The following is a 228,037-nucleotide window of genomic DNA, read 5'->3' as shown; positions in this document are numbered from 1 at the left end:
TGCGTGCTGCTGGCGCTGCTCAACCGGTACACTAACCCGCAGTACACCTGGTCCGGCTGGGTCGCCCTGATCTGGGGCGCTCTGCTGGCGGTGAGAGGATTACGCCTGTTCGTGTTCGGCGAATGGATCAAAAACTGGCGCCAGGCGCGCCTGCAGCGGCTGCTGCGTAAATAGCAAGGAAACCGGCGGCGCGAACGCCGCCGGTCCGTTCAGATAGTCACCAGGGCGCGTACGCCGTCGGTTTCCATATCTCCGCCCTTGCCCTGCTGGACGATGGCGCCGCGCGACATCACCAGGTAGTGGTCCGCCAGCCCGGCGGCAAAGTCATAGAATTGTTCCACCAGCAGGATGGCCATATCCCCGCGGCTCGCCAGCTGACGGATCACCTCGCCAATCTCTTTGATGACCGAGGGCTGGATCCCCTCGGTGGGCTCATCGAGGATCAGCAGCTGCGGACGGCTGGCCAGCGCCCGGCCGATCGCCAGCTGCTGCTGCTGGCCGCCGGATAAGTCACCGCCCCGCCGCTGCTTCATGGTCTTGAGCACCGGGAAAAGCTGGTAAATCTCCTCCGGCACCTGCTGCGCCTCGCGGGCGGGAAAGCGCGATAGCCCCATCAGCAGGTTTTCCTCCACCGTCAGGCGCGGAAAAATCTCGCGTCCCTGAGGGACGTAGGCCACCCCGGCCTGCACCCGCTGATGCGGTTTACGGTGGGTAATGTTCTGATCCTGCCAGCGTACCTCACCGCTGCGCGCCGGAATAAGCCCCATCAGACATTTCAGCAGGGTGGTCTTGCCGACGCCGTTGCGCCCCAGCAGGCAGGTGACCTCGCCCTGACGGGCGGAAAAATCCACCCCACGCAAAATATGGCTACCGCCGTAGTATTGATGTAGCTGACTCACCTGTAACATTGGCGCTCCTTAACGTCCCAGATAAACTTCAATGACCTGTTCATTGGCCTGCACCTCCCGCAGCGATCCCTCCGCCAGCACCTGGCCCTGATGCAGGACCGTCACCCGGTCGGCGATAGTCTCGACAAATCCCATGTCGTGCTCCACCACCATCAGGGAGTGCTGTCCGGCCAGCGTACGAAACAGCTCCGCTGTATATTCGGTTTCCGCATCGGTCATGCCGGCCGCTGGCTCATCAAGCAGCAGCAGATGCGGCTCCTGCACCAGCAGCATGCCGATCTCAAGGAACTGTTTCTGGCCATGGGAAAGCAGCCCCGCCTGGCGGTAGCGTTCGCCGTCAAGACGCAGCAGGCGCAGCACCTCATTCAGTCGATCGTCCTGTTCACTGCTCAGCCGGGCGCGCAGGCTGGCCCACACCGATTTATCTCCCTTCATCGCCAGGGCGAGATTTTCCGCCACCGTCAGCGCTTCGAAGACCGTCGGCTTCTGAAACTTGCGCCCGATGCCCTGGCGGGCGATGGCCACCGGTTCGAGGGTGGTCAGATCCACCGACTGGTCATAGATCGCTTTGCCGCTCTGCGGCCGGGTTTTGCCGGTGATCACGTCCATCAGGGTGGTCTTGCCCGCGCCGTTGGGGCCGATCACACAGCGCAGCTCGCCGACGCCTATCGCCAGCGACAGGTCCGTCAGCGCCCGGAAACCGTCAAAGCTAACGTTAATGTTCTCCAGCTGCAGTACCGGGTCGGTTTGCGCACGAAAGCGATCGCCGGGCAGCTGGCGGGTAAACAGTCCTTCATCCGGTTGCATTAGCGGTCTCCTCGACGCAGCAGGCCCATCACCCCGCGGGGTAAAAACAGGGTTACGATGATAAAGATGAGGCCGAGAAACAGCTGCCAGTACTCCGGCATCGCCACGGTGAAAATGCTCTTCGCGCCGTTGACCAGCCCGGCGCCAAGCACCGGGCCGATCAGGGTGCCGCGCCCGCCGAGCGCCACCCAGATGGCGGCCTCGATGGAGTTGGTCGGCGACATCTCGCTGGGGTTGATGATCCCCACCTGCGGGACATATAACGCCCCCGCCAGGCCGCAGAGCACCGCCGACAGCGTCCACACCAGCAGCTTGAAGCCGCGCGGGTCGTACCCGCAGAACATCAGGCGGTTCTCGGCATCCCGCACCGCGGTGAGGATCCGGCCAAACTTACTCTGCGCCAGCGCCGAGCCCAGCCACAGGGTCAGCAACAGCAGCAAAATCGTGGCCATAAACAGGGTGGCGCGGGTGCCGGTGGCGGTGACCGGAAAACCCAGCAACGTGGTAAAACCGGTGAAACCGTTATTGCCGCCAAACCCGGTCTCGTTGCGAAAGAACAGCAGCATACCGGCATAGGTCAGGGCCTGGGTCATGATCGAGAAATAGACCCCTTTGATCTTCGAGCGAAAGGCAAACCAGCCGAAAACCAGGGCCAGCAGACCGGGAACCAGCACCACCAGCGCCATCGCCCAGGCGAAATGCTGCGTGCCCCACCAGAACCAGGGCAGTTCGCTCCAGGAGAGAAAAGACATAAACGCCGGCAGACCGTCGCCCGCCGCCTGGCGCATCAGGTACATGCCCATAGCGTACCCGCCGAGGGCAAAGAAAATCCCGTGCCCCAGCGACAGCATACCCGCGTAGCCCCAAACCAGATCCAGCGCCACCGCCACAATGGCGTAGCAGAGGATTTTACCGCTCAGGGTCAGCAGCCAGCTCGGCACCGCCAGCGGATGGGAGGCCGGCAGCAGTGCCAGAAATGGCATGCTCAGTAGCCCCAGCACCAGCAGGATCCCCAGCCAGCGCAGAGGCCGCGGCGCGCGCTGCGCCAGCGTTAAGGTAACAGGTTGGCTCATCAGTCAATCACCCTCCCTTTCAGCGCGAACAGACCCTGCGGGCGTTTCTGAATAAACAGAATAATCATCACCAGGATCAGGATTTTGCCCAGCACAGCGCCCATTTGCGGTTCGAGAATTTTGTTGAAAATGCCCAGCCCAAAGGCCGCCGCCACGCTGCCGGCCAGCTGGCCGACGCCGCCCAGGACCACCACCAGGAATGAGTCGATGATATAGCCCTGACCCAGCTCGGGCCCGACGTTGCCGAGCTGCGACAGCGCCACGCCGCCCAGCCCCGCAATACCGGAGCCGAGGCCAAAGGCCAGCATATCCACCCGCCCGGTAGGTACGCCGCAGCAGGCGGCCATCGCCCGGTTCTGCGTCACGGCGCGGACGTTCATCCCCAGACGGGTGCGGTTCAGGATGAGCCAGGTAAAGCACAGCACCAGCAGGACGAACGCCAGCACCGCCAGCCGGTTCCACGGCAGGATCAGGTTCGGCAGGACCTGCACGCCGCCGGAGAGCCAGGCGGGGTTCGCCACCTCGACGTTCTGCGCGCCAAACAGCATGCGCACCAGCTGGATAAGCATCAGGCTGATCCCCCAGGTGGCGAGCAGCGTCTCCAGCGGCCGACCATACAGATGACGAATAATGGTGCGCTCCAGCGCCATGCCGATCCCGGCGGTCACCAGAAACGCCACCGGCAGCGCGACCAGCGGATAAAAGGCCAGCCACTGCGGCGCGAGCTGCGCCAGCGCCTGCTGTACCAGCCAGCAGCTGTAGGCGCCAATCATCAGCATCTCGCCATGGGCCATGTTAATCACCCCCAGCAGGCCGTAGGTGATCGCCAGCCCCAGCGCGGCCAGCAGCAGCACCGATCCCAGCGACAGTCCCATAAAGGCCTGGCCCAGCAGATCGCCGATCAGCAGACGATGTTTGATCTTTTGCAGGCTGTCGCTGGCCGCCTCGCGCACCGCCGCATCCGGCTCATGCTGGGCATCGGTAAAGGGGATCAGGAGCGCCTGGGTTTCCGGGTCCGCGGAATGGCCGAGCAGCGTCACGGCGGCCAGCCGCGCGCCGGCCTCAGGCTGAGTGAGCTGCAGCCGGGCCAGCGCCACCTCCAGCAGGCCCCGCACATTATCATCGCTTTCCGCCTTCAGCCGCTGCTGCAGCAGCGCGGCCATGGACGGGGTCGCTTCCCGCTGCAGAGTGCGCGCCGCGGACGCTCGCTCTGTGACGTTGTCACTTAAAATAAGATGGCTGGCCAGCGCGCCGGCGGCCAGATTGCGCAGCCGGTTGGTCAGACGCACCGGTCGGGTTTCGCCCTGGGGCGCGGCGACGGCACCCAATGGCTGTAATCCGCCCTGTCGGGTGCGGAAAGCATGTTTTCCGTCGTCCATCACCAGGCTCTCGGTGGTCAACGCCCGCAGCAACGGCAGACGATCCGCCTGCGGCGCTGCCGCCCACTGGGTCAACAGCTGCGCCTGCTGGCTGCGGCTGGCGGCAACGAAGTCGTCCGCCTCCGCGGCCTGTGCCCGCCATGGCAGCAGGATCAGCAGTAGCGTCAACACACTCATGAGACGCAATGCGTTCATGTCGTTCTCCTCTGGTCAGCGGCCGACGGACGCGACGTTCCCGCTCCGTCGGCCCTGGCGCTTACTGGCTGACGGTTTTCACCGGATGGTCAGGTTTCTTATCATTACCGGGGATCCACGGGCTCCACGGCTGCGCGCGGACGGGCTCATCGGTCTGCCAGACCACGTTGAACTGGCCGTTGCCTTCAATTTCACCGATCATCACCGGCTTATGCAGATGGTGGTTGGTGGCATCCATCGTCAGGGTGAAACCGGACGGCGCTTTGAAGGTTTGTCCGGCCATAGCGTCGCGCACTTTGTCCACGTCGGTGGTGCCGGCTTTGGTCACCGCCTGCGCCCACATATGCAGACCCACCCAGGTCGCCTCCATCGGATCGTTGGTCACCACCGTATCGGCATTCGGCAGCTTGTGCGCTTTGGCGTAAGCGCGATAATCGGCGACAAAGGCTTTGTTGGTCGGGTTATCGACCGACTCAAAGTAGTTCCATGCCGCGAGGTTGCCGACCAGCGGTTTGGTATCGATGCCGCGCAGCTCCTCTTCCCCCACCGAGAAGGCCACCACCGGCACATCGGTCGCTTTCAGCCCCTGGTTAGCCAGCTCTTTATAGAACGGCACGTTGGAATCGCCGTTAATGGTAGAGACCACCGCCGTTTTGCCGCCGGCGGAGAATTTTTTGATATTGGCGACGATGGTCTGGTAATCGCTATAGCCGAACGGGGTGTACACTTCTTCGATATCTTTGTCCTGGATCCCTTTGGCATGCAGGAAGGCGCGAAGGATCTTGTTGGTGGTGCGCGGATAAACGTAGTCGGTTCCCAGCAGGAAGAAGCGTTTGGCGCCGCCGCCGTCCTCGCTCAGCAGGTATTCCACCGCCGGGATGGCCTGCTGGTTAGGCGCCGCGCCGGTATAGAAGACGTTGGGGGACATCTCTTCCCCTTCGTACTGTACCGGGTAGAACAGCAGGCCGTTCAGCTCCTCAAACACCGGCAGGACCGATTTACGCGAGACCGAGGTCCAGCAGCCAAACACCACCGCCACCTTGTCCTGGGCCAGCAGCTGGCGCGCCTTCTCGGCGAACAGCGGCCAGTTGGAGGCCGGGTCGACCACCACCGGCTCCAGCTTCTTGCCCAACACCCCGCCTTTGGCGTTGATGTCGTCGATGGCCATCAGGGCGACGTCCTTCAGCGGCGTTTCGGAAATCGCCATCGTCCCGGAGAGCGAATGCATAATCCCGACTTTGATGGTGTCGGCGGCATAGGCCTGGACGGAGAGACCCATAGCCATAACAGAGGCGGAGAGTGCAAAAGCTTTTAATAACGTTCTTCGTTGCATGATTCACTCCTGAGTAGCGCAAAAATAAAGAATTAACAGCTAACCAGAGGTGATAAGGCAAAAACGGTGCCAGGTTGTGAGAACAGTGGGATGCGGCGCAGGCGGACGGCGGAGGCGAAGGAGATGGCAGCGTTGCCTCATCACGGTGCAACGCTGCGCTAAGAAAGCAATTACCAGACGTCGGCGGCGATGGCGGTCACCAGACAGACTTTTTGCCACTGCTGGTCTTCGCTGAGGGCGTTACCCTCTTCCGTGGAGGCGAAACCGCACTGCGGACTCAGGCAGATCTGCTCGAGCGGAACATATTGCGCCGCCTCAGCGAGGCGCGCTTTTACCCCCTGCGGGTTCTCCAGCTCGCCGTTTTTGGTGGTGATAAGCCCGAGGACCACCTGCTGATGGCCGGGACGAATAAAGCGCAGCGGAGCGAAATCTCCGGAGCGGTCGTTGTCATACTCGAGGAAGAAGGCATCGACATTGACGCCGCCAAACAGCACCTCGGCCACCGGCTCGTAACCGCCCTCCGAGATCCAGGTTGAGCGGAAGTTGCCCCGGCAGACGTGCAGGCCCACCGTCAGATCGGCCGGCTTGCCCTCCAGCGCCTGGTTCAGCACCCGGGCATAAATGCGCGCCAGCGCATCCGGATCGTCGCCGCGCTCGCGCACCTGCTGACGCTGGGCATCGGAACAGAGATAGGCCCAGACGGTATCGTCCAGCTGCAGATAGCGGCAGCCGGCGTCATAAAACGCACGGATCGCGTCGCGCCAGGTGGTGGCCAGGTCGTCGAAGTAGTCGCTGAGATCCGGGTAAACGGTGGCATCAATATCTTTCCGACCGCCGCGGAAGTGGAGCACGCTCGGGCTGGGAATGGTCATCTTAGGCTGCGCGTCGCCGCTGATGCTTTTCAGATAGCGGAAATCCTCCAGCATTGGGTGGTCGCCAAACGCCAGCTTGCCGGTAACGCGCACGCCGTGCGCTTTGGTCTGCACGCCGTTGAACTGGATCCCCTGCTCGGCATCGTAACGCTCAACGCCTTGCAGGCCGTCGAAGAAATCAAAATGCCACCATGCGCGACGAAACTCGCCGTCGGTGACCACGTGCAGGCCGCAGTCGCACTGCTGCTGGACCAGATGACGGATCGCGTTATTCTCAATCTCGCGTAGCTGAGCGGCGTCGATAATCCCCTCAGCCAGCTGCTGACGCGCCTGTTTGATGCTGTCCGGGCGCAAAAAACTGCCGACGATGTCTGCGCGGAACGGGGCCTGTTGACGTTGCATGCTGTCTCCTTAGCGGTGGGCGCGTTAGTTGCCCACCGTGATAGTTCATTATTTGAATTTTTAGACTTCTGGATGGCTATATGTCCAGATACTGGCATGCAGGCCGACGTGCCGCAAACGAGAATATTTCATGGTGCATGAAAAATATTCATTTACCGGCGACAAACGCATAGCCCTCATCTTCCCAGCCGGTGATCCCGCCGAGCATCATTTTCACCGGCCGCCCCAGTTCGGCCAGCTTTAGCGCGGCAACGTCTGCACCGTTGCAGTGCGGCCCGGCGCAATAGACCACAAACAGGGTCTCCGCCGGCCAGGCCGCCATTCTCTCGGCGCTGATCTGGCTGTGCGGGAGATGCAGCGCGCCGGGCAGGTGGCGCCTGGCGAAGGCCTCCTCGCTGCCTACCACGTGCAGCAGGACAAAGTCGACCTCGCCGGCACGCTGGGCGCTGTGCACATCGGCGCAGTCGGTCTCGAGATGCAGCTTATGGCGGAACCAGCGGATAGCCTCGGCGGAGTTGGCGGGGGTAAATTGGGTTACTACACTCATGGCGTCTTCTCCTTGTCTGTGATAACACTACTTTACTGACGCCCATCACCCTTATCTGCCGGCAACCATGACAGAAAACGCTAACATCCTGACAACTCCTTCTGTGACACTGTCACCTCACCGCGTGGTGGCCCTCGCCTACGATGGCCTGTGCACCTTTGAGTTTGGCGTGGCCGTGGAGATCTTCGGCCTGCCGCGCCCGGAAATGGGCGAGCGCTGGTACCAGTTCGCCGTCGCCGCCGTCGATGAAGGGCCTCTGAGAGCCACCGGCGGAGTCCGGCTGATGACCGACGGCGGCCCTGAGCTTCTCGCCCAGGCGCAGACCATCGTGGTCCCCGGCTGGCGCGGCATCGACTCCCCGGTCCCCGAGGCGCTGTGCGCCGCCCTGGCCGCCGCTCACGCCCGCGGGTGCCGGATTATTTCCATCTGTTCCGGGGTGTTCGTTCTCGCCGCCGCCGGGTTGCTCAATGGCCGCCAGGCGACAACCCACTGGCGCTACACCGCCGCGCTGCAGTCCCGTTTTCCGCAGATCCAGGTGGTGGAGGATGTCCTGTACGTGGGTGATGATTTGCTGATGACCTCCGCCGGCAGCGCGGCGGGGATCGACCTCTGTCTGCATCTGGTGCGCGAGGATTTCGGCAGCGAGGCAGCGAATGTGGTCGCCCGCCGCCTGGTGGTCTCTCCCCATCGCGACGGCGGTCAGGCGCAGCAGGTCCTGCGTCCGGTGGCCCGCAGCCGGGAGAGTCTGCGCCTTGGCCAGCTGTTTGATTATCTGCACCAGCATCTTGCCGCCAGCCACACCGTCGCCTCCCTCGCACAGCGCACCGGCATGGGGACGCGCACCTTTTTGCGCCGCTTTGAAGAGGCCACTGGTAAAACCCCCGCCCGCTGGCTGCTGGAGGAGCGTCTGCTGCGCGCCCGTCAGCACCTGACGGAGAGCACGATGGGCATCGACCAGATCGCTGAGTACTGCGGCTTTGCCAGCGCTGGCACCCTGCGCCACCATTTTCGCCAGCGCTTCGCGCTAAGCCCACTGCAGTACCGTAAACAGTTTGCAACTTCTCCGATTGCAAAATCGTCCCAGCCACGGACAATAGACGGCCACAGTAAACCGGTCGCCAGGATGGTCGATGATGAAGAAAGAGTGTCGGGTAGTAATCTATAAAGAGGGCCTGCTGGGCAGCCTGTTTTTTGGCGAAGCCAAAGCCGACCCTGACAAAATGAGCCAGTTTCTCAGTAGCTATACCCGCGAAGGCTGGGAGGTAAAAACCATGTCGGTGGAGCGACGCCGTACCGCCCTGTTCTGGTCGCGGGAAGCGTATCTGTTTGTGCTTGAACGGCCCCTCTGACGGTGTCTGCGCCTGGTTTAACCGCTTAAGCCAGGCGTTGCCCGGCATCCGCGCTCAGGGCTGGCGGATATAGCCCTGCTCCTGCATGTTGCGCATGGCCTCCTCGCTGGCGCAGACCATCCCGGTGGTCAGCATGGCAAAACCAAAGCGCTGATAGAATGGGATTTTATCGGCCACCGCATAGATAAAGATTTTGCCGAAGGGCAGCAGCTGCTCCCGGATGGCCAGCATTAGCTGTTGTCCGTAGCCCTGCCCCTGGCGGTCGGGGACGATCGCCACATCCGACAAATAGCTACTCCAGGTGCAGTCGCTGATGGCCCGCGCCACGGCAATCAGCTGACCGTGCTCATAGCCAAACCAGCAGAAGGTGCTATGGAGAAACGCCTGCTCCAGCTGCTGAACATCACGTTCATTCAGCCCGGCCTCGGCGACGATGGTCCTCACCCGCCGCCAGTCTACCCGCCCAATCGCCTCTTTCCCCTCAATCACCATCATGACCTTGACTCCCGTTGTGTTCGGCATCTATCCCGAAAGAAAGATGTAGCATGCCGCCGCAGGGGATGCCAGGCGAAAAAACGAACGGAACAAAGCGGGAAACGGAGGAAGGCAAAAAAAAACCGCCATGTGACTGGCGGTAAATCAATGCTTGCATGGATAGATTGTATTTTGCATTTTTCGCAGGCAGAGGATCCTGACCTCTCTACGTTTGATCCCGAGGTTAGCATGGTCAACCTCAATAAATCCTCAACGGCCTGCGGCTAGAGCTTCTCCACCAACGCTTTCAGCTGCGCCAGGGTCTGCTGCCGGTCCTCCGCGGCGGCGAGCGGCCACGCCGACTGGCGCACGATGAGCCGGGTCGGCAGCAGCTCGCGGATCCGCAGCTGCGGGGCCGCCATCAGAGCAATCAGCCGCTCCACGGCCCGCTTGCCCAGCAGATCGAAGTCCTGCGCCACCGTGGTGAGCGGCGGCTGAAAGTAGAGACTGTCGGCGGTGTCGTCATAGCCGGTCACCGATACCGCCTGGCTGCCGCTGCGATTGAGCTGGGCCAGCGCGCTGAGTACCCCGAGCGCCATCTGATCGTTCGCCACCACAATGGCGCTGATCCGCGGCTGCAGGTGCAGCAGTTCAAAGGTTTTCTGCCAGCCGCTGGCGGCGCTCCAGTCTCCGAACACCGTGGTTGAACGGGCGATATTCAGACTGTGCAGCGCCTCGCGCCAGCTGGCGAGACGCAGACGAGCGGAAACCGAACTTTCCGGCCCTGCCAGCAGGCCAAATTCGCGATGCCCCAGCTCCCACAGATGGCGCACGCACGCCCCACAGCCGTCGCGATGATCGAAGCGCACGCAGCAGACATCGGCCTCCGGGGAGACGTCCAGAAACAGGCAGGCCATATCCGGGTTCTCTTTAACCAGTCGCTCGGCGGTAGCGCTCTCCAGCGGCAGACTAACGATCACTCCGCGAATATGCTGGGCGCGCAGTTCGTCCAGCCGGGCCTGCAGCGCGGCGAAGTCGGCCTGCGCCGGCATCGCTATTGCCACCTCCAACTGGTGCAGGCTGGCATGGCTCTTTACCGCGGCGGCGATCTGCGAGGGAGCATGCAAGGTCAGCGAGGCAGTGATAAGCCCAATGGAGGGCGCTGCTTTGCCGGCGAGCAGCTGCGCCGAGCGGTTAGGTACGTAGTGCAGCGCCTGCATCGCGCGGATTACCTGCTCGCGGGTGCGGGCTGACACCACTTCAGGACGGTTCAGGACCCGGGAGACGGTCTGTTGGGAAACCCCGGCCGCGCGAGCGACATCCTCCAGGGTAGCGGTACGACGCGGCATTTTTTCTCCTCAGCAATAACAATGTCGTGCGCTAACATTTTATGTTTAACGCGCGACAAAAAACAGCGCTTTACCCTCGCTTTCGTGATCGTCTGTTAATTTCATTTCCGCCGTCGTTGCTGGACAAAACAAATTATCCGATAACGTTCTTTATCCTGTTTAGCGATCGACATTTTCTGACTTACCGGGGATTACTATGCCAATAAGCGATACCAGTCGCCGCCACGCGCCTGACTTCCACGCCGTCCTCGCCCGCGAAGACTGGCAGAACCAGACCATTACCCATCTCAACCGCCTGCCAGCGCATCCCGCGTTCGCCAGCTGGCGCGATGAGCTTGCCGCCCGCGATAATCGCCCTTCGCCTCGACGTCGTCAGCTGGACGGCGAATGGCAATTTGCTTACGCCCGCAGCCCGTTTGCCGTCGATGCACAGTGGCTGACGCAAGACCTGCCAGGCAGCCGCGGGACGCCCGTGCCCTCCAACTGGCAGATGGAGGGCTATGACGCGCCGATCTACACCAACGTCCGCTACCCCATCGACACCATCCCGCCGCGGGTGCCGGAGGATAACCCAACCGGCTGTTACTCCCTGCACGTTGCGATCGATGACGCCTGGCGCACGGACGGACAGACGCAGATTATTTTCGACGGCGTCAACTCAGCGTTTCATCTGTGGTGCAACGGCGCCTGGGTCGGTTACTCCCAGGACAGCCGCCTGCCGGCGGCGTTCGATCTCAGCCCCTTCCTGCGCCCGGGCGACAACCGCCTGTGCGTGATGGTCATGCGCTGGAGCGCCGGCAGCTGGCTGGAAGACCAGGATATGTGGCGAATGAGCGGTATTTTTCGCTCGGTGTGGCTGCTGAATAAGCCGCACCAGCGGCTATGCGACGTGCAGCTGACGCCGACCCTTGACGCCCTCTGCCGCGACGGCGCTCTGCAGGTTCAGGCGACCGTCGAAGCGACAGAGGCGGCGCTTGCCGGGCTCTGCGTCGGGGTTAGCCTGTGGCGCGGCGAGCAGCCTGTCGCCGCCCATCGTCAGCCGTTAGGCACCCCGGCGGTGGATGAGCGCGGCCACTATGCCGAACGGGTCGATTTCTCCCTGGCGGTAGCGGCGCCGGCGCACTGGAGCGCGGAAACCCCGAACTGTTATCGCGCCGTGGTCACCCTGTGGCGTGGCGACGAACTGCTGGAGGCCGAGGCGTGGGATATCGGTTTTCGCCGCATCGAGATCGCCGACGGTCTGCTGCGCCTTAACGGCAAACCGCTGCTGATCCGCGGCGTTAACCGCCATGAACACCACCATTTGCGCGGTCAGGTGGTCAGCGAGGCGGATATGGTGCAGGACATTCTGTTGATGAAGCAGAACAACTTTAACGCCGTCCGCTGCTCACACTACCCCAACGCGCCGCGCTGGTATGAGCTGTGCAACCGCTACGGTCTGTACGTGGTCGATGAAGCCAATATTGAAACCCACGGCATGGTGCCGATGAACCGGCTGTCCGACGATCCGGCGTGGCTGCCAGCCTTCAGCGCCCGCGTCACCCGGATGGTACAGAGCAACCGCAACCATCCATGCATTATCATCTGGTCGCTGGGTAACGAATCTGGCGGCGGCGGCAACCATGAAGCGCTATACCACTGGCTGAAGCGCAACGACCCGAGCCGTCCGGTGCAGTACGAGGGCGGCGGCGCGGATACCACCGCTACCGATATTATCTGTCCGATGTACGCCCGCGTCGAACGCGACCAGCCGATCCCGGCGGTACCGAAGTGGGGGATCAAAAAATGGATCAGCCTGCCCGGCGAGCAGCGGCCGCTGATCCTCTGCGAGTACGCCCATGCGATGGGCAACAGTCTCGGCAACTTCGCCGATTACTGGCAGGCCTTCCGCGAGTATCCGCGGCTGCAGGGCGGGTTTATCTGGGACTGGGCCGACCAGGCGATCTGCAAAACCTTTGACGACGGCAGCGTCGGCTGGGCCTACGGCGGCGACTTTGGCGATAAGCCGAACGATCGCCAGTTCTGTATGAACGGCCTGGTGTTCCCCGATCGCACGCCGCATCCGTCGCTGATCGAGGCGAAGCACGCCCAGCAGTATTTCCAGTTCGCCCTGCTGTCGACCTCGCCGCTGCGCGTGCGCATCGCCAGTGAATACCTGTTCCGCCAGAGCGATAACGAAGCGCTGCGCTGGCAGGTGCAGGCGGCCGGTGAAACCCTGTATCACGGCAACCTGACGCTGGCGCTTCCCCCGGAGGGCAGTGACGAGATAACGCTGCTTGATGACCTGATTCTACCGCCAGGCGCCCGCGCGGTGTGGCTGACGCTGGAGGTGGTCCAGCCCCGGGCGACCGACTGGTCCCCGGCGGACCATCGCGTCGCCTGGCAGCAGTTTCCCCTGCCCGCCCCGCTGGCGCTGCCGGCGCCCACGGTGCCTGCCGGCGCCCCGGATCTGGTCGTCAGCGAGGAGGCCTGGCAGATCCGCGCCGGCACGCAGTGCTGGACCGTCGATCGGCGGACCGGTTTGCTGAGTAGCTGGTCGCTTGCCGGTCAGGAGCAGCTGCTGACCCCCCTGCAGGATCAGTTTATCCGCGTGCCGCTCGACAATGACATCGGGGTCAGCGAAGTGGAGCGCATCGATCCCAACGCCTGGGTGGAGCGCTGGAAAAGCGCCGGCCTGTTCGACCTTGAGGCGCGCTGCGTGCAGTGCGATGCCCAGCGCCTGGCGAATGAGACCCTTGTCGACAGCCGCTGGCACTACCTGCGCGGCGACGAGGTGGTGATTGTCAGCCACTGGCGCATGCGCTTTACTGCGGACGGAACGGTACGGCTGACGGTGGACGGCGAGCGCGCGGAAACGCTGCCGCCGCTGCCGCGGGTCGGACTGCATTTCCAGGTGGCGGATCAGCAGGCGCCGGTGAGCTGGCTGGGGCTGGGACCGCATGAGAACTACCCCGACCGGCGGAGCAGCGCCTGCTTCGCCCGCTGGGAGCAGCCGCTGGCGGCGATGAGCACGCCCTACATCTTCCCGACGGAAAACGGCCTGCGCTGTGATACCCAGGCGCTGGACTGGGGACGCTGGCACGTCAGCGGTCATTTCCACTTCTCCGTTCAGCCATGGAGCACCCGTCAGCTAATGGAGACCGACCACTGGCACAAGATCCAGGCCGAAGACGGGGTGTGGATCACCCTCGACGGCCTGCATATGGGAGTGGGGGGCGATGACTCCTGGACCCCAAGCGTGCTGCCGCAGTGGCTCCTGACCCAAACGCGCTGGCAGTACGAGGTCTCATTGCGTTGCCTTTAATCCGTGGGGGCGGCAGCCCCCACCCTACAAACAGATTAACAAGGGATCATGGTGATGAAATTCTCTGAACTGGCGCCGCGAGAACGGCATAATTTTGTCTATTTCCTGCTGTTCTTTTTCTTTTACTATTTCATTATGTCGGCCTATTTTCCTTTTTTTCCGGTGTGGCTGGCGGACGTTAACCATTTAACCAAAACGGAAACCGGGATCGTCTTCTCCTCCATCTCGCTGTTCGCGATTATTTTTCAGCCGGTATTTGGTCTGATGTCGGATAAGCTTGGCCTGCGCAAACATCTGCTGTGGACCATCACGGTACTGTTAATTCTGTTCGCGCCGTTCTTTATTTTCGTTTTCTCCCCGCTGTTGCAGATGAATATTATCGCCGGTTCGCTGGTGGGCGGGATCTACCTGGGGATTGTTTTCTCCAGCGGCTCCGGGGCCGTGGAAGCCTATATCGAGCGCGTCAGCCGGGCAAACCGCTTTGAATATGGCAAAGTGCGGGTCGCTGGCTGCGTCGGCTGGGCGCTGTGCGCCTCGATAACCGGCGTGCTGTTCGGCATCGACCCCAATATTACCTTCTGGATCGCCTCCGGCTTTGCGCTGGTGCTAGGTCTTCTGCTCTGGCTGTCGCGCCCGGAAAGCAGCAACAGCGCCCAGGTTATTGAGGCGCTGGGAGCCAATCGCCAGGCCTTTTCGCTGCGCACCGCGGCCGAGCTGTTACGTATGCCGCGTTTCTGGGGCTTTATCGTCTATGTGGTGGGAGTCGCCAGCGTCTACGACGTGTTTGATCAGCAGTTCGCCAACTTTTTCAAAAGCTTTTTCGCCAGTCCGCAGCGCGGTACCGAAGTGTTTGGCTTCGTCACCACCGGCGGCGAGCTGCTCAACGCGCTAATTATGTTCTGCGCCCCGGCCATCGTTAACCGCATCGGCGCCAAAAACGCCCTGCTGACCGCCGGGATGATCATGTCAGTGCGCATTCTCGGATCGTCGTTCGCCTCATCGGCGGTAGAGGTGGTGATCCTCAAGATGCTGCATATGTTTGAGATCCCCTTCCTGCTGGTCGGGACCTTTAAATATATCTCCTCCGCCTTTAACCCGCGGCTCTCGGCCACCCTGTTCCTGATCGGTTTTAACCTGTCGAAACAGCTGTCCGGGGTGGTCCTTTCCGCCTGGGTGGGCCGGATGTATGACACCGTCGGCTTCCATCAGGCCTATCTGATCCTCGGCTGCATCACCCTGAGCTTCACCCTGCTCTCGTTCATCACCTTACGCGGCGGCAAAAGCCTGCTGCCAGCAGCGGAGACGCAGACCCCCGCCTGATCCCGGCGCTCCCGTCAGGGATGACGGGGTTTACGCCACAATGCGCGTTTCTCCGCCGCTATTCTCCAGCGCATAGCGCTGACAGGGCGCCCCAGCGGCGATAAGCTCCGCCAGTTCAGCCGAGTGGCTGGTCAGCCAGATCTGGCTGTAGCGGGAGGCCTCGATTATCAGCCGGGCCAGCGCCGGGAGCATGTCGCGATGCAGGCTGTTCTCCGGCTCATTGATCGCCAGAAACGCCGGCGGGCGCGGGCTGAGCAGCGCGACGGCGAGACAGAGAAAGCGCAGCGTGCCATCGGACATCTCCGCCGCCAGCAGCGGCCTGCGGATCCCCTCCCGGCGCATTTTCAGGGCGAAACGCGAGTGCTCGTTTTCACAGTAAAACTGGCAGCCGGGAAAGGCGTCGGCGAGGATCTCGTGCAACATCTCCTCCGCGCCAATCTCGACAATGGTCTGAAAGGCGGCGGCCAGATTATGGCCATCGCTGTCGAGCACCGGCGAACGATACCCCACGGCCGGCTGGCGCAGCGGCGAGTGGCGGCCAATGGCGAACTCATGGTAAAACCGCCAGCGGCGCAGGGTCTCCCGCACCCGCGACACTTCGGGAAAACGGTGCGGCTCGCCAAGCTGACCGAACACCGACTCGTTTTCATAAATACTCTCGGTGAAGGTGCTTTTCTCCCCGGTGACATCGACGAGGAACGCCGCCTGATTCTTGCGCTGCAGTACGCGGGAGGAAGGCCGACGGGAGTAGCCTGCCAGCCAGATGTGCTCTTCTTTGACGATGGGATCGAGCATGAACTGCGTCGGATAGGGCAATTTTTCCGGGAAACCTACCTGCAGTTCATAATCAAAGCTCTCCGTCCGACAGGCGATTTGCAGCCGGCGGGGATGGCGATCGAGGGGGGAACGATCTCCGGACCACATCATATTTTCCAGGCCGCCCTCTGCGCTGATAAACCCCGACAGCCTGCCGTCGGCAGCCGCGGTCAACAGATGGATGGCGTTGTAAATATTGGATTTGCCGCAGCCGTTAGGACCGAAGACAATGTTCAATGGCCCCAGCTCCAGTTCGATATCCCTGACTGAGCGAAAGTTTTGTATATGGATGTACTGAATCATGATGCGTCCTGGCCCGGAGAGAGAAGGCTGCCACAGTAGCAAAGCCGCGGCATGGATACTATCGCATCCCCTCACTCCGCCCGGGTTCAACAGAACATTTTTTTCATTCCGCGGGTCAGCGCCACCCGCGTCAGCTTATCGCTATCCTGATGGGCGTCACTAAAGACGCCAAAGAAATAGCGTTCATCGTCAATGGTTTGACTTACGATACGATAGCTGAGCGGTTGCCCGGACGGCGCACCGTATTGCGCAGGCGTCACCGAGACCTCGGTCGCATCGTCGGCGACGCTGACCAGCAGTCCATCCGCCTTACCGCCCACCAGCATGACCTTAATTATCGGGTGCACCAGTTCCTCCCGGGATGGCATAGATCATTGGCAAACCGCGCAGCGCGGCGGGCGTATCGTCAGCAATCAGCGGCGCCAGCCAGCGTGCGGTCTTAAGTACTTTCTTATAGTTCATTGCGGCCTTGAGTCAAAAAATAGCGTGCTTAGGCTGAGCTAAATATTGATTATTCGAAATAAAAGATGACAAATGATGAAGGAAAAAAGAGGAATTGTGAATCAGCAAAATACCGGGTTATTCTTATTCGTCACACCTTTTCTCGCCTTTATCGGCCCTTACACAAGGAAGTATTACGGTTATGCGTTATGTTCGCCTGTGCCTTATCTCCCTGATTGCCGCCCTGCCACTGGCGGTATTCGCCAGCCCTCAGCCGCTTGAGCAGATTAAAATCAGCGAAAGTCAGCTGGCGGGCCGGGTGGGCTATGTTGAAATGGATCTGGCCAGCGGCCGCACGCTGGCCGCCTGGCGCGCCAGTGAGCGCTTTCCGCTGATGAGCACCTTTAAAGTGCTGCTCTGCGGCGCGGTGCTGGCCCGGGTGGATGCCGGCGACGAACAGCTGGATCGGCGGATCCACTACCGCCAGCAGGATCTGGTGGACTACTCCCCGGTCAGCGAAAAACACCTTGCCGACGGGATGACCGTTGGCGAACTCTGCGCCGCCGCCATCACCATGAGCGACAACACCGCCGGCAATCTGCTGTTGAAGATCGTCCGCGGCCCCGCGGGATTGACCGCTTTTCTGCGCCAGATCGGTGACAACGTCACCCGTCTTGACCGCTGGGAAACGGAACTCAATGAGGCGCTTCCCGGCGACGTGCGCGACACCACCACCCCGGCCAGCATGGCCACCACCCTGCGCAAGCTGCTAACCACCCCCTCTCTGAGCGCCCGTTCGCAGCAGCAGCTGCTGCAGTGGATGGTGGACGACCGGGTGGCCGGCCCGTTGATCCGCGCCGTGCTGCCGGCGGGCTGGTTTATCGCCGATAAAACCGGGGCCGGTGAGCGGGGCTCACGCGGCATTGTCGCCCTGCTCGGCCCGGACGGCAAAGCGGAGCGTATCGTGGTGATCTATCTGCGGGATACCGCGGCGACCATGGCCGAACGTAACCAGCAGATCGCCGGGATAGGCGCGGCGCTGATCGAGCACTGGCAGCGCTAGCCCGGCGAAGGCCGCGCGCCTTACCCGGCGCGCAGCACCTCGCAGGCGTGCCGGGTGATATGGGCGGCAGCGGCATCGGAGAGATGCCGGTCGGTAATGATGGTGGTAAAGCGAGTCAAGGGCAACGCCATAAACGTGGCCACCTGATTGTATTTCGAACTGTCGCACAGCAGGATGCTTCTGGCGCTGACCTGGCTGACGGTCTCCTTGACGGTGACTTTGTTCTCATCAGGGGTGAAAATTCCGCGGCTGTCCCAGCCGCTGGCGGAGATAAAAGCCGTATCGATAGCCAGGTGGCGCAAGGTGCGCGCCGCCGACTCGCCGACGCAGGAGCGGTTCTCCCGGCACAGGGTGCCGCCGGTGTGGATCACCCCGCACTGGCTGGCATCTATCAGCAGCTGGGTTATCTCAAAATCATTGGTGACCACCTGCAGGTCGTCCCGGTCGAGGATGGCCCGCGCCAGCGCCAGAGTGGTGGTGCCGGCATCGAGATAGATGCAGCTGTTTTTGGCAATGAGACTGGCCGCCAGCGCGCCGATGGCCTGCTTCTCTTCACTCTGGAGGGTGCTTTTCACCAGATGACTGGGCTCTGCGGCCAGCCGGCTGACGGCGCGCACGCCGCCCGAGACGCTGACCAGCAGCCCCTGTTCTTCCAGCTTACTGACGTCCCGACGGATAGTCATATGGGACACGCCGAGGATCTCCGTCAGCTCATTAATGCTTACCGCCCCACGCTGCTCCACCAGGGCTAAAATACGCTGATGACGTTCAATTGGAATCACCGCTCTCCCCTTACCATTTTTTCACACCAGACCACACCACTTACGCCGGGAGCCTGACGCTACCCTGTACTGTTATCGCGCTTGACCGCTGTTTTTACGCTATTTTAGGGCAAGAATCGCCGTCGCGCAGCCACTTTCCGCCTGTGAATTTTTTATATTCATGTGGGTTATTCGTGATAACTCTCACATAATTTCACATGATAACGCTTTATTCTATCATTAAATCACATTAATTAACGAATATTCACAAGGAGACCATCATGACTGCACACACTAACGTCTGCGTGATTGGACTGGGTTCGATGGGCATGGGCGCCGCTCGCGCCTGCCTGCAGGCGGGCCTGAACACCTGGGGGGTGGACATCAACCCCGACAACTGCCGCGCGCTGCTGGAGGCGGGCGCCAAAGGCGCAGGCTCCAGCGCGGTGCCTTTCGCCGCTGAGCTGGATGCGGTCGTACTGCTGGTGGTCAATGCCGCCCAGGTGCGGGGGATCCTGTTCGGCGAGTGCGGCCTCGCCGCCCATCTGAAGCCGGGCACCGCGGTGATGGTGTCGTCAACCATCGCCGCCTCCGATGCCCAGGCGATAGCCGTAGCGCTGGCAGAATACCAGCTCTTGATGCTCGACGCGCCGGTATCGGGCGGCGCAGTGAAAGCGGCCGCCGGCGACATGACGGTAATGGCCTCCGGGAGCGATGCCGCCTTCGCCCGCCTCGCGCCGGTGCTGGATGCGGTGGCCGGCAAAGTCTACCGCATCGGGAGCGACATTGGCCTCGGTTCGACGGTGAAAATCATCCATCAGTTGCTGGCCGGGGTGCATATCGCCGTCGCCGCCGAAGCGATGGCCCTCGCCGCCCGCGCCGGCATCCCGCTGGAGACGATGTACGACGTGGTGACCCACGCGGCGGGTAATTCGTGGATGTTTGAGAATCGTATGCAGCACGTCCTGGATGGCGATTACTCGCCAAAATCCGCCGTCGATATTTTTGTCAAAGATCTCGGTCTGGTGAATGACACCGCCCGGGCGCTGACCTTCCCGCTGCCGCTCGCGACCACCGCGCTGAATATGTTCACCTCCGCCAGCAACGCCGGATTCGGCCGGGAAGATGACAGCGCGGTGATCAAGATTTTCAACGGCATTACCCTGCCGGGCCATAAACAGTGAGGAGAGACAAGATGCAGCTTGGTGTCATTGCCGATGACTTTACCGGCGCCACGGATATTGCCAGCTTCCTCGTGCGCAACGGCATGCCGACCGTGCAGCTAAACGGCGTACCGCCCCACGAACTGCCGTTGACCAGTGAAGCGGTGGTGATCAGTCTGAAAACGCGATCCTGCCCGGTGGAAACCGCCGTCAGCCAGTCCCTGGCGGCCCTGCGCTGGCTGCAAGCCCGGGGCTGTCAGCAATTTTATTTTAAGTATTGTTCCACTTTCGACAGCACCGCGCAGGGTAACATTGGCCCGGTACTGGATGCGCTGCTGGCAGAGCTGGGCGAGACGCGGACGGTGATATCACCGGCGCTGCCGGTGAACGGCCGCACGGTCTATCAGGGTTATCTGTTTGTCGGCCAGCAGTTGCTCAATGAGTCCGGGATGCGCCACCATCCGGTGACGCCAATGGAGGATGCCCACCTCGGCCGCTTAATCGAACGCCAGGGCGGCGGTAAAGCGGCGCTGATAGCCTGGCCGATTGTCGATCAGGGGCCGGAAGCGGTCGCTGCCGCGCTGGCGGCCATCAGCGATCCGGCGGTGCGCTATGTGGTGCTCGATGCCCTTAGTGAACAGCATTTGCTGACCCAGGGGGCGGCGCTGCGGGAGATGAAGCTGGTCTCCGGCGGCTCTGGTCTCGCCATCGGCCTCGCCCGCGACTGGGCTCAGCGCCACGGAACCCAGGGTGAAGGATCCCTGGCGGGCATGCCGCTGCCCGGCCCGGCGGTGGTGCTCTCGGGCTCTTGTTCGCTGATGACCAACAGCCAGGTGGCGGCCTATCGTGAACAGGCTCCCGCCCGCGCCGTTGACTTAAGCGCCTGCTTTACCGATCTCGAAGGCTATGTCGGGACGCTGGCGGCCTGGGTGGACGCAAACCGCGATGCGCCGCTGGCGCCGATGGTCTATGCCACCACCGAGCCGCAAACGCTGCAGCGGATCCAGGCGCAATATGGCGACAAGGCCAGCAGCGAAAGGGTGGAACAGTTGTTCGCCGCCCTCGCCGCCGCGCTGAAAGCGAAAGGATTCACCCGCTTTATTGTGGCCGGAGGGGAAACGTCGAGCATCGTGGCGCAGACGCTGGGGGTCGAGGCGTTCCATATCGGGCCGACGATCTCCCCTGGAGTTCCCTGGGTGCGTGACACCCGCCAGCCGCTCTCCCTGGCGCTGAAGTCAGGGAATTTCGGCGATATCTCGTTCTTTGCCCGTGCCCAGCAGGAGTTTTGTCATGACTGAGCAACAGCTGCGAGATGAGATGGTGCAAATTGGCGCCTCGTTGTTTAACCGCGGTTATGCCACCGGCTCCGCCGGCAATCTGTCGCTGCTGCTGCCGGACGGCAACCTGCTGGCGACGCCGACCGGCTCCTGCCTGGGCGAGCTGCAGGCGCAGCGGTTGTCGGTGGTTACCCTGCAAGGCGAATGGCTCGCCGGCGACAAACCGTCGAAAGAGGTCGCTTTTCACCGGGCGGTCTATTTGCATAACCCGGCCTGCAAGGCGATCGTCCACTTGCATAGCCACTATTTGACCGCGCTCTCCTGCCTGCAGGGGCTCGATCCGCACAATTGTATTCGCCCCTTTACTCCCTACGTGGTGATGCGGGTCGGCGACGTCCCGGTGGTTCCCTACTACCGACCGGGCGACGACCGCATTGCCGAGGCGCTGGCCGGGCTGGCGCCGCGCTATAACGCCTTTTTACTGGCCAACCATGGTCCGGTGGTCACCGGCTCATCGCTGCGCGAAGCCACCAACAATACCGAAGAGCTGGAAGAGACCGCGCGGCTGATGTTTACCCTCGGCAATCGCGAGATCCGTTACCTGACCGCTGACGAAGTGGATGAACTGAGATAAAACCATGCCAAAATTCGCTGCAAATTTATCCATGCTGTTTACCGAACTGCCGTTCCTGGACCGCTTTGCCGCCGCCGCCCGCGCCGGTTTCGAAGCTGTGGAGTTTCTGTTCCCCTATGAGTATGCCGCCGGGGAAATTAAACAGCGCCTGCAGGAAAACCAGCTGCAGCTGGTGCTGTTTAATACCCCGCCCGGCGACGTTAACGCCGGGGAGTGGGGTCTCGCCGCCCTGCCGGGCAGGAGCGCCGAGGCCCGGCGTGATATTGAGCTGGCGCTGGAGTATGCCTGCCAGCTGGATTGTCCGCAGGTGCATATCATGGCCGGCGTGGTGCCGCCGGGGATGGATCGCGCGGCCTGCGAGGCCGAGCTTGTCGATAACCTGCGCTACGCCGCCGAGTGCTTTGCCCGCCACGACAAGCGAGTGCTCATTGAAGCCCTGAATCCGCAGACCAAACCGGGCTATCTCTACCACAGCCAATATCAGACGCTGGAGATAGCGAAGCGGGTCGACCGGCCAAACATCGCGGTGCAGTTAGATCTGTTTCATGCGCAGAAAGTGGACGGTAATTTAAGCCATCTTATTACTGATTATGCCGGTCAGTACCGCCATATTCAGATAGCCTCCCTGCCCGACCGCCATGAACCGGACGAGGGCGAGATTAATTATTCATGGATCTATGCGTTACTGGATAAAGCGGGCTATGACGGTTGGATCGGCTGCGAATATATCCCCAGGGCGGATACCCTTTCCGGACTGGAATGGTTTTCGCCCTACCGGAAAAAATAAAGCGCGGTTCTAAAAATATAACTCTCTGTATACCTGTTAATACCCGAGGCAAAACTATGTCGACATCGGCGCTGTTACTTATTGCGTTAGCCAGCGTAGTGCTGTTGCTCCTGCTGGTGATCAAAGCGAAAGCGCATCCTTTTGTGGCGCTCCTGATCGTCAGCCTGCTGGTGGCGTTCGCCACCGGCATTCCGGCGGATAAAATCATTACCACCATTGAAAAAGGGATGGGTGGCCTGCTCGGCCATATCGCCAGCATTATTATTCTGGGATCAATGCTGGGGGTGCTCATTGAAATATCCGGCGGCGCCGAATCGCTGGCGAAAACGCTGACCGGCGTGCTGGGTTCTAAACGGACGATTGCCGCCTTAACCATCGTCGCTTTTATTCTCGGCACGCCAGTCTTCTTTGAAGTCGGCTTTATTATCATCATTCCGTTAATATACGGCTTCAGTAAAGTCGCTCATATGTCGCCGTTAAAGTTTGGCCTGCCAATGGCCGGAGTGATGTTAACCGTCCACGTGGCATTGCCAACCCACCCTGGCGCGGCGGCCGCGGCAGGTATTCTGCATAGCGATGTCGGCTGGCTGATGCTGGCGGGGATTGGGGTATCGGTCGTGGTGGGTATCGTGGGTTATTTTGTCGCCCGGTCGATCAATCAGCGCCATTATCATCTGTCGATTAACGTGCTGGAACAGCAGCAAACGGCCGAGGTGCCCGACCTCTCCGTCAACGCGCAGCAGACCCGACTGGCGCCGCCGAATGCGCTGGTTATCGGCGGGCTGATCGTGGTGCCCATCGTGCTGATTGTTTCCGGAACGCTCTGTCAGGCCTTGCTGCTGCCGGAAAACGCGATTCGCCAGCTGATGACCGTCATTGGCACCCCGCCCGTCGCCCTGCTGATCTCCCTGGGGCTGGCCAGCTGGACGCTGGGCATCCGGCGGGGTATGAACCTGAAAAAACTGGGAGAAGTGACCGGCAGCGCGATCCCCTCCTCGGCGGACGTTATCCTTGTCGCCGGCGCCGGCGGCGCCTTTGGCGGGGTGCTGGTCGCCTCCGGCATCGGCAATGCCTTAGCCGAGGCGCTGGAGACGATTCATCTGCCGCTGATGCCCGCCGCTTTCCTGCTGTCGCTGGTGCTTCGGGCCTCGCAGGGCTCGGCCACCGTGGCGATCCTCACCACCTCCGGCCTGCTGTCACAGGCGGTTGCCGGGCTGGAGCCGCTCCAGCTGGTGCTGGTGACGCTGGCGACCTGCTTCGGCTCACTCGGATTGTCACACGTCAACGATGCCGGATTTTGGGTGGTCACGCGCTATCTGGGGCTCTCGGTGCCGGACGGACTCAAAACATGGACCGTACTGACAACCATCATGGGGGTGACGGGCTTCCTCATTACCTGGCTGCTGTGGTTTTTACTGTGAAGTTTATTTGGGTGGCTCCGGCCACCTTATTGGATCCCCCTCGCGGGGACTGACTCATTATCGCTGCCCGGCTGCTGAGCCGCCGCTTTCAGCGTCACCGGTATAAAATAGCGTACGTGATAGCACCTCTCTTCTGTATCTCCGCCTTCCGTATGGCGTGCCATGAAACATTCTATGTCATACCCGTCGCGACGGCTTACCCCCAGCGTTGGCAGCAGATCCAGATAGAGATCGCTGGACAAACGGGCATAGCGTGACCAGCTGCCGTAGAAATCAACTCCGACATAGAGTCCCGACCGGGCGGTTAACGTGGACGATGGCTTTCGCGCCTCATGACAACCAACAAAGGCGTTAATCTCGACGTTAAGCTCATTTTGACGCGCCGCGGCGTAATCAGAGAGTATGGAAAGCGAGCCTTCTCCGGCGGTAAAAAAACGGTCAACCTTTTGTCTGATAGCCGTCTTGGCGGTGCGTTGCAGCACCATATCCGACAGGCGCAGTTCATACTTCATCGGGTAGCCATAATAGACCCGCTCCGGCAGGGAACAGATCCGCGCCAATGGCAGACGTTCATCATCCGGGGAGAATTTTTTTAACAGTTTTGCCGTATCCCAGTGCGCTGCGCATCGGTATTCCCGTGGCGAAAGCGAGAACCGTTTCTTAAACTCGCGGGAAAAGGTCTGCGGCGAATCGTAACTTAACTGCCAGGCTATGGCGGCGATCGGTTGCCGCGTTAAGCGCAGACTGACCGCTGCGATGGTCAAGCGCCGCAGGCGAATATACTGCCCGATGGGTAACCGGCCGTATTGATAAAACACCTCGTACACAAACCGACGCGAATAGCCCATATACTGTGCCAGGTCATCGATCGCCGGGTTACAGTAGATATTATCCTCCAGCCACGCCAACATTTTTAAATAGAGTTTCTGCTTCATAAGCACTACATACTTCCTGTAATCTTGTCCTCCGCTAATTCTAACAACAGATACTGGCTATCACTAAGCTTTTTATGCATCGCAAAAATAAAAAATCATCAAAACGCTTAAAACGCTGATCGATATATCCTTAACATTTTGTTTATTAGGAACTTTCGCATACCAATACACCGATATCTCACTTTTCCAGGCAGATATTGCATTAATGAAAAACATCCCTTAGATTACCCCGGCTAAAAAACGTCTGCACCTCACCATTATATTCTTTAATTTATTCTGACACCTTTTTTAATACCCAACAGGGAAGTTATATGACGAATTTTTTGATCAATATAAAAAATCACTATTTGCGGGTTGCTATTGCGGAACTGGTGGATGAAGCGATGAAGACCTACGGGGGATCAGAGTATCAGTTTTCTCAACAATGGAACGCGGATGGGATGGCGCAAGCTAATGTGATCTTCACGGAAATGGTGGCGGGAGAATGGTACCTGTGTCATGACCTGTTTCAGCATGCCCCAGAGCAATACACGCTTTTTATTTTTCAGGACAATGAACAAGCTACCGCCGAAGAGGGTTTACCCAACTGTCTGCGGCAGGCGGTGTTTATGCCTCCCCACGCTCCCGTTCAGCTTCTTAAAGATGAGATAGCCAGCGCGATTCAGCGCTCCCTGCCACCTCATCATGACCCATCCTTCAATCGCCTGCGGCGTTGCATCAATTGCGCCTGCAAGACGGTCAGCGATGCGCAAACCAAAGTCATTTACGCATTCAGTATTGGATTAAGTCCGCATGAAGTCGCCGCGGCGCTTAAAATTAGCCATAAAACAATTCATTCGCATAAAAAGAATATTATGTGCAAGTTCAATTTAAACAGCCGCCAGCAATTTAACAACCTCGTAAAACTACTCGCAAGACGTTAATACAATCGCCATTGTATTACCTCTGCAGATTATCTTCTGGAACGGAAGACGTAGCGTCTTTTGCGTCTTTCCTGAATATAAGAAAGACCACTCCACAAAGAAATTACGGGGCAGAGAATCAGGCATAAAATAATAAACAAGTCACTCATAGCAGACCTAAAAAAGAAATTTAACCTGGACTGATATTATGCATTCTATTTTATCGAGGCAAGACCAGCATCGCTTTTTGAGAGCGTGAAATAGAATGGTAAGATAATTCCTGGTGACGAGTATTAACCGGTAAGTTAATACACTGAGCCAATATTTCAAAAAGGGCGATCGGTCTGTTTGCCCTTTTTTGCATTGAGCATGCGAAAAAGATAGCTAAACTTTAGATTCCCTGTAGAGTGAAGGTAGTCACCAAGTGAAACTCACGTTCCGCGTGCGGACATCATGGTTAGTTAAAGGGCACCAAACACAGACTCCCTATTTGGGGGGCAGGCCATACTTTTCTCAACATGCGCTGTACAGGCCATCGCAGCTTTGCTGCAGCGACCGGAATGACTAATGCTAACCACCCTGATTTATCGCAGCCAGGTTGATCCTGACCGCCCGCTCACCGATCTCGACGCTTTAATTCATCGCGCCTGCGGGAAAAATACGCCCCTTGGCATCACCGGCATTCTGTTGTTTAACGGCCTGCAGTTCTTCCAGGTGCTGGAAGCGAGCGAGGAGAGTCTGGAGTCGTTATTCCACGAAATACAAAGCGATCCGCGCCATCGCGATGTGGTTGAGCTGATGCGCGACTATTCGGCCTACCGTCGCTTTCGCGGCACCGGGATGCGCATGTTGGATCTCCGTCTGTACGATAACGACAGCGCGCTGGAGGAGCTCCTGCGCTTTAGCTCGTTTGGGGTCACCGAGCCGGTCAACGACCGGATGTTCCGCCTGATTAGCGCCTTTATCGCCGACGGTGGGCGCTATTGTCTACCCGAGCCGCTGCAGCCTTCTCGCTGGACGATGATGCCTGCCCCGGCCACTGCTACGGCGCGCCACCTGCCCGATCAACCTTGCCAGTTTGCCCTGCAGGCCATCGTCGAGCCGGCCAAAAAGCGGGTCTCTTCCTTTGAAGCGCTGATCCGCAGCCCCACCGGCGGATCCCCTGTGGAGATGTTTGCCGCCATCCCGGCGGAGGATCGCTACCGTTTCGACCTTGAGAGCAAAGCGTATGCCTTCTCTCTCGCCGGTCAGTTACCGCTTGGTAAAAACCAGCTGGCCATTAACCTGCTGCCCGGTTCGCTGTATAACCACCCTGACGCCGTAGGCTGGCTGATGAACAGCCTGCTGGCGGCCGGCCTCCGGCCGGACCAGGTGCTGATAGAGGTTACCGAAACGGAGGTGATCACCTGCTTTGACCAGTTCCACAAGGTGCTCAAAGCGCTGCGCGTCGCGGGCATGAAGCTGGCCATCGACGACTTTGGCGCGGGTTACTCCGGCTTGTCGTTACTGACCCGCTTTCAGCCCGATAAAATCAAAGTGGATGCGGAGCTGGTGCGCAATATTCATATCAGCGGCGCCAAGCAGGCGATTGTCGCCTCGGTGGTGCGCTGCTGCGAGGATTTGGGCATCACGGTGGTGGCGGAAGGCGTCGAAACCCTGGAAGAGTGGTGCTGGCTGCAGTCGGTGGGCATTCGCCTGTTTCAGGGGTTCCTTTTCTCCCGACCGTGCCTGAACGGCATCGGGGAAATTTGCTGGCCGATAGCGCGTCAGGCCACGGATCTGTAAGGCCGCGGTAGGCGGCAGCGTCACTGCCAGTGGGGGAGCTTTTCGCCCAGCGCCGCCAGGGCGAAGCGCACCGCTTTCGCCACCACTGTCTCGCAGTCGCCGGTAAAGCGCAGCCGTTGAGTTTCGATCTGGCCACGAAAGTTCCAGGCAAACCATACCGTGCCGGCGGGGGTACCATCCTCTCCCCCCTCCGGTCCCGCATAGCCGCTGATGGCGATGGCGATATCGGCCCCGGCTATCGCCAGCATACCGCTGGACATCTCCTTCACGCACGCTTCGCTGACAGCGCTGTGTTCCGCCAGGGTTTCCGCGCGCACCTGCAGCACATTGCGCTTGGCTTCATCGCTGAAGGTGACCACGCCGGTATCATAAAAGGCCGCAGTATCAGCCTGAGCACAGAGCGCTGCCGCCAGATTGCCGCCGGTGCAGGATTCCGCAGTGGTGAGCCGCCAGCCGCGCGCGATAAGCGCGCGGGCCACCTCGGCGGTCAGTTGATGAGTATGTTGTGCGTCTTTATCGATCTCGTCAGCCATTCTGACTCCTCGCCGAATTTGAAAAGTATCACCGCCTCACTGCCCTGTTAACAGGATAGCATAGTGATTTCTCTCGTCGCCTGGAGGCCGTTTACGCCACCCTGAGTGGATAAAATAAAGGCCCGCAGCGCGGGCCTTGAAAGGAACTACCTTGGCACAGAAGCGGAATCACACTTTGTGTTCGATCACCCGCCCCTGGTTCTCAATGGCAATTTTGCGCGGTTTTTCGCTCTCGGGGATCTCCTGATGGATAGCGATTTTTAAGATCCCGCTCTCCAGCTGCGCCTGATTAATCTGGGCGTGTTCGGGAAGCGAAAAACTAAGCTGGAAATCAGCCCGACGAATGCCTTTATAAATCCAGCCCTGGCTGTTTCCGGAATGATTGTCGGTTTGCGCGCGTTTACCGGTAATATGCAGATTACCGCCTACGGTCTCTATTTCCAGTTCATCATCTTTCCAGCCAGGCACGCTGACGCTGAGCAGGAAATTACTGTCATCCACTTTCTGTAAATCGTAGGCTGGTAAGGTCCCCACCGGCGTATCGCCCGTTAACTGGCTGAAAAGACGGTCGATACGGTTAAAGCGATCGGCAAAAAGGGAATCAGCAAATACCGGGAGTGCTGACAAGGTTTTGAGTGCCATAATTAACCTCCTGAATATCCATTCAAAAGCTCAACATAAAGGCAAGCATTGCTTGTCCGCTATATAAAATAATAGCTAAAGCGCGTTTTTCAAGACCTGAAATAAAAATTTTCTTCGTCAGTCACCGTGAGAAATAACCAGGTCAGGTGGCAAAGTAACCCCCGCCCGACGGCGGGGGTGTGGTGCTTCTGAGTCCCATAACTGATGCTGTTTAACATTCAATAAACAGAAGCGACATGTATATATAACTTGTACAATGGGATGTCAACGCCCGAAACACGACGCATCCCCCTGCCAGTGGCTTCCTGCAACAGCGCAGGGAGAAACACGGCTCCCCGCATTATCCCTCCGTCAAGAGCGGTGCCTCGATATGACATCCGCCTCGCTGGCGCCAGACGGAAAGACGCTGGTGAAAAGATAATCCGTCAGGGAAGGAACCTTTCTCGTCCCCCCGTGCCTAATAATCTGCATACGCACTTTCTGAGGCATCATAATGACCAGCATTTTTATCTCTACCACCCTGTTCGCCCTCTTCGCGTCGATGTTGATCGGTCTGGGTATGGTATGGAGAGGCATCTCCAACAACCCGGATAACTAATCTTTTTCTACGCCGTTGCCTTTCGTCTGTTGCAGCGGCGGGTAAACACCCCACCTTCAACTCCATCTACACGCCTTGTTCAGGCGACATATACTCAGTACTTGCGCCTGCGTACATTTTTCGCAATAGCAATTCACATGGTGAATACGTAACTTCAATTAATATATTTCAGGCCAGAATTATGGCCTGCAATATAGGCAACTTAAACAGTATGTGCCCAGGCGTCAGCCTTACGCCTGAGGGAAGGGATCACAATCGCATGATTTCAAAATCATTTCTCACAACGCCCCCTCCCTGATGAACTATGCTTTCCTTTAGACATTATGCTGGAGGTGGCGATGTGCGGACGTTTTGCGCAAGCACAGACGCGGGAAGAATATCTGGCTTATCTTGCCGAAGAGGCTGAATACGATATCCCCTGGGACCCGGCGCCGATTGGGCGGTATAACGTGGCACCCGGGACAAAAGTGTTACTCCTGAGTGAAAGGAATGCGCAACTCCACCTCTATCCCGTTTACTGGGGTTATGCGCCAGGATGGTGGGATAAACCCCCGCTGATCAACGCCCGCGTTGAGACCGCAGCCACCAGCAGGATGTTCAAACCGCTGTGGCAGCACGGGCGGGCGATCTGCTTCGCCGACGGCTGGTTTGAGTGGAAAAAGGCCGGAGAGAAAAAGCAGCCCTACTTCATCCAGCGCAAGGATGGTCAGCCGATATTTATGGCCGCTATTGGCAGCACGCCCTTCGAACGCGGGGATAGCGCCGAAGGATTTTTGCTGGTGACCGCTGCCGCCGATCGCGGTCTTGTCGATATTCATGACCGCCGGCCGCTGGTCCTGGCGCCGGAAGCCGCCCGGGAATGGATGAGGCAAGAAGTCACCGACGCGGAAGCGGTGGAGATTGCCAGGGACGGAGCCGTCACCGCCGACGATTTCATCTGGCATGCGGTATCGCGGGCGGTCGGCAATGTCAACAATCAAGGGCCAGAGTTAATTGAGCCAGTAGAATGAACGCATGATTCTGTGAGCAATCCCCACCTGATGCGCCGGCTGCGGTGCGATCCAGCCTTGCGAATAAGCGCCCGCGGGTTACCCCGACTGGCTTAACCACTCGCTTAAGGTCAACGAATAGAGCAGACTCGGCGGCGCATCTTTTACATCAGCAATATCGTTAATGTACCTCATCCCGGCTTTCTCGAGAACTTTCTGCGAAGCCAGATGGTTAGCCCGGACAACCGCTGACATCTCCGCAAGTTTAAGCGCCTCGAAGCCATATCTTATCGCGCCAATCGCAAACTCGGTGGCCAGTCCTTTTCCCCATGCCTCAGTGGAAAACCGATATCCGAGATTGTTAATGGTGACATCGTTATAACTGCGTAGACTTACGCCGCCAAAGCCAATGATTTTTTCCGGGGTATCACGCGCCGATATGGCCCAGTTGCCAAATCCGCGATCGTGCCAGTGGGCAAGCCAGCGCTGGAGAACCGTACTGGCATAGTCAATATCCGGATAGGGCCCTGCGGGGTTAAAGGTATTTGTCGCCGGATCGCCATAAATTCGGTATAGATCGACAACATCTTCAGCCATGACAGGGCGAAGACGCAGGCGATGAGTCTCAATATGCAAACGTATCTCCTTGACGAATGAGGTGGGCAGTGCTCCTCCCTGCCGATCAAAACCCTACGATGAGCTCAACCAGTGATGAGGAGCGGTCGAGGAACAGACCCTCGACAATTCTACAATAGTATCTGCCCGGCGATACGCCCAATCCCCATCGAAAAAAGCATGGCCAGCGAGCTCCAGAACGTAATTCTGATGATCGCCCTGACAGGCGGTGCGTTACTCACAACGGAAGAGAGATAGCCCAGCGCAGCCAGTGAAAAAAGTGTAGAAAAGAAGATAGAGATGGATATCAATTTTGCTGGCGATAACAAGGCAACGATCAAAGGCAACCCCGCCCCGACGGAAAAACTCACTGCCGAAAAGAGAGCCGCCTGCAAAGGTCGCGCAGAAAGGACATCCGTTAACCCCAGTTCTTCGCGGGCATGAGCCTCCAGGGCGTCTTTAGCCATAAGCTGCTCTGCTACCTGCCGGGCAAGCGCTGGCTCCACACCACGTTGGATATAAAGTGATGTCAACTCCCGCACCTCTCCCTGATAATCGGCGTCAAGCTCGCTTTTTTCCTGGGCAAGAGCCGCGGCTTCGGTATCCGCCTGGGATGATACCGAAACATATTCTCCTGCGGCCATAGACATGGCGCCAGCAACCAGCCCGGCGACCCCCGCCAGTAGTACACCCGAAGAGCCGCTGTTTGCAGAGGCGACGCCGAGCACCAGGCTTGCGGTTGAGACAATCCCGTCATTTGCTCCCAGAACCGCAGCCCTTAGCCAGCCGACGGTTTCGATGCTGTGTCGTTCAAGATGCATGTCGTTTCCCTTTAAATACGCATCCTCATCGGAATTAGAAAGTGCAGAACATTAATCAATAATCGCTTGTTTCCTTTGACGGCGAAAGGAGAGAAAGATATGCAGCACTCCCATCGCACCATGTGCCCAGAAATAGGTTTCAATGAACACCGTCAGAAACTTATGCCAATGAAGGACTGTTTCCGCCAGCGACGGTGACGCCCATGACGCGGTGTCCAGTACAAACCAGAGTCCACCACAGAGTGCGACCGCTAACAGTGCCAGTACGCCAAGCCCCTGAATAATTGCCGCTATGCCCCCGGCATGGGCTTCAGGAAGACGAAATGTCATCAGCTGTTTACTGTCTTCAACCACACCACGAAAATCAAACGTCGACCAGGCAAAATAGTATCGAAACCCGCGCGTATTAAGCATCCAAACCAGCATCACCGCACCAAGCGCAATCAGCGCTAATCCCGAGACAATATGAAACCATGTGACGACCCCGGTAATATTCAGGTCGCGAAGCGCCTCACTTTCAGTGAAATTAGAGCTAATAATCTGCAGCAGAATCAGGGTGGCGACAATAATATGCAGCATGCGGAAAAAAGGGGTGTCTTTATGCGGTAGTGCATTACGTAACTGTTCGTTCATGATTTGGATTGGCGAGGTCAGTATCCTGCCTGTTTGTTAATTAAACCTTAACACCCGTGTTTGCAGGGAAATAAGTGGCGCCTGATGTCCTCTTTTTCTGTGTTTGGAAAACGGACAAAGTCGCTGTCACCTGTGCCGCCCCGTTACTGCGACGAAAATATCGCCGGTATAGTTTTTTCTCAGAATTTGAGGGGGGACTGGGGAGAACAGTGTGGAGATATTTGAGGAACAAAAAGCGGTCAATAAACCGGGCATCGCGCCCGGTTATCGTGTCATCCTGAGAAGGCCCTACTCACTCAACCCGCGATTTTTCAGCATCGGCTCAATCTGTGGATCGTGTCCGCGCCACTGGCGATAAAGTTCAGCTAAATCAGTGCTATTGCCGCGCGACAGAATTGCTTCCCGGAAGCGCTGACCGTTCTCACGGGTCAAACCGCCCTGCTCCACGAACCACTGATAGCCGTCGTCGGCCAGCATCTGGGTCCAGAGATAGGCATAATAGCCTGCCGCATAGCCGCCGCCGAAGATATGGGAAAAGTAGCTGCTGCGATAGCGCGGGGGAACGGCCGCCAGATCCAGTTGCTCATCCCGAAGTATCTTCTGTTCAAACGCATCCACCTCTTCCGGTAACGAAGTGGTCGACAGCGTGTGCCAGCGCATATCGAGCAGCGCGGCGGCTAGCAGCTCGCTCATGTCATATCCTTTATTGAAAGTTGCCGCACGCAACATATTGTCGCGCAGCGCCTCCGGCATCGGCTCTCCGGAGCGATAATGCTTCGCATAATGGGCAAATACCTGCGGATGGCTGGCCCAGTGTTCGAAGATTTGCGACGGGAACTCGACAAAATCCCGCGGGGTATTGGTGCCGGAGAGGCTGGCATAACGCTGGTTGGCGAACAGCCCGTGCAGGGCGTGGCCAAACTCATGGAACAGGGTGATCACCTCATCCCATGACAACAGCGCGTTCTGCTCGCTCTGCGGCCGGGTGTAGTTGCAGACGTTATAGATAACCGGGCGCTGCTCCCGTAGGGTCGACTGTTCGACAAACACGTCCATCCAGGCGCCGCCGCTCTTTGAATCGCGCGCGAAATAATCACCATAAAACAGCGCCATCCCTTCGCCATTGTGGTCGAAGATCTCCCAGACCCGCACATCCGGGTGGTACACCGGGATGTCAAAGCGCTCCACGAAGCGGAGCCCAAAGAGCTGCGATGCCGTCCAGAAGACGCCGTCCTGCAGCACGCGCTCGAGGGCAAAATAGGGTTTAAGCTGCGCGTCATCAATGGCATAGGCAGCCCGCCGCACCTGCTCGCTGTAGTAAAGCCAGTCCCATGCCTGCGCGCGAAACGCCCCGCCTTCGTTGTCGATCACCTGCTGGATGTCCGCCAGCTCACGTTCCGCCCTCGCCCGCGCCGCCGGCGCGATCTGACGCATAAAGCCCAATGCCTCCGCCGGGGAAGCCGCCATTTGATCGGTCAGCGCCCAGCTGGCGTAATCTGCCGCCCCCAGCAGTTCCGCCTGCTGCGCGCGGATCGCCACCAGCCGCAGCACCAGACAACGGGTATCATGCTCATCGCCCTGCTGATTGCGCGTCCAGCCGGCGGCGAAAAGATTTTCCCGCGTTTGCCGGTCGCGCAGCGCAAGCAGCTGCGGCTGCTGGATGGTGTTGGTCAGCGTCAGCAGCCAGCGATCGCTGAGCCCTTTTCCGCGCGCCGCCTCGGCCGCCGCCGCTATCTCCTCATCGTTCAGGCCGTCCAGTTGATGCCGGTCATCGACCACCAGGCCGCCGCTTTTCGCCGCCCCCAGCAGCCGCTGCTGGAACTGACTTTGCAAAGTGGCCGCTTCAGTGTTCAGCGCGCGCAGCACCGCCTTCTGCGCCGGGTCCAGCGTTGCCCCGGCGTGAACAAAACGTTGCCATGTCAGGGTCAGGAGACGCAGGGATTCGCCGTCAAGCGCGAGCGTCTCGCGCTGTTCGTAGACGCTGTTCACCCGCTGGAATAGGGCCTCGTTGAGCCAGATATCATTCCCCAGCCCGGCGAGCTCGGCGGAAAATTGTTCATCCAGTGATTGAAGATAAGGGTTGGTATGGGCGCCGGCCATGGCGAAAAAGACCCGCGTCACCCGCGCCAGCAGCTGTCCGCTCTGCTCCAGCGCCTCGAGCGTGTTGGCGAAACTGGCCGGCTGCGGATTATCGATAATGGCGCGGATCTCCTCGCGCTGCTGCCGAACGCCCTCATCAAACGCCGGCCGATAGTGACTGTCTTCGATCAGATCAAACCGCGGCGCCTGGTAAGGCAACAGACTGACGCTAAAAAAGGGGTTTTGTTCGGACATCTTTCTCTCCTGCACAGGCTAATCCTGTAAGATTAGGCTTCTCCTTAAGGGGTCGCAATGATTTCCGTTACCGGTCGCCGCCTGTGCGTGCTATGGTATGAAAACACAAAAAGCGTTGAGGAACAGTAAGATGATTATCATGGTCACCGGCGCCACTGCCGGTTTTGGTGAAAGTATTACTCGCCGTTTTGTCGCTAACGGTCATAAAGTGATTGCCACCGGACGTCGCGAAGAGCGCCTGAAGACGCTGAAAGATGAGCTGGGCGATAATCTTTATATCGCGCAACTGGACGTCCGCAACCGCGCCGCTATTGAGACGCTGATTACCGACCTGCCCGCCGAGTGGCAGGCTATCGATGTGCTGGTGAACAACGCGGGTCTGGCGCTCGGTCTGGAGCCGGCGCACCGCGCCAGCGTGGAAGACTGGGAAGATATGATCGACACCAATAATAAAGGGCTGGTGTACATGACCCGCGCCGTCCTGCCGGGCATGGTGGCGCGCAATCGCGGCCATATCATCAACATCGGCTCCACGGCGGGCAGCTGGCCTTATGCTGGCGGTAACGTCTATGGAGCGACCAAAGCCTTTGTGCGCCAGTTCAGCCTCAATCTTCGCACTGACCTGCACGGCACCGCGGTGCGCGTCACCGACATCGAGCCGGGCCTGGTGGGCGGCACCGAGTTCTCTAACGTCCGCTTTAAAGGCGATGACGCCAAAGCCGGTAAAACCTACGAGAACACCGAAGCCCTGACGCCGGAAGATGTGACTGAGGCGGTTTGGTGGGTGGCCACCCTACCGAAACACGTCAACATCAACACCCTGGAGATGATGCCGGTGAGCCAGAGCTTTGCCGGGCTCAGCGTTCACCGCCAGGGCTAACCGTCAGCCACCCGGCCTGCTGGCCGGGTATGGGCGGAACCGCAAAAAACGCGTAAAATAGTGCGCATAACCCCATAAAAAGTAACCATCAATGGCCGCAGAATCGCAACTGAATCCGACGCAACCCGTTAATCAGCAAATTTATCGCATCCTCCGCCGGGATATCGTTCACTGCCTCATCCCGCCTGGCACGCCGCTGTCGGAGAAAGAAGTCTCCGTGCGTTTTGCGGTATCTCGTCAGCCGGTGCGCGAGGCCTTTATTAAGCTGGCGGAGAATGGACTGATCCAGATCCGTCCCCAGCGCGGCAGCTACGTCAACAAAATCTCCCTGTCTCAGGTGCGCAATGGTTGCTTTGTCCGCCAGGCGATTGAGTGCGCGGTGGTCCGCCGTGCCGCTGGCATGATTAACGATGAGCAAGTCTATCAGCTGGAGCAGAATCTCCATCAGCAGCGTATTGCCGTCGACCGCCAGCAGTTAAACGATTTTTTCCTGCTTGATGATGAATTTCACCAGAAGCTGTCGGTTATTGCCGATTGTCAGCTGGCCTGGGATACGGTGGAAAACATCAAAGCCGCCATTGACCGCGTGCGCTACATGAGCCTTGACCATGTTTCCTCCCCGGAGATGCTTCTGCGCCAGCATCACGAAATTTTTACCGCGCTGGAAAAACGCGACGCTGAGGCAGTCGAGAAAGCCATGAGTATTCATTTGCATGAAATCAGCGAATCTGTGCTGCTGATCCGTCAGGAGAATCGCGACTGGTTTAGCGAAGAGTAAGGACCAGACGGCTGCGAGATAAGGCTGACGCAGCCGTCGTGACGGAGGGGATTATCTGACCACCAGCACCGGCGTTTTGGCGTAGCGCAAAATGGACTCGGCGTTGGAGCCCAGCAGATGGGTGGAGATCCCCGGTTTGCGGGAGCCAATCACTATCACATCGAACGCTTCGTTGTTACTGATAGCCAGAATTTCATCGCGCACGTTACCAAAGACGACCCGGGTATGGATCCGTGACATTGGCAGGTCGAACAGTCGCGCCACCTCGCGCATCTTTTTCTCTGACTCTTCCTGCATATAGGCTTCGAATTTACGAATATCCGCCGTAAATCCGCGTAATAACGAACGGCTGCTGTTCGGCAGGACGTTGAGCAAGGTGATCTCGCCATTTTCCGCCGATGCGAGAAATTCCGCGTGACGCACTGCCTTATCGCTTAAATCCATTTCAAAAACATCAACAGGCAATAAAATCTTTTTATACATGGCCCGCACTCCTTTTCCAGAGAAAATGATTTTTCAATAACTTAACTATGCCATTTTTGCGGTGAATGACCAGCCATTATTCGGAAAAATAACAGCTAATTATCTTTAGTAAATCAGGGAAATATAGAGTTATGTAAGGACATTGCGTTCGATCATATTTTTAGCCTGCTAAAAGCGAACGACAGCAAAAAAAGATTTATCAGCGGAACCGTGCAGAAACAGCAGAAGAGCCGGTGTCGACCCCATGACCGACACCGGGAACAAATGATTATTGCGCCTCAGCCCATGCGGCAACGGTGGCTTTCGCCCCCTGACGCTGCAGCGCTACATAGGCGCGAGTCACCGCCGAGACGAACCGCGCTTCCTGCGGCAGCTCCCGGCCAAAGATGGCCTCAATGCCCAACAGCGTTTTGACGCGCGCTTCGCCATCGGCGCTGGCGGCTACCGCCTGCTGGATCACCGGCAGCAGCGGATCGCAAATTTCGATCGCCTGGCCGGCGTCGTCAACACCGCCGACATAGCGCATCCACCCCGCCACGCCCAGTGCCAGCAGCGTGAAGTCATGCTGGTGCGCCAGATGCCAACGTACCGAGTCCAGCATGCGCTGCGGCAGCTTCTGGCTACCGTCCATCGCAATCTGCCAGGTACGGTGTTTGAGCGCCGGATTGCAGTAGCGGTCAATCAGCAGACTGGCATAGTGTGACAGATCCACCCCCTGCACTTTTAAGGTCGGGGCCTGCTCGTCCAGCATCAGCGCCAGCGCCGCGCGGCGGTAGTTGTCATCCTGCATACAGTCGTTGATATGCTGATAACCGGCCAGATAGCCGAGATAGGCGAGGAACGAATGGCTGCCGTTGAGCATCCGCAGCTTCATCTCTTCGAAAGGCACCACATCGGCGACCAGCTCCGCCCCCGCTTTCTCCCACTGTGGACGTCCGGCGACAAAGTTATCCTCAATCACCCACTGGCGGAACGGCTCACAGGCCACCCCAGCCGGGTCGCGCACGCCGGTCAGCTGTTCAATTTTATCGAGGGTTTCCGCGGTCACCGCCGGGACAATGCGGTCCACCATGGTCGACGGAAAGGTAACGTTCTGTTCTATCCATGCTGCGAGGTCCGCGTCCAGCGCCCGGGCGTAGGCGCAAACGACGTTGCGCATCACATGACCGTTTTCCGGCATGTTATCGCAGGACATCACGGTAAAGGCAGGCAGCCCTGCCGCCCGGCGGCGCGCTAAAGCCTCCACCACCACGCCCGCTGCCGATTTCGGCTGGCGCGGGTTAGCGAGATCGGCGGCGATCAGCGGGTGATCGAGCTGCAGCTCGCCGCTGGCGGGCGAATGGCAATAGCCTTTCTCGGTAATGGTGAGGGAGACAATGGCCACCTGTGGCTCACACATCGCCGAAAGCACGGCCTCGAGACCATCAACCTGGGCATGCAGCGCCTGCTTCACCACCCCGACCACGCGCGCGGTCCACGCGTCGGCGGACATTTCGGCCACGGTATACAGCAGATCCTGCTGCCGGAGATCGGCGATCTGCTGCTCGCCGCCAATCAGGTTGACTTCAGTGTAGCCCCAGTCACTGCCGTACTCGCTGGCCAGTATATCGGCGTATACCGCCTGATGGGCGCGGTGAAACGCGCCAAAACCCAGATGGACGATACGGGGGACCAGCGCGTGGCGATCGTAGCCGGGCAGGATGGCGTTAGCGGTTAAGAGGGTGTTTTCCATGGTAACTCTCGTTGTTATGTGGCTCATCAACCATTCTCTGGGAGAACTCTCGAGGAGAATGCCTTTGTGCCTCAACCATCTCACGCAATTGGTATAACATCTTTGATTTCTGTCAACTACCATACAAGAAGCTTTTGCCGGGTTGTGCTCGCTGGCGATCGGTCACAAAATCTCTGAGATGACAGAAGAAAATACGCCACGAAGCGGTAAGAGAAGACGGATCATGGCGCAGGCCACGCCTCCCTGCGGGCCTGTTGCATAACGACCGGTTAATCGATGCGGGTTTTGACGATAAAGAAGTAGCACAGCGCCCCGGCGAAGGTCACGCCGGCGGCGATCACCAGCGCCAGATTGAAAGAGTGGGTGGTATCCACAACCCAGCCGGTGACGATCGGCGCGAAGGAGGCAAACACAAAGCTGCCAAAGTTCTGGATCGCCGCCACCGACGCCACTTTATGTTCCGCCACCAGCACCTGTACCAATCCCCAGGCCGAGGTGCCAGCGAAATGGACGCAGAACAGCGCCATGGAGATAAACGCCACCGCCTGGGTCGGCGAGTTTGATTGCACCACCAACAGCGTGCCGAGCGCGGAAAGCACCAGTCCGGCGACAATCGCCGTTTTGCGGGTTTTCGCCAGATCGTAGCCTCTGCGCGCCAGCGCATCGACCACCAGCCCATTGACCCACATGCCCACCGCCGCGGCGAGAAACGGGATCGCCGCCACCCAGCCGGTTTTAGCAAGGCTCAATCCCTGCTGCGCCTGCAGATAACCCGGCAGCCACGCGATATACAGCCAGCCGGTATAGTTCACCCCGGAGAAGCCGAGGATCATCCCCCAGGTGGTACGTCGTTTAAACAGCGCCAGCCATTCGCTCAGTTTCAGCGCCGGTCGTGCCGCCTCCTCGCTGGCCAGATAGCGTTGCTCCTCCTCCTGCAGGGTGAATTGCCGCCGGTTACGGTATCCCACATACCAGCACAGGCCGACCAGGATACCGGCTAAACCAATCACCACAAACATTGTCCGCCAGCCCCAGGCCAGCTGCATGACGACCAGCGCCGGCGGGGCGATGGCCTGACCCAGCACCGTCGAGGAGTTAAATATCCCCACCGCCGTGCCGCGCTCTCGTTGCGCATACCAGTCGTTGATCGATTTCACGCCGGCGGGCATAAACGGCGCTTCGCCGATCCCGAGGCCAATGCGCAGCAGAATAAAATGCGAGAACGAATTGACTATCCCGGTCAGGGCCTGCATCGCAGACCAGAATATTAGCCCGGCGCCCAGCACAACCCGCGGTCCGAGGCGATCCAGCAAAATGCCCGAGGGCAGTTGCGCGAAGCCGTAGGAGAGCGAAAAAGCGGAGAGCAGCACCCCGAACTCGGTGGCGCTCAGACCCAAATCGGCGCGTATCGCCTCCCCGGCGACGCTCAGGGAAGAGCGGTCCAGAAAGTTAACGATACCGGCGATAAACAGCAGCGTCAGGGTGATCTTCTGCACCCGACGGATGCGCAGCGGCGTTGCACCCGCCTGTGGGGCAAATGTCTCAATAGCCATCGTTGTTCCTTACAGAGTCATAACCCAATATGATGTCTGATAAGTAAGGCAACAGGTCGACTACCATACAAGAATTAGGGTTTAAAAAAGTGGCAGGGATCACATTAGACGGGCTTATACCCGTCCCCAGCCCGCCACGATGATCAGCATCCCGCACAGCGCGATGGCCGCCCCCGCCCAGTCATAATGGGTTAATTTGACTCCGTCAACGACCCGCAGCCAGAGCAATGCGGTACAAACATACACGCCACCGTAGGCGGCATATACCCGCCCGCTGGCGGTTGGATGGAGCGTCAGGAGCCAGACGAACAGCCCCAGCGCCAGGCCGGCGGGGATCAGCAGCAGCGGCGTGGCCCCGCGTTTTAACCATAGCCACGGCAGATAGCAGCCGACGATTTCACACAGAGCGGTGGCAAAGAACAGCAGCGTGGTTTTGAGCATTAAAAGATTCGTAAAAGAGACAAAGCGTTGAACTATTCTACGCGATAATAGCCCTTTCCCTACGCTGTTTTGTCGGCTATGCCCGGCAAAACAGCTGTAGTAAACTTAACCTGAGGGTTAACCCATCACCTAAAGGAAATCGTGATGAACATGACACTGAACAAACGCTGGTGCCTGACCGCCATTCTGGCGTTAAGCGCCGTGGTCTATACCTCCAGCTCATTCGCAGCCACCGACCGGCTGGTGATTGAGTCAGGCGACAGCGCGCAAAGCCGTCAGCAGGCGTCGATGGAAAAAGAGCAATGGAACGACACCCGCAGCCTGCGCCAGAAGGTGAACAAACGGGCGGAAAAAGAGTGGGACAAAACCGATGTCGCCTTTGACGCGCAGGATAACTGCCAGAAGAGCGCCAACGTCAATGCCTACTGGGAACCAAACACCCTGCGCTGCCTTGACCGCCGTACCGGCCGGGCGATCAATCCCTGAGCACGCTGGCGCCTGCGGGCGCCGCCTTTCCGTCCCCTCTTTTCCGCTTTGACCACAGGAATTCCCATGACCGACGCGCTACACGTCAGACTCCGCCCCCTTGAGCGCGAAGATTTGCGCTTTGTTCACCAGCTCGACAACAACGCCAGCGTGATGCGCTACTGGTTTGAAGAGCCCTATGAAGCCTTCGTTGAGCTTTCCGATCTGTACGACAAGCATATTCACGACCAAAGCGAGCGTCGCTTTGTGATCGAATGCAATGGCGATAAAGCCGGACTGGTGGAGCTGGTTGAAATCAACCATGTGCACCGCCGGGCCGAGTTCCAGATCATCATCTCGCCCGACTTCCAGGGAAAAGGTCTCGCCACCCGCGCCGCGCGGCTGGCGATGGACTATGGCTTTACCGTGCTCAATCTGTATAAGCTGTATCTGATTGTCGATAAAGAGAATGAAAAAGCGATCCATATTTACCGCAAGCTCGGCTTTATGGTCGAGGGCGAACTGATCCATGAGTTTTTCATTAACGGCGAGTATCGCAACACCATCCGCATGTGTCTGTTCCAGCATCAGTATCTGGCGGAACACAAAACGCCGGGGCCGTCCCTGCTGAAGCCGACGGCTCAGTAATAATCAATGCGGTTTTTAATCGTGTAGTGGCGGGTCAGCGGCGGCTGGACGCTTTCATCGATCACCTGCAGCTCACAGCTCAGCGGATTGTCATGTCGATCGTAGTCGCAGGTCTGGCGCACTGTGCCCAGCGTGCGGTCGTTGAAGGTGCTGATGGCGGTATAGTCCATTTTCTTGCGCGGATCCTTCGACGGCGTGGAGGCAACGGTAAATCGCTCCTCTTTGGCGGTGGTGGTTTTCCCCAGCGGATAGCCATCGCTGTCGTAGCGGTAGGTGGCGGTGGTCTCTTTGCCGCGGGCGCTGATAATAAAACCGTTATCATCCGTTTCCCAGCTCACGCCGGTGGCGGGCATCTCCGCCAGCTGACATTTCCCCTGCAGACGCAGCCGCTTCTCATGGGTGCGGCCATCGACGTAATAGTTGGCGTCCAGCAGCAGCGTAGCGCCGGTGTTATTCTCCACATCCTCCAGCGTCAACAGATCGAAACATCCCTCTTTTGACAGCTGCGCGCTCACCTTTTTGACCACCACATCGTGTTCGTCCAGTAGCGTCTGGCTAAAATCTTTCACCGGTCCGCGCAGCGGATCGAACTCAAATTCATTGGAAAAACTCGCCATCTCCGGGGTGAAGGCTTCCGGGACGCTTTCGCGGTCGCACGCCGTCAGCAACAGCGCGGTCGGGATCAGCCAATACAGTCTTTTCACAGGTGATTCCTTTTGTGTACATCCAATCATATTAGCAAATACAATTGTTTACACCAGTTCTGCTATGCTTAAATCTGGATAACATCGATAAGGAGCGTAAGATGAAACTATCCCTCTGGACAGGCGCCGCGCTGCTGCTGTGCTCCACGACCGTACTGGCGGCGCCCGACTCTTGCGAGCGGGTCAAAAATGATATTCAACAGAAGATCATGAACAATGGCGTACCGGAAACGGCCTTCAGTCTGGCCATTGTGCCCAACGACCAGGCGGACCAGCCCGGCGCTCAGGTGGTGGGTCATTGCGCCAATGACACCTTCAAAATCACCTACACCCGTAACAGCGACAGTCCCGCCGAAAACGACGCTCAGTAAGCCCTCTTTGCTTTCAAACGAAAGATCTTATCCCTGCATTGACCAGGGATAAGATCTGCCGGCTACCCATAACGTATTATCGCTCACCCCGGCGTCTGTTAATGACGCGGCGGCCCTTCTCCGCCCAGCATAACCATCATGGAGTGAGCAATGTCGAATCAGGAATCTTCCGGCGGCGTCACCCGACGCGCGTTACTTAAATCCACAGCCCTCGGTTCTCTGGCGCTGGCCGCCGGCGGGCTTCCCCTCCCCTTTACGCTGCGCAGCGCCGCGGCGGCGGTACAGCAGGCTGCCGGCGACAACACCCGCATTGTCTGGGGCGCCTGTTCGGTCAACTGCGGCAGCCGCTGCGCCCTGCGGTTGCACGTGCGTGATGATGAAGTGGTGTATGTCGAAACGGATAACACCGGCGACGACCGCTATGGCGATCACCAGGTCCGCGCCTGCCTGCGCGGGCGTTCGATTCGCCGGCGCATCAACCACCCGGATCGCCTTAACTATCCGATGAAGCGCGTGGGAAAACGCGGAGAAGGCAAATTTGAGCGTATCAGCTGGCAGGAAGCGCTGGATACCCTTGCTGACCGCCTGAAGCGCGTCGTCGCGGAATATGGCAACGAAGCCGTGTACATTAACTACTCATCAGGAATTGTCGGCGGGAACATCACTCGCTCCTCGCCTTCCGCTTCGCCGGTGGCGCGGCTGATGAACTGCTACGGCGGCTCGCTTAACCAGTACGGTACCTACAGCACCGCGCAGATCGCCTGCGCCATGCCCTACACCTACGGCAGTAACGACGGCAACAGCACCTCAGATATTGAAAACAGCAAGCTGGTGGTGATGTTCGGCAACAACCCGGCGGAAACCCGCATGAGCGGCGGCGGCATTACCTGGTATCTGGAACAGGCCCGCGAGCGCTCCAACGCGCGGATGATCGTTATCGATCCGCGCTACACCGATACCGCCGCCGGTCGCGAAGATGAGTGGATCCCCATTCGCCCCGGCACGGACGCCGCGCTGGTCGCCGGTATCGCCTGGGTGTTGATTAACGAGAATCTGGTGGATCAGCCGTTCCTTGATAAATACTGCGTCGGCTACGATGAGAAGACGCTGCCGGCCGGGGCGCCTGAGAATGGCCACTATAAAGCCTATATCCTCGGCGAGGGCGACGACGGCGTCGCCAAAACGCCGCAGTGGGCCTCGCGTATCACCGGCATCCCAGCCGATCGCATCATTAAACTAGCGCGCGACATCGGCATGATCAAACCGGCCTATATCTGCCAGGGCTGGGGGCCGCAGCGCCAGGCCAACGGCGAGCTCTCGGCCCGGGCAATCGCCATGCTGCCGATCTTAACCGGCAACGTCGGCATCAACGGCGGCAACAGCGGCGCTCGCGAATCGACCTACACCATCACCATCGAGCGTCTGCCGGTGCTGGAAAATCCGGTGAAAACCGCCATCTCCTGCTTCACCTGGACCGACGCCATCGCCCGTGGTCCGGAAATGACCGCCACCCGCGACGGCGTGCGAGGCAAAGAGAAGCTGGATGTGCCAATCAAATTCCTGTGGAACTACGCGGGCAACACCCTCATCAACCAGCACTCCGACATCAATAAGACGCACGATATTCTGCAGGACGAGAGCAAGTGCGAAACCATCGTGGTCATCGACAACTTTATGACCTCGTCGGCGAAATACGCCGACCTGCTGCTGCCCGACCTGATGACCGTTGAGCAAGAGGATATCATTCCCAACGATTACGCCGGCAATATGGGCTATCTGATTTTCATCCAGCCCGCCACCTCGGCGAAGTTTGAACGCAAACCGATTTACTGGATCTTAAGCGAAGTGGCGAAACGGCTCGGCGACGATGTCTACCAGCGTTTTACCGAGGGGCGCACGCAGGCGCAGTGGCTGCAGCATCTGTACGCCAAAATGGTGGCGAAAGATCCGGCGCTGCCGGCCTACGAGGAGCTGAAGCGAATGGGCATCTACAAACGCAAGGATCCGAACGGCCACTTCGTCGCCTATCGCGACTTCCGCCGCGACCCCGAAGCGCATCCGCTCAACACCCCGTCCGGCAAAATTGAGATCTACTCCAGCCGGCTCGCCGAGATTGCCGCCCGCTGGCAGCTGGAGAAAGACGACGTCATCAGCCCGCTGCCGGTCTACGCCTCCACATTTGAAGGCTGGGACGATCCGCTGCGCAGTCAGTATCCGCTGCAGCTATTTGGATTCCACTATAAGGCGCGCACCCATTCCAGCTACGGCAACGTGGATGTGCTGCAGGCCGCCTGCCGTCAGGAAGTGTGGATCAACCCGCTTGACGCGGAAAAACGCGGGATTAATAACGGCGATCTGGTGCGGGTGTTCAACCAGCGCGGCGAAGTCCGGCTGCCGGCGAAAGTGACGCCGCGCATCATGCCGGGCGTGTCGGCGATGGGCCAGGGCGCGTGGCACGACGCCAATATGGCCGGCGACCGGGTTGACCATGGCGCCTGCATGAATACCCTGACCACCCATCGCCCGTCGCCGCTGGCGAAAGGGAATCCGCAGCATACCAACCTGGTCGATATCGAGAAGGTTTAAGGAGTAAACCATGAGCACGCAATATGGATTCTTTATCGACTCCGCTCGCTGTACCGGGTGCAAAACCTGCGAGCTGGCCTGTAAGGACTATAAAAACCTGACCCCGGAAGTCAGTTTCCGTCGCATCTACGAGTATGCCGGCGGCGACTGGCAGCAGGACAACGGCATCTGGCAGCAGAACGTTTTTGCCTATTACCTCTCCATCGCCTGTAACCACTGCGCCGATCCGGCCTGCACCAAAGTCTGCCCGAGCGGGGCGATGCACAAGCGCGAAGACGGTTTTGTGGTGGTGGATGAAGAGGTGTGCATCGGCTGCCGCTACTGTCATATGGCCTGTCCGTACGGCGCGCCGCAGTACAACGCCGACAAAGGCCATATGACCAAGTGCGACGGCTGTCATGAGCGCGTCGCCGAGGGGAAAAAGCCGGTCTGCGTCGAGTCCTGCCCGCTGCGGGCGCTCGATTTCGGGCCGATTGCTGAACTGCGTGCTAAGCACGGCCAACTGGCGGCGGTAGCCCCGCTGCCCTCGGCGCACTTCACTCAGCCGAGCATCGCGATCAACCCTAACCGCAACGCCCGGCCGTGTGGCGATACCACCGGTTATCTGGCAAACCCGAAGGAGGTGTGAGATGGGAAGCGGATGGCATGAATGGCCGCTGGTGCTGTTTACGGTACTGGGGCAATGCGTGGTGGGCGCGACACTCATCAGCGGTCTGGTCTGGCTCGAGCTGGCGGACCAGCGCGAAGCGCGGCAGCGTCTGGTGCGCAGCATGTTTTTTATCTGGCTGCTGATGGGGATCGGCTTTCTCGCTTCAGTTATGCATCTCGGTTCGCCACTGCGCGCGTTTAACTCGCTGAACCGCGTCGGCGCCTCGGCGCTGAGCAACGAAATCGCCAGCGGCGCCTTGTTTTTCGCTGTGGGCGGATTCTGGTGGCTGCTGGCAGTGCTGGAAAAAATGCCGGCGGCGCTGGGCAAAATCTGGCTGGTGATCACCCTGCTGTTGGGGCTGCTGTTTGTCCTCGCGATGACCCGGGTTTATCAAATCGATACTGTACCGACATGGTACACTGGCTACACCACCAGCGCCTTCTTCCTGACGGTACTCCTTAGCGGGCCGCTGTTCGCCGCCCTGCTGTTGCAAATGGCGAAAGTCGACGTTAACGGCTGGTTTATTGCTGGGTTGAGCGTGGCCGCGCTGGTCATCAGCGCCGCGGTGATCGTCATGCAAAGCGCCGGGCTCAGTACTATTCACAGCTCCGTTCAGCAGGCGGCCAGCCTGTTGCCGAATTACGGCAGACTGCAGGCCTTACGCCTGATCCTGCTGGCGCTGGGACTCGGCTGCTGGCTGTGTCCGCTGATCCGCCGTCAGCCGCCGCGCGCGGCGGGGCTACTGGCTGGTCTGCTGCTGGTCTTGATTGCTGAATGTATTGGCCGCGGCCTGTTTTATGGGCTACATATGACCGTCGGTATGGCGGTTGCCGGTTAATGAGACGGCGCGCCGGCGCGCGCCGCAGAAAGGAATAAGTGATGATGCCGTTCCCACACCGCGACGCCGTCGCGTTAAGCGCCCGTACCCTGGGCGCGTTGTTCTCTTATGCGCCGAATAACGCGCAAATCGCGCCGCTGGTCGCCGCCTTCCAGGACGGCAGCTGGCAGCAACAGTGGCCCTATCCGGTTGCCGCCCCGCTGGCATCGGGGTTTGCCGCGTCGGCTGAAGAGTCGTTGCCGGAAGCCTGGCAGCGCCTGTTTATCGGACCATGGGCCCTGCCGGCGCCGCCATGGGGATCCGTCTGGCTGGATAAAGAATCGGTGCTGTTCGGCGAATCCACGCTGGCCCTGCGCGAATGGATGCGCGCGAACGGCATCGCACTGGACGCCGATCGCAACGAGCCGGAAGACCATTTCGGCACCCTGCTGCTGCTGGCGGCGTGGCTGTGCGAAACTGAGCAGGAGGCGTTGTTTGGCCAGCTGCTGGCCTGGCATCTGCTGCCGTGGTCCGGACGCTTCCTGAGCGTCTTTGTCGAACGCGCTGCCCACCCCTTCTACCAGGCGCTGGGTCAGCTGGCGCAGGCGACCCTGGCGCAGTGGCAGGAGAATCTGCCGATCGCCGTGGCGGAAAAGCCGCTCTATCGCTAATCCCTTTACCGCGCCGGTAGTCGGCGCGGTTTCCTTATTTGCACGCCTGACCGTGACCCGCACTTATCGCTTTTGCATATAAGGTTATTCCCTATCACAATAAGGCCATGTTTTCCGACTCTCGCCATGACCGATGCACCGTCTTCATCCCTATCCTGACGTGCAGGTGATGTTTCGTCGCCTGCTGATCGCCACGCTGATTGGCCTGCTCGCCGCCCTGGCGGTGGCCCTGTTTCGCCATGCCATGGTGGTGCTGGAAACGCTGTTTCTCGGTAACGACAGCGGGAGCCTGGTCAACGCCGCGCAGTCGCTGCCGGCGTGGCGGCGGCTGATTACCCCGGCGCTGGGGGGACTGGCGGCAGGGACACTTCTCTGGCTCTGGCAGCGGCGCAGCATTGCCCGCCCGCACGCCGCCACCGATTATATGGAAGCCCTGGAAACCGGGGACGGTTGCTTCGATACGCCGGCAAGCCTGGTGAAGTCGCTGGCCTCGCTGCTGGTGGTGGTCACCGGCAGCGCGATTGGCCGGGAAGGCGCCATGATCCTGCTGGCCGCGCTGGCGGCCTCGCTGTTCGCCCGCCGCTTCACGCCGCAGGCAGAATGGAAGCTGTGGGTCGCCTGCGGCGCCGCCGCCGGGATGGCCAGCGCCTATCATGCCCCGCTGGCCGGCAGCCTGTTTATCGCTGAAATTCTCTTTGGCACGCTGATGCTGGCCTCGCTTGGGCCGGTTGTCATCTCGGCGGTGATCGCCCTGCTGCTCACCCAGTTTCTCAACGGCGGCGCCGCGCCGCTGTACCATGTCGTTCTGCAGAAGGACCTCAGCGCGCTGCACTATGGCCTGATGCTCGCCACCGGACTGCTGGCCGGGCTGTGCGGGCCGCTGTTTATCTGGCTGATGGACTACAGCCACCGCGGGTTCGTCAGGCTGAAGCTGGCGCCGCCGTGGCAGCTGGCGCTGGGCGGGCTGATAGTCGGCGGCTTATCGCTCATCACTCCGGCGGTGTGGGGCAACGGCTACAGCGTGGTGCAAAGCTATCTCCTGCTGCCGCCGCCCGGCGCGCTGCTGGTGGCGGTATTCCTGTGCAAACTGCTGGCGGTGCTGGCCAGCAGTGGCTCCGGCGCGCCGGGCGGGGTGTTTACCCCCACGCTGTTTGTCGGTCTGGCGATGGGCATGCTGTTTGCCCGCTTCAGCGGGCTGTGGCTACCGGGGGATCAGGAGATGGCTTTGATGATGGGACTGACCGGCATGGCGGCGTTTCTTGCCGCCACCACCCATGCGCCCATTATGTCGACCCTGATGATTTGTGAGATGACCGGGCAGTATACGCTGCTGCCCGGCCTGTTGATCACCTGCGTGGTGGCGTCGGTGCTGTCGCGGACGTTACGCCGGGATTCGATCTATCGCCATCACGTTGCCGAGCATGTCTAAGTCGACGTAGCGGCTTAGCTCACGCTGCTCGGCGCGCGGCAGATACGGCAGCTCGCCAATGAGCGGCGCCGGCAGCTTTTTGCTGAGCACATCGATGATTTCGGCGTAGTGCGCCAGACCGGGGTTAATGCGGTTGGCCACCCAGCCGATCAGCGGTAGCCCGTCATTGGCGATCGCCTGGGCCGTCAGCAGCGCATGGTTGATGCACCCTTCCTGGATCCCCACCACCATCAGCACCGGGAGCTGCTCCTGTACCACCCATTCGGAGAGCGGTCGCAGGTCGTTCATCAGGCTGCGCCAGCCGCCGGTGCCTTCAACCACCACATGTTCAACCTGCCCGGTCAGCCGCTGCAAACCATCCGACAGCAGACCGTAGTTGATCGGGCAGCTGTGCGCCACGCTGCTTTCGTCTTCGCTTAAGGCGATGGGATTGACAGCCTCATAGGGTAACGCCAGCGTGGAGACGCTCTGCAGCACCAGCGCGTCTTTGTTACGCAAACCGTCCGGCGTCTCTTTGCTGCCCTTCGCCACAGGCTTGTACCCGGCCACGCTTTTGCCTCTGGCAGCAAGTGCCTGCAACAGCGCACGGGAAACCACTGTCTTCCCGACAGAGGTGTCTGTACCTGTAATAAAGAAACGCTTAAACATCACTAACCCCACAGTTTTGTCGATGAAATATACGGGAGAGAAATAATCAACAGTGGGCAAAGTCTACGTGAAGCCGCTGGGGGTCAGCTTGAGATAGCGCAATTTTTGGTGTGACTATGAAAAAATGTTAACCCTGTAACAGTCGTATGAGTAAGGATCCGTTATAGAGCGCATCCTTGACCAACGCCGCGCCAGCCATCGTTCCGCGGTTGGAGAACTGGGTGCTTTCAACCGCGATATGCTGGCTGTAGGCCGGGAGTGATTGTTGCCGAATGCAGCTGGAAATTGCCGGAAAAAGAATGTCTGCCGCCAGGTTAAACGGCGAGCCAATCAGGATTTTCTGCGGGTTAAACAGATTGACCATGATCGCCAGAATGCGGCCGACGTGATTACCGACGCCGCTGATAATGTCCCGGGCCAGCAGATCGCCCTGCAGCGCCGCCTGACATAGCCACTCCACGCTCAGCGGACGCTGATGCAGTAGCGAGCTCATCGACTGCGCCATCCGCATCTGCGCCAGCTCCAGCACGCTCTCCACGCTGGCGATCGTTTCCAGACAGCCATGGTTGCCGCAGTAGCAGCGTTTGCCGTAGGGGTCGACCTGGGTATGACCGATCTCCACGAGACTGCTGCTGCCGGCGTGCAGCAGACGTCCATCGGTGATAACCCCGGCGCCAACGTTGTGATCGATCACTACCTGAATGACATCCCGGGCGCCGCGCGAGGCGCCAAACAGCGATTCCGCCATGGTCCAGGCGCTGATGTCATGCTGAATATAGACCGGCACCCCGGTATGGTTGGCCAGCGTTTCGCCCAACGGGACGTCTTTGACTTCTTCATAAAACGGCATGCGATGAATAATGCCGTTTTCAGTATCAATGATACCCGGCATCGTGATGGCGATGGAGGTGAGACGTTCCAGCTTCTTCTGGTGGCGAATAAAGAAGCGATCGATATGGTCGATAATCCGCGTCAGAAACGGCGTGCTGTCGGCAAGCGCCAGCTCCAGCTGCTCCTCCACCACCAGCTGGCTGCTTAAATCACGCAGCGAAAGGTGGATCTCGCCGCGGCTGATGCGCACCGCCAGATAGTGCCATGCCTCGGTTTCCACCATCAGCCCCACCGCCGGCCGCCCGCGGCTGCCGGGCTCCTGAATTTCGGTCTCCTGCACCAGGTGCGCTTCCAGCATTTCGCGAACAATTTTGGTGATGCTGGCGGGCGCCAGTTGCGCAAATCGGGAGAGGTCGATACGCGATACCGGGCCGAGCTGATCAATCAGGCGATAGACGGCGCCCGCATTGGTCTGCTTGATTTGATCGATATGGCCTGGTTGACTATCCGCTACCACCATTGACTCCCTTTATTTTCGCGCTTCGAAATAAACTTTCGGCTATGGTGAAGCACTTCGATGGTGAACGTCAAATTTTTGCTTAGCCTTGTGATTTACCGCACATTTCCAGCCCATTTTTGCTTCAATTGCGCTCGCTTTTCCAGGCCAGCAGCGTGTCACGAAAGCGTTTTGCCAGCGCTCCCTGCTCATGGTGTTTCGACCACACCAGCCACATCTCTGACACCGCATCCTGTTCGTCGATCGGCAGCCAGCGCATTTCGCTGAGCTGCACGCGCTGAAAGGAGGCCGGCAGGATCGACACCCCCAGTCCGGCGGCCACCAGGCCAATAATGGTCATCGCCTCCCCCACCTCCTGGGCAATCACCGGCGTATGGCCGTAGCGGCGCAGCAGGCCAAGGATATCGTCATACAGGCCGGTACCGACATGCGGGTCGAAAAAGACGAACGGCTCCCGCGCCAGCGCCGCCAGGCTGACCGAGGGCAGGCGGGCCAGCGGATGGTCCGCCGGGACCATCGCCAGCAGCGGCTCACGCAGGACCCGCTGCCACGCCAGGGTGTCCGGCAGTTGGGTATTACGCAACAGGCCAAGGTCGAGGGCCCCCTCGCTCAACGGGACAATCTGTTCGCGGGTATTGGTCTCGCGGGTGAGAATATGCACATCCGGGTAGCGCTGACGAAACAGCGACAGCGTATCGGATACCGCCTTGATAAAAGGGGCCGAGGAGGTAAAGCCGATACGCAGTTCGCCCGTTTCCCCATGGTGCAGGCGGGCGGCGCGGGCGGCAGCGTCCTCCACCTGGGCGAGAATTTGTCGGCTGTCGGCGAGAAACTGTTTGCCCGCCGCCGTCAGGCTGACGCTGCGGTTGGTGCGGGCGAACAGGCGGGCGCCGGTCTGCTGCTCGAGGATCTGAATTTGCTGGCTTAACGGCGGTTGAGAGATGTTCAGTCGCGCCGCGGCGCGGCCAAAATGCAGCTCCTCGGCGACGGCGACAAAGTAGCGCAGATGACGCAACTCGATATTCATATTTAAAACGTCTTATTTGAGATTATTAATATATTAGACAGAATATTTACATTTTCATACCCTAAAAATGTGAGCTGAATGGTCACAACACTCTGTTGGTAAGCAGCAACTTCTATCCAAGGAATTCTCTGTGAGTCGTACAACAACCGTTGACACCGTGCCGGCGGACGAGGTCAGCGTCGCTGGTGCATCCCGCCCGGATCAATTTATTAAGCGCGGCACCCCGCAGTTTATGCGCGTCACTCTCGCGCTGTTCTCCGCCGGTCTGGCCACCTTTGCCCTGCTCTATTGCGTGCAGCCGATCCTGCCGGTGCTGTCGAACGAGTTCGGCGTATCGCCGGCCAGCAGCAGTATCTCTCTCTCCATTTCCACGGCGATGCTGGCGGTGGGCCTGCTGTTTACCGGCCCACTATCGGACGCCATTGGCCGCAAGCCGGTGATGGTCACCGCCTTGCTGCTGGCCGCCTGCTGCTCGCTGTTGTCGACCATGATGACCAGCTGGCACGGCATCCTGATTATGCGCGCCCTGATCGGCCTGTCGTTGAGCGGCGTGGCGGCGGTCGGCATGACCTACCTGAGCGAGGAGATCCACCCCAGCTTCGTGGCCTTCTCCATGGGACTCTATATCAGCGGCAACTCCATCGGCGGCATGAGCGGCCGCTTGCTCACCGGGGTCTTTACCGATTTCTTCGGCTGGCGCGTGGCGCTGGCGGTGATCAGCGGGTTCGCTCTGGCAGCGGCGATTATGTTCTGGCGTATCCTGCCCGAGTCGCGCCATTTCCGCCCGACCTCGCTGCGGCCAAAAACGCTGCTGATTAATTTCCACCTGCACTGGCGCGATCGCGGCCTGCCGCTGCTGTTCGTCGAAGGTTTCCTGCTGATGGGGGCCTTTGTCACTCTGTTTAACTACATTGGCTACCGTCTGATGATGTCGCCGTGGTCGTTAAGCCAGGCGGTGGTGGGTCTGCTGTCGGTGGCGTATCTCACCGGAACCTGGAGCTCGCCGAAAGCGGGCGCCATGACCGTACGCTATGGCCGCGGTCCGGTGATGCTCGGCTTTACCGGAGTGATGCTTTGCGGACTGCTGATGACGCTCTTTTCTTCCCTGTGGCTGATTTTCATCGGCATGCTGCTGTTCTCCGCCGGCTTCTTCGCCGCGCATTCCGTCGCCAGCAGCTGGATTGGCCCACGCGCGCGCCGCGCCCGCGGTCAGGCGTCATCGCTATATCTGTTCAGCTATTATCTTGGCTCAAGCCTGGCGGGGACGTTAGGCGGGGTGTTCTGGCACCGCTACGGCTGGAACGGCGTCGGCGGATTTATCGCGCTGCTGCTCCTTGCCGCGCTGTTGACCGGCACTTGCTTGTATCGCCGACTAAAATAATCGCCCGTGACGTGGCCTGCGGGCCACGTTTCACCACATGCCCATGATAGATGACAAGCCCATCAGCTCTCTGACGGCATCAACGGACAGTAAGGCAATAAACAGCCAGGTGAACGGATTCATAAACCACCCCCGAACCTCCAGACCTGTGTAATCGATCACAGTTTAGTCACGATACGTTGCCGATTTCTGCAATACCGCTCACAGAGCCACGCTTTTTTTCCTGCTATCTCCCGGCTGATGCTATACCACGCCTCCTGCGCGCAACGCTCGACCCGCCAGGCGTATCAGGATAGTGTAGAGGCATACCGATAATCTGTTCATTCACCTATCACGGACCGAACGCTACTATGACTGAAAATACGCCTTATCAGCAGCTTACCCGCACCTTTCAGCGCCTGTCGCGCTTTTCGCATCTCTCCGCCATCGCCGGCTGGGATATGTTCGCCATGATGCCTCCGGGCGGTAGCGCCGCCCGCAGCGAAGCGCTGGCGGAACTCGGCGTGCTACAGCATCAGATCCTGACCGATAAAAAAGTGGGCCAATGGCTGCAGGCGGCCCGCCAGCAGGATCTCAACGACCTCGAACAGGCCAACCTGCGGGAAATGCAGCGTCAGTACGATCAGGCGGCGCTGCTGCCGGAAAGCCTGGTGGAGGCCAAATCACTGGCCGGTAGCCGTTGCGAACATGCCTGGCGCAGCCAGCGGCCGGCTAACGACTGGGCTGGCTTTGCCGAAAATTTGCGTGAGGTGGTCAGACTGAGCCGCGAGGAAGCGCAGATCCGCGCCGACTCCCGGGGCGGCTCACGCTATGACGCGCTGCTTGATATTTTCGAGCCGGATATGACCAGCGCCCGGCTGGACAGCCTGTTTGCCGACCTCAAGTCCTGGCTACCTTCCCTACTGCGGCAAGCGGTCGACAAGCAGGCGACGCGAACCTTGATCGCCCCGCAGGGGCCGTTCCCGATCCCTGAGCAGCGCGAGCTGGGCCTGCAGGCGATGCGCATCCTCGGCTTTGACTTTGACGGCGGGCGTCTGGACATCAGCGCCCACCCGTTCTGCGGCGGCGTCCCTCAGGATGTACGCATCACCACCCGCTACAACGAAAACGACCTGCTCAGCGCCCTGTTCGGCGTGATCCACGAGACCGGCCACGCCCGCTATGAGCAGAACCTGCCCCGCCCGTGGATCGACCAGCCGGTAGGACTGGCCCGCTCTACCGCTATCCATGAATCGCAAAGCCTGTTCTTTGAAATGCAGCTGGGACGCAGCGAGCGCTTCCTCCACCGCCTGTTGCCGGCGGTGCGCGAACGCTTTGGCGATCGGCCGGCCTTTAGCGAGGAGAATTTTGTCGCCTGGAACCAGCGGGTGAAACCAGGCTTTATTCGCGTTGATGCCGATGAGGTCAGCTACCCGGCGCATGTGATCCTGCGCTATGAAATTGAACGCGCGCTGATCGATGGCGAGATCGAGGTGGAAGATATTCCGTCGCTGTGGGATGAGAAAATGCAGCACTGGCTGGGACTGTCGACCACCGGCAACTACCGGGACGGCTGTATGCAGGATATTCACTGGACCGACGGCGGCTTCGGCTACTTCCCTTCCTATACGCTGGGGGCGATGTACGCCGCGCAGCTGATGGCCGCCGCCCGTCGCGCGCTGCCGACGTTAGACCGCGATATCGCGGAAGGGGATTTCAGCGCCCTGTTTGACTGGCTGCGGCAGAATATCTGGCAGCATGGCAGCCGCTTCACCACCTCGCAGCTGATCCAGCAGGCCACCGGAGAGGATCTTAACAGCCGCTACTTCCGCGACCACCTTACCGCCCGCTATCTGTAATCGTCCGCGCCGGGCTGCCCGGCGCGTCCTTCGCCCCCCGCCTTGTACATTCGGTTACACGCCGATACCAAACACTCACGGAAAGCCCGAAAAGACAAGCATATAGTAATTTCACCGGCCCCGCAGTGGGGTTGAAATTAAGAAAACTTTTCGAGGATATCAGAATGAAAAAAGTATTAGCTCTGGTCGTTGCCGCTGCTATGGGTCTCTCTTCCGCCGCTTTCGCTGCTGACGCAGTAAGCACCACTCAGGCACCTGCTGCTACCCACAGCGCTGCTGCCAAGACCACCCATCATAAAAAACACCATAAAGCCGCAGCAAAACCAGCTGCAGAGCAGAAAGCTCAGGCTGCCAAAAAACACAAGAAAGCAGAAGCGAAACCAGCCGCTGCCCAGAAAGCCCAGGCCGCTAAAAAACACAAAAAAGCAGAAGCTAAACCAGCCGCTCCGCAGAAAGCCCAGGCCGCTAAAAAGCACCACAAAGCTGCCGCTAAACCGGTAGCCCAGAAAGCCCAGGCAGCGAAAAAACACCACAAAACCACCAAACACCAGGCCGCTAAACCTGCTGCACAGCCGGCAGCATAATTCCTCCCGGTGAACCAACCTTCTTAAATAATCGGCGCTGTTTCAGCGCCGTTTTTTCTGGAGAGCACTATGCTGCGGCGCTATCGTTTTGAGCTCATCCTGATCCTGTTAATCATTTGCGCAGTGGTTGCGACCCGCTTTTTCCTCTATTAATTGTTTCGCCCCCTCTCCCGTTTTGCCGCCTGGCGCAGACTTCCCGGAAGGTGAATGTCGCGCAAATATTATTGCCTGCCTCTTACCACTTTCTGTACCCTGCCGCTGCCAGCGGCGCAAATAATGCCCGGCGCCCGAAGACGCCAGACACGTTAGCAAGAAACCATCGCGCGCCTGGCCCCCATGCGGCGGCCAGACTCATCACAACGCACGTACCGCTTCCATCACCAGATAGCCGGTTGCGCCCCAGATGACAACTGAGACCAGGGAAACATAGACCAGTGCGCGAATACCTTTTTTAGACATTTACCCTCCGAACGCCGGGGAAATAGAGTTCAGGCTATCATCGCCGGTATTACCTCTCTATTTACTCAACGGCGGGGTGACGGTAACAATGTTTTCGGTGAGAAAATGTTTCGCATTGAAAATTATTACGTGAGACGTAAAGAAGTGCGAATTCTGGTGAAGTTCCGGCGGGTAAACGTATTATTTTTGCGCATTCCGCTGACAAACCAGGAATAACCTTAAAGAAGTGTTGCTGCATTATTCGCCAATTTCAGTACGTTCTGATACACGAATGTTCTTGCGCCAGCCCGCGCTTTCTGCGGAAATAGCAGCAGAAGGTTACTGGTATTAACCGATTGAAATCAGACGGTTTTACCCGCGCCAGGGCCCGCCGCGCGCAGATGAGACATGCCGTTTGGCCTGATAAGAATTATTGTTTACTTTCATAAACTTAAATCTCCTGCTACTGTCAATAGACATCATAGCCTCCCCAGAGAGTGATATGCGTAGAAACGTTCTGTTATTACTGTGTTCATTTTATCTGTTACCTCTGGGCGCACATGCCGATGATAACGGACTGAGCGCCAAAGATATTAAGACGTTGTTTTTCGGTCACGATGACCGTAAAGCGGTGAGCCGTCCGGAGGAGAGCCCGTGGGACGCGATTGGCCAGCTGGAGACCGCCAGCGGCAATCTGTGCACGGCGACGCTCATCTCCCCCAACCTGGCGCTGACCGCGGGCCACTGCCTGTTAACGCCCCCGCGCGGCAAGCCGGACAAAGCGGTCGCTCTGCGCTTTATTTCCCGCAAGGGGAACTGGGTGTATGAGATCCACGGCATTGACGGACGAGTGGATCCCGGGTTAGGCAAGCGCCTGAAAGCCGACGGCGACGGCTGGATCGTTCCCTCCGCCGCGGCGCCCTCGGATTTTGGCCTGATCGTACTGCGCTATGCTCCCTCGGGCATCACGCCGATCCCGCTCTTCCCCGGCAGTAAGGCCGATTTAACCGCGGCGCTGAAGGCGGCGGACCGGAAAGTGACCCAGTCAGGTTATCCTGAAGATCATCTGGATAATCTTTATAGCCACCAGGACTGCATCGTCACCGGCTGGGCGCAAAACAGCGTCCTGTCGCACCAGTGTGACACCCTGCCCGGCGACAGCGGCTCGCCGCTGCTGCTGAAAACCGCAGACGGCTGGCAAGTGATCGCCGTGCAAAGTTCGGCTCCCGGCCCGCAGGATCGCTGGCGAGCGGACAACCGCGCCATCGCGGTGACCGGCTTTCGCGATAAGCTGGAGGCGCTGGCCGGAGAGTAATTACCCCTGCTGCTGGCGCCGCTGCAGCAGGTCGGCGATCGGCATCGGTTTACTGAAGTAAAAGCCCTGTAGCCGGTCGCAACCGGCCCGCCGCAGCAGCGCCAGCTGTTGCGGATCTTCAACCCCCTCAGCCACGACCGTCATCCCCAGCGCGCGGGCGATGCGCACCGTGCCGCGCACCATCTCCGCCGCCTGCGCATCACAGTCCACCCGCCCGGCGAGGGATTTGTCAATCTTCAGGCTGTCAAAACGAAAGCGGCGTAAATAGCCGATGCTCGAATAACCGGTGCCAAAATCGTCCAGCGCCACGGCAATGCCCTGGGCCTTCAGATTCTCCACCACCGCCTGCGAACGTTCCGGATTTTCCAGCACATAACTCTCCGTCACCTCCACTTGCAGGCGCGACGGCGGAAAGCGGCAGGCAGCGACCGTCTCCATCACCCGGCGTTCAAAGGCCGGATCGCGAAATTGCGCCGGGGAGATGTTCACCGACAGCAGCAGATCGCTCACCGGCTGCAGGTCGCTGCAGGCACGTTGCAGAACGAACTGGCCGAGGGTGTCAATCAGGCCGCTGCTCTCGGCAATGGCGATAAATGCATCCGGCGCCAGCGCACCCTGCGGGCGACGCGGCCAGCGCAGCAGCGCTTCAACACCGGTCATCGTCAGGGTATCGGCATCGACTACCGGCTGATACCAGACCTCAAATTCATCCTGCTCCAGCCCCTGACGGATGCCATTCTCGATCATCAGCTGATGACGTCGCACGGCGTCCAGCGCATCGTCATACCAGGCCGTCTGCCCCTTGCCGCTCTTCTTGGCGTGGTACATGGCGATATCCGCCCGGCGAAACAGTTCGGTACTGGAGCATTCCGCCGGGGTTCCACTGGCAATGCCGATGCTGGCGCCGATATAAATTTTGCGTTTGCTCAGTGCCACCGGCGCTTTCAGCAGCTCCAGCGCCGCCCAGGCGAACGCAGCCGCCCGGTCGATCGCTTGTTCGCCGCTCACCGCCATGGCGAATTCATCCCCGCCCATTCTTGCCAGCATGGCCTCCGCCGGCACCCGTTTTTGCAGCGCGCTGGCGATATGGCGGATCAGGGCGTCGCCCACATCGTGGCCATAGTTATCATTCACATCCTTAAATCCGTCCAGATCGATAAACACCACGCACTGCATGTCGTGCTTACTCGTGTCGCACACCTGGCTTAACCGCAGCAGCAGCGCTCGTCGGTTGGGCAGCCGGCTGAGCCAGTCAATCAGGGCGATCTCCCGCGCCTGACGTTCGCCGCGGGCCAGCTTATACATGCCGAGGCTGCTGAACAGAATAAACAGCAGGATCAGGCTGGCGGCCACCCCGGCGATCAGCCGCATACTGCCTGATGAGGCCAGGGCCGCTTCGGCGCCGGGCAGACGCGGCTGCCACGCCAGATAGCCCAGCACCTCGCCTCCCTGCGTGCGCAGCGGAATACGGTGTTCGCCGGGGCCGTCGCTGAGATGGAGATGACTTATCTGGAAGGTGTCGCCTAAACGCTGCAGCAGCTGAGGACTGATGTGCCGGGTAATGACCAGATAGCGCCGGGTATCGTCAGCCACCTGCAGCCGGCCGGTCGTTGGCCGGATCAGGCCGATGCCGACGAAAGCGATCCCTGCCTCGGTGCGCGTGATGCCGGCGAAGGCGTTTTTGCCCTCGCGCAGAGCCTTTGCATGATAACGGATCAGGCTGGTCAGCCCGGCGCCGAGAAATGAAAGGTCTGTCCGGGGCATCACCTGACTCTGAAAGGCGCCCCACAGAATGTGATAATGTTCATCAAGGACAAAGGTGCCGTCGTACAGGTTATTGATTTTGAAGCCCGATCCCCAGGTGTCGTACAGCCATTTTTGATCCAGTCTGGGGGCGTAAGTCTGGGTCACCGCATCGTCCCAGATAGCATTGTCCAGCACCAGGGACAGCACCCGGTTGACCGATGTCTGCACCGCCCCTTCCACCGACAGGACCGAACGCTGCTGGTCAATTTCATTGGATTTGCTGGCAATGAGGTGTTGCGACAGGTAAAGCAGGGAGATCACCGACGCGGTGAGGCCGAGCCCGGCGAGAAAAATCATTATTGACAACGTCCTGGCGGAAGGAATTTTCCGCCAGCCGAAAGCTGTGAACATGCGCAGTCCTCATCGTCACCGGGCACAATAACTGCGGGGCCGGTCTTGAGGTAAGCATACTACAGCGGACCCGTTTTGCCGCCTGGCTTTGCAGGCGGCGCGACGTCAGGCGAGTTTAATTAACACCATGCCGGCAACCAACAGGATGACTCCCGCCCAGCCTTTGTTATTCAGGCGCTGGCCAAACAGCACCCAGCCAGCGGCAATGGTCGCCGCGATACCGAAGCCGCCCCACAGCGCATAGGCAACCGACAGATCGATGCCTTTTACCGCCTGCGAGAGGGCGCTGAATGCACCCAGCACCGCCGCCAGCGACAGGATGCCATAGACCTTGCGGCGGAAACCGTCGGAAAACTTCAAAAAGACGTTGGCAATAATCTCCAGAACAATGGCGATAGCCAACCAGGCGGCGTGGATCCACTCAAACTGCTGCATGAGCCACCTCCTGCTTCGACGACGCTTTTTTCTGGGTGCCGGACTTAATCAGGACGATCCCCACCACCAGTGTGGTCAGACCGGCTATTTTCAGCAGCGACAAGCTTTCATCAAATAACAGAACGCTGAACAGGGTGATCAGCAAAATGCCAATCCCTTCCCATAACGCGTAAGCCACGCCGAGGGCAATTTTTTTAACTGCAAAGGCGAGAAAAATATATGACAGAGCTATCATAGCTAGCATTAAAATATAGCCGGTATGCCCACCGCTGATGCTTGCCCATTTCATCGACAACGTGCCGGTAATTTCAGCAACAATAGCTAAAGCTAATAAAATCCAATAAAACATGATCCCTTCTCCTGCTTGAGAATATAATCCATTACCGTTTACGCGACGCGTAAACCGGAAAATTTCTGACGTAGATTTCGCTGTGCGCTTGGCGCCAGCTCAGGCAGAAAGAAGGTGACTATAGCGCCGAATGCCAGTGCTGTTCGCCGGCAAAACGGGAAAAAGTGAGGGATACTGCGGGGTGATTTAAAATATACATCCTGAACTGATTGTCCATAAAATTACAATTATCCGCGGTGTTGCTTCTCGTCCGGTGCGGATGGAAATTGTCCTCAGTAGTTAAACACAGGTAGATTTGTAGCATAGTGCTACATTTAATTCAAAGACTTTGCAATTCTTTACGCCGCGGTTTTGCAGCAATGCGTTTTTTCTGAAAAAAAACGTCATTATGCTAATGTAACGCAACCTGTTAACAGGCAAGGAAGATTGAGGACGGGATCCTATGGCTAAACCTATTATTACACTTAACGGACTAAAGATGGTCATCATGCTGGGCATGCTGGTGATCATCCTGACCGGCATTCGCTTTGCGGCAGACATTATTGTCCCGTTTATTCTCGCGCTTTTTCTGGCGGTGATCCTTAATCCGCTGGTGCAGCTGCTGGTCCGCTGCCGGGTACCGCGCGTGCTGGCGATCTCACTGCTGATAGGCCTTATCGTGATGTTAGCCGTTGTGCTGCTGGCCTCGCTGGGGACCTCGCTAAACGAGCTGGCGCGCACCCTGCCGCAGTACCGCAACTATCTCTACGAACCGATGCAAACCATCGCCCCCTGGCTGCAGCGCCTGGGTTTTACCGTCTCGGTGGTGGAGCTTAACAAATACATCGACCCCAACGCCGTGATGACCCTGGTCACCAGTCTGCTCACTCAGCTGTCGAACGCCATGTCCTCGATTTTTCTGCTGCTGCTGACGGTGGTGTTTATGCTGCTGGAGGTGCCGCAGCTCCCCGCAAAACTCCAGCAGCTGATGTCCCGCCCGGTAGAAGGCATGGGGGCTATCCAGCGCGCTATCGACAGCGTGTCGCATTATCTGGTGCTGAAGACCGCGATTAGCCTGGTCACCGGGCTGGTGGTCTGGGGAATGCTGGTTCTGCTGGACGTGCGCTTCGCCTTTATGTGGGGGCTACTGGCCTTCGCGCTGAACTATATTCCCAATATCGGTTCCGTACTGGCGGCCATCCCGCCGATCCTGCAGGTGCTGGTGTTCGGCGGCCTGTACGAGGCGCTGGTGGTGCTGGCCGGCTATCTGATCGTTAACCTGGTGTTCGGCAATATTCTCGAACCGCGGATCATGGGGCGCGGCCTGGGGCTCTCCACCCTGGTGGTGTTCCTGTCATTGATCTTCTGGGGCTGGCTGCTGGGGCCGGTCGGTATGCTCCTGTCGGTGCCGTTAACGATTATCGTCAAAATTGCCCTTGAGCAGACCAGCGGCGGGCAGAGCATCGCCTTCTTACTAAGTGATGTGAGCAAACAGTAAACCTTTCCCGGGCCGGTGGCTGACCGGCCCTCCTCTCCTTGTCAGCTGCAGTAGACCACTACGCCTTTTGTATTATTGATCCTCATCACAAAGTGCCACTCACCATTGTTACTCTCAGGCTAACGATTGGCCGCCGTGCTTAATTGATGCTCCGCGCCCCGCGTCGCACACTACCCTCCACCAGGACAAACAAAACGATTTGTCGAATCAGGAGGTTAATAATGAATGCCGAACAAACGACGGGGCGGGTCTGGAACCGTCGCCGGACGGAAAAGCAACGGCGGCTGGCCGAGGCCAACATCCCGGGCAAAGTCATCCCCACTGACCAGCTGGTCAGCGTACTGGAAAACCTGCTCGCCCCCGGCGACCGGGTGGTGCTGGAAGGCAACAACCAGAAGCAAGCCGATTTTCTCTCCCGCATGCTGGCGGAAGTCAATCCGCAGAAAATCCACGATCTGCATATGATCATGCCCAGCGTCGGGCGCAGCGAGCACCTTGACCTGTTTGAAAAAGGCATCGCCCGTAAGCTCGATTTCTCCTTCTCCGGTACCCAAAGCCTGCGCATTTCGCAGCTGCTGGAAGATGGGCTGCTGGAAATCGGCGCCATTCATACCTATATCGAACTCTACTCCCGCCTGTACGTCGATCTGTCGCCTAACGTCGCGCTGATCGCCGGCTACAAAGCCGACCGCAAAGGTAACCTCTATACCGGGCCGAGTACCGAAGATACCCCGGCGCTGGTGGAGGCCGCCGCCTTCCACGACGGCATTGTTATCGCTCAGGTCAACGAACTGGTGGACGACGAGTGCGATCTGCCCCGCGTCGATATTCCCGGCTCGTGGATTGATTACGTGGTGGTCGCCGACAAGCCGTTCTTTATTGAACCACTGTTCACCCGCGACCCGCGCCTGATTAAGCAAGAACACATTCTGATGGCGATGATGGCGATCAAGGGCATCTACGCAGAGCATCAGGTGCAGTCCCTCAACCACGGGATCGGCTTCAACACCGCCGCTATCGAACTGCTGCTACCGACCTACGGCGAACAGCTCGGCCTGAAAGGCAAAATCTGTAAACACTGGACCCTGAACCCGCATCCGACCCTGATCCCGGCGATCGAGAGCGGCTGGGTGGAGAGCGTGCACTGCTTCGGCGGCGAGCTGGGGATGGAAGAGTACATCCGCGCCCGCCCGGATATCTTCTTTACCGGCCCGGACGGCTCCATGCGTTCCAACCGCGCCTTCTGCCAGCTGGCGGGTCAGTACGCGGTGGATATGTTTATCGGTTCGACCCTGCAGGTGGATGGACTGGCTAACTCCTCGACCGTCACACGCGGCCGCCTTTCCGGCTTCGGCGGCGCGCCGAACATGGGCCACGATCCGCACGGCCGCCGCCACGCTACCCCTGCCTGGCTCAATATGATCACCGAGCCGGACCCAATGCAGCGCGGTAAAAAACTGGTGGTGCAGATGGTCGAAACCTTCCAGGCCGGCGTGAAACCGACCTTCGTTGAGACCCTCGACGCGGTCGACGTCGCTAAAACCTCCGGCATGCCGCTGGCGCCGGTGATGATTTACGGCGATGACGTCACCCACGTGCTGACCGAAGAGGGTATCGCCTATCTGTATCGTGCGGAAAGCCTGGAAGAGCGCCGGGCGATGGTCGCCGCAGTGGCCGGGATCACCGACATTGGCCTCGGGGTGGACGCAAAACGCGTGGCTGCCCTGCGTCAGAGCGGCAAAGTGGTCTACCCGGAAGATCTGGGTATTCGCCGCAGCGAGGCAACCCGTTCACTGCTGGCCGCCGGCAGCGTCGCCGACCTGGTGGAATGGTCCGACGGACTGTACAACCCACCGGCAAAATTCCGGAGCTGGTAATGAAAATTCTCTCTCCCCTGCACGCCGAAAGTCTTGTCAGCTGGCTGGCGGACACCGCCAGCGCCTGCCTGATTGACGAAGCCCGTCTGAGCCCGAAACCGGGTCTGGTCGACAGCCGCGGCAGTGGCGCGCATCAGGACCTCACGCTGGCGCTGATGGAACGCTCCGCCCGCAGCCTGCAGCCGACCTTCCACGCGCTGGCCCAGCAAAGCTGGCGCCGCCCGGCGGATATCGCGCTGCGCGAAACCGTCGGCCGCCTCGGTCGCGAAGGCGAAGCGCAGATGATGCAGGCCACCGGCGGGGTCAATACCCACCGCGGCGCCATCTGGGCGCTGGGGCTGCTGGTCAGCGCGGTGGCGATGTTGGGTGGAGAGGGTCAATCACAGACGATCGCCGACACCGCCGCCGCCCTCGCCCGCCTGCCCGACAGCCTGGCGCCGAAAAGCTTCAGTAAAGGGCTGCGCGCCAGCCGCCGCTGGCAGGTGCCTGGCGCGCGCGAAGAGGCGCAGCGCGGTTTCCCGCATATCACCGCCCTGGCGCTGCCGCAGTTACAGCAAAGCCGCGCCCGGGGCGCCAGCGAGCCGCAGGCGCGACTTGACGCGCTGATGGCCATCATGACCTCGCTGAGCGATACCTGCGTGCTGTCGCGCGCCGGCATGAGCGGCCTGCAGACCATGCAGCAGGGCGCCCGCGAGGTGCTGGCGGCCGGCGGTTGCGCCAGCGTCGCCGGACGCGCCGCCCTGGCGCGGCTTGACGCGCAGATGCTGGCGCACAACGCCTCGCCGGGCGGCGCCGCCGATCTCCTTGCCGCCACCCTGTTTCTCGACCGGGTTGCCGGCTAACGCATTCAGAGGATGTTATGGAACAGATTACATTGTCATTTCCTGCCAGCCGCGCCCTCAGCGGCAGAGCGTTGGCAGGGGTTGTAGGTTCAGGCGATATGGAGGTGCTCTATACCGCCGCCGGGAGCGATACGCTCCGCGTGCAAATTACCACCTCGGTGGATAACAGCCAGGCGCGCTGGCAGGCGCTGTTCGACAGGCTGAACCTGATCAACGGCCTGCCCGCCGGGCAGTTGATTATCCACGACTTCGGCGCCACGCCGGGCGTCGCCCGTATTCGTATTGAACAAGTCTTTGAGGAGGCCGCTCATGCGTAACGATCGCAGCTTTATCGAACTGCGCGCTCGCGAACGCGCCCACGCCCTGCTGGACGACGGCAGCTACCGCGAACTGCTGGATCCGTTTGACGGCATTATGTCGCCGTGGCTCGGCGCGCAGGGCATCGTCCCGCAGTCCGACGACGGTATGGTGGTCGCCAAAGGCACGATCAACGGCCAGCCGGCGGTGGTGATTGCCATCGAAGGCACCTTCCAGGGCGGCAGTATGGGCGAAGTATCCGGCGCCAAAATGGCCGCCGCGCTTGAGCTGGCGGCGGAGGATAACCGCAACGGTATCCCGACGCAGGCGGTGCTGTGCCTGGAAACCGGCGGCGTCCGGCTACAGGAGGCCAACCTCGGTCTGGCCGCCATCGCCGATATTCACGCGGCGATTGTCGATCTGCGCCGCTACACCCCGGTAGTCGGCATCATCGCTGGCACCGTCGGCTGCTTCGGCGGCATGTCCATCGCCGCGGCGCTGTGCAGCTACCTTATCGTCACCCGTGAAGCCCGCCTCGGTCTCAACGGCCCACAGGTTATCGAGCAGGAAGCCGGCATTGAAGAGTACGACTCACGCAACCGGCCGTTTATCTGGAGCATGACCGGCGGCGAAATTCGCGCCGCCAGCGGCCTGGTCGACGCGCTGGTTAACGATGGCGTCAACGCGGTCAAAACCGCGATGAACGAGGCGATCGCCAAAGGCGTACCGGCGCAGCACCGCAGCGACAATTATGACGATTACCTGCGCCGTTTAAGCCAGTTCGACACCCGCCAGCAGGCGGATACCGCGCAGATTAAACAGCTTTTTGCCCGGGAGGAGAAATAATGAGCCAGTTCCCAAACCGCGCCGCGCTGTGGCTGAACAAACTGGCGCCCGACGCGCCGCTGATGAGTGGTCTGTGCCCTTCGGTGCAGGTCGCAGATGGCCAGATTGATGGCGAAAAGGTGCGTTTTATCGCCGTGGTACCTGACGCTAACAACCACTACCCGCGCGCCGCCGGCGGCGAAGTCGGCCTGCTGGAAGGCTGGACGCTGGCGAAAGTGGTCAACGAAACCATCGCCGCTGACGCCGACCAGCCTGGTAAACGGCCGATCGTCGCCGTGATCGATGTGCCGAGCCAGGCCTATGGCCGTCGCGAAGAAGCCTTTGGTATTCACCAGGCGCTGGCCGGAGCGGCAGGCGCCTACGCCAAAGCCCGTCTGGCCGGCCACCCGGTGATTGGCCTGATCGTCGGCAAAGCGATGTCCGGGGCGTTTCTGGCCCACGGCTACCAGGCCAATCGCCTGATCGCCTTTAACGACAGCGGCGTACTGGTCCATGCGATGGGTAAAGAATCGGCCGCGCGCATTACCCTGCGCAGCGTGGAGGCGCTGGAGAAACTGGCGGCAACCATCCCGCCGATGGCCTATGACGTCAACAACTACGCCACGCTCGGCCTTCTCTCTGCTCTGCTTGACATCAGCAATCCGGACGCGCCTGACGACCACGATCTGGCGCTGGTCAGCCACACCCTGCGCGACGCCATCGCTGACGCGCGCCAGGATCCCTCGCTGAAGTGCCGCCTGGGTGCGGAAAACCGCCGCAGTTCGCAGCAGGTCCGCGACCTTATGCGCGCCAGCTGGTAAGACGTTCGTTCGTACGTAAGTAGTAGAAGAAAACCTGCCGGAAGCCGTCCCCCGGAGCGCGTAATAACCGCGCCGGGCAGGGACGGCTTTTAGAAAAAATAACAATCGCGCCAGTACTCTATTTTATTTACAGGTGATTTATGACTTATGTGATTATTCATGCTCTTGCCCCGATTTTCGTCATTATGCTGCTGGGCTTCTGGGCCGGTAAGGCCGGTATGGTAGATAACAAAAACGTCTCGCTGCTTAATATTTTTGTAATGGATTTTGCCTTACCCGCCACGCTGTTTAGCGCGACGGTACAAACGCCGTGGGCCGGTATCGTCGCCCAGTCGCCGCTGGTGCTGGTGCTGACCGGCGCGATGTGGATCACCTACGCCGGGATCTACTTCCTCGCCACCAGCGTGTTCAAACGCACCCCGCAGGATGCCGCGGTGCTGACCCTCACCGTCGCGCTGCCGAACTACGCCGCGCTGGGCCTGCCGATCCTTGGCAGCGTGCTCGGCGAAGGCGCATCGACCTCGCTGTCGGTGGCGGTCTCTATCGCCTGCGGTTCGGTCCTGATGACCCCCTTCTGCCTGCTGATTCTGGAACGTGAAAAAGCCCGCGCCGCGGGGGAAAACACCGGTTCTACGCTGGCGATGCTGCCGGTGCTGATGTGGCGTTCGGTGAAAAAGCCGATCGTCTGGGGCCCGCTGCTCGGGGTGGTGCTTTCCGCTATCGGCATTAACATGCCGGACCTGCTGCTGGCCTCCATCAAACCGCTGGGCCTGGCCGCTACCGCAGCAGCGCTGTTCCTCACCGGGGTGATCCTCTCGGCGCGTAAACTGCAGATCAATGCGCTGATCGCCACCTCCACCCTCGTAAAACTGCTGGTACAGCCGTTTATCGCCTGGGGTCTGGTGATGCTGCTGGGTCTGCATGGCTCCATCGCGATTACCGCGATCCTGATGATTGCCCTGGCCGCCGGCTTCTTCGGCGTGGTGTTCGGCAACCGCTTCGGCGTGCAGTCCCCGGATGCTGAAGCCGTGCTGTTGTTAAGCTCGGTTCTGTGTATCCTGTCGTTACCGCTGTTTATCTCTTTGACTTCAGGACTGTAAACCATGTCATCAACGCCGCGTCCCCACGATTTAGTTTGGTTAAACCACGCCAGCGCCCTGGAAGATATTGCCGAGCCGTGGGTGGTTCAGCAGTGGCGAGCCGCGCTGCCGGTGGTGGTGAGGCGCGACGTTGACGGCCAGGCCCGTATCCCGGTTGGGGTGCGGGGCATGAAGCGCGAGCAGCGCGCCGCCGGCTGGGTACAGGCGCAGAATATCGTGCGCAGCGTCACCCCGGAGATGCTGGTGGAGCGCGAGCGCCTGCTGGGCTCCCCTTTTGTTTCGCAGCCGCCGGTGCAGGCGGCTATCGCCCTGACGCTGGACGACTGGCCCTGGCGCTGGGGCGTCACCGGCAGCACTGGCTACGCGCTGGCGACCGAAATCCCGGTACTCCATGCGGCAAGCGATCTGGATCTGCTGATCCGCGCGCCGCAGCCGCTGGCCCGCGAGGCGCTGCTGGAATGGCAGTCCCGGGTGGCCAAGCTCCCGTGCCGCGCCGATACCCAGGTCGAAACGCCGTACGGCGCCTTCGCCCTCAATGAGTGGCTACGCGATGGGCGGGCGCTACTGAAAACGTCACACGGTGCGCGCTTAACCACTGCGCCGTGGCGCAGGGAGGAATGATGAAGATTTTGTTTACTTTTCCCGGACAGGGCGCCCAGCGTCCCAACATGCTGGCGGCTATCCCCGACCGCGAAGCGATCCTCAGCCAGGCGCGCGCCGTGCTGGGGGATGAAGTCGAGACCCTCGATAGCGCTGATGCGCTAAAACACACCCGTGCGGCCCAGCTCTGTCTGCTGATCGTCGGGGTAGCCTGGGCGCGCGAGCTACAGCGCCAGGGCGTTAATCCGCAGATGGTCAGCGGCCTCTCCATCGGCGCCTTTCCCGCAGCGGTCATTGCCGGCGCGCTCGATTTCGCCAGCGCGCTGCGGCTGGTAGCCCTGCGCGGCGATCTCATGGAACAGGCCTATCCTGAAGGTTACGGGCTGACGGCGATTATGGGCCTGACCCGCCCGCGGGTTGAGGCGCTGATGCAGGGCCACGAGGTCTATCTCGCCAACCTCAACGCCGAAACGCAGATTGTAATCGCCGGACGCGATGAAGCCATGGCCGAAGTGGCACAGCTGGCGCTGCAGGCGGGCGCCAGCAAGGCGCAGCGGCTGGCGGTCAGCGTGCCATCGCACTGTGCGCTGCTGGATAAACCCGCCGCAGCGCTGGCAAAAGCCTTTGCCAACCTGACCTTAACGCGCCCGCAGTGCGCCTATTTAAGCGGCTCGACAGCGCGCGTGCTGTGGGATCCGCAGCGGATCGCCGACGATCTGGCGATGAACATGGCGCGCACCGTCCACTGGCAGGAGGCGATGATCGCCGCCGATGAACGCGACGCGAGACTGGCAATCGAGATGCCGCCCGGCGGCGTGCTCACCTGCCTGACCCGCCAGGCGGGCTGGCGCGGGGAGACCCTTTCGCTGGAACGCAGCGGCGTGGACGTTGCCCGCCATCTGGCGCAGCGGCTTAACGAATAAGGCTCCGGGCGTACATCCTTCCTTCCGCCGCCAGCGCCAGCAGGTCGGCATCGCGCTCGCGATGGTGTGAATAGACAATCGAGATCAGCTGGCGCATCTGGTACGGTTCCGCCAGCTTTAACAGCTGTACATCTTTTTCATAGACTTTCTTCATTCGCCCCGGCAGCAGCGCAAACCCGACGCCCGCCTGCACCAGGCTAATCATCGAAAAGATGTCATTCACCCGGGTGACGATCTCCGGCTCGAAACCAGCGATATGGAATGCTTCCCGAAATCCGGCATAGGTGGCGAACCCCTCCGCCAGCGACACAAACTTGCGATCGGCGTAATCGCGCAGGTCGGCGAGTTGTGAGGCATCCAGCTGCTCCGTCGCCGGGGCGGCGAGAAAAATATCGTCCTCAAACAGCGGCACCACGTCGAAAGCGGTATTGTTGAATTCCCCTTCATTGGTGGCGATCAGGATAGCGTCGAGAGCGTCGTCTTCCAGCATATCCAGCAGCATCTGGTTAGAGCCCATGGTCAGATCCAGCTCCAGCTCAGGGCGCCGCAGCTTCATGCCCATGATAATGCGCGGGACGGTTTCCAGGGTCAGGGAATAAAGAGTGCCGATGCGCAGCCGCCCCTGGCCGACGCCGGCGACTTTGCGCGTCGCCTCAAGCCCCCGGCTCATCAGACTCATCACATCCTGACAATATTCCAGCAGCGTCCATGCCGCCTGCAGCGGCAGTAAATTGCGCCCTTTGTGAACAAACAGCGGGCAGCCCACCCCCTCTTCCAGCGTATGCAGCGCGCGGTGGACGCTGACGCTGCTGAGCTTCATCGCTTCGGCGGTTCTGGCGATATTGCCTTTCGCCATAAACATCATAAAGACCGACAACTTGCGGAAGGTGATCTCCTGGTTGATATCGTCTTGCATAGCCCTTCCACACTCCTGATTTGCTTTTCTTTTTCAATTCAAATCAGTATATCGTTTATGACGGCAAAGTTGCAGGCAGAGCGCGGCGCAGGCGGGGAATGGACGCAAAAAAGGGAAGACCGTGGTCTTCCCTTTTGTTCACTTTCAAGTTTGCTTTTACAGCGCCATATCATGCTGCGGCGAGGCGTCGCGCTGAGGCTCAACCGGCTTCGCGGTCGCGGTGGGCGCAGCCGCTGGCATCTGGATCACCGGCGGTTTCGTCAGCTGCAGGGTCGCGGCGGTATCATCCCAAACCTGCTGGGTCAGCGCCACGTTGCCGTTCAGCTTCTGGCCGTAGCTCGGCACGATCTGGTGGATACGGGTCTGCCACTCCGGCGAGTTAAACTGCGTCGGGAACATCTGCTTGAGCACATTGAGGGTGATCGGCGCAGCGGTGGAAGCCCCCGGCGACGCGCCAAGCAGCGCGGAAATGGTTTTCTGCTGATCGACCACCACTTCGGTGCCCAGTTTCAACACGCCGCCCTTCTCTGCGTCTTTCTTAATGATCTGCACGCGCTGGCCGGCCTGGATCAGCTTCCAGTCCTCTTTACGCGCGTCAGGGTAGTACTCTTTCAGCGCGGCGAAGCGGTCATCATCGCTGAGCATCACCTGGCTGACGAGATATTTCACCAGATCAAAGTTGTCGAGACCGACGTGGGTCATCGGCAGCACGTTGTCAGTGGTAGTGGTGCTCAACAGGTCGAAGAAGGAACCGTTTTTCAGGAACTTGGTCGAGAAGGTGGCGAAAGGCCCAAACAGCACCACGCGCTTGCCATCGAGGTAGCGGGCGTCAAGGTGCGGTACCGACATCGGTGGTGCGCCGACCGAAGCCTGGCCATACACTTTCTCGAGGTGCTGCGCGGTGACCGCCGGGTTCTCGGTCATCAGGAACGAACCACCCACCGGGAAGCCAGCATAGTTGTCCGCTTCCGGAATACCGGTTTTTTGCAGCAGCTTCAGCGCACCGCCGCCGGCGCCAATAAAGACGTATTTCGCATCGATGGTCTGCGCCTCGCCGCTCTGCACGTTCTTAATGGTCACGTGCCAGGAGTTATCGGCATTGCGTTTGAAATCGGTGACCTCAGAGGAGGTTTGCAGGGTGAAATGGCTGTTTTTCTTCAGGCTGCCGATCAGCTGCCGGGTGATTTCGCCATAGTTAACGTCGGTACCCACCGGCGTCCAGGTGGCAGCCACTTTCTGCTGCGGATCGCGGCCTTCCATCACCAGCGGCGCCCACTGTTTAATTTGCGCGTGGTCGGTGGAGAATTTCATCCCCTGGAATAAGGTGGTCTGCTGCAGCGCGGTATAACGCTTCTGCAGATAGTCGACATTATCGCCCCAGACGAAACTCATATGCGGCGTGGAATTAATAAAGGAGTGCGGGTCGTGCAAAATACCGCGCTTCACCTGTGCCGACCAGAACTGACGGGAAATCATGAACTGTTCGTTAATATCCAGCGCTTTGCTGACGTCAATCGATCCGTCCGCCCGCTCCGGCGTATAGTTCAGCTCCATATTCGCCGAGTGACCGGTACCGGCATTATTCCAGCCGTTGGAGGATTCCAGGGCCACGCCGTCCAGTTTCTCCACCATCGTCAGGTTCCAGTCCGGCTGCAGCGCCTGCAGCCAGGTGCCAAGCGAGGCGCTCATGATCCCGCCGCCAATCAGCAGGAAGTCGGTTTTTTTAGAGGTATCCGCTTCAGCATGCGTCGCCGCGCTGACGAACATCGCTAATGCGGTAAAGGAAATAATCGTTTTTTTCATTGCAGGCATAATAGAATTATCACGTAGCACACGGTAATAAGAGGCAGCATATTAACGCACTTTTACTTTATTTTAAAATATCATTTACACTCTCGCATTTTTAATCAAATAATTATTTAACTTAAAAAATCAGAGCGGCACTAAAAAATAAGCGTCGGCGTAAAATCTCACTGAAAATTCAGCGCAATTACCGGAATAAATAGAGGAGAGGAATTTCTTTAGTTAATAAAGTGCAGGCGCGCATACCGTTTGTGCGCGCCTGGCTAAAGGCTTAATGGGCGGGAGTGACAGCGCTGCGCTGGGCTTCGCGCAGGGCGAGACGCAGATGATCGTGATGTTTGGTCAGCAGCTCCCGCGCGTGCCAGGCGTCCAGCCCGCTGAGCAGCATCAGGATGGCGGTGCGGCACTGGTGGTGGCAGCTGGTCAGCGCGGCTTTCGCTTCGCTGCGCGTGCAGTCGGTGGCCGCCATGACAATCGCCACCTGCCGCTCCGCCCAGTGTGGACTGTCAGCCTGCAGATCCACTCGCAGGTTGCTGTACACCCGGCCGTCACGGATAGCGAGGCCCGTCGACACCATGTTAAGGATCTGCCGCTGGGCCAGCCGGGCCTTCGGATTGGTCAAGCCCGCCACCGCTTCCGGCCCGGTTTGCGGAGCAATAATAATATCCGCCAGCTGCGCCGCCTCGCTGGCCGCCTGCTGAGTCACCACCGCGATCGGAGCCCCCAGCGACCAGGCGTGGCGCATCGCCCCCCAGACCCATGGGGTCTTGCCGCTAACGGTAAGCGCCAGCAGCATATCGTGGCTGGAAAAGTCCAGCGACTGCAGCTCGAAGGCGCCTAGATCGTAATTATTCGCCGCGGTCTCCCGCTCGGCCATCGCCGGCGTCTGCCCACCTGCAATCAGCCCCACCAGCGCGTGTTTGCCTTCCGGAGAGTAGTCGCTGACCGCCTGGACAGCCGTGCGGCCTGATTCCCCGGCGCCGATAATAACCAGACGCCCTCCCCGGCTCATTGTCGCGGTGGCAATATCAATCAACCGGGCGATATCCGGCAAACAGGCGCCAACCGCCTCCGATATCTGCTTATCATCCTGATGCAGCATCGCCAGCATGTCGGCGGTGGCGAGGCGATCGATGTGGGTGGTATCCGGGTGACGACGTGCCTGCATTGACGCGGTTAGCGAACTGCTCATAACAACCTCCATTTACGACAGAAAAAGCGCATCTCGGCGAAATCAGCGGCCTGATGCATATCCTTATATTCATCAGGACTATTTAACCTCTGTCGCCACTATAAGGGGAATCTTCCGCGCTTTACCGCCGTCGGGGTCACAGTTTACCGTCCCGATCGCCCGTTCACGGGCAATTGCCGATTATCTGAACAATCCTGTCTCAGCTCTCATCTTCGCCGTCCGCCTGCATGGCCAGCCAGAAAGATTGTTGACAAAGGTTATAAAATTGTTTGCGCATTGGCTGCACCACCAGGCCGGCGCTATCGATAACCTGCCACTCGATCCAGCACTCCGGGCAGGAGGCGGCATCCTGTTGCGGAAGTTCGAGTTCGTAGCGGTGCTGGATCACCACCCCGCTGCGATGTCGCCAGCGCGCGATCTGCCACTCTGCTTCCGCTTCATGGTCCTGTTCACGATGCTGTGCCAGTCGTTCAACGTGCTGTTGCCGGAGAATATCCCGGACCAGAGATGCCAGTTCCATCATGTCTGCCTTAAGCCTGTGGCGAAAAGCGACAGTTTATCGTGGACGGGACGAGGCTACCGTAGCAAAAGCGGCCTTTTGCTTTGATTACACGGCTTTATGAATGCCACGCTATCAGCGATAATAATCGTTTACTGACTCTATCCGGGATCGTCATGAAGGCATCAGAGCACCCGCCTCGCGTTCGTCAACGCGCCTTACCGTTAAAGCTGAGCACCGCCGTCTCCTTGATGATCGGCAGCGTGATCGGCGCCGTGCTGCTGCTGGTCTATGCCCTGTGGTATATGCAGATCAGCAATGCCACTCGCGATGGTCTGAAAGAGACCGCGCTGGCGGTGGCGCGCACCATGGCCGATATGCCGCAGGTGAAGCGCGGACTGGAGGCGCCGCCGCAGCAGCAAATTATTCAGCCGCTGGCGCAGACCATCACCCGGCGCAACGACCTGCTGTACGCTATCGTCACCGATATGCAGGGTATTCGCTATTCGCATCCGGATAGCTCAATTATTGGCAAACCCTTCATCGGCCACGATATCCAGCCGACGCTGCAGGGAAAAGAGAACGTGGCCATTAACCACGGCGTGCTGGCCCCGGCGCTGCGGGTGTTTACCCCGGTGTTCAACGATCAGCATCAGCAGATTGGCGTGGTGGTGGTCGGCATTTCGCTGAGTAAAGTGGACGAGCAGATCGCCAACAGCCGCTGGGACGTGCTGCTGACCATCCTGTTCAGCGCGCTGGTTTGCGCCCTCGGCACCTGGAGCCTGGTGCGCGGCCTGAAGCGCGTCCTGCTGGGGCTGGAGCCGCACGAAATCTCCACTCAGTTTCAGCAGCGTCAGGCCATGCTTCACGCCCTTAAGGAGGGGGTGGTGGCCGTCGATGCCCATGGTGAGGTTAACCTGATCAACCCGGCGGCGCGCGAGATCCTCTTTTCCGGGCCGGACAAGACGCTCGCTCATACCCCGCTGCTCGCTGACCTGCAGACGGTTTTGCACAGCGGCGAGCCGATGTACGACCGCGAGCTGGGATGCAATGGCCTGTTGCTAATCAGCAACACGGTGCCTATCCGCAGCCAGGAGGCCGTGGTCGGCGCCATCTGTACCTTCCGCGATAAGACCGAAGTCAGCCAGCTGCTGCAGCGGCTGGACGGTATGATGAGCTATGTCGATGCCCTGCGCACCACCTCCCATGAATTTATGAATAAACTGCACGTGATCCTCGGCCTGCTGAATATGAAAAGCTATGGCAAACTCGAGGAGTACGTGCTGCAGACCGCCCATCGCTACCAGGCGGACATCGGCGATATTCAGCACCGCATAAAATCCCCGGTGGTCGCCGGCTTTCTGATAAGTAAAATGCAGCGCGCCACCGAGTGCGGCTTTACCCTTAAGCTGGCGGAAGAGAGCCTGGTGCCGGATTGCCCGAATGAGAAGCAGGTCACCGTGCTGGTGACGGTGCTGGGCAACCTTATTGAGAACGCGCTGGATGCCATGAACGGTCAGGCGGAGGGCGAGATCGGCCTGCTGCTGCACTATCAGGACGGCTGGCTAAGCGGTGAAGTGAGCGACGACGGGCCGGGGATCCCGGAAAACAACATCGACGCTATCTTTAACAAAGGTTTCTCCACCAAAGGCGAGAATCGCGGCGTCGGGCTGTTTCTCGCCAACCAGCAATTACGCGAGCTGGGCGGCACCCTCGCCGTCGAGTCGGAACCCGGCGTATTTACTCAATTTTTTGTTCATCTCCCCTGGGATAGTAAAAGGAAACGTGCGTGATAAATGTGTTGATTGTTGACGATGATGCCATGGTGGCCGAACTGAATCGCCTGTACGTGGCAAGGGTTCCCGGCTTTCGTTGCAGCGGGAGCGCTTCGACGCTCAGTCAAGCCCAGGAGATGATTAACGATCCGCAGCAGGAGATCGATCTGGTGCTGCTGGATGTCTATATGCAGCAGGACAGCGGGCTCGATCTGCTGCCGACTATCCGTCAATCGGGGCGCGCCATTGACGTCATCATGATCACCTCAGCGGCGGATGCCGCCACGGTGCAGACCGCCATGCATTACGGGGTAGTCGATTACCTGATCAAACCCTTCCAGTTTCCCCGTTTTGAAGAGGCGCTCACTACCTGGCGGGAGAAGCGCAAGCTGATAACCGGCCAACCCTATTACGAGCAGGCCGACGTTGACCGCCTGCTGCACGGCGGCACGCCGGAGGCCAGCGACGCGCGCAAGCTGCCCAAGGGGCTGACCGCGCAAACCCTGCGCACGCTGTGCCAGTGGATTGACGCCCACCCGGACGTTGAATTCTCTACCGATGAGCTGGCGGCGGCGGTGAATATCTCCCGCGTATCCTGCCGTAAGTATCTGATCTGGCTGGCGCAGATCAATATTCTCTATACCACTATCCACTACGGCGCCACCGGGCGGCCGGTCTATCGCTACCGGCTGGTGGCCGAACAGTACAGTTTGCTTAAGCAGTACAGTCAATAACGCGGTAGCCGCTATCCAGCGCCGCAAAGCGCAATCGCTGCGGCGATGAAAGTATAATGTCGCGATTTTTGGTGACGAAAATCGCGTCGATATCCTGCCGTTGACGCAGCGCTGCACAGCCTTTCTCGACGCCGAGACCGAACAGCAGCGTGGTCCAGATATCGCCGTCTAAAGAATCAGTGGAAATCACCGTGACGCTGTCGAGTTCGTTATCCAGCGGGTAACCGCTGCGCGGGTCGAGAATATGGTGCCAGCGCCTGCCATCCTGCTCGAAATAACGTTCGTAGGTGCCCGAGGTGACCACCGACTGTCCGTTAACCGTCAGAGAGCCGATCAGCGCCTGCGCATCGGCAAACGGTTTTTTCAGGCCAATGGCCCATTCGCCAAGGGTATGCACGTTGCCGCCGAGGTTGATCAGCGCCTTTTCCACCTGCTGCTGACGGAGATAATCACGCACCCGGTCAGCGATATAGCCTTTGGCGATCGCCCCAAGATCCAGCTCCATCCCCGGCTGCTGAAGAAACACGCTGCCGGTTGCCTCATCCAGGATCACCTCTTGCGGGCGGGTCAGCGCCAGCCGGGCCCTGATTTCGCCGGCGTCAGGCACACGGTGTCCCTGAAAGCCAATTCGCCACAGCTTCACCAGCGGCCCAATCGCGAGGTTAAAGGCGCTGTCGCGCACCATGCTGGCGGCTTTGGCGCACTGAATGAGCTGAAAGACCGGGCGGCTGACCGTCACCGGGTGACGTCCGGCGGCGTGATTGATATCCATTACCTGCGACTCGGCGCGGTTAACGGTAAGCAGATCTTCGTAGCGTTTGATTAACTGAAATACGCGGGAGGCCAGCGCCTCATTATGGGAGCAGAGTTTGAGCAGGATGGGAGAACCCATCAGAACGGCGGAGTAGCTATAGACGCGGTTATCAGACATCGGGCTCTCCTTAGAAGGGATAAGCCGGGCGGCGAGAGCGCCAGCCCGGCATCAGCAATTACGTCTTATCCTCTGGCGCGTTTCGCCGCCTGGCGACCCGCGAGGGTGCCGAAAATGATGATATCCGCCACCGCGTTACCACCGATACGGTTGCCGCCGTGGATCCCGCCGACCACCTCACCGGCGGCGTAGGCGCCGCGGATCGGCTGCCGGGCAACGTCCAGCACTTCGCCATCGGTGTTAATGGTCACGCCGCCCATGGTGTGGTGCACCCCCGGGGCGATACGGATGGCATGGAACGGACCTTCGTTAATCGGCGCGCGCAGCGCGGTGGTACGGCCAAACTGTTCATCATGCTGTTTTTCCACCGCCCCGTTGTAGCACTCGAGGGTGGCGAGAAAGGCATGGTAATCCATCCCCAGTTTATCCGCCAGTTCACGCGGCGAGCTGGCGCTGGTGACGAAGCCTTTGGCGATGTACTCATCGGCGGCTTTGTTTTTCGCCCGCACATGTTCGTCAAAGACGATGTACGCATAGTGTTCCGGTAGGGCGATAATCGCCGCGGAGACTTTATCGCGGGTCTCCATTTCGTTGAAGAAGCGGTTACCCTGCTGGTTGACGAGGATCGCCCCGCCGCCGCGAATCGACTCGGAAATCAGATAGGAGGTCTGCTGTTCAACGGTCGGGTGGATTTGAATTTCGCCCATATCCACGGTACCGGCGCCAATGCGCTCCAGCAGCGCGATACCGCTCCCGGTGGCCCCTTTGTGGTTGGTGGTGACGAAGCCTTCGAGGTCAGGACGATACTTCACCACCATCGCGCTGTTGGCGCTGAAGCCGCCGGTGGCCACCACAATGCTTTTAGTCTGGACTTCTACGATCTCGTTTTCGTCGTTGATCAGACGCACACCGCTGACTTCATCGCCGCTCATCAGGATCTCTTCCACCGAGGTATCCAGCAGGACGTCGATGCCGCGTTTGGTGATGTTGCGCACCAGGCCGCTAATCAGATAGCCGCCGACCGCTGACCCGTCGCGCGGACGGTGGGTGCGGTCAATGCTCATCCCGCCGGTGGTGGTGATATCGTTGAGCATAATGCCGCGGTCCGCCAGCCATTCAATGGCTTGCGGGGCATTCTCCACAAAGCGGCGCAGCAGCTGCGGATTGTTTTTATTGTGCCCGCCCCTCAGGGTTTCCTGATAGAACAGCTCTTTGCTGTCCTGAATGCCTTTCACGCGCTGGAAGCGGGTCTCCGCGGCGTTCATCCCGGCGGAAGCCTTGATGGTGTTCCCGCCAATGGTCGGCATTTTCTCGACGATCAGCACGCTGGCGCCTTCGTCGTGAGCCTGAATGGCGGCCGCCAGGCCGGCTCCGCCGCTGCCGACGACCACCACATCATAGCTTTTCGGCGCGGCGTCATTGCCGCCCTCTTCCGCCGCCAGCGCTTTGCTCGATTTCAGCATCGCTTTGGCGACCGCTTTTTTCACCGCCTCGCTCTGGCTGGTGGCCCCGGAAATGGCGTCGACGTGCGGGGTATTGGCGGTGAGAATACGTTCGCGGATCTCTTCGAAGCTGGTGGTGAACTCCACGGTCTGCACCGGGCTCGCCGCCAGTTCGATATCGGCGATATGGTCATTTTCGAGGCTGACGTTGATCACCAGTTCATTGGCGTCATCCTGAACGGTTTCAACAAACATCCCCGGCTTAAATTTAGCGTCGCCCATGCTCATGTCGCGGATCATCGCTTCCACCAGCGAGAAGCGCCACAGCGGTTCCGGAATGTGCAACGCTTCGCGCTGGGTGCTGTCGATAAACAGCTCCAGCTCTTCACCCGCGGCGATACGAGCCGCCCAGTCAGGATAGGCGATGCAGGCGCGGCCCACAGCGATCAGGTCATAGCCGTGATCGAGGCCCAGCTCGGCATCGGCAACGTTAACCACCCCGCCGACGCCCATCACCGGCACCTGAGCCAGAGTGTCAGAGCGCATGGCGCAGTATTTCTCGATCAGCGGCGTCGGGTCGCTGGTATCGACGATAGAGGGACGCAGGGTCGCGCCCACCGAGAAGTGCAGATAATCGACGCCGCGAGCGGCCAGTTTTTCCAGCAGATACATGGTGTCATCGAAGCGGATCCCCGGGACCTCCATCTCTTCTGGCGAGAAGCGGTAGCCGATGATAAAGGCATCGTCAGCGTACTGGCGGGCCATTTTATGGGTGATGTCGAGAACCGCCAGCGGGAAGCGGGCGCGATTGTCGCGGCTACCGCCCCATTCGTCGTCGCGCTGGTTGGAGTTTGGCGAATAGAACTGCTGAATAAGGTAGGTGTTGGCGCCGTGAATTTCGACCCCATCGAAGCCGGCAAGGATAGCGCGGCGGACGCCCTCGCCAAACTTGGCGATCATCCCCTCCACTTCTTCTCCGCTCAGCGCCCGCGGCATCGCGGCGCCCTCACGCGGGGCGGCGATGGCGCTCGGCGCCACGGGCTGACGTCCGCCAATCAGCTGCGGGTCGACCATGCGGCCGCCGTGATAGATCTGCAGAATCGCTTTCGAACCTTCCGCTTTAATTGCTTCAGCGATTTTCGCCAGGCCGGCGATTTTTTCATCGTTATCGATACCGATAGCGCCCGGGAAGGCCAGACCGTAGTCATCAATAAAGCAGCACTCAACAATAATGGTGCCGATACTGCCGGCGCGGGCGCGGTAGTACTCCACCAGCTCGCTGGTGACAGTCCCGTCGAAATAACCGGTGCAGGTGGTCATCGGCGCCATCAGCAAACGGTTTTTCAGCTCCGTACCATTTGGTAAAGTAAATGGCTGCAAAATACGTTCGTTACTGGTCATAAGTTACGCTCCAGATTTTGAAATATTAAAAATTCAGAATGGGGTGACGGAATCATTAATGGTTGTGGTTTTTTAATTCCTGTTGTCATGCTAATAATATAGCGACTTTTTTAGTTACTAAATCAATTACGTTAGTTATAAAACTATTTAACCCCAGCAATAACATCGCTACCCCTATTGTATTATTAAAATAATAAATGGCATTTACATAATACAAATAAAGGATAACATTTTAGATACTTTCGTTAACATTCAAAACGACCAGCCATCAAAATTATTTGTCATTATTTCAAAGACATACACATGCATAGAGTAAAAAAAGCATTAGTTGTACATTTTTTATTTTAACATTTATCGATATTTTCGCCAAAATAACACCTCATCAGATAGGGTTATATCGAAAATAAAAAAATAGTAAGATCACCTGCTTTTCTTGATCTCGATCAATTGCAACGACCATTGAAAGCGCAATATATAAATAACCAACAAATTTAATTTAACGCCCATCAAACCGCGTTAAATAATCGCCACGACGATACTCAGAAACGCAAAATAAAAACTAAAGTAACTTTTGTAATTAAAGAAATCACTGAGCGCATCGCTGGCGGAAACGTTATTTTCAACAACTTGCAGATACTCATTATGAAAGAGAAAAAGACAACCATACCGCCTGCCGGTGCAGTCAATCCAACGACTGCGAATAAAAAACGTCTCCTGATGATGGCGCTGCCGATTATCGTTGCTGTGCTGTTACTCTTCGTCCCGGTCCCGGACGGCCTGCCGCCGTACGCCTGGCACTACTTCGCTATCTTCGTCGGGGTGATCGTCGGGTTGATTTTTGAACCACTGCCTGGCGCCGTTATCGGCATCACCGGCGTGGTGGTCATCGCCCTGTGCAGTCAGTGGCTGCTGTTCAGCCCGGAACAGATGGCCGCACCCGGCTTCAAAATGGCTGGCGCCTCCTTTAAGTGGGCGGTGAGCGGCTTCGGCAACTCCACCGTGTGGCTTATCTTCGGCGCCTTTATGTTCGCCGCCGGCTACGATAAAACCCAGTTCGGCCGCCGCCTGGCGCTGATTCTGGTGAAATATCTCGGCCGTCGCAGCCTGACGCTGGGCTACGCCATCACCTTCGCGGATCTGCTGCTGGCGCCGTTTACGCCGTCGAATACAGCGCGCAGCGGGGGCACCATTTACCCAATTATCGCCAACCTGCCGCCGCTGTACGGTTCAAAACCGAACGATCCGAGCGCGCGTAAAATCGGTTCCTATCTGATGTGGGTAGCGATCACCGCCGCCTGTATCACCAGTTCGATGTTCCTGTCGGCACTGGCGCCGAACCTGCTGGCGCTGGCGCTGGTAAAAAGCATCGTCGGTATCAACATCTCCTGGGGCACCTGGTTCATCGCCTTCCTGCCGCTTGGCGTACTGCTGATCCTGACCATGCCGCTGCTGGCCTACTGGTTCTACCCGCCGGAAGTGAAAGTCAATAACGAAGTGCCGCTGTGGGCCGCTCGTGAACTGGAAAAACTGGGCAAACTGTCGCGCAATGAGATCCTGCTGCTGGTGTTCGTCTGCTTCGCGCTGATGATGTGGATCTTCGCCGCCGACTGGATTGAACCGGCCCTGGCCGCCCTGCTGGTTATCGTGCTGATGCTGTGGACCGGCGTGCTCTCCTGGAGCGATATCACCAACAATAAAGCGGCGTGGAACACCTTTGTCTGGTTCGCCACCCTGGTGGCGCTGGCCGACGGCCTCTCCTCCACCGGCTTTATCGCCTGGCTGGGTAAAGAGGGCGGCGCGCTGATGAGCGGTATCTCCCCGGGGATGGCGACCATCGTCCTGCTGCTGGCGTTCTACCTGCTGCACTATCTGTTTGCCAGCACCACCGCGCACACTACCGCGCTGCTGCCGGCCATGCTGACCATCGCCGCCACCATTCCGGGAATGAATATGGAAGTGTTCGTTCTGCTGATGGTGACCTCGCTGGGCGTGATGGGGATCATCACCCCGTACGGTACCGGCCCGAGCCCGATCTACTACGGCAGCGGCTATCTGCCGACCAAAGATTACTGGCGCCTCGGCACCATCTTTGGTGCCATCTTCCTGGCCGCCCTGCTGCTGATTGGCTATCCGTGGATGTCCATGATGTTCTGATTCATAACCGCCGGGAGCACCCCGGCGGTTTTTATCTTTATGGAGTAAGTGATTATGTCGACTAAACCGTTTGTTTATCAGGATCCATTCCCGCTGGCGCACGACGATACCGAATACTATCTGCTCAGCAAAGAGCACGTCTCCGTCGCCGAGTTTGACGGCCAGGAAGTGCTGAAAGTGGAACCGCAGGCGCTGACCCTGCTGGCGCAACAGGCCTTCCACGATGCCGCCTTTATGCTGCGCGTCTCCCATCAGCAGCAGGTGGCCTCGATTCTGCTCGACCCGGAGGCCAGCGATAACGATAAGTATGTCGCCCTGCAGTTCCTGCGCAACTCGGAAATCGCCGCCAAAGGCGTCCTGCCCACCTGTCAGGACACCGGCACCGCCATCATCATGGGTAAAAAAGGCCAGCGCGTCTGGACCGGCGGCGGCGACGAAGCCGCCCTGGCGCAGGGCGTGTACAACACCTATACCGAAGATAACCTGCGCTACTCCCAGAACGCCCCGCTGGATATGTATAAAGAGGTCAACACCGGCACCAACCTGCCGGCGCAGATCGATCTCTACAGCGTAGACGGCGACGAATATAAATTCCTGTGCATGGCGAAAGGCGGCGGTTCCGCCAATAAAACCTATCTCTATCAGGAAACCAAAGCGCTGATCACCCCGACGAAGCTGAAAAACTATCTGGTCGAGAAGATGCGCACCCTCGGTACCGCCGCCTGCCCGCCGTACCACATCGCCTTTGTCATCGGCGGGACTTCGGCGGAAGCGACGCTGAAGACCGTCAAGCTGGCCTCCACCCGCTACTACGACGGCCTGCCGACCGAAGGCAACGAGCACGGTCAGGCGTTCCGCGATGTGCAGCTTGAACAGGAACTGCTGCAGGAAGCGCAGAACCTCGGCCTCGGCGCGCAGTTCGGCGGCAAATACTTCGCCCACGATATCCGGGTGATCCGCCTGCCGCGCCACGGCGCCTCCTGTCCGATCGGCATGGGCGTCTCCTGCTCCGCCGACCGCAACATCAAAGCCAAAATCAACCGCGACGGCATCTGGATTGAGAAGCTGGAGAGCAATCCGGGGAAATATATCCCTGAGCATCTGCGTCAGCAGGGCGAAGGCAAGGTGGTCAGCATTAACCTGAATCAGCCGATGAGCGAGATCCTGGCGCAGTTGTCCGCCCATCCGGTTTCCACCCGCCTGAGCCTCAACGGCACCATTATCGTCGCCCGCGATATCGCGCACGCTAAGCTGAAAGAGCTGCTCGACAACGGCGAGGAACTGCCGCAGTACGTAAAAGATCATCCGATCTACTACGCCGGCCCGGCCAAAACGCCTGCCGGTTACGCCTCCGGCTCCCTCGGCCCGACCACCGCTGGCCGCATGGACTCTTACGTCGATCTGCTGCAGTCCCACGGCGCGAGCATGGTGATGCTGGCGAAAGGCAACCGCAGCCAGCAGGTCACCGACGCCTGCCACCAACACGGCGGCTTCTACCTCGGCAGCATCGGCGGCCCGGCGGCGGTGCTGGCGCAACAGAGCATCAAGAGCCTCGAGTGCGTGGCCTACCCGGAACTGGGGATGGAGGCTATCTGGAAAATCGAAGTGGAAGATTTCCCGGCGTTTATTCTCGTCGACGATAAAGGCAACGATTTCTTCCAGCAGATCCAGAACAAGCAGTGCGCTGGCTGTAAACAGCACGGCTAACACCCCCTTCTGGCGCTAACAGCAGGCCGTCGCCGTTCAGGTGACGGCTTTTTTTATGCCCGCGCCGCGCCAGCTTGAATTCACTTCCTGCCAGGCTATGCTCAACTACAAGTCCTACCTTGCTTGCTGAAAAATAACAATAATTCTCTTTCTCAGGTGCTTCTATGAACAGGATAAGCGTGGTTATCCTCTGGGTACTGGCGCTGCTGGCGTTACAGCCGGCGCTGGCCGCAGAGCCGCGGCAGCAGCCAACCGCTCGCGAAAAGGCGCGCACGGTATATATTTTCCACCAGCCGGTAGTGATGTTGCAGGCGACCTTTGGCCAGACGACGCCAGAAGAGCGCGTGCTGCGCACCCGCAGCGCCCTGCGCGCATTTACCGAGGAGGATATTCGCCAGCCGCTGCGGATCGTGCCGGTTATTCGCTATGGTCAGCCGGGACGGCTGTTTCTGATGAACGGCAAACCGGTGCTGCTGTTGAGCCAGGCGGATCTCGACGAAGGTGATGATTTAACCCTCGACCAGGCGGCCCAGCGGGTGCTGGCGCGGATGGAAGCCCAGCGCACCGGCCTGCAGGAACAGTTCAATCAACGCTATCTGCTGATCTCCGCCGGTAAGGCCCTCGCCGGGGCGCTGCTGCTGGCGCTGTTTTACTACGGCGCCTTCCGCACCTGGCGGCGGGTACGGCGCTTTTTCCAGCTGCGGATCCTCGAAAAGCGCAGCGCTATTCCCCAGCACTGGCGGCGCTTTCTCGGCAATATCGAGGTCCGATTGTATGCCGCGCTGGCGATCTTCGTCGGTGTCCTGGCCTGTTACATCTGGCTGAGCTGGGTCTTCAGTCTGTTTCCCTGGACGCGCGTATGGAGTGAATCGCTGGGTGACTGGTCGCTGGGGGTGATCCGCGATATCTCGCTGTCGATTGTCGCTTCCCTGCCGGGGCTGATAATCGTGGTGCTTATTTTTCTCATTACCTGGCTCATCATTCGCCTGGTGAAAGTGGTTCTCGACCAGGTCGCCGCCGGCCGCATTCAGGTTCCCGGCATTCATCCGGAGACCGTGAGCGCTACCCGTCGGCTTATCTCGGTGGTCATCTGGTTGTTCGCCCTCTCCGCCGCCTACCCGTTTCTTCCCGGCGCCAACTCCCTTGCCTTCAAGGGCATCAGCGTGTTCTTCGGCCTGATGCTGACCCTCGGCTCGACCGGGGTGATGACCCATGCGATGAGCGGCCTGGTGCTAATCTACTCCCGGGCGCTGCGTAAAGGCGACTGGATCCGCCTCGCTGACAATGAGGGACAGGTCAGCGAGATTGGCGTGCTGGCGACCAAGATCCTCACCCGTGAGAATTACATCGTGACGGTACCGAACGCGGTGGTAGTGAGCGGCAAAATTGTCAATCTCAGCGCCGAGAGCAGCGACGGCGGGTTCAATCTCACTACCAGCGTCACCATCGGCTACGATACGCCCTGGCGCCAGGTTCATGCGCTACTGGAGCTGGCGGCGAGACGCACCCCCGGGGTCGATCAGCAAATTGCGCCGGTGGTGCGTAAGCTGGGGTTGCTCGACTGGTACACCTCGTATGAGCTGCAGGTGCGCTTATTACCCGCGACGAAGCTGCCAGATGGCCGTAACGCGTTACACAGCTGCATTATTGATGTGTTTAACGAATTCGGGGTGCAGATTATGTCGCCGAACTATGTGATGCAGCCCCGAGCCGCAGTGGTGGTGCCGCAGGAAGCCTGGTACGCCGCCCCGGCTGTCGCGCCGCAGGAGCCTGAGAAATAAGGGTTAACGTATCGGGAATGTCGCCGGGTGGCGGCTACGCCTTACCCGGCCTACAGGATCCTCTCACAGGCTTACACCTCGCAGGCCCGGCAAGCGCTGCGCCGCTGTGCAATCTATCGGCGCCGTACCCGCCATTATGCCGGGTGGCGGCTACGCCTTACCCGGCCTACGTACGTACGACCTGCCGTTAATTTATTCACCATTGTTGCTGAAACTGCCGATGCTGGCGGCCTCAAAATCGCTGAGACGTTCCCGGAAGGCCGGGGCAGCCCGCATGGATGCGGGCTGAGGGCCGTGTTTTGCAGGGACGCTGCCTCGGCCCGACCCGATGCCTGCAGGGATAAGTCGAAGGCACCACGCAGTGGCGATTTTGCTGGCCGGAGCCCGGGGGTACAGGGGGCGGCGGCGACTGGCCGCCCCCTGTGCGCTCCCTGCGCCATAAGAGACATAACGCAGAAGATCAACCGGGAGCGCAATCTGCCCGAAATTAACATAGACGTTGTAGCCCTGCCAAACGTTGTGGCCCTGCCAAACATAGTGCGAACAGGGACATTTCCGGTTGTGCCGTTATTTCGCCGGGTGGCGGCTACGCCTTACCCGGCCTACGGGGTCTACAGGCGATCTTCGCTTCCCAGGCCCGGCAAGCGCTGCGCCGCCGGGCAATCTATCGGCGTCATACCCGCCATTATGCCGGGTGGCGGCTACGCCTTACCCGGCCTACAACAACTGCCGGGCAATCCGACTCGGACGACGACTTAACCCCGCCCGGCGTCGATGTCGTCAAACACCTGCTGCGCCAGATGCATCGTGGCATTGGCCGCCGGCAGCCCGCAATACAGCGCAGAGTGCATGATCAGCTCTTTCAGCTCATCGCGGGTCACCCCGTTGTTAAACGACGCGCGTAGATGCATCTTCAGCTCCGCCTCGCGATTGAGAGCGATCAGCATGGCAATGGTGATCATGCTGCGGGTGTGGTGGTCGAGCCCCGGACGCGTCCAGGTCTCACCCCAGGCGTAGCGGGTGATAAAGTCCTGAAACTCGTCATTCAACGGCGTCAGATGCTGCAGGGTACGGTCGACGTGGGCGTCGCCCAACACTTTGCGCCGCACCGCCATTCCGTCCTGGTAGCGCTGTTTATCCTCCATGGCGTTCTCCCTGGAAAAAGCTCAGCAGCGCTGAAGTAAAGCTTTTCGCCGCCTCAATGTTTGACAGATGCGATGCCGGCAGAACCACCACCTGGGAAGCGGGGATCTGCTGCTGCAGAAAATTGGCGTCAGCGACCGTGGTGACAGGGTCACTTTCCCCGGCGATGATTAACGTCGGCAGCGGGATCTGCCCCACTTCGCCCCGCAGGTCGGCGGCGGCCAGCGCCTCACAGCAGGCGGCATAGCCTTCGGCATCGGTATGGGTCAGCTGGTGACACAGGGCCTCCACCACCTCCGGCGCCTTCTGGCGAAACGCGTGGGTGAACCAGCGGTCCGCCGCCCCGGCGGCCACCACCGCCATTCCTTCCTGGCGTACCGCCCGCGCCCGCGACAGCCAGCTGGCCTGATCGCCGATGCGCGCCGCGGTGTTGGCGACGGCCAGACCATAAAAACGCTCTGGCGCAAAGCGGCCCAGCCACAGACCGGTCAGACCGCCCATCGAAATCCCGCAGAACCAGGCCCGGTCGATATTCAGATGATCGAGCAGCGCAATTACATCTTCCCCCAGCTGGGCGAGGGTCACTTTGCCATTTTTCGTCGTTTTACCGTGGCCGTGGGTGTCGTAGCGCAGCACCCGGAAATGGGCGGTTAGCGCCTCAATCTGCGGCTGCCACATCGCCCGGGTGGTGCCCAGCGAGTTGGAGAGAACGATAACCGGCGCACCTTCCGGTCCGTCGAGTTGATAATCAAGATTCATCATGTTGCTCCTGATAACGCGCCAGCACCTGGCGCACAAAGCATTCGGCGCTGCCGGTCGCCGTTGCCGGGTCCAGCAGCGTGGTTAAACATTCGCGGGAGAGATACTGGCTGACCTGCGGATCCGCCGCGAGCAGATCGACCAGCGGACAGAGGCGGTCCAGCGCCTGACGGCACAGCGCCTCAATATGATGATGCGCATCGGCTTTGCCGATGAATTCCGCCAGCGCCAGGGTCACCGCCTCAGCCATAATCAGCCCGTGGGTAATATCGAGGTCGGCGCGCATCTTCTGCGGGAAGACCTGCATGTCGCGCACCAGCGCCTCGCTTTGCGCCAGCGCCCCGCCCACCAGGGTAATCAGCTCCGGCAGCGTCTCCCACTCCGCCTGCCAGCCGCCCAGCGCCCGCTCGTGCTGCTGAATCTGGCTGGCGTAGAGGGTCGCCATCAGCCCCGGCGTGCGCTGGGCGGCGGTCAGGATCGCCGCACAGGCCACCGGATTGCGCTTATGCGGCATCGTCGACGAGCCGCCGCGCCCTTCCGCTACCGGCTCGCCCACCTCCGCCACTTCGGTCTGCATCAGCAGGGAGAAGTCGTTAGCGAATTTCCCCAGGGTGCCGCAGACGCCGGCGAACCAGGCGCCCGCCTCCAGCAGCCGATCGCGCTGGCTGTGCCACGGGGTATCCGGCAGCGTCAGACCAAGATTCTGCGCCAGCGCCTGGCCAACCGCCGGCCCTTTCTCTTTTAGCGCGTCCAGGGTCCCCGCGGCGCCGCCGAACTGCAGCACCAGCAGACGCGGACGCATCTCGCGCAGCCGCTGCTGCCAGCGCAGGAGTGCGTCGAGGGTACCCGCCAGCTTCAGGCCAAAGGTCACCGGCAGCGCGTGCTGCATCCAGGTCCGGCCCGGCATCACGGCATCGCGATAACGATCCGCCTGCCCGGCGAGGGCCGCCAACAGCTGCTCAAGCAGGGTCTCAGCGGCCTCCAGCGCCCCGCGCAGCTGGAGCACCAGACCTGTGTCGATGGCGTCCTGACTGGTGGCGCCCCAGTGAACGTAGCGCGCGGCGTCCGGATCGCGCGCTTTTACCTGGGCCGTCAGCTGTTTCACCAGCGGGATCGCCAGGTTACCCGCCCCCACCGCCGCCTCGCCGAGGGCGGTAAAATCGATCGCCTCGTGGCGGCAGGCGGCGACAATCGGCCCGACCGCCGCCGTCGGCACCATGCCGCAGGCGGCCTGCGCCTGGGCCAGCGCCGCTTCAAAATCCAGCATGCCCTGCACCCGCTGCGCGTCGCTGAACCAGTCGGTCAGCGGACTGCTGCGCAACATCGGGGTCAACAAACTCATTCTGGCTCCTTAAACACGTTCAATAATCAGGGCGATCCCCTGCCCGACGCCGATGCACATGGTGCACAGCGCGTAGCGGCCGCCGGTCCGTTTCAGCTGGTAAGCCGCGGTCATCGCCAGGCGGCCGCCGGAGGCGCCGAGCGGATGCCCCAGGGCGATCGCCCCGCCGTTGGGGTTCACATGGGCGGCATCGTCCGGTAAGCCCAAATCGCGGGTCACCGCCAGCGCCTGGGCGGCGAAGGCTTCATTCAGCTCAATCACGTCCATCTGGGCTAACGTCAGGCCGGTCTGCGCCAGCACCTTCCGCACCGCCGGCGCCGGGCCAAAGCCCATAATGCGCGGCGCCACCCCCGCCGTCGCCACGCCGACCACCCGGGCCAGCGGTTGAAGATCGTTGGCCGCCAGCGCGGTTTCGCTGGCCAGCAGCAGCGCGCAGGCACCATCGTTAACGCCGGAGGCATTCCCGGCGGTGACGCTGCCGTCGGCGCGCACCACGCCGCGCAGTTTAGCCAGCGCCTCCAGCGAGGTGCTGCGCGGGTGTTCATCGCGGCTAAACCGCAGCGGCTCGCCTTTGCGCTGCGGCACCTGGACGGCGATCAGCTCATCGGCGAAACGTCCTGCCTCCTGGGCCGCGGCGGCGCGCAGTTGACTGCGCAAGGCGAACGCGTCCTGATCGGCGCGGGAAATGGCAAACTCATCGGCGACGTTTTCCGCCGTCTCCGGCATGGAATGGACACCGTACAAGGCTTTCATCTGCGGGTTAATAAAGCGCCAGCCGATGGTGGTATCTTCCATCTGCATGTTGCGGCTAAAGGCGCTCTCCGCTTTACCCATCACAAACGGCGCCCGGGACATGCTCTCCACCCCGCCGGCGATCATCAGCTGCGTTTCACCGCTTTTAATCGCCCGCGCCGCGACGCCGATCGCGTCGAGGCTGGAGCCGCACAGGCGGTTGATGGTGCTACCGGGCACGCTCTCCGGCAGCCCGGCCAGCAGCAGCGCCATGCGCGCCACGTTGCGGTTGTCTTCCCCGGCCTGGTTGGCGCAGCCCAGAATCACATCGTCAATGCGCGAGGGATCCAGGCCCGGGTTACGCTCCAGCAGCGCTTTCAGCGGCAGCGCCGCGAGGTCGTCGGCGCGCATCGTCGCCAGAGTACCACCAAAACGGCCAAAGGGTGTACGCACCGCATCACAGATAAATGCCTGATTCATCATAGGTTCCTTACGCGCTTTCCGCCAGTTGTTCAAAGGTCAGCGTCACCGGAGTGATGCACTGCAGCTCTTCAAAAGAGAGACCGTTAAAGATTTCCCGCACCACCGGGCCGCGGTCGGTAATGTCGATCACCGCCAGGTCGGTATAGATCCGGCTAACGCAGCCGACCCCGGTCAGCGGATAGCTGCACTGTTCCACCAGCTTGCACTCGCCGTCGCGGGTCAGATGGTCCATCATCACAAACACCTGGCGAGCGCCGATGGCCAGATCCATCGCCCCGCCGACCGCCGGGATAGCGTCCGGCGCGCCGGTGCTCCAGTTGGCGAGATCGCCGCTGGCGGAGACCTGATAGGCCCCCAACACGCAGATATCGAGATGGCCGCCGCGCATCATGGCAAAGGAGTCGCCATGGTGGAAATAGCAGCCGCCCTGCAGGAGGGTGACGTACTCTTTTCCGGCATTGATCAGCTCCGGATCTTCTTCGCCAGGCAGCGGTTTCGGCCCCATGCCCAGCAGGCCGTTCTCGCTATGCAGGAACACCTCTTTGTCGGCGGGCAGGTAATTGGCAATCCGGGTCGGCAGGCCAATACCGAGGTTAACGTAAGCGCCTTCGGGGATATCGCGGGCCACGCGCTGGGCCATTTCGTCACGGGTCAGTTTTTGCATCTCGGGCTCCTCAGGCGCGTTGTGCGGCAGTCAGGTTTTCCAGCGAGAAGAGGCGCTGGACGAAAATGCCGGGGGTGATAATGTGTTCAGGGTCGAGGTCGCCCAGCGACACCAGCTGCGAGACTTCAACGATGGTGGTTTTCGCCGCCGTCGCCATAATCGGGCCAAAGTTGCGTGCCGCCTTGCGATACACCAGGTTGCCCCAACGGTCGCCCTGGTGAGCTTTAATCAGCGCGAAATCGGCTTTGATCGGATACTCCAGCACATAGTGGCGGCCGTCGATTTCCCGTGTCTCCTTCCCTTCCGCCAGCGGCGTGCCGTAGCCGGTGGGGGTAAAGACCGCGCCCAGCCCTGCGCCGGCGGCCTGGATCCGCGCCGCGAGGTTGCCCTGCGGCACCAGCTCAAGCTCCACTTTGCCGCGTCGATAGAGGTCATCAAAAATCTGTGAATCGACCTGGCGCGGGAAGGAGCAGATCATTTTGCGCACCCGGCCAGCCTTCAGCAGCGCCGCGAGCCCCACTTCGCCGTTGCCGGCGTTGTTGTTAATGATGGTCAGGTCGCGGGCGCCCTGGTCTATCAGGGCGTCAATCAGAAAGGTCGGCTGGCCGGCAGGACCAAAGCCGCCGATCATAATAGTCGCCCCGTCGTGGATCCCGGCGATGGCCTCGCTCAGCGTCGATACGCTTTTATCAATCATCAGGTCGCTCCATTGATGTGCGGTAATCGCACTTTTATTCGTTGTTCGCACAAAATGTGACCCGCTTAACGATGTCGGTCAAGGGCGATAATCGAAATATGGTGCGATAATCGAACATCGGTTATCTTTAGCGAAAGAATGTGATCGATGGCAAATATGGGGAACAGAAATGGATAAGCATCCAGACGATTTACTGACCGGCGACGGCGATCCGTTTAAGGGCGATCCTAACTTTATGGCCTCGCTGGCGCGCGGCCTGGAGGTCATTCAGGCATTCACGCCGCAGCGGCCCCTGCTGTCTATCTCACAGATCAGTCAGAAGACCGGTATTCCGCGCGCCGCGGTGCGCCGCTGCCTGTATACCCTGAGCAAGCTGGGGTTCGTCTATGCCGAAGACGGTAAAAACTTTCAGCTACGGCCGCGGATCCTGGCCCTCGGTCACGCCTGGCTGGCCTCGACGCCGCTGGCGCGTTCGGCGCAGCCGGTGCTGCGGCATCTGAGCGAAATGCTCAACGAGTCCTGCTCCATCGCCACCCTCGACGGCGACGATATTCTGTATATCGCCCGCGCCTCCAGCTCGCGGATCATGACCATCGACCTCGATATCGGCAGCCGCCTTCCGGCGTGGGCGACCTCGATGGGCCGGGTGCTGCTCAGCCATCAGCCAGAGGAGAAGCTCAACGATATGCTGGCCAGGGTAACCATGATCCGCTATACCCCGCAGACGGTGGACTCGGTGGCGAAACTGCGCGCCGAGCTGAAACGGGTGCATCAACAGGGGTATGCCCTCAACGATCAGGAGCTGGAGATGGGCCTGCGCTCCCTCGCGGTACCGCTGTTTAACGCCCAGGGTCAGGTGCAGGCGGCGCTCAACGTCGGGGTGCATGCGGGCCAGATGTCGGCCCGCGAAATGATCGACCGCGTGCTGCCGGAGCTGCAAAAAGCCGCCCGCGAGCTGACGCTGCTGATGCGCTAACGGCTGCGCTTGGCGTGCTGCTCCCAGGTCTCCTGCTTCGCTTCGGCCGATTTACGCAGCGCGACATAGCAGGCGCCGCTGCCGCCGTGGTGCGGAAGCGCGGCGCAGAAGGCCTGCACCTCTGGCAACTCTTCCAGCCAGCGCGCCAGATAGCTGCGGATGATATTGGCGTGGGACTGATCGTCGCGGCCTTTGCCGTGAACGATCAGCACATTGCGTAACCCCTCTTTCTGCGCCTGCACCATAAAGGCGAAGAGCATCTGCCGGCACTGCTCCACCGGCTGGCGCAGCAGGGAGAGGCTCGCCTGCTGGCCGTATTTCCCCCGCCGCAGCTTATCCAGCACGCCGCTCTGCAGCCCTTCGCGCTTAAACTCCAGCGGCGTGGCGAGCGGTACGATATCGAGATAGCCGGTAGTGAGAAAATTATCCAGTTGCAGGGTGTCGACGCGCTGCGGGGCGCGACTGTTGCGCCCGGGATGCCAGTGCACGTCATTGTTACGTTTCAGGGGCTGGACATCTTCCATGGCGTCAAGAAACAGGGATTTGTCATCAAGGTTCATGGGCTCTCCTCCAGCGGCTGTCGCCAGCTACTATAGCCGCCTCGTGCTCCCCCCTCAATGCGTTTATCCCCGTCTGCTGGCAAAGTGAGCGCGACGGGCGGTTAAGGAAACCATTGTCGACTCTGGCGGCGAAACAGGGTGATCAATGACGCCGTTAGCGGCGTCTGTCGGGTGTCGCGCCGCTGGATCAGAAAATAGGCCGCCGTCGGCAATGCTTCGCGGACGGGGATCATCATCAGCTTGTCCGCCATCAGCGGATCGTTGCCGAGCTCCACCGGCAGGATACTGAGAAAATCGCTTTTCACCACCAGGCTGATGCACGACGAGAAGGTCTCGCACACAATATTCACCTTTGGCGCCAGCCCGGCCTGATTAAACCTGTCCTGCAGCTGTTTAAAGTAGCTGCCGCGCGGCGTCGGCATGGTCCAGTGGTGATCCATCAGCTCCACCAGCGAGGTGGCCTGCGCCGCCGGATGCCCCGCGCGAGCGAACACTGCGAACGGTTTCTCAAACAGTTTTTCAAAGCTGAACTCATGATCATATGGCCCGGGATAGTAGGTATTGATGGTGAAATCCAGCTCTCCCTGGCGCAGCTCATTGATCATCGCCAGCAGCTGGCCCTCCATGATCCGCACCTTCACCTGAGGATGCTGCTGATGAAAGCGGCAGATCACCGACGGCATCAGCGACCGGGCGACGCTGGCGCCAAGGCCAATATTGATCTGCCCGGCCTGCTCTCCCTGACGCTGCAGCAGTTCATCCTGCGCCGCCCGCAGCTCCTCAAGGATCAGGCTCGCATGTTGATAAAAACTTTCGCCATTGTCAGTCAGCGCCACCCCCTGGCGGCGGCGGACGAACAACTGAGCGGAAAGCCCCTCCTCGAGCTCTTTAATCGCTTTGGTCAAGGCCGGCTGCGAGATCGCCAGCGAGCGGCTGGCGCCGCGAATACTCCCTTCCCGGGCCACCTCGACGAAGGCGCGAATTTGATGAAATTTGATCTGAAAGGCCATGCTTTTGGTGATAACCGTTGTTTATCAGACGCAAGAAAATGACATCTACTGTAATCCATCAGGCTGTGGCAGGTTAAGAGCGTTAAGGCCTGTAGCGTTTCAGTGATAAATAAAAGCTATCACATCGTGAACGCCATCACATTTTTTACTTATGACAGGATAAGCTATGCCGCAACTTGATGAATACCTGCGCCAGCTGGCGCCAGCCATGACCCAATGGCGCCGCGATTTTCACCTGCACGCTGAATCCGGCTGGCTGGAGTTTCGCACCGCCAGTAAGGTGGCGAAGATCCTCGACGGGCTCGGCTACCAGCTGGCGCTGGGGCGCGACGTCATCGATGCCGACAGCCGGATGGGGCTGCCGGATGAGGAGACCCTGGCCAAGGCTTTCGAGCGCGCCCGCGAGCAAGGGGCGCCGGAACGCTGGTTGCCGGCGTTTGAAGGCGGGTTCGCCGGCGTGGTGGCGACGCTCGACACCGGACGTCCCGGCCCAACCCTGGCCTTTCGCGTCGACATGGACGCCCTCGACCTCAATGAGCAGCACGATGACAGCCATCGCCCCCATCGCGACCATTTCGCCTCCTGCAACGCCGGCATGATGCACGCCTGCGGCCACGATGGGCATACCGCCATCGGGCTGGGGCTGGCGCATGTGCTCAAGCAGTATGTCGCCCAGCTCAATGGCGTCATTAAACTGATTTTCCAGCCTGCTGAAGAGGGTACCCGCGGCGCCCGCGCGATGGTGGCCGCCGGCGTGGTGGACGAGGTGGACTATTTTACCGCCATCCATATCGGCACCGGCGTCCCGGTCGGCACCGTGGTGTGCGGTGGCGACAACTTTATGGCCACCACCAAATTCGATGTGCAGTTCAGCGGCGTGGCCGCTCATGCCGGCGGCAAGCCTGAAGATGGGCGCAACGCGCTGCTCGCCGCCGCCCAGGCCGCCCTTGCCCTGCACGCCATCCCACCGCACAGCGCCGGCGCTTCGCGGGTCAACGTCGGGCTGATGCAGGCCGGCACCGGACGCAACGTGGTGCCCTCCTCGGCTCTGTTAAAAGTGGAAACCCGCGGCGAAAGCGAAGCCATCAACCAGTATGTTTTTGACCGGGCGCAGCACGTCATCGCCGGGGCCGCGGCGATGTATCAAGCCGGGTACGAGTTACGCATGATGGGGGCCGCCACCGCCAGCGCCCCGTCGCCGGCGTGGGTGGCGTACCTGCGCGAACAGGCCGCGCGGGTGCCCGGCGTGCAGCAGGCGGTGGATCGCATCGCCGCCCCGGCGGGATCGGAAGACGCCACCCTGATGATGGCCCGGGTCCAGGCGCGCGGCGGCCTTGCGTCATACATGATATTCGGCACCGAACTGAGCGCCGGTCATCACAACGAGAAGTTTGACTTCGACGAGAGCGTAATGACGGTCGCGGTCGACACCCTGGCGCGCGTCGCGCTTAACTTTCCCTGGCAGCGGGGGGTGTGATGGACCCGATTTTTCAGTTTGTTGAAGAGGTAATTGAGGCAAGCCGCGAGACCTATTGCGCCATCGCCGATGATATCTGGGACCACCCGGAGACGCGCTTTGAGGAGTTCTGGTCCGCCCGGCGGCTGGCGGACGCCCTGGAAGCGGAAGGTTTCCAGCTGACCCGTGATGCTGGCGGGATCCCCAATGCTTTTATCGCCAGCGTCGGCGAGGGCCAACCGGTTATTGCCCTGCTGGGCGAGTTTGACGCCCTGGCGGGTCTCAGCCAGCAGGCCCATTGCGCGGAGCCGACATCGTCAACGCCGGGGGGCAACGGTCACGGCTGCGGGCACAATCTGCTCGGGACAGCGGCTTTCGCCGCGGCGGTTGCCGCCAAAAAATGGCTGCAGCAGCACGGCGGCGCGGGCACCCTGCGCTTCTACGGTTGCCCGGGGGAAGAAGGCGGCTCGGGCAAAACGTTCATGGTGCGCGAAGGGCTGTTTGATGACGTCGATGCGGCCCTCACCTGGCATCCGGAGGCCTGGGCCGGGATGTTCAGCACCCGCACTCTCGCCAACATTCAGGCGGCGTGGCGCTTTACCGGCACCGCCGCCCACGCCGCCAATTCGCCGCACCTGGGGCGAAGCGCCCTGGACGCAGTCACCCTGATGACCACCGGCAGCAACTTCCTGAATGAACATATTATCGAGAAGGCGCGGGTTCATTACGCCATTACCGATACCGGCGGCGTCTCGCCCAACGTCGTCCAGGCCCAGGCGGAAGTGCTGTATCTGATCCGCGCCCCGGAGATGGCAGATGTAGAACAGATCTTCGCCCGCATTGAGAAGATTGCCCAGGGGGCCGCGCTGATGACCGAGACCCACGTCAGCTGCCGCTTTGAAAAAGCCTGTTCCAGCTATCTGCCCAACCGCACGCTCGAAGCGGCGATGTATCAGGCGGTAGCGCATTACGGCACGCCGGCATGGAGCGACGACGATCGCGCCTTTGCCGCGGCGATCCGCGCCACTCTCAGCGCCAACGATATCAACAACAGCCTGAACAATATCGCCGGCACCGGCGGCGAGGCGGGGAAAACCTTCGCTCGTCGCCACCGCGATACGATGCTGAGTGATGAGGTGGCGCCGTGGGCGGCCACGGATACGATTCTCGCCGGCTCCACCGACGTCGGCGACGTCAGCTGGAAAGCGCCGGTGGCCCAATGCTTCAGCCCCTGCTTCGCGGTGGGTACCCCGCTGCACAGCTGGCAGCTGGTGAGCCAGGGACGCACCTCCATCGCCCATAAAGGGATGCTGCTGGCGGGGAAAGTCCTCGCGGCGACGGCGATCCGTTTATTCAGCGACCGCGCGCTGCTGGAGGCCAGCCAGCGAGAGCTCAGGCAGGCGCTGGCCGAACATCCTTACCGCTGCCCGATTCCGGCGGAGGTGAGACCGTCGGTTTTACGATAACCATAAGACCAGACCGCTCCTGACAGACGCTGACCGGCATAGCGGCACGCACCGACCATAATAACCGCCGGCAGTACGGGAGCAGGCCTGCCCAACACAACAACGACAACAGAGGAACGCCCATGAGTATGTCATCCATACCGTCGCCTTCCCCCGCCGGAAAGCGCTATGGCTGGGTAGAGAAGATCGGTAATAAGGTCCCGCACCCGTTTTTGCTGTTTATCTATCTTATCGTGGCGCTGATCGCCGCCACGGCGATACTCTCCGCCTTCAACGTCGGGGTGCAAAACCCTGCGGACGGGTCGCGGGTGGTGGTCAAAAACCTGCTCAGCGTGGAAGGGCTGCACTGGTTTTTACCGAACGTGATTAAAAACTTCAGCGGTTTCGCGCCGCTGGGGGCGATCCTCGCCCTGGTGTTGGGCGCCGGCTTTGCCGAGCGGGTGGGCCTGTTGCCCGCGCTGATGGTCAAGATGGCCTCCCACGTTAGCGCCCGTTATGCCAGCTATATGGTGCTATTCATCGCCTTTTTCAGCCATATCTCTTCCGACGCCGCGCTGGTGATCATGCCGCCGCTGGGGGCGCTGATGTTTCTCGCTGTCGGTCGGCATCCGGTCGCCGGCCTGCTGGCGGCGATAGCCGGCGTGGGCTGCGGCTTTACCGCCAATTTACTGATCGTCACCACCGACGTGCTGCTCTCCGGGATCAGCACCGAGGCGGCCAAATCCATCGATGCCTCTCTGCACGTCAGCGTGATCGACAACTGGTACTTTATGGCGACCTCGGTGATCCTCCTGACCCTCGTCGGCGGTTTAATCACTGACAAGCTGGTGGAGCCGAGGCTGGGACAGTGGCAAGGCAGCCGCGACGAAAAGCTGCAAACCTTGACCACCGAGGAGCGTTTCGGCCTGCGCATCGCCGGGGTAGCAACGCTGGCGTTCGTGGCGGTCATCGCCCTGATGGTGGTTCCTGAAAACGGCATTCTTCGCGATCCGGTTCAGCACACGGTGATGCCCTCGCCGTTTATCAAAGGCATCGTGCCGCTGATCATCTTTTTCTTCTTTGTCGTGTCGCTGGCTTACGGCATCGCCACTGGCAAAATTCGCCGTCAGGCCGATCTGCCGCAGTTGATGATTGAGCCGATGAAAGAGATGGCCGGATTTATCGTGATGGTCTTCCCGCTGGCGCAGTTCGTGGCGATGTTCAACTGGAGCAATATGGGCAAGTTTATGGCCGTTGGCCTGACGGACCTGCTGGAGAGCGCCGGCATGAACGGCGTCCCGGCGTTTGTCGGTCTGGCGCTGCTGTCGGCTTTTCTGTGCATGTTTATCGCCAGCGGCTCGGCCATCTGGTCGATTCTAGCGCCGATCTTCGTGCCGATGTTTATGCTGCTGGGCTTCCACCCGGCGTTTGCGCAGATCCTGTTTCGCATCGCCGATTCATCGGTGCTGCCGCTGGCGCCGGTTTCACCGTTTGTACCGCTGTTTCTCGGTTTTTTACAGCGCTACCGACCCGACGCCCGCCTCGGGACTTACTACTCGCTGGTGCTCCCTTACCCGCTGATTTTTCTCGCCGTCTGGCTGCTGTTGCTGGTGGGCTGGTATCTGGCAGGACTGCCCATCGGCCCTGGCATTTATCCGCGGCTCCCTTAAGCCGTTGAAGCGCCAGGGACGGCTGCTTACTCTTAACGCGGCACCTTCATTTTGACCTTACGGGGGACATCTGCGGCTCCGGCGAAGAAGCCGAAAAGCGCGCGATACCCACGTTCGAGCAACAGCGTGAGGCCGTGGATAACCAGGCCGCTGAAGATCAATACGATTACACCAGTCAGTATATATTGCATAGCCCCACCTCTGAGTTATTAACCGCGCCGCGACGACGCGGTGGCACCTTCCCGGGCGCACAAAGCGGCGCGGAGGACCGGCGTCGTCAGCTTAAAAGTAGCAAAAACCATGCCCGATAACCCGCCAGGATCGATCCAAAAATAAATCAACGTACAGGCCGCAGGAAGCCGGCCGGGAATACGGGTTTATCTTTTGGGAGTATAGTTGACCGCCGCCGGCGCGTGGTATCGTGTGGCCCTCGTGTACGATGGTGGATGACTGAAACGATGTTGACCTTGCTGCAGGATAAAATGGATACCCCGCTGGGGGCGCTGTGGGTACTCTGCGACGAACAGTTTAATTTACGCGCCGTCGAGTGGGACGAGCACCGCGATCGGATGGAAACCCTGCTCGACGTACACTATCGCCGGGAAGGCTATCAGCGCGTTGACTGCCGCAATCCGGGCGGTCTCAGCAGTAAGCTGAACGACTATTTTGCCGGCGACCTGGCCGTTATCGAGACCCTGCCTACCGCCACCGCCGGCACCCCTTTCCAGCGCCAGGTCTGGCAGGCGTTGCGCGATATCCCCTGCGGCCAGGTGATGCACTACGGTCAGCTGGCCGAAGCGCTCGGTCGTCCCGGCGCGGCACGCGCGGTGGGGGCCGCCAATGGCGCCAACCCGGTGAGTATTGTGGTGCCTTGCCATCGGGTCATCGGGCGTAACGGTACGATGACCGGCTATGCCGGCGGCGTGCAGCGTAAAGAGTGGCTTCTGCGCCACGAGGGCTATCTGTTGCTTTGACTGAAAATGCCTTTTCTGGAATTTTCAGGTAATTTTACAATCAAATGTGGCTGAATAATCTATTTTTAATCAAGCAGATATCAGCCTGTTTTGATTTCCCCTGCTGATATTACGTGTTTCAGAGCCTGAAGACTTACCTGCTCATCAAAAAGATGTTAAAATTGACCAATATCAATTAAGGCCTGAGCAGACATATGATCCCTGAGAAGCGAATTATTCGACGCATTCAGTCTGGCGGTTGTGCTATCCATTGTCAGGATTGCAGTATCAGCCAGCTCTGCATCCCCTTTACTCTGAACGAGCACGAGCTTGATCAGCTGGATAATATTATCGAGCGGAAAAAGCCCATCCAGAAAGGTCAAACCTTGTTCAAAGCCGGTGATGAGCTGAAATCGTTGTATGCCATTCGCTCCGGGACCATCAAAAGCTACACCATCACCGAGCAAGGCGATGAGCAGATTACCGGCTTCCACCTGGCGGGCGATCTGGTGGGCTTTGACGCCATCGGCACCGGCCTGCACCCGAGCTTCGCCCAGGCGCTGGAAACGTCGATGGTATGCGAGATCCCCTTTGAAACCCTCGACGATCTTTCCGGAAAAATGCCGAATCTGCGTCAGCAGATGATGCGCCTGATGAGCGGTGAGATCAAAGGCGACCAGGATATGATCCTGCTGCTTTCCAAAAAGAACGCCGAAGAGCGCCTGGCCGCGTTTATCTATAACCTGTCCCGCCGTTTCGCGCAGCGCGGTTTCTCTCCCCGTGAGTTCCGTCTGACCATGACCCGCGGCGACATTGGCAACTATCTCGGCCTCACCGTCGAAACCATCAGCCGTCTGCTGGGGCGTTTCCAGAAGAGCGGCATGCTGGCGGTGAAAGGCAAATACATCACCATTGAAAACGGCGACCTGCTGGCCCAGCTGGCCGGTCAGGCGCGTAACGTCGCTTAATCTCCGCGCAACACCTGGTCAGGATCGGCAATTTTTTCAGATTTGTTGATCTGACCAGGCTCCTCCCCTGTTTCAATTCATCCATATAGGTTATCTTTTTAATAACTGACGGTAGCTGCAGTTGTAAGGAGACCCTGTATGGCGAAGTATCAGAGCATGCTGGTAGTAATCGATCCTAACCAGGACGACCAGCCGGCGCTAAGGCGAGCGGTGTACCTGCACCAACGGATTGGTGGACGCATCAAAGCCTTTTTGCCGATCTATGATTTTTCTTATGAAATGACCACCCTGTTGTCGCCGGATGAACGGACGGCGATGCGTCAGGGCGTCATTGCCCAACGAACGGCCTGGATCCGCGAGCAGGCGAAATTCTATCTTGAATCCGGAGTGCCGATTGACGTGAAGGTGGTGTGGCACAACCGCCCCTTCGAAGCCATTATTCAGGAAGTGATCAGTGAGAAACACGACCTGCTGCTGAAGATGGCCCACCAACACGACAAGCTGGAAGCGGTGATCTTCACCCCGACCGACTGGCATCTGCTGCGTAAGTGCCCTTGCCCGGTCTGGATGGTGAAAGACCAACCATGGCCAGAAGGCGGTAAAGCGCTGGTCGCCGTCAATCTGGCCAGCGAAGAAAATTATCACAACACCCTCAACGAGAAGCTGGTGCGCGAGACCCTGTCGCTGGCGGAAGAAGTCAACCACACTGAAGTGCACCTTATCGGCGCCTATCCGGTCACCCCGATCAATATCGCGATTGAGCTGCCGGATTTCGATCCCAGCGTCTACAACGACGCCATCCGCGGCCAGCATCTGCTGGCGATGAAAGCCCTGCGGCAGAAGTTTGGCATTGACGAGAAATTCACCCACGTGGAAAAAGGGTTGCCTGAGGAGGTGATCCCGGATCTCGCCGAGCATCTGCAGGCGGGGATCGTGGTGCTGGGTACGGTCGGACGAACCGGCCTCTCCGCGGCGTTCCTTGGCAATACCGCGGAGCAGGTTGTCGACCACCTGCGCTGCGATCTGCTGGTGCTTAAACCAGAGGCCTATCAGACGCCGGTGGAACTGGACGACGACGACGACGATTAACCTTCCCTCCCGGAACGTTCATCATCCCCCGCCTCGCGGGGGATTTTTTTGCCCGCTTTCCCTCAGGCACAAAAAAGGGCCGCTTGCGGCCCCGTCATGGCATGGCGACCCTGAACGACTCAGTGGATACCCAGACGCCAGGCCAGATCGATCTCTTCTTTCAGCTCCAGCGAGGAGAGCGCCATCAGGTCAGCAAACTCCAGTTCCAGCAGTTTAAGTTTTTTCAGATACTGCGCTGGAGTCATGACGGTGGTATCGCGGCGTAAGAATTCGATGGCCATCTGCGTTGGGGTTAACTCGGTATCCATAATATCCTCTGTCTGATGTAATAACCGGAACATTATATCACCTTTTACCGCTTATTTTATGAACAATCCCTGGTATCCCAGTGCATATAAAAAAGCCGTCTCACAGGAGACGGCTTATAAACAAACGTTGTAAAACAATAATGTTACATTACAGCGCTTTCAGGATCGCATCGACGCTGGCTTTGGCATCACCGAACAGCATATGGGTGTTCTCTTTAAAGAACAGCGGGTTCTGTACGCCGGCGTAACCGGTGTTCATCGAACGCTTAAAGACCACCACGTTCTGCGCTTTCCACACCTCAAGCACCGGCATGCCGGCGATCGGGCTCTTCGGATCGTCCTGCGCCGCCGGGTTGACGGTATCGTTAGCGCCGATGACCAGCACGGTGTCGGTATCGCTGAAATCATCGTTGATCTCATCCATCTCCAGCACGATGTCGTAAGGCACTTTAGCCTCCGCCAGCAGGACGTTCATATGTCCCGGTAGACGGCCGGCGACCGGGTGAATGCCAAAGCGCACCTTAATGCCGCGCGCCCGCAGCTTCTCGGTAATTTCTGCCACCGGATACTGCGCCTGGGCCACCGCCATACCATAGCCCGGGGTGATGATGACCGAGTGCGAATTTTTCAGCATCTCCGCCGTCTCTTCGGCGCTAATTTCACGGTGCTCGCCCACTTCTTCATCGCCGCCGCTGGAGGAACCATCGGTGCCGAAGCCGCCGGCGATCACGCTGATAAAGGAGCGGTTCATCGCCTTACACATAATGTAAGAGAGGATGGCGCCGGAAGAGCCCACCAGCGCGCCGGTGACGATCAGCAGGTCATTGCTCAGCATAAAGCCCGCCGCCGCCGCCGCCCAGCCCGAGTAGGAGTTGAGCATCGAGACCACCACCGGCATGTCCGCGCCGCCGATGGAGGCCACCAGGTGCCAGCCGAAGGCCAGCGCGATCGCGGTCATCACCAGCAGGCACAGGACCTGGGTGCCGGTGCTATCGGAGCGCACAAAAATCACCATCAGGATGAAGGAAACCACCAGCGCCGCCAGGTTAAGCTTATGGCGATTAGGCAGCATCAGCGGTTTGGAGGAGATCTTGCCGCGCAGTTTACCAAACGCCACTACCGAACCGGTGAAGGTCACCGCGCCGATGAAGATGCCGAGGAACACTTCGGTCAAATGGATATTGACCAGAATCTGCTCCATGCCGGTTTCATGCTGCAGGTAGCTGTTAAACCCTACCAGCACCGCCGCCAGGCCCACGAAGCTGTGCAGGATGGCCACCAGCTCCGGCATCTCGGTCATTTCGACCTTCTTCGCCAGACGAATACCGATTGCCCCACCGATCACCATCGCGAGGATAATCCAGCCGACGTTGCCGGCGTCCGGACCCAGAATAGTGGCGATCAGGGCGATGGCCATCCCGGCGATGCCGAAATAGTTGCCCTGCTGCGAGGTTTCGTGTTTCGACAGACCCGCCAGGCTGAAAATAAACAGGATTGCAGCAACAATGTATGCAGCTGTAACTAATCCACCAGACATGTGCTACCCCTTATCCTTTGCGAAACATTTTCAGCATGCGCTGAGTCACGGTAAAACCACCGAAAATATTAATGCTGGCGATCAGTACCGCGATAAAGCTCAGGAAGCTGACCCAGCCGCCGTGGCCTATCTGCAGCAACGCGCCAACCACGATAATGCCCGAAATGGCGTTCGTCACCGACATCAGCGGCGTATGCAGCGCATGGGAGACATTCCATACCACGTAGTAACCCACCACGCAGGCCAGCGCGAAGACAGTGAAATGGCCGAGGAACTCTTTAGGCGCCACGTTGGCCAGCCAGCCGAAGAGAATAATCGCCAGCGCTATCAGCGCATATTTGCGCCACGGCGACGCCGGTTTCACCTCTTCTTTCGGCGCTTCCACTTTTTTCGCCGCGGCCTGCGGCTGAGCGGAGACCTGAATCGGCGGCGCCGGCCAGGTGATTTCGCCTTCACGCACCACGGTCACACCGCGCACCACCACGTCATCGAAATCGATGACGATATTGCCGTCTTTCTCTTTGCACAGCAGCTTCAGCAGGTTCACCAGGTTGGTGCCGTAGAGCTGGGAGGACTGGGTCGGCAGACGGCCTGGCAGGTCGGTATAACCGATAATTTTCACGCCGTTGGCGGTGGTCACCACTTCGCCCGGCACGGTGTACTCGCAGTTGCCGCCGTTTTGCGAGGCGAGATCGACCACCACGCTGCCCGACTTCATGGCGTCAACCATTTCCCGGGTGATCAGCTTCGGCGCCGGCTTGCCCGGAATTAACGCCGTGGTGACGATAATATCGACCTCTTTCGCCTGGGCGGCGAACAGCGCCATTTCGGCCTGAATAAAGGCCTCGGACATCACCTTGGCATAGCCGTCGCCGCTGCCCGCTTCCTCTTTAAAATCCAGTTCGAGGAATTCGGCGCCCATACTCTGCACCTGCTCCTTCACTTCCGGACGGGTATCGAAGGCGCGAACAATCGCCCCCAGGCTGTTGGCGGCGCCAATCGCCGCCAGACCGGCCACCCCGGCGCCGATAACCATCACCTTGGCGGGCGGAACTTTGCCTGCCGCGGTAATCTGCCCGGTAAAGAAACGGCCGAATTCATGGGCCGCTTCAACGATAGCGCGGTACCCGGCGATATTGGCCATTGAGCTGAGCGCATCCAGCGACTGGGCGCGGGAGATACGCGGCACCGAATCCATCGCCATCACGTTGATATTGCGGGCCGCCAGTTTTTCCATCAGCTGCGGGTTTTGCGCCGGCCAGATAAAACTAATCAGCGTGGTTCCTGGATTCAACAGGGCAATTTCATCGTCATTCGGAGCATTGACCTTGAGGATGACATCAGACTGCCACACCTCATCGCCGGTCACGATCTCAGCCCCCGCCTGGGCGAAGGCCTCATCGTCAAAGCTGGCCAGCTTCCCAGCGCCGCTTTCTACCGCGACGCTAAAGCCGAGTTTGAGCAACTGCTCAACGGTCTTCGGCGTGGCGGCGACCCGGGTCTCCTGGGCTAGCCTTTCTTGTGGTACACCAATACGCATAGTTTTCCCTTCCATCGGTTTTTGATGATGGTTTACTTTTCTGACCAACAACGACAGGACGGCAAAATCGTCCTCGCCGTCTTTCGCTGTCTGCAAAATGAAACAGTAACAAACTTTTTATAACCTACTGAAAATAGCGATTGTGATCTACAGCGATAAAACAGAAATTTTGATTTTATTGCTTATTGTCAGCACAGATGGTTCCGGGCAGCAATATTTACCTGAATTTGCCTTTCAGGCCTGATAATCCGCTTATCCAGTGGTATAAAACGCCATTTATCGCCATTGAGATCATTGTATTAACATTACATTAACTAATAAAAGTGGTATCGATTATCGTTTTTGCTGGTCAAGCGGCTGTTTTTTCAACATATCGAAAAATGTTATCTTTCCGTGGTATACGATTCGGGCGGCAAGCAAAAAATGACGCAGACAGTCACAGCGATTAAATGCAATAATCAAACGTTTTCAGTCAACAACAACACCAGTATATGGTTTGCGCAAGGCAAAGGATTATTTTTATGAAGCTTAAAAACACCCTCCTGGCGTCTGCTCTCCTGACAACCGCCACGTTGTCTGCCCACGCAGCGACCGAGTTGACCCCGGAGCAGGCGGCTGCGCTGAAGCCCTACGATCGCGTTGTCGTCACCGGCCGGTTTAATGCCATTGGCGACGCGGTGCAAGCGGTATCGCGCAAAGCTGACAAAGACGGCGCGGCCTCATTCTATGTTGTCGACACGTCGGATTACGGCAATGGCGGCAACTGGCGCGTCACGGCTGACCTCTATAAAGACGACGCGCCGAAAGCGGATGCGCCGAAAAATCGCATCATCAATGGCGTGATGGAGCTGCCGAAAGATCAGGCCGTTGAGCTGATGCCTTACGACACCGTCACCGTCCAGGGCTTCTATCGCAGTCAGCCGGAAGTGAACGACGCCATCACCAAAGCGGCGAAAGCGAAAGGCGCCTATGCGTTCTTCATCGTCCGCCAGGTGGACGCCAACCAGGGCGGCAACCAGCGCATTACCGCGTATATCTATAAAAAAGATGCGGAGAAACGCGTTCTGCAGAGCCCGGACGCTATCCCGGCTGATTCTGAAGCCGGCCGCGCGGCGTTGGCCAAAGGCGGCGAAGCGGCGAAAAACGTCGAAATCCCGGGCGTCGCCACCACCGCGGCGGTTGGCTCCGGCACCGGTGTAGGTCGTTTCTTCGAGACCCAGTCGTCGAAAGGCGGACGTTACACTGTCACGCTGCCGGACGGCACCAAAGTTGAAGAAGTGAACAAAGTGACCGCGGCGCAAATGGTGCCGTTCGATAACATCAAGTTCACCGGCAACTATGGCAACATGACGGAAATCTCTTATCAGACGGCGAAACGCGCGGCGAAGAAAGGGGCGAAGTACTACCACATTACCCGCCAGTGGCAGGAACGCGGCGGCAACATCACCATCAGCGCCGATTTGTACAAATAATCGCTGCTGACTGGCTAAAAAGGCGGCGCATCGCCGCCTTTTCATTTTTTTTCATCCCCCGCCATTGCATGGCCCCCGGACACTCCGTAAAATCCCGCGCCTTAGCGCAATCCTCCATTTTTATGCGATTTCGCAAAATAAATATTCTGGAACAGCCATTTTCACCTCGGGAATGCAATGGAAAAGAAACTGGGCCTGAGCGCCCTGACCGCCCTGGTCCTTAGCTCAATGCTCGGCGCTGGCGTATTCAGTTTGCCGCAAAATATGGCGGCCGTGGCCAGCCCTTCCGCTCTGCTCATCGGCTGGGCGATCACCGGCGTCGGGATCCTGTTCCTCGCCTTCGCGATGCTGCTGTTGACCCGTATTCGCCCCGACCTCGACGGCGGGATCTTCACCTACGCCCGTGAAGGGTTCGGCGAGCTGATCGGCTTCTGTTCCGCGTGGGGCTACTGGCTGTGCGCGGTGATCGCCAATGTCTCCTATCTGGTGATCGTCTTTTCGGCGCTCAGTTTCTTCACCGATACCCCTGAGCTGCGCCTGTTTGGCGATGGCAACACCTGGCAGTCGATCGTCGGCGCTTCAGTTCTGCTGTGGGTAGTCCACTTTCTGGTCCTGCGTGGGGTGCAGACGGCGGCGGGGATTAACCTGGTCGCGACCCTCGCCAAGCTGTTGCCGCTGGGGGCGTTTGTCGCCCTCGCCGCCCTGGCCTTTCAGCTGGATACGTTCCGCCTCGATTTCAGCGGCGTGGCGCTGGGCGTACCGGTGTGGGAGCAGGTTAAAAACACGATGCTGATCACTCTGTGGGTGTTCATCGGCGTCGAAGGCGCGGTGGTGGTCTCCGCCCGCGCGCGTCACAAGCGCGACGTTGGGCGTGCGACGCTGCTCGCGGTGCTTTCGGCCCTCGCGGTGTATCTGTTGGTCACCCTGCTGTCGCTGGGTGTGGTGCCGCGTAGCGAACTGGCCGAAATGCGCAACCCGTCGATGGCGGGACTGATGGTCAGACTGATGGGCTCGTGGGGTGAAATTGTGATTGCCGCCGGGCTTATCGTGTCGGTGTGCGGCGCCTATCTCAGCTGGACCATCATGGCCGCCGAAGTGCCTTACCTCGCGGCCACCCACAAAGCCTTCCCGCGCCTGTTCGCCCGTCAGAACCGCAACAACGCCCCCTCCGCCTCGCTGTGGCTGACCAATATCAGCGTTCAGGCGTCGCTGGTTTTGATCTGGCTGACCGGTTCGGACTACGGCACCCTGCTGACTATTGCGTCAGAGATGATCCTCGTGCCCTATCTGCTGGTCGGCGCCTTTTTGCTGAAAATCGCCACCCGTCCGCTGCATCAAGCGGTGGGTATCGGCGCCTGCATTTATGGCTTATGGTTATTATACGCGTCGGGACCTGTGCATTTGCTGTTGTCGGTGGTACTTTACGCTCCGGGTCTTCTGGTCTTTTTGTACGCGCGGCGTACGCACCAGCACGATCGTTCGCTCAAACGCCGCGAATTGGCGCTAATTGGTTTATTGCTGGTTGCCGCTGTGCCGGCAACGTGGATGCTGGTGGGGTAAGCGGTCGCCCTGCCGCCTAAATCAAAGGAGATACCCATGGCTGAACTACAGCCCCGCCCGGTTCTGATCACAGGAGGAGGCCGCCGCATCGGCCTCGCGCTGGCGCACCATTTTCTGCAGCAACACCAGCCGGTCATCGTCAGCTATCGCACGCCCTATCCGGCGATCGATGACCTGCGCCAGGCAGGCGCTCTCTGTCTGCAGGCCGACTTCAGCAGCGATGACGGCATTCTGACCTTTGCCGAAGCGGTTAAATCGCATACCAGCGGCCTGCGGGCCATCATCCACAACGCCAGTGACTGGATGGCGGAGAAGCCGGGAGTACCGCTCAGCACGGTGATCAACCGCATGATGCAGATCCACGTCCATGCCCCCTATCTGCTCAACCACGCGCTGGAAGAACTCCTGCGCGGTCACGGCCATGCCGCCAGCGACATTATCCATATCACCGATTACGTGGTGGAGCGCGGGAGCGATAAACATATCGCCTACGCCGCCAGCAAGGCCGCGCTGGACAACATGACCCGCTCCTTCGCCCGCAAGCTGGCGCCGGAGATCAAAGTCAACGCTATAGCCCCGTCGCTGATCATGTTCAATGAAGGTGACGACGAGGCCTATCGTCAGCAGGCGCTGGATAAATCGCTGATGAAAATCGCCCCGGGCGAGAAAGAGATCAGCGACCTTATCGACTATCTGTTTACCAGCCGCTACGTGACCGGCCGGTCATACGCCGTCGACGGCGGTCGCCCTCTGCGTTAGTGGAAGCGGCTCCAGCCAACAATCAACAGCCAGGCGCACAGCCCCCAGCACCCCACTGCGCCTGCCAGCGCTAACGGCAGGCGCATGATCCCGGTGAAGTACCACAGCGACAGCAGATAGATAAAATAGGGAACGATCGACCACATGCCGAACACGATAGTGGCGCGCAGGGCTTCAATACCACGCTCGCTGGCAACAATATAGTGAGCGATGAGCGCAAAGGTGGGAAACAGCGGAATAAGCCCGGCGATGGCGTAGTTTTTGGTTTTCGCCAGCACGCCAATCAGCACCACCACCAGCGCGCCCAGCAGCCCTTTGATTAACAGCCCCATGTCCTTATGCCTTAACAATGAATCAACAAGTTAGCGCAGCATAGCGGAATTAGCGCTGTTTATAAAACAGGAATGGCGGGTAAAATAGCCGCGGTGTATGTTACTTCTTTTACTGATGTGCAATAGACATGAATAAAATCGTTTTTGTTGAGGATGATCCTGAGGTAGGAGCGCTGATCGCCGCCTATCTCGGCAAGCATGATATGGAGGTGGTGGTCGAGCCTCGCGGCGACCGCGCAGAGGAAGTGATCGCGCGGGAGAAACCGGACCTCGTGCTGCTGGACATTATGCTGCCCGGCAAGGACGGAATGACCCTCTGTCGCGATCTGCGTGGGCAATGGCAAGGGCCGATTGTTCTGCTGACCTCGCTCGACAGCGATATGAACCATATCCTCTCCCTGGAGATGGGCGCCAGCGATTATATCCTGAAGACCACACCGCCGGCGGTGCTGCTGGCGCGACTGCGTCTGCATTTGCGCCAGCATATCGCCCCGGCGGGTACAGGCGCGCCTTCGACGCTGACCCCGCACAAGACCATCTCCTTTGGCTCACTGACCATTGACCCGGTCAACCGCCAGGTGCTGCTCGGCGGAGAAAGCGTCGCCCTGTCCACCGCCGATTTCGACCTGCTGTGGGAGCTGGCCACCCACGCCGGGCAGATTATGGACCGCGACGCCTTGCTGAAAAATTTACGCGGCGTCACCTACGACGGGATGGATCGCAGCGTTGACGTCGCTATCTCGCGCCTGCGCAAAAAACTGCTCGATAACGCCACCGAACCCTACCGGATTAAGACGGTACGCAACAAAGGCTACCTCTTCGCCCCCCACGCCTGGGATAACTGAGCGGTCCGTCTGCGGCCCTGAAAGGGGCCCGTTTCAGCGCCTGTTCCCCGGCGGTAAGCGCATCGCATTTTTTCCGCCGCCTTCGCGCTGGCTGACCGCCGCCCATTTGTCATATTGAGTAAATCAATATGTTTCGCCGTACAGAAGCCCATCACATAACCCCTCAATATGATTGTGCTCAAGGACTTAGCGTTATCAGAGTGGCATAAAGCCTGAAAACACAGGACTTTTGCATGATGAAATACGTTGTACTTTTGGCACTTACTCTCTTCACGTCACTCTCTGGCTGGGCTTTTTCTCTCGACAACGCCGATATCCGGCTCCTCTGTCCACAGCGCGGGCAGATTAAGGTGCTTCTTCACCGCTATCAACATACCCAGCAATCCTGGGGAGATCACCATTTCGAAACCGGCGGCGGATACGTGCGCCAGGGGCCGCTGCTGGTGATCCCGTTTGCTAATCTTGATCAGATGATTTACCACCAGACCACCGGCGAATTTGCTTACTGGTATGCCGAAGCAGAACAGCTGGTGCGCTGTCGGCTGCTGAGCCTGGCCACCCTCTATCCGGTGGATATACCCTACTATCGCGAGTAGCGCCCAGCGGCGCGCAGAATACGCTGGCCACAATCCTGGCCTCATGCAGACGTAAGCCCGCAATGAGTGACAGCGTCACATTTTTAACAGCGTCGCTCCCCCCGGCTGGCTATTGTCAGGGGGCATAAACCCTGCTTTGATAGCGTATCGGTTATGCCCGCGCGGGCTTCGGCTCGCCCCGGTAAATCCGTGACGTTTTCGCCCTGCCCTGCAGATGGTCCGGGGCGCCGGCAGGTTTCTCTTTTTGAATATGCGGTAATGTAATGAAAAAGCTGTTCGTGCAGTTCTATCTTCTGCTCTTCGTCTGCTTTCTGGTGATGACCATGCTGGTGGGCCTGGTCTATAAATTTACCGCTGAACGCGCCGGAAGGCAGTCGCTTGACGATCTGATGAAAAGCTCACTGTATCTGATGCGCAGCGAGCTGCGGGAAATTCCGCCTCGCGACTGGAGCAAGACGCTTAAAGAGCTGGACCTTAATCTGTCGTTCGACCTGCACATCGAGCCGATGAGCAAATTTAAATTGTCGGAAAGCTCGATGCAGCACCTGCGCGCTGGGGATATTGTTGCGCTCGACGACCAGTACACCTTTATCCAGCGCATCCCCCGCAGCCACTATGTGTTATCCGTGGGCCCGGTACCCTATCTCTATTTTCTGCATGAAATGCGCCTGCTGGACGTGGCGCTGATGGCGTTTATCGCTATCTCGCTGGCCTTCCCGGTGTTTATCTGGATGCGTCCGCACTGGCAGGACATGCTGCGCATTGAGACCGCCGCCCAGCGCTTTGGCGAAGGCCACCTCAGCGAGCGTATTCATTTTGACAGCATGTCCAGCTTTGAGCGGCTCGGGGTGGCCTTTAACCAGATGGCCGACAACATTAACGCCCTCATTGCCAGCAAAAAGCAGCTGATTGACGGCATCGCCCATGAGCTCAGGACGCCTCTGGTGCGCCTGCGCTACCGTCTGGAGATGAGCGAAAACCTCACCGAGGCGGAATCGCAGGCGCTGAACCGTGATATCGGCCAACTGGAGGCGCTCATTGAAGAGCTCCTGACCTACGCCCGTCTCGACCGCCCGCAGACGGAGCTCAGCCTGACCACCCCCGATTTTCCCGCCTGGATCAGCGACCACGTCGAGGATATCCAGATGGTCAACCCGCAGCGCGAGGTCGGCCTGGCGACGCTGACCCGCGGCAACTATGGCGCGCTGGATATGCGGTTGATGGAGCGGGTGCTGGATAATCTGGTGAATAACGCCCTGCGCTACAGCAGTCAGCGGGTGGCGGTCAGCCTGACCCTGCAGGGTTCCCGCGCGTCGTTGCAGGTCGATGATGACGGCCCGGGCATTGCCCCCGAGGAGCGCGAGCGGGTGTTCGAGCCTTTTGTTCGTCTTGACCCCAGCCGCGATCGGGCGACCGGAGGCTGCGGCCTCGGCCTGGCCATCGTCCACAGTATCGCCCAGGCGATGGGGGGCGAGGTTCGTTGCGAGGCCAGTCCTCTCGGCGGCGCCCGTTTCTGCTTTAGCTGGCCGGTCTATCATCAGTTGCCCGATTTTACCTCTGCCTGAATAAAAGTTGCGCAGCGGCCGCGGGCTGGGTATGCTGTAAAAATCGAATAGTATGTTGTAACTAAGGTGAATGCGATGGCTAGCTACGACCTCGTTGAACGTCTGAATGATACCTTTCGCCAGATCGAGCTGGAGCTGCAGGCGCTGCGCCAGGCGTTAACGACCTGTCGACTGCTGGCGGGCCGGGTGTTTGAGCTGCCGGCAATCAGTAAAGATGCCGAGCATGACCCGCTGGCGAACATTACTGTCGTCCAGCACACCGGGGAGGCGGCGCTGGATCTCGCCCTGCGACACTATGGCCATCTGTTTATCCAGCAGCAATCGGAAACCCGCAGCAGCAAAGCCGCCGTCCGCCTGCCGGGTGCTATCTGCCTGCAGGTCACCGCCGCGGAACAGCAGGCGCTGCTGGCGCGCATTCAGCAGATCAACACCCTTAAGGCCACCTTCGAGAAAATCGTCACCGTCGACTCTGGCCTGCCCCCCACCGCCCGCTTTGAGTGGGTGCATCGCCATCTGCCTGGATTAATTACCCTCAGCGCCTATCGCACGCTAACGCCCCTTCTCGACCCGAGCACTATCCGCTTCGGTTGGGCCAATAAGCACGTGATCAAAAACCTGACCCGCGACCAGGTGTTGATGATGCTGGAGAAAAGCCTGCAATCGCCGCGGGCGGTGCCGCCCTGGACCCGCGAGCAGTGGCAGAGCAAACTGGAGAGGGAATATCAGGATATCGCCGCCCTGCCGCAGCGGGCGCGGCTGAAAATTAAACGGCCGGTGAAAGTACAGCCGATTGCCCGCGTCTGGTATGCCAGCGAGCAGAAACAGGTGCAGTACGCCTGCCCCAGCCCGCTGATCGCCCTGATATCCGGCAGCCAGGGGGTCAGCGTGCCGGATATGGGCGAATTGCTCAACTACGATGCCGACAACGTGCAATACCGCTACAAACCGGAGGCGCAGTCGCTGAGATTACTGATCCCTCGCCTGCACCTCTGGCTGGCTAGCGAGTAGCCAGGCTGCCGACCATCAGCTCCGGGCGCACCCAGCTGTCGAATTCGGCTTCCGTCAGGTAGCCCAGCGCCAGCGCCGAGGCCTTCAGGGTCAGCCCCTCATGGTGCGCTTTTTTGGCGATCTCCGCCGCTTTATCATAGCCGATATGGGTATTCAGCGCGGTCACCAGCATCAGCGACTCGTTGAGCAGCTGGTTGATCCGCTCGCGATTCGGCTCAATCCCCACCGCACAGTGCTCGTTAAAGCTCGCCATGCCATCCGCCAGCAGACGCACCGACTGCAGGAAGTTGTGAATGACCATCGGCCGATAGACGTTGAGCTCGAAGTTACCCGAGGCGCCGCCGATATTCACTGCCACGTCGTTACCCATCACCTGGCAGCAGACCATGGTCAGGGCTTCGCACTGCGTCGGGTTGACCTTGCCGGGCATAATCGATGACCCGGGCTCGTTTTCCGGGATGGCGATTTCCCCTATCCCGCAGCGCGGCCCGGAGGCCAGCCAGCGGACATCGTTAGCGATTTTCATCAGCGAGGCCGCCAGACCTTTCAGCGCGCCGTGGGCATGGACCAGGGCATCGACGGTGGCCAGCGCTTCGAATTTGTTCGGCGCGGTGACAAACGGCTGTCCGCTGAGCGAGGCCAGTTCGGCCGCCACCCGCACGGCATATTCCGGATGGGTATTCAGCCCGGTCCCCACCGCCGTCCCGCCCAGCGCCAGCTCGGCGAGATGCGGCTGGCTGGCGTCAAGATGCTTCAGGTTATGGTCCAGCATCGCCACCCAGCCGGAGATTTCCTGGCCTAAGGTGAGCGGCGTGGCGTCCTGCAGATGGGTGCGACCGATCTTAACGATATCCCTGAAGGCCACCGCTTTTTCGTTGAGCGTGGCCCGCAGCGCCTGCAGCGGCGGGAGCAATTTTTCCCGCAGGGCAATCAGCGCCGCGACGTGCATGGCGGTGGGGAACACATCATTCGAGCTTTGGCTTTTATTGACATCGTCATTGGGGTGGATTTTTCGCGCCATCCCCCGCTCACCGCCGAGCAGTTCACTGGCGCGGTTGGCCAGCACCTCGTTCATATTCATATTGCTCTGGGTGCCGGAACCGGTCTGCCAGATAGCCAGCGGGAACTCCTGGGGGTGTTTTCCGGCCAGCACTTCGTCAGCGGCGGCGACGATCGCCCCGGCTTTCTCCGGCGTCAGCAGGCCAAGATCCTGATTGACCTTCGCCGCCGCCCGCTTGGTCAGCGCGAGGGCATATATCAGTTCCCCGGGCATTTTTTCGGTCGAGATGCGGAAATGCTCCAGAGAACGCTGGGTCTGGGCGCCCCAGAGTTTATCGGCCGGGACGTCGATGGCGCCCATCGAGTCTTTTTCACTGCGATGCGTTGTCATTACTTTCTCCTTGGATGAAAAGTGCGTCATAGCGACAAAGCTCACCTGCTTAAAAGAGTAAGTATTGGCCAGATTGAAAAGTTGTTTTGGTGGTTCGTGCCGCGAAGCGGCATAAAAAAACCGCCCCGAAGGGCGGCCAGGTTTACTTCACGCAGCGGGCGCACTGCGACGTCTGGATCTGCTGGAAGAAGTCGTTGCCTTTATCATCGACGAGAATAAACGCCGGGAAGTCTTCCACGTCGATTTTCCAGATAGCCTCCATCCCCAGTTCCGGATACGCCACGCACTCAAGGCTGCGGATGCTCTGCTGAGCCAGTACCGCCGCCGGGCCGCCGATGCTGCCGAGGTAGAAGCCGCCGTGCTTGTGGCAGGCGTCGGTGACCTGCTGGCTGCGGTTGCCTTTCGCCAGCATGATCTTGCTCGCGCCGTGCGACTGCAGCAGATCGACGTATGAGTCCATGCGCCCTGCGGTAGTCGGGCCGAGGGAGCCGGAGGCGTAACCGTCCGGCGTCTTGGCCGGGCCGGCGTAGTAGATCGGGTGATCTTTGACGTACTGCGGCAGGGCTTCGCCATTATCAATAAGCTCTTTCAGCTTGGCGTGCGCGATATCGCGGGCCACGATAATAGTGCCGCTCAGCGACAGACGCGTGGACACCGGGTACTGCGACAGCAGCGCCAGGATCTCGCTCATCGGCTGGTTAAGATTCACTTTCACCGCTTCGCCTTCCCCGGCCTGGCGCAGATGCTCAGGGATATATTTCCCCGGATTGCTCTCCAGCTTCTCAATCCAGATGCCGTCGCGGTTGATTTTGGCTTTGATGTTGCGGTCGGCGGAACAGGAGACGCCCATCCCTACCGGGCAGGAAGCGCCGTGACGCGGCAGACGGATCACGCGGATATCGTGGGCGAAATATTTGCCGCCGAACTGCGCGCCGAGGCCGAGGTTCTGCGCTTCCAGCAGCAGTTCTTGCTCCAGTTGCACGTCGCGGAAAGCCTGCCCATGTTCGTTACCTTCGGTCGGCAGGCCATCGTAGTATTTGGTGGAGGCCAGCTTGACGGTTTTCAGCGTCGCTTCCGCCGAAGTCCCGCCGATGACAAAGGCGATATGGTACGGCGGACAAGCGGCGGTCCCCAGGGTGCGCATCTTCTCGACCAGATAGTTTTTCAGCTTCGCCGGGGTGATCAGCGCTTTGGTTTCCTGGTACAGATAGGTTTTGTTAGCCGAGCCGCCGCCCTTGGCGATGCAGAGGAATTTATACTCATCGCCATCGGTAGCATAGAGGTCAATCTGCGCCGGCAGGTTGGTGCCGGTGTTAACCTCTTTATACATATCCAGCGGGGCGTTCTGCGAATAGCGCAGGTTGTCCTGGATATAGGTGTTGTACACCCCCTGCGCCAGGGCGGCCTCATCGCCTCCGCCGGTCCAGACGCGCTGACCTTTTTTACCCATGATGATCGCGGTGCCGGTGTCCTGACAGGTGGGCAGAATGCCTTTGGCGGCGATATCGGAGTTGCGCAGGAACTGCAGGGCGACGTATTTGTCGTTTTCGCTGGCTTCCGGGTCGTTCAGGATATCCGCCACCTGCTGCTGATGCGCCGGGCGAAGCATAAAGGAGGCGTCGTGGAAGGCATGTTGCGCCAGAAGGGTCAGCGCCTGAGGGTCAACTTTTAGCACTTCCTGGCCGGCAAATTCGGCGACGGAGACGTAATCACTGCTGAGGAGATAATACTCGGTGTCATCCTTTTTGAGGGGAAAAGGATCCTGGTAAACAAACGGTTTATTCGACATTGTACTCTCACTTACTGCTTTGGCTGATTATGTTTCAGGCAGGGACTCCATGTGCCTGTAGAAAAGCGAGTCGATCAATCTTACACAATTTTTTAACAAAAACTGAGACAGGGACGACTTTTTCTTTCAGCAGTTGCTTCTCCAGCGTTTGCTGGTTTAATAGGGCGATAATTTTAATTTGATTGATACAGGGAATGAGAATGCAAAAGCTGATCAACGCCGTACAGAACTATGCCTGGGGAAGCCACACCGCCTTAACTGAACTGTATGGCATCGCCAACCCGGACAACCAGCCGATGGCAGAGCTGTGGATGGGGGCGCATCCGAAGAGCAGCTCGCAGGTCCTGACGGCCGATGGCCAGCCGCGTTCGCTGCGCGAGGTGATTGACGCGGATAAAGCCGCCCTGCTCGGCGAAAAAGTGGCGCAACGCTTCGGTGAGCTGCCGTTCCTGTTTAAAGTGCTGTGCGCCGCGCAGCCTCTCTCCATTCAGGTCCATCCTAACAAGCAGGCCTCCGAAGAGGGTTTCGCCCGCGAGAACGCCGCCGGCATCCCCCTCTCCGCCGCCGAACGTAACTACAAAGATCCGAACCACAAGCCGGAGCTGGTTTTCGCCCTGACCCCGTTCCTGGCGATGAACGCGTTTCGCGAGTTCAGCGAAATTGTCAGCCTGCTGCAGCCGGTGGCCAACGCACACCCGGCGATCGGCGCCTTCCTGCAGCAGCCGGACGCGACTCGCCTGAGCCAGCTGTTTGCCAGCCTGCTGAATATGCAGGGCGAGGAAAAAGCCCAGGCGCTGCAGGCGCTGCGCGAGGTGCTGGACCGTGAGCAGGGCGAACCGTGGCAAACCATCCGCCTGATCGCGGAATTCTATCCCGACGACAGCGGCCTCTTCTCCCCACTGCTGCTGAACGTGGTGAAGTTGAATCCTGGCGAAGCGATGTTCCTGTTTGCCGAAACGCCGCACGCTTATCTGCAAGGGGTAGCGCTGGAGGTGATGGCCAACTCGGATAACGTGCTCCGCGCCGGCCTGACGCCGAAGTACATTGATATCCCTGAGCTGGTGGCCAACGTTAAGTTCGAGGCTAAACCGGCGGGTGAGCTGCTGACCCAGCCGCAGCGCCACGGCGCGGAACTGGACTTCCCGATCCCGGTGGAAGATTTTGCCTTCTCGCTGCACGATCTCTCCACCGAGGCCAGCGATCTGGCCCAGGCGAGCGCGGCGATCGTTTTCTGCGTCGACGGCGAAGCCGTGCTGCGCAAAGGCGACCAGAGCCTGACCCTCAAGCCGGGCGAATCGGCCTTTGTGGCCGCCAATGAATCGCCGGTGCAGGTCAGCGGCCATGGCCGCGTGGCGCGCGTGTTCAATAAGCTCCAGTAAACGACTGACCTTTCAGGTCTCGCTTACTGATTATGACAACTCAGCCAGGCGGTCTCTCCGCCTGGCTTCATTTATGGACAAATGCTATGAAAAAATCGCTGGTCGCAGCAGGAATCATCGTGGCGCTGGGCGTGGTATGGACAGGCGGCGCCTGGTACACCGGTAAACAGCTGGAAGGCCGAATTGCCGATATGGTGCAGCAGGCTAACGCACAGCTACGCAGCAGCGCGCCGGAGTCAGGTCTGGAGCTGAGCTATCAGGACTACCAGCGCGGGCTGTTCAGCAGCCATCTGCAGCTGGTGGTGAAGCCCATCGCCGGTCAGGCTAACGGCTGGCTGGCCGCCGGACAGAGCGTGGTGCTTGACGAGGTGGTCGATCACGGCCCCTTCCCGCTGGCCTCGTTAAAAACCTTTAATCTGGCTCCGGCGATGGCTTCGGTCCACACCACGCTGGTGAAAAACGACGCCAGCCAGGCATTGTTCGAGATAGCCAAAGGCACTACCCCCTTCACCGTTGATACGCGCATCGCCTACAGCGGCGACAGCCAGTCGGCGATCGTTCTCAATGCCCTCGACTACGCCAAAGGGGATGAGAAAGTCACCTTCAGCGGCGGCCAGTTCCAGCTCGACGCCGACCGCGACGGCAAAAACATCAGCCTGAAGGGCCAGGCCGGCAGCGGTCAGATCGATGCCCTCAACGAATATAACCAGAAGGTGCAACTGCGCTTCGTCAACCTGACCACCGACGGCGCCACCGAGCTGGCCAGCTTCAACGAGCGTATCGGCCAGCAAAAAATGACCCTCGATAAGCTGGCCATCAGCGTCGAAGGCAAAGAGCTGGCGCTGGTTGACGGCATGGCGCTGGACGGCGGCTCGACGTTGACCAAGGACGGCAAAGGCGTGAACAGCCAGGTGAACTACACCGTCAACAGCCTTAAGCTGCAGGGTCAGGATATGGGCAGCGGCAAACTGACGCTGAAAGTGGATAACGTCGACGGTCAGGCGTGGCACCAGTTCAGCCAGCAGTACAGCGCGCAGTCTCAGGCGCTGCTGGCGAAGCCAGAGCTGGCGCAGAACCCGGAGCTGTACCAGCAGGCGCTTACCGAAACCCTGTTCAATGCGCTGCCGATCCTGCTTAAGGGCAATCCGTCGGTGACCATCTCCCCGCTGAGCTGGCGCAACGCCAAAGGCGAAAGCACCCTCAACCTCTCGGTTCTGCTGAAAGATCCGGCCCAGGTGACCGCTCCGCCGCAGACGCTGGCGGACAGCCTGGATCGCGTGGTGCAGTCCCTTGACGGCAAAGTGGTGATCCCGGTGGATATGGCGACGGAGTTTATGACTAAGATCGCCGGTCTGGAAGGCTACCAGCCAGCCGACGCCGCCAAACTCGCCGATCAGCAGGTCAAAGGCCTGGCGGCGATGGGCCAGATGTTCCGCATCACCACCATGGAAGATAATGCCATCAGCAGCAGCCTGCAGTACGCGAACGGCCAGGTGACGCTGAACGGCCAGAAAATGCCGCTGGAGGATTTTGCCGCGATGTTTGGTCTGGAAGCGCCTTCGCTACCGGACGGCGCGCCGCAGGACGGCCAGCCGCAGCAGGATGACGCCGCGCCTCAGCAGGACGACGCCGCCCCGCAGCCGTAACGTATCGGCTCAGGAGACGGCCACCGCGCGCCGTCTCCGTCATTTTCTCGTCACCAGCCGCGGGGGCATGATCTGGTTTCGCGTCTCGCCCGCGCCCTCCTCCAGCCGCCGCAGCATCGACTCCGCCAGCGTTTTGCCCATCTCGCGCGCCGGGGTAGTGACCCAGGTGAGCGGCAGGTCGTCAAGCGCGGCCTCGGGCACATCGGCGAACGCCGCCAGCGCCACCCGCTGCTCGAAGTAGCTGTCGACGCCATCTTCCCCGCTCTGCCTTCCAGCCCGCAGCAGACCGAACCACGCGCCGGTCGCCACCACGTTGTTGTAGCACACCACCGCGGTGATGGTCGGATTTTGCCCCAGCAGCGCGGTCATCGCCTCCGCCGCCTGCTTCTGGCTCGACTCGCACTCCAGCACCCATTCGCTGTGAAACGGCAGACCGTATTTCAGCAAGGTGGCGCAATAGCCGCCGACCCGCTCGGCGCGCGTTAGCGACGAGCTCTGGCCGCCAAGCCAGGCGATCCGCTGATGGCCGCGGCGGATCAGATGCTCGGTCACCAGCTGCGCCGCCTGCATGTTGTCCGGGCGGATCAGGTCGACATCGTCGAGATAGCTGGCGCGGGAAGCGAACACCAGCGGCACCCCCGCCTCCGCCGCCCGCTCGCGCAGCTCGCTGCCGCGGTCGATGGCCCCGGCGATGATCACCCCGTCCACCCCCTGCGCCGCCAGCGTATCAAACCGCTGAGCCATCTTCTCGCCGCTGCGTCCCCCCTGGGTGAGAAACACCATTTTCCCCTGCCTCTCCAGGGCATCGGTGAGGCCGGCGGTTAACTCGGCATAGAACGGTTTAGAGAGATCGCTGACGATAAGGCCAATCACCCCGCTCTGTCCGCCGCGCAGCGAGGCGGCCTGACGGTTGCGCACAAATCCCAGCTGCTCGATGGCCTGATTAACCCGCTCGCCGGTGGCGCTGGAGATGCGCCCTTTGCCGCTCAGCACCAGCGAAACGGTGCTCACGGATACGCCGGCGGCCAGTGCCACATCATTGATGGTGATCTTTTTTGCGATTGCCATAACCTGCTGGCTGACTCCCTTGCCTGTCGATAAAACGTTTTATCATTGTGCGATCTTTATAAACCTTATTATCGCTTGAATATGTGATTTTTATCGCACTAAAAAGTGGTAAAACGTTTTATCTTGCCGTGGCGTTAGTTCTTCCCGACCACTTGAGAATCAGGAACCGTGCTATGACGGCGAAAACCGCACCAAAAATCACCTTGTGGGAATTTTTCCAGCAGCTGGGAAAAACCTTTATGCTGCCCGTGGCGTTGCTCTCGTTTTGCGGGATCATGCTGGGGATCGGCAGCTCGTTAAGCAGTCACGATGTTTTGACCCTGCTGCCGTGGCTGGATATGCCGCTGCTGCAGGCCATCTTTATCTGGATGAGCAAAGTCGGCTCCTTTGCCTTCAGCTTCCTGCCGGTGATGTTCTGTATCGCCATCCCGCTGGGGCTGGCGCGGGAGAACAAAGGCGTCGCCGCCTTCGCCGGTTTTGTCGGCTACGCGGTCATGAACCTGGCGGTCAACTTCTGGCTGACGGCGAAAGGCATTCTGCCCACCACCGACGCCGCGATCCTTAAGGCCAACAATATCCAGAACATCATCGGTATTCCATCGATCGATACCGGGATCCTCGGGGCGGTTATCGCCGGGATTATCGTCTGGCTGCTGCATGAGCGCTTTCACAACATTCGCCTGCCGGACGCCCTGGCCTTCTTCGGCGGCACCCGCTTCGTGCCGATCGTCACCACCGTGGTGCTGGGTCTGGTCGGGCTGGCGATCCCGCTGGTGTGGCCGGTCTTCGCCATGGGGATCAACGCCCTCGGGAAGATGATCAATAGCGCCGGCGATTTTGGGCCGATGATCTTCGGCACCGGCGAGCGACTGCTGCTGCCGTTTGGCCTGCACCACATCCTGGTGGCGCTGATCCGCTTCACGGAAGCCGGCGGCACCCTCGACGTCTGCGGCCACAGCGTCAGCGGCGCGCTGACCATCTTCCAGGCACAGCTGAGCTGCCCGACCACCCACGGCTTCGCCGAAAGCGCCACCCGCTTCCTGTCGCAGGGTAAGATGCCAGCCTTCCTCGGCGGTCTGCCGGGCGCCGCGCTGGCGATGTACCACTGCGCCCGTCCGGAAAACCGGCATAAAATTAAAGGCCTGCTGATCTCCGGGGTGATCGCCTGCGTGGTGGGCGGCACCACCGAGCCGCTGGAGTTCCTGTTCCTGTTCGTGGCGCCGGTCCTGTATGTCATCCACGCCCTGCTGACCGGTCTCGGCTTTACCATCATGGCGGTGCTCGGCGTCACCATCGGCAACACCGACGGCAATATCATCGACTTCGTGGTGTTTGGCATCCTGCATGGTCTGGCGACCAAGTGGTATCTGGTGCCGGTGGTGGCGGCAATCTGGTTTGCGGCCTACTATGCCATCTTCCGCTTCGCCATCACCCGCTTCAATCTGAAAACGCCGGGCCGCGATATCGACACCGCCGCCAGCGTGGAGAAAGCGGTCGCTGGCACCATTGGTAAATCCGGGTATAACGTGCCGGCGATTCTGGCGGCCCTCGGCGGCGCCGACAACATTGTCTCGCTGGATAACTGCATTACCCGTCTGCGTCTGTCGGTACACGATATGAGCAAAGTGGACGCTGCCGCGCTGAAAGCCCACCGCGCCATCGGGGTGGTTCAGCTCAACCAGCATAATCTGCAGGTGGTGATTGGCCCGCAGGTGCAGTCGGTAAAAGATGAAATGGCCACGCTGATGAATACCGTTCAGGCCTGATCTCACCGGTCCCCTTCCGGCACGGAAGGGGACCCTTGCTAAGGAAGTTCCGATGTTTGATTTTTCCATACCCATCGACCGCCACGGCACCTGGTGCACGCAGTGGGACTATGTCGCCGACCGCTTTGGCGTCCCCGATCTGCTGCCGTTCACCATCTCCGATATGGATTTCGCCACCGCGCCCTGCATTCTCGACGCCGTCAGCCGGCGGCTGGCCCACGGCGTGTTCGGCTACAGCCGCTGGCAGAACGAGGCGTTTCTCGGGGCGATTGCCCACTGGTACGTCAGCCGCTTTCACAGCGTCATCGATCCGCAAACGGTGGTTTACGGACCGTCGGTTATTTATATGGTGGCGGAAACCATCCGCCAGTGGTCGCAAGAAGGCGACGGCGTCGTCGTCCATACTCCCGCCTACGATGCGTTCTATAACACTATCACCGCTAACCGCCGACAGATCGCCCCGGTGCCACTGACCCTGACGAACAATCAATGGCACTGCGATATGGCGCGCCTGGAAGCGGCGCTGGCGGAGCCGAAGAATACCCTGCTGCTGCTCTGCAGCCCGCACAACCCAACGGGGAAAGTCTGGCGCCGCGAGGAGCTCCAGACCATGGCGGCGCTGTGCCAAAAGCATGGCGTCAGGGTGATTAGCGACGAAATTCATATGGACATGACCTGGGGCGACCACCGCCATATCCCGTGGAGCGAGGTGGCTCAGGGGCCGTGGGCGCTGTTCACCTCCGGATCAAAGAGCTTCAATATTCCGGCCTTTACCGGGGCCTATGGCTTTATCCCTGAGGCAAACTGCCGCGACAGCTATCTGCAGGCGCTGAAAGCGCGCGATGGACTCTCGTCGCCCTCGGTGCCGGCGCTGCTGGCTCATATCGCCGCCTACCGCGATGGGGCGCCCTGGCTCAACGCCCTGCGCGACTACCTGCAGGAGAACCTGCGCTTTGTGGCTGATACGCTCAATCGCGCCTTTCCTGCGCTACGCTGGCAGCCGCCGGAGGCCACCTACCTGGCGTGGATCGACCTGCGCCCCCTCAACATTGACGACCGCGCACTGCAGCAGGCGCTGATCGCCGGGCAGAAGGTGGCGATTATGCCGGGATATACCTATGGACCCGAAGGCAATGGCTTTCTGCGTCTCAACGTCGGCTGTCCACGCGAGAAGCTGGAGCGCGGTGTCGCAGGGCTGATAGCCGCCCTGCGCAGCCTCAGTTGACGCGCGGCACTGACTACAGATCGTCACGCCGGCGGAACGCCAGGTAGCCGGCGCCGAGGGTAAAGATGCCGACAATCACCACCAGCAGGATAAACCCGTGGTGATTGCTCGCCAGCGGGATCCCGCCGACGTTCATGCCGAAGAAACCGGCCACAATGTTAATCGGTAGCGCGAGGACCGTGATCACCGTCAGGGTGTAGAGGGTGCGGTTACTCTGCTCCAGCTGGCGGGCGCCGATCTCCTCCTGCAGCAGGCTGATGCGCTCGATCAGGCCGGACAGGTCATTAAGCACCACGCTAAACTCTTCGGTGAACTGACGAAATGCCTGCACCACCGCGCGATCCATCCACGCTGGCGGCCGGTTAAGCAGCCGGAACATTGCCGCCGGTTCCGGCGCCAGCAGCCGTTGAAAACGCAGCAGCATCCGCCGCAGCCGCGCCAGATCGGCCCGATTACGCTGCACGTGATTGCTCAGGAGTCGCTCTTCAATCAGGTCGACGTGGCGGCTGGCCTGGCGCACCACCTGCTCCAGCACCTCCTCCTGCTCCTCCAGCAAAAAGGCCAGCAGTTCAGCGGAGGTATGCACCTTAAGCGTATGCAGACGCGGCAGCATCCATTCGATAAACCGCAATGGTTTGAAACGCGCTGTCACCACCAGCTTCGGGCTACAGTAGAGCCACAGCGTGGCGGTTTCCGCGCTGGTGTCTTGCGGACGAAACAGCACGTCGTTAAGCACGGCGAACAGATTTTCCCCTTGCCGTTCAATACGGGTGGTATGCGAGCCGCTGCGGATCTCCTCAAAGAAAAAGTCCGCCACGGGAAAGTGACTGATTAGCCATTTTTCGGCGGTGGCGTGATTGAGATTAAGATGCAGCCAGATAAAGGCCTTATCGTCAGCCAGCGCCTGATAGCTGGCGCATACCTCAGCAGAGGCAATAGGCTGTGGGGGGTGATCTTCGTGAAACAGATAGCCATACACCAGGCCGGACACTTCCATATCAAAATCGGGCTTTAACATCTTCGCGGTGACGTCTTGACTCATGGCTCCCTCAGGACAGGCACTGGCACCGTTGATGCCCAGATAGCGCCATATTTCGCTATTTTTCGCGGACTGGCAAGGTTAATAATCCTGCCGCAAAACCGTCATCTGACGGACATATTTCGGGCAGCATGCCTGAGTCATACCCGGCGTGCTGACCAAGCGCATCGCGCGACGATCTGGCCTTCTGGCTGTGCTTTTATCGTCACTATTAAAATAATTTTGATATTCCTCAAAACTTTTTTAGGCGGGAAGCGGTATTAATTTGGCCGCTTAATCATTGCTTACCCTGGTTTATTGAGGAGGAGACCATGAAAACCTATGACCGTAATCGTAACGCTATTGCTACCGGCAGTATGGTCATGATCGCTGGTAACGGTACGACGGGCGTGATTAAAGCGATCCATGGCGAGGGGAAAACCGCCGAGCAGCTGCGTCGGGCGGACTGCGTGGAAATCGACGGCTGCGAGGGCCGCTTCTGTCCGTTAGATCTGATCCGTCTCGGTTTCCATTAATCCCTGCCGCCAGGGCAACATGAGCAGGCCACCCAGGGTGGCCTCTCCTTTACCGGCCTGATACAGGCGCTTAGCGAAAGCTCCACTGAATACTCATCACAAAGATCGCCGGGAGAATAATCCCGCCCTCGACGCCGAAATAATCGGTAAAGTTATACTGCAGACCATGATAGATATAGGGCGAAAAACCGACGCCGGTGATTTTTTTGGCGGTGCGGTAGGTGCCTGAGTCGCCGCAGTGGCTGAAAGCGTCAAAGAAAAATTCCCCGGTATAGGCATACACCCCTTTCAGCAGCCAGCCGGTGTCGTTTTTCAGCCAGTCGCGGCGCACGCCGAGGGTCAGACAGCGATCGTCGAAGCTGTTTTTCATGGTGCCGACCAGCGCGCTGTATTTTGAATCCGCTGAAAACTTGCGCTCCACCGAGAAAAAGTTGTTGTTGAAATGCTCGTTATATTGTCCGTGGTTACCGGTCATGTGATAAACATAGGAGCCGGTATTCATCGAATAAAGATTGAATTCCCCGGCCTGCGCCGACGGCATGGCAACCAACAATAGCCCGGATAACAAAATCCATAATTTATTTAACATTCAGTAACCTACGCCACACCTGTAAAAAAAGAACCCGGCATACTATCACCGCGAAGCTAAACCAAAGGGCAATCAGATACACCGACGCTTTTCGCGGCAGGCAAACATGACGCTATAAGCACTATAGCAGTCGCCCTCTCGCCTGGTGAGCGCCAGCGGCTATACTGCTGACACATTCATCTTATTGATTAAGGACTGCTGTGTTAGCCACTCTCCTCGTTGCGCTGGTCGCTATTATTCATCTCGCCATCCTGGTGCTGGAGATGTTTTTCTGGGAAGCTCCCGCCGGGCGCCGGGCCTTTAACCTCAGCGCCGATTTCGCCCGGGAAAGCCGGGTGCTGGCGGCCAACCAGGGGTTGTATAACGGTTTCCTGGCCGCCGGCCTGGCATGGGGGCTGTGGCTGGGGGCATCGGGCGTGCAGGTGGTGATCTTTTTCCTCGCCTGCGTGCTGGCCGCCGGGATATTCGGCGCGCTGACCGCCAGCCGCAAAATTCTCTATATTCAGGCGCTGCCCGCGCTGCTGGCGCTGCTTGCGGTGCTGGCGCAGGCGTAGGGTCTTGATCCAAAACAGAGAAAGCAGGCGCTAAGGCGGATACTATGTGCCCCCTTCGGTCGGTCATCGACCGTTAATACCTTCTGAGTTCAGAGGCATTTTTATGACATGGCAATCCTTCAAACAGGCCTGGCTTATCCGGTTCTGGTCTCCCGTCCCGGCGGTCATCGCCGCGGGCATTCTCTCAACCTACTATTTTGGCATCACCGGCACCTTCTGGGCGGTGACCGGCGAATTTACCCGCTGGGGTGGCCAGCTGCTGCAGCTGCTGGGGGTCCACAGCGAACAGTGGGGCTATTATCAGCTGATCCATCTCGACGGGACGCCGCTGACCCGCATCGACGGCAGGATGATCATCGGCATGTTCGGCGGCTGCCTGGCCGCGGCATTGTGGGCCAATAACGTCAAACTGCGCTTGCCACGCAGCCGGATCCGCATAGTGCAGGCCGTGGCCGGGGGCATCATCGCCGGGTTCGGCGCGCGGCTGGCGATGGGCTGCAATCTGGCGGCGTTTTTCACCGGCATTCCGCAGTTCTCCCTGCACGCCTGGCTGTTTGCCATCGCCACCGCCATCGGCTCCTGGTTTGGCGCTCGCTTCACCCTGCTGCCTCTATTTCGCATCCCGGTAAAAATGCAAAAGGTATCCGCCGCTTCGCCGTTAACCCAAAAACCGCTGCAGGCACGCCGCCGTTTCCGCCTGGGCATGGTGGTCTTTTTCGCCATGATCGGCTGGGGCCTGCTCACCGCCGCAGACCACCCTGCGCTCGGCCTTGCGATGCTGTTCGGCATCGGCTTCGGTCTGCTTATCGAGCGAGCGCAGATCTGCTTTACCTCCGCCTTTCGCGATATGTGGATCACCGGCCGGACGGTGATGGCGAAGGCGATAATCTTCGGCATGGCGGCGAGCGCCATCGGCATCTTCAGCTATGTGCAACTGGGGATGGCGCCGAAAATCATGTGGGCCGGTCCCAACGCGGCGATCGGCGGGCTACTGTTCGGCTTTGGCATCGTGCTGGCCGGCGGCTGTGAGACCGGCTGGATGTACCGGGCGGTGGAAGGCCAGGTTCACTACTGGTGGGTGGGGCTGGGCAACGTCATCGGCTCCACGCTGCTCGCCTGGTGCTGGGACGATATCGCCGCCCCGCTCGCCACCCACTGGCAAAAGGTCAACCTGCTGAACGCTTTTGGTCCCTTCGGCGGACTGCTGGCGACCTATCTGCTGCTGCTGATCGCCCTGCTGCTGGTGATCGCCTGGGAGAGACATTTTTTCCGCCGCCAGTCGGCAGCGGTCCGGACCGTGAAGGAGAGTGCATGAAAAACATCATCCCTGATTATCGCCTGGACATGGTCGGCGAGCCCTGCCCTTATCCGGCGGTCGCCACCCTGGAGGCGATGCCCTCCCTGCAAAAAGGCGAGATCCTCGAAGTGATCAGCGACTGTCCGCAGTCGATCAATAACATTCCGCTCGATGCCAGGAACCATGGCTATACGGTGCTGGATATTCAGCAGGATGGCCCGACCATTCGCTATCTGATCCAGAAGTAATCCCGTTTTCCCGCCGGCGACCTTCATCGCCGGCATGGATTTCCCCGTCTCGCCATGTCCTCACCATCAGATGGGCCGTGCAGGCAAACGATTGCAATAGATTGTAACACTTGAAACGGTGTTCCAGTCATCAAATAACCATTAATATAACGCGGCTATATTATTAAAATACGAATAAGTAACTTCGTGAATGGTTTCTGCCGCTACCGGCCAAAGCCGCACACAGCAATACAATAAGGATAGAAATGGAACTGCTGGCCAGGCTGGGTTATTTTTTTGAGCAAGTGCGTGCAGATGCCGATTTTGCCACCTTCGCCAATGAACTACGTCGGCACCAGGTCTCGTGTTACATCTACTTTGTCTCCACCGGCAATATGAATTTCGTGATGGCAAACGACAAGGTGATCACGATAAAAAGCGCCCGCAGCCTGCTGCGCGTGCGCAGCGCCCCCAACCAGCAGCTGACCTCGGCTGCGGTCATCCGCCATTTTGCCGGCGCCATCAACTTTGAACAATACTGTAAGGATCTCGCCAGCGCCGGGGTGTTTAAGTGGAGCGTCGACCTGGACGAGGAGACTCGCCACTACTGGTCGAAGGATAACAGGCTGCTGTATAAAGAGAGCCTGATTCCCCCCTGAGCGGGTCCCGGGGGGAAGTCTGGTTTGCGGGGCCAGCCCTTAATCGCGGGTCTGCACCCAAAAGGCGTGGATCAGGCCTGGAATATAGCCCAGCAGGGTCAAAATAATGTTGAGAATAAACGCCCAGCCGAAACCTTTCCCCAGCAGAACCCCCAGCGGCGGCAGAATGATAGTAAAAACGATTCTCCAGAATCCCATAAGTTCTCCCTTCATCTAATGTCAACATTTTACTAAGCTATTCAATAGTTAAGCATAGACGCTTTTCACCGCTTCGCCAGCAGGCTGCGCCCTCATCTCCGGTAACAAAAATTATTTCCTGCCGTCACGGATAAAAAAGTCCGCCAAAACATCCACTTTTTTGCCTCATGCTGTGGGCCTGACAGCGAACCGCACAGATTGTCAGTTGACCTGGCTGCCAGTCAGGACTAAGCCTGGAGAAGTTTTATCACATCGAGTCGTTTTACCAACCGGAGAATATCCATGAGTAAACTTGGGATTAATGGTTTTGGTCGTATCGGACGTCTGGTGTTACGCCGTTTATTAGAAGTCGACAGCAGCCTCGAGGTGGTGGCCATCAACGACCTCACCTCGCCAAAAGTGCTGGCCTACCTGTTAAAGCATGATTCAAACTACGGCCCCTTCCCGTGGAGCGTCGACTTCACGGAAGATGCGCTGATCGTCAACGGCAAGACCATCACCGTGTATGCCGAAAAAGAGGCGCAGCATATTCCGTGGCAGGCGGCGGGCGCGGAAGTGATTGTGGAGTGTACCGGGTTCTACACCTCGGCAGAGAAATCGCAGGCCCATCTTCAGGCCGGCGCACGCAAAGTGCTGATTTCCGCCCCCGCCGGCGAGATGAAAACCATCGTCTATAACGTCAACGATGACACCCTGACGGCGGATGACACCATCATCTCCGTCGCCTCCTGCACCACCAACTGCCTGGCGCCAATGGCCAAAGTGCTGCAGGATGCCTTCGGCATCACCGTAGGCACCATGACCACCATCCACGCCTATACCGGCACCCAGTCGCTGGTGGACGGACCGCGCGGTAAAGATCTGCGCGCCTCCAGGGCGGCGGCGGAAAACGTCATCCCGCACACCACCGGCGCGGCCAAAGCTATCGGCCTGGTGATCCCCGCCCTGAGCGGCAAGCTGAAAGGCCATGCCCAGCGCGTACCGACCAAAACCGGCTCAGTGACAGAGCTGGTGTCGGTGCTGGAGAAAAAGGTAACTGCGGATGAGGTTAATCAAGCGATGAAGCAGGCGGCTGAGGGCAATGAATCCTTTGGCTATACCGAAGAAGAGATTGTCTCTTCCGATATCATCGGCAGCCATTTCGGTTCAATCTACGATGCCACCCAGCTGGAGATTGTGGAGGCCGGCGGCGTACAGCTGGTGAAAACCGTCGCCTGGTACGACAACGAATACGGTTTTGTCACCCAGCTGATCCGCGTGCTGGAGAAATTTGCCCGCTAAGTGAACGGCGGACAGCCTGCGCTGCCCGCCGATTCTGCATTGAGCGTCTCAGGCCTGCAGATAGACCACCTGGGTCTGCAGGTACTCATTCAGGCCATGGCGGCCATCTGCGCCGCCGATCCCTGATTTACGCCAGCCGGCGTGGAATCCCTGCATCGCCTCAAAGTTCTCGCGGTTGATATAGGTTTCGCCGAACTTCAGCCCCTTAATCGCCTTCATCGCCACGTTGAGATCGCGGGTGTAGATTGAGGAGGTGAGGCCATAATCGCTGTCATTGGCCATCGCCAGCGCTTCATCGAGAGTTGAAAACGCCACCACCGGCAGCACCGGACCGAAGGTTTCCTCATGGATAATATCCATCTCCTGACGCACATCCAGCAGCAGGGTCGGCGGATAAAAATAGCCTTTCCCCTCCAGCGGCTGACCGCCCAGCGCTACCCGCGCCCCCTGCGCCACCGCCTTCGCCACTTTGCGCGCCACCTGATCCCGCGCGGCAGCGTTGATCAGCGGCCCCATCGCGATGTCATCCCGCGCCGCCGGGTCGCCAAACTGCACGGCCTTCATCGCCTCGCCGAGGCGGTTGACGAAGCGGTCGTAAATCCCCTGCTGAACATAGACCCGCTCGACGCAGTTGCACACCTGCCCGGTGTTGATCACCCGCGAGTCCACCACCGCCTTCACCGCCAGCTCCACATCCGCATCGTCCATGACGATGGCCGGCGCTTTGCCGCCAAGCTCAAGGCACACTTTGGTGATATTTTTCGCCGCGGCGGCCATGATTTTCTCCCCCGCCGCCACGCTGCCGGTCATGCTGACCATCGCCACCTTCGGATTGCCGGCCAGCTCCTGGCCGACGGTTTCCCCACGGCCGAGCACCAGGTTAAAGACCCCTTTCGGCAGCCCAATCTGGTGGACGATCTCGGCGAAAGCAATAGCGTTATTGGGCGTGAATTCGCTGGGCTTAATGACGATGGTATTTCCGGTGATCAGCGCCGGCGCCAGCTTGCGGGCGATAAGAAAAAACGGGAAGTTCCACGGCAGGATCCCGGTGGTCACCCCCAGCGCGCGTTTAAAGACAAGGATATTTTCCCCGGGACGGTCGCTCTGCACGATCTCCCCTTCATAACGCCGCGCCCATTCGGCCATGTAGTCGAGATAGTCGGCGGTGAACGCCACCTCCACCGCCGCCAGCTGCTGGATCTTGCCGCCTTCAGCGACGATCAGCCCGGCGATGTCATCGGCACGCTGACGGATGCCGGCGGCAATTTTGCGCAGCCAGCCCGCGCGCTCAATGGCCGGCAGCGCCTCCCAGGCCGGCTGGGCGCGCTCCGCCGCGTCAATCGCCAGCCGCGCCTCTTCCGCGGTCCCGTCCGGGATCCGCGACAGCAGCGCTTCGGTCGCCGGGTTAAGCACGTCGATCCAGCCGTCGCCGTGACCGGAAACGAACTGGCCATCAATATACATCTGGTGTTGAACGGGTGCTGTCATGGCTGCTCCTGTGGTGCATTTGTATTTAACAAGTGATTTTTTTGTTAAATATCGGGCGGATAAGCCGTGGCTTCGCAGCACGTTGGCGCAGTTTTGTGAGCTGATTCATAAAACCGGGCCAAAAATACCCGGTTGAGGTTACATTTCAATAACACAAATTGCCCGTTTGCGATAAATCTGCCGCAAACGGGCATTTATCAGCCGAGGATGCGGGCCTGCAGCGCCCCGGCGAGCCGGTCATCCTCCCGCAGCTGTCGCCAGGCGTCGAGGATCTCCGGCGGGAAAGTCACGTGGCTGATAAAGTCTTTCCCCCGTGGACCGTACCCTTCAGGGGAATCCTGCAGACGCGGCAGTTCGCCGAGCAGCAGCGCCAGGTAGCGGGTCACCGGCCACAGCCCCGCCCCGCCGCCCACGAACCCCAGCTGGCCGTCGGTCTGTTCCAGCACCGGCGTGCAGCCGGGAAAGCTCAGCCACTGCGGCGGCGTCGTCGCCCCCTGCCAGACGCGGGCGAAGGTGGCCATCGTCCGCCGCTGCATGGTGGGGTCCTGAATGACGATCCCGCGACGATGGGGGATCCCCCGACTCTCCAGCATTGTGCGAGTAAAGCGCGCGTTTTCGCCGCAGTTGGTCGACCGATCCTCCACCACCAGCCGCGGGCGAGGAATGTGCCAGAAGTCATGCGCAATATCAGCCAGAATATGCGCTTCCGGACGCCCCTCCACCGCGAGCGAACGGTAGCGCGGATCTTCGCGCACCGCCTCATACAGAAAACCGGTAGAGTGCCCTACGCCGCCGCTGATCAGCAGCGGAACCTCCTGCTCCACCGCCAGTCGGCAGGCGGCGTCGATGGTAGGGATCACGGCGTTGCCAGCCAGCACCACCACATCCACCGCCGGCGGCGCGGTCAGCGTCGCCAGATCGTTTTGCGCCAGCCAGCCGCCGGTCAGGTTTGCCGCCGCCAGCGTCGTCGCCGACAGCGGGGGAAAGTGTTCTGCCATTCTGATCTCCTTAATCACCTCTCAGCCGCGCAGAGAGAATAGTCTGGCCATCATAAACGCCGCCTGCCGGGGCGCAAAGCGACGCTGATTTGTAACTATTTTGAAATAACAAGAAACATCTAAAAACACGCAGGTTGCACCTGAATAACTGACCATGAAAATAACAAAAAACAGCAAAAACAGGTGGAAAATAAAAATTTACCTCGCGGTTACACCAGATAAAAGCGCGTTTTCTTGCCCGCATTGCCGAGGGATAACTTGCCAATTGTAACCATCAACTCTAAGTTGCTTAACAATTACACAACCTTTTTCACATCAGGTTGCACCCTGCACGCACAGAGTGACACCTGACCTTTTACCGTGGCGGGAGAACGTTTCGTAATGAGCAATCCAGCAAGCAACACTGCATCCATTCTGCAGAAAAACAAGAAGGTACTGATCGCGAGCCTGACCGGCAGCGCCATCGAATGGTTCGATTATTTTCTCTATGGCACCGCCGCCGCGCTGGTGTTTAACAAAATCTTCTTTCCGATGGTCGACCCGGTCATTGGTCTGATCCTCTCCTGGCTCTCCTTTTCGCTCACCTTTTTTATCCGCCCCATCGGCGGAGTCATTTTCGCCCATATCGGCGATCGCATCGGTCGCAAGAAGACGCTGGTGCTCACCCTGTCGCTGATGGGCAGCGCCACGGTGGCCATTGGCCTGCTGCCCACCTACGAGATGGTGGGCCTGTGGGCGCCGGCCCTGCTGATTACCCTGCGCATTATTCAGGGCATGGGTATCGGCGGCGAATGGGGCGGCGCGCTGCTGCTGGCCTACGAATACGCCCCGGAAAAGCGGAAAGGCTTTTTCGGCAGTATTCCCCAGGCCGGCGTGACCATCGGCATGCTGATGGCAACCTTCATCGTCTCGCTGATGACCCTGTTCGATGAGGCGCAGTTTCTCGCCTGGGGCTGGCGCATTCCGTTCCTGCTCAGCTCCGTCCTCGTTTTCCTCGGCCTGTGGATCCGCAAAGACATCGACGAAACGCCCGCCTTTAAGCAGGTGAAACAGTCTGGCCAGGTGGCGAAGGCTCCGCTGCGCGAGACGCTCAAACACCACTGGCGGGAAGTGCTGATCGCCGCGGGTCTGAAAGTGGTGGAGACCGCCCCCTTCTATATCTTCTCCACCTTTGTGGTCAGCTACGCCACCACCACCCTGAGCTATCAGAAGTCGCAGGCGCTGGAATCCGTCACCCTGGGCGCGCTGGTGGCCACCGTGATGATCCCGCTGATGGGGCTACTGTCCGACAAGGTGGGTCGGCAAAAAATGTACACCCTGAGCGTGGTGCTGCTGGGGCTGTTTATCGTCCCGTGGTTCCTGCTGCTCGACACCGGCACCAGCTGGGGCATTATGCTGGCGACGATCGTTGCCTTCGGCATCCTGTGGGCGCCGGTGACCGCGGTGCTGGGCACCCTGTGCTCAGAGATTTTCAGCGCCAATGTGCGCTATACCGGGATCACCCTCGGCTACCAGCTGGGCGCCGCGCTGGCCGGGGGCACCGCGCCGCTTATCGCCACCGGTCTGCTGGCGAAATACGATGGTGACTGGCGACCGGTGGCCGTCTACCTGGGCGTGACGGTGGCGATTTCGCTGCTGGCGATATTCTGCGCCAGCCGGATGAAATCCGTCCCTGGCGCGGCGCGCTCCCGGGCGGAAAGCGCCTGACCGCAGCCGGTCCGGGCTATCTCGGCGCCGACCATCCTGCCCGGCGGCGCTGCGCTTGCGCGGGCCTACAGGGGGATCACGCCGCGGGGGAAACCGCACCTTCCGGGCCCGGTAAGGCGCCAGCCGCCACCGGGCAGACGAACGGGAACAACGGCTAAGACGCCCTGGCCACACCCCTTAGCCGGCCGCCAGGGCCGGCGGGTGTCAGGCGCTCTGATTGTCCAGCTGAAGCTGCCCTTCGCGCCGCTGCTTCAGCTTCCAGAAGGCCCACAGCGCGATAAACCACAGCGGAGAAGCCAGCAGCGCCAGCAGCGTGTCCGGGTCAAAGATCATGATGAAGATGGCGAAGGCGAAGAACAGCAGGCTCACCCAGCTCATCGCCACGCCAAAGGGCATCTTAAAGATCGACCCGGCATGCAGGTCCGGACGCTGACGGCGATAAACCAGATAGGCCGCGAGGATCATCCCCCAGCTGAACACCACCATAATCGCCGCCAGGGTCGAGACGATGGTGAACAGGGTCATCACATTCGGCACCAGGAACAGCAGCAGCGTACCGATCAGCATGCAGAAGCAGGAGAACAGCAGGCTGCGCACCGGAATGCGGGTGCTGCGCGACAGAATGCGGAACTGCCAGTGCGCATGCTTCTCCACCGACAGGCCGTACAGCATGCGGGTGCTGGAGAAGACCCCGCTGTTGGCCGAGGACATCGCCGAGGTCAGCGCCACGAAGTTAATCACCGCCGCCGCCGCGGGCAGCCCGGCTTTGGCAAACAGCGTTACGAAGGGGCTGGTCTCCGCCGACACCCCCGGCCAGGAGGCGACAGCGATGATCACCACCATCGACAGCAGATAGAAGATGATAATCCGCAGCGGCAGCGCATTGATCGCCTTGGGCAAAATGCGCTGCGGATCGCGGGTCTCCGCCGTCATCGTCCCCAGCAGTTCGATACCGGTAAAAGAGAAGATCGCTATCTGGAAGCCGGCGAAAAAGCCGGTGATACCGTGAGGCATAAAGGCCGTCGGGTCGGTGAGATGGCTCAGGGAAGCCGTCACGCCATCCGGAGAGGTCCAGCCGGTGGCAATCATCCAGCCGCCGGTGACGATCAGGGCGATAATGGTGATCACCTTGATCAGGGCGAACCAGAACTCCGCCTCGCCAAACATCTTCACCGACAGCAGGTTGAGCAGGAACAGGATAGCCAGCATGCTGAGGGCCGGCATCCACGCCGACAGCTCGGGGAACCAGTACTGCATATAGCTCCCGCACACCACCACGTCGGCGATACAGGTCACCACCCAGCTCAGCCAGTAGGTCCAGCCGAGATAAAAGCTGGCCTGCGGTCCGAGATACTCGCCGACAAAGTCGGCAAACGAGCGGTAGTCATGGCGAGTGAGCAGCAGCTCCCCCATCGCCCGCATCACCATATAGGTAAAGAACCCGACCAGTACATAGATAACCAGGATCGAGGTGCCGGCGACGGCGATGTTGCGCCCCGCCCCCATAAACAGCCCGGTGCCGATGGCGCCGCCGAGGGCAATCATCTGGATATGGCGGGCGCCAAGCCCGCGCTTAAGCTGTGACGCGCCTTCACCTCCGGCGGCAGATGGCGCCTGATGTTGATGTTCAGTCATGGTGTTTCCTCAGGCTGGTTGCGGGAGGTGAAGCGCCGCGGCGCGGAGCAGCAGCCCGGCGCGCTGGCCGGTAGCGACCCCGGCATTGGGAAAGAGAATATAGGGGGCACGGGCCTGCACCACCCACCGTTTCTCTGCCTGGCGGGCGATCTCATACCCTGCCGGGAGCGCGGTGAAGTTCTCGACGTTGGCCGCCAGATTGAGCGTAAATTCCCCTTCGCGCTTGATGATGCTCTCCTCGACCAGGAAGTAATCCACCGGCGCTTTATCGCGCGCCGGCAGCGGCGCGTCAGAAATCCAGGCCCGGATCGCCGCGTCGGCGGCGGCGAACAGGCTAAGATCGTTGGCGCCGAACGGCATCACTTTTCCCAGCTCAAGGGTGGCGCTTTGCGCGGCGAACTTTTCGCAGGTGAAGTGGGTGAAGGTCCCGCCCGCTTCGGTATGGCGCACGATGGCGTCCATCCCGCTGGCCTGCAGCAGCTGATAGAAGCCGGGCGAAAAATCCTCCTCGTGGGCCGGGAGCAGCGCAAACTGGCGATACAGCGACCCGCGAATGGCAGTATGCATATCGAGATGACTACGGCTGACCGGCCCCGCCGCATCGGCGGCGCGATAGAAGGCCTGCACCGCCTGCTCGAGAGCAAAAGCCCGCCGCGACTCATTGCCCGGGGTGACCGCCAGATGGCGGCCGCCGAACAGGCGATTGAGGTCGTTGTGCAGATAGCGACGCGCGGCGCGGATCGCCGGCAGGTTACCAAAAACGATCAGCAGCGCCTGGTTGAGCGGCTGCCGCCCCTGGCTCAGATCGTGAGTCAGCTGCAGCAGCAGCTCGGTCGGCGCGGTCTCATTGCCATGGACGCCAGCGGAGAGGATCGTCGCCTGACGCCACGGCGTGGCCGGCAGCAGCTGCAGGATGCCCTCGCCCAGCCAGCGGGCCTCGATGTCCGCCGGAAAGGTCCACGCCTGCAGGCGGCAGTGCAGTAAATCGTTAACCAGATGCTCCATCTGCCGCTCCTTAACGCTGAAAATCATAGACAGCGCCCAGACGCAGGATCTGCGTCAGCTCATCCAGCGCCTGATAAACTTCGCGCAGCAGCTGCGGGTCTGCCAGATCGCGGGCGTGCAGCCGGTCACGGTAATGTTTTTCCACCCACGCCGTCAGCTGCTGGTAACGTTCGTCGTTCATCAGGCTGTGGGCGTTGACCGCCTTACGTTCAGACTCGTTGAGCACCACCCGCAGCCGCAGGCAGGCCGGGCCGCCGCCGTTGCGCATGCTTTCCCGCAGGTCAAAAACCGCCACTTCATCGATCGGCGACGCGCTGTCGGCCGCGAGATCGCTCAGGTAACGCCAGACGTTTTCCCGCTGGCGGCACTCCTCTGGCACCACAATCAGCATCTTGCCGTCGGGTTTGCTCAGCAGCTGGCTGTTGAACAGATAGGAGGCCACCGCGTCATCGAGCGACACCCGCTCGTCCGGCACTTCCACGCTGGTAAACGGAATATCGAGACTGTCGCTTTTTGCCCGCAGCGTCGCCAATACTGTCGACTGATCGACAAACGCCTGCTGATGGTGGAACAGCACATGGCGATTGCTGACCGCGATAACGTCGTTATGAAACACGCCGCGATCGATAGCCTGCGGCGCCTGCTGGGCAAACACCGTGTAGCGCGGATCCAGCTGATGCAGGCGAGCCACTGCTTCGCTGGCCTCCAGGGTCTGCCGCGCCGGATACTTCACCGGGGCGATCCCGCCGCTGGCGCGTCGACCGTAGACAAACAGCTGCACCCCCTGCCGGTCATACTCCCGACAGAAGCGGTTATGGTTGGCCGCACCTTCGTCGCCGAGGTCGCCATGCTGCGGCAGCGCCGCGTGGTGGGCGAAGTAGCGCGGATCGGCGAAGGTGGCGCGCAGGATCGCCGAGGTGGTGGGCGCCTCCTGCATGCGGTGCAGCTTATTGTTCAGGTTGGCGACGGTGAAATGAACTTTGCCATCGGCGCTATCCGCCGACGGCGAAACGGTCGCCGCGTTAGCAGTCCACATCGACGAGGCGGAGCTGAAGGCGGAGAGCAGCTGCGGCGCCGCCTGGGCCGCCTGGCGGATGACCTGCTCATCGCTGCCCTCGAATCCCAGGTCGCGCAGCAGACGCAGGTTCGGCCGCGGCTGCGGCGGCAGAATCCCCTGCACGAATCCGCGATCGGCAAGGGCTTTCATTTTATACAGCCCCTGCAGCGCCGCCTTTTTAGGGTTAGAGAGACCATCGCGGTTATTTTGCGAGGCTTCATTGCCGACGGAGAGTCCGGCATAGTGGTGCGTCGGGCCGACCAGGCCATCAAAGTTAGCTTCAAAACCAGACATATGTCCTCACAGGATCCGTTATCAGAATGGCAGGCCCGGCGATACGTTCGCCGGAAGCGTCAGCGTGTCGCTGACCAGAGAGGCCATCGGCCAGGCACAGTAATCGGCGGCGTACCACGCTGCCGCGCGGTGGTTTCCGGAGGCGCCCACCCCGCCAAACGGCGCTTTACTGGAAGCGCCGGTCAGCGGCTTGTTCCAGTTGACGATCCCGGCGCGCGCCTCGTCCGCCAGCTGGTCAAACTGCGCCGCATCGCTGGAGATCAACCCCACGGCCAGGCCATAGCGGGTCTGGTTGGCGAGGCGAATCGCCTCCGGGAAGTCGTCGTAACGGATAACCGTCAGCAGCGGGCCAAAGTACTCTTCATCCGGCACCTCGATACCGGTGACGTCGACGATCCCCGGGGTCAGCACCGTGGAGTGCGGATCCGGCTGGCGCAGGCGCAGCAGCACCTTGCCGCCAAGCGCCTCCAGTTTCTGCTGCGCCGCCAGCATGTTCTGCGCCGCCTCAAGGGAAATCACCCCACCCATAAACGGCGCCGGCTGGTCATCCCATTTCCCGGCGCGGATCTGCGCGCTGACCTCCACCAGCCGCCGCAGCAGCGCATCCCCCTGCTCGCCGCGCTGAACAATCAGCCGGCGCGCGCAGGTGCAGCGCTGTCCGGCGGAGATAAACGCCGACTGGATAATCACATGCAGCGCCGCATCGACATCGGCCACATCAGCCACGATCAGCGCGTTGTTGCCGCCCATTTCGAGGGCCAGCATCTTCTCCGGCTGGCCGCCGAAGTAGCGATGGAAGTGGAAACCCGCCGCTGCGCTGCCGGTGAACAGCACGCCGTCGATATCGCGGTTTTCCAGCAGCGCCTGGCCGGTGGCTTTCCCGCCCTGCAGCAGGTTAATCACCCCGTCGGGGACGCCCGCCTGCTGCCACAGCTGGACCGTCAGTTCCGCAGTGGCCGGCGTCAGCTCGCTGGGTTTAAATACGATAGTATTCCCGGCGATCAGCGCCGGAATGATATGCCCGTTGGGCAGGTGGCCCGGGAAGTTGTAAGGGCCGAAGACCGCCATCACGCCGTGCGGCTTGTGGCGCAGCAGCGCTTTACCGTCCGGCAGCGTCGACTCGTGAAAGCCCGTCCGCTGGTGATAGGCCTCGATGGAGATGGCGGCTTTGCCGATCATCGCCTGCACTTCGGTGCGGGTCTCCCACAGCGGCTTGCTGGTCTCCCGGGAAATCAGGGTCGCCAGCGCCTCTTTATGCGTCTCCAGCAGCGCGGCGAAACGCTGTACGACGTCAATACGCTCGGCCAGCGGGCGGTGCGACCAGGGATAAAACGCGGCGCGCGCCGCGGCGCAGGCCGCCTGGACGTCGTCGGCCCCCGCGCTGGCCGCCTGCCACAGCAGAGACTGATCCTCCGGGGCCAGTTTGCTCATCGTTGCGCCGCTGCCCGGCTGCCACTGCCCGGCTATGAACTGTGCTTTTACCGCCATGATCTGTTTTCCTCTGGGTTCAGGGTTACCGTATAAACGCGGTCGGTCTCAGTGACCTGCAGCGCATCCAGCGCGGCGGCGTCCAGTGAGACCTGCTCTTCGTGGGCCACCAGCAGCGCCCTAAAATTGTCGAACTGACCGTTGGCGACGAGGGTCGGCGCCGACAGCGTGCCCGTTAGCTGCTGAGCCGGCAGGCACTGGCAGTCGCGCACGGCGCGGATCTGATCGGTCTCCGCCTCCAGCACCGGACCGGCATCGAAAATATCCACCGAGCCGCGCCAGCTGAACCCCTCTTTCTCGAGGATCGCCCGCGCGGGGGCGGTGTTGGGGTGCACCTGACCGATGACCTGACGGGCATTCTCAGGCAGCAGCGAGATATAGATCGGGTACGCCGGCATCAGCTCGGCAATAAAGGTTTTCATGCCGGTGCCGGTCAGCCGGTCGGCATCGGCGAACGGGATCTCGAAGAAGTGATGGCCCAGCGCATCCCAGAACGGCGACTGCCCTTGCTCATCGCTGCAGCCGCGCAGTTCGGCAAACAGGTGCGGCGAAAACCACTCGCGGAAGGCGGCGATAAACAAAAACCGCGCTTTGGAGAGCAGCAGACCGTTGCGGTTGCGCTGATACTCGGGGTCGAGAAACAGCGTACACAGCTCGCTGTGGCCGGTGTGGTCATAGCTCAGATTGAGCAGCTCCTGGGGCTTGTAGACCCCCAGCGCTTTCGAGGCGCGGACCGTTTTCTGAATGCGAAAATTGTAAAACGGCTCGTCCAGGCCTACCGCCACCTCAATGGCGCTGACCCCCACCACCCGCGACAGCGCGGTGTCTTCCAGCACAAACAGAAAGCCTTGCTGGCCGCGCGGCAGCGCGCCGGCGAAAGTGTCAATGCTGCGGCGGATCCGGGCGGCCAGGCGCCCGGCATCATGGGGTAAGGAGGTCATGCCGACCCCCGCCCGCGCGGCAAGGCGGACGATGTCGTCAAGATCGTTTTCCCGTACGGGACGAAATAGCATCACAGGCCGTCCTCCCGGTTAGCGGGTTAAGCGGGCAACGGCGCGATCGAGGCGCACGAAGGCTTCCGCAATATCTGCCAGCGGGATATTGAGCGCCGGCGCGAAGCGCAGCACGTCCGGACCGGCAATCAGGGCGATCACACCCTCTTCCGCCGCCAGGTTGGACAGGGTTTTGGCCTTCCCGCGCAGCGGTCCCGCCAGCTCGGCGCCGATCAGCAGACCGGCGCCGCGCACGGCGCTAAACGCATCGTAACGGGCAGAGAGGGCATTCAGCTGGTCGACGATCAGCGCATGGCGCTCGCCGACGCCCGCCAGCAGCGGCGCATCCAGATGGGCCAGCACGGCGTTGGCAACGGTCGCCGCCAGCGGGTTGCCGCCGAAGGTGGTGCCATGGGTGCCTGGCTGGAAGACCTGCGCCCAGGCCTCTTTCGCCAGCATCGCGCCGATCGGGAAGCCGCCCCCCAGCCCTTTGGCGCTGGTGAGGATGTCCGGGACGACGTTGTAATGCTGGTAGGCGTAGAGATGGCCGGTACGCCCGGCGCCGGTCTGTACCTCATCAAATATCAGGGTGGCATGATGGCGATCGCAAAGGGCGCGCAGCGCCTGGAGGAACGCCGGGTCCGCCGGGATCACCCCGCCTTCGCCGATAATCGGCTCGACAATCACCGCGCAGGTGCGCGAGGAGATCGCCGCAGTCACCGCCTCGATATCGTTATAGGGCAGATGGGTAATGCCCTGCGGCAGCGGCGCATAATCGCTGGAATATTTCGGCTGGCCGCCGACGGAGACGGTGAACAGCGTGCGGCCATGGAAGGCGTGGTTGAAGGCGATGATTTCGCTTTTTTCACCGCCGAACTTATCGTGGGCATATTTCCGCGCCAGCTTAAGGGCCGCCTCGTTCGCTTCGGCGCCGGAGTTGCAGAAGAACACCTTGTCGGCAAAGGTGGACTGCACGAGGGTTTTCGCCAGCTGCAGCACCGGTTCGTTGGTATAGCCATTGCCGATATGCCACAGTTTCGCCAGTTGCCCCTGCAGGGCCTCTGCCAGCGCCGGGTGAGCATGGCCCAGGGCGTTCACTGCGATGCCGCCCGCCATATCAATATACTCTTTCCCCTGCTGGTCCCAGACGCGGGAGCCCGCCGCCCTCACCGGAATAAACGGCGCGGGGGCAAAACAGGGAACCAGGTAAGCGTCAAAATCTTCGCGAGTCATGCTGCCTGACATAATTTATCTCCGGAACGTAAGGCGACGGAAAACCCTCCCGTCGCGTTGGACAATCGACATTAACCCTGACCCTCGGCTTATTTTGGGCACGAGCGCGCCCGCTGCGATGGTAAAAATATTCACCACAGAAAAGATAAGCCCTATTCTTTATGCGGGTAATTGTTAATTCATGGTTAATGCCATGTTGTTGTGTGGGCTAATGCTGGCCTGTGAACAATAAGATTGTCAATACGGGGAAACGCAATTTATTCACTTTTTGAAGATCATCAAGATAATGAAAAACATAGAAAAAATATTTTCCTATTCACTTAAGTGAATAAAAAGTGAATTAAAATGCACAGCTTGCGGGTGGTTCTTGTGCGTAGTTATTCACTTAAAAAATAAAAAATCTAACAAAAATTTAAAAATCGGAATTGCCGTCAAATACCGCTTTATAAAATTGGTGATACCATTCATTGCACAGAGTTTACTGCTGTAGCTATTCCACGGTTTTACACGACATAAATAACACTGAGAAACAGGACTCTTATGGAAAAGTTATCTTACGCATCTGAAAGTAGTACATCTCCATGGACCACCTACCTGCGCCAGATCGACCGTGTTGCGCCTTATCTCGGCGATCTTGCCTACTGGGTGGAAACCCTGCGCCATCCGAAGCGTGCGCTGATCGTCGACATCCCTGTGCAGATGGACGACGGCACCATTCGCCACTTCGAGGGCTATCGCGTTCAGCACAATCTTTCGCGTGGACCGGGTAAAGGTGGTGTTCGCTACCATCCGGATGTCGATCTTAACGAAGTCATGGCACTTTCTGCCTGGATGACCATTAAGTGCGCCGCGGTCAATATTCCTTACGGCGGAGCCAAAGGCGGCATCCGCGTCGACCCCTTCTCGCTGTCGGAAGGTGAACTGGAACGCCTGACTCGCCGCTACACCAGCGAAATCGGCATTATCATCGGGCCGCAGAAAGATATTCCGGCGCCGGACGTTGGCACCAACGGCAAAGTGATGGCGTGGATGATGGACACCTACTCCATGAACCATGGCACCACCATCACCGGCGTGGTCACCGGCAAACCGATCCACCTCGGCGGCTCCCTCGGTCGTGAAAAAGCCACCGGACGCGGCGTGTTCGTCACCGGCCGGGAAGTGGCCCGTCGCGCCGGCATCGAAATTGAAGGCGCTAAAGTGGCGCTGCAGGGCTTTGGTAACGTCGGTAGCGAAGCGGCGCGCCTGTTCGCCGGCGTCGGCGCCCGTATCGTGGTTATTCAGGATCACACCGCCACCCTGTACAACGAAGGCGGAATTGATATGGCCGCCCTCACCGCCTGGCAGGCGGAGAAAAAGCAGATCGCGGGTTTCCCGGGCGCCCAGGAGATTGATAAAGAGGCTTTCTGGACCACCCCAATGGACATCCTGATCCCGGCGGCGCTGGAAGGGCAAATCACCCGCGAGCGCGCTGAGAAGCTGACCTGCAAACTGGTGCTGGAAGGGGCCAACGGCCCAACCTATCCGGAAGCGGACGATGTGCTGGCCGAGCGCGGGGTGATCGTGGTGCCGGACGTTATCTGTAACGCCGGCGGGGTGACCGTCAGCTACTTTGAGTGGGTGCAGGACATGGCCAGCTTCTTCTGGAGCGAAGAGGAGATCAACGCCAAGATGGACCGCATCATGACCGACGCCATCATTCACGTCTGCGATAAAGCGGCCGAGAAAGAATGTACGCTGCGTACCGCCGCCTATATCGTAGCCTGCGAGCGCATCCTGATGGCGCGTAAAGACCGCGGCATCTACCCGGGCTGATCCCCGTCAGAAAGTGCACCAGGGGTGGCATTGCGCCGCCCCTTTTTTTTGCCGTCGCGCCGTCAGCCGACGGTGGACCACAGCACTGGCCATCCCCGATGCTGCGCCTCCGCCAGCAGACCCGGACAGGGATTCACCGCGCAGGGGTGACCAACCACGGTGAGCAGCGGCAGATCCGAGATATGATCGCCAAAGGCGTAGCACGCCGCCAGCGGCTGGCCCTGTTTCTGCGCGTAGCGTTGAGCATGCGTCGCCTTGTGTTCGCCGATGGCGGTTCGCCAGAGCTCGCCGGTATAGCGGTCATCCACCACCACCGGCTCCGAGCACAGGGCATGTTCCACCCCCAGCGCCGCCATCGCCGGCCAGAGAATGTCGGTCATCGACCCGGAGACAAACACCACGTCATCCCCCCGCGCCTGATGCTGCCTGAGGCGCGCCACCACCTCGTGGTGAAAACCATATCCGCCTTCGCGATACAGACGCTCGGCGACCGCCCGCACCCGGGGGCGCGACTCGTGGCGAAACAGCGAGTAATAGTAGCGGTTGATCGCTTCCCGCGGTTGACCCGCTTCGCTAAGCGCCTGAAGCTGGCGGACAATCGCCGCGGCCGTCAAACCGCACTGCAGCGGATATTCCTCGGCATAGCGGTGCAGAAACAGGAACATACTTTTGCCGGTAATCAGCGTTTCATCCACATCAAAAAAGGCGATGCTCATCCCCGTCCCCCTGCTCAATACTGACCAGATAATGTTGATGGCACTGCGCCGCCTGCTCGCACTCTTTGCGAGTGATGTAGTTAAGGTCATAGACGCTGAAGCTAAAGCCAACTTCCGCTTTGCGGGTGCCGGTCTGGTCAAACCCCACCGAGCATTCGCAGGTAAAGCGGCCATGGGCTGAACTTTTGCGTGACACCACATTGAGGACGATGGTCACCGGCAGCGGAAAAACAAAGCAGGAAAAGGCCACCTGCAGCGAGCTCAGGGTAAAGTACTTCTCCGCCATTGCCACGCCGGCCTCCGCCAGCAGGAATTTTTCCGAGGTGGCGATGATGGTCTGCCGCGCCGCCTCGATCAGCACCATCCCCTGAATATGTTGCCCGGTCTGGTGGTCGCAGAGTAACTCCGAGGCATCCTGCAGGATCAGGCGCGCGCAATAGCTATCCTCATCGCGTTGTTCCGGCGAGGTGATGAGGATATTCGCTTTTTTACGTTTATGTACCAACCGCTGATGATCGCGGTTGTTTTGATAATAGAGATCCTGCAGATTGACGATCTGGCGGATTTTGTCCGGATAGTGCTGACGAATAATGCAGATGGTGCGGGAGATGTCGTCGAGCTGTACCCCCTGACCAATAACGATTTTATCGACGCCGGCCAGCTCGCCGCTCCAGACAAACCGCTCAAACTCATTAACCGTCAGCACATTCTCATGCCGCCGGGCAAAATCGGTAAATTTCTCACCCACCACAATTAATTTTTCCATGGCGCTTGTCTCCTCAGATCGTTTTCACCAGTAACGCAATCCCCATCCCGCCGCCGATGCACAGCGACGCCAGGCCGGTCGGTTGATTCTCCCGGCGCAGCGCGTGCACCAGACTGACCACGATCCGCGTCCCGGAACTGCCCAGCGGGTGACCGAGGGCGATCGCGCCGCCGTGGACGTTCAGGCGGGAAGCAATCTCCTCCTCCGTCATCTGATGCTCTCTGGCCAGTCCCCTGACCACCCCCAATACCTGCGCGGCAAAGGCTTCGTTAATCTCCAGCCGGGCCATATCGCTGAGCTGAAAACCACCGCGGCGCAGGGCGCACGCTATCGCCGGCAGTGGGCCGAGCCCCATCAAGGACGGATCGACGCCGCCTTCGCCAAAGGAGACGATCTCCGCCAGCGGCTGCAGGCCATAGCGGGCAACGGCGCGCGCCGAAGCGAGGATCACCGACGCGGCGCCATCGTTCAGCCCGGAGGCGTTGCCCGCCGTGACGCTGCCGTCAGCGCGAAAAGCCGGTTTCAGCGCCGCCAGCTGCCCGGCGCTAAGATCATGGCGGATCGGCTCATCCTCGCGGACCGTGCTGACGCCCCGCTTCGCGCTGACCGTCACCGGCACAATCTCATCGGCAAAATAGCCGGCACGGCTGGCGGCGGAGGCTTTTTGATGGCTCTCCAGCGCATACTGGTCCTGCGCCGCGCGCGAGATCTGCTCCTGCGCGGCGATGGCCTCCGCCGTTTCCCCCATCGGGATCTGCAGCAGCGGATCGGTTAACCCGTCACGCTGGATCACATCCTCACTGCTGAATGCGCCGAATTTCATCCCGCCCCTTATCTCTCCCTGCAGCAAAAACGGCGCCTGACTCATATTTTCCATTCCGCCGGCGACCACCAGGTCGGCATAACCGCTCTGGATATGGATCGCCCCTTCGGTCATGCTTTTCATGCCGCTACCGCAGATCATATTCAGGGTGTAAGCCGGCGTTTGCACCGGGATCCCTGCCCGCAGCGCAACCTGACGCGCCGGTCCCATTCCCTGCCCGGCGGCGAGGACGCAGCCGCAGATCACCTCATCGATCCACGCCGGGTCAATGCCGGCCTGCTGCAGGTTGTGCCTGACGGTGAGCGCTGCCAGCTCCACCGCGGAGACCGTTTTCAGGGCACCAAGAAAGCGCCCCACCGGCGTACGGCAGGCCGCGACGATATAGACTTTGTTCATGATTATTCCATTACGTAGAGCGAGGAAAGATACTGCCGCGTCCCGGCTTCGCTGCCGGTAAAGCCCACATAGCCATCGGGATTAACCACCGCGTAGTCATCGGGACCGATCTGTAGCGCCTCAAGAAACGCCTTGTCCGCCGGCTCGAGGGGGCAGAACATAAACCAGCCGGCCTGCTTCAGGCGGGACAAAGGAGGACAGGCGGCGCGGGCGGAAAAGATCACCACCTTACCGCTGGCGAAGGCGTCATAGCTGTTGCGAAACGTCGCCTGCGGCGAGGCAAAAACGTACCAGGGAACATGGTGTCCTGCGAGGCCGTCCGGCTCCTGCGCCTGCGTCGCGGTGAAGCCGGCGTACTGCAGCGGCAGCTGGTGACGATAGTAGTGACGGTTGCAAAACTCCGGAAAGTAGACCCCATCGATATGATTTCTCGGCACCAGACCGGCGATCAGGCCGGTATCATAGTCGGTGGAGCGCAGCACACCGCTCACCGCGGCGAAGCGCTGGGTGCGATAGGACGCCGGCAGTCGGTCAGTGGCCACGCCGTGCAGACAGAAAGCCAGCTTCCAGGCGAGGTTCACCGCATCCTGGACGCCGGTGTTCATCCCCTGCCCGCCAATGGGACTGAACAGGTGGAAGGCATCTCCCGCCAGCATAATATGGTGCTGCAGATTGTCATCGGCGATGCGGTTATAGAAATTGGCGCTGGAGGACCAGGTGAGCCTCTGCGCCGGCGGCACCTGAGGGCAGTAGCGCGCCAGCGCGGCGTTAATCTCCTGCAGGTCCGGCACCGGACGCGGCGACGGCAAGCGCCCGGCTTTTTTAATCACAATCCTGACCTGATTGTCCGGCATGGGCAGGAAAATCAGAAAGCCTTGCTCATCAATATGGTAGGAGGTCCCCGGGAGCGCCGCCGCGGGGTCGAACTGCACATCCGCCATCACAAAATGCAGCGGATAGTCATGACCGCTAAAGCCGATCCCGGCCAGCTCCCGGACGGTGCTGGCCGCGCCGTCGGCGCCGATAATATAGTCATAAGCGGCGGAACAGGCCCGACGGGCATCGTCGAGCAGGGAGACGTGATAGCGCTCCCCCTCCCGCCGCCAGGAGACCAGCTGGTGCCCGCGTTTTACCTCCCGCCCGGCGGCGGCTAATGCCGTTTCGAGGATCTTCTCCGTCCGCGGCTGCGGGATACTGACATGGAAGGGATAGCAGGTGGCGAGTCGGCGGTTATCAATATGCAGAAATTTGCGGTTTTTATAGTAAGCGTAGACTGACTGCACCTGTTTTCCCTGGGCGATCAGTTCCCCGGCAAGGCCTAAGCCGTGGAAGGCTTTAATGGTCGCCGGACTGACGCTCAGCGCTTTGGACCAGGTGGTGCTGTGGGTATTTTTATCAATGATATCAAAATCAATTCCATACTTATTCAGATAGCAGCCAATGATTAACCCTACCGGGCCGGCGCCAACAATGAGTACTTTTTTCACGATCGAGCCTCTCTGTATGCCCCATGTGGGGCATACGCGTGTTGCCTGGGTGCAGGGTGATTAGGGATAGATATCATCGGCCAGACGACGATCGCCGGCGACATTGCAGATATGCCAGTAGGGGTATGGTTTCTCTTTCTCGCTCACGCTGTTGAGGATCGCCGTCTCCTCGTCGCTCAGCGTCCAGTTCAGCGCCGCCAGGTTATCTTCCAGTTGGGCCAATTTGGTCGCGCCGATCACCAGCGAAGCGATCCCCGGACGGGTACGCAGCCAGTTGAGCGCCACCTGCGCGACGCTGGCGTTGCGCTGGCGGGCAATCTCCTGCATCACCTCCAGGGTCTGCCAGGCCTGCTCGCGGTTGGCGATCGGCGCGGATTCGAACGGCGTGGCGTTCGCCAGGCGACTACCTTCGGGAAACGCCTGATTGCGCGGGTATTTGCCGGTGAGAAAGCCCCCGGCCAGCGGGCTCCAGACGGTGATGCCGACGTTCTGATCGACGCTGAGCGGGATAATCTCATGCTCCAGTTCACGCGCGGCGATATTGTAATAGCCCTGATAGACGCAGAATTTCTCCAGCCCAAGGCGCTCCGAGATCCCCAGCGCCTTCGCCAGCTGCCAGGCCGCGTAGTTGGAGACCCCGATATAGCGAATTTTCCCGGCGCGGATCAGGGTATCCAGCGTGCGCAGGGTATCCTCCAGTGCGGTGCGCGGATCGAACCCGTGAAGGTGATAGATATCGATATAATCGGTCTTCAGCCGCTGCAGGCTGGCCTCGACGGCATTGATGACATGGTAGCGCGACGCCCCCAGCGCATTCGGGTTGGGGTCGGTTTGCCAGCGCCCTTTCGTGCCGATAATCACCTGCTGGCGTTTTCCCTTCAGCGCGTTGCCGAGCAGCTCTTCGCCCTGGCCGTTCTTATAACAGTCCGCGGTATCAAAAAAGTTAATCCCGGCGTCCAGCGCTTTGTACACCAGATCGTAGGCCGTCTGCTCAGGCACCACGCCGAATTCCGACCAGTTGCGCCCCGGCGCGCCGAGAAAGGCCCCTTTCTCACCAAACGTCATGGCGCCGAAACAGAGCTCCGAAACCGACAGCCCGGTGGAACCTAAATACCGATACTTCATGCTTGACTTCCTTTTAAAGGTGACAACGTCACACTAGCGATAACCAATCCGCTGGCGGTCAGGCAAGCACCGGCCAGAGGAATGTGAGATAGAGAGACGCCAGAGGCGAGCAGCAGCCCGCCAAACCAGGCGCCGCCGGCATTGCCGAGGTTAAAGGCGGCGATATTGCACGAGGAGACCATGCTTTTACCGCTCTCACTGCTGTCCAGCGCCTGCATCTGCAGCGGCGGAATGGTGGAGAACATCGCCGCCCCCAGCAAAAACACCGCCGCGCAGGCACCAGGCAGCGTCTGAATAGCCAACGGGAAAAGGCACAGGACGACGCTCAGCAAAGCGAGAGTCAGCAGCAGCGCCCGGCGGACGCCGCCGTCGGTCAGTCGGCCGCCAAGATGATTCCCGGCGACCATCCCAACGCCGAACAGCATCAGCACCGGCGGAATAAGGTGTTCGCTCATCCCGGTGACGGTTTTCAGCATCGGCGCGATGTAGGTGAAGGCGGCGAAGACGCCGGAGAACCCGAGGGCAGTGATCAGCAGGCTGCGCAGCACCGCGGGATGGCGGAGCACCTTTAGCTCATCACGGATCCTGCTCTGGGCCGACGGTTGCGCCTGACGGCCAGGCACCAGGGCAATGACTGCCAGGGCGGAGAGAACGCCGATCAGCGTGACCATATAGAAGGTATAGCGCCAGCCAAGGTACTGCCCCACCCAGGCGCCGAGCGGCACGCCCAGAATATTGGCCAGGGTGGCGCCGAGAAACACGGCGGAGACCGCCGAAGCTCGTTTATCTACCGGCGCCAGCTCCGCGGCATAGACTGAGCTTATTCCGAAAAACGAAGCGTGAGCGAAAGCGGTTATTACCCTGGCAATAATTAGCATGGTCATATTACCGGCGATCGCGCAGCCTAAATTTCCAATGGAAAATAAGATCATCAAAAATAACAGCGCCGGTTTTTTGCGATAACGGCTTAATAGCGGCGTAAGCAGCGGCGCGCCAATCACCACCCCACAGGCATAAGCGGTAATAGACCAGGCGGCAAGAGTAATGGATATATGAAAATCATGGGCCACATCGAGTAATAAACCCATAATCACAAATTCGGTGGTGCCAATACCAAATGAACCCACGGAAAGCGCATACACCGCCGCAGGCAATCCCGCCGGACGGGAAACAGCAATAGTCATAAGTTACCTTATCTCCCGCCAGAACGGCGGGAGGAACGTATTCAGGAGATTATTTATCGATTAAATTAAAGTCGCCCTGGTTATAGCGTAAGCCGGCGACGTTTTCGGCAGCGAAAATATGATCGATGGTGTGAATATCTTCAGGCGAGAGCATAATATCGGCCGCAGCGGCATTATCGCGCAGGTGATTGATTTTTCGTGCCCCGGGGATCGGCACGATATCTTCGCCTTTGCTCATCACCCAGGCGAGAGCCATCTGCGCCAGGGTGGCATCGTAGCGGCCGGCGACCTCCTGCAGACGGTCGAGCAACTGCTGGTTTTTGCGCATGGTTTCGGCCTGGAAACGCGGCAGATTGCGACGAAAATCATCGGCAGCGAAGAGGCTGGGGTCGGTGATTTTGCCCGTCAGGAAGCCGCGCCCCAGCGGGCTGTAAGGGACAAAGCCCACCCCCAGCTCGCGGCAGGCCTTGAGGATGCCGTCTTCCGGCTCACGGGTCCACAGCGAGTATTCCGTCTGCACCGCGGTAATCGGATGCACCTTGCAGGCCCGGCGCAGCGTCTGGGCTGACACTTCCGACAGCCCGATGTGGCGAATTTTACCCTCTTTAACCAGGTCGGCCATGGTTCCCACCACCTCTTCCACCGGCACCGCGGGATCGACGCGGTGCTGATAGAGCAGATCGATGGTCTCGATATTCAGCCGCTTCAGCGACCCTTCCACCGCCTCGCGAATATGTTCCGGACGGCTGTCGACGCCGGCCATCCGCTCCAGCCCCTGGCCGGTCGGCAGAATACGAAAGCCAAATTTGGTGGCAATCTGCACCTTATCGCGAATGCCTTTAATCGCTTTCCCGACAAGGACTTCATTGTCAAAAGGCCCATACACTTCGGCGGAATCGAGGAAGGTCACGCCCATGTCCACTGCGGCATGGATGGTATTTATCGCCTGCGACTCCTCAGCGCCGCCATAGGCAAAACTCATTCCCATACACCCGAGACCCAATGCGGAAACCTGGAACTTCTCTTTTCCGAGATAACGTGTTTTCACCTTATTTTCCTTACGTGCTGAATGTTATTAAATATATACTTCCCTTTTACATTGATAACAATTAATCTATTCCGAACGCGGTGTTAGCTGGAAATTAACAATGAAAACGTTGCCTGATTTGCAACAAATTGAAATATTAATACTCATAGTGAAACATGGTAGTTTTCGACAAGCTGCCAGAGCATTAAATCTTTCACCGCCGGCCCTCACCAGCGCTATTAATCATCTGGAAGAAAAATTAGGCGTGCGCCTGCTCAATCGCTCGACGCGCAGTTTGTCTTTAACCGCCGTGGGTGAGGAATTTCTTAATAATATGACGCCGGTGGTGAATGATTATCGCCGGGTAGTCGACAGTCTGAATTATCACCGTCTGACCCCGGAAGGGGTGGTGAAAGTCAATTTACCGCGCATTGTTCTCGACCTTTTCTTTCAGCGCTATTTTATTGCTTTTAAAACCGCCTATCCAGACGTGACGCTGGAGCTGTTTACCACCGATCGGAAAGTGAATATTATCGAGTCCGGTTTTGACGCTGGCATTCGTTATTCCCGGGATGTGCCCAAAGATATGATTGCCATCCCCTTTGGCGAGAAACTGTCGCTGATCCCGGTAGCCAGCCCGGACTATCTCCGCCAGGCCGGAGCGCCCGACACCCCGCAGTCGCTGATCAATTTTCGCTGCATCAACCGATGTTTTCCCAGCGGCGAAAAGTACCGGTGGGAGTTTATCAGCCCCGACGGCGAGCCAGGCGAAGTCGCAGTCAAAGGCGATCTGGTCGTCGATTCCGATACGGCGATGATCCAGGCGGCGGAGAGCGGACTGGGGATCGCCTTTGTCTATCAGTCGCTGGTCTCCGCGCAACTGAACGCCGGCAGCCTGATCCGCTTATTGCCCAGCTACCGCTACCCGGCGGATCATTTCTGCGTCTACTATCCGAGTCGCAAACATATTCCCGCGCCCCTGCGCGCTTTTATCACCTGGGTGATGGCGCAGAATAAGAGCATCCTCCATGAGTAAATGGCCTGAGGGGGTATCCTCCTGTTCGCTACAATAAACGCACACACCGTTAACCCTTATTTATCCTTTCCCTTGAATTTCGTCGGTCGTCAGGCATAAACTCGTTAGAGCTCTAACGATTTTGGCAGACGACCTATGGACCATCGACAGCTAAACTTCTCCCATCTTTTATATCTGACCGCCCATCACTGGCGGCTGGCGGTTAATCGTCGGCTGAAAAACCTCGGCCTCAGCCAGGCCAGCTGGGTAGCGGTCGCCGCTATCGCCCGCCATCACCAGCCGCTGTCGCAAAGCGAACTGGCGCAGGAGCTGGGAGTGGAGAGCGCGACCATTGTGCCGCTGATCAACCGCCTGGTGACCCTCGGCCTGGTGGAGCGCGTCACCACCGACCGCGATAAACGCAAGCGGCTGCTGGTGGTCACCGACCAGGGGCAGGCCCTCTTCGAGCAGGTCAAAACGGTGGCGGACGATCTGCGTGAAGAGATCCTGACGGCGATTACTCCGCAGGAGCGGGAACAAACTCAGCGGGTGCTGGAAAAGCTGTTGCGCGAAGTGGAGAAGAAATAATGCCCCGTCGTCAGAGTAACCCTTACGCCCCCCATGACTGGGCGCCGCATGAAAAACCGGCCCTGCTCGGCTCGCCATCGACGCCGCTGCACAGCCCGGCGAAGCGCCTGGCCTACGGGGTGGTCGGGCTGCTGGTGTGCCTCACCGGCGCGCTGGGCAACGCGGTAGTCACCGCCAATCTGCAGCTGCTGCAGGGCACCTTCGCCGCCTGGTCGACGGAGATCGCCTGGCTGCCGGCGGTGTATGTCATGACCAACGTCTCCATCAACCTGCTGCTGGTGAAATTTCGTCAACAGTTCGGGCTGCGCGCCTTTACCGAAGGCTTTCTGGTGCTCTATGTGCTGGTCACCTTCTTCCACCTGTTCGTCAACGATCTCAGCTCGGCGATGATGGTCCGCGCCGCCCACGGCATGGTGGCCGCGGCGCTCAGCTCGCTGGGGATCTACTATCAGGTGCAGGCCTGGCCCGCACGCCACCGCCTTAAAGGGCTGACCATCGGTATCACTGGCTCGTCGCTGGCCATTCCGCTGGCGCGCCTCTTTTCCACCGAGCTGCTGCAGACCGACGAATGGCGCGGGCTCTACTTCTTTGAACTGGGGCTGGCGCTGGTGTCGCTGGCCTGCGTCATCGCGCTGAAGCTGCCGCCGAGCGATCGTAAAAAGGTGTTCGAGAAGAAGGATTTTATCACCTTCTTCCTGCTGGCCCCCGGCATGGCGCTGGTGTGCGCGGTGCTGTCGCTGGGGCGGCTCGAGTGGTGGTTCGAAGCGCCGTGGATCGGCTGGTCGCTGGCGGCGGCGGTGGTGCTGATCGTCGCTGCCATCGCCTTCGAGCATAACCGCAGCAATCCCCTGCTCAATACCAAATGGCTCTCCAGCGGCAGTATCCTGCGCCTCGGTCTGATTATGCTGCTGATCCGCATCGTGCTGGCGGAGCAGAATACCGGGGTGATCGGCTGGCTGCAGTACGTTGGCCTGCAAAACGAACAGATGACCAACCTTGCGTGGTCAATTTTCGCCGGCATTCTGTGCGGGATCATTGCCAGCTGCCTGACGCTTAACCCGCAGAAGCTCTACTGGCCGACCGCCACCGCCCTGGCGCTGATCATGGTGGCCTCGCTGCTCGACAGTCAGTCCAACGCCCTCACCCGCCCGGAACAACTGATGTTCAGCCAGTTTTTGCTTGGCTTCGGCAGCGCCTTCTTTCTGGCGCCGGCGATGCTCGCCGGTATTGGCGGGGTATTCGCCGATCCGCGCAACCTGGTCAGCTTCTCGGTGCTGTTCGGCATGAGCCAGAACATTGGCGGCCTGCTGGGATCGGCGATCCTCGGTACTTTCCAGACCTGGCGGGAGAAATTTCACTCCAGTCAGCTGGCGGATCAGATCACCACCCTCAACCCGCTGATCGTCGAGCGTCTGCAGCAGTACAGCCAGATGTACCAGAGCCAGATCGGCGACAGCACGCTGCTTAACGTCCAGGCCACGACGCTCCTGCAAAACGCCGCGACGCTGCAGGCCAATATTCTCGCCTGGAATGATACCTATCTGCTGACGGCGGCGATCTCCGGCGGGACGTTAGTGTGGGTTTTCTGGCGCTTAATTCGCTTACGACTGACCGCCCGTATCGCTTTAAAACGCGCCACTGGCAGCAAATAATTATCATCATTTCATCTCTGGAGTCGTTATGAGTCAGCAGGATGCGGCCAAACAACAGGCCAATACCCGAAACAACATTCGCGTGGTCTCCATTTTTACCGCCGCGGCGATAGGCCTCGTCGGCGTACTGGTGATCCTCTATGCCTGGCAGCTACCGCCGTTCACCCGGCATAGCCAGTTTACCGACAACGCCTACGTGCGCGGGCAGACCACCTTTATCAGCCCACAGGTCAACGGCTACATCACTGCCGTCAACGTCAAGGATTTCGCCATCGTTCAGCCGGGCGAGGTACTGTTCCAGATAGACGATCGCATCTATAAGCAGCGGGTGCACCAGGCCCAGGCCACCCTGGCGATGAAGGAGGCGGCGCTGCGCAACAACCTGCAGCAGCGCAAAAGCGCCGAGGCGACGATCGCCAAAAACGAAGCCGCGCTGCAAAACGCCCGCGCGCAGAATCTGAAAATCCAGGCCGATTTAAAAAGGGTGCAGGAACTGACCGCCGATGGCTCGCTGTCGATCCGCGAGCGTGATTCCGCCCGCGCCAGCGCCGCCCAGGGGGCAGCGGATATTGAACAGGCGAAAGCGGCGCTGGAGATGTCGCGCCAGGATCTCGAATCGACCATCGTCAATCGCGATTCGCTGGAGGCCGACGTGGCCAGCGCCAAAGCCGCCCTCGAACTGGCGCAGATTGACCTGCAAAATACGCAGATCATCGCCCCCACCGGCGGCCAGCTGGGGCAGATTTCGGTGCGTCTTGGCGCTTACGTCAGCGCCGGAACCCATCTGACTTCGCTGGTCCCGCCGCAGCACTGGGTGATCGCCAACCTGAAAGAGACCCAGCTGGCCGATGTGCGTATCGGCCAGCCGGTTACCTTCACCGTTGACGCGCTCAACGGCGAGACCTTCCACGGCAAGGTGCAGAGTATCTCCCCGGCGACCGGGGTGGAGTTCAGCGCTATTTCGCCGGACAACGCTACCGGCAACTTCGTCAAGATCGCCCAGCGCATCCCGGTGCGCATCACGGTTAACGAGGGGCAACGCAACAGCGAGCGCCTGCGCCCCGGCATGTCGGTGCAGGTGACCATTGATACCCGCGCGGAGAAGCAGCCATGATCCGCCCGGTCACCCTTGTCATCGTCCTGGCGCTGGTCGGCTGTCAGTTCGCCGATGTCCAGCGCGCGCAGCCGACCCTGACCATCCCTGCCGCCTGGCGGGCCGACGTTGGCCCTGCCAGCCCGGTGGAAGGCGTATGGTGGCGCAATTTTCATGACAGTGCGCTGAATCAGTATGTCGACCGGGCGCTGCGCTATAACAGCGATGTGCTGATCGCCCGCGAGCGGGTCAATGAGTATCAGGCGCGGGCGTATGCCGCCGACAGCAGCCTTTTTCCCTCGCTGGATGCCAGCCTGACCGGCACCCGCGCCCGCGCGCAGTCCGCCGCCACCGGCCTGCCGATCCACAGCACGCTGTACAAAGGCGGCCTGACCGCCAGCTATGATGTCGATATCTGGGGCGCGAACCGCAGCGCGGCCAGCGCCGCCGGGGCCAGCCTCGAGGCGCAGAAAGCCGCTGCCGCCGCGGCCAATTTGAGCGTCGCCGCCTCGGTGGCCGTGGGCTACGTGACGCTGCTGTCGCTGGATGAGCAGCTGCGGGTCACGCAGCAGACGCTCCAATCACGGGAAGACGCCTGGCGGCTGGCCAAACGTCAGTTTGAAACCGGGTATACCTCGCGCCTTGAGCTGATGCAGGCGGATTCGGAGCTGCGCTCAACGCGGGCGCAGATCCCGCCGCTGCAGCACCAGATTGCGCAGCAGGAAAACGCCCTCAGCGTGCTGCTGGGGGATAACCCCGGCGCGGTCAAACGTGGCGAATTCGCCGGGCTCACCCCGCTGCGTCTGCCCTCGCAGTTGCCGTCCACCCTACTCAACCGCCGCCCGGATATCGTACAGGCCCAGCGTCAGCTGGTAGCCGCCGATGCCACCCTGGCCTCGTCGCAGGCGCAGCTGCTGCCGTCTATCAACCTGACCGCCACCGGCAGCCTGCAGGACCGGACGCTGCCGGATCTGCTCGACGATCCGCTGCGACTGTGGAGCATTGGCGGTAGCATCCTGGCGCCGCTGCTTAACCGCCAGGCGTTAAACGCCCAGGTGGATGTCTCCATGGCCCAGCGCAACCAGGCGCTGTACAGCTATGAGAAAACGGTGCGCGGCGCGTTCAAAGAGGTCAATGACAGCCTTGACGCCATTAGCCGCTATGGCGAACAGTTGACCGAGCTGCAGGGACAGGTGGCGGTAGCGGAGGAAACATTGCGCATTGCGCAGAATCGCTACCGTAACGGCTACTCTTCGTATCTGGATGTGCTTGATGCCCAGCGAACGCTGTTCTCCACCCAGCTTAGCGTGGTCCAGGTGAAGAATAACCTGCTGCTGGCGCAGATCGATCTGTACCGGGCGCTGGGAGGCGGCTGGATGAACGCGTGAAAAGCCTGCTCGCGTCGGTCCGCCACCGTCCAGAGCGCGGAAGCCAGTATTCAGGCCGGGATAGCGTTGCGCCACCCGGCCACTACTACCACCAGGGAGTTAATCTATGCAACAACAGTGGTCTGCTGTCGATAATTACATGATTTCTTCGCTTATTCCTGATGATGACGTGCTGAGACAGGTTCTGGAAAACAACAAACGCGCCGGGCTACCTGAACATGATGTTGCGGCCAATCAGGGGCAATTTCTGGCGCTGTTGGTGCGCATGACCCAGGCGCGGCGGATCCTTGAAATTGGCACGCTCGGCGCCTATAGCGCCATCTGGATGGCGCGTGCGCTGCCCGCCGACGGAAAGCTGATTACCCTCGAGGCCGACCCGACGCATGCGGGGGTGGCGCGCCAGAATATCCGCCTCGCCGGGCTAAACGAGCGCATTGAGCTTATTGAAGGACCCGCGCTGAACACGCTGGAAAATTTGGCGAACACGCCGCCATTCGACCTGATCTTTATTGATGCCGATAAACCTAATAATCCTCACTATCTGGAGTGGGCGCTGCACTATTCCCGCCCCGGGACGCTGATCGTGGGCGATAACGTGGTGCGCGATGGCGAGGTGATTAATGGGCAAAGCGATGACGCGCGTGTGCAGGGCGTGCGTCGGTTTATCGAGATGATCGGCGATAACCCGCGGCTCACCGCCACCGCGCTGCAGACGGTGGGCATTAAGGGATGGGATGGCTTTACGCTGGCGCTGGTGAATGGCTGAGATCCGGGCGGCCTGATGCCCTCACCCCGGCCCTCTCCCCCAGAGAGAGGGAGAAACCCCGCTCTCCTGCCCGGCAGCACCAGCCTGCATGAACCTATGCTGCCGGGCCCGCGGGGCTTTCTGCCGCGGAGGATCATCGAGGATAATAGGTATACTGGTAGTGCAGAGACTGATCTTTCATTGCCCCTGCAGCAGGCTGCTCGCCATACTCCGCAGTACAGTTCCCCTCGGGATCCCACCCTAAACAACGGGCCTGGCGTGGTCCATTATACGTTGAGGTCGTTTCCCGGGATATCCAGCGCCCTTTTTCATCCCAACGCAGCGTCGAGGTGGAGTCCGAGTCAGCCATGCGGCTAAGGCGCCCATCCGTATAGCGGTAATCGACAGCAAGCATGACCATCATACCGCCGTTGACCGTTTTACGGACCAGGCGGTGCCGGTCGTCATACTGATAGGTGGTCGTATGCAGGACTTTGGGCGGTTGCTGCGTCGCGGACACATTTTCGGCGCGCACAATCCGCCCGAGAGAATCGGTATAAAACTGTTCGCGCATCACCATCTTGCTGATATTTCCCGTCGCGCTCCGGGTCTGCCGGATATATTCCCGCATCCATCCTTTATCATTTCGCCAGCGAACATTATCTCTGACGATCGTTGAGCCATGTGCTGTGTTAAGGGTTTTTGCCCGCTCATAGCTTGCCAGCCGGCGGCATCGCGCGAAACGAAGGGCGCCATATTCGTTATTCTGGCTGCCGACGATTTGCACGCTCTGCACTTCGCCGTTCAGCGGCGGAAGGGAGGTCAAAATAAAAAAGTTCGCATCGTTGATCGCCCGCTGTGTTTCATCGCAGGAGGAAGCGTCAACGAAGGGTTTACACGCGGGCATCACAAGGATAGCCAGCGCCAGCATGAGGAATTTGTCCATATCAAGAAGGGTAAAAATAGACTCCGTGTTCTGGTTTTCCTGCGAAACAAGGCTAAAAATACGCGAAGACGGCCGATGACCCAAGCCGGCAGGTCGATTTTCAGATTCCGTTCATTTTTCATTCGGCGGGGAAGCATCAGGGCGGGGAGATAACCGGGTACGGCGTACGGCTTCGCGACCGCTCCCGGGTTTCCCCTGCCCGGCAAGCACTGCGCCGCCGGGCAGGGAAAAGGGTGGGATTACGGCGTCACCTGCTCCATCGCCTGCAGGACACGCTTGTCCGAGATGGGGTACGGGGTCCCCAGCTGCTGGGCGAAGAAGCTCACCCGCAGCTCCTCGATCATCCAGCGGATCTCCCGGACATCGTCGTCCTCACGGCGGTTCGGCGGTAGCTTATTCAGCCACTGCTGCCACGCCTGCTGCACGCTCTCAATTTTCAGCATCTGCGCGCGGTCGCGGTGCGGATCGATAGCCATCTTCTCCAGGCGCTTTTCAATCGCCTGCAGGTAGCGCAGCGTATCGCCAAGACGACGGAAGCCGTTGCTGGTGACAAAGCCGCGGTAAACCAGCCCCGCCATCTGCGCTTTGATGTCCGACAGCCCCAGCGCCATGGTCATATCCACCCGGCCTTTCAGCCGTTTGTTGATATTGAACACCGCAGTGAGGATCTGCTCGACCTGTTTGGCGATCTCTACCACCGTCTCGTTGAGCTCGGCGCGAACTTTATCGTGCAGCTGGTTGAAGCCCTCTTCCGTCCATACCGGACCGCCCGCCTCGTCGATAAGCTTATCAACGCCGCAGGAGATACAGTCGTCAATCAGATCCAGCACTTTGCCGTACGGGTTGAAATAGAGCCCGAGCTTGGCTTTGTTCGGCAGTTTCTCGTGCAGATACTTAATCGGCGACGGAATGTTAAGCAGCAGCAGGCGACGCAGACCGCGCCACATGGCCTGCTGCTGTTCCTGTGGATTATCAAACAGCTTGATGGCCACGCTGTCGCGCTCGTCCACCAGCGCCGGCCAGGCTTTCACCTTATAGTTGCCGCGCTTCTGTTCATAGCTTTCCGCCAGGGTGCCAAAGCTCCAGATATGCAGCCCGCTCTGCTCGATGCCATCATCAGCGACCGCCGACAGCGTCTCCTGAACTTTGCCCTTCAGCGCCTCTTTCAGCGCCTGCAGCGAGCGCCCTTCCTGCAGCTTCTTGTTTTTATCATCCACCACCCGGAAAGTGATTTTCAGGTGATCGGGCACCTGATCCCACTGCCAGGCTTCGCGGTCGATGGTCACGCCGGTCATCTTACGCAGCTCGCGCTCCAGGGAATCGAGCAACGGCAGCTCAAGCGGCGTCGCCCGGCCAAGAAACGCTTCCGCATAGTTGGGAGCCGGGACAAAATTGCGCCGCACCGGCTTCGGCAGCGATTTTATCAGCGCGATAATCAGCTCGCGACGCAGGCCGGGGATCTGCCATTCAAACCCGGCCTCCTCCACCTGGTTCAGCAGCGGCAGCGGAATATGCACCGTCACGCCGTCGGCGTCGGCGCCCGGCTCAAACTGATAGCTAAGCCGCAGCTTAAGGTTGCCCTGATGCCAGAAGTTCGGATAGTCCAGCTTGCTAACCTGCTCCGCCCCTTCCTTAATCAGCATGCTCTTCTCAAAGTTGAGCAGATCCGGCGTCTCTTTGCTGGCCTGCTTCCACCAGCTGTCGAAGTGGCGGGCGGAGATGACGTCGTGGCTGATGCGCTGGTCGTAGAATTCGAACAGGGTCTCGTCGTCCACCAGAATGTCGCGGCGGCGCGACTTATGCTCCAGCTCTTCGATTTCCGCCCGCAGCTTCAGGTTCTCCCGGAAGAAGGCGTGGCGCGTTTGCCAGTCGCCCTCCACCAGCGCGTGGCGGATAAACAGCTCGCGGCACAGCGCCGGATCGATCTGGCTGTAGTTGACCTTACGCGCGCCCACGATCGGCAGGCCGTAGACGGTGACCTTTTCCGTCGCCATCACCGCGCCCTGCGCCCGCTCCCAGTGCGGCTCGCTATATGAGCGTTTGATCAGGTGCTGTGCTACCGGCTCCACCCACTCCGGCTCAATGCGGGCGGCAATGCGGCCCCACAGCCGGCTGGTCTCCACCAGTTCCGCCACCATCGTCCACTTCGGCGGCTTTTTAAACAGACCGGACCCCGGGAAAATGGAAAAGCGGGCGTTGCGCGCCCCGGTAAACTCCTGTTTATCGGCATCCTTCATGCCGATGTGCGACAGCAGACCGGTCAGCAGCGCGGTATGGATCTCGCGATATTCCGCTGGCTCGCTGTTGATCGGCAGGCCAAGCTCCTTCACCACCTGGCGCAGCTGGGTATAGATATCCTGCCACTCGCGCACGCGCAGATAGTTCAGAAAATCGACCCGGCACTGACGGCGGAACTGATTCGACGACAGGGCTTTCTGCTGTTCGCCGAGATAGTTCCACAGGTTCACAAAGGCAAGGAAGTCAGACTCTTTATCGTGAAAGCGGCGGTGTTTTTCGTCAGAGGCCTGCTGTTTGTCCATCGGCCGCTCGCGCGGATCCTGAATCGACAGCGCGGAGGTGATGATCATCGCTTCTCGCACGCAGCCGTGCTTCTGCGCCTCCAGCACCATCCGCGCCAGACGCGGGTCTACCGGCAACTGGCTAAGCTGACGGCCCATCGGGGTCAGCTTGTAGGCGGTGGCCTGCTCATCGGTGGTGATGGCGCCCAGCTCTTCCAGCAGGCGCACGCCGTCCTGAATGTTGCGCTTATCCGGCGCTTCAACGAACGGGAAGGCGGAGATATCGCCTAAGCCCAGGGCGGTCATCTGCAGGATGACCGACGCCAGGTTGGTGCGCAGAATTTCCGGATCGGTAAATTCCGGTCGCGACAGGAAATCGTCTTCTGAATAAAGACGAATACAGATCCCTTCCGAGACGCGACCGCAGCGGCCTTTACGCTGGTTGGCGGACGCCTGGGAAACTGGCTCGATCGGCAGGCGCTGCACCTTGGTGCGGTAGCTGTAGCGGCTGATACGCGCGGTACCGGGATCGATAACGTACTTAATGCCCGGTACGGTCAGCGAGGTTTCCGCCACGTTGGTCGCCAGCACGATGCGTCGTCCACTGTGCGGCTGGAAGACGCGGTTCTGCTCGCTGTTGGACAAGCGAGCGTACAGCGGCAGCACTTCGGTATGGCGCAGATCCAGCTTATTCAGCGCATCGGCGGTATCGCGAATCTCCCGCTCGCCGCTCATAAAGATCAGAATATCGCCGGGCCCTTCGCGCCCGAGCTCATCGACGGCATCAAAGATCGCCTGCAGCTGATCGCGCTCGGTATCGTCCGCCTCTTCCACTATCGGCCGATAGCGCACTTCCACCGGGTAAGTCCGCCCGGAGACTTCGATAATCGGCGCATTATTGAAATGCTTTGAGAAACGTTCCGGGTCGATGGTCGCCGAGGTGATGATGATTTTCAGGTCAGGACGGCGCGGCAGCAGCTCTTTCAGATAGCCGAGCAGGAAGTCAATGTTCAGGCTGCGCTCGTGCGCTTCATCGATAATGATGGTGTCGTACTGCATCAGCAGGCGATCCTGCTGGATCTCCGCCAGCAGAATACCGTCGGTCATCAGCTTGACCATGGTGTTGTCGCTGACGTGATCGCTAAAGCGGACCTTATAGCCGATACAGCCGCCCGGCTCCGTTTGCAGCTCCTCGGCGATACGGTTGGCCACGGTTCGCGCGGCCAGACGGCGCGGCTGGGTATGGCCGATTAGCCCTTTCAGCCCGCGGCCCAGCTCCATGCAGATTTTTGGCAGCTGGGTGGTTTTACCCGAACCGGTCTCCCCGGCGACAATCACCACCTGGTGATCGCGTACCGCCTCGAGAATTTCTTGTTTTTTCTGGCTAACCGGCAGATTTTCCGGATAGGTGATGGCCGGACGCGCCGCTTCGCGCAGCAGGACTTTACCGGCTGCCTGGCTTATCTCCTGCGCCATCTCCTGAAGGATGGCCTGTTGCGATTCAGGATTTTTAACCTTCTTCACGCCGTGCAGACGGCGGGCAAAGCGCGTTTTGTCGCGCAGCATCAGGCCGTCGAGCTGGTGATAAAGCTGGGGGAAGGTGATTTTTTGTTGTTCTGTCATAGCGTTATCGGGCAGAGCTCTGCCGGGAAAATCTCTTTTGAAGTATTGCCTTAGAGTACCACATCTGCGTCACTCATGCCTTGTTCAAAAAATCTGAACATAGGATTCGATATATTGCGCTATCTCTGTGGCGCGATTGTGAATACAGTGTCATCAAGCACCAGGGCACTGACCCGTCAATCACATTAAAAAAGGAAACACCCATGAGCAAAGTATTAGTTCTGAAATCCAGTATTCTGGCAGGGTACTCACAATCTGGTCAGCTTTCCGACTATTTTGTTGAACAATGGCAGGAAAAACACCCGGGCGACGAGATCACCGTGCGTGACCTGGCCGCTAATCCGATCCCGGTTCTGGATGGTGAACTGGTTGGCGCCCTGCGTCCGAGCGACGCGCCGCTGACTCCGCGTCAGCAGGAAGCGCTGGCCCTTTCCGACGAGCTGATCGCTGAACTGAAAGGCAACGATGTGATTGTTATCGCTGCGCCGATGTACAACTTCAACATCCCGACGCAGTTGAAAAACTATTTCGACCTGGTGGCTCGCGCCGGCGTTACCTTCCGCTACACCGAAAAAGGGCCGGAAGGTCTGGTGACCGGTAAACGCGCGGTCGTCGTGACCAGCCGCGGCGGTATCCATAAAGATACCCCGACCGACCTGGTCACCCCGTACCTGTCCACCTTCCTCGGCTTCATCGGCATCACCGACGTGAACTTCGTGTTCGCCGAAGGTATCGCTTACGGCCCGGAAGTCGCGGCCAAAGCGCAGTCTGACGCGAAAGCGGCCATCGACAGCGTGGTTGCAGCCTAATAGTTAACTCCTCTCGCTTCCTGCGGGAGGAGATTTTTGCTTTTTCTCGTAGCGCAAATACCCCACCACGCCTCCGCCGCCATCTTTTGGATGATTCACGCCGTCGTTGACTTCCACGCAAGGAAAATCGAAAGGTGAAACGCCGTCAATGCAGGCCACATTCACCCCATACTGCTGTGGGTTTGAACGCCGTTGATGAAAGGTGTAGATCCCGCATACCGAGCAGAAAAAGTGCACGGCTTCCCCTGTATTAAAGCGATACTCTGTGAGCTTATCCCTGCCGCGTACCACATCGATTCCTGAACGCGGCGAAGAGACCGCGACCGCCCCACGCATTCGACAATATGAACAGTTACAGCGCCGAACGGTGTTGAAGCCGTCGCTGAGCTCAACGGTAAAGGCCACCGCACCGCAGTGACAGTGAGCGGATAATTTCTCTGCCATTATATTTACCCCTCAGGTGGAGGATTTTGGCCGCAGGTTTTCATCAAACTCCAGCCGCTTACGCCCGTCCTCCACTTCCCGTAATGGCTCAACCTGGTGGAGCGTCTGCTTACAGCGTTCCACCAGCACCTGGTATTCACGGGTACCGTGCTTTTTCCACGCCAGCTCCTGTTCGCTCAGGACGCGAATCGCTTTTGCCGGGCTCCCGATAATCAGATGGTTGGCGGGCATCTCGGCGTTGGCTTTGACGAAGGCCGAGGCGCCGACAATGCTGTTTTCGCCGATAGTCGCCCCGTCGATAATCACCGCGCTCATGCCCACCAGCGCGTTGCGGCCAATTACGCAGCCGTGCAGAATAGCGCCGTGGCCGATATGGCCCTCCTCTTCCACCACCGTATCCTGGCCTGGGAAGCCGTGCATCACGCAGTTGTCCTGTATATTGGCCCCGTCTTTGACCACGATGCGGCCAAAATCGCCGCGCAGGCTGGCGTTGGGCCCAACATAGACCCCTTTGCCGAGGATCACGTCGCCAATCAACACCGCGGTCGGGTGGACGTAACTCTCCTCCGGCACCACCGGGGTCAGTCCATCAATCTGATAAATCGGCATGCAACCTCCTTATGCGCCCGGCAAACCGCCAAAGCGCTGATAATAGAGCGGGCCCGGCGCGGGAAGCTCGCCGACCGAGCTTTCACCTTTCTCGCTGACGAACGCCAGCGCGCCGGGACTCACCCGTTGGTAAATATTGATACATAGCTGGCGGGCGGTTTGCCCCGCCCAGTGCGCCGGCAGCAGCTCTTCCGGCAGCAGCGGATCTTTGAGCACCACCCGGCGATAGAAATGAATCAGCAGGAGCTGGATCTGAAAGCTGCGCTCCGGCGTTAACTCCGCGGGGTCGCAGTCACGGAGCAGCGGCAGTATCGGCCGAAATAGCGAGATGAACGATTCATACATCTCGTTTTGTTCGGTGAGATGCCAGCACTCCTCTACCCGGCTGCGCAGCGCCGCCCGGGAGAGCGCCAGCGGCGAGTGGGCTTCAAAACAGATGACGTTTTCGGCGACGCCTGCTTCGTGGAGCAGCGACTGGACATCCGCCAGCTTTTGCGACGGCGAGGCTAACAGGCTCGGCGCCAGCGCGCCAAATCCCTGCCACAGCAGCTGCTTTTTGACGTCGGCCAGCACATTTTTTTCCAGGCCTTCTGAGAGCAACAGCAGCCAGGTACCATCCCATTCCGGGGCGTTCGCCCGATAAATTTTATGTTCCGCACGACGGGTCAGGCGCAGCCCTTTGTCGCTCAGACGATAGAAGCTGCGGCGGCCGATACGGACGACATCAAGCCACTCTTCTTTATTGAGGCGAAACAGCGCGGTGCGGACGAAGCGCTCGCCGAAGCCTAATCCTTCCAGCAGCGCCGCGACGCTGCCCAGCCACACTTCCCCACCGCGTTGTAATAAGGCGTCGCCATACAGCGAGGCGATCAATGACGTGCCGCTGATCGGCGTCGCCGTCACGGCTTGTTGAATAAAGGCGTCGAGTTTACTCATCTGATTCATGCTGTTGTTATATTTTTCCTTTATGAATCATAGCACAGGAATTCCCCCGGCTGAGGGCGTAAAGGCCTCAGCCGGGCTAACCGCGTAGCCCCGGTCAGCGCAGCGCCACCGGGGAGAGGTTTAACCGCTGACCACCGCTTTACGCAGATCAAATACCCGACAGGCTTTGCCTTCAGAGCGCGGAATGCTGCCGCAGTTGACGATAGTGATATCGGTGGAGATCCCGACCATCGACTTGATGCGGTGGCGCAACTGGTGACAAATCTGGCAGCGCTGCTCGTGACTCAGCGCCAGCCCGCTCTCTTTCAGCTCCACGCGCACCGCCAGCGAATCAAGATGGCCGCGGCGATTGACCTCCAGCTGGTAGTGCGGCGCCAGATGTTCAAACTTAAGGATCTCCTCTTCCAGCTGCGACGGGAAGACGTTAACCCCGCGGATGATCAGCATATCGTCGCTGCGTCCGCTGATGCGGTCCATACGGCGCATAGTGCGGGCGGTGCCCGGCAGCAGGCGCGTCAGATCGCGGGTACGATAGCGGATCACCGGCAGCGCCTCTTTGGTCAACGTGGTGAACAGCAGTTCGCCGTGTTCGCCATCGACCAGCGGCGTGCCGTCGTCCGGGTTAACGATTTCCGGGAAGAAGTGGTCTTCCCAGATGGTCGGGCCGTCAACAGTCTCCAGACACTCCATCGCCACCCCCGGCCCCATCACCTCCGACAGACCGTATATGTCCAGAGCGGTGATCCCCAGCCGGCGCTCGATCTCCGCGCGCATCGCCAGGGTCCACGGCTCGGCGCCAAAGACGCCGACGCGTAATGAACAGCCGCGGGCATCGCCGCCCATCTGGCGCTCCAGCTCTTCAATCAGATTCAGACAGTAGGACGGCGTCACCATGATCATATCCGGCTTGAAATCACGGATCAGCTGCGCCTGTTTTTCGGTCTGTCCGCCGGACATCGGGATCACCGTCGCGCCTAAGCGTTCTGCGCCGTAGTGCGCGCCAAGGCCGCCGGTGAACAGGCCATAGCCGTAGGCGACGTGAATTTTATCTTTCGCCGTGCCGCCGGCGGCGCGCAGCGAACGGGCGACGATATTGGCCCAGTTATCAATATCGTTCTGCGTGTAGCCCACCACCGTCGGTTTGCCGGTGGTCCCGGAAGAGGCGTGAATGCGCACCACCTGCTCCATCGGCACCGCGAAGGTATCGAAGGGATAGTTGTCGCGCAGATCCTGTTTGGTGGTGCACGGGAATTTGGTCAGGTCGCTCAGTTCGCGAAAGTCGTCAGGGTGCACGCCGGCGGCGTCGAATTTGCGACGATACATCGGCACATTGTTATACGCATGATTCAGGGTCCACTTCAGCCGTTGGGTTTGCAGGGCCTGCAGCTCATCACGCGAGGCGGTTTCAATCGGATCTAATTTTGTAGTAGTTATCATTGTAGGGTACTCGCAGGTAAATTAGCTCACACTCGCTCGAGGATCATGGCGATGCCCTGACCCACGCCAATACACATCGTACACAACGCATAGCGCCCGCCGCGGCGCTGCAGCTCAAGGCTGGCGCTCAGCGCCAGACGCGCGCCGCTCATGCCCAGCGGATGGCCTAACGCGATGGCGCCGCCGTTGGGATTCACATGCGCCGCATCGTCCGGCACGCCCAGCTGTCTGAGCACGCCCAGCGCCTGAGCGGCGAAGGCCTCATTCAGCTCAATCAGATCCATATCGTGGATATTGAGTCCCGCCCGCTCCAGCACTTTACGCACCGCCGGTACCGGCCCCAGCCCCATCAGCCGCGGTTCGACCCCTGCCGTCGCCATCGCCACGATACGCGCGCGCGGAGTGAGCCCCTGGATAGCGGCCTGCTGTTCGCTGGCGACGATCAGCGCCGCGGCGCCATCGTTGACGCCGGAAGCATTGCCCGCGGTAATGACGCCGCCCTGACGGAACGGCGCTTTCAGTTGCGCCAGCTGCTCAAGCGTGGTTTCCGGGCGCGGATGCTCGTCCTCGCGCACATCGCTGACCGCCCCTTTCCGACCGACAATCTGCACCGGCACGATCTCCTGCGCCAGAATGCCATCGCGCTGGGCCTGCGCCGTGCGCTGCTGGCTGCGCCAGGCGAAAGCATCCTGATCGGCGCGGCTAATATTTAACAATTCAGCTACATTCTCGGCCGTTTCCGGCATGCTGTCAGTTCCGAAGTGTTGCGCCATGAGCGGGTTCACAAAACGCCAGCCAATGGTGGTGTCAAACAGCTCCGCCTGACGCTGATACGGCGCGCTAGCCTTCCCCATCACAAACGGCGCGCGCGACATCGACTCTACGCCGCCGGCAATCAGCAGATCGGCATCGCCGGCTTTGATCGCTCTGGCGGCAAAGCCGATCGCATCCAGACCAGACCCACATAGACGGTTAATCGTGGTGCCCGGTACGGTATGCGGGAAACCTGCCAACAGCGTCGCCATATGCGCCACATTGCGGTTATCTTCACCCGCCTGATTCGCGCAGCCGTAAATCACGTCATCGATCGCGGTCGGGTCAAGCCTGGGGTTACGGCTCAGCAGCTCACGCAGCGGGATCGCCGCCAGGTCGTCGGCGCGCACGCTGGCCAGCGCGCCGCCGTAGCGGCCAATCGGCGTGCGGATCCCGTCACAAATAAAGGCCTCGCGCATTAGACTTCTCCTGTGATTGTGCCGCCGATGCGGTGCGATTTGCCGCGAAACAGGGCCACAATTTTTTGCTGTTGATTAACAATTTCAATGTCGTAGACCCCGGTCAGCTTGCCCTGCTGTTTGACTCGGGCGGTGGCGACCAGCCGGTCCCCGGCAAACGCCGGGCGAAGGAAATCAATGCTGGCCGCCGACGCCACCGCCGCCAGCCCCTGGCTGTTACAGGCGTAGGCGAAAGCGGTATCGGCAAGGGTAAATAGCTGACCGCCGTGACAGGTTTGATGGCCGTTAAGCATGTCCGGCGAGACGGTCATGGTCATCTGCGCAAAACCATCGTCCATTTCGATAAGTTCGATCCCCATCTTTCTGGCGCAGGTATCTTTTTCGTACATCACGCGCGCGTTGCGCCACGGATCATTGCTCATGGTGCTTCTCCATTAGCGCCTTCTGGCGCAACAGGGAACCGGGGCGATAGCGCTCCTCGCCATAATGGTGATGCAGGTTCTCCAGCAGGCGCAGCACGCGGCGCCAGCCGAGGCTTTCCCCCCACGCCAGCGGGCCCTGCGGGTAGTTGACGCCAAGACGCATGGCGGTATCGATATCCTGCGCGCTGGCCACCCCTTTCTGCAGTGCGTCCAGCGCTTCGTTAACCAGCATCGCCACCGTGCGCCACACCAGCAGGCCGGGATAATCGGCGATGCGCAGCACTTTCTTGCCCTGCTGCTGGAAATAGTGCACCGCTTTGTCCGTCGCCGCTGGCGCGTTGGTCGCCGCGGCGGCCAGCACCACCGTATCGCTGGCGCACAGGTCATACACCACCACCGGACGGCGATGCTTAACGCTCAGCGCCAGGGCGGTTTCGCCTTCGGTCTCCAGCAACAGAAGCTCGTCCAGCTCGGTGACACTGTCACTTACCGTCATCACGGATTGCGCGCCAGTGGCGACCGGCGGCAGCGTCACCTCCGGCTGCGTCTCCGCAGGCCAGCGATAGACGCCGTGACCGCTCTTTTTCCCCAATCGCCCGGCCAGCGCCAGCTCCTGCTGCAGGAGCGATGGCAGGTAACGCCGGTCCTGCCAGAAGGCGTTAAATACCGAGCAGGTCACGGCGAAGTTGACGTCCTGGCCAATCAGGTCCGTCAGCGCCAGGGGCCCCATAGGGAAGCCGCCGCCGTCACGCAAAGCGGCATCGATAACTTCCGGGGCGGCCACCTGCTCCTCCAGCGCCCGCCAGGCTTCAGCATAGAACGGACGCGCCACGCGGTTAACGATAAAGCCGGGCGTCGAGCGGCAGCGAACCGGCCGTTTCCCCCAGCCGCTCACGCACTGGCACAACTGCTCCACCACTTCCGCAGACGTCGCCAGGCCGCTCACCACCTCGACCAGCTTCATCACCGGCGCCGGATTAAAAAAGTGCAGCCCGGCCACCCGCTCCGGGTTTTTGACCCCGGCGGCGATGGCGGTAATCGAAATCGACGAGGTGTTGCTGGTCAGCAATGTTGACGGCGAGCAGATCGCCGCCAGCTGCGCGAACAGCGCCGCTTTCACCTCCAGCCGTTCAGAGGCCGCTTCGATCACTAAATCTGCGTCGGCCAGCGCGGCTAAATCGTGGGCCGGATGCAGCCGCGCCAGCAGCGCGTCGGCTTGCTCAGGGACCAGTTTGCCGCGCGCAACGCGCGACGCCAGACGCCCGGCGATGCCCTCAATCGCCTGGCCTACAGCCTTAGGGTTAATATCAAAAATACGCACCGGATGTCCTGCGGCAGCAGCCACTTCGGCGATGCCGGCCCCCATGGTGCCGCTGCCGATCACCGCCACGTTGGCTAAGGATGTCGTCATCATCTATTTCCCGCTGAACTGTGGTGGCCGTTTGGCCAGAAACGCGCTGACCCCTTCGCGGTAATCATCGCTGCGCCCGGCGAGGCGCTGATAATCGCGCTCCAGATCCAGCTGCGCGTCGAGACTGTTGGTTTCCGCCGCCAGCAGCGCCTTTTTAATCAGCCCAAGACCAAACGTCGGCTGGGCCGCCAGATGGCGCGCCAGCTGCAGACTGGTATCCGCCAGTTCGGCATCGTCCACCAGTTGCCAGATAATCCCCCACTGCGCGGCCTGTTCCGCGCTGAGGCTGTCGCCCAGCAGCGCCAGCCCCATCGCGCGCGCGCGGCCGGCCACCCGCGGCAGGAACCAGCTGCCGCCGCAGTCCGGCACCAGCCCGAGCTTGCTGAACGCCATCACAAACTTGGCCGAACGCGCGGCCAGCACGATATCGCAGCCCAGCGCCAGGGTGGCGCCTGCGCCAGCGGCTACGCCGTTGACCGCGCAGATAACCGGTTTCGGCAGCGCCGCCAGACGGCGCACTAACGGGTTGTAAAAGCGTTCCACCGACAGGCCGAGATCCGGCGGCGGCCCACTGGGGTCGACGTTGCGGTCATTCAGATCCTGGCCGGCGCAAAATCCGCGGCCGGCGCCGGTGATCAGCAGGCAACGCACGCCGTCGTCGCGCTCGGCCTGCTTCAGACATTCCGCCAGCTGCTGATGCATCCGATCGTTAAAACTGTTGAGGCGGTCCGGGCGATTGAGAGTGATGGTCATGACGCCCTGTTCCACTGCGCTGAGAATGAAAGCTTCCACGATTAGCGTCCTTTAAAGTCCGGGTTACGTTTTTGTAAGAAGGCGTCGATGCCTTCGCGGCGGTCTTCGGTGGCGCTCAGCAGGCTGAACAGCTGGCGCTCCTGCTGGAGACCGGCCTGCAGGCTCACTTCCTGCGACAGGCGCAGCGACTGTTTCGCCGCCCGCAGCGCCAGCGGCGCATGGCGGGCGATGGTGGTCGCCAGTTGCAGGGCATACTCATCGGTTAACGCCGCCGGATGGACATCGCTCACCAGCCCGGTCTGCTGCGCCTGACGGGCGTCAATACTCTCGCCGCTCAGCACCATCCGGCTGGCCAGCGCCTTGCCAACGCTGCGGATCAGCCGCTGGGTGCCGCCAGCGCCCGGCATTATGCCGAGGGTAATTTCCGGCAGGCCAAAGCGGGCGTTGTCCCCGGCGACAATCAGATCGCACAGCAGGGCCAGCTCGCAGCCGGCGCCGAGGGCGTAGCCGTTGACCGAGGCGATCAGCGGTTTGGGGAAGGCATCGATACGCGCCCACAGCCGCGGGCGGATATCGTCCAGGGTCGCCGGGAGATCTTTCTCCGCCATCTCATTCAGGTCGGCCCCGGCGGCAAAGAAGCGCGGGTTACCGCTGATGACGCAGACGCTGACGCGGTTATCAGCGGCCGCGACCTCCAGCGCCTCGGCAATCTGGGTTAATAAGGCATTGTTCAGTGCATTGCGGGCCTGCGGACGGTTGAGCGTCAGCTGCAGCACCCGGCCATGGCGGTGGATCAGCAGCTCGCTCATGCCATCCCCCGCGCGTCAAAGTCGACAACTACGTCGCCGCTGGTGGGCAGCGCCTGGCAGCTCAGTACATAACCCGCCGCCAGCTCATCCGCTTCGAGGCTATAGTTGGCGGCCATCGCCACTTCGCCGCGCAGCACTTTGCATTTACAGGTGGCGCACACCCCGCCCTTGCAGGCAAACGGCAGGTCTGCCCCCTGACGCAATGCGGCATCCAGGATGCTGTCGTCTTCGGCGCTGAGGGCGATCAGCCGATCGCGCCCGTCCTGGCGGATGGTGACCGTGCGTCCCTCCGCCTGCACCCCGGCGGCGCGCTTAACGCTGCCGCCCGGCGTATTGAAGCGTTCGAGATGAATCGATTTCTCCGCTACGCCAAGTTCACGTAACGTTGCTTCCGCCTCGTCCATCATCGTCGCCGGACCGCAGATAAAGGCCTCGTCGAAACGGCTGAAATCCAGCAGATGGTCAGCGAGCTGGCGCAGTTTGTCGCCGTCAATGCGCCCCTGTAAAAGATCGCTGTCCATCGACTCCTGGCTGAACAGATGTATCACCTGCAGGCGCTGCGGATAGCGGTCTTTTAAATCGGCTAGCGCCTGGCGGAACATCATGCTGTGGCTGTTGCGGTTACCGTAGATCAGCGTGAAGCGACTGTACGGCTCGGTGGCCAGGGTGGCGCTAACGATCGCCATCATCGGCGTGATCCCGGAGCCGGCGGCAATCGCCAGATAGTCGCCCTGCCGTTCGGCCTGAGGCTGATAGCCGAAATGCCCCTGCGGCACCATCACCTCCAGCTCCATCCCCTGCTGGATATCGTGCTGGGCGTAGCGCGAGAAGCGCCCGCCGTCGATGGCTTTGATCGCGACGCTGATCTCTCCCGGCGTGCGGCTGCGGCAGATGGAGTAACAGCGGCGCAGCTCTTCACCGCCCAGACGGGCTTTTAGCGTCAGATGCTGGCCCGGGCGAAAACAGTATTCCGCCTGCAGGGCTTGCGGGATCGCAAAAGTGATGGTCACCGCATCGCGGGTTTCCGGCTCGACTCTCGCCACCTTAAGCGAATGGAACGTCGTCATGGCAACCTCAAATACATTTAAAGTAATCAAAAGGTTCCCGGCAGCTGTCGCAGCGATAGAGCGCTTTGCAGGCCGTGGAACCGAATTCGCTAAGCAGCGAGGTATGGATGCTGCCGCAGCGTGGACAACTCACCTCGGCGGGCATATCCGCATGGCAGGCGTGCCCCTGGGGCGGGCTGATGCCGTACTGGCGCAGGCGCTCGCGGGCATCCTGACTCATCCAGTCGGTGGTCCACGGCGGATCCAGCTGCAGGACGATGTGGACCGGCAGATAACCATGCTCGCTCATCACTGCGCGGATCTCCCCCAGCAGATGCTCCGTCGCCGGACAGCCCGAATAAGTCGGGGTAAAGCCAATCACCCAGCCGTCGCCGTGGCGCGCGACGCTGCGCACCATGCCGAGATCGGTGATGGTCAGCACCGGTACTTCCGGGTCCGGGATCGCGCTTAACAAGCCCCAGATAGCGCGCACCTCGGCGGGAGCGATGTCATCTAAACGTTGCATCTTCTCCTCCCTTACCACTGCAGGCCGGGATGCGAACGCTGCAGATATTGCATCTCCGCCAGTAGCGGGCCGAGATGTTCACTGTGCAGCCCCTGTTTGCCGCCGCTGCGGAAGGCCGCTTCCTGCGGGATCGATAAGCCTGAGTCAAGCAGCGCGGTATGCACGGTGCTTTGCCATTCGGCCTGAAGCTCGCGCGGATCAACCGCAATGCCCTGCCCGACCAGGCTGAGCTCCAGGTCATCGGCAAGGAACAGTTCGCCGGTGAAGCGCCACAGATTGTCGACCGCCTGCTGCATTTTGCGCTGGGATACCTCGGTACCGTTGCCAAGACGCTCCAGCCAGCCACGGCTGAAGCGCTGGTGGTAGCGCACCTCTTTCAGTCCTTTAGCGGCAATGGCCGCCAGCTGCGCGTCGCGGCTGTTCACCAGCCGGCTGTACAGGGCGACGTGCCAGACGTCGATAAAGAACTGGCGGGCGATGGTGTCGGCAAAATTGCCGTTGGGCTGCTCCACCAGCAGCAGGTTGCTGAACTGGCGCTCATCGCGGCCGAAGGCCAGGGTATCTTCGTCGCCGCAGCCGTTAAGCTCGGCGGCATAGCTTAAAAAGTTGCGCGCCTGGCCGAGCAGGTCGAGGCCGATGTTGGCCAATGCCAGATCGATCTCCAGCTCCGGGGCATGGCCGCACCAGGCGCCTAAACGCTGGGCCAGCACCAGGCCGTTGTCGCCAAGACGCAGAGCGTAGGTGGCGACGGGATTCGGGTTTTTCATCGCCGCCTCACATATGTTCCATGCCGTCCGGCACGGTATAGAAAGTCGGATGGCGGTAGACTTTGCTTTCCGCCGGGTCGAAGAATTCGCCGCGATCTTCCGGCTGCGAAGCAACGATTTCGCTGGCCTTCACCACCCAAATGGAGCAGCCTTCGCTGCGGCGGGTGTAGGCGTCGCGGGCGTTTTCCAGCGCCATTTGATCGTCGGCGGCATGCAGGCTGCCGACGTGACGATGGGAAAGCCCCTGTTTGCTGCGAACGAACACTTCATATAACGGCCAGTAAACTTTGCTCATGTTGTCTCTCCTTATGCCGCGCTGCGGGCCTGCTGTTTTTGCGCATGGGCCAGCGCGGCTTCGCGCACCCATTCGCCCTCTTCCCAGGCCTTACGCTTGGCGGCCAGGCGTTCGTGATTGCAAATCCCACGGCCGCTAATCACCTCGTTAAATTCCTGCCAGTCGATTTCGCCGAAGCGGTAGTGGCCGCTGGCTTCATCAAACTGCAAATCCGGGTCCGGGACGGTCATGCCGAGGATCTCCACCTGCGGCACGGTGTTGTCGACGAAGCGTTGACGCAGCTCGTCGTTGGAGTGCAGTTTGATTTTCCACGCCATGCTGCGGGCGCTGTTTGGCGAGTTGTCGTCGTTGGGGCCAAACATCATCAGCGCTGGCCACCAGAAGCGGTTAATGGCGTCCTGCAGCATTTGCCGCTGCGCCTCATTGCCCTGCGCCAGCGCCATGCAGGCTTCGAATCCCTGGCGCTGGTGAAAGCTCTCTTCTTTGCAGATTTTGACCATCGCCCGGGCATAGGGCCCGTAGGAGGTCCGGCACAGCGCCACCTGGTTGACGATAGCCGCGCCATCCACCAGCCAGCCGATCACGCCGATATCCGCCCAGCTCAGCGTCGGGTAGTTAAAAATGGAGGAGTATTTCATCTGCCCGTCGAGCATCTTCTGATACAGGTCTTCCCGCGCGCAGCCAAGGGTTTCCGCGGCGCTATAGAGATACAGCCCGTGTCCAGCCTCATCCTGTACCTTAGCCAACAGGATCGCTTTGCGGCGCAGCGTCGGCGCGCGGGTGATCCAGTTGCCTTCCGGCAGCATACCGACGATCTCCGAGTGCGCGTGCTGGCCTATCTGCCGAATCAAGGTCTTACGGTAGGCATCCGGCATCCAGTCCTGCGGTTCGATGGCCGTTTCCTGCGCGATGCGCTGGTCAAAGCGTTGTTCTTCTGTCACGTCATCACCTTTATGATTCCGATATTCACAACAAAAACATTAATGTGAATCACTTTGTTTATTGAAGGTTACATATTGGTTAAATAAAACCACAAATTTTGTTTGCTCTTTTTGTGATAATCTCCGCAAAACCTTTTGTAAACCACAATAAATACAGTAAGTTAAGCATAAGGCGTAACGCCATCGCGATCACAATGTTAATAATTTATTAAATACTGACTTGCATTTTATGATTCATAAAAGAACTATTTATAGATATCACACGTAACACATTTGGAGATTTGCGATGCAGCAGTTAGCCAGCTACTTATCCGGCGCCTGGCAGACCGGCCGGGGCCGCGCCCGTACTATTCATCACGCCATCACCGGCACGGCGCTGTGGGAGGTGACCAGTGAAGGTCTGGATATGGCGCAGGCGCGCCGCTTCGCGATTGAGCGCGGCGGTAAGGCGCTGCAAGCCATGACCTTTATTGAACGCAGCGCGATGTTAAAAGCGGTGGCGAAACACTTGCTGGCGCAGAAAGACCAGTTCTACGCCATCTCGGCGCAAACCGGCGCCACCCGCGCCGACAGTTGGGTGGATATTGAAGGCGGTATCGGTACCCTTTTCACCTATGCCGGGCTGGGCAGTCGCGAACTGCCGGACGATATCCTGTGGCCGGAAGACGAGCTGATCCCGCTCTCAAAACAGGGCGGTTTTGCCGCGCGTCATGTGCTGACATCAAAATCAGGCATCGCCGTCCATATCAACGCCTTCAACTTCCCCTGCTGGGGAATGCTGGAAAAACTGGCCCCCACGTGGCTTGCCGGTATGCCAGCTATCATTAAACCGGCCACCGCTACCGCCCAGCTCACCCAGGCAATGGTGAAAGCGATTGTCGACAGCGGCCTGGTGCCGGAGGGCGCCATCAGCCTGATTTGCGGCGGCGCGGGCGATCTGCTCGACCACCTCGATAGCCAGGACGTGGTGACCTTTACCGGCTCTGCCGCCACCGGCCAGCGGCTGAGGTCGCACCCCAACCTGGTGGCCAAATCGATTCCCTTTACCATGGAAGCGGATTCGCTCAACTGCTGTGTGTTAGGCGAAGACGTCACGCCGGAGCAACCGGAGTTCGCGCTGTTTATCCGGGAAGTGGTCCGCGAGATGACGGCGAAAGCCGGACAAAAATGTACCGCTATCCGCCGCATCATCGTCCCGCTGGCGCAGATCAATGCGGTTAGCGATGCGCTGATCGCCCGCCTGCATAAAGTGACCGTCGGCGACCCGGCGCAGGAAGGGATTAAGATGGGGGCGCTGGTTAATCACGAGCAGCGTCGGGACGTACAGGAGAGCGTCAATAAACTGATTGCCGCCGGCTGCGAAGCGCTGCTTGGCGGACAGGCGGACCTCAGCGCGGCCGGAGCCTTTTTCCCGCCGACGCTGCTCTACTGCGCGCAGCCGGATGAAACCCCGGCGGTTCACGCCATTGAAGCCTTTGGCCCGGTGGCGACCCTGATGCCCTACCAGGACCGCCAGCATGCGCTCACGCTGGCACGCGCCGGCGGCGGCAGCCTGGCGGGGACGCTGGTTACCGCCAGCGGCGAACTGGCGCGCGAGTTTATCCTCGGCGCCGCCCGCGCGCATGGTCGTATTCAGATACTGAACGAGGCGTCCTCGGTCGAGTCAACCGGCCACGGTTCGCCGCTGCCGCAGCTGGTGCACGGCGGCCCCGGCCGCGCCGGCGGCGGAGAGGAGCTCGGCGGACTGCGTTCGGTGAAACACTATATGCAGCGCACCGCCGTCCAGGGCAGCCCAACGATGCTGGCGACCATCGGCCAGCAGTGGGTACGCGGCGCCCAGGTGAGCGAAGATCACATTCACCCGTTTCGCAAATATTTCGAAGAGATCCAGCCCGGCGACAGCTTATTAACCCCTCGCCGGACCCTGACCGAAGCGGATATCGTTAACTTCGCCTGTCTGAGCGGCGACCATTTCTACGCCCACATGGACAAAATCGCCGCCGCCGAGTCGATTTTCGGCGAGCGGGTGGTCCACGGCTATTTCCTGATCTCCGCGGCGGCCGGTCTGTTCGTCGATGCCGGCGTCGGGCCAGTTATCGCCAACTACGGGATGGAAAACCTGCGCTTTATTGAACCGGTCAAGCCGGGAGACACCATCCAGGTGCGTCTGACCTGTAAGCGGAAAACGGTCAAGCGGCAGCGCAGCGCTGAGGAGAAAGCCACCGGCGTGGTGGAATGGGCGGTAGAGATTTTCAACCAGCACCAGCAGGCGGTGGCGCTGTATTCCATTCTCACCCTGGTGGCGCGCCAGCAGGGGGATTTCCCGGCGTAATGGCGGAAAATAGACCGCTGGCGCTCTGTTGGCCGGTCCTTTAGCTATTGCTTGCAACGGTTTCGCCCTGAGAAGTCCTTTATGTTATCTGTGGCTTCAGCGCACATGGCGCTCCCGGTTAGTCTTTTGCGTTATGCCTGGCATGGCGCAGGGAGCGCACAGGGGGCGGCCAGTCGCCGCCGCCACCCGGCGACATCACGGGTTCCGTGCCTGATATCTTGCCCGGCGGCGCTGCGCTTGCGCGGGCCTACGGGGTGTGAGCCTGTGAGTGGATCCTGTAGGCCGGGTAAGGCGCAGCCGCCACCCGGCGACATCACGGGTACCGTGCCTGGTATCTTGCCCGGCGGCGCTGCGCTTGTGCGGGCCTACTGGCAGTCAGCCCCGGACAGGTAGGCCGGGTAAGGCGCAGCCGCCACCCGGCAAAAAAATCGGCGCACGTGTTCAATGCCTCTGCGGAGGCATTTTTTACGTCCCTCTGGCAAAACTGACAAATAACCTGGCAAGAGCAAACAAACGCTACGGCGCCGCGGGCTGGTAGCTTAAGGGTGACAAAGCCGACATTCGCAGCGGCATAAGACAACACAACAATAAGATGAGGTCACAATGGCAAACGGCTTGAAATTTTCCCCGCGTAAAACCGCGCTGGCTCTCGCTGTCGCGGTGGTTTGCGCCTGGCAATCCCCGGTCTTCGCTCACGGCGGCGAAGCGCACATGGTGCCATTGGATAAAACGCTGGAGGCGTTCGGCGCTGACGTGCAGTGGGATGACTATGCGCAAATGTTTACCCTGATAAAAGATGGCGCCTACGTCAAAGTGAAGCCGGGCGCCAAAACCGCGATCGTCAACGGTAAACCCCTTGATCTGCCGGTGCCGGTGGTGATGAAGGAAGGTAAAGCCTGGGTCTCCGATACCTTTATCAACGACGTGTTCCAGTCCGGTCTCGACCAGACCTTCCAGGTGGAAAAACGCCCTCACCCGTTAAACTCGCTCTCGGCGGCGGAAATCAGCGAAGCGGTGACCATTGTCAAAACCGCGCCGGAGTTCCAGCCGAATACCCGCTTTACTGAGATTTCCCTGCACGAGCCGGATAAAGCGGCGGTATGGGCCTTTGCCCTGCAGGGAACGCCCGTTGATGCCCCCCGCACTGCCGATGTGGTGATGCTGGATGGCAAACAGGTGATGGAGGCGGTGGTCGATCTGCAAAACAAAAAAATCCTCTCATGGACGCCGATCAAAGGCGCGCACGGCATGGTGCTGCTCGATGATTTCGCCAGCGTGCAGAACATCATCAACGCCAGCAGCGAATTCGCGGCGGTGCTGAAAAAACACGGTATTACCGATCCTGGCAAGGTGGTCACCACCCCGCTCACCGTCGGCTACTTCGATGGCAAAGATGGCCTGCAGCAGGATGCGCGTCTGCTGAAGGTGGTCAGCTATCTCGATACCGGCGACGGCAACTACTGGGCGCACCCGATTGAAAACCTGGTGGCGGTGGTCGACCTGGAAGCAAAGAAAATCATCAAAATCGAGGAAGGCCCGGTGATTCCGGTGCCGATGGAACCGCGTCCGTATGATGGCCGCGACCGCAACGCCCCGGCGGTGAAACCGCTGGATATTACTGAACCGGAAGGCAAAAACTATACCATTACCGGGGATACCATTCACTGGCGGAACTGGGATTTCCATCTGCGTCTTAACTCGCGCGTCGGGCCAATCCTCTCGACGGTGACCTACAACGATAACGGCAAAAAACGCCAGGTGATGTATGAAGGTTCGCTCGGCGGGATGATCGTCCCCTACGGCGACCCGGACGTCGGCTGGTATTTCAAAGCCTATCTGGACTCCGGCGATTACGGCATGGGCACCCTGACCTCGCCGATTGTACGCGGCAAAGACGCGCCGTCGAATGCGGTGCTGCTGGATGAAACCATCGCCGACTACACCGGCGCGCCGACCACCATCCCGCACGCCGTCGCCATATTCGAGCGCTACGCCGGGCCGGAATATAAGCACCTGGAGATGGGCAAGCCCAACGTCAGTACCGAGCGCCGGGAGCTGGTGGTGCGCTGGATCAGCACCGTCGGCAACTACGACTATATCTTTGACTGGGTATTCCACGACAACGGCACCATCGGCATCGATGCCGGCGCCACCGGGATTGAGGCGGTGAAAGGCGTGCTGGCGAAAACCATGCACGACCCGAGCGCCAAAGAAGATACCCGCTACGGAACGCTGATCGACCATAATATTGTCGGCACCACCCACCAGCATATCTATAACTTCCGCCTCGACCTCGACGTGGACGGCGAAAACAACACTCTGGTGGCGATGGACCCGGAGGTGAAGCCCAACACCGCCGGCGGCCCGCGCACCAGCACCATGCAGGTGAATCAGTACACGATTGACAGCGAACAGAAAGCGGCGCAGAAATTCGACCCGGGTACGATTCGCCTGCTGAGCAACACCAGCAAAGAGAACCGCATGGGTAACCCAGTCTCTTACCAGATCATCCCTTACGCTGGCGGCACCCATCCGGCGGCGACCGGCGCCAAGTTCGCCCCCGACGAGTGGATCTACCATCGTCTGAGCTTTATGGATAAACAGCTGTGGGTGACGCGCTACCACCCGAGCGAACGCTATCCGGAAGGCAAATACCCCAACCGCTCCGCTCACGATACCGGGTTAGGCCAGTATGCCAAGGACGATGAGTCGCTGACGCACCAGGATGACGTGGTGTGGATCACCACCGGCACCACCCACGTGGCGCGCGCTGAAGAGTGGCCGATCATGCCAACCGAATGGGCGCACGCCCTGCTGAAGCCATGGAACTTCTTTGACGAAACGCCGACCCTCGGCGAGAAGAAACAGTAATCTCAACCCACGGTGAAATCGAGCAGGATTTTACCGCCTCTTCCCGGCTGGCCGGCGGCGGCAATCGCCTCGCGCCAGTCGTTCAACGCCACCCGCTGGGCCGGCGGTTGCGTGGTCGTCGGCAGCCGCTGCCAGATCTCATCGAATGCCGCCCGCCATGCCGCCACGCTGAGGCCAGGCAGCGCCTCCCGCAGATGAAACTTGCGCACCGCCGCGCTGGCGCGCGTCTGGATCAACGGCCGCCCGGATAATAAGCCGTAGGAGACCAGGGTCGACGACGCGGGCAGCACCGACAACAGCGTGTTCCCCAGCTCCCCGCCCACCGCGTCAAACACCAGATCGCTGTGCTGGCTGACCTTCTCCACCAGCGCCCGATCGGCGTCGAGGATCGGATAGATCCCGGCCTGCTCCAGACGCGCCCGATGCTGCGGCGAGCGAATAATCCCGCTTACCGAACGGGCGCCCATGGCCAGCGCCCACTGCCCCAGCAGGCTGGCGCAGGAGGAGGCGGCGGCGGTCAGCACGATCTGTTTCCCGGCAACCGGCCAGCGACTGAGCATCAGCATCGCCGTCAGCGGATTGATATACCCGCGGGCGGCCAGCAGATCGTCCACCGCCGGGGGAACCGGCACCAGCCAGGTCTCATCGAGATCGATAAACCGTTGCCAGGTGCCGCCCCCGCGCAGGGGCAGCACCCGCTGGCCCGCGGTCAGTCGGCTGCCGAATGGCGCGGCGACCACCTCGCCAAGGCCTTCGTAGCCGGGGATGGCCGGCAGTCGGGTACGGTGGCGATAGGCGCCGGTGATGGGGATCAGATCTGAAGGATTCACCGGGGCATAGCGCATCCTGACCCGCACCCGTCCACCGGCCAGCGGCGCCAGCGGGGCGCGTTTCAGCGTTAGCACCGCGGCCGGCGGCCCGTAGCGGTCATAAACAATGGCGTCGTTGAACATCGACTGGCTCCAGACAACGAAAGACGGGATCATAGCAGATCCCGTCCGAAGCCGCTTACGCTGGTGGCCAGACCTGGGGGAACAGTGGAGAATCCAGCGGGTCGCCGTCCCGCAGGGTCAGCTCGGGGAACGGCGGCGACGTCACGCCGCCGCGGTCGGCAAAGGCGGCGTCATCCCCCACCCAGCGGGCGGAGAAGACCCGTCGCGCCCGCGCTCCAGGGTTGCCGCGGGCGCCATGGACGGTGCGAAAATGAAAGGCCACCGCATCCCCCGGCTCCAGCGCCCAGCTGACGATATCGTACTCGTCCTCATGGGCGTCGATATCCGGCAGCGCGCTGAACCGGGTGTGCTCGTAGAGCCTGGTGCCATTGAAGCGGGTGGGACTGTACTCCGCCTCCCAGCGATGCGACCCGCGAATGCAGCGCAGCGAGGTGGCCTCTGCTACCGGGTCCAGTGGGATCCAGAAGCTGACGTTCTGTCGGCCGGAGACGCAATAGTAAGGCTGGTCATGATGCCAGGGGGTGACCGTGCTGCCCCCGGCGGGTTTGACCAGCGTATGCTCATGGAAAAATTTCGCCGTCTGCGACTGCATCAGCGCCGCGGCGATTTCGGCGGCGGCCGACTGGAAGACAAACTCGCTAAACGCCGGGATCCGCGACCAGTTGCAGTAATCCTGAAAAAAAGGCGGCGAACCATCTTTGGGGATCACCGTGCGCGCATGACCATATTCGCTGGGGCTGGCCATCAGCGCCGTGACCCCCTCGGCGAGGCGCTCAACCCAGGGGGTAAAAACGCCCTTCAGTAATACCACGCCATCCGCCTGCCAGCGGTCGACTGTCGCTTGATCGATATGGTGAGAGTGTTGGTTGTGCATCGCTTGGGTTCCTGTGTGGGTGGATCAGGTAAGCGGTTCTGCGGGCTCGGCGCGCATCCACGCGCAAAGCTGGCCCAGCATCGCCATGCAGCGTTCGGTCTGGTCGATGCTGATGTACTCATCGGCCTTATGGCCCTGGGCCATGCTGCCCGGCCCGCAGACCAGGGTCGCAACGCCCATCTCGTCGAACAGTCCCCCTTCGGTGCCGAACGCCACGGTGGAAAACCGATCGCTGCCGCACCACTGCGCCAGCCAGCGGGCGAAGTCGGACTGTGGATCGCTGAGCAGCGGCGGGTAGTGGCTCAACAGCTGAAACTGGATGTCGCTTCCGCCGCCGACCCGGCGCATCTCCGGCAGCAGCCGGCGGCGGGCGTAGGCCGCCAGCGCTTCGGTAACCGCTTCGGGACGCATCCCCGGCAGGTAGCGGATTTCAAAATCAAAGCGACAGGACTGCGGAACGATGTTCAGCGCGGCGCCGCCCTGAATGGTGCCCACCTGCAGGGTGCTGAAAGGCGGCGAAAAGCGGCTGTCCTGCTGCCGGGCCAGACGTGCGCCCAGCCGATCCAGGCGGTTGATCAGCCTGGCCGCGTAGCGGATGGCGTTCACCCCCTGCGGGGCATAGGCCGAATGGCAGGCCTGGCCCTCAATGCAGCAGCGCATGGCCAGTTTGCCTTTATGACCGAACACCGGCTGCATCTCCGTCGGCTCGCCGATGAGGCACAGCGCCGGTTTCTCCGGCGAGGCCTGCAGAAATTCCACCAGGCTGCGCACGCCGAGGCAGCCGACCTCTTCGTCATAGGAGAAGGCCAGATGCAGCGGCATCCGCAGCGGCGCCGCCAGAAAGTCATCCACCGCCGCCAGCACGCAGGCGAGAAAGCCCTTCATATCGGCGCTGCCGCGGCCGTAGTAGCGGCCATCGCGCTCGGTCAGGCTGAACGGCGGCACGCTCCAGTCCTGCCCGTCCACCGGGACCACGTCGGTATGGCCCGAGAGCATCACCCCGCCGCCGCCGGACGGCCCCAGCCGGGCGTAGAGATTGGCCTTTCCCCCCGACGGGTCATAAAAGCGGCGGGACGCCACGCCGCGGGCGGCGAGAAAATCGGCGATCCAGTCGATCATCGCCAGGTTTGAATGGCGGCTGGTGGTATCAAAGGCCAGCAGCGCGGCAAGGATCGCTCCCGGCGTGTTATTCATCGCCAGGCACGCCATAGGCCGGCGCCTCGCGCGGGTCGAGCGCCCGGGTAATATAGGCCTCCATTTGCGGCTCCCACGCCAGCCACAGCTGCTCAAGGGCCGCCAGCGGATCCGCTTCCGCCCAGTCAATGCGCAGGTCGACCACCGGCCACGGGTAATCGTCCACCACCTTCACCGCCGCCGAGTGGACCGGCCCGGCCTCGCCCCCGGCGACGATCCCGGCGCGCAGTCCGGCCAGCAGCCGGCTGGTCAGCTCACCGGTGGCGGCCTCAAAGGCGCCCACCATCGCAGCGATCACCCCCTCACTGGCCAGCATGTTGCCCGCCGCCACGCAGTTATCCCCCGCCAGGGCGCCGCCGATCCCGAGGGTGAATTCCCCGCTGAACACCGCCGTGTCGCCGTTGGCGTCAATCGCCGCGACCTGGCGATATTCGCGGAAGCGATCCTCCGCCAGCGCCTGCTTCAGGGCCTGCTCAACGCTGGCTCCCGCTTCGAGCGCGCTGAGGATCTGCGGCCCCAGCGACGGCAGGGTAATGTTCTGGCTGGAAACCGCCCCCACGCCGGGCAGCAGCCACGGACAGCGCGACCCGACGGCCATGCTCGATGAACTAATGGCGATGCCCAACTGACCCGTTTCCGGGCAACGGGCGGTAAGGGAAAGGGTCATTCTGCCGCCTCCCCCTGCCAGTCGTCAGGGATCACCGCCGTGACGTCAATCTCCATCAGCCACTGCGGCTGCGCCAGGGCCGACACCACCACCCCGGTGGAGATGGGAAAGACCCCTTTCAACCATTTTCCCACCTCCTGATAGACCGGCTCGCGATAGCGGGGGTCGATCAGATAAGTGGTGGTCTTGACGATATGCGAGAGGTCGCTGCCGGCCTCTTTCAGCAGCTGCTCGACATTCTTCATCGCCTGTTCCGCCTGGGCTCGCGGGTCGCCGAGGCCGATCAGGTTGCCGGCGAAATCGGTGCCGACCTGGCCGCGAACGTAGACGGTATTCCCGGCCCGCACCGCCTGGCACAGATCGTTGTTCAGCGCCTGGTTCGGGTAGGTCTCTTTGGTGTTAAACATGCGAATACGGGTATGGGTTGGCATCAAAGCACTCCTTCAGGAAACGGTTATCAGGACGGCTGGTAACGCTGATACTGGCGCTGAATGGCGATCTGGTCGGCAATATATTTGGCATCGTGCCAGACGCCCCAGATAAAGGTGGACCCGCGCCGCGACAGCCACGGCAGGCCGAGAAAATAGACCCCCGGCTCCGTCGACACGCCGCGGTGATGCTGCGGCCGCTGCGCGTCATCGAAGGCGTTGACCTTCAGCCAGCGATAGTCGGTGGTATATCCGGTCGCCCAGATGATGGCGCCGATCCCGGCCTCGGCCAGGTCGAGGCTAAGCAGCGGGTCGCTGACGCAGGCCGGATCGGGCAGAAACTCACGGGCGGAGGGCTCTTCAGGCAGATCAGAACCGTTGCGCGCTACCCAGTCGTCGGCGGCGTCGAGCAACGCAAGATAAGAGGCATCGCCGCGGCGGATATTCTCCGCCAGGTCGGGGTGGAACAACGCCCTGGCGCCGTCAAAGCCGCGGGTCTGCCCCACCAGGGTGACCCCCTGATGCGCCAGTTGGCGAAAATCGACGGTATGGCCGCCGCGCGCGCCGCTCACCGCGATAGTGACATGCTCTTTCCCCGGCGCATTGGCCGCGGCGTCCCACATTCCCAGCACCCCGAGCCACCAGCAAAAATCGCGCTGGCGATAGCGACGCGGCGGCCGGTCGTGCGCCCCCACCGACAGCCACACCGCGCGTCCGGCACGCTGCAGCTCATCGGCAATCTGGACGCCGGAGGATCCGGCCCCCACTACCAGCACGCCGCCCTCCGGCAGCTGCTGCGGATTAAAATAGTGCGCCGAGTGGAGCTGCTGAATAGCCGGACTCTGCGGGGCGATCGCCGGGATCGCCGGGCGCTGAAAGGGTCCGGTGGCCGCTACGATCCGCTGCGCCTCAATCACCCCCTGGGAGGTGTCGACACGAAAGCCCGGTCGCCCGGCGAGGCGTACGGCGCTGTACACCTCCACCCCGGTACGGATCGGCGCATTGAAGCTGCGGGCATAGGCGGCAAAATAGTCCGCAACCTGCTCTTTGCCGACAAAGCTATCCGGCGGGCAGTCCGGGAACACCATCCCCGGAAACCGATCGTGCCAGGCCGGGCCGTTGGCCACCAGCGAATCCCAGCGCCCGCTGCGCCAGGCCTGGGCAATACCCTGTTTCTCCAGCACCAGGTGGGGGATATCCTGCCGGGTCAGATGCTCGCTCATGGCGACGCCCGCCTGCCCCGCGCCGACCACCAGGGTATCGATCTCGGTTATCTGTTCAGTCATTTCTCTATCCTTCAAGCACAGTTGCCGACGAGGTCGCCGGAATTGACGGCTTTCAGGTTATTTAACTGTGACGAATTGGTAAAATATTATAAAACGATCGACTGAATAGAATTTTACGAGGCTGATTGACGACAAAAAAATAACGCCTGCCGGATCGACAGGCGTTATTTCAGCCGTGAGAGGGGGTTAATTCGATACTGCGGCAATAATCCATAAACAGTTGCGTTGGCCGCGTCGGCTCATTATTAGCGAGATGCGCCATAATTAAGGTTGAGGCGGGCATATCGTCGGCAATATCCCGCTGCACCACCCTTTCACCATCGTAGGTCATATCGCAACAAGGCCGGGTGACCAGCACCGAAAAACCGAGTCCCTGACCGACCATACAGCGCACCATTTCGATAGAGGGTGAGCTGTAAGCTACTTCCGGGTGATAGCCTTTTTCCTTAAAGATGGAGATGAAATAATTTTTGCTCGGGACCGCATCAAGGAGGATCATTGGCTCGCGGCTCAGCTCCTGCAGCGTCACCTGCGCCTTTTGCGCCAGCGGATGCGCGGCGGGCAGCAGCGCGTAGGGTTTATGCGGGGCGTTAAGCCGTTCTTTATTGATCGAGTGGCCAAGCTCCAGATCGTAGACCAGCGCCAGGTCAAAGCGGCCGCGGTGCAGGCCATGCATCAGCTCATGCTGTTCGCCGTCATACAGATGCAGCGTAATTTCCGGATAGCATTTCTTAAATCCAGCCACCAGCTTCGGCATATACAGCGGAGCTACCGATTCAAAGCAACCGATGGAGATCATGCCAGAAACCAGCTCTTTATCCGCCCGCGAATTCTGCTCAAATTCCCACGACAGGCGCAGCAGCTCCTTCGCTTTATCGTAGATCCGCCGACCGCTGGACGTGAGCGAGACGCCCTGCGCGTGGTGGCGAATAAACAGCTGCTGGTCGAAGGTGCTCTCCAGATTCTTAATGGCAATGGAAATCGACGGCTGCGCAATGTGCAGCTGGCGGGAGGCCTCGGCGATACTCTCCGTCTCCACCACGGTGACGAAATATTTGAGCTGCTTCAGGGTAAATCGGTTCATAGCATCACCATTGATAAAATATGGTCCGGCGCACGCAGGAAATAGTTTTCCTCTAAGTCCCAAGCAATCCGCGTGCCACCCGCGAAAAATGGCGGCGCATTGCCCGCCAGGGGGCGATATTATTTATTCTCCTCCCGCGCCGGCACGGTTTATTTCCGCTTTTGCACCATCATGCAACACGCTGCACATTGAGCAGGCAGCGGTCGCCCCAGTTTCGCGCAAAATAACCTGCCTGCATAAAATATCGTTATTCAATTGCAGCTATTGTTTTTAAATTGTTTACGCAAAGTATCCTGATAATCACTTTAAATTCCATATCGTTAATAACGCTGTATAGTTTTTTTAAACTTAAAGACCAAAAATTTACTAATTGCCTCTGAAAGCATCCTGCCAGCATAGTGTATTCGCACGATGAACACCGGCGGCTCCCCATTAATGCACAGCCGAGCCGCTTTCATTTAGGTTAATTATGACGAGTGAAATAGCCCATGACGTTTAACTGGAACTACATGTTAAGCCTGCTCAGCGATGCCGATTTTTGGTGGGCCACCTGGACCGTCATTAAATTAAGTCTGCTGACCTGGGGCTGCAGTATTGTGCTCGGCTTTATTCTGGCGCTGGCTAAACAGTCGCCGCGCGGCTGGTTATCCACCCCTGCCCGGCTGTATATCTGGTTATTTCGCAGTATGCCGCTGCTGGTCCTGCTGATTTTTGTCTACAACATGCCGCAGGCGCTGCCCTCCTTCGCGCCGGTGCTGAACGATCCCTTCTGGGCCGGCCTGCTGGCGATGGTCCTCAGCGAAGCGGCCTATATTGCCGAGATCCATCGCGGCGGGCTGCTCTCCATCCCCCGCGGGCAGAGTGAAGCCGCGCGGGCCCTGGGTTTACGCTACGCCGGGATCCAGTGGCGGGTGATCATTCCCCAGGCGCTGCGCGTCGCCCTGCCGGCGCTGGCCAATGAGTATATCGCCATTGTGAAGCTCAGTTCGCTGGTGTCGGTGATCTCCCTGACCGAAATATTGATGGTCGGCCAGCAGCTTTACTCGCAGAACTTTCTGGTCATGGAGACCATGACCGCCGTGGCGTTTTATTACATCTTTATCGTCACGGTGTTCGATTTTCTGCTGAAACGGCTGGAGAACTACCTCGATGTCACCCGACGCGACACCGCCCGGCCGGTGGATGCCGAGATGCAGCAGTTGGCGACCGCCCGGCGCCCGGCGATGGCGCGCAGCGTCTCCCAAGGCCAGGAGCCGGCGCTGCAGGCCTCTAAGCTGCATAAGGCCTACAACAATGTCGAAGTGCTGGGGGCGGTGAGCCTGCAGATCCAGCCCGGCGAAGTGGTCTCGGTTATCGGCCCGTCGGGCTCGGGGAAAACCACCCTCATTCGCCTGCTAAACGGTCTTGAGCAGATCGATAACGGCGAAATTCAGATTAACGGCCAGCCCTTTATTCATCTCGACCGTCAGGGGCAGCATAAGCCGCGCTTTATGGAGAATGCCGAACACCGTCTGAATATCGGCATGGTGTTCCAGAGCTTTAACCTGTTCCCGCATCTGACCGTGTTCGGCAATCTGCTGCTGGCTCCGCGCTATCACCATCTGGCGAGCGACGCGGAGCTGCGCCAGCACGCCTGCGAGCTGCTGCACAAGGTGGGCATGCTGGAACACGCCTGGAAGTATCCGCACCAGCTCTCCGGCGGTCAACAGCAGCGGGTGGCGATCGCCCGCGCCCTGATGATGCGTCCGCAGATCATGCTGTTCGATGAGCCCACCTCGGCGCTGGATCCGGAAAAAGTGAATGAGGTGCTGCAGGTTATCGAATCCCTGGCCCACGAAGGCATCACGATGGTCATCGTCACCCACGAGATGAACTTCGCCTTCAAAGTGTCTGACCGGATCGTGTTTATGGAGAAAGGCCGGGTGGTGTGCGATGACACGCCGCAGGCGATGCGCAGCGGGCAACACCCGCGGGTCGAGGCCTTTCTGAAAGATGTTTCTCTGGCTTAACTATCGGGACGTGAAGAGGAAAAACTATGATTGCGCAGTGGCAAATTGAGCAGTTTCATCAGCAGGGTTATCTGGTGGTCGAAGGGGTGCTTTCCGCCGCCGACATCGCCACGCTGCAGAGCGATTTCGACGGCTGGGTCGAGGAGAGCCGCCGTCACGCGACGGCGTGGGGAGAAACCCTTGACGGGCGGCCGCGTTTCGATATCGAACGCGACCATGCTCCCGACCATCCGTCGCTGCGCCGGGTCGCCTCCCCGACGGAGATCTCCGAGGCCTATCGCCATACTGCGCTGAATTCGCGGATGGCGACCATTGCCGCGCAACTGATCGGCGGCAACGGCACCCGTTTTCACCACAGCAAAATTAACTCCAAGCTGCCGCACACCGCCACCGAGGTGAAATGGCATCAGGATTTCCTCTTCACCCCGCACAGCAATGACGACATTATCACCGCCCTGCTGATGGTCAGCGAGGTGACGCCGGAAAATGGCCCGCTCAATGTGGTGCCGGGCAGCCATCAGGGGCCGCTGTGGTCCCACTGGCAGGAGGGTCGCTTCACCGGGGCGGTGGATGACGAGGTGGTGACGGCTCAGTGCCAGCAGCCGCAGGCCTGTTTTGGCCCGGCGGGCTCAGTCTGCTTTATGCATACCCGCCTGCTGCACGCCTCCAGCCCCAACGAAACCGCCCTGCCGCGCACCCTGTTCATCAGCGTCTACGCCGCTGAGGATGCGCTGCCCTTCGGCGAAAACCCGCTGCCGAGCCGCCATGCCGGCCAGCTGGTGGCCGGGGAAGAGAGCGGTCTGGTGCGCAGCACCAATAACCAGCTTCGCCTGCCGCAGAAGCCGCGCGGCGCTTCGTTTTTTGTTCAGCAGGCCGGTGCCGATCGCGCCAGCATGTAATTCGCCCACACTCCGGAGGTTTTATGACACGCTTTTTCGCACCACGCCCGCTGGCTCTGCTGCTCTGCGCAGCGGGGGCTCTGACATCCCTGAACGCGCTGGCCTTCCAGCAAAGCGGCAAGATCACCGCCGGTTCGGACATGACCTTTTTCCCTTACGAGTACATGGAGAACAACAAACCGGCGGGGTTTGATATTGAACTGCTCGACGGTCTGGCGAAGAGCATGGGCCGCGAGGCGGTGAATATCGACACCCGCTTCCCCAACCTGATCCCCGGACTGCAGGGCGGGCGCTTCGATATCACCAACTCGTCGATGTACATTACCGCCGAGCGCCTGAAGGTGATCGACATGGTGCCGTACCTGAAAAGCGGGGAAGCGATCCTCGCCCGCAAAGGGAGCGACTACCAGCCCAAGACGCCGGAAGACTTCTGCGGGCATAAAATCGGCTCGATGGGCGCCACCTCGTGGCTGGCGCAGTTGCAGAAGCTTTCCGCCGACTACTGCGTGAAGAAAGGGCTGAAGCCAATTGCGCTGAGCGTCTATACCACCGACCCGCAGACCACCCAGGCGCTGCTGTCGCGCGCAGTGGATGCGCAGATCACCGACGCCGCCGTGGCGCGCGGGGTGGTGGAAAAGCTGGGCGACCGGGTGGCGATCTCCTCTGACACCCTGATCTATCCGGTGCTGAACGGCTTTGGCGTTAAAAAAGGCAACACGGAGGTGAAAACCGCCCTCGAACAGGCGCTGAAAAAATACAGCGCGACGCCGGAATATGCCGCCTTGCTGAAGAAATATCACTTCCAGGCGCCGACGGCAGAGGATCTGCAGACCCTGATGCCGAAAGCGGAGTAATGCCCATGCGCGATTCCGATGAAGAGCAGATCCGCATCGACCTGGCGGCCACCTTTCGCATCATTGCCCATCTCGGCATGCATGAGGCGGTCGCCAACCATTTCAGCGCCGCGCTCTCCGCTGACGGGAAAACGTTTTTACTCAACCCGAAGTGGAAACACTTTTCGCGCATCCGCGCCAGCGATCTGCTGGTGCTGCACGCCGATGATGAACGTTGCGCCGCGCGACCTGACGTCGATGCCACCGCGTGGGCCATTCACGGGCAGATCCATCAGCGACTGCCCGACGTGCGGGTGGTGCTGCATCTGCACCCGGTGTACACCACCAGCCTCGCCTGTCTGGCGACGCCGCAGATCCTGCCCATTGACCAGAACACGGCCCGCTATTTTAACCGGGTCGCCGTCGATACCCTGTACGGCGGGATGGCGGACACCGCGGCAGAAGGCGCACGGCTGGCAGGGCTGCTGACGGATAAACGCCGTCTGCTGATGGGCAACCATGGGGTGCTGGTGACCGCTCCGACTATCGGCGAAGCGTTCGACGATATCTGGACCCTGGAGCGCGCCTGTCAGATCCTGATCACCGCCTGGTCAACCGGCCAGCCGCTGAAGGTGCTGTCAGACGCGGTGGCGGAAAAAACCGCCCAGGACTGGGAGAAAATTGCCGATTTCTCCCGGCAGCACTTCGCCGAGATGAAGCAGTTGATGATCGACCTCGATCCCTCCCTGGTGGATTAACCCCGCGCCAGCCCGGGTCAGCCCGGGCCGTCGCTGGCCGCCGCCAGCAGCGGCACGATGATATCGCTGAGCGGCGTCGGTATGCCGTGTTGACGCCCGCGACGCTGTACCACCCCGTTACGAATATCCCACTCCAGCGGTCGGCCATGCAGGCGATCGATCAGAATAGAGGTGCTTAAGTCGGCAGGCGCCCGATGAAAGCCGGCGATGATCTCCTCCGGCACGCTGTCGCTCAGGACGGCCCCTTCCGCCCGCGCCACCTGCAGGCATTCGCGCAGATAGGCCAGTCCGAGGGCGGTGATCTCCTCCCGGGCGAACATCCCGGCGCGTCGTCCGGTCAGCACCATCAGTCCGGCGACGGCGTTCTGCAGCAGTTTACGCCAGGCGACGCTGGTAAAATCCGCCGCCAGCTCCACCGCGTAGTGGGTTCCCGCCAGCGCCTGCTGCACCCGCTCCGCCCCCGGCACATCCGGCAGCGTCAGTCGCGGCGCGGCGCGCAGCCAGACCGAAGCATCGGCGTCGCGCTGCGCCGGAAACCAGACCACCGACGGCAGCACCGTCGCGCCGCCGGTCAAAGGGGCAAACTGCTGGCGCTGCTCGACGCCGTTTTGCAGCACGCACACCACGGTGTCTGGCGAACACAGGGCCGCCAGCCACGGGGCGATGGCCTCCGTCTGGGTGGCCTTCACCGCGACAAACACCAGGTCGAAGGGGGCGGCTATCGCCGTCGGGTCGGTGAGCACCGGGCCGGGCACCACGATCTCACCCTCATCAGTGCGCAGCACCAGCGACGAATGGGCAGTGCGCCCGCAGACCACCGGCGCCCTCCCCACCGCAAACAGGGCGGCGGCGATCGTGGTGCCGATGGCGCCGGGACCAATTAGTGCAACTTCAGGAAATGCAGTCATGCCGAAGACCTCCTCATCATTCTCCGCCCTGCGCGGGCAAAGATTGCCCTCCACAGTAGCGAGAAAGAGCGGAGGTCGGCAAGCGGGACGTCGGGAAAAGCGATGCGCCTTCCCCGACGGAGGGCTAGTAACGCACGCAGACGGATTTGGTTTCGCACCAGCCGTCGAGCCAGTCCGGGCCGAAATCGCGACCGGTGCCGGACTGCTTCATGCCGCCGAACGGCAGGTTGGCGTCAATCAGGGTATGACTGTTGACCCATACCGTCCCGGCCTGCAGGCGCTCGGTATAGTTGAGAGCCTGGGTCAGGTCGCGGGTCCAGACGCTGGCGGTCAGGCCAAAATCGCTGTCATTGGCCAGGCGCAGCGCCTCCTCGCCGTCGGCCACCCGCACCAGGTTCACCACCGGGCCAAACACCTCCTCGCGGGTGAGGCGCAGTCCGGCGTCCGGGTTAACCACCAGCGTCGGCGGAATATAGTACCCCCCCGCATCCGGTCCGGCGCTGCCGCTGATAAGCTCCGCCTTCTGCTGTCGGGCCTCTTCAAGGTAGGCCGCCACCTTGTCGCAGTGGGCCCGGGAGACCACCGGGTTGATCTGCGCCGTCTCCAGCATTCCCGGCCCTACCTGCAGTGATTTCACCGCCTGCTCGAAGCCGCTGACCAGGGTGTCAAACAGCGGCGCTTCAATGTAGATCCGCGAGCTGGCGGCGCAGACCTGCCCCTGGTTAAGGAAGCTGCCGGTCATCAGCCCCTCAATGACCCACTGGGGATCGGCGTCTTTAAGCACAATCGCCGGGTTCTTGCCGCCCAGCTCCAGCGTCACGCGGGTCAGGCGGTCGGCGGCCACCCGCGCAATCTGTTTCCCGGTGGCCGTCGAGCCGGTAAAGCTCACCTTCGCCACCTGCGGATGGGCGGTCAGCGCCGCGCCGCAGCCGGCGCCGCTGCCGGTGACCACGTTGAACACCCCGTCAGGAATGCCCGCCTGGGTCGCCAGCTCCGCCACCCGCAGCAGGGTCAGCGGGGTGGTTTCTGAGGGTTTTATGACGATCGAACAACCCGCCGCCAGCGCCGGCATCACCTTCCACATACCGATCATCAGCGGGAAATTCCACGGAACGATGCCCGCCACTACCCCCACCGGCTCTTTTTTGGTCCACGCCTGATAACGCGCCCCTTGCGGGAACGGGATCGAGACGTCCAGCGTCCGGCCGCTGATTTTGGTGGTCAGCCCGGCGGTGTAGCGCATCCAGTTCAGGGTGCAACCGACCTCGAAGGCGCGGGAGATGGCGATGGATTTACCCTGTTCAAGGGTTTCCAGCTGCGCCAGCTCCTCGCCGTGCTGCTCCACCAGATCGGCAAAGCGCAGCAGGATGCGCTCGCGGTCGGCCGGGGTGCGCCCGGCCCAGCGGCGGTCGACGAAGGCACGCCAGGCAGACATCACCGCCCGGTCAACATCCGCCGGGCTGGCGTCGGCGGTGGTGGCGATCGCCTGCCCGGTGGCCGGATCCCAGACGGTTAACCGGTTTTCGCTCTGCGCGGCGCAGGGGGCGCCGTCGATATACAGGCCATGCTGACGGTCTAAAAACTGCTGGACGCTGGCAAGCAGCGCTATCTGAGAGGTGGACATACCCTTTCCTTATTCTTCGCGGATAGTGCTTTCAGTCTATGTCCGGTTGGCGGCTGGCGCTTTTTTCTCTGTGACATTCATTTGCGCCGCTGTGACAGTCGCCGCAATTCCGTCGCCTGCCCTGACAGAAATGTGCCGCAGGTAATAGTTCTTTCATATACCCGCTATCGCGCCCTTGCCTGAGGCGGCATAAATGCAACAATGCAGAAACATTATTATTACAGGAGAAGGGCGAATGATGACCACGGCTGAGGGGGGGCTGGCGTACCAGCGCTGGCTGGCGACGATCAATCAGGTCTGCGGCCATTTCGCCGCCCGGCCGCTGGAGGGCCGCTTTCACGGCGAGATTGACGCCCGCTACGCCGGCAGCCTCAAGGTCAGCACGGTCACCGCCGCCGGCGTCAATCTCTACCGCACGCGCAATGAGATAAAACGCGATAACGACGCCTGGTTCTATACCGTGTTTCAGCTCGCCGGCGAAGCGGTGATCGAACAGGACGATCGCCAGGTGACCCTGGCGGCGGGGGATATCACGTTGATCGATGCCGCCCGCCCGTGCTCTATCGTCTGGCAGCAGACCTCGCGTCAGGCTTCGCTGCTGCTGCCGCGCCAGCGGGTGGCGCCGGCGGGCGAGATAGTCACCGCCTGCCGGCTGGATAAGTCTCTGCCGATGGTGCAGCTGAGCCAGCGACTGCTGCTGGAGAGTATGGGCGGCGCGGCGCTCTCCGCCAGCGAAAGTGAAGCGGCGCTGGAGGCGATCGCCTGCCTGTTGCGCCCGGTGCTGCGCCAGCGTGAGCCGACCCCGTCCCGGCGGGACAAGCAGTTTCAGAAGATAATAGCGTTAATCGACGCATCCATTCAGTCGGAGCATCTGCGGCCGGAGTGGCTGGCCAGCGAGATGGGAATGTCGGTGCGCAGCCTCTATCGGCTGTTTGCCGACAAAGGGCTGGTGGTGGCGCAGTATATTAAGAACCGGCGGCTGGATCTGTGCGCCCGGGCGTTACAGGACGTCCACGATGACGAAAAGCTGGCGGGGATCGGCTACCGCTGGGGCTTCAGCGACCATAGCCATTTCTCCACCGCCTTTAAGCAGCGCTTTGGCGTCTCGCCGGGCGAATACCGCAAGCGCTGCCGCTAATTATTTGCGCAGCCACTGGCCGTTTAGCCCCTGAACGTACTCGCCGGGTTGAGCGCGGGCAACCAGCTTCTGTCCGGCCATTTTCGCTACCTCATCCACCGGCAGATTGTTGTCATCCGCCAGCTGCTGGTAGCTTTCACTGCGCGCGGCGTTGATCTGTTTCACCAGCGCCAGCGTCTCTTTATCCTGACGCAGCGGCGCCAGATAGCCGTTCAGCGTCTCCCCCACCCGCCCCTGCTGGCGCGCTTCGCTCAGGGTTAACGCCAGCGCGGGCGCGCTGAGCAGAGTCAGCGCCAGCGCCGCGGTTAACAGTCGTTTTCTCATCGTCGCCTCAGAACAAATCGCTGCGGGATTTCAGCAGGTTTTCCACATCCTTATCGACCTTGATATGGATCTCATGCTCAATTTTGACATTCATATTGATGGTGATGGGCTCTTTCGACGCCGCAATTTCGATACGCGGCGTACAGCCGGCGAGCAGCATCGACGCCACCAGGGCCAGTAACAGCTTCTTCATTTAGGTTCCTTACATGTCTTACCGTCCGTACAGCGCCGCACGGGCAGCGTGGCATTTTGCTCAAGCCACGCCTGTAAATTGTCGCCGAAGCGTAAACTGCGCCACAGATCGAAAATATTCTCCTCATGAGCGTAGTTTAAATGCACGGTACTGCTTTTCCCGTCCACCCGGCTGGTGCCGTTGATGGCGGCTTTAAGCGTCAGCACGCCCAGATTGTTCAGGTTAATCTGCGTCGATGAACGGGAGATCTCCATATAGCGCAGCCAGTTGATCGCCGCCCCGGCGGAGACGTTGTCCGCCACCAGCGCATCGGCGGTGTCTTTATCCAGCCGCATGGTCATCGGTCCGTCATTGCGCAGCCAGCCGTCGTGGATAATCCATTGATTGTTCTCCAGCCACAGCGGCAGCGCGCCGCTCACCGCCCCGGACATGGCGAACTGCTTCACCTTGACCGCGCTGGTCAGTTCGCTGCTGGAGATGTGCTGCAGACGGATCAGCGCCGGGTCGCGCTGCGGCATGCGCAGCTGCAGCAGGGTCAGCTTGCCGCCTAACAGGTCGACGCTGACGTCGCTAAGTTGCAGTGGATTGGCCTCGCTCCACGGCCAGGTGCCCTGCAGGTCCGCCGTCAGGTTGCGCGCGGTGACCTGGTTGACGATTTCGCCAATGCGCAGGGAGACCGGACGGCGGGTACCCAGCTGCCAGTGGCCGTCGCTGAAGCGGAACGGCAGAACGAAGTCGACGCCGTTGATCTGGTTATCCGGCATCCAGGCGCTGCCGCCCTTCAGGACGCCATGGCCGCCTGCCTCAAATCCCTGCCCGGCTGCCGCCGAGAAGGCCACCTGCGCATAGAGACTGCCTTCGCGCAGGTTCATCTTCCAGTCCGGCGGCACCAGCGGCTGGAATACCGTCAACGACTGTTTTGGCCACCACGCCTGGCCGCGCAGCCGTTCGCCATCCCAGCGCCCGGTCAACCGCACCGGGCCAATGGTATCGGCGTGCAGCGCGCCGGTGAACTGGAACCACGTCGGGTCCCGGCCGTCGAGGGCGAATTTCAGCGTCGATGCCGGAAGATAGCTGCCGCCGGTGAAGGTAGTTTTTGCCGCATCCAGCGACAGCGCGCCGGTCAGCCGAGGATGCTCAGCATCGCGCAGCCAGCGGATCGGCTGCTCGAGGGTCAGACGCGGCGTGCTGACCCGCATCGTGCCGTACTCGAGCTTGTCGAAACCCGTGGAGAGGCTGCTCAGCGTAATGGCATTGTCCCGCCACTCACCGCTGCCCTTCACATCCCAGCGCGCCTGCATAGGCGTGAAATGCCCCTCGCCCCAGTAGCGCCACTGCCAGCGGCCGCTGTCGGGCAGAAAATCGTTCGCCAGGCCGTCCAGATGCAACGTAAAGTCGCCCATCTGCTGCTCATGGGCGCGGAGGATCGCCTGCAGGCGGCCATCGACGCCCTGCTGCGTGACCTTTACCCCGGCCAGCGGCCAGCGAATTTCGTCAATGTTCAGCGCGTCGATCACCCGCCCGCGCGACCGCAGCAGCGCCCCGGGGTGAAACGCCAGCTGCGGGCTGACCAGCGACCCGCTGAGCTGGGCCGGCAGCGCGGCGTAAAAGATCATCTCCCCCAGCTTGGCCTCGCCGGTGAGTCGCAGCGGCAGGTCGCTGTTATCCATGCTCAGCTTGCCCGGGCCGATATTCAGCACCGCGTTGCCTTTTCCGGCATGCCCCTCGGTGAGAACATTCAAGCGACCGCTGACGATCATCTGTTCCGTGCCCTGCTGCCAGTTACCCACCGACAGCGCCACGCGGCCGCTCAGCGGATACGCCTCGTAGCGGGTGCGCCAGCGGCCGTCGCTGATGGTGATCCGCTCCGGAGTGATCTCCCACGGCAGGTCGAGAATGGGCTCCACCTCGCCGCGTGGGGTGACCAGCAGCTGGCCGCGATTATGCTGCCACGTCAGCTCGGCATCGATCCATTCCGCAGTCTGCGGGAATTCGAAGGTGCCCTGCATCTGGCCATCGACCGGCAGGCCATCCGGCACCAGCGGCAGATGGAAGGTCCCCACCAGCTTCACCGGCGGCTGATCGTCAGCCAGCCGGGCGCTGAACTGGCTGACGGTAAGCGCCTGGCCGCGCAAGCGCGCCTGCAGGCTCAAATCGTTACCGGCAAAGCCGATATCCTGCTGCGCAGGGGTCAGTGACATCACCAGCCGCCCCTGCCATTTTTCCCACGGCGACAGCCGCAGGTTATCAATAGTTAACCAGCTGTAGGGCAGCATCGATTGCCATTCGGCAAGGGTGCGCGGCGATCCGGGCGTGGGATCGCTGGCCGGCAGTTTGCTCAGGCAGGCGCTGTTGATGTCAAGTTGGCCAATATGCAGCCGCCAGCGGCTGGGGCGCGAGAGACGGGCATCGGTCACCCTGGCGAGTTCACACTCGCCCACCAGATAGCGCAGATCGGGGATCAGCAGGGCGGAACGCGTAAGACGCGGGCTCTCCTGCATAGCGATATGAGTGCCCACGGGCAGCCAGATGCCCGCCAGCGTCGGCACCCAGTGGGTCAGCGTCAACAGCAGGGTTAGCGGCAGTAACACCAGCGCTAACACCAGCGCGATGGCGGCTTTATATTTACCCTTCATGGGCAGTTAATATCCTGATTCAACATAAGTAAAAGCCGAAAGGCGCCCATTGTGACACGTTCGACCAGTGAGTGAAAGTTTGCGACCTGTTAAAGCATAGTTGCCAGCCGGTATCGCGGCGCGGCGATCGGCCGTCACCATTTAACTTTTGTTTAAGCACCCCCTGCCACACTCCAGAAAGATAGGTATTGCTTGCGGGAGAGACGGTGTCGTTAATTATCTCGCTCATTGAGAGCGCACAGGGCCACTATCCATTGGTATTACTGATGGTTTTCTTGCTCACTTTCACTAAATCCTGCGCGCTAGTGTCGCTGGCCATCCCGGGCACCTCCGGCCTGCTGCTGCTGGGGACATTCGCTTCCGCCAGCCTCGGTCATTTCCTGCTAATGTGGTCCAGCGCCAGCCTCGGCGCCATCGGCGGATTCTGGCTCTCGTGGTGGTTGGGCGTTCGCTATCGTCACCGCCTTACGCAGTTACGCTGGCTGACCGCCGAGCGGCTGGCCCGCAGCCGATTCTTTTTTCAGCGCCGAGGGCTGTGGGCGGTCTTTTTCAGCCGCTTTCTCTCTCCCCTGCGCGCCACCCTGCCCCTGGTCAGCGGCGCCAGCGGCCTGCCGCTGTGGTCGTTTCAGCTGGCTAACGTCAGCTCCGGTCTGCTGTGGCCGTTTCTGCTGCTCTCCCCCGGCGCTTTAAGCCTGAGTTTGTGGTAAAAAAAACTTTGTCTTTCAAAGAGATTCCTCAAATCCGCGATATGCTCTAGAATTAGGATAAGCACCTGCCATTTAAACTATTTTTTAATAATTGTACGATTATTTTAAATATGCTACCGTGACGTTATAATCACTGGAGAAAAGTCTTATGAAAATCGCGGTTTACAGTACGAAGCAGTACGATAAAAAGTACCTGCAGCACGTGAATGATACCTACGGCTTTGAACTGGAATTCTTCGACTTCCTGCTGACAGAGAAAACCGCCAAAACCGCCAACGGTTGCGAAGCGGTATGCATCTTCGTCAATGACGACGGCAGCCGTCCGGTGCTGGAGGAGCTGAAGGCCCACGGCGTGAAGTATATCGCCCTGCGCTGCGCCGGGTTTAACAACGTCGACCTCGAGGCGGCGAAAGAGCTTGGCCTGCGCGTCGTGCGCGTCCCGGCCTACTCGCCGGAAGCGGTGGCTGAGCATGCGATCGGCATGATGATGTCGCTTAACCGCCGCATCCACCGCGCCTACCAGCGTACCCGTGATGCTAATTTCTCCCTGGAAGGCCTCACCGGTTTCACCATGTATGGCAAAACCGCCGGGGTGATTGGCACCGGGAAAATTGGCGTGGCGATGCTGCGGATCCTCAAAGGTTTTGGCATGCGTCTGCTGGCGTTCGACCCGTACCCAAGCGCCGCCGCGCTGGAGTTGGGGGTGGAATATGTCGACCTCGCCACGCTGTACAAGGAGTCGGACGTGATCTCCCTGCACTGCCCGCTGACCGACGAAAACTACCATCTGCTCAATCGCGGGGCCTTCGATCAGATGAAGGACGGAGTGATGGTGATTAACACCAGCCGCGGCGCGCTGATCGACTCCCAGGCGGCCATCGATGCCCTGAAGCACCAAAAAATCGGCGCGCTGGGGCTGGACGTTTATGAGAACGAACGCGATCTGTTCTTCGAGGACAAATCCAACGACGTGATCCAGGATGACGTCTTCCGTCGTCTCTCCGCCTGCCACAACGTGCTGTTCACCGGCCATCAGGCGTTCCTCACCGCCGAGGCGCTGATCAGCATTTCGGAGACCACCCTGGGCAATCTGCAGCAGGTCGCCAACGGTGAAACCTGCCCAAACGCTATCGTCTGATTCCTTTCCCTTTTGTGCTCCTCTCCCCGGGGGGAGCACATTCAGATAATCCCCACAGATCCCCACTGCGATACCGTTACACTGGCTTTGTTTTATTAGTAATGTGAATGTTTTGGAGTGAAAATGAACAAATTTGCGGCATTACTGGCGGCAGGGTTGCTGCTGTCCGGCTGTGTCTATAACAGTAAGGTGTCCACCGGCGCGGAACAGCTACAGCATCATCGTTTCGTGCTGACCAGCGTCAACGGCCAGGCGGTAAACGCTGGCGACCGGCCGCTGGAGCTGAGCTTCGGCGAGAAGATGGCTATCACCGGCAATATCTATGTTTCGGGCAATATGTGCAACGGCTTCAGCGGGGAAGGTAAGGTGTCGGACGGCGAGCTGAAGGTCAAATCGCTGGCGATGACCCGGATGCTGTGCCACGATGCCCAGCTTAATACCCTTGATGCGACCATTGGTAAGATGCTGCGCGAGGGCGCGCAGGTTGATCTGACGGAAAACCAGTTGACGCTGGCGACCGCCGACCAGACGCTGGTCTATAAGCTCGCCGACCTGATGCACTAGCCGGCGTTTTGAGCCCGCTGCGGGGCTGCCATTAATAGCCGCAGCTTCCGCCCGCCAGCGCCTGCTCGCTGCAGCGTTTACCGTTCGGCAGCGCGCACATGCCAATCGCTGAACCATCGAGCTGACGAGCCACCGATAACGAGCCGCCTATCATGGCGCAGTTGGCCTGACCGGCGTCGCTCATTGCCGCCCGCATTCCTGGCGTGACGTGCGCCGCCGTGGCCTGCTGAACGGGTTCACTACTGCACGCCGACAGCAACAGCGCCGCACATCCCACTAACATCGCAGCTCGCATTTTCTCTCCCCTCGGAAACGTCTTAAAAAGCAAACCCAAGAATAATAGGCAGCGTGGCGCGCGGCGTCGAGAGGGGAAGTACGTATTTATGCGTCTCATTAACATTTTCTAGCAAATTTCTGCGTAAAGGTTGATCTGCACCGGGATAGTCACCGGGCGATGGCTCGCCTTCACGTCCAGAAAAGCTACTTTCTCCGCGAACCGCGCAAAATATTGATCTGGTCACGGGTAGCCGTCGTATTGAGGACACAAATGCAAAAATGGCGGCGCCAACGGTTTGCTAAACTACCTCTTATATAATTACAGGGCGCGTCGCGGTTTCACGCGTCCATTCTTTTGCGCAATGTAAGGGTGTCTTCATATGATTACGATTGATGGTAATGGCGCGGTCGCTTCCGTCGCGTTTCGCACCAGTGAAGTTATCGCCATCTACCCGATCACGCCCAGTTCAACGATGGCGGAACAGGCTGACGCCTGGGCCGGCAATGGGCTGAAAAACGTCTGGGGCGATGTGCCCCGCGTGGTCGAAATGCAGTCGGAGGCAGGCGCCATTGGCGCCGTACATGGCGCGCTGCAGACTGGCGCCCTCTCCACGTCCTTTACCTCATCGCAGGGCCTGCTGCTGATGATCCCCACGCTGTACAAACTGGCCGGCCAGCTGATGCCGTTTGTCCTGCACGTCGCCGCCCGCACTGTCGCCACCCACGCGCTGTCGATCTTCGGCGACCATTCCGATGTGATGGCCGTGCGTCAGACCGGGTGCGCCATGCTGTGCGCCAGCAGCGTTCAGGAAGCGCAGGATTTCGCGCTGATATCGCATATCGCCACGCTGCAAAGCCGGGTGCCGTTTATTCATTTCTTTGATGGTTTCCGCACTTCGCACGAAATCAACAAAATCGCCCCGCTGGCGGATGACACGATTCGCGCCCTGCTGCCGCAGGAGAAAATCGCTGAGCATCGCCAGCGCGCGCTCAATCCGGAACACCCGGTGATCCGCGGGACCTCCGCTAACCCTGACACCTACTTCCAGTCGCGGGAGGCCACCAACCCGTGGTACGACGCGGTTTATGATCATGTCGAGAAAGCGATGGATGACTTCGCCGCCGCCACCGGCCGCCAGTACAAACCGTTTGAGTTTTACGGCCATCCGCAGGCGGAACGCGTGATCGTCATTATGGGCTCGGCCATCGGCACCTGCGAAGAGGTGGTCGATGAACTGCTGAGCCGCGGCGAGAAAGTCGGCGTCCTGAAAGTGCGCCTCTATCGCCCATTCTCCGCCGCCCACCTGCTGGCAGCGCTGCCGGAGAGCGCCCGGGCGGTGGCGGTGCTGGATCGCACCAAAGAACCTGGCGCGCACGCGGAGCCACTGTATCTCGACGTGATGACCGCCCTAGCGGAAGCCTTTAACCGCGGCGAGCGCGAGACGCTGCCGCGGACCATCGGCGGCCGCTACGGTCTCTCTTCCAAGGAGTTCGGTCCGGAATGCGTGCTGGCGATATTCCATGAGCTGCAGGCCGCCCAGCCGAAGCCGCGCTTTACCGTCGGCATCTATGACGACGTGACCAACCTGTCGCTGCCGCTGGGCGAAAATACTCTGCCATCAGAGGCCAAGCTCGAAGCGCTGTTCTACGGCCTCGGCAGCGACGGCAGCGTGTCGGCCACCAAAAACAATATCAAAATCATCGGCAATTCCACCCCGTGGTTCTCCCAGGGGTACTTTGTCTATGACTCGAAGAAGGCGGGCGGCCTGACCGTCTCCCATCTGCGGGTCAGCGAAAAGCCGATTCGTTCTTCGTATCTGATTTCGCAGGCCGATTTCGTTGGCTGCCACCAGCTGCAGTTTATCGATAAATACCAGATGGCCGAGCGGCTGAAGCCCGGCGGCATTTTCCTGCTCAACACGCCGTACAGCGCCGATGAAGTCTGGTCCCGCCTGCCGCAGGAAGTGCAGGCCACCCTGAATCAGAAAAAAGCGCGTTTTTACGTGGTCAACGCGGCGAAGATCGCCCGCGAATGTAGCCTCGGGGCGCGCATAAATACCGTGATGCAGATGGCGTTCTTCCATCTGACTCACATCCTGCCTGGCGACAGCGCGCTGGCGGAACTGCAGGCGGCCATCGCCAAAAGCTACAGCAGCAAAGGCCAGGAGCTGGTGGAACGCAACTGGCAGGCGCTGGCCCTGGCCCGCGAATCGCTGGCGGAAGTGCCGCTGCAGCCGGTGAATGCCAACAGTCCGAACCGCCCGCCGGTGGTCTCCGACGCCGCGCCGGATTTCGTCAAAACGGTCACCGCCGCGATGCTGGCCGGTCTCGGCGATGCGCTGCCGGTCTCCGCCCTGCCGCCGGACGGCACCTGGCCCATGGGCACCACGCGCTGGGAGAAACGCAACATCGCCGAAGAGATCCCCATCTGGAAGGAAGCGCTATGTACCCAGTGCAACCACTGCGTCGCCGCCTGCCCGCACTCGGCGATCCGCGCCAAAGTGGTCGCACCGGAAGAGATGGAGAACGCCCCTGCCAGTCTGCACTCGCTGGACGTCAAGTCCCGCGATATGCGCGGGCAGAAATACGTACTGCAGGTCGCCCCGGAAGACTGCACCGGCTGCAACCTGTGCGTGGAAGTGTGCCCGGCAAAAGATCGCCAGAATCCGGAGATCAAGGCCATCAATATGATGTCGCGCCTGGAGCATGTGGAAGAGGAGAAAGTGAATTACGATTACTTCCTCAACCTGCCGGAAATCGACCGCAGCAAACTGGAGCGTATTGATATCCGCACTTCGCAGCTGATCAGCCCGCTGTTTGAATACTCCGGCGCCTGCTCCGGCTGTGGCGAAACGCCGTATATCAAACTGCTGACCCAGCTGTATGGCGACCGGATGCTGATTGCCAATGCCACCGGCTGCTCATCCATTTACGGCGGCAACCTGCCCTCGACCCCGTACACGACCGACGCCAACGGCCGCGGCCCGGCGTGGGCCAACTCGCTGTTTGAGGATAACGCTGAATTCGGGCTCGGCTTCCGCTTAACCGTCGATCAACATCGTCAGCGCGTGATGCGCCTGCTGAGCGAATTCGCCGACCAGCTGCCGGCAGAGCTGAACGCGGCGCTGCATGCCGAGGCGACGCCGGAAGCGCGCCGTGAACAGGTGGCGGCCCTGCGCCAGGCGCTGACCGGCGTGCAAGGCGCTGAAGAGCTGCTGACCGATGCCGACGCGCTGGTGGAGAAATCCGTCTGGCTGATCGGCGGCGACGGCTGGGCCTACGATATCGGCTTCGGCGGCCTGGATCATGTGCTGAGCCTGACGGAAAACGTCAACATTCTGGTGCTGGATACCCAGTGTTACTCCAACACCGGCGGCCAGGCGTCAAAAGCCACCCCGCTGGGGGCGGTCACTAAGTTTGGCGAGCACGGTAAACGCAAGGCGCGCAAAGATCTTGGCGTCAGCATGATGATGTATGGTCATGTCTATGTGGCGCAGATTTCGCTGGGCGCGCAGCTGAACCAGACGGTGAAAGCGATTCAGGAAGCGGAAGCCTATCCGGGGCCGTCGCTGATCATCGCCTACAGTCCTTGCGAAGAGCATGGCTACGATCTGGCGCTCAGCCACGATCAAATGCGTCAGCTGACCGCCACCGGCTTCTGGCCGCTCTACCGCTTCGACCCACGTCGGGCGGAAGAAGGCAAGATCCCGCTGGCGCTCGACTCTCGCCCACCGTCAGACGCCCTGGCTGAGACGCTGCTCAATGAGCAACGCTTCCGTCGCCTGAATGCGCAGCAGCCGGAAGTGGCGGAGCAGCTGTGGAAAGATGCTGCCGCCGACCTGCAGAAGCGCTACGACTTCCTCGCCCAGCTGGCTGGCAAAGCGGAGAAATCACCGAGCGAGAGCTAAGGTTATTTTCCATCCCGGAGCCATAAAAAAAGCCCGAACATGAAGTTCGGGCTTGTCGTTTTACCGATAACAAAACCATTCCGCAGAATGAGACGGCAAATAAAAATGCTTGGCATGACAATAAAGGCATATAACGCTCGAATAATACGCGATCAAACTGACCATGTATAATTTTTATTTTGTATATTAGTTGAAGATGTATTCATCATAATTATCACCATTACTTCAGTATTATTTTATTTAGAATTTACTTATATCGTAACAATTGAGTCTTACCATATCTCAGACCGCTCCTTTAGCATGAGTTCACTTCCTTCCCGGAAGCTAAAACATAAAAACAGTTAAAGGAATTTCTTCATGAAAAGAAAAGTACTGGCCCTCGTTATTCCGGCTTTATTAGCCGCTGGCGCCGCGCATGCGGCGGAAATTTATAATAAAGACGGAAATAAATTAGATGTCTATGGCAAGGTAGACGGTCTGCACTATTTCTCCAGCGACTCGAAAAAAGATGGCGACCAAACTTACGTTCGCTTTGGCTTTAAAGGCGAAACCCAGATCAACGATATGCTCACCGGTTACGGCCAGTGGGAATACAACGTTCAGGCCAACAATACCGAAAGCGCCGGCGATCAGGCGTGGACCCGTCTGGCCTTCGCCGGTATCAAAGTGGGCGATTACGGTTCCTTCGACTACGGTCGTAACTACGGCGTGCTGTACGACGTCGAAGGCTGGACCGATATGCTGCCGGAGTTCGGCGGCGACTCTTACACCTATGCGGATAACTTTATGGCAGGCCGCGCCAACGGCGTCGCGACCTACCGTAACAGCGACTTCTTCGGTCTGGTAGACGGTCTGAACTTCGCCCTGCAGTATCAGGGTAAAAACGAAGGCCAGAACGCCCAGGACATCAACGTCGGCACCAACAACCGCAGCAGCGACAGCGATGTTCGCTTTGACAACGGCGACGGTTTCGGTCTCTCTACCTCCTATAACTTCGGCATGGGCATCAGCGCGGCAGCGGCCTACACCTCATCTGACCGTACCAACGACCAGATGACCCAGACCAACGCCCGTGGCGATAAAGCTGAAGCCTGGACCGCTGGCCTGAAGTACGACGCCAACAATATCTACCTGGCGACCATGTACTCTGAAACCCGCAACATGACCCCTTACGGCAACGACGGCGTGGCCAACAAAACGCAAAACTTCGAAGTCACCGCTCAGTATCAGTTCGACTTTGGTCTGCGTCCGGCTATCTCCTATCTGCAGTCCAAAGGCAAAGATCTCTATAACACCGGCAGCTACGCCGATAAAGATCTGGTCAAATATATGGACGTCGGCGCCACCTATTACTTCAACCGTAATATGTCCACCTACGTTGATTACAAAATCAATCTGCTGGATGACAACGACAGCTTCTACAAAGACAACGGTATCTCTACCGACAACATCGTCGCGTTGGGCCTGGTTTACCAGTTCTGATGCGCCAGCCCGCCGGTTCCGGCGGGCTTTCTCTCTCTTTGCATCGCACCAGCTAAAACAAAACAATATATCCCACCGCTTAAAATAGCCGTCCATTTAGTGATATAGTCGTGCTCAGTCAGTGCCTGCCCGAGGACGTCCATCATGCATCATCACCCGGTAAAATCTTCCCGAATTATCTCTGTCGCCTATGATGACGCTTCCGCCACGCTGGAAATTTGTTTTTATCACCAGCCGCCGTTGCAATATACCGGCGTTCCACCGCGTATTTTTCGTGACTTTTTACAGGTGGTGTCAAAGGGTCGCTTTTATGACGGCGTGATAAAGGGAAAATTTCCCGAACACAAGTCACGTTAATGTCAAAGTGTGACTGCGGTCATGATACAAAACGTGCCATAATGCCGTACAATATGAGGGGATACTTAAACAGGAGGTTTTATGAGCAGAATGATTCTTGTCCCCATCGATATCTCTGATAAAGAATTTACTGAACGCATTATCAGTCACGTTGAATCGGAAGCGCGGATTGACGACGCTGAGGTCCATTTCCTCTCCGTTATCCCTTCCCTGCCTTATTATGCCTCACTGGGAATGGCCTATACCGCCGAACTGCCTGGTATGGATGAGCTGCGTGAAGGAACGGAAACGCAGCTTAAAGAACTCGCGAAACAGTTCTCTATCCCGGAAGATCGGAAACATTTTCACGTTGCCGAAGGATCGCCAAAAGATAAGATCCTGGCCCTCGCCAAGTCGCTACCCGCCGACCTGGTGATCATTGCTTCGCACCGGCCGGATATTACCACCTATCTGCTGGGCTCCAACGCCGCCGCGGTGGTCCGCCACGCCGAGTGCTCGGTGCTGGTCGTTCGCTAACGCCTCAGCCCGCCGCCCGGCGGGCTTTTTATTTTTACTTCTGCCCCTGCCCGCAGCGGAAAGTGCCGGAAAGATGCTGACATTCCGCCCCTGAATCCGTACCATACACGCCACGGTTGTCTGTCAGACCTCATTAATTGCTACGCGCCAGCGCCACGTTGTCCAGCGGCTGGCAGAACGCGTGCTCTTCTGATGCCACACTATGAATTGAGCCACTATTACATGCTGCAAAATCAAGAAATCAGTAAAAATGTACAACACCAATAAGTTGTGCCCCCTCCAACCAACTGAATTTATTTTATATTTACATACAGCCAGCCCCCACAGCGCCGGCCGCTGGTCCTGGTACCTGAATCCCCCCGGGAATGGATGAGGCAGGCTATTCGAGGAAAAGAGGTGAATGAGATAATTGCAGATGGTGCGGTACCTGCTGATCATTTCACATGGCACCCCGTTTTCCGAGCGGTGGACAACGTTAGGAATCAGGGGGCGTAATTGATTGAGGCTATTAAAATCCAATAACCTGATAATACCCGCACTATGCTGAAAGCAGACCTTGGTGTTCTGCTTGCCTTTTGCTTCGGGAATGCCCTCAAAGCGCATAAGTTAAGGAAGTTGCTCAGGCTCCGAGGACATCTTTAGGGCTGGTTGATAAAAAATCAAAATTGTGAGCTACTTTCATCGATAATAAATTCAACGTAATAAAAAACCGCCGGCGCGAGTTTCAATCAGAAGTCATCTATTATCACGTTAAGATAGTTAAGATAACGCAACTGTACCGATCAGCTACTCTTTGAAACCAGGCTTGCCATTCCTGGCCCGCCATTCTTTCACTTCCTTAACAACCCTTTCCGGACTATCCTCTCGGCCCTTTGGAGGATAGAAAATTACATCAGAACCATCAGGGTGTTCAGTGATACGTTCAAACTCTAAAACATTTTGCACATCTTCATCTTCGGTTGTATTATCCGGATTAAATATCTTTTTCACAAAAGCTAAAAACTCAGATTCGGTGTAATCAGAAATGCTTTTTTTATTGTCCATCATTTACCACCATTGCTTAGTGAACTTCGACATGGCTTTTTGTGCATCATAACTCGCCAGTTCTCAATACCATACACATCACCGGTATTTTAATAGCTTTTGCGTGTTCTAATTCATGTTTAAGCCTTCCCCCGACATGCTCATTTTACGAATGAACGACCATGTTTCTTACTTGATACCCCCTAAGCTAGCTTGTCAAACCGCTCAGTTAGCTCAGTGGTATCAGAAACCGCCTTCCTGAAAGCTCTCCGAATGAATGAAAGTTCGAAAACTCACAGCCACGAAATTTTTCAGCAATCACACTGGGAACAGGAGAGCCTAACTCGTCTCCAGTTTTTTTTCAGCCAACCATGACTAACCTGCTCCCCTTAACCAGTGATTTTGCCAGGTAAATCTCTAGAGCTTGCCAACATAACATCACTTGGCTCGACTCCCATTGCAAGAGCATCAGGCTGCTAGATCTCTCAGTACACAAAATCCAGGTAGGCTAGCAGTATTTACGGTTGAGATGGACGAAATCTTATTGTTCCACGCGCAATGCCTGGCTTTCCGGGCTCATACTTGCATTTTCTCATTGCTGATCTTGTTTCTCTAAAAAAGATCTCAGCACCAGTTGTCTCAACAGAAGTTACTTCCCCTTTTTCATTTACTGAGGCAGCGTAATTTACAGTGCCACTAATCCGATTAGCCATGGCAGAAACTGGATAATAAGGATTAGGGCAACTTATCCGCACAGGCACAACTTCTTCTTTATTTTCTGCAGCAAGTGCCAAGTTTGATATAAGAACAGCGCAAACCAGAAGTAATGTTTTTTTCATAACCGATACCAATTGTTGTTTTCCTTATGTCTATAGATCTCTAATACGCCTTTTTCATGCAACGCCGGAGAATGCGGCTCCACTTCTACATCCCCGCTGGTATGGAGGGGATTATATATCACAGCCGGGTTAGCTGCGCGCTTTGCGTTCTGCGGGGGATTGAGGCATCGCCATTCTTCCGCAGGGCTACTCCTTCCCTATAACGCTTCCATTCACCTATATTCCATTAAAAAATGAGGAGTTTCGACTTATCATTTAGGGTCAAGTAAAGTAAACACCTCTCTTACAGCCAGATTTCCAATCTTATGTGAGACCCAAAACCCGGCACTGATTGCCGGGTATTTTATTGCTTCCCAGGTGCTTTTACGGTTTCTCACGCCCGGCACATCTCCGGCGAGTTACCTCTCACCAGCGCCTCAGCAAAAGGCCTCGGTATGGCATTAGCAGCAGGAAACCGGACGATACAATTGCTCGGCCCTGCCCTGGACGCGCTCAAAGCGCAGCATGAACTGACAGCTGGACATCCGGTCGCCACTATCACGTTTCACCACAGGGAATACGGCTCAAGCGAGGAACAGAATTTGCGACTTGTTTTCATGCCGCGGAGACGGAAAGGCGAGCAAAAACCCTGCTACTCGCACAGCAGCATAGGCAGCAGATGGGAAGCTGCAGTAAAACGCGCTGGCATTCGCCGCAGGAATCCGTACCATACGCGGCATACTTTTGCCTGCTGGCTCCTGACGGCTGGCGCAAACCCGTCTTTTATAGCCAATCAGATGGGGCATGAAAACGCGCAAATGGTGTACGACGTTTATAGTACATGGATAGAAGAAATGAACGGCGACCAGGTTTCTATGTTGAATTCCCGGCTTGGGCTTTAACACGTTTTGCCCCCTATATGCCCCTTTAAGATTTTGAGAATGTTAATAATGCAAGAAAATCAAGAACTTACAAAGAAAGAGAAATACAACATCGATAAGATGCAGAAACGTCTGCGCCGCAACGTCGGTGAGGCGATCGCCGACTTCAATATGATTGAAGAGGGCGACCGCATTATGGTTTGTCTGTCAGGCGGCAAGGACAGCTATACCATGCTGGAGATCCTGCGTAACCTGCAGAAAAGCGCGCCCATCTCCTTCTCGCTGGTGGCGGTGAATCTCGACCAGAAACAGCCTGGGTTCCCGGAGCATATTCTGCCGGCGTATCTTGAGCAGCTGGGCGTTGAATATAAGATTGTTGAAGAGAACACCTACGGCATCGTCAAAGAGAAGATCCCGGAAGGGAAAACCACCTGCTCGCTGTGCTCTCGCCTGCGTCGCGGCATTCTCTACCGTACCGCCACCGAACTTGGCGCCACCAAGATTGCCCTCGGCCATCATCGCGACGACATCCTGCAGACGCTGTTCCTGAATATGTTCTACGGCGGCAAAATGAAAGGAATGCCGCCGAAGCTGATGAGCGACGACGGCAAACACATCGTTATCCGCCCGCTGGCCTACTGCCGCGAAAAGGACATCGAGCGCTTCTCCCAGGCCAAGGGCTTCCCGATCATTCCTTGCAACCTGTGCGGTTCGCAGCCTAACCTGCAGCGCCAGGTGATCGCCGATATGCTTCGCGACTGGGATAAGCGTTATCCGGGACGCATTGAAACCATGTTTAGCGCAATGCAGAACGTGGTGCCTTCGCACTTGAGCGACGTTAATCTGTTTGATTTTAAAGGCATCACCCACGGCTCCGAGGTGGTGGACGGTGGCGATTTAGCGTTTGACAGGGAAGAGATTCCCCTGCAGCCTGCCGGCTGGCAGCCGGAGGAAGAGGACGCCCGGTTGGATGAGCTGCGTCTGAACGTAGTGGAAGTGAAGTAACCCGCAAGCGTCTCAGGCCGCCGCCTGAGACGCGCTATGCTGCCCTTACTTCAGCAGTCGTACGCGGCAGGCTTTGCCTTTGATCTTGCCGTTTTGTAACTGCTTATACGCCTTCTGCGCCATATTCTGGCGGATCGCCACATAGACGTGGGCCGGGTGGACGTTAATTTTGCCGATATCGGCGCCATCAAATCCCATATCACCGGTCAACGCCCCCAGCACATCCCCCGGGCGCATTTTCGCCTTTTTTCCGCCGTCGATGCACAGCGTCGCCATCTCCGCCGTCAGCGGCGTGATAGCGTTACCCGCCGGCGCCGGCAGCCAGTTGAGGGATAACTGCAGCATGTCGGCCAGAATGGTGGCGCGCTGCGCCTCTTCCGGCGCGCAGAAGCTGATAGCCAGACCTTGTTCGCCGGCGCGGGCGGTACGGCCGATGCGGTGCACATGCACTTCCGGATCCCAGGCCAGCTCGAAGTTCACCACCAGCGCGAGAGATTTGATGTCCAGGCCGCGGGCAGCGACATCGGTCGCCACCAGAACCCGGACGCTGCCGTTCGCGAAGCGCACCAGCGTTTGATCGCGGTCGCGCTGCTCGAGGTCACCGTGCAGCGATAATGCGCTCTGCCCGGCGGCGTTGAGCGCATCGCAGACCGCCTGGCAATCGCGCTTGGTATTGCAGAACACCACGCAGGACGCCGGCTGATGCTGGCTGAGCAGACGCTGGAGCAGCGCAATCTTGCCGTGGCGGGAAACTTCAAAGAACTGCTGTTCGATAGCCGGTAACGCATCGACGCTGTCAATCTCAATCGTTTCCGGATGACGCTGCACCCGGCCGCTGATCGCCGCGATTGCCGCAGGCCAGGTGGCGGAAAACAGCAGCGTCTGCCGGTCAGCCGGCGCGAAGCGGATCACCTCGTCGATGGCGTCGCTGAAGCCCATGTCGAGCATGCGGTCCGCTTCATCCATCACCAGGGTCTGCAGCGCGTCGAGAGAGACCGTCCCCTTCTGCAGATGATCGAGCAGACGGCCCGGAGTGGCGACGATAATATGCGGGGCGTGCTGCAGTGAATCGCGCTGGACGCCAAACGGCTGCCCGCCGCAGAGCATCAAAATCTTGATGTTCGGCAGGCAGCGCGCCAGACGGCGCAGCTCGCCGGCAACCTGATCGGCCAGTTCGCGGGTCGGACACAGCACCAGCGACTGGGTCTCAAAGCGCGACGGATCGATATGCTGCAACAGACCCAGCCCGAAGGCGGCCGTTTTTCCGCTGCCGGTTTTTGCCTGCACGCGCACATCTTTCCCCGCGAGGATCGCCGGCAGGGCGGCGGCCTGAACCGGCGTCATCGACAGATAACCCAGCTCGTTAAGGTTGGCTAATTGGGCGGCAGGTAAAACAGTCAGGGTAGAAAAAGCGGTCACAATGTATTCTCGTATTAAAGGACAGACGATCTGCAGGCGCGTATCCTCGCAGATCTCCGCGCCTGATGCGACAATTTAATCGGCTCTTCATCAGGCGGCGGATCGGGCTGCGGCTGCGGACGCGGTCGTGGATCGGGTAAAGGAACCGGATCGTTCGGCTCGGGCGAGATGGGGATAGACTGGGCTGTCAGCCCTGAAGCGTAATGCATAGTGGCCTCCCGGAAAGTGATACGGGCGTACCCGCAGGCGTAAACGGCCTGAAGACCGTCGGGTGTCTTAGTAAGCGTAGAAGCTGGTCAGGAGAGCGCAAAAAAAAAGCCGACTCAACAAAGTCGGCGTCGTACGAATCAATTGTGCTATGCAGTAATTCAAAAAAGGAAGTAAGACAATATGGAGCGCAACGCCCATCGCTTGACGTTGCATTCACCTGCGAGAGAGATATTGCCCTGAATGGGTAGAGGGTTTATTGATTTCGCTCAAACATTGCCGGGTTTTCCCGGCATCGTCGCTGCTAAAAGGCGATTCTTTACAACCATTTACTGCGATGTAACCACCATGCAACACCACCGATGACAACGACTAACATCAGGCAGAAGAGGCTAAACCCCAGATGCCAGCTGTTGCCAGGGATCCCGCCGAGGTTGACGCCGAACAGGCCAGTTAAAAAGGTGCTGGGCAGAAACACCATCGCCATCAAGGACATCGTATAGGTCCGCCGCGCCAGCGACTCCTGCATAATCTGGGCGATCTCATCGCTCATGATCGCCGTGCGGGCGATGCAGCTGTCGATCTCATCCAGCCCGCGCCCCAGCCGCTCGGCGATATCCTGCATCCGCCGCCGCTGATCGTCGCTCATCCACGGCAGGCGCTCGCTGGCCAGCCGGGCGTAAACATCGCGCTGCGGCGCCATATACCGGCGCATCACGATCAGCTGTTTACGCAGCAGGGCAAGGAAACCGCGCGGCGGCACCTGCTGATCGAGCAGGTCGTCTTCGAGGTCGATTATTCGGTCGTGCAGTTGTTCAATAAACTCACTGGCATGATCGGTCAGCGCGTCGCAGACTTCCACCAGCCAGCTGCCGCAGTCCGTCGGCCCATTGCCCTCCTTCAGGTCACCCAGCACATCGTCGAGCGCCAGCACTTTGCGCTGACGAGTGGAGACGATCAGCCGCTCATCCATATAGAGACGCATCGCCACCAGCTGGTCTGGGCGTTCATCGGTGCTGCCGTTGATGCAGCGCAGGGTGATCAACGCCCCGTCGCCGATCCGCGTTACCCGCGGTCGGGTGCTCTCGCCCGCCAGGGCATCGCGCACGTTATTAGGCAGTAGCGGGGTGGCAGCCAGCCAGTCGGCGCTGTCGCTATGGGTATAGTTGAGATGCAGCCAGCAGGGCTTCTCTTTGTCGATAATATCGTTATCGGCGAGCGGCTTCACGCCCCCCTGCCCGTCGAGCACCCACGCGAAGATCGCGTCCGGTATCTGCAACTCCGAGCCTTTAATCGCGTCCACTCAACCTCCGTTAATCCATGCCTGTCACATTGCACGCACTCTGTATAAGGTACGCGAAAGCGCGCTTTTTCGCTGTTTATTGCCCGGTGAAAGGGGCTAATCGCTTCATTAAAAAGCGCTTTCCCCCGGGCCGCGCCCACCTTCCTCATTTAACGTTAAAGTGTAGTGAAATCAAGTTCTTCAGGTTTTGCGCGCCTCAGTGCGACTTTTTGCGGTTTATTTTGCGACTTTATGCTGTATTATGCCGCTTATTGCGTCAACTTGCGGAGTCTCTCGTCATGCATAAGCTCGCCCGACAAAAACACATCCTCGACCGGCTGAGTGAAACCGGTCAGCTGAGCATCAGCGAACTGGTTGATGCGCTGCAGGTGTCGGCCGATACCATACGCCGGGATCTCAGCGAGCTGGAAAACCAGGGCGTACTGCAGAAAAGCCACGGCGGCGCCATCGCGCTTAACGTCCCGGCGATGACGCGCCAGGGAAGAAACGCCCTGCTCCCCGGAACCAAGCAGCGTCTCGGCCAGCAGGTCGCCGCGCGCATCCCCTCCGGCTCGACGCTGTTTCTCGACGCCGGCAGCACACTGCTGGCCGTCGCTAGCCAGCTGAAAGGCCCCATGACCGTGATCACCGCTTCGCTGGATATCGCCCAGCTGTTTAGCGACCGCGCCGATATCCAGCTCATCCTGCTTGGCGGCCAGTGGGACAGTGAGCAGCGGCTGTTCGCCGGCAGCGCCACGCTGTCGCTGGTGGCGCGCTACCGCGCCGATATCGCGATTCTCGGCGCCTGCGCGTTGCATGCCGAACTGGGCCTGAGCGCCAGCCAGGAGGCCGATGCCGACGTAAAACGCGCCATGCTCGCCGCCAGCGCGGAACACTGGCTGGTGGCGGACCATACCAAAGTCAACCATTGCGAACCCTGGCTGGTGGCCGGTCTCAGCGACATTCACCATCTTTTCCTCGATCGTCCCTGGCCTGAGCTGGGGGATGACCCTGCCCTCTCTGTACATATTGCTGACGCTTAACAACGCGGAGAACCTGATGAGTAACAACACGATAAATATCGCCCTGATTGGCTATGGCTTCGTCGGTAAGACCTTCCACGCGCCGCTTATCCGTTCGGTGCCGGGCCTGAACCTGGCCTTCGTCGCCTCGCGCGATGAAGAGAAAGTCAAACGCGACCTGCCGGACGTCACGGTGATCGCCTCCCCGGAAGCGGCGGTCCAGCATCCGGATGTCGATCTGGTGGTCATCGCCTCCCCCAACGCCACGCACGCGCCGCTGGCCCGCCTGGCGCTGAACGCCGGCAAGCATGTGGTGGTGGACAAACCCTTTACCCTTGATATGCAGGAGGCCCGGGAGCTGATCGCCCTGGCGCAGGAGAAACAGCGCCTGCTCTCCGTCTTCCATAACCGCCGCTGGGACAGCGACTATCTCGGGATCCGTCAGGTTATTGAGCAGGGCACCATCGGCACGGTGAAACATTTTGAGTCCCATTTCGACCGTTTCCGCCCGGAAGTCCGCGTCCGCTGGCGCGAGCAGAACGTTCCCGGCAGCGGCTTATGGTTCGATCTGGGGCCGCACCTGATCGATCAGGCGCTGCAGCTGTTTGGTCTGCCGCAGTCGGTACAGGGCAACATTGCCACCCTGCGCGACGGCGCGGAGATCAACGACTGGGCGCACGTGGTGTTAAACTACCCGGCGCATAAAGCGATCCTCCACTGCAGCATGCTGGTCGCGGGGGGCTCCTCGCGCTTTACCGTACATGGCGATAAAGGCAGCGTTGTCAAAGCGCGGGCCGACCAGCAGGAGAGCCAGCTGCTGGCGGGTGTGGTACCGGGGAGCGCCGGCTGGGGTCAGGATGATGACAAGCTGGTGATCTATGACGCCTCGCTGCAGGCCCAAACTCAGCCTACCCCGTCGGGCGATCAGCGCCAGTACTATATGCAGATCCGCGACGCGCTGAAGGGCCAGATCGCCAATCCGGTGCCGCCGGTTGAAGCGCTGGCGGTAATGGCCGTTCTGGAAGCGGCGGTGCGTTCCGCGGAAAGCGGCGTGGCGCAAACCCTCGACCTGACCGCCGACGAGCGCAACGCGCTGCGCTAAGCCTGTCGCTACTCCGGTTATCTGCGCGGCCCGCAGGTAACCGGGTCACCGCCCTGACTCCAGAAATAATCACTGCCTGTCAGCAGATTATCCTTTCTTTATCCTGCCTTTTTGCGTAAAGCACCGCTGGAAATTTCAGCCAATTGGGAGGAGGATAGAGAACAGATCGATCGTGATGAGAAAAAGGTTGCTGACGCTGTGGACGCGGTGACCGCAATACCGGACAGGAGAAGCTCATGTACTACACGTTAGGAGATACCACTCTCCATTTTTATCGCTATCAGTGCAAATTTTACGTCGCCCACTGGGAAGGAGGGAACGTGATGGACGAAAAATTTAAACCGTTTATCGAGCAGATCACTGAGAAGACCGGGCTGGACGCGAAGCGCGTCGAGACCGCCGCGCGCGATTATTTTACTAACGTGGATTAACAGGCAGCCTGTTGCTGTATACCAAAGGCCAGGCCGACGCGCCTGCCGTTGATGTTTCCCCTTCCGCCGCCAGGGCCCTCGTTGTCGCTGGCGGCTTTTCTTCCTGCCGGCGCTAAACGGTGGTCAGTTTTGCAAGGATCGCAGCGAAGGTGTCGCTGACGTTATCGCCGGCGAGCATTTTTTTGTGCAAGGTGATACTTCTGCCTGTCGACGGGATGAGCAGCCGGACTTTCGCATCATGACTGCCGCGCTCAGCGAGAACTACATCGCGCAAAGGAATAATGTAGGTGTCGGCATAGAGACCCGGCGTAAATATCATCGACTCGCCGCTGACGCCAATCACCACCCGATTCTGCAGACGATAGCCGTTGCACAACGCCAGAATACCGGCGGCAATAAATACGCCGCCAATACCCATGCCAATCATTAAGATAATTATCCCGGCGATGAGCGCCAGCGCTCCCTGCGGATAAAAAGCGGATGCATTAAAGGTTAATAGCTGGTGATTATCGTCGCGGCTCATCGCCCCGGTTGTTGAGCGCCACGGGGTAAAACCGGCGTTAATCCGCGTTTGAAAGCTGAACAGGCTGCCGACCAGAAAGATCATACTGATGGGGATCATCACGATACCGCCAATAAAGGCCAGCACAATGGCCAGATAAGGATAGCGGCCAGACAGCATAATGCTGAGCGCCTGAACCACCACGGCGATAAACAGGGCAAGAACCAGCCAGGACCACATGCTGTCCACCCGACTATGGAAATTCAGTTGTCCTTCATCGAGTAATAAATTACGCGCGACAAAACAGATAATAATATTGACGAACAGGCCAATCCAGGCCAGCTTGTGCACATGCTTCATACCCTACTCCATTATGTATTTTACCATTCCATTTCCAGGCATTATAAAATAAAGACTTAATGCCGGCTGGATAGTAGCAAAGCGGTACACAAGATCAATAAAAAGCGCGCGGTCACCTCACATTCTCATTTATATTCAGCGTGATATTGTTAGTTATCATTTATCGTAATTATATAAACCATCCTATATATTGGCGCTATATGTTTTCAGCGCAATAATATCGCCCTGCCGCCTGACAGGGCGTCGCAGATTAACGCTCCTCCAGCGCCGCCACCGGCTCCGGCGCGCTTTTCCTGCGCAGCAGATAGCCTGCGGCAAGGATCAGCAGCCATACCGGGATCAGGCAGACGGAGATGCGGATGTCCGGGGTCAGATACATCACCCCGAGGATCCCGGCGAGAAACAGCAGACACAGCCAGTTTGTCAGGGGATAGCCGAAACTCTGGAAAGCCGTTACCTTCCCGGCCCGCTGCATGGCGCGGCGGAACTTAAGATGAGTGATGCAGATCATCGCCCAGTTGATGACCAGGGCGGCCACCACCAGGGCCATCAGCAGGGCAAAGGCTTTCCCGGGCATCACATAGTTAATCACCACGCAAAGCGCCGTGGCGACGGCGGATACCGCCAGGGCGGTCAATGGGATCCCGCGGTGGTTCACTCGCAGCAGCGCACGCGGGGCGTTGCCCTGCTGAGCCAGGCCGAACAGCATCCGGCTGTTGCAGTAGACGCAGCTGTTGTAGACCGACAGCGCGGCGGTGAGCACCACCAGATTGAGGGCGTTGGCCACAATATTGCTGTCAATGGCGTGAAAGATCAGCACAAAAGGGCTTCCCCCTTCCACGACGTTCCGCCACGGGTAGAGTGACAGCAGGACCGCCAGCGACCCCACGTAAAACAGCAGAATCCGGTAGATCACCTGGTTGGTGGCTTTGGGAATGGTTTTATGCGGCTCATCGGCTTCCGCCGCGGTGATCCCCACCAGCTCAAGCCCGCCGAAGGAGAACATGATCACCGCCATAGCCATCACCAAGCCCGTGATGCCGTTAGGGAAAAATCCCCCGTCCTGCCATAGGTTGGCCACCGTCGCCGCCGGGCCGCCGTGACCGCTAAATAACAGATAGCAGCCAAAGGCGATCATGCTGATGATGGCGGCCACTTTGACAATCGAGAACCAGAACTCCAGCTCGCCATACACTTTGACGTGCGTCAGGTTGATGGCATTGATCGCCACGAAGAAGATCGCCGCCGATAGCCAGGTGGGTACCTCCGGCCACCAGTACTGAATATAGATCCCCACCGCCGTCAGCTCCGCCATGCTTACCAGCACGTACAACACCCAGTAATTCCAGCCTGACATAAACCCGGCGAAGGGCCCCCAGTAGCGGTTGGCGAAATGGCTGAACGAACCCGCCACCGGCTCCTCTACCACCATTTCGCCTAGCTGACGCATGATAAAGAAGGCGATAACCCCGGCGATGGCGTACCCCAGCAGGACCGAAGGGCCTGCCATACGGATCGTTTGCGCAATACCTAAAAACAGTCCAGTGCCGACCGCCCCCCCGAGGGCAATCAACTGGATGTGGCGGTTTTTTAACCCGCGTTTTAACTGATGCTCTTGCTGCGTTGTCATCTCTGACCTGCCCCTGTCTGTAAAAAGTCACTTTCGCCGATAGCAACTTTCAGGCCAGCGGATCGCCGCGCAGCGGCAGACAAAAAGTAATTCATTGAATTATATTGAATTATTGTTTTCGCATCAGTTCCGGTAGCTGCTCATCGCGGCGCTGACCTGGCGCATCACACGCGAAAAATGGCCAGATTACGCACAGATCATGAGAAAAAGAGCGACTTAATGCATGAACCTGACCCGTTTTGGTGCATCCGCTTTGCCGCCGTCCGCCCAGGCTTCACGCCAGGCAAAAAACTGTTAGGCTGTTAGCCACTTTTACGTTCCGCTAGTGGCCACTATGTACAACATCGACGACTATGATCTGAAAATTCTTACCCTGCTGCAGGCCAATGGCCGTTTAACCAATCAGGAACTGAGCGAGCTTATCGGACTGTCCGCTTCCCAGTGTTCGCGCCGCCGTATCGCCCTTGAACAGGCGCAGCTTATCCTCGGCTACCATGCGCGTCTGGCGCCGGATGCCGCCGGGCAGGAGATGCTTGGCCTGATTGAGGTGCGTCTGCTGAATCACACCCCGCAATGCGTGGAGAGCTTTCATCAGATGCTCAGTGAAGTGGACGCCATTCTGGACGCCTGGAAAACCACCGGCGACGCCGATTATCTGCTGCGGGTAACGGTCCCGGACCTGCCCGGTCTGAGCCATTTGATCAGCCATATTCTGGCGCAAAACAAAGGGGTGGCCCATCTGAAAACTGCCGTTGTGCTCAACCGCCTGAAAGAGAACGGCCAGCTGATGCCGGGCACGACCCCGCTGCGCTGAACCGGGGCACAGTGCCCTGCGCTGGTGCAGACGCGGGGCCAGACAATGCGCGACAAGCGGCAAATTCGCACAATTCACGCATTAGGCAACCATAAAACGCACGACACGTGCAATCTTCTCTTCCTGTCAGAACAACAGGTTAGGCTTTACCACGGCTGTTTTTTCCGCAAACGATCGCCCGGGCACGCTCCTCTGGTGCGATTTTTGCAAACAAGCGCTTATCCTTGTTAACGAAAAGATAGTGCTTATTTATGGATAACGTCCTTTCCCCTGAAAAACTGACTCACACCTGGCTGGAGGATGCCCTGGCGCTGCTGTTCGGCACGCTAATGATCTCCTTTGGTATTATCCTGTTTCGTCAGGCCGGTGCCCTGACCGGCGGGACGGCAGGCATGGCCTTTCTGATCCACTACGCCACCCACCTGCCGTTCGGCGTGGTTTTCTTCGCCATTAATCTGCCCTTCTACTGGCTCTCCGTCCGGCGGATGGGCGCCGCCTTCACGCTGAAAACCTTCTGCGCGGTCGGACTGGTGTCGCTGTTCTCCGACCTGCACGGCTACTTTATCCATGTCGATCGCCTGAACCCCTATTACGCCACCCTCTTCGGCAACATCATGGTCGGTATCGGCTTTGTGGTGCTGTTCCGCCATAAAGCGAGCCTCGGCGGCGTCAATATTCTGGCCCTCTATCTGCAGGATAAAAGCGGCATCCGCGCCGGTAAATTCCAGATGGTGGTGGACGCCTGCATCGTCACCGCCTCGCTGTGGGTGGTTAGCCTGCCGATGCTGCTGGTCTCTGTCCTCGGCGCCGTGATTTTGAATTCGATTATCGCCATGAACCACCGCCCCGGACGCTATGCGGTGTAATGGCTTCACCTTTAACGGTCATTTCAGGAGTAACCACTGTGTTCCAGAACGTCGACGCCTACGCGGGCGATCCTATCCTGTCGCTGATGGAAGCCTTTCAACAGGATCCCCGGGCAGACAAAGTTAACCTCAGCATCGGGCTGTACTATAACGAGCAGGCCATCATTCCTCAGCTGGAGGCGGTCCGCCAGGCCGCTGACCGGCTGCAGAGCCAGTTGCAAAAGGCCAGCCTCTATCTGCCGATGGAGGGACTGGCGCCCTATCGCCGCGCGGTCCAGACGCTGCTGTTTGGCGAACATCATCCGGCGTTGCGTGCCGGACGCATCGCCACCATCCAGACGCTGGGCGGCTCCGGCGCGCTGAAGGTGGGCGCGGATTTTCTCAAGCGCTACTTCCCCGACTCCGCGGTCTGGGTCAGCGATCCGACCTGGGAGAACCATGTGGCCATCTTTGCCGGGGCGGGCTTCGAGGTGCATACCTATCCCTGGTTCGACAGCGCCACTCGCGGGGTCAATTTCCCCGCCATGCTTGCCGCCCTCCAGCAGCTCCCGCCGCGCAGCATCGTGCTGCTCCATCCTTGCTGCCATAATCCGACGGGGGCCGATCTCACCCCCGAGCAGTGGGATCGGGTGATTGAGGTGTTGATCGCCCGGGAGCTGATCCCGTTCCTCGATATTGCCTACCAGGGCTTTGGCCGTGGGCTGGATGAAGATGCCTATGCCATCCGCGCCATCGCCAGCGCCGGGCTGACGGCGCTGGTCAGCAACTCGTTCTCGAAGATTTTTTCGCTGTACGGCGAGCGTGTCGGCGGCCTGTCTGTGGTCTGTGACAATGCCGATGCCGCCGGGCGCGTGCTGGGCCAGTTGAAAGCCACCGTGCGCCGCAACTACTCCAGCCCGCCGGGGTTTGGCGCCCAGGTGGTGTCGCAGGTGCTCAACGATCCCGAGCTGAATGCCCTGTGGCAGGAAGAAGTGGAGGCCATGCGCACCCGCATCAGCGCCATGCGCGTCGCGCTGGTGAAATCCCTGCAGACAGCCCTGCCGGCGGAGGATTTTTCCTATCTGCTGACCCAGCGCGGCATGTTCAGTTACACCGGCTTTAGCGCCGATCAGGTAGACATTCTGCGCGAAGAGCACGGCATCTATCTGATCGCCAGCGGTCGGGTCTGTGTGGCCGGGCTCAACCACGGCAATATTGCACGGGTAGCCAGCGCCTTCGCCGCGGTCTGCGCAAGCTAGCCGGGGCAACCCCGGCGCGGATTAGCGGTTATTCGCGACGCAGCCAGCGAGCCAGGCGGGTACCCAGCGTCTGGATAAGCTGGACAATAACAATCAGCACCAGGGCGGTGGTGAGGGTGGCAAAGGCGTCGAAGCGCTGATAGCCGTAGGTGATCGCCAGATCGCCGATCCCGCCGCCGCCCACCGTTCCCGCCATGGCGGTCGCGCCAAGCAGACCGATGGTCGCGGTGGTAAGGGCCAGAATCAGCGACGCCGCCGCCTCCGGCAGCATAAAGTGCCAGACGGTCTGCAGAGGGGTAGCGCCCATGGCGTCTGCGGCCTCAAGGATCCCCTCATCCACCTCCAGCAGCGAGCTCTCCACCAGCCGGGCAATATAGGGGGCGACAAAAACGATCAGCGGCACGATGGCCCCCGCGGTGCCGATAGTCGTGCCCACCAGCAGCCTGGTGAAGGGCAGGATCACAATCAGCAAAATGATAAACGGCAGCGAGCGCAGCACGTTAATCAGCGGATTCAGCGCCTGATGCACCACCGGGTTGGCCACGATGCCGCCGGGACGACAAACCACCAGCACAATTCCCAGCGGGACGCCGATCAGCGCGCCAAAGCCCAGTGAGATGGCGACCATAATCAGGGTATCATGCAGCGCCAGCAGAAACTGCTCGCCGGTAATGGCGGTATCAATCAGATCAAACATGGGTGATTTTCACTCCTGCGTCGGCCAGATGGGTGATAGCGCGTTCGGTTTCGTCAGGCTCGCCGAGGAGTTGCACAATCATAAATCCCAGTATCCGGCCCTGAACTTCGGACATGCTGGCAAACAGGATATTCACCTCGACAGCATACTCGCGGATCAGGTGGTTAATGATCGGCTGCCGGGCCGTCGCGCCGATAAATTCGAGGCGTAAAGCCCGGGCGCCGTTATCGCGCTGCAGGAGCGACGCCACCCGCTGCGGCAGGCGATCGTGCACCACCGACTGCACGAAACTGGCGGTGACCGGATGCTGCGGCTGGGCAAAGAGATCGAACACCGTCCCCTGCTCAACAATGCGCCCGGCCTGCATCACCGCCACCTTGTGACAGATTTTCTGGATCACTGACATTTCATGAGTAATCAGTACAATGGTGATGCCATAGCGGCGATTAATCTCCTGCAGCAGCAGTAAGATCTGTACCGTGGTGTGGGGGTCGAGCGCCGAGGTGGCTTCATCGCACAGCAGCACCGACGGGTTGGTGGCCAACGCCCGGGCGATACCGACCCGCTGCTTTTGCCCTCCCGACAGCTCATTAGGGTAGCTGTGCATTTTGTCGCTCAGGTCGACAAACGCCAGCAGCTCCGCAACCCGCGCCTGGATAAAGGCCTTGTCGCGGCCCTGCAAAATAAGCGGGATAGCGATGTTATGAAATACCGTTTTCGAATTCAGCAGATTAAAATTCTGAAAGATCATGCCGATATCTTTTTTGATCGCCTGCAGTCGCTGGCCGCTGCAGTCCTGTAGCGGCTCACCATTCAACACCACCTCGCCCTCGCCCGGCGTTTCCAGCCGATTAATCAGCCGCAATAAGGTGCTTTTTCCTGCGCCGCTGTAGCCAATAATGCCGAAAATATCGCCCCGGTCGATACTGAGATTAATATCCTGCAGGGCCAGAACCGGATGCCCTTTTCTGGAAAAGGTTTTACTGACATGGCGAAATTCTATCATCGCGTTATTCATTTTAAATAATCAGGCAGCAGGTAACCATCATACTGCGGATGGCTGAGAATATATTTTTTGAAATCGGCAGAGTGATAGCCGTCGATAATATCTTTGGCAAACTGCGCCTTCTGATTTTTACCGGCAACGGTTACGACGTTAATAAAATGGCTGGTGGCGGCCTCCAGCTTTAATGCCGAGGTGAGCGCCATGCCGCTGGAGACGGCGAAATTGCCCTGAATCAGGCCATAGTCGACGTCCGGCAGCGCGCGAACCTGCTGGGCATTGTCCATCTCCTTAAGCACGATTTTATAGGGGTTAGCAACGATATTGCGCTGGGAAAAGGTGGCGGGATCGCTGTCCGGTTTAATCTTCACCCAGCCCAGACTTTCCAGCACCAGCACCGCGCGATATTCGTTCGACGGCTGGTTTGGCACCGACACCACCGTGCCGGCTGCCGGGGTGCCCAGGGTGGTCAGTTTGCCGCCATACAGGCCCATCGGCGGTGTGGGTACCTGCACAATGCCCACGTTATCGGTCCCCAGCCGCTCATTGATCGCTTTCAGGTATACCGGATGCTGCATAATATTCGCTTCGATATCGCCGCGGGCTACCGCGTCATTGACCTGAATACCGTCGCTAAAATCTTTATATTCGATTTTATACCCTTTACTCAATAAATAGGGGGCGACCCCTTTTTCAAATTGCTCTTTATACGGCCCGGGATTGAAGCCGATACGAATAATTTGATCTGCGGTGGCGTAAAAAGAGGTAGCGGATAACAGGGCGAGCGTCATCCCGAGCGCAACTGACTTGTTCATAAGGTATTTTCCTGGAAGGTTGGCGATATTGAGCGATTAAATCACAGCCGCAAGAGGGTTGTAAGCCAGAACGCCGGATTTCCTTTTGCTTATTCCTCATAACCTTTTGCCATCCCGACATATCCTAAAAATAATCATCCTTTGCAGATATTGTTATTTAGCCAGGCGCCATAAATCCCTTAAAGATGGCAGATTATTGATGACGTAAACCGGGAAAATTATGCCTGATTTTGCTGCTTCACCGCTGGTGGACGCCCTGGAAGAGAATCTGTTCAGCCTGCTGGAAAACCTGGCCGCGGAGGTCAACACCGACATGCTGCCGTTGATCGACCTCTCCAGCGGCAGTCCGGATCAACCCACCCCGCCGGAAGTGATTGACGCGCTGCAGAGCGCCATTCATCGTCGTGAAAACCATGGCTACCCCTCATTCTGGGGCAAGCCGCAGGTCCGCGAAGCGATCGCCCATTTTTATCGTCGCCAGTATGATGTGGAATTCGATCCGCACAGCGAAGTCGCGGTATTTCAGGGCTCGCATATCGGTATTGGCGGCATCCCGCGGGCGCTGCTCCGTCCCGGGCAATACCTCATCTCCACCGATCCCTGCTATCCCATTTATCGCTCAGCGGCGCTGCAGTCCCAGGCGACGTTTTATGGCCTGCCGCTCAGGGCTGAGAACCATTTCCTGCCGGATTTTAACGACCTTCCCCGGGAGGTGGCTGACAAGGCCGGGCTGGTGGTGCTTAACTATCCGCATAACCCCACCGGCGCCCTCGCCACGCCGGCGCTGTTCGCCAGCGCCCTGCAGTTTGCCCACCGTCACCAGGTGCCGATCCTGCACGATTTTGCCTATGCGGCCATCGGCAGCGCGGCCAGTGACGCGCCGCTGAGCCTTTTCTCTCAGCCCGGCGCGAAGGCGTGGGGAGTGGAAACCTACACCTTCTCCAAGACCTTTAATATGGCCGGCTGGCGCTTCGGCTTCGCGGTCGGCAACGCCTCGATTATTCGGGCATTTAAAAAGCTGCACACCCACAGCTACAGCACGGTGTTTGGCGCGATTCAGGATGCGGCGATCGCCGCGCTCAGCCTGCCGGCAGAACGGATTGCGCAGCTGACGGCGGCGTATCATCAGCGCCGGGAGTGGGTTCTGCGTCGACTGGCCGCGCTGCGCTGGCCGGTTCGTACCGCACAAGGCACGTTCTTCCTCTGGCTGAGCGTGCCGCCCGGGTACCGTTCACAAGAGTTTGCCCGCCTGCTGCTGCAGGAGGCGCATATTCTGGTGGCGCCAGGCACTGGTTTTGGCGAAGGGGGCGAAGGGTTTATCCGCATCAGTCTGACGGCTGGGGACGACGCGCTGAGCAACGCGCTGGACCGTCTCGCCCGGCTGGCGCTGTTTTAGCGCCCGCCTCGCGGGGCCGTTACACCTTCAGGTAGCCCGCCATGCGTTGAATACGCGCGGCGGAATAGTCATAGCAGGCGCTGGCGGGTTTACCCAGTACGCGATATTTGGCGCCATTGTAAAAGGCGGTCTTATTCTCCTCTTCCAGAAAGCGCCGGGAGACGGTGTCGCTGAAAATACGGTCGCCATCCGACTGCGGCTGATAGCGGCTATATTTGACGCTCTCCCACGCCACGCCGATCGGCTTATGATCATAGCCGGTCATACAGAACAGCCGGTTGGAGGCCAGCAGATCGGCCTCGATGGTTTTAAATTCCGCCGCCGTAGCGGCGCAGGTCATGCTTAACAGGCAGGCCGAAGCCCATCGGTAAATTGTCATTATTCAGGCGATCCCAGAGTGTTTCCTCCATTGTAAGCGGCTGAAAATTCTGGATGTTCGCTTTTACCTATCGTTGTGCGTGAAAACCGCTTAAAATTTTACAATCGTACTCCTCGTGAGTTGTCTTAACGACCTGTAGGCCCTCCCTGCGCAGGTCGTCACGCCGGGCCAAACACCGAGACGCCGGCGCAGAGGAGGTATCGCCTTTAACGATTAAACGCCCAGCTGGCCCCGCTGGTCAGCGCCCGCTCGAAGGCGGGACGGCCGGGGCCCGCCAGCCAGCCGGCGAAGGTGTGCAGCTGCGGATGCAGCTGGCGCAGGGCGTCGAGGTCGGCGTGCCCGGCCAGCCGCCCGTCGTCCACCAGCCCGGTCAGCTTGTGCAGAAAAGGGCTGGCGGCCAGCACCTCATCGGAAAATCGCGAATAGGGGATCGGCCGTCCCGCCGCCGCGGAGAATAACGCCTCCAGTTGACGGCCGGTCACGCTGTCGCTGGCGATCTCGAACGTCTTGCCGGCAAACCGCGCTGGCGCGGCAAAAACTGCCGCGACTAGATGGCCGATATCCTCCACCGCCAGCACCTGCATCCTCCCCTCTGGCAGCATAAAAAAGTGAAAATGACCTTCATCAAGGCCAAAACCGGGCATCACCAACAGCTCCATAAAGGTGGCGGGACGCACGATGGTCGCCGCCAGCGGCAGGCGGCGGATATGCCGTTCAATTTCCGCTTTGGTGTCATAATGCGCTACGCCGGTGGGCGTCTCCCCCGCCGCGCTGCCGGAGCTGTACACCAGATGCTTCACCCCGCACTCGACGGCGAGGTCGGCGATGGTTATCCCGTAGCGTACCTCCTGCTCATCGGTCACCGTCCCTCCCGGCGAACTGGGCTGGACGCTGAAGACGCCGTCGACCCCGGCCATCGCCGCCCGCATTGTCGCCCGGTCTTCAAAGGTGCCCACGACCAGCTCGGCTCCCCGCGCCGCCAGCGCGACGGCCCCGGCGGAGAAAGGATCCCTGACCAGCGCTCGTACCCGCCAGCCGCGGTGCAGCAGCGCCCCCGCCACCGAGCCGCCCTGCTGACCGGTGGCGCCAAAAACCAACACGCTTTGCGTATTATTCATCACTGTTTCCCCTTATCTGCAGCTTGTTGCCCGGCCTCTCGCCAGCGATAGTCACCTTGCTTATCCTCCTCCAGCCAGCCGCAGGAAGACCCGGCAAAATGCCCGGTGAACCATTGAGCATGATGGCTGGCTCCCCACGCCATCATCTCCCGTCGGGAGGCTTCCGCCTGCCGGGGATCGCCGCAGAACGCCGAGTTCCAGTGCGGATGGGTAAACTGGCGCGGGGAATGAAGAAGATCGCCGGAGAAACAGGCGTAATCATCTCCGGCGGCGAGGATCAGCGCGGCATGGTCCGGACTGTGGCCGGGGGTGGGCACAAAGGCGATCCGCCCGCCGACCTGCGGCCTGGCCGCCACATCCACGGTCTCCAGCTGGCCGGCCTCGATCACCGGCAGCAGGCTGTCGAGCCACAGCGCCCGGTAGCGTTCGCTGTTCTTCACCCGCGTCAGCTCTTTTGCCGAACACAGATAGCGCGCGTTGGGAAACAGCGGCGCCCAGCGATCGTCCTGCCAGACGGTATTCCATCCGACATGGTCAGTATGCAGGTGAGTCAGTAGTACCAGGGTCACCTCCTCCGGGTTCACTCCTGCGGCGCGGAGATTCTCCAGATAGGGCGTGTTAAGTTGATGATAGAGCGGATTGCCGCCGCGCTCCCGACCGTTGCCGGTGGCGGTATCGATAACAATCAGATCGTGGGGAGTCTGTACCACCCAGCTGTGGATCGACAGCGCGATTGGCTGATTATCGGCGTCCGCCTCCGTCGCAGGGAACGCTGCGGGATAGAGCGCCGCCGGCTGCAGGCTAATCTCGCGCTCCGGAACTTTGAATATCAGGCTGTCGCCTGTCTGGTAAGTTTGCATCACTCCCTCCGCGCGCATTGCGCTGGTTGATTTATCGGGGTGATATTCACTATGCTGCCGGGATAACCCACATTCAAATTGATTATCATAATGAAGAAAATCATTGAAAATGATTTTAGTCGTATCGATCTGAATCTGTTGACGGTCTTGATGGTGCTGTACCGCGAAGCCAGCGTCACCCGCACCGCAGAGGCGCTGCATCTTGGCCAGCCGGCCATCAGCGGGGCACTGAAACGGCTGCGCGAGATGTTTGACGATCCACTGTTCGTGCGCAGCGCC

Annotated in this window: 217 protein-coding genes and 4 pseudogenes (2 of these 221 cut by a window edge); 104 read left to right on the top strand and 117 right to left on the bottom strand. The window is 59.8% G+C overall.

Translation table 11 applies throughout. The features are described from left to right. Positions 1-174: the final stretch of a helix-turn-helix domain-containing protein gene (locus GQR96_RS11610; protein ID WP_064187249.1), read on the top strand. It extends 309 nt beyond the left edge of the window; only the last 174 of its 483 coding nucleotides appear in the window; its start codon lies beyond the left edge, outside the window; the stop codon is at positions 172-174. 35 nt (positions 175-209) lie between these two features. On the opposite strand, the gene urtE is transcribed toward GQR96_RS11610, so the two are convergent. The 7 genes from urtE to GQR96_RS11575 form a co-directional block, all read right to left on the bottom strand. Beyond that, a complete protein-coding gene (urtE, locus tag GQR96_RS11605; RefSeq protein ID WP_004205977.1) occupies positions 210-908 on the bottom strand; it encodes an urea ABC transporter ATP-binding subunit UrtE in 699 nt (232 codons plus the stop codon). A gap of 9 nt (positions 909-917) precedes the next feature. Next, positions 918-1,715, bottom strand: a complete 798-nt coding sequence (gene urtD, locus GQR96_RS11600) for an urea ABC transporter ATP-binding protein UrtD (RefSeq protein ID WP_004205978.1) — start codon at positions 1,713-1,715, stop codon at positions 918-920. Then, complete coding sequence (gene urtC, locus GQR96_RS11595; RefSeq protein WP_065877671.1) at positions 1,715-2,788, bottom strand: urea ABC transporter permease subunit UrtC; 1,074 nt, start codon at positions 2,786-2,788, stop codon at positions 1,715-1,717. The genes urtD and urtC overlap by 1 nt, the downstream gene beginning before the upstream one ends. Continuing rightward, the gene (gene urtB / locus GQR96_RS11590; protein WP_065802356.1) at positions 2,788-4,362 is read right to left on the bottom strand and encodes an urea ABC transporter permease subunit UrtB; all 1,575 of its coding nucleotides are present in this window, start codon (positions 4,360-4,362) and stop codon (positions 2,788-2,790) included. The genes urtC and urtB overlap by 1 nt, the downstream gene beginning before the upstream one ends. A gap of 61 nt (positions 4,363-4,423) precedes the next feature. After that, positions 4,424-5,695, bottom strand: coding sequence for an urea ABC transporter substrate-binding protein (gene urtA, locus GQR96_RS11585; RefSeq protein WP_049115620.1), 1,272 nt, complete (start codon positions 5,693-5,695; stop codon positions 4,424-4,426). Positions 5,696-5,865: 170 nt separating this feature from the next. Further along, positions 5,866-6,969: a cobalamin-independent methionine synthase II family protein gene (locus GQR96_RS11580; RefSeq protein ID WP_069734172.1), complete on the bottom strand. Its 1,104-nt coding sequence runs from the start codon at positions 6,967-6,969 to the stop codon at positions 5,866-5,868. Between the two features lie 148 nt (positions 6,970-7,117). After that, the gene (locus GQR96_RS11575; protein ID WP_065903418.1) at positions 7,118-7,516 is read right to left on the bottom strand and encodes a rhodanese-like domain-containing protein; all 399 of its coding nucleotides are present in this window, start codon (positions 7,514-7,516) and stop codon (positions 7,118-7,120) included. A 67-nt stretch (positions 7,517-7,583) separates the two neighbouring features. Between GQR96_RS11575 and ftrA the strand changes: the two genes are divergently transcribed. Together ftrA and GQR96_RS11565 are read left to right on the top strand one after the other, a co-directional pair. After that, a complete protein-coding gene (gene ftrA / locus GQR96_RS11570; RefSeq protein WP_065903416.1) occupies positions 7,584-8,681 on the top strand; it encodes a transcriptional regulator FtrA in 1,098 nt (365 codons plus the stop codon). After that, on the top strand, positions 8,650-8,865 hold the full coding sequence (locus GQR96_RS11565; protein ID WP_004205985.1) for a DUF4177 domain-containing protein: 216 nt from the start codon (positions 8,650-8,652) through the stop codon (positions 8,863-8,865). Before ftrA ends, GQR96_RS11565 begins: the two co-directional genes overlap by 32 nt. Positions 8,866-8,919: 54 nt before the next feature. On the opposite strand, the gene GQR96_RS11560 is transcribed toward GQR96_RS11565, so the two are convergent. Both GQR96_RS11560 and GQR96_RS11555 read right to left on the bottom strand, forming a co-directional pair. Next, positions 8,920-9,360: a GNAT family N-acetyltransferase gene (locus GQR96_RS11560; RefSeq protein WP_004205986.1), complete on the bottom strand. Its 441-nt coding sequence runs from the start codon at positions 9,358-9,360 to the stop codon at positions 8,920-8,922. Positions 9,361-9,623: 263 nt separating this feature from the next. Further along, positions 9,624-10,688: a LacI family DNA-binding transcriptional regulator gene (locus GQR96_RS11555; RefSeq protein WP_004205987.1), complete on the bottom strand. Its 1,065-nt coding sequence runs from the start codon at positions 10,686-10,688 to the stop codon at positions 9,624-9,626. 196 nt (positions 10,689-10,884) lie between these two features. On the opposite strand from GQR96_RS11555, the gene GQR96_RS11550 reads away from it, so the two are divergent. Together GQR96_RS11550 and GQR96_RS11545 are read left to right on the top strand one after the other, a co-directional pair. Further along, positions 10,885-13,992 carry a beta-galactosidase gene (locus tag GQR96_RS11550; RefSeq protein ID WP_069734173.1) on the top strand — a complete coding sequence of 1,036 codons (3,108 nt, stop codon included), beginning with the start codon at positions 10,885-10,887 and terminating at the stop codon, positions 13,990-13,992. A 54-nt stretch (positions 13,993-14,046) separates the two neighbouring features. Continuing rightward, positions 14,047-15,312, top strand: coding sequence for an MFS transporter (locus GQR96_RS11545; RefSeq protein ID WP_004205989.1), 1,266 nt, complete (start codon positions 14,047-14,049; stop codon positions 15,310-15,312). A gap of 30 nt (positions 15,313-15,342) precedes the next feature. Here the strand turns inward: GQR96_RS11545 and GQR96_RS11540 are convergent, their stop codons facing one another. The 3 genes from GQR96_RS11540 to GQR96_RS24790 all read right to left on the bottom strand — a co-directional run bounded on the left by GQR96_RS11540 (position 15,343) and on the right by GQR96_RS24790 (position 16,893). Further along, on the bottom strand, positions 15,343-16,431 hold the full coding sequence (locus GQR96_RS11540; RefSeq protein ID WP_004205990.1) for an AAA family ATPase: 1,089 nt from the start codon (positions 16,429-16,431) through the stop codon (positions 15,343-15,345). An 86-nt stretch (positions 16,432-16,517) separates the two neighbouring features. Further along, entirely contained in the window at positions 16,518-16,778 is a 261-nt protein-coding gene (locus tag GQR96_RS11535) for a hypothetical protein (RefSeq protein WP_004205993.1), read from the bottom strand. Then, positions 16,762-16,893: a hypothetical protein gene (locus tag GQR96_RS24790; RefSeq protein ID WP_023318188.1), complete on the bottom strand. Its 132-nt coding sequence runs from the start codon at positions 16,891-16,893 to the stop codon at positions 16,762-16,764. Before GQR96_RS24790 ends, GQR96_RS11535 begins: the two co-directional genes overlap by 17 nt. A 181-nt stretch (positions 16,894-17,074) precedes the next feature. On the opposite strand from GQR96_RS24790, the gene blaOKP reads away from it, so the two are divergent. Then, the gene (blaOKP, locus tag GQR96_RS11530; protein ID WP_069734174.1) at positions 17,075-17,935 is read left to right on the top strand and encodes a broad-spectrum class A beta-lactamase OKP-B-125; all 861 of its coding nucleotides are present in this window, start codon (positions 17,075-17,077) and stop codon (positions 17,933-17,935) included. 20 nt (positions 17,936-17,955) lie between these two features. On the opposite strand, the gene GQR96_RS11525 is transcribed toward blaOKP, so the two are convergent. Next, the gene (locus tag GQR96_RS11525; protein WP_004205996.1) at positions 17,956-18,717 is read right to left on the bottom strand and encodes a DeoR/GlpR family DNA-binding transcription regulator; all 762 of its coding nucleotides are present in this window, start codon (positions 18,715-18,717) and stop codon (positions 17,956-17,958) included. A 260-nt stretch (positions 18,718-18,977) separates the two neighbouring features. Between GQR96_RS11525 and ltnD the strand changes: the two genes are divergently transcribed. From ltnD to GQR96_RS11500, 5 genes are read left to right on the top strand one after another with little or no spacing between them, the layout of a single operon-like run. Next, the gene (ltnD, locus tag GQR96_RS11520; RefSeq protein WP_069734175.1) at positions 18,978-19,880 is read left to right on the top strand and encodes an L-threonate dehydrogenase; all 903 of its coding nucleotides are present in this window, start codon (positions 18,978-18,980) and stop codon (positions 19,878-19,880) included. An 11-nt stretch (positions 19,881-19,891) separates the two neighbouring features. Then, the gene (otnK, locus tag GQR96_RS11515) at positions 19,892-21,157 is read left to right on the top strand and encodes a 3-oxo-tetronate kinase (RefSeq protein ID WP_049003702.1); all 1,266 of its coding nucleotides are present in this window, start codon (positions 19,892-19,894) and stop codon (positions 21,155-21,157) included. After that, positions 21,150-21,770 carry a 3-oxo-tetronate 4-phosphate decarboxylase gene (locus tag GQR96_RS11510; RefSeq protein ID WP_017900343.1) on the top strand — a complete coding sequence of 207 codons (621 nt, stop codon included), beginning with the start codon at positions 21,150-21,152 and terminating at the stop codon, positions 21,768-21,770. The genes otnK and GQR96_RS11510 overlap by 8 nt, the downstream gene beginning before the upstream one ends. A gap of 4 nt (positions 21,771-21,774) precedes the next feature. After that, entirely contained in the window at positions 21,775-22,557 is a 783-nt protein-coding gene (locus GQR96_RS11505) for an HPr family phosphocarrier protein (protein WP_069734176.1), read from the top strand. A 56-nt stretch (positions 22,558-22,613) separates the two neighbouring features. Next, positions 22,614-23,978, top strand: a complete 1,365-nt coding sequence (locus tag GQR96_RS11500) for a GntP family transporter (RefSeq protein WP_004206005.1) — start codon at positions 22,614-22,616, stop codon at positions 23,976-23,978. Positions 23,979-24,004: 26 nt separating this feature from the next. Here the strand turns inward: GQR96_RS11500 and GQR96_RS11495 are convergent, their stop codons facing one another. Beyond that, positions 24,005-24,913 (bottom strand): helix-turn-helix domain-containing protein, encoded by a 909-nt coding sequence (locus tag GQR96_RS11495; protein ID WP_069734177.1) that lies wholly within the window; start codon positions 24,911-24,913, stop codon positions 24,005-24,007. A 311-nt stretch (positions 24,914-25,224) separates the two neighbouring features. Here GQR96_RS11495 and kbvR point away from each other — a divergent pair, with 311 nt between their 5' ends. Continuing rightward, positions 25,225-25,836, top strand: a complete 612-nt coding sequence (kbvR, locus tag GQR96_RS11490; RefSeq protein WP_004206009.1) for a LuxR family transcriptional regulator KbvR — start codon at positions 25,225-25,227, stop codon at positions 25,834-25,836. Positions 25,837-25,865: 29 nt separating this feature from the next. Here the strand turns inward: kbvR and GQR96_RS11485 are convergent, their stop codons facing one another. After that, complete coding sequence (locus GQR96_RS11485) at positions 25,866-25,985, bottom strand: small membrane protein (RefSeq protein WP_175936587.1); 120 nt, start codon at positions 25,983-25,985, stop codon at positions 25,866-25,868. A gap of 397 nt (positions 25,986-26,382) precedes the next feature. Between GQR96_RS11485 and GQR96_RS11480 the strand changes: the two genes are divergently transcribed. Further along, positions 26,383-27,600 carry a diguanylate phosphodiesterase gene (locus tag GQR96_RS11480; RefSeq protein ID WP_069734178.1) on the top strand — a complete coding sequence of 406 codons (1,218 nt, stop codon included), beginning with the start codon at positions 26,383-26,385 and terminating at the stop codon, positions 27,598-27,600. 20 nt (positions 27,601-27,620) lie between these two features. Here GQR96_RS11480 and GQR96_RS11475 read toward each other — a convergent pair whose 3' ends face one another. The 3 genes and pseudogenes from GQR96_RS11475 to GQR96_RS11465 all read right to left on the bottom strand — a co-directional run. Further along, positions 27,621-28,133 (bottom strand): 2-oxo-tetronate isomerase, encoded by a 513-nt coding sequence (locus tag GQR96_RS11475; protein ID WP_023289595.1) that lies wholly within the window; start codon positions 28,131-28,133, stop codon positions 27,621-27,623. A gap of 168 nt (positions 28,134-28,301) precedes the next feature. Next, positions 28,302-28,775, bottom strand: coding sequence for an Hsp20 family protein (locus tag GQR96_RS11470; protein WP_044522839.1), 474 nt, complete (start codon positions 28,773-28,775; stop codon positions 28,302-28,304). Positions 28,776-29,225: 450 nt separating this feature from the next. Then, a pseudogene (locus tag GQR96_RS11465) lies at positions 29,226-29,318 on the bottom strand (hypothetical protein); the annotation flags it as partial. Here GQR96_RS11465 and GQR96_RS24785 point away from each other — a divergent pair. Beyond that, positions 29,278-29,373: a YnaM/YnfT family protein gene (locus GQR96_RS24785; protein ID WP_272481999.1), complete on the top strand. Its 96-nt coding sequence runs from the start codon at positions 29,278-29,280 to the stop codon at positions 29,371-29,373. The pseudogene GQR96_RS11465 and the gene GQR96_RS24785 sit on opposite strands and share 41 nt — an antisense overlap. A 338-nt stretch (positions 29,374-29,711) precedes the next feature. Then, positions 29,712-30,383, top strand: coding sequence for an SOS response-associated peptidase (locus GQR96_RS11460; protein ID WP_069734179.1), 672 nt, complete (start codon positions 29,712-29,714; stop codon positions 30,381-30,383). A gap of 78 nt (positions 30,384-30,461) precedes the next feature. Here the strand turns inward: GQR96_RS11460 and GQR96_RS11455 are convergent, their stop codons facing one another. The 4 genes from GQR96_RS11455 to dcp form a co-directional block, all read right to left on the bottom strand. Continuing rightward, positions 30,462-30,998, bottom strand: coding sequence for a GNAT family N-acetyltransferase (locus GQR96_RS11455; RefSeq protein ID WP_004206018.1), 537 nt, complete (start codon positions 30,996-30,998; stop codon positions 30,462-30,464). Positions 30,999-31,108: 110 nt separating this feature from the next. Then, entirely contained in the window at positions 31,109-31,798 is a 690-nt protein-coding gene (locus GQR96_RS11450; RefSeq protein ID WP_032455996.1) for a VIT1/CCC1 transporter family protein, read from the bottom strand. A gap of 51 nt (positions 31,799-31,849) precedes the next feature. Then, entirely contained in the window at positions 31,850-32,431 is a 582-nt protein-coding gene (locus tag GQR96_RS11445) for a cytochrome b/b6 domain-containing protein (RefSeq protein ID WP_032455995.1), read from the bottom strand. Between the two features lie 288 nt (positions 32,432-32,719). After that, a complete protein-coding gene (gene dcp / locus GQR96_RS11440; RefSeq protein WP_069734180.1) occupies positions 32,720-34,765 on the bottom strand; it encodes a peptidyl-dipeptidase Dcp in 2,046 nt (681 codons plus the stop codon). 130 nt (positions 34,766-34,895) lie between these two features. On the opposite strand from dcp, the gene ydfG reads away from it, so the two are divergent. Then, complete coding sequence (ydfG, locus tag GQR96_RS11435; RefSeq protein ID WP_057215052.1) at positions 34,896-35,645, top strand: bifunctional NADP-dependent 3-hydroxy acid dehydrogenase/3-hydroxypropionate dehydrogenase YdfG; 750 nt, start codon at positions 34,896-34,898, stop codon at positions 35,643-35,645. Between the two features lie 91 nt (positions 35,646-35,736). Continuing rightward, the gene (locus GQR96_RS11430; protein WP_004206025.1) at positions 35,737-36,423 is read left to right on the top strand and encodes a GntR family transcriptional regulator; all 687 of its coding nucleotides are present in this window, start codon (positions 35,737-35,739) and stop codon (positions 36,421-36,423) included. Positions 36,424-36,474: 51 nt separating this feature from the next. Here GQR96_RS11430 and GQR96_RS11425 read toward each other — a convergent pair whose 3' ends face one another. From GQR96_RS11425 to GQR96_RS11410, 4 genes are all read right to left on the bottom strand, one after another. Continuing rightward, the gene (locus GQR96_RS11425) at positions 36,475-36,906 is read right to left on the bottom strand and encodes a universal stress protein (RefSeq protein WP_004206026.1); all 432 of its coding nucleotides are present in this window, start codon (positions 36,904-36,906) and stop codon (positions 36,475-36,477) included. Between the two features lie 268 nt (positions 36,907-37,174). Then, positions 37,175-38,638, bottom strand: a complete 1,464-nt coding sequence (locus GQR96_RS11420) for a mannitol dehydrogenase family protein (RefSeq protein WP_069734181.1) — start codon at positions 38,636-38,638, stop codon at positions 37,175-37,177. Between the two features lie 269 nt (positions 38,639-38,907). Next, positions 38,908-40,191 (bottom strand): MFS transporter, encoded by a 1,284-nt coding sequence (locus GQR96_RS11415; RefSeq protein ID WP_023318175.1) that lies wholly within the window; start codon positions 40,189-40,191, stop codon positions 38,908-38,910. Positions 40,192-40,305: 114 nt separating this feature from the next. Then, the gene (locus GQR96_RS11410; protein ID WP_175936593.1) at positions 40,306-40,668 is read right to left on the bottom strand and encodes a YnfA family protein; all 363 of its coding nucleotides are present in this window, start codon (positions 40,666-40,668) and stop codon (positions 40,306-40,308) included. A 108-nt stretch (positions 40,669-40,776) separates the two neighbouring features. On the opposite strand from GQR96_RS11410, the gene GQR96_RS11405 reads away from it, so the two are divergent. Both GQR96_RS11405 and speG read left to right on the top strand, forming a co-directional pair. Continuing rightward, positions 40,777-41,118, top strand: a complete 342-nt coding sequence (locus GQR96_RS11405; RefSeq protein WP_004206035.1) for a DUF1283 family protein — start codon at positions 40,777-40,779, stop codon at positions 41,116-41,118. Positions 41,119-41,184: 66 nt separating this feature from the next. Then, positions 41,185-41,745, top strand: a complete 561-nt coding sequence (speG, locus tag GQR96_RS11400; RefSeq protein ID WP_004206037.1) for a spermidine N1-acetyltransferase — start codon at positions 41,185-41,187, stop codon at positions 41,743-41,745. Here the strand turns inward: speG and GQR96_RS11395 are convergent. Next, positions 41,739-42,449: a YnfC family lipoprotein gene (locus tag GQR96_RS11395; protein WP_017900332.1), complete on the bottom strand. Its 711-nt coding sequence runs from the start codon at positions 42,447-42,449 to the stop codon at positions 41,739-41,741. The two genes, speG and GQR96_RS11395, sit on opposite strands and share 7 nt — an antisense overlap. A 101-nt stretch (positions 42,450-42,550) precedes the next feature. Between GQR96_RS11395 and GQR96_RS11390 the strand changes: the two genes are divergently transcribed. The 6 genes from GQR96_RS11390 to clcB all read left to right on the top strand — a co-directional run bounded on the left by GQR96_RS11390 (position 42,551) and on the right by clcB (position 48,972). Continuing rightward, on the top strand, positions 42,551-42,820 hold the full coding sequence (locus tag GQR96_RS11390) for a DUF1161 domain-containing protein (RefSeq protein WP_023318174.1): 270 nt from the start codon (positions 42,551-42,553) through the stop codon (positions 42,818-42,820). Between the two features lie 150 nt (positions 42,821-42,970). Further along, positions 42,971-45,406 carry a selenate/tellurate reductase subunit YnfE gene (gene ynfE / locus GQR96_RS11385; protein ID WP_069135610.1) on the top strand — a complete coding sequence of 812 codons (2,436 nt, stop codon included), beginning with the start codon at positions 42,971-42,973 and terminating at the stop codon, positions 45,404-45,406. A 10-nt stretch (positions 45,407-45,416) separates the two neighbouring features. Further along, positions 45,417-46,034, top strand: a complete 618-nt coding sequence (locus GQR96_RS11380) for a DMSO/selenate family reductase complex B subunit (protein ID WP_065903395.1) — start codon at positions 45,417-45,419, stop codon at positions 46,032-46,034. A gap of 1 nt (position 46,035) precedes the next feature. Then, positions 46,036-46,893 carry a DmsC/YnfH family molybdoenzyme membrane anchor subunit gene (locus GQR96_RS11375; protein WP_065903393.1) on the top strand — a complete coding sequence of 286 codons (858 nt, stop codon included), beginning with the start codon at positions 46,036-46,038 and terminating at the stop codon, positions 46,891-46,893. A gap of 41 nt (positions 46,894-46,934) precedes the next feature. Next, positions 46,935-47,543, top strand: a complete 609-nt coding sequence (gene dmsD / locus GQR96_RS11370) for a Tat proofreading chaperone DmsD (protein WP_049003714.1) — start codon at positions 46,935-46,937, stop codon at positions 47,541-47,543. Between the two features lie 133 nt (positions 47,544-47,676). Further along, on the top strand, positions 47,677-48,972 hold the full coding sequence (gene clcB, locus GQR96_RS11365) for a voltage-gated ClC-type chloride channel ClcB (protein ID WP_065903391.1): 1,296 nt from the start codon (positions 47,677-47,679) through the stop codon (positions 48,970-48,972). Here clcB and bioD read toward each other — a convergent pair. The 3 genes from bioD to GQR96_RS11350 all read right to left on the bottom strand — a co-directional run bounded on the left by bioD (position 48,925) and on the right by GQR96_RS11350 (position 51,995). Beyond that, entirely contained in the window at positions 48,925-49,620 is a 696-nt protein-coding gene (gene bioD / locus GQR96_RS11360) for a dethiobiotin synthase (protein WP_004206045.1), read from the bottom strand. The two genes, clcB and bioD, sit on opposite strands and share 48 nt — an antisense overlap. A 127-nt stretch (positions 49,621-49,747) precedes the next feature. Next, positions 49,748-50,968 (bottom strand): sugar metabolism global transcriptional regulator Mlc, encoded by a 1,221-nt coding sequence (gene mlc, locus GQR96_RS11355; RefSeq protein WP_004206046.1) that lies wholly within the window; start codon positions 50,966-50,968, stop codon positions 49,748-49,750. Between the two features lie 124 nt (positions 50,969-51,092). Beyond that, positions 51,093-51,995, bottom strand: a complete 903-nt coding sequence (locus GQR96_RS11350; protein WP_004206047.1) for a LysR family transcriptional regulator — start codon at positions 51,993-51,995, stop codon at positions 51,093-51,095. Positions 51,996-52,125: 130 nt separating this feature from the next. Here GQR96_RS11350 and GQR96_RS11345 point away from each other — a divergent pair, with 130 nt between their 5' ends. Beyond that, complete coding sequence (locus GQR96_RS11345; protein WP_049092632.1) at positions 52,126-53,376, top strand: MFS transporter; 1,251 nt, start codon at positions 52,126-52,128, stop codon at positions 53,374-53,376. Between the two features lie 30 nt (positions 53,377-53,406). Here the strand turns inward: GQR96_RS11345 and GQR96_RS11340 are convergent, their stop codons facing one another. After that, positions 53,407-53,499, bottom strand: a complete 93-nt coding sequence (locus tag GQR96_RS11340; protein WP_004206050.1) for a KPN_01571 family protein — start codon at positions 53,497-53,499, stop codon at positions 53,407-53,409. Between the two features lie 227 nt (positions 53,500-53,726). Here GQR96_RS11340 and GQR96_RS11335 point away from each other — a divergent pair, with 227 nt between their 5' ends. The 3 genes from GQR96_RS11335 to GQR96_RS11325 all read left to right on the top strand — a co-directional run bounded on the left by GQR96_RS11335 (position 53,727) and on the right by GQR96_RS11325 (position 57,551). Further along, on the top strand, positions 53,727-55,214 hold the full coding sequence (locus tag GQR96_RS11335) for a carboxypeptidase M32 (protein WP_069135608.1): 1,488 nt from the start codon (positions 53,727-53,729) through the stop codon (positions 55,212-55,214). Between the two features lie 164 nt (positions 55,215-55,378). Continuing rightward, entirely contained in the window at positions 55,379-55,798 is a 420-nt protein-coding gene (asr, locus tag GQR96_RS11330) for an acid resistance repetitive basic protein Asr (protein ID WP_053810423.1), read from the top strand. Positions 55,799-56,738: 940 nt separating this feature from the next. After that, a complete protein-coding gene (locus GQR96_RS11325; protein WP_004206054.1) occupies positions 56,739-57,551 on the top strand; it encodes a trypsin-like serine peptidase in 813 nt (270 codons plus the stop codon). Here GQR96_RS11325 and GQR96_RS11320 read toward each other — a convergent pair whose 3' ends face one another. Then, positions 57,552-59,654 carry a putative bifunctional diguanylate cyclase/phosphodiesterase gene (locus tag GQR96_RS11320; RefSeq protein WP_226680342.1) on the bottom strand — a complete coding sequence of 701 codons (2,103 nt, stop codon included), beginning with the start codon at positions 59,652-59,654 and terminating at the stop codon, positions 57,552-57,554. Between GQR96_RS11320 and GQR96_RS11315 the strand changes: the two genes are divergently transcribed. Beyond that, positions 59,626-59,739, top strand: coding sequence for an ArsR family transcriptional regulator (locus GQR96_RS11315; RefSeq protein ID WP_224052065.1), 114 nt, complete (start codon positions 59,626-59,628; stop codon positions 59,737-59,739). The genes GQR96_RS11320 and GQR96_RS11315 overlap by 29 nt on opposite strands. Before the next feature lie 74 nt (positions 59,740-59,813). On the opposite strand, the gene kpnF is transcribed toward GQR96_RS11315, so the two are convergent. Then, complete coding sequence (gene kpnF, locus GQR96_RS11310) at positions 59,814-60,143, bottom strand: multidrug efflux SMR transporter subunit KpnF (RefSeq protein ID WP_004206057.1); 330 nt, start codon at positions 60,141-60,143, stop codon at positions 59,814-59,816. Beyond that, on the bottom strand, positions 60,130-60,492 hold the full coding sequence (kpnE, locus tag GQR96_RS11305; RefSeq protein ID WP_004206058.1) for a multidrug efflux SMR transporter subunit KpnE: 363 nt from the start codon (positions 60,490-60,492) through the stop codon (positions 60,130-60,132). Before kpnE ends, kpnF begins: the two co-directional genes overlap by 14 nt. 442 nt (positions 60,493-60,934) lie before the next feature. Between kpnE and GQR96_RS11300 the strand changes: the two genes are divergently transcribed. The 9 genes from GQR96_RS11300 to mdcH all read left to right on the top strand — a co-directional run bounded on the left by GQR96_RS11300 (position 60,935) and on the right by mdcH (position 69,254). Continuing rightward, on the top strand, positions 60,935-61,969 hold the full coding sequence (locus tag GQR96_RS11300; protein WP_004206059.1) for an AI-2E family transporter: 1,035 nt from the start codon (positions 60,935-60,937) through the stop codon (positions 61,967-61,969). 221 nt (positions 61,970-62,190) lie between these two features. Beyond that, entirely contained in the window at positions 62,191-63,846 is a 1,656-nt protein-coding gene (gene mdcA / locus GQR96_RS11295; protein WP_004206060.1) for a malonate decarboxylase subunit alpha, read from the top strand. Beyond that, positions 63,846-64,688 carry a triphosphoribosyl-dephospho-CoA synthase gene (locus tag GQR96_RS11290; protein WP_048294814.1) on the top strand — a complete coding sequence of 281 codons (843 nt, stop codon included), beginning with the start codon at positions 63,846-63,848 and terminating at the stop codon, positions 64,686-64,688. The genes mdcA and GQR96_RS11290 overlap by 1 nt, the downstream gene beginning before the upstream one ends. A gap of 17 nt (positions 64,689-64,705) precedes the next feature. Continuing rightward, positions 64,706-65,005 carry a malonate decarboxylase acyl carrier protein gene (mdcC, locus tag GQR96_RS11285; RefSeq protein ID WP_023318164.1) on the top strand — a complete coding sequence of 100 codons (300 nt, stop codon included), beginning with the start codon at positions 64,706-64,708 and terminating at the stop codon, positions 65,003-65,005. Then, on the top strand, positions 64,998-65,831 hold the full coding sequence (locus GQR96_RS11280) for a biotin-independent malonate decarboxylase subunit beta (RefSeq protein WP_049003718.1): 834 nt from the start codon (positions 64,998-65,000) through the stop codon (positions 65,829-65,831). Before mdcC ends, GQR96_RS11280 begins: the two co-directional genes overlap by 8 nt. After that, positions 65,831-66,631 (top strand): biotin-independent malonate decarboxylase subunit gamma, encoded by an 801-nt coding sequence (gene mdcE, locus GQR96_RS11275; protein ID WP_065904149.1) that lies wholly within the window; start codon positions 65,831-65,833, stop codon positions 66,629-66,631. Before GQR96_RS11280 ends, mdcE begins: the two co-directional genes overlap by 1 nt. Before the next feature lie 140 nt (positions 66,632-66,771). Further along, positions 66,772-67,731: an AEC family transporter gene (locus tag GQR96_RS11270; RefSeq protein WP_032455991.1), complete on the top strand. Its 960-nt coding sequence runs from the start codon at positions 66,772-66,774 to the stop codon at positions 67,729-67,731. 3 nt (positions 67,732-67,734) lie between these two features. Next, the gene (locus GQR96_RS11265) at positions 67,735-68,352 is read left to right on the top strand and encodes a malonate decarboxylase holo-ACP synthase (protein WP_017900313.1); all 618 of its coding nucleotides are present in this window, start codon (positions 67,735-67,737) and stop codon (positions 68,350-68,352) included. Continuing rightward, positions 68,352-69,254: a malonate decarboxylase subunit epsilon gene (gene mdcH, locus GQR96_RS11260; protein WP_049003720.1), complete on the top strand. Its 903-nt coding sequence runs from the start codon at positions 68,352-68,354 to the stop codon at positions 69,252-69,254. Before GQR96_RS11265 ends, mdcH begins: the two co-directional genes overlap by 1 nt. Here mdcH and GQR96_RS11255 read toward each other — a convergent pair. The 4 genes from GQR96_RS11255 to GQR96_RS11240 form a co-directional block, all read right to left on the bottom strand. Beyond that, complete coding sequence (locus tag GQR96_RS11255; protein WP_004206070.1) at positions 69,244-70,170, bottom strand: LysR family transcriptional regulator; 927 nt, start codon at positions 70,168-70,170, stop codon at positions 69,244-69,246. The genes mdcH and GQR96_RS11255 overlap by 11 nt on opposite strands. Before the next feature lie 156 nt (positions 70,171-70,326). After that, positions 70,327-71,937, bottom strand: a complete 1,611-nt coding sequence (mqo, locus tag GQR96_RS11250; RefSeq protein ID WP_228958665.1) for a malate dehydrogenase (quinone) — start codon at positions 71,935-71,937, stop codon at positions 70,327-70,329. Between the two features lie 307 nt (positions 71,938-72,244). Further along, entirely contained in the window at positions 72,245-73,165 is a 921-nt protein-coding gene (locus GQR96_RS11245) for an N-acetylmuramic acid 6-phosphate etherase (protein ID WP_017900310.1), read from the bottom strand. Positions 73,166-73,364: 199 nt separating this feature from the next. After that, positions 73,365-73,688 carry a hypothetical protein gene (locus GQR96_RS11240; protein ID WP_171879697.1) on the bottom strand — a complete coding sequence of 108 codons (324 nt, stop codon included), beginning with the start codon at positions 73,686-73,688 and terminating at the stop codon, positions 73,365-73,367. Between the two features lie 152 nt (positions 73,689-73,840). Here GQR96_RS11240 and GQR96_RS11235 point away from each other — a divergent pair, with 152 nt between their 5' ends. Together GQR96_RS11235 and dcuR are read left to right on the top strand one after the other, a co-directional pair. Further along, entirely contained in the window at positions 73,841-75,457 is a 1,617-nt protein-coding gene (locus tag GQR96_RS11235; RefSeq protein WP_004206077.1) for a sensor histidine kinase, read from the top strand. Next, a complete protein-coding gene (dcuR, locus tag GQR96_RS11230) occupies positions 75,454-76,173 on the top strand; it encodes a two-component system response regulator DcuR (protein ID WP_017900307.1) in 720 nt (239 codons plus the stop codon). The genes GQR96_RS11235 and dcuR overlap by 4 nt, the downstream gene beginning before the upstream one ends. Here dcuR and GQR96_RS11225 read toward each other — a convergent pair. Both GQR96_RS11225 and GQR96_RS11220 read right to left on the bottom strand, forming a co-directional pair. After that, positions 76,154-77,104 (bottom strand): FAD:protein FMN transferase, encoded by a 951-nt coding sequence (locus GQR96_RS11225; protein WP_049003721.1) that lies wholly within the window; start codon positions 77,102-77,104, stop codon positions 76,154-76,156. The two genes, dcuR and GQR96_RS11225, sit on opposite strands and share 20 nt — an antisense overlap. A 65-nt stretch (positions 77,105-77,169) precedes the next feature. Beyond that, on the bottom strand, positions 77,170-79,947 hold the full coding sequence (locus GQR96_RS11220; RefSeq protein WP_004206081.1) for a flavocytochrome c: 2,778 nt from the start codon (positions 79,945-79,947) through the stop codon (positions 77,170-77,172). Between the two features lie 642 nt (positions 79,948-80,589). Between GQR96_RS11220 and GQR96_RS11215 the strand changes: the two genes are divergently transcribed. The 3 genes from GQR96_RS11215 to GQR96_RS11205 all read left to right on the top strand — a co-directional run bounded on the left by GQR96_RS11215 (position 80,590) and on the right by GQR96_RS11205 (position 85,589). Beyond that, entirely contained in the window at positions 80,590-82,101 is a 1,512-nt protein-coding gene (locus tag GQR96_RS11215; RefSeq protein ID WP_049092623.1) for an anion permease, read from the top strand. Positions 82,102-82,155: 54 nt separating this feature from the next. Then, positions 82,156-83,808 carry a class I fumarate hydratase FumA gene (fumA, locus tag GQR96_RS11210; protein WP_048294808.1) on the top strand — a complete coding sequence of 551 codons (1,653 nt, stop codon included), beginning with the start codon at positions 82,156-82,158 and terminating at the stop codon, positions 83,806-83,808. Between the two features lie 164 nt (positions 83,809-83,972). Then, the gene (locus GQR96_RS11205) at positions 83,973-85,589 is read left to right on the top strand and encodes a mechanosensitive ion channel family protein (RefSeq protein ID WP_065904147.1); all 1,617 of its coding nucleotides are present in this window, start codon (positions 83,973-83,975) and stop codon (positions 85,587-85,589) included. Between the two features lie 755 nt (positions 85,590-86,344). Here the strand turns inward: GQR96_RS11205 and pcaC are convergent. From pcaC to GQR96_RS11175, 6 genes are read right to left on the bottom strand one after another with little or no spacing between them, the layout of a single operon-like run. After that, the gene (pcaC, locus tag GQR96_RS11200) at positions 86,345-86,734 is read right to left on the bottom strand and encodes a 4-carboxymuconolactone decarboxylase (RefSeq protein WP_004886998.1); all 390 of its coding nucleotides are present in this window, start codon (positions 86,732-86,734) and stop codon (positions 86,345-86,347) included. After that, positions 86,724-87,491, bottom strand: coding sequence for a 3-oxoadipate enol-lactonase (pcaD, locus tag GQR96_RS11195; protein WP_004887001.1), 768 nt, complete (start codon positions 87,489-87,491; stop codon positions 86,724-86,726). Before pcaD ends, pcaC begins: the two co-directional genes overlap by 11 nt. Further along, positions 87,481-88,833 carry a 3-carboxy-cis,cis-muconate cycloisomerase gene (locus tag GQR96_RS11190; protein ID WP_065904144.1) on the bottom strand — a complete coding sequence of 451 codons (1,353 nt, stop codon included), beginning with the start codon at positions 88,831-88,833 and terminating at the stop codon, positions 87,481-87,483. The genes pcaD and GQR96_RS11190 overlap by 11 nt, the downstream gene beginning before the upstream one ends. A 9-nt stretch (positions 88,834-88,842) precedes the next feature. Further along, on the bottom strand, positions 88,843-90,045 hold the full coding sequence (gene pcaF, locus GQR96_RS11185; protein WP_004887005.1) for a 3-oxoadipyl-CoA thiolase: 1,203 nt from the start codon (positions 90,043-90,045) through the stop codon (positions 88,843-88,845). Between the two features lie 10 nt (positions 90,046-90,055). Next, positions 90,056-90,712 (bottom strand): 3-oxoacid CoA-transferase subunit B, encoded by a 657-nt coding sequence (locus tag GQR96_RS11180; RefSeq protein ID WP_065904141.1) that lies wholly within the window; start codon positions 90,710-90,712, stop codon positions 90,056-90,058. A 10-nt stretch (positions 90,713-90,722) separates the two neighbouring features. Further along, the gene (locus GQR96_RS11175; protein WP_004887011.1) at positions 90,723-91,409 is read right to left on the bottom strand and encodes a 3-oxoacid CoA-transferase subunit A; all 687 of its coding nucleotides are present in this window, start codon (positions 91,407-91,409) and stop codon (positions 90,723-90,725) included. A gap of 169 nt (positions 91,410-91,578) precedes the next feature. Here GQR96_RS11175 and GQR96_RS11170 point away from each other — a divergent pair, with 169 nt between their 5' ends. Beyond that, positions 91,579-92,385 (top strand): IclR family transcriptional regulator domain-containing protein, encoded by an 807-nt coding sequence (locus tag GQR96_RS11170; protein WP_004887014.1) that lies wholly within the window; start codon positions 91,579-91,581, stop codon positions 92,383-92,385. Here the strand turns inward: GQR96_RS11170 and smrA are convergent. Further along, positions 92,382-92,945: a DNA endonuclease SmrA gene (smrA, locus tag GQR96_RS11165; protein ID WP_004887017.1), complete on the bottom strand. Its 564-nt coding sequence runs from the start codon at positions 92,943-92,945 to the stop codon at positions 92,382-92,384. The genes GQR96_RS11170 and smrA overlap by 4 nt on opposite strands. Positions 92,946-93,046: 101 nt before the next feature. Continuing rightward, a complete protein-coding gene (locus tag GQR96_RS11160; RefSeq protein WP_004887019.1) occupies positions 93,047-93,955 on the bottom strand; it encodes a LysR family transcriptional regulator in 909 nt (302 codons plus the stop codon). 166 nt (positions 93,956-94,121) lie between these two features. On the opposite strand from GQR96_RS11160, the gene GQR96_RS11155 reads away from it, so the two are divergent. From GQR96_RS11155 to abgT, 3 genes are all read left to right on the top strand, one after another. Next, positions 94,122-95,432 carry a M20 family metallo-hydrolase gene (locus GQR96_RS11155; protein WP_236948505.1) on the top strand — a complete coding sequence of 437 codons (1,311 nt, stop codon included), beginning with the start codon at positions 94,122-94,124 and terminating at the stop codon, positions 95,430-95,432. Continuing rightward, positions 95,432-96,877: a M20 family metallopeptidase gene (locus tag GQR96_RS11150; protein WP_065904133.1), complete on the top strand. Its 1,446-nt coding sequence runs from the start codon at positions 95,432-95,434 to the stop codon at positions 96,875-96,877. Before GQR96_RS11155 ends, GQR96_RS11150 begins: the two co-directional genes overlap by 1 nt. 122 nt (positions 96,878-96,999) lie before the next feature. Further along, positions 97,000-98,526, top strand: coding sequence for a p-aminobenzoyl-glutamate transporter (gene abgT / locus GQR96_RS11145; RefSeq protein ID WP_023318148.1), 1,527 nt, complete (start codon positions 97,000-97,002; stop codon positions 98,524-98,526). A 32-nt stretch (positions 98,527-98,558) separates the two neighbouring features. Here the strand turns inward: abgT and GQR96_RS11140 are convergent, their stop codons facing one another. Further along, positions 98,559-98,717, bottom strand: coding sequence for a hypothetical protein (locus GQR96_RS11140; RefSeq protein WP_004887027.1), 159 nt, complete (start codon positions 98,715-98,717; stop codon positions 98,559-98,561). Between the two features lie 267 nt (positions 98,718-98,984). Between GQR96_RS11140 and ogt the strand changes: the two genes are divergently transcribed. From ogt to uspE, 3 genes are all read left to right on the top strand, one after another. Continuing rightward, positions 98,985-99,500 carry a methylated-DNA--[protein]-cysteine S-methyltransferase gene (ogt, locus tag GQR96_RS11135; protein WP_004887029.1) on the top strand — a complete coding sequence of 172 codons (516 nt, stop codon included), beginning with the start codon at positions 98,985-98,987 and terminating at the stop codon, positions 99,498-99,500. A gap of 194 nt (positions 99,501-99,694) precedes the next feature. Further along, entirely contained in the window at positions 99,695-100,447 is a 753-nt protein-coding gene (gene fnr, locus GQR96_RS11130; RefSeq protein ID WP_004887031.1) for a fumarate/nitrate reduction transcriptional regulator Fnr, read from the top strand. Positions 100,448-100,585: 138 nt separating this feature from the next. Beyond that, positions 100,586-101,536: a universal stress protein UspE gene (gene uspE / locus GQR96_RS11125; protein WP_004887033.1), complete on the top strand. Its 951-nt coding sequence runs from the start codon at positions 100,586-100,588 to the stop codon at positions 101,534-101,536. Positions 101,537-101,655: 119 nt separating this feature from the next. Here the strand turns inward: uspE and GQR96_RS11120 are convergent, their stop codons facing one another. The 3 genes from GQR96_RS11120 to pntA form a co-directional block, all read right to left on the bottom strand. Beyond that, positions 101,656-101,844: a YdiH family protein gene (locus GQR96_RS11120; RefSeq protein WP_004887037.1), complete on the bottom strand. Its 189-nt coding sequence runs from the start codon at positions 101,842-101,844 to the stop codon at positions 101,656-101,658. A gap of 148 nt (positions 101,845-101,992) precedes the next feature. Continuing rightward, a complete protein-coding gene (pntB, locus tag GQR96_RS11115; protein ID WP_004887040.1) occupies positions 101,993-103,381 on the bottom strand; it encodes a Re/Si-specific NAD(P)(+) transhydrogenase subunit beta in 1,389 nt (462 codons plus the stop codon). Between the two features lie 10 nt (positions 103,382-103,391). Then, positions 103,392-104,921, bottom strand: coding sequence for a Re/Si-specific NAD(P)(+) transhydrogenase subunit alpha (pntA, locus tag GQR96_RS11110; RefSeq protein WP_017898698.1), 1,530 nt, complete (start codon positions 104,919-104,921; stop codon positions 103,392-103,394). A gap of 521 nt (positions 104,922-105,442) precedes the next feature. On the opposite strand from pntA, the gene ydgH reads away from it, so the two are divergent. From ydgH to folM, 3 genes are all read left to right on the top strand, one after another. Continuing rightward, on the top strand, positions 105,443-106,393 hold the full coding sequence (gene ydgH, locus GQR96_RS11100) for a DUF1471 family protein YdgH (protein WP_004887044.1): 951 nt from the start codon (positions 105,443-105,445) through the stop codon (positions 106,391-106,393). 177 nt (positions 106,394-106,570) lie between these two features. Further along, a complete protein-coding gene (locus GQR96_RS11095) occupies positions 106,571-107,953 on the top strand; it encodes an amino acid permease (RefSeq protein WP_023318146.1) in 1,383 nt (460 codons plus the stop codon). 36 nt (positions 107,954-107,989) lie between these two features. Beyond that, positions 107,990-108,712: a dihydromonapterin reductase gene (gene folM, locus GQR96_RS11090; protein ID WP_004887050.1), complete on the top strand. Its 723-nt coding sequence runs from the start codon at positions 107,990-107,992 to the stop codon at positions 108,710-108,712. On the opposite strand, the gene GQR96_RS11085 is transcribed toward folM, so the two are convergent. Next, a complete protein-coding gene (locus tag GQR96_RS11085; protein WP_004887053.1) occupies positions 108,709-109,044 on the bottom strand; it encodes a GlpM family protein in 336 nt (111 codons plus the stop codon). The genes folM and GQR96_RS11085 overlap by 4 nt on opposite strands. Positions 109,045-109,172: 128 nt before the next feature. On the opposite strand from GQR96_RS11085, the gene rstA reads away from it, so the two are divergent. From rstA to tus, 4 genes are all read left to right on the top strand, one after another. Next, positions 109,173-109,889: a two-component system response regulator RstA gene (rstA, locus tag GQR96_RS11080; RefSeq protein WP_017898700.1), complete on the top strand. Its 717-nt coding sequence runs from the start codon at positions 109,173-109,175 to the stop codon at positions 109,887-109,889. Positions 109,890-110,122: 233 nt separating this feature from the next. Next, positions 110,123-110,485: a hypothetical protein gene (locus GQR96_RS11075; protein WP_004887058.1), complete on the top strand. Its 363-nt coding sequence runs from the start codon at positions 110,123-110,125 to the stop codon at positions 110,483-110,485. A 263-nt stretch (positions 110,486-110,748) separates the two neighbouring features. Next, entirely contained in the window at positions 110,749-112,050 is a 1,302-nt protein-coding gene (rstB, locus tag GQR96_RS11070) for a two-component system sensor histidine kinase RstB (protein WP_017898701.1), read from the top strand. A gap of 75 nt (positions 112,051-112,125) precedes the next feature. After that, positions 112,126-113,058 carry a DNA replication terminus site-binding protein gene (gene tus, locus GQR96_RS11065; protein WP_065904130.1) on the top strand — a complete coding sequence of 311 codons (933 nt, stop codon included), beginning with the start codon at positions 112,126-112,128 and terminating at the stop codon, positions 113,056-113,058. Here the strand turns inward: tus and fumC are convergent. After that, positions 113,048-114,448 carry a class II fumarate hydratase gene (gene fumC, locus GQR96_RS11060; protein ID WP_004887066.1) on the bottom strand — a complete coding sequence of 467 codons (1,401 nt, stop codon included), beginning with the start codon at positions 114,446-114,448 and terminating at the stop codon, positions 113,048-113,050. The genes tus and fumC overlap by 11 nt on opposite strands. Before the next feature lie 142 nt (positions 114,449-114,590). Further along, entirely contained in the window at positions 114,591-116,237 is a 1,647-nt protein-coding gene (fumA, locus tag GQR96_RS11055; protein ID WP_023318141.1) for a class I fumarate hydratase FumA, read from the bottom strand. A gap of 200 nt (positions 116,238-116,437) precedes the next feature. Between fumA (GQR96_RS11055) and manA the strand changes: the two genes are divergently transcribed. Together manA and GQR96_RS11045 are read left to right on the top strand one after the other, a co-directional pair. Beyond that, positions 116,438-117,616: a mannose-6-phosphate isomerase gene (gene manA, locus GQR96_RS11050; RefSeq protein WP_004204108.1), complete on the top strand. Its 1,179-nt coding sequence runs from the start codon at positions 116,438-116,440 to the stop codon at positions 117,614-117,616. A gap of 86 nt (positions 117,617-117,702) precedes the next feature. Continuing rightward, on the top strand, positions 117,703-119,262 hold the full coding sequence (locus tag GQR96_RS11045; protein WP_032455952.1) for a YdgA family protein: 1,560 nt from the start codon (positions 117,703-117,705) through the stop codon (positions 119,260-119,262). A 39-nt stretch (positions 119,263-119,301) separates the two neighbouring features. Here the strand turns inward: GQR96_RS11045 and GQR96_RS11040 are convergent, their stop codons facing one another. After that, complete coding sequence (locus GQR96_RS11040; protein ID WP_023318138.1) at positions 119,302-120,330, bottom strand: Mal regulon transcriptional regulator MalI; 1,029 nt, start codon at positions 120,328-120,330, stop codon at positions 119,302-119,304. A gap of 173 nt (positions 120,331-120,503) precedes the next feature. Between GQR96_RS11040 and malX the strand changes: the two genes are divergently transcribed. Next, the gene (gene malX, locus GQR96_RS11035; protein WP_023318137.1) at positions 120,504-122,096 is read left to right on the top strand and encodes a maltose/glucose-specific PTS transporter subunit IIBC; all 1,593 of its coding nucleotides are present in this window, start codon (positions 120,504-120,506) and stop codon (positions 122,094-122,096) included. 52 nt (positions 122,097-122,148) lie between these two features. Then, on the top strand, positions 122,149-123,321 hold the full coding sequence (locus GQR96_RS11030; protein ID WP_065904125.1) for a MalY/PatB family protein: 1,173 nt from the start codon (positions 122,149-122,151) through the stop codon (positions 123,319-123,321). Positions 123,322-123,334: 13 nt separating this feature from the next. Here GQR96_RS11030 and GQR96_RS11025 read toward each other — a convergent pair whose 3' ends face one another. Then, a complete protein-coding gene (locus GQR96_RS11025) occupies positions 123,335-124,363 on the bottom strand; it encodes a CorA family divalent cation transporter (RefSeq protein WP_032455948.1) in 1,029 nt (342 codons plus the stop codon). Positions 124,364-124,671: 308 nt separating this feature from the next. Between GQR96_RS11025 and ydfZ the strand changes: the two genes are divergently transcribed. Next, a complete protein-coding gene (gene ydfZ, locus GQR96_RS11020) occupies positions 124,672-124,875 on the top strand; it encodes a putative selenium delivery protein YdfZ (RefSeq protein ID WP_004151566.1) in 204 nt (67 codons plus the stop codon). 70 nt (positions 124,876-124,945) lie between these two features. Here ydfZ and GQR96_RS11015 read toward each other — a convergent pair whose 3' ends face one another. Then, positions 124,946-125,425 (bottom strand): hypothetical protein, encoded by a 480-nt coding sequence (locus tag GQR96_RS11015; RefSeq protein ID WP_164877798.1) that lies wholly within the window; start codon positions 125,423-125,425, stop codon positions 124,946-124,948. Positions 125,426-125,664: 239 nt separating this feature from the next. Here GQR96_RS11015 and GQR96_RS11010 point away from each other — a divergent pair, with 239 nt between their 5' ends. The 4 genes from GQR96_RS11010 to GQR96_RS10995 all read left to right on the top strand — a co-directional run bounded on the left by GQR96_RS11010 (position 125,665) and on the right by GQR96_RS10995 (position 128,201). Then, a complete protein-coding gene (locus GQR96_RS11010) occupies positions 125,665-126,018 on the top strand; it encodes a DUF1304 domain-containing protein (RefSeq protein WP_017898710.1) in 354 nt (117 codons plus the stop codon). A 103-nt stretch (positions 126,019-126,121) separates the two neighbouring features. Then, positions 126,122-127,333 carry a selenium metabolism membrane protein YedE/FdhT gene (yedE, locus tag GQR96_RS11005; RefSeq protein WP_004204094.1) on the top strand — a complete coding sequence of 404 codons (1,212 nt, stop codon included), beginning with the start codon at positions 126,122-126,124 and terminating at the stop codon, positions 127,331-127,333. Beyond that, on the top strand, positions 127,330-127,563 hold the full coding sequence (gene yedF, locus GQR96_RS11000) for a sulfurtransferase-like selenium metabolism protein YedF (RefSeq protein ID WP_004204092.1): 234 nt from the start codon (positions 127,330-127,332) through the stop codon (positions 127,561-127,563). Before yedE ends, yedF begins: the two co-directional genes overlap by 4 nt. Positions 127,564-127,808: 245 nt before the next feature. After that, entirely contained in the window at positions 127,809-128,201 is a 393-nt protein-coding gene (locus GQR96_RS10995; RefSeq protein WP_004204091.1) for a DUF1398 domain-containing protein, read from the top strand. 39 nt (positions 128,202-128,240) lie between these two features. Here the strand turns inward: GQR96_RS10995 and GQR96_RS10990 are convergent, their stop codons facing one another. Then, the gene (locus GQR96_RS10990; protein WP_002903230.1) at positions 128,241-128,399 is read right to left on the bottom strand and encodes a YqaE/Pmp3 family membrane protein; all 159 of its coding nucleotides are present in this window, start codon (positions 128,397-128,399) and stop codon (positions 128,241-128,243) included. 282 nt (positions 128,400-128,681) lie between these two features. On the opposite strand from GQR96_RS10990, the gene gap reads away from it, so the two are divergent. Continuing rightward, positions 128,682-129,680, top strand: a complete 999-nt coding sequence (gene gap / locus GQR96_RS10985; protein ID WP_023318131.1) for a type I glyceraldehyde-3-phosphate dehydrogenase — start codon at positions 128,682-128,684, stop codon at positions 129,678-129,680. Between the two features lie 48 nt (positions 129,681-129,728). Here gap and aldA read toward each other — a convergent pair whose 3' ends face one another. Beyond that, on the bottom strand, positions 129,729-131,168 hold the full coding sequence (gene aldA / locus GQR96_RS10980) for an aldehyde dehydrogenase (RefSeq protein ID WP_065904118.1): 1,440 nt from the start codon (positions 131,166-131,168) through the stop codon (positions 129,729-129,731). Between aldA and GQR96_RS10975 the strand changes: the two genes are divergently transcribed. After that, positions 131,167-131,304 (top strand): hypothetical protein, encoded by a 138-nt coding sequence (locus tag GQR96_RS10975; protein ID WP_032425978.1) that lies wholly within the window; start codon positions 131,167-131,169, stop codon positions 131,302-131,304. The two genes, aldA and GQR96_RS10975, sit on opposite strands and share 2 nt — an antisense overlap. A gap of 61 nt (positions 131,305-131,365) precedes the next feature. Here GQR96_RS10975 and GQR96_RS10970 read toward each other — a convergent pair whose 3' ends face one another. Continuing rightward, positions 131,366-132,166: a YdcF family protein gene (locus GQR96_RS10970; RefSeq protein ID WP_043522951.1), complete on the bottom strand. Its 801-nt coding sequence runs from the start codon at positions 132,164-132,166 to the stop codon at positions 131,366-131,368. Positions 132,167-132,547: 381 nt separating this feature from the next. On the opposite strand from GQR96_RS10970, the gene GQR96_RS10965 reads away from it, so the two are divergent. Continuing rightward, positions 132,548-133,873, top strand: coding sequence for an MFS transporter (locus tag GQR96_RS10965; RefSeq protein WP_004204084.1), 1,326 nt, complete (start codon positions 132,548-132,550; stop codon positions 133,871-133,873). A gap of 204 nt (positions 133,874-134,077) precedes the next feature. Here GQR96_RS10965 and GQR96_RS10960 read toward each other — a convergent pair whose 3' ends face one another. Genes GQR96_RS10960 through GQR96_RS10935 form a run of 6 tightly spaced genes read right to left on the bottom strand, consistent with a single transcriptional unit; the run spans position 134,078 to position 141,589 of the window. Continuing rightward, on the bottom strand, positions 134,078-135,508 hold the full coding sequence (locus GQR96_RS10960) for an amino acid permease (RefSeq protein WP_017898712.1): 1,431 nt from the start codon (positions 135,506-135,508) through the stop codon (positions 134,078-134,080). A gap of 9 nt (positions 135,509-135,517) precedes the next feature. Next, positions 135,518-136,513: a succinylglutamate desuccinylase gene (gene astE, locus GQR96_RS10955; protein WP_017898713.1), complete on the bottom strand. Its 996-nt coding sequence runs from the start codon at positions 136,511-136,513 to the stop codon at positions 135,518-135,520. A gap of 10 nt (positions 136,514-136,523) precedes the next feature. After that, positions 136,524-137,864 carry an N-succinylarginine dihydrolase gene (gene astB / locus GQR96_RS10950; RefSeq protein ID WP_004204080.1) on the bottom strand — a complete coding sequence of 447 codons (1,341 nt, stop codon included), beginning with the start codon at positions 137,862-137,864 and terminating at the stop codon, positions 136,524-136,526. A 21-nt stretch (positions 137,865-137,885) separates the two neighbouring features. Then, the gene (gene astD, locus GQR96_RS10945; protein ID WP_065904115.1) at positions 137,886-139,352 is read right to left on the bottom strand and encodes a succinylglutamate-semialdehyde dehydrogenase; all 1,467 of its coding nucleotides are present in this window, start codon (positions 139,350-139,352) and stop codon (positions 137,886-137,888) included. Next, positions 139,343-140,365 carry an arginine N-succinyltransferase gene (gene astA / locus GQR96_RS10940; protein ID WP_074194081.1) on the bottom strand — a complete coding sequence of 341 codons (1,023 nt, stop codon included), beginning with the start codon at positions 140,363-140,365 and terminating at the stop codon, positions 139,343-139,345. The genes astD and astA overlap by 10 nt, the downstream gene beginning before the upstream one ends. Before the next feature lie 18 nt (positions 140,366-140,383). Then, entirely contained in the window at positions 140,384-141,589 is a 1,206-nt protein-coding gene (locus GQR96_RS10935) for a bifunctional succinylornithine transaminase/acetylornithine transaminase (protein WP_064150146.1), read from the bottom strand. A gap of 169 nt (positions 141,590-141,758) precedes the next feature. On the opposite strand from GQR96_RS10935, the pseudogene GQR96_RS10930 reads away from it, so the two are divergent. After that, positions 141,759-141,905 (top strand): annotated as a pseudogene (locus GQR96_RS10930) (hypothetical protein). Positions 141,906-142,117: 212 nt separating this feature from the next. Continuing rightward, positions 142,118-143,392: a Glu/Leu/Phe/Val family dehydrogenase gene (locus GQR96_RS10925; protein ID WP_004204074.1), complete on the top strand. Its 1,275-nt coding sequence runs from the start codon at positions 142,118-142,120 to the stop codon at positions 143,390-143,392. A gap of 62 nt (positions 143,393-143,454) precedes the next feature. Here the strand turns inward: GQR96_RS10925 and GQR96_RS10920 are convergent, their stop codons facing one another. The 7 genes from GQR96_RS10920 to GQR96_RS10890 are packed head-to-tail and all read right to left on the bottom strand — an operon-like array spanning position 143,455 to position 150,937. Next, positions 143,455-144,108 carry an HAD family hydrolase gene (locus GQR96_RS10920; RefSeq protein ID WP_032455941.1) on the bottom strand — a complete coding sequence of 218 codons (654 nt, stop codon included), beginning with the start codon at positions 144,106-144,108 and terminating at the stop codon, positions 143,455-143,457. Next, complete coding sequence (locus tag GQR96_RS10915) at positions 144,089-144,874, bottom strand: AfsA-related hotdog domain-containing protein (protein ID WP_064150148.1); 786 nt, start codon at positions 144,872-144,874, stop codon at positions 144,089-144,091. The genes GQR96_RS10920 and GQR96_RS10915 overlap by 20 nt, the downstream gene beginning before the upstream one ends. A gap of 13 nt (positions 144,875-144,887) precedes the next feature. Next, positions 144,888-146,093 (bottom strand): acetyl-CoA C-acyltransferase, encoded by a 1,206-nt coding sequence (locus GQR96_RS10910; protein ID WP_065904112.1) that lies wholly within the window; start codon positions 146,091-146,093, stop codon positions 144,888-144,890. 2 nt (positions 146,094-146,095) lie between these two features. Further along, positions 146,096-147,580, bottom strand: coding sequence for an FAD-dependent oxidoreductase (locus GQR96_RS10905; protein WP_064177893.1), 1,485 nt, complete (start codon positions 147,578-147,580; stop codon positions 146,096-146,098). Positions 147,581-147,640: 60 nt separating this feature from the next. Beyond that, positions 147,641-148,705 (bottom strand): aldo/keto reductase, encoded by a 1,065-nt coding sequence (locus tag GQR96_RS10900; RefSeq protein ID WP_065904109.1) that lies wholly within the window; start codon positions 148,703-148,705, stop codon positions 147,641-147,643. Continuing rightward, entirely contained in the window at positions 148,702-149,889 is a 1,188-nt protein-coding gene (locus GQR96_RS10895; protein WP_017898721.1) for an MFS transporter, read from the bottom strand. Before GQR96_RS10895 ends, GQR96_RS10900 begins: the two co-directional genes overlap by 4 nt. Positions 149,890-149,938: 49 nt before the next feature. Further along, the gene (locus GQR96_RS10890; protein ID WP_069135601.1) at positions 149,939-150,937 is read right to left on the bottom strand and encodes an aldo/keto reductase; all 999 of its coding nucleotides are present in this window, start codon (positions 150,935-150,937) and stop codon (positions 149,939-149,941) included. Positions 150,938-151,037: 100 nt separating this feature from the next. On the opposite strand from GQR96_RS10890, the gene GQR96_RS10885 reads away from it, so the two are divergent. From GQR96_RS10885 to GQR96_RS10860, 6 genes are all read left to right on the top strand, one after another. Continuing rightward, positions 151,038-151,952, top strand: coding sequence for a LysR family transcriptional regulator (locus GQR96_RS10885; protein ID WP_017898723.1), 915 nt, complete (start codon positions 151,038-151,040; stop codon positions 151,950-151,952). Between the two features lie 135 nt (positions 151,953-152,087). Continuing rightward, positions 152,088-152,519, top strand: a complete 432-nt coding sequence (locus GQR96_RS10880) for a MarR family winged helix-turn-helix transcriptional regulator (RefSeq protein WP_004204063.1) — start codon at positions 152,088-152,090, stop codon at positions 152,517-152,519. Beyond that, positions 152,519-154,171 carry an efflux MFS transporter permease gene (locus GQR96_RS10875; RefSeq protein ID WP_069734186.1) on the top strand — a complete coding sequence of 551 codons (1,653 nt, stop codon included), beginning with the start codon at positions 152,519-152,521 and terminating at the stop codon, positions 154,169-154,171. Before GQR96_RS10880 ends, GQR96_RS10875 begins: the two co-directional genes overlap by 1 nt. 28 nt (positions 154,172-154,199) lie before the next feature. Then, positions 154,200-155,285, top strand: coding sequence for an HlyD family secretion protein (locus GQR96_RS10870; protein ID WP_004204059.1), 1,086 nt, complete (start codon positions 154,200-154,202; stop codon positions 155,283-155,285). Beyond that, positions 155,282-156,652: an efflux transporter outer membrane subunit gene (locus GQR96_RS10865; RefSeq protein ID WP_069734187.1), complete on the top strand. Its 1,371-nt coding sequence runs from the start codon at positions 155,282-155,284 to the stop codon at positions 156,650-156,652. The genes GQR96_RS10870 and GQR96_RS10865 overlap by 4 nt, the downstream gene beginning before the upstream one ends. Before the next feature lie 106 nt (positions 156,653-156,758). Then, positions 156,759-157,418 (top strand): O-methyltransferase, encoded by a 660-nt coding sequence (locus GQR96_RS10860; protein ID WP_017898725.1) that lies wholly within the window; start codon positions 156,759-156,761, stop codon positions 157,416-157,418. Positions 157,419-157,551: 133 nt separating this feature from the next. Here GQR96_RS10860 and GQR96_RS10855 read toward each other — a convergent pair whose 3' ends face one another. Together GQR96_RS10855 and hrpA are read right to left on the bottom strand one after the other, a co-directional pair. Continuing rightward, positions 157,552-158,328 (bottom strand): hypothetical protein, encoded by a 777-nt coding sequence (locus GQR96_RS10855; protein ID WP_224052058.1) that lies wholly within the window; start codon positions 158,326-158,328, stop codon positions 157,552-157,554. A 254-nt stretch (positions 158,329-158,582) separates the two neighbouring features. Next, complete coding sequence (gene hrpA / locus GQR96_RS10850; protein ID WP_069734188.1) at positions 158,583-162,485, bottom strand: ATP-dependent RNA helicase HrpA; 3,903 nt, start codon at positions 162,483-162,485, stop codon at positions 158,583-158,585. 203 nt (positions 162,486-162,688) lie between these two features. Between hrpA and azoR the strand changes: the two genes are divergently transcribed. After that, positions 162,689-163,294, top strand: coding sequence for an FMN-dependent NADH-azoreductase (gene azoR / locus GQR96_RS10845; protein ID WP_002902889.1), 606 nt, complete (start codon positions 162,689-162,691; stop codon positions 163,292-163,294). A 3-nt stretch (positions 163,295-163,297) separates the two neighbouring features. Here azoR and GQR96_RS10840 read toward each other — a convergent pair whose 3' ends face one another. The 14 genes from GQR96_RS10840 to paaA all read right to left on the bottom strand — a co-directional run bounded on the left by GQR96_RS10840 (position 163,298) and on the right by paaA (position 174,931). Next, the gene (locus GQR96_RS10840) at positions 163,298-163,741 is read right to left on the bottom strand and encodes a GFA family protein (RefSeq protein WP_025999094.1); all 444 of its coding nucleotides are present in this window, start codon (positions 163,739-163,741) and stop codon (positions 163,298-163,300) included. Positions 163,742-163,750: 9 nt separating this feature from the next. Beyond that, positions 163,751-164,347, bottom strand: a complete 597-nt coding sequence (gene paaY, locus GQR96_RS10835; protein WP_004204049.1) for a phenylacetic acid degradation protein PaaY — start codon at positions 164,345-164,347, stop codon at positions 163,751-163,753. A gap of 9 nt (positions 164,348-164,356) precedes the next feature. Continuing rightward, positions 164,357-165,283: a phenylacetic acid degradation operon negative regulatory protein PaaX gene (gene paaX / locus GQR96_RS10830; protein ID WP_025999095.1), complete on the bottom strand. Its 927-nt coding sequence runs from the start codon at positions 165,281-165,283 to the stop codon at positions 164,357-164,359. A 129-nt stretch (positions 165,284-165,412) separates the two neighbouring features. Beyond that, positions 165,413-166,729 carry a phenylacetate--CoA ligase PaaK gene (paaK, locus tag GQR96_RS10825; RefSeq protein ID WP_065802389.1) on the bottom strand — a complete coding sequence of 439 codons (1,317 nt, stop codon included), beginning with the start codon at positions 166,727-166,729 and terminating at the stop codon, positions 165,413-165,415. 26 nt (positions 166,730-166,755) lie between these two features. After that, a complete protein-coding gene (gene pcaF, locus GQR96_RS10820) occupies positions 166,756-167,961 on the bottom strand; it encodes a 3-oxoadipyl-CoA thiolase (protein ID WP_032455936.1) in 1,206 nt (401 codons plus the stop codon). Next, on the bottom strand, positions 167,961-168,383 hold the full coding sequence (gene paaI / locus GQR96_RS10815) for a hydroxyphenylacetyl-CoA thioesterase PaaI (RefSeq protein ID WP_004204043.1): 423 nt from the start codon (positions 168,381-168,383) through the stop codon (positions 167,961-167,963). The genes pcaF (GQR96_RS10820) and paaI overlap by 1 nt, the downstream gene beginning before the upstream one ends. Next, the gene (locus GQR96_RS10810) at positions 168,373-169,797 is read right to left on the bottom strand and encodes a 3-hydroxyacyl-CoA dehydrogenase (protein ID WP_074384452.1); all 1,425 of its coding nucleotides are present in this window, start codon (positions 169,795-169,797) and stop codon (positions 168,373-168,375) included. The genes paaI and GQR96_RS10810 overlap by 11 nt, the downstream gene beginning before the upstream one ends. Continuing rightward, positions 169,798-170,586: a 2-(1,2-epoxy-1,2-dihydrophenyl)acetyl-CoA isomerase PaaG gene (gene paaG, locus GQR96_RS10805; protein WP_004204040.1), complete on the bottom strand. Its 789-nt coding sequence runs from the start codon at positions 170,584-170,586 to the stop codon at positions 169,798-169,800. Positions 170,587-170,588: 2 nt separating this feature from the next. Next, positions 170,589-171,356 (bottom strand): 2,3-dehydroadipyl-CoA hydratase PaaF, encoded by a 768-nt coding sequence (gene paaF, locus GQR96_RS10800; protein ID WP_069135599.1) that lies wholly within the window; start codon positions 171,354-171,356, stop codon positions 170,589-170,591. Beyond that, complete coding sequence (gene paaE, locus GQR96_RS10795; protein ID WP_004204038.1) at positions 171,353-172,423, bottom strand: 1,2-phenylacetyl-CoA epoxidase subunit PaaE; 1,071 nt, start codon at positions 172,421-172,423, stop codon at positions 171,353-171,355. The genes paaF and paaE overlap by 4 nt, the downstream gene beginning before the upstream one ends. Positions 172,424-172,430: 7 nt before the next feature. Further along, the gene (gene paaD, locus GQR96_RS10790) at positions 172,431-172,928 is read right to left on the bottom strand and encodes a 1,2-phenylacetyl-CoA epoxidase subunit PaaD (RefSeq protein ID WP_069135598.1); all 498 of its coding nucleotides are present in this window, start codon (positions 172,926-172,928) and stop codon (positions 172,431-172,433) included. Positions 172,929-172,939: 11 nt separating this feature from the next. Beyond that, positions 172,940-173,695 (bottom strand): 1,2-phenylacetyl-CoA epoxidase subunit PaaC, encoded by a 756-nt coding sequence (gene paaC, locus GQR96_RS10785; protein ID WP_069135597.1) that lies wholly within the window; start codon positions 173,693-173,695, stop codon positions 172,940-172,942. Between the two features lie 7 nt (positions 173,696-173,702). Next, the gene (gene paaB, locus GQR96_RS10780) at positions 173,703-173,990 is read right to left on the bottom strand and encodes a 1,2-phenylacetyl-CoA epoxidase subunit PaaB (protein WP_002902768.1); all 288 of its coding nucleotides are present in this window, start codon (positions 173,988-173,990) and stop codon (positions 173,703-173,705) included. A gap of 11 nt (positions 173,991-174,001) precedes the next feature. Further along, the gene (gene paaA / locus GQR96_RS10775; RefSeq protein ID WP_002902764.1) at positions 174,002-174,931 is read right to left on the bottom strand and encodes a 1,2-phenylacetyl-CoA epoxidase subunit PaaA; all 930 of its coding nucleotides are present in this window, start codon (positions 174,929-174,931) and stop codon (positions 174,002-174,004) included. Positions 174,932-175,217: 286 nt separating this feature from the next. Here paaA and paaZ point away from each other — a divergent pair, with 286 nt between their 5' ends. Together paaZ and tynA are read left to right on the top strand one after the other, a co-directional pair. Next, positions 175,218-177,263: a phenylacetic acid degradation bifunctional protein PaaZ gene (gene paaZ, locus GQR96_RS10770; protein ID WP_069734189.1), complete on the top strand. Its 2,046-nt coding sequence runs from the start codon at positions 175,218-175,220 to the stop codon at positions 177,261-177,263. A gap of 603 nt (positions 177,264-177,866) precedes the next feature. Continuing rightward, a complete protein-coding gene (tynA, locus tag GQR96_RS10765; protein WP_065904089.1) occupies positions 177,867-180,134 on the top strand; it encodes a primary-amine oxidase in 2,268 nt (755 codons plus the stop codon). A gap of 2 nt (positions 180,135-180,136) precedes the next feature. Here tynA and GQR96_RS10760 read toward each other — a convergent pair whose 3' ends face one another. The 7 genes from GQR96_RS10760 to GQR96_RS10730 all read right to left on the bottom strand — a co-directional run bounded on the left by GQR96_RS10760 (position 180,137) and on the right by GQR96_RS10730 (position 186,620). Further along, positions 180,137-181,120, bottom strand: coding sequence for a zinc-dependent alcohol dehydrogenase family protein (locus GQR96_RS10760; protein WP_074384451.1), 984 nt, complete (start codon positions 181,118-181,120; stop codon positions 180,137-180,139). A gap of 22 nt (positions 181,121-181,142) precedes the next feature. Continuing rightward, entirely contained in the window at positions 181,143-181,961 is an 819-nt protein-coding gene (locus GQR96_RS10755; RefSeq protein WP_004204030.1) for a phytanoyl-CoA dioxygenase family protein, read from the bottom strand. 24 nt (positions 181,962-181,985) lie between these two features. Then, on the bottom strand, positions 181,986-183,155 hold the full coding sequence (gene argE / locus GQR96_RS10750) for an acetylornithine deacetylase (RefSeq protein ID WP_064150667.1): 1,170 nt from the start codon (positions 183,153-183,155) through the stop codon (positions 181,986-181,988). Beyond that, positions 183,148-183,822 (bottom strand): DUF1028 domain-containing protein, encoded by a 675-nt coding sequence (locus tag GQR96_RS10745; protein WP_032455929.1) that lies wholly within the window; start codon positions 183,820-183,822, stop codon positions 183,148-183,150. The genes argE and GQR96_RS10745 overlap by 8 nt, the downstream gene beginning before the upstream one ends. Next, positions 183,819-184,253 (bottom strand): RidA family protein, encoded by a 435-nt coding sequence (locus tag GQR96_RS10740; RefSeq protein WP_004190423.1) that lies wholly within the window; start codon positions 184,251-184,253, stop codon positions 183,819-183,821. Before GQR96_RS10740 ends, GQR96_RS10745 begins: the two co-directional genes overlap by 4 nt. Positions 184,254-184,279: 26 nt before the next feature. Continuing rightward, positions 184,280-185,536: a flavin-containing monooxygenase gene (locus GQR96_RS10735; RefSeq protein WP_065904081.1), complete on the bottom strand. Its 1,257-nt coding sequence runs from the start codon at positions 185,534-185,536 to the stop codon at positions 184,280-184,282. 169 nt (positions 185,537-185,705) lie between these two features. Next, on the bottom strand, positions 185,706-186,620 hold the full coding sequence (locus tag GQR96_RS10730) for a LysR substrate-binding domain-containing protein (RefSeq protein WP_004204026.1): 915 nt from the start codon (positions 186,618-186,620) through the stop codon (positions 185,706-185,708). A 488-nt stretch (positions 186,621-187,108) separates the two neighbouring features. On the opposite strand from GQR96_RS10730, the gene GQR96_RS10725 reads away from it, so the two are divergent. Genes GQR96_RS10725 through GQR96_RS10710 form a run of 4 tightly spaced genes read left to right on the top strand, consistent with a single transcriptional unit; the run spans position 187,109 to position 191,119 of the window. Beyond that, entirely contained in the window at positions 187,109-188,629 is a 1,521-nt protein-coding gene (locus tag GQR96_RS10725) for an amino acid ABC transporter permease/ATP-binding protein (RefSeq protein WP_004204025.1), read from the top strand. Between the two features lie 26 nt (positions 188,630-188,655). Next, positions 188,656-189,528, top strand: coding sequence for a phytanoyl-CoA dioxygenase family protein (locus GQR96_RS10720; protein WP_032455926.1), 873 nt, complete (start codon positions 188,656-188,658; stop codon positions 189,526-189,528). Positions 189,529-189,551: 23 nt separating this feature from the next. Then, a complete protein-coding gene (locus GQR96_RS10715; protein WP_004204023.1) occupies positions 189,552-190,382 on the top strand; it encodes an ABC transporter substrate-binding protein in 831 nt (276 codons plus the stop codon). 5 nt (positions 190,383-190,387) lie between these two features. Next, entirely contained in the window at positions 190,388-191,119 is a 732-nt protein-coding gene (locus GQR96_RS10710) for a class II aldolase and adducin N-terminal domain-containing protein (protein WP_004204022.1), read from the top strand. A 17-nt stretch (positions 191,120-191,136) separates the two neighbouring features. Here GQR96_RS10710 and GQR96_RS10705 read toward each other — a convergent pair whose 3' ends face one another. Continuing rightward, a complete protein-coding gene (locus tag GQR96_RS10705) occupies positions 191,137-192,027 on the bottom strand; it encodes an oxidoreductase (protein ID WP_069734190.1) in 891 nt (296 codons plus the stop codon). Between the two features lie 124 nt (positions 192,028-192,151). Further along, the gene (locus GQR96_RS10700; RefSeq protein ID WP_069734191.1) at positions 192,152-193,651 is read right to left on the bottom strand and encodes an aldehyde dehydrogenase family protein; all 1,500 of its coding nucleotides are present in this window, start codon (positions 193,649-193,651) and stop codon (positions 192,152-192,154) included. Positions 193,652-193,886: 235 nt separating this feature from the next. On the opposite strand from GQR96_RS10700, the gene feaR reads away from it, so the two are divergent. Then, on the top strand, positions 193,887-194,789 hold the full coding sequence (gene feaR, locus GQR96_RS10695; protein WP_069734192.1) for a transcriptional regulator FeaR: 903 nt from the start codon (positions 193,887-193,889) through the stop codon (positions 194,787-194,789). Here the strand turns inward: feaR and GQR96_RS10690 are convergent, their stop codons facing one another. From GQR96_RS10690 to GQR96_RS10680, 3 genes are read right to left on the bottom strand one after another with little or no spacing between them, the layout of a single operon-like run. Then, complete coding sequence (locus GQR96_RS10690) at positions 194,790-195,113, bottom strand: YdbL family probable chaperone protein (RefSeq protein ID WP_004204018.1); 324 nt, start codon at positions 195,111-195,113, stop codon at positions 194,790-194,792. Positions 195,114-195,120: 7 nt separating this feature from the next. Then, positions 195,121-195,306: a YnbE family lipoprotein gene (locus GQR96_RS10685; RefSeq protein ID WP_049116249.1), complete on the bottom strand. Its 186-nt coding sequence runs from the start codon at positions 195,304-195,306 to the stop codon at positions 195,121-195,123. Continuing rightward, positions 195,303-197,942 carry a YdbH family protein gene (locus GQR96_RS10680; RefSeq protein ID WP_069734193.1) on the bottom strand — a complete coding sequence of 880 codons (2,640 nt, stop codon included), beginning with the start codon at positions 197,940-197,942 and terminating at the stop codon, positions 195,303-195,305. Before GQR96_RS10680 ends, GQR96_RS10685 begins: the two co-directional genes overlap by 4 nt. Positions 197,943-198,148: 206 nt before the next feature. Between GQR96_RS10680 and GQR96_RS10675 the strand changes: the two genes are divergently transcribed. From GQR96_RS10675 to hslJ, 3 genes are all read left to right on the top strand, one after another. After that, positions 198,149-198,649, top strand: coding sequence for a DedA family protein (locus GQR96_RS10675; RefSeq protein ID WP_069734194.1), 501 nt, complete (start codon positions 198,149-198,151; stop codon positions 198,647-198,649). 148 nt (positions 198,650-198,797) lie between these two features. Beyond that, positions 198,798-199,787: a 2-hydroxyacid dehydrogenase gene (locus GQR96_RS10670; protein WP_004204014.1), complete on the top strand. Its 990-nt coding sequence runs from the start codon at positions 198,798-198,800 to the stop codon at positions 199,785-199,787. 123 nt (positions 199,788-199,910) lie between these two features. Continuing rightward, on the top strand, positions 199,911-200,351 hold the full coding sequence (gene hslJ / locus GQR96_RS10665) for a heat shock protein HslJ (protein ID WP_069135590.1): 441 nt from the start codon (positions 199,911-199,913) through the stop codon (positions 200,349-200,351). Positions 200,352-200,382: 31 nt separating this feature from the next. Here the strand turns inward: hslJ and GQR96_RS10660 are convergent, their stop codons facing one another. Beyond that, positions 200,383-200,646, bottom strand: a complete 264-nt coding sequence (locus GQR96_RS10660) for a putative hemolysin (protein WP_004140155.1) — start codon at positions 200,644-200,646, stop codon at positions 200,383-200,385. A gap of 361 nt (positions 200,647-201,007) precedes the next feature. On the opposite strand from GQR96_RS10660, the gene nifJ reads away from it, so the two are divergent. Then, a complete protein-coding gene (gene nifJ / locus GQR96_RS10655; RefSeq protein WP_017898746.1) occupies positions 201,008-204,535 on the top strand; it encodes a pyruvate:ferredoxin (flavodoxin) oxidoreductase in 3,528 nt (1,175 codons plus the stop codon). Between the two features lie 357 nt (positions 204,536-204,892). Beyond that, complete coding sequence (gene ompK37 / locus GQR96_RS10650; protein WP_023318087.1) at positions 204,893-206,017, top strand: porin OmpK37; 1,125 nt, start codon at positions 204,893-204,895, stop codon at positions 206,015-206,017. On the opposite strand, the gene GQR96_RS10645 is transcribed toward ompK37, so the two are convergent. Next, positions 206,005-206,163, bottom strand: coding sequence for a hypothetical protein (locus tag GQR96_RS10645; protein WP_153245201.1), 159 nt, complete (start codon positions 206,161-206,163; stop codon positions 206,005-206,007). The genes ompK37 and GQR96_RS10645 overlap by 13 nt on opposite strands. Between GQR96_RS10645 and GQR96_RS10640 the strand changes: the two genes are divergently transcribed. The 3 genes and pseudogenes from GQR96_RS10640 to GQR96_RS10630 form a co-directional block, all read left to right on the top strand. Beyond that, entirely contained in the window at positions 206,162-206,374 is a 213-nt protein-coding gene (locus GQR96_RS10640) for a KTSC domain-containing protein (RefSeq protein ID WP_004203998.1), read from the top strand. The two genes, GQR96_RS10645 and GQR96_RS10640, sit on opposite strands and share 2 nt — an antisense overlap. 81 nt (positions 206,375-206,455) lie before the next feature. Then, positions 206,456-206,890, top strand: coding sequence for a universal stress protein UspF (uspF, locus tag GQR96_RS10635; protein ID WP_017898748.1), 435 nt, complete (start codon positions 206,456-206,458; stop codon positions 206,888-206,890). 327 nt (positions 206,891-207,217) lie between these two features. Further along, positions 207,218-207,385 (top strand): annotated as a pseudogene (locus GQR96_RS10630) (SOS response-associated peptidase); the annotation flags it as partial. Between the two features lie 291 nt (positions 207,386-207,676). Here GQR96_RS10630 and GQR96_RS10625 read toward each other — a convergent pair. Further along, on the bottom strand, positions 207,677-207,934 hold the full coding sequence (locus GQR96_RS10625) for a bacteriocin immunity protein (protein WP_025999099.1): 258 nt from the start codon (positions 207,932-207,934) through the stop codon (positions 207,677-207,679). 497 nt (positions 207,935-208,431) lie between these two features. Beyond that, the gene (locus GQR96_RS10620) at positions 208,432-208,752 is read right to left on the bottom strand and encodes a TonB family protein (RefSeq protein ID WP_071996700.1); all 321 of its coding nucleotides are present in this window, start codon (positions 208,750-208,752) and stop codon (positions 208,432-208,434) included. Positions 208,753-209,198: 446 nt separating this feature from the next. On the opposite strand from GQR96_RS10620, the pseudogene GQR96_RS10615 reads away from it, so the two are divergent. Continuing rightward, positions 209,199-209,633 (top strand): annotated as a pseudogene (locus tag GQR96_RS10615) (tyrosine-type recombinase/integrase); the annotation flags it as partial. 48 nt (positions 209,634-209,681) lie between these two features. Further along, the gene (ttcA, locus tag GQR96_RS10610) at positions 209,682-210,617 is read left to right on the top strand and encodes a tRNA 2-thiocytidine(32) synthetase TtcA (protein ID WP_043522055.1); all 936 of its coding nucleotides are present in this window, start codon (positions 209,682-209,684) and stop codon (positions 210,615-210,617) included. 45 nt (positions 210,618-210,662) lie between these two features. On the opposite strand, the gene dbpA is transcribed toward ttcA, so the two are convergent. The 3 genes from dbpA to zntB all read right to left on the bottom strand — a co-directional run bounded on the left by dbpA (position 210,663) and on the right by zntB (position 213,546). Beyond that, complete coding sequence (gene dbpA / locus GQR96_RS10605) at positions 210,663-212,036, bottom strand: ATP-dependent RNA helicase DbpA (protein WP_048323963.1); 1,374 nt, start codon at positions 212,034-212,036, stop codon at positions 210,663-210,665. Between the two features lie 14 nt (positions 212,037-212,050). Next, positions 212,051-212,245 carry a proline-rich small protein YnaL gene (locus tag GQR96_RS24780; RefSeq protein WP_071592553.1) on the bottom strand — a complete coding sequence of 65 codons (195 nt, stop codon included), beginning with the start codon at positions 212,243-212,245 and terminating at the stop codon, positions 212,051-212,053. A 317-nt stretch (positions 212,246-212,562) separates the two neighbouring features. Next, positions 212,563-213,546, bottom strand: coding sequence for a zinc transporter ZntB (gene zntB, locus GQR96_RS10600; RefSeq protein WP_004203984.1), 984 nt, complete (start codon positions 213,544-213,546; stop codon positions 212,563-212,565). Positions 213,547-213,824: 278 nt separating this feature from the next. Between zntB and GQR96_RS10595 the strand changes: the two genes are divergently transcribed. From GQR96_RS10595 to GQR96_RS10585, 3 genes are all read left to right on the top strand, one after another. Continuing rightward, positions 213,825-214,568, top strand: a complete 744-nt coding sequence (locus tag GQR96_RS10595; protein ID WP_053810500.1) for a DeoR/GlpR family DNA-binding transcription regulator — start codon at positions 213,825-213,827, stop codon at positions 214,566-214,568. Beyond that, a complete protein-coding gene (locus GQR96_RS10590; protein WP_069135587.1) occupies positions 214,531-215,649 on the top strand; it encodes an oxidoreductase in 1,119 nt (372 codons plus the stop codon). The genes GQR96_RS10595 and GQR96_RS10590 overlap by 38 nt, the downstream gene beginning before the upstream one ends. A gap of 236 nt (positions 215,650-215,885) precedes the next feature. Then, entirely contained in the window at positions 215,886-216,080 is a 195-nt protein-coding gene (locus GQR96_RS10585; protein WP_004203980.1) for a hypothetical protein, read from the top strand. Between the two features lie 112 nt (positions 216,081-216,192). On the opposite strand, the gene GQR96_RS10580 is transcribed toward GQR96_RS10585, so the two are convergent. After that, complete coding sequence (locus tag GQR96_RS10580) at positions 216,193-216,942, bottom strand: hypothetical protein (RefSeq protein ID WP_069135586.1); 750 nt, start codon at positions 216,940-216,942, stop codon at positions 216,193-216,195. Positions 216,943-217,192: 250 nt separating this feature from the next. After that, positions 217,193-218,572 carry an amino acid permease gene (locus tag GQR96_RS10575; protein ID WP_062913870.1) on the bottom strand — a complete coding sequence of 460 codons (1,380 nt, stop codon included), beginning with the start codon at positions 218,570-218,572 and terminating at the stop codon, positions 217,193-217,195. A 334-nt stretch (positions 218,573-218,906) separates the two neighbouring features. Here GQR96_RS10575 and GQR96_RS10570 point away from each other — a divergent pair, with 334 nt between their 5' ends. The 3 genes from GQR96_RS10570 to GQR96_RS10560 all read left to right on the top strand — a co-directional run bounded on the left by GQR96_RS10570 (position 218,907) and on the right by GQR96_RS10560 (position 221,490). Further along, the gene (locus GQR96_RS10570) at positions 218,907-219,386 is read left to right on the top strand and encodes an Lrp/AsnC family transcriptional regulator (RefSeq protein WP_002902405.1); all 480 of its coding nucleotides are present in this window, start codon (positions 218,907-218,909) and stop codon (positions 219,384-219,386) included. Positions 219,387-219,637: 251 nt separating this feature from the next. Then, positions 219,638-220,252: a YitT family protein gene (locus tag GQR96_RS10565; protein ID WP_004176405.1), complete on the top strand. Its 615-nt coding sequence runs from the start codon at positions 219,638-219,640 to the stop codon at positions 220,250-220,252. A 38-nt stretch (positions 220,253-220,290) separates the two neighbouring features. Then, complete coding sequence (locus tag GQR96_RS10560) at positions 220,291-221,490, top strand: amino acid aminotransferase (RefSeq protein ID WP_049245562.1); 1,200 nt, start codon at positions 220,291-220,293, stop codon at positions 221,488-221,490. Between the two features lie 28 nt (positions 221,491-221,518). Here GQR96_RS10560 and GQR96_RS10555 read toward each other — a convergent pair whose 3' ends face one another. The 3 genes from GQR96_RS10555 to GQR96_RS10545 are packed head-to-tail and all read right to left on the bottom strand — an operon-like array spanning position 221,519 to position 224,005. Beyond that, a complete protein-coding gene (locus tag GQR96_RS10555) occupies positions 221,519-222,187 on the bottom strand; it encodes a methionine ABC transporter permease (protein ID WP_069135585.1) in 669 nt (222 codons plus the stop codon). Further along, entirely contained in the window at positions 222,180-223,193 is a 1,014-nt protein-coding gene (locus GQR96_RS10550; protein ID WP_004203973.1) for a methionine ABC transporter ATP-binding protein, read from the bottom strand. Before GQR96_RS10550 ends, GQR96_RS10555 begins: the two co-directional genes overlap by 8 nt. Before the next feature lie 8 nt (positions 223,194-223,201). Then, entirely contained in the window at positions 223,202-224,005 is an 804-nt protein-coding gene (locus GQR96_RS10545; protein ID WP_004203972.1) for a MetQ/NlpA family ABC transporter substrate-binding protein, read from the bottom strand. A 220-nt stretch (positions 224,006-224,225) separates the two neighbouring features. On the opposite strand from GQR96_RS10545, the gene GQR96_RS10540 reads away from it, so the two are divergent. Continuing rightward, positions 224,226-225,401 (top strand): aminotransferase class I/II-fold pyridoxal phosphate-dependent enzyme, encoded by a 1,176-nt coding sequence (locus GQR96_RS10540; protein WP_069734195.1) that lies wholly within the window; start codon positions 224,226-224,228, stop codon positions 225,399-225,401. Positions 225,402-225,420: 19 nt separating this feature from the next. On the opposite strand, the gene GQR96_RS10535 is transcribed toward GQR96_RS10540, so the two are convergent. The 3 genes from GQR96_RS10535 to GQR96_RS10525 form a co-directional block, all read right to left on the bottom strand. Then, a complete protein-coding gene (locus GQR96_RS10535; protein WP_048294633.1) occupies positions 225,421-225,780 on the bottom strand; it encodes a hypothetical protein in 360 nt (119 codons plus the stop codon). A gap of 206 nt (positions 225,781-225,986) precedes the next feature. Continuing rightward, positions 225,987-226,898, bottom strand: coding sequence for an NmrA/HSCARG family protein (locus GQR96_RS10530; protein ID WP_069734196.1), 912 nt, complete (start codon positions 226,896-226,898; stop codon positions 225,987-225,989). Beyond that, on the bottom strand, positions 226,898-227,761 hold the full coding sequence (locus GQR96_RS10525) for an MBL fold metallo-hydrolase (RefSeq protein WP_074384555.1): 864 nt from the start codon (positions 227,759-227,761) through the stop codon (positions 226,898-226,900). Before GQR96_RS10525 ends, GQR96_RS10530 begins: the two co-directional genes overlap by 1 nt. A gap of 87 nt (positions 227,762-227,848) precedes the next feature. On the opposite strand from GQR96_RS10525, the gene GQR96_RS10520 reads away from it, so the two are divergent. Continuing rightward, positions 227,849-228,037, top strand: the 5' end (the start) of a protein-coding gene (locus GQR96_RS10520) for a LysR family transcriptional regulator (protein WP_069734198.1). 735 nt of this gene lie beyond the right edge of the window; only the first 189 of its 924 coding nucleotides appear in the window; its start codon is at positions 227,849-227,851; its stop codon lies beyond the right edge, outside the window.

Source organism: Klebsiella sp. PCX, from assembly GCF_021869705.1.
Classification (GTDB): domain Bacteria; phylum Pseudomonadota; class Gammaproteobacteria; order Enterobacterales; family Enterobacteriaceae; genus Klebsiella; species Klebsiella quasipneumoniae.
This window is presented reverse-complemented; position numbering and strand designations above follow the sequence as displayed.

Coding starts and splice junctions, on each gene's coding strand:
- GQR96_RS11390 (WP_023318174.1), top strand. CDS start 42,551: ATGAAACTATCCCTCTGGACAGGCGCCGCGCTGCTGCTGTGCTCCACG.
- mdcE (WP_065904149.1), top strand. CDS start 65,831: ATGAGCCAGTTCCCAAACCGCGCCGCGCTGTGGCTGAACAAACTGGCG.
- GQR96_RS10975 (WP_032425978.1), top strand. CDS start 131,167: ATGGCTGCTCCTGTGGTGCATTTGTATTTAACAAGTGATTTTTTTGTT.
- urtA (WP_049115620.1), bottom strand. CDS start 5,695: ATGCAACGAAGAACGTTATTAAAAGCTTTTGCACTCTCCGCCTCTGTT.
- GQR96_RS11075 (WP_004887058.1), top strand. CDS start 110,123: ATGATGAAATACGTTGTACTTTTGGCACTTACTCTCTTCACGTCACTC.
- GQR96_RS10900 (WP_065904109.1), bottom strand. CDS start 148,705: ATGAAGTATCGGTATTTAGGTTCCACCGGGCTGTCGGTTTCGGAGCTC.
- pcaC (WP_004886998.1), bottom strand. CDS start 86,734: ATGGAGGATAAACAGCGCTACCAGGACGGAATGGCGGTGCGGCGCAAA.
- astA (WP_074194081.1), bottom strand. CDS start 140,365: ATGCTATTTCGTCCCGTACGGGAAAACGATCTTGACGACATCGTCCGC.
- GQR96_RS11475 (WP_023289595.1), bottom strand. CDS start 28,133: ATGGCTGACGAGATCGATAAAGACGCACAACATACTCATCAACTGACC.
- GQR96_RS10910 (WP_065904112.1), bottom strand. CDS start 146,093: ATGAACAAAGTCTATATCGTCGCGGCCTGCCGTACGCCGGTGGGGCGC.
- GQR96_RS10575 (WP_062913870.1), bottom strand. CDS start 218,572: ATGACAACGCAGCAAGAGCATCAGTTAAAACGCGGGTTAAAAAACCGC.
- GQR96_RS10705 (WP_069734190.1), bottom strand. CDS start 192,027: ATGACTGCATTTCCTGAAGTTGCACTAATTGGTCCCGGCGCCATCGGC.
- GQR96_RS11045 (WP_032455952.1), top strand. CDS start 117,703: ATGAAAAAATCGCTGGTCGCAGCAGGAATCATCGTGGCGCTGGGCGTG.
- GQR96_RS10745 (WP_032455929.1), bottom strand. CDS start 183,822: ATGACCCTTTCCCTTACCGCCCGTTGCCCGGAAACGGGTCAGTTGGGC.
- GQR96_RS10645 (WP_153245201.1), bottom strand. CDS start 206,163: ATGATGGACGTCCTCGGGCAGGCACTGACTGAGCACGACTATATCACT.
- GQR96_RS10740 (WP_004190423.1), bottom strand. CDS start 184,253: ATGCCAACCCATACCCGTATTCGCATGTTTAACACCAAAGAGACCTAC.
- manA (WP_004204108.1), top strand. CDS start 116,438: ATGCAAAAGCTGATCAACGCCGTACAGAACTATGCCTGGGGAAGCCAC.
- folM (WP_004887050.1), top strand. CDS start 107,990: ATGGCTGAACTACAGCCCCGCCCGGTTCTGATCACAGGAGGAGGCCGC.
- GQR96_RS11040 (WP_023318138.1), bottom strand. CDS start 120,330: ATGGCAATCGCAAAAAAGATCACCATCAATGATGTGGCACTGGCCGCC.
- GQR96_RS10730 (WP_004204026.1), bottom strand. CDS start 186,620: ATGAACCGATTTACCCTGAAGCAGCTCAAATATTTCGTCACCGTGGTG.
- GQR96_RS10710 (WP_004204022.1), top strand. CDS start 190,388: ATGCGCGATTCCGATGAAGAGCAGATCCGCATCGACCTGGCGGCCACC.
- bioD (WP_004206045.1), bottom strand. CDS start 49,620: ATGTTTAAGCGTTTCTTTATTACAGGTACAGACACCTCTGTCGGGAAG.
- fumA (WP_023318141.1), bottom strand. CDS start 116,237: ATGTCGAATAAACCGTTTGTTTACCAGGATCCTTTTCCCCTCAAAAAG.
- GQR96_RS11575 (WP_065903418.1), bottom strand. CDS start 7,516: ATGAGTGTAGTAACCCAATTTACCCCCGCCAACTCCGCCGAGGCTATC.
- GQR96_RS10810 (WP_074384452.1), bottom strand. CDS start 169,797: ATGATGACGACATCCTTAGCCAACGTGGCGGTGATCGGCAGCGGCACC.
- fumC (WP_004887066.1), bottom strand. CDS start 114,448: ATGACAACGCATCGCAGTGAAAAAGACTCGATGGGCGCCATCGACGTC.
- paaX (WP_025999095.1), bottom strand. CDS start 165,283: ATGAGTAAACTCGACGCCTTTATTCAACAAGCCGTGACGGCGACGCCG.
- GQR96_RS10965 (WP_004204084.1), top strand. CDS start 132,548: ATGAGCAATCCAGCAAGCAACACTGCATCCATTCTGCAGAAAAACAAG.
- GQR96_RS10915 (WP_064150148.1), bottom strand. CDS start 144,874: ATGGAAAAATTAATTGTGGTGGGTGAGAAATTTACCGATTTTGCCCGG.
- tynA (WP_065904089.1), top strand. CDS start 177,867: ATGGCAAACGGCTTGAAATTTTCCCCGCGTAAAACCGCGCTGGCTCTC.
- feaR (WP_069734192.1), top strand. CDS start 193,887: ATGATGACCACGGCTGAGGGGGGGCTGGCGTACCAGCGCTGGCTGGCG.
- GQR96_RS10555 (WP_069135585.1), bottom strand. CDS start 222,187: ATGTTTGATCTGATTGATACCGCCATTACCGGCGAGCAGTTTCTGCTG.
- GQR96_RS11175 (WP_004887011.1), bottom strand. CDS start 91,409: ATGATTGATAAAAGCGTATCGACGCTGAGCGAGGCCATCGCCGGGATC.
- GQR96_RS11495 (WP_069734177.1), bottom strand. CDS start 24,913: ATGAAGCAGAAACTCTATTTAAAAATGTTGGCGTGGCTGGAGGATAAT.
- GQR96_RS10680 (WP_069734193.1), bottom strand. CDS start 197,942: ATGAAGGGTAAATATAAAGCCGCCATCGCGCTGGTGTTAGCGCTGGTG.
- GQR96_RS10595 (WP_053810500.1), top strand. CDS start 213,825: ATGCATAAGCTCGCCCGACAAAAACACATCCTCGACCGGCTGAGTGAA.
- GQR96_RS10545 (WP_004203972.1), bottom strand. CDS start 224,005: ATGAACAAGTCAGTTGCGCTCGGGATGACGCTCGCCCTGTTATCCGCT.
- uspE (WP_004887033.1), top strand. CDS start 100,586: ATGGCGAAGTATCAGAGCATGCTGGTAGTAATCGATCCTAACCAGGAC.
- GQR96_RS11545 (WP_004205989.1), top strand. CDS start 14,047: ATGAAATTCTCTGAACTGGCGCCGCGAGAACGGCATAATTTTGTCTAT.
- GQR96_RS11190 (WP_065904144.1), bottom strand. CDS start 88,833: ATGAGTTTGTTGACCCCGATGTTGCGCAGCAGTCCGCTGACCGACTGG.
- rstB (WP_017898701.1), top strand. CDS start 110,749: ATGAAAAAGCTGTTCGTGCAGTTCTATCTTCTGCTCTTCGTCTGCTTT.
- GQR96_RS11500 (WP_004206005.1), top strand. CDS start 22,614: ATGTCGACATCGGCGCTGTTACTTATTGCGTTAGCCAGCGTAGTGCTG.
- GQR96_RS11205 (WP_065904147.1), top strand. CDS start 83,973: ATGAACAGGATAAGCGTGGTTATCCTCTGGGTACTGGCGCTGCTGGCG.
- gap (WP_023318131.1), top strand. CDS start 128,682: ATGAGTAAACTTGGGATTAATGGTTTTGGTCGTATCGGACGTCTGGTG.
- ttcA (WP_043522055.1), top strand. CDS start 209,682: ATGCAAGAAAATCAAGAACTTACAAAGAAAGAGAAATACAACATCGAT.
- paaB (WP_002902768.1), bottom strand. CDS start 173,990: ATGAGCAAAGTTTACTGGCCGTTATATGAAGTGTTCGTTCGCAGCAAA.
- GQR96_RS11405 (WP_004206035.1), top strand. CDS start 40,777: ATGAACATGACACTGAACAAACGCTGGTGCCTGACCGCCATTCTGGCG.
- GQR96_RS10960 (WP_017898712.1), bottom strand. CDS start 135,508: ATGACTGAACATCAACATCAGGCGCCATCTGCCGCCGGAGGTGAAGGC.
- dmsD (WP_049003714.1), top strand. CDS start 46,935: ATGATGCCGTTCCCACACCGCGACGCCGTCGCGTTAAGCGCCCGTACC.
- GQR96_RS11240 (WP_171879697.1), bottom strand. CDS start 73,688: ATGATGGAACTGGCATCTCTGGTCCGGGATATTCTCCGGCAACAGCAC.
- blaOKP (WP_069734174.1), top strand. CDS start 17,075: ATGCGTTATGTTCGCCTGTGCCTTATCTCCCTGATTGCCGCCCTGCCA.
- GQR96_RS11120 (WP_004887037.1), bottom strand. CDS start 101,844: ATGGATACCGAGTTAACCCCAACGCAGATGGCCATCGAATTCTTACGC.
- GQR96_RS10625 (WP_025999099.1), bottom strand. CDS start 207,934: ATGGACAATAAAAAAAGCATTTCTGATTACACCGAATCTGAGTTTTTA.
- pcaF (WP_032455936.1), bottom strand. CDS start 167,961: ATGCGCGAGGCCTTTATTTGTGACGGGATCCGCACGCCGATTGGCCGC.
- GQR96_RS10580 (WP_069135586.1), bottom strand. CDS start 216,942: ATGAAGCATGTGCACAAGCTGGCCTGGATTGGCCTGTTCGTCAATATT.
- GQR96_RS10760 (WP_074384451.1), bottom strand. CDS start 181,120: ATGATCCCGTCTTTCGTTGTCTGGAGCCAGTCGATGTTCAACGACGCC.
- pcaD (WP_004887001.1), bottom strand. CDS start 87,491: ATGAATCTTGATTATCAACTCGACGGACCGGAAGGTGCGCCGGTTATC.
- GQR96_RS10685 (WP_049116249.1), bottom strand. CDS start 195,306: ATGAAGAAGCTGTTACTGGCCCTGGTGGCGTCGATGCTGCTCGCCGGC.
- GQR96_RS11560 (WP_004205986.1), bottom strand. CDS start 9,360: ATGATGGTGATTGAGGGGAAAGAGGCGATTGGGCGGGTAGACTGGCGG.
- GQR96_RS11470 (WP_044522839.1), bottom strand. CDS start 28,775: ATGGCACTCAAAACCTTGTCAGCACTCCCGGTATTTGCTGATTCCCTT.
- paaE (WP_004204038.1), bottom strand. CDS start 172,423: ATGACGACGTTCCATTCGCTTAAGGTGGCGAGAGTCGAGCCGGAAACC.
- GQR96_RS11150 (WP_065904133.1), top strand. CDS start 95,432: ATGGACCCGATTTTTCAGTTTGTTGAAGAGGTAATTGAGGCAAGCCGC.
- yedE (WP_004204094.1), top strand. CDS start 126,122: ATGACATGGCAATCCTTCAAACAGGCCTGGCTTATCCGGTTCTGGTCT.
- GQR96_RS10880 (WP_004204063.1), top strand. CDS start 152,088: ATGGACCATCGACAGCTAAACTTCTCCCATCTTTTATATCTGACCGCC.
- GQR96_RS10995 (WP_004204091.1), top strand. CDS start 127,809: ATGGAACTGCTGGCCAGGCTGGGTTATTTTTTTGAGCAAGTGCGTGCA.
- GQR96_RS11325 (WP_004206054.1), top strand. CDS start 56,739: ATGCGTAGAAACGTTCTGTTATTACTGTGTTCATTTTATCTGTTACCT.
- GQR96_RS11300 (WP_004206059.1), top strand. CDS start 60,935: ATGGCTAAACCTATTATTACACTTAACGGACTAAAGATGGTCATCATG.
- GQR96_RS10565 (WP_004176405.1), top strand. CDS start 219,638: ATGGATAACGTCCTTTCCCCTGAAAAACTGACTCACACCTGGCTGGAG.
- GQR96_RS10700 (WP_069734191.1), bottom strand. CDS start 193,651: ATGTCCACCTCTCAGATAGCGCTGCTTGCCAGCGTCCAGCAGTTTTTA.
- GQR96_RS11170 (WP_004887014.1), top strand. CDS start 91,579: ATGGATAAGCATCCAGACGATTTACTGACCGGCGACGGCGATCCGTTT.
- GQR96_RS11380 (WP_065903395.1), top strand. CDS start 45,417: ATGAGCACGCAATATGGATTCTTTATCGACTCCGCTCGCTGTACCGGG.
- GQR96_RS11255 (WP_004206070.1), bottom strand. CDS start 70,170: ATGCAAGACGATATCAACCAGGAGATCACCTTCCGCAAGTTGTCGGTC.
- paaD (WP_069135598.1), bottom strand. CDS start 172,928: ATGCAACGTTTAGATGACATCGCTCCCGCCGAGGTGCGCGCTATCTGG.
- GQR96_RS11555 (WP_004205987.1), bottom strand. CDS start 10,688: ATGCCGCGTCGTACCGCTACCCTGGAGGATGTCGCTCGCGCGGCCGGG.
- GQR96_RS10885 (WP_017898723.1), top strand. CDS start 151,038: ATGAAAACGTTGCCTGATTTGCAACAAATTGAAATATTAATACTCATA.
- speG (WP_004206037.1), top strand. CDS start 41,185: ATGACCGACGCGCTACACGTCAGACTCCGCCCCCTTGAGCGCGAAGAT.
- ftrA (WP_065903416.1), top strand. CDS start 7,584: ATGACAGAAAACGCTAACATCCTGACAACTCCTTCTGTGACACTGTCA.
- kpnE (WP_004206058.1), bottom strand. CDS start 60,492: ATGTTTTATTGGATTTTATTAGCTTTAGCTATTGTTGCTGAAATTACC.
- paaF (WP_069135599.1), bottom strand. CDS start 171,356: ATGAGCGAGCTGCTGATCCACCGCCATGGCCGGGTGCTGCAGCTGACG.
- GQR96_RS10895 (WP_017898721.1), bottom strand. CDS start 149,889: ATGACTATTGCTGTTTCCCGTCCGGCGGGATTGCCTGCGGCGGTGTAT.
- GQR96_RS11510 (WP_017900343.1), top strand. CDS start 21,150: ATGACTGAGCAACAGCTGCGAGATGAGATGGTGCAAATTGGCGCCTCG.
- astE (WP_017898713.1), bottom strand. CDS start 136,513: ATGGAGCATCTGGTTAACGATTTACTGCACTGCCGCCTGCAGGCGTGG.
- paaI (WP_004204043.1), bottom strand. CDS start 168,383: ATGAGCAATGATCCGTGGCGCAACGCGCGCGTGATGTACGAAAAAGAT.
- GQR96_RS11550 (WP_069734173.1), top strand. CDS start 10,885: ATGCCAATAAGCGATACCAGTCGCCGCCACGCGCCTGACTTCCACGCC.
- GQR96_RS11460 (WP_069734179.1), top strand. CDS start 29,712: ATGTGCGGACGTTTTGCGCAAGCACAGACGCGGGAAGAATATCTGGCT.
- GQR96_RS10550 (WP_004203973.1), bottom strand. CDS start 223,193: ATGATAGAATTTCGCCATGTCAGTAAAACCTTTTCCAGAAAAGGGCAT.
- ynfE (WP_069135610.1), top strand. CDS start 42,971: ATGTCGAATCAGGAATCTTCCGGCGGCGTCACCCGACGCGCGTTACTT.
- GQR96_RS10620 (WP_071996700.1), bottom strand. CDS start 208,752: ATGAAAAAAACATTACTTCTGGTTTGCGCTGTTCTTATATCAAACTTG.
- GQR96_RS11480 (WP_069734178.1), top strand. CDS start 26,383: ATGCTAACCACCCTGATTTATCGCAGCCAGGTTGATCCTGACCGCCCG.
- hrpA (WP_069734188.1), bottom strand. CDS start 162,485: ATGACAGAACAACAAAAAATCACCTTCCCCCAGCTTTATCACCAGCTC.
- mdcC (WP_023318164.1), top strand. CDS start 64,706: ATGGAACAGATTACATTGTCATTTCCTGCCAGCCGCGCCCTCAGCGGC.
- GQR96_RS10970 (WP_043522951.1), bottom strand. CDS start 132,166: ATGGCAGAACACTTTCCCCCGCTGTCGGCGACGACGCTGGCGGCGGCA.
- GQR96_RS11580 (WP_069734172.1), bottom strand. CDS start 6,969: ATGCAACGTCAACAGGCCCCGTTCCGCGCAGACATCGTCGGCAGTTTT.
- ydfZ (WP_004151566.1), top strand. CDS start 124,672: ATGAAAACCTATGACCGTAATCGTAACGCTATTGCTACCGGCAGTATG.
- GQR96_RS11425 (WP_004206026.1), bottom strand. CDS start 36,906: ATGTATAAAAAGATTTTATTGCCTGTTGATGTTTTTGAAATGGATTTA.
- clcB (WP_065903391.1), top strand. CDS start 47,677: ATGCACCGTCTTCATCCCTATCCTGACGTGCAGGTGATGTTTCGTCGC.
- GQR96_RS11430 (WP_004206025.1), top strand. CDS start 35,737: ATGGCCGCAGAATCGCAACTGAATCCGACGCAACCCGTTAATCAGCAA.
- paaC (WP_069135597.1), bottom strand. CDS start 173,695: ATGAAAAACCCGAATCCCGTCGCCACCTACGCTCTGCGTCTTGGCGAC.
- urtD (WP_004205978.1), bottom strand. CDS start 1,715: ATGCAACCGGATGAAGGACTGTTTACCCGCCAGCTGCCCGGCGATCGC.
- GQR96_RS10925 (WP_004204074.1), top strand. CDS start 142,118: ATGGAAAAGTTATCTTACGCATCTGAAAGTAGTACATCTCCATGGACC.
- GQR96_RS10990 (WP_002903230.1), bottom strand. CDS start 128,399: ATGGGATTCTGGAGAATCGTTTTTACTATCATTCTGCCGCCGCTGGGG.
- GQR96_RS10865 (WP_069734187.1), top strand. CDS start 155,282: ATGATCCGCCCGGTCACCCTTGTCATCGTCCTGGCGCTGGTCGGCTGT.
- urtB (WP_065802356.1), bottom strand. CDS start 4,362: ATGAACGCATTGCGTCTCATGAGTGTGTTGACGCTACTGCTGATCCTG.
- mqo (WP_228958665.1), bottom strand. CDS start 71,937: ATGTTCGTCAGCGCGGCGACGCATGCTGAAGCGGATACCTCTAAAAAA.
- argE (WP_064150667.1), bottom strand. CDS start 183,155: ATGAATAACACGCCGGGAGCGATCCTTGCCGCGCTGCTGGCCTTTGAT.
- GQR96_RS11180 (WP_065904141.1), bottom strand. CDS start 90,712: ATGCAAAAACTGACCCGTGACGAAATGGCCCAGCGCGTGGCCCGCGAT.
- GQR96_RS10735 (WP_065904081.1), bottom strand. CDS start 185,536: ATGACTGAACAGATAACCGAGATCGATACCCTGGTGGTCGGCGCGGGG.
- GQR96_RS24790 (WP_023318188.1), bottom strand. CDS start 16,893: ATGAACTATAAGAAAGTACTTAAGACCGCACGCTGGCTGGCGCCGCTG.
- GQR96_RS10920 (WP_032455941.1), bottom strand. CDS start 144,108: ATGAGCATCGCCTTTTTTGATGTGGATGAAACGCTGATTACCGGCAAA.
- GQR96_RS10715 (WP_004204023.1), top strand. CDS start 189,552: ATGACACGCTTTTTCGCACCACGCCCGCTGGCTCTGCTGCTCTGCGCA.
- GQR96_RS10855 (WP_224052058.1), bottom strand. CDS start 158,328: ATGCTGGCGCTGGCTATCCTTGTGATGCCCGCGTGTAAACCCTTCGTT.
- kbvR (WP_004206009.1), top strand. CDS start 25,225: ATGACGAATTTTTTGATCAATATAAAAAATCACTATTTGCGGGTTGCT.
- GQR96_RS10720 (WP_032455926.1), top strand. CDS start 188,656: ATGATTGCGCAGTGGCAAATTGAGCAGTTTCATCAGCAGGGTTATCTG.
- ompK37 (WP_023318087.1), top strand. CDS start 204,893: ATGAAAAGAAAAGTACTGGCCCTCGTTATTCCGGCTTTATTAGCCGCT.
- kpnF (WP_004206057.1), bottom strand. CDS start 60,143: ATGCAGCAGTTTGAGTGGATCCACGCCGCCTGGTTGGCTATCGCCATT.
- GQR96_RS11215 (WP_049092623.1), top strand. CDS start 80,590: ATGAAAGAGAAAAAGACAACCATACCGCCTGCCGGTGCAGTCAATCCA.
- ydgH (WP_004887044.1), top strand. CDS start 105,443: ATGAAGCTTAAAAACACCCTCCTGGCGTCTGCTCTCCTGACAACCGCC.
- astB (WP_004204080.1), bottom strand. CDS start 137,864: ATGTCTGGTTTTGAAGCTAACTTTGATGGCCTGGTCGGCCCGACGCAC.
- smrA (WP_004887017.1), bottom strand. CDS start 92,945: ATGAACCTTGATGACAAATCCCTGTTTCTTGACGCCATGGAAGATGTC.
- GQR96_RS10585 (WP_004203980.1), top strand. CDS start 215,886: ATGTACTACACGTTAGGAGATACCACTCTCCATTTTTATCGCTATCAG.
- GQR96_RS11375 (WP_065903393.1), top strand. CDS start 46,036: ATGGGAAGCGGATGGCATGAATGGCCGCTGGTGCTGTTTACGGTACTG.
- mdcA (WP_004206060.1), top strand. CDS start 62,191: ATGAATGCCGAACAAACGACGGGGCGGGTCTGGAACCGTCGCCGGACG.
- GQR96_RS10530 (WP_069734196.1), bottom strand. CDS start 226,898: ATGAATAATACGCAAAGCGTGTTGGTTTTTGGCGCCACCGGTCAGCAG.
- GQR96_RS11340 (WP_004206050.1), bottom strand. CDS start 53,499: ATGAATCCGTTCACCTGGCTGTTTATTGCCTTACTGTCCGTTGATGCC.
- mdcH (WP_049003720.1), top strand. CDS start 68,352: ATGAAGATTTTGTTTACTTTTCCCGGACAGGGCGCCCAGCGTCCCAAC.
- GQR96_RS10670 (WP_004204014.1), top strand. CDS start 198,798: ATGAAAATCGCGGTTTACAGTACGAAGCAGTACGATAAAAAGTACCTG.
- GQR96_RS11225 (WP_049003721.1), bottom strand. CDS start 77,104: ATGTCTGATAACCGCGTCTATAGCTACTCCGCCGTTCTGATGGGTTCT.
- GQR96_RS11155 (WP_236948505.1), top strand. CDS start 94,122: ATGCCGCAACTTGATGAATACCTGCGCCAGCTGGCGCCAGCCATGACC.
- pntB (WP_004887040.1), bottom strand. CDS start 103,381: ATGTCTGGTGGATTAGTTACAGCTGCATACATTGTTGCTGCAATCCTG.
- GQR96_RS10570 (WP_002902405.1), top strand. CDS start 218,907: ATGTACAACATCGACGACTATGATCTGAAAATTCTTACCCTGCTGCAG.
- GQR96_RS11095 (WP_023318146.1), top strand. CDS start 106,571: ATGGAAAAGAAACTGGGCCTGAGCGCCCTGACCGCCCTGGTCCTTAGC.
- GQR96_RS10590 (WP_069135587.1), top strand. CDS start 214,531: ATGACCCTGCCCTCTCTGTACATATTGCTGACGCTTAACAACGCGGAG.
- GQR96_RS11505 (WP_069734176.1), top strand. CDS start 21,775: ATGCCAAAATTCGCTGCAAATTTATCCATGCTGTTTACCGAACTGCCG.
- GQR96_RS11350 (WP_004206047.1), bottom strand. CDS start 51,995: ATGAATATCGAGTTGCGTCATCTGCGCTACTTTGTCGCCGTCGCCGAG.
- GQR96_RS10660 (WP_004140155.1), bottom strand. CDS start 200,646: ATGCGAGCTGCGATGTTAGTGGGATGTGCGGCGCTGTTGCTGTCGGCG.
- GQR96_RS11160 (WP_004887019.1), bottom strand. CDS start 93,955: ATGGCCTTTCAGATCAAATTTCATCAAATTCGCGCCTTCGTCGAGGTG.
- nifJ (WP_017898746.1), top strand. CDS start 201,008: ATGATTACGATTGATGGTAATGGCGCGGTCGCTTCCGTCGCGTTTCGC.
- malX (WP_023318137.1), top strand. CDS start 120,504: ATGACGGCGAAAACCGCACCAAAAATCACCTTGTGGGAATTTTTCCAG.
- GQR96_RS11290 (WP_048294814.1), top strand. CDS start 63,846: ATGAAAATTCTCTCTCCCCTGCACGCCGAAAGTCTTGTCAGCTGGCTG.
- GQR96_RS10935 (WP_064150146.1), bottom strand. CDS start 141,589: ATGTCAGGCAGCATGACTCGCGAAGATTTTGACGCTTACCTGGTTCCC.
- tus (WP_065904130.1), top strand. CDS start 112,126: ATGGCTAGCTACGACCTCGTTGAACGTCTGAATGATACCTTTCGCCAG.
- fumA (WP_048294808.1), top strand. CDS start 82,156: ATGTCGACTAAACCGTTTGTTTATCAGGATCCATTCCCGCTGGCGCAC.
- ydfG (WP_057215052.1), top strand. CDS start 34,896: ATGATTATCATGGTCACCGGCGCCACTGCCGGTTTTGGTGAAAGTATT.
- GQR96_RS10540 (WP_069734195.1), top strand. CDS start 224,226: ATGCCTGATTTTGCTGCTTCACCGCTGGTGGACGCCCTGGAAGAGAAT.
- GQR96_RS11320 (WP_226680342.1), bottom strand. CDS start 59,654: ATGATTTTTCTCGCCGGGCTCGGCCTCACCGCGTCGGTGATCTCCCTG.
- GQR96_RS11140 (WP_004887027.1), bottom strand. CDS start 98,717: ATGCAATATATACTGACTGGTGTAATCGTATTGATCTTCAGCGGCCTG.
- GQR96_RS11280 (WP_049003718.1), top strand. CDS start 64,998: ATGCGTAACGATCGCAGCTTTATCGAACTGCGCGCTCGCGAACGCGCC.
- GQR96_RS10535 (WP_048294633.1), bottom strand. CDS start 225,780: ATGACAATTTACCGATGGGCTTCGGCCTGCCTGTTAAGCATGACCTGC.
- GQR96_RS10640 (WP_004203998.1), top strand. CDS start 206,162: ATGCATCATCACCCGGTAAAATCTTCCCGAATTATCTCTGTCGCCTAT.
- GQR96_RS11335 (WP_069135608.1), top strand. CDS start 53,727: ATGACTGAAAATACGCCTTATCAGCAGCTTACCCGCACCTTTCAGCGC.
- GQR96_RS11030 (WP_065904125.1), top strand. CDS start 122,149: ATGTTTGATTTTTCCATACCCATCGACCGCCACGGCACCTGGTGCACG.
- paaK (WP_065802389.1), bottom strand. CDS start 166,729: ATGATAACTACTACAAAATTAGATCCGATTGAAACCGCCTCGCGTGAT.
- aldA (WP_065904118.1), bottom strand. CDS start 131,168: ATGACAGCACCCGTTCAACACCAGATGTATATTGATGGCCAGTTCGTT.
- ltnD (WP_069734175.1), top strand. CDS start 18,978: ATGACTGCACACACTAACGTCTGCGTGATTGGACTGGGTTCGATGGGC.
- GQR96_RS24780 (WP_071592553.1), bottom strand. CDS start 212,245: ATGCATTACGCTTCAGGGCTGACAGCCCAGTCTATCCCCATCTCGCCC.
- GQR96_RS11025 (WP_032455948.1), bottom strand. CDS start 124,363: ATGAGTCAAGACGTCACCGCGAAGATGTTAAAGCCCGATTTTGATATG.
- GQR96_RS11235 (WP_004206077.1), top strand. CDS start 73,841: ATGAAGGCATCAGAGCACCCGCCTCGCGTTCGTCAACGCGCCTTACCG.
- ogt (WP_004887029.1), top strand. CDS start 98,985: ATGTTGACCTTGCTGCAGGATAAAATGGATACCCCGCTGGGGGCGCTG.
- fnr (WP_004887031.1), top strand. CDS start 99,695: ATGATCCCTGAGAAGCGAATTATTCGACGCATTCAGTCTGGCGGTTGT.
- uspF (WP_017898748.1), top strand. CDS start 206,456: ATGAGCAGAATGATTCTTGTCCCCATCGATATCTCTGATAAAGAATTT.
- GQR96_RS11450 (WP_032455996.1), bottom strand. CDS start 31,798: ATGCATCTTGAACGACACAGCATCGAAACCGTCGGCTGGCTAAGGGCT.
- urtC (WP_065877671.1), bottom strand. CDS start 2,788: ATGAGCCAACCTGTTACCTTAACGCTGGCGCAGCGCGCGCCGCGGCCT.
- paaZ (WP_069734189.1), top strand. CDS start 175,218: ATGCAGCAGTTAGCCAGCTACTTATCCGGCGCCTGGCAGACCGGCCGG.
- pntA (WP_017898698.1), bottom strand. CDS start 104,921: ATGCGTATTGGTGTACCACAAGAAAGGCTAGCCCAGGAGACCCGGGTC.
- GQR96_RS11565 (WP_004205985.1), top strand. CDS start 8,650: ATGAAGAAAGAGTGTCGGGTAGTAATCTATAAAGAGGGCCTGCTGGGC.
- urtE (WP_004205977.1), bottom strand. CDS start 908: ATGTTACAGGTGAGTCAGCTACATCAATACTACGGCGGTAGCCATATT.
- asr (WP_053810423.1), top strand. CDS start 55,379: ATGAAAAAAGTATTAGCTCTGGTCGTTGCCGCTGCTATGGGTCTCTCT.
- GQR96_RS11415 (WP_023318175.1), bottom strand. CDS start 40,191: ATGGCTATTGAGACATTTGCCCCACAGGCGGGTGCAACGCCGCTGCGC.
- hslJ (WP_069135590.1), top strand. CDS start 199,911: ATGAACAAATTTGCGGCATTACTGGCGGCAGGGTTGCTGCTGTCCGGC.
- dcp (WP_069734180.1), bottom strand. CDS start 34,765: ATGTCCGAACAAAACCCCTTTTTTAGCGTCAGTCTGTTGCCTTACCAG.
- GQR96_RS10755 (WP_004204030.1), bottom strand. CDS start 181,961: ATGCACAACCAACACTCTCACCATATCGATCAAGCGACAGTCGACCGC.
- GQR96_RS10870 (WP_004204059.1), top strand. CDS start 154,200: ATGAGTCAGCAGGATGCGGCCAAACAACAGGCCAATACCCGAAACAAC.
- GQR96_RS11245 (WP_017900310.1), bottom strand. CDS start 73,165: ATGAGCAGTTCGCTAACCGCGTCAATGCAGGCACGTCGTCACCCGGAT.
- GQR96_RS10875 (WP_069734186.1), top strand. CDS start 152,519: ATGCCCCGTCGTCAGAGTAACCCTTACGCCCCCCATGACTGGGCGCCG.
- GQR96_RS11485 (WP_175936587.1), bottom strand. CDS start 25,985: ATGAGTGACTTGTTTATTATTTTATGCCTGATTCTCTGCCCCGTAATT.
- GQR96_RS11270 (WP_032455991.1), top strand. CDS start 66,772: ATGACTTATGTGATTATTCATGCTCTTGCCCCGATTTTCGTCATTATG.
- GQR96_RS11265 (WP_017900313.1), top strand. CDS start 67,735: ATGTCATCAACGCCGCGTCCCCACGATTTAGTTTGGTTAAACCACGCC.
- abgT (WP_023318148.1), top strand. CDS start 97,000: ATGAGTATGTCATCCATACCGTCGCCTTCCCCCGCCGGAAAGCGCTAT.
- GQR96_RS10860 (WP_017898725.1), top strand. CDS start 156,759: ATGCAACAACAGTGGTCTGCTGTCGATAATTACATGATTTCTTCGCTT.
- GQR96_RS11540 (WP_004205990.1), bottom strand. CDS start 16,431: ATGATTCAGTACATCCATATACAAAACTTTCGCTCAGTCAGGGATATC.
- azoR (WP_002902889.1), top strand. CDS start 162,689: ATGAGCAAAGTATTAGTTCTGAAATCCAGTATTCTGGCAGGGTACTCA.
- yedF (WP_004204092.1), top strand. CDS start 127,330: ATGAAAAACATCATCCCTGATTATCGCCTGGACATGGTCGGCGAGCCC.
- GQR96_RS11220 (WP_004206081.1), bottom strand. CDS start 79,947: ATGACCAGTAACGAACGTATTTTGCAGCCATTTACTTTACCAAATGGT.
- GQR96_RS10690 (WP_004204018.1), bottom strand. CDS start 195,113: ATGAGAAAACGACTGTTAACCGCGGCGCTGGCGCTGACTCTGCTCAGC.
- paaY (WP_004204049.1), bottom strand. CDS start 164,347: ATGCCGATTTATCAGATTGATGGACTGACCCCGGTGGTGCCGGAGGAG.
- GQR96_RS11085 (WP_004887053.1), bottom strand. CDS start 109,044: ATGGGGCTGTTAATCAAAGGGCTGCTGGGCGCGCTGGTGGTGGTGCTG.
- GQR96_RS11445 (WP_032455995.1), bottom strand. CDS start 32,431: ATGAACGAACAGTTACGTAATGCACTACCGCATAAAGACACCCCTTTT.
- GQR96_RS11420 (WP_069734181.1), bottom strand. CDS start 38,638: ATGGAAAACACCCTCTTAACCGCTAACGCCATCCTGCCCGGCTACGAT.
- rstA (WP_017898700.1), top strand. CDS start 109,173: ATGAATAAAATCGTTTTTGTTGAGGATGATCCTGAGGTAGGAGCGCTG.
- astD (WP_065904115.1), bottom strand. CDS start 139,352: ATGGCGGTAAAAGCACAGTTCATAGCCGGGCAGTGGCAGCCGGGCAGC.
- otnK (WP_049003702.1), top strand. CDS start 19,892: ATGCAGCTTGGTGTCATTGCCGATGACTTTACCGGCGCCACGGATATT.
- GQR96_RS10725 (WP_004204025.1), top strand. CDS start 187,109: ATGACGTTTAACTGGAACTACATGTTAAGCCTGCTCAGCGATGCCGAT.
- pcaF (WP_004887005.1), bottom strand. CDS start 90,045: ATGAATCAGGCATTTATCTGTGATGCGGTGCGTACACCCTTTGGCCGT.